The sequence below is a fragment of the Pirellulaceae bacterium genome, assembly GCA_029243025.1.
Lineage (GTDB): Bacteria > Planctomycetota > Planctomycetia > Pirellulales > Pirellulaceae.
In genome coordinates, this window is record JAQWSU010000022.1 from 1 (window position 1) to 230,686 (window position 230,686).

The 230,686-nt window shown below is 52.7% G+C and carries 156 protein-coding genes, 1 rRNA gene and 2 pseudogenes (1 of these 159 cut by a window edge); 93 read left to right on the forward strand and 66 right to left on the reverse strand.

Features of this window, described 5'->3' with window-relative positions:
* Positions 1–697: ribosomal RNA gene (locus tag P8N76_10000) — 16S ribosomal RNA — on the reverse strand; the annotation flags it as partial.
* Positions 698–2,911: 2,214 nt separating this feature from the next.
* Between P8N76_10000 and P8N76_10005 the strand changes: the two genes are divergently transcribed.
* On the forward strand, positions 2,912–3,349 hold the full coding sequence (locus P8N76_10005; protein MDG2381995.1) for a gamma-glutamylcyclotransferase: 438 nt from the start codon (positions 2,912–2,914) through the stop codon (positions 3,347–3,349).
* A gap of 27 nt (positions 3,350–3,376) precedes the next feature.
* Here the strand turns inward: P8N76_10005 and P8N76_10010 are convergent, their stop codons facing one another.
* From P8N76_10010 to P8N76_10020, 3 genes are all read right to left on the reverse strand, one after another.
* The gene (locus P8N76_10010; protein ID MDG2381996.1) at positions 3,377–4,423 is read right to left on the reverse strand and encodes a WYL domain-containing protein; all 1,047 of its coding nucleotides are present in this window, start codon (positions 4,421–4,423) and stop codon (positions 3,377–3,379) included.
* Positions 4,424–4,486: 63 nt separating this feature from the next.
* Positions 4,487–5,128, reverse strand: a complete 642-nt coding sequence (gene cmk / locus P8N76_10015; GenBank protein MDG2381997.1) for a (d)CMP kinase — start codon at positions 5,126–5,128, stop codon at positions 4,487–4,489.
* Positions 5,129–5,160: 32 nt separating this feature from the next.
* Entirely contained in the window at positions 5,161–7,944 is a 2,784-nt protein-coding gene (locus tag P8N76_10020) for a hypothetical protein (GenBank protein MDG2381998.1), read from the reverse strand.
* Positions 7,945–8,354: 410 nt separating this feature from the next.
* On the opposite strand from P8N76_10020, the gene pilM reads away from it, so the two are divergent.
* From pilM to rimI, 7 genes are all read left to right on the forward strand, one after another.
* A complete protein-coding gene (gene pilM, locus P8N76_10025; protein ID MDG2381999.1) occupies positions 8,355–10,574 on the forward strand; it encodes a type IV pilus assembly protein PilM in 2,220 nt (739 codons plus the stop codon).
* A 2-nt stretch (positions 10,575–10,576) separates the two neighbouring features.
* Positions 10,577–11,983 carry a hypothetical protein gene (locus tag P8N76_10030; protein MDG2382000.1) on the forward strand — a complete coding sequence of 469 codons (1,407 nt, stop codon included), beginning with the start codon at positions 10,577–10,579 and terminating at the stop codon, positions 11,981–11,983.
* Between the two features lie 39 nt (positions 11,984–12,022).
* On the forward strand, positions 12,023–14,029 hold the full coding sequence (locus P8N76_10035; GenBank protein MDG2382001.1) for a hypothetical protein: 2,007 nt from the start codon (positions 12,023–12,025) through the stop codon (positions 14,027–14,029).
* Positions 14,030–14,350: 321 nt separating this feature from the next.
* Positions 14,351–17,959 carry a general secretion pathway protein GspD gene (locus tag P8N76_10040; protein MDG2382002.1) on the forward strand — a complete coding sequence of 1,203 codons (3,609 nt, stop codon included), beginning with the start codon at positions 14,351–14,353 and terminating at the stop codon, positions 17,957–17,959.
* A 307-nt stretch (positions 17,960–18,266) separates the two neighbouring features.
* Positions 18,267–21,449 (forward strand): amidohydrolase family protein, encoded by a 3,183-nt coding sequence (locus tag P8N76_10045; protein MDG2382003.1) that lies wholly within the window; start codon positions 18,267–18,269, stop codon positions 21,447–21,449.
* A gap of 44 nt (positions 21,450–21,493) precedes the next feature.
* Entirely contained in the window at positions 21,494–22,777 is a 1,284-nt protein-coding gene (locus P8N76_10050) for an amidohydrolase family protein (GenBank protein MDG2382004.1), read from the forward strand.
* Between the two features lie 611 nt (positions 22,778–23,388).
* A complete protein-coding gene (rimI, locus tag P8N76_10055) occupies positions 23,389–23,910 on the forward strand; it encodes a ribosomal protein S18-alanine N-acetyltransferase (GenBank protein ID MDG2382005.1) in 522 nt (173 codons plus the stop codon).
* Positions 23,911–23,928: 18 nt separating this feature from the next.
* On the opposite strand, the gene P8N76_10060 is transcribed toward rimI, so the two are convergent.
* The 6 genes from P8N76_10060 to P8N76_10085 form a co-directional block, all read right to left on the reverse strand.
* Positions 23,929–24,861 carry a PDZ domain-containing protein gene (locus tag P8N76_10060; GenBank protein ID MDG2382006.1) on the reverse strand — a complete coding sequence of 311 codons (933 nt, stop codon included), beginning with the start codon at positions 24,859–24,861 and terminating at the stop codon, positions 23,929–23,931.
* 92 nt (positions 24,862–24,953) lie between these two features.
* Positions 24,954–25,634 (reverse strand): hypothetical protein, encoded by a 681-nt coding sequence (locus tag P8N76_10065; protein ID MDG2382007.1) that lies wholly within the window; start codon positions 25,632–25,634, stop codon positions 24,954–24,956.
* A 1-nt stretch (position 25,635) separates the two neighbouring features.
* Positions 25,636–26,205 (reverse strand): sigma-70 family RNA polymerase sigma factor, encoded by a 570-nt coding sequence (locus tag P8N76_10070; protein MDG2382008.1) that lies wholly within the window; start codon positions 26,203–26,205, stop codon positions 25,636–25,638.
* Between the two features lie 183 nt (positions 26,206–26,388).
* Complete coding sequence (locus P8N76_10075) at positions 26,389–28,443, reverse strand: hypothetical protein (protein ID MDG2382009.1); 2,055 nt, start codon at positions 28,441–28,443, stop codon at positions 26,389–26,391.
* Between the two features lie 54 nt (positions 28,444–28,497).
* Entirely contained in the window at positions 28,498–30,342 is a 1,845-nt protein-coding gene (locus P8N76_10080; GenBank protein ID MDG2382010.1) for an AAA family ATPase, read from the reverse strand.
* A gap of 340 nt (positions 30,343–30,682) precedes the next feature.
* Positions 30,683–31,483 carry a hypothetical protein gene (locus P8N76_10085; protein MDG2382011.1) on the reverse strand — a complete coding sequence of 267 codons (801 nt, stop codon included), beginning with the start codon at positions 31,481–31,483 and terminating at the stop codon, positions 30,683–30,685.
* A gap of 493 nt (positions 31,484–31,976) precedes the next feature.
* On the opposite strand from P8N76_10085, the gene P8N76_10090 reads away from it, so the two are divergent.
* From P8N76_10090 to P8N76_10150, 13 genes are all read left to right on the forward strand, one after another.
* Positions 31,977–32,297, forward strand: coding sequence for an STAS domain-containing protein (locus P8N76_10090; GenBank protein MDG2382012.1), 321 nt, complete (start codon positions 31,977–31,979; stop codon positions 32,295–32,297).
* Between the two features lie 241 nt (positions 32,298–32,538).
* On the forward strand, positions 32,539–34,068 hold the full coding sequence (locus P8N76_10095; protein ID MDG2382013.1) for a PEP-CTERM sorting domain-containing protein: 1,530 nt from the start codon (positions 32,539–32,541) through the stop codon (positions 34,066–34,068).
* A gap of 152 nt (positions 34,069–34,220) precedes the next feature.
* The gene (locus P8N76_10100) at positions 34,221–35,609 is read left to right on the forward strand and encodes an aspartate aminotransferase family protein (GenBank protein ID MDG2382014.1); all 1,389 of its coding nucleotides are present in this window, start codon (positions 34,221–34,223) and stop codon (positions 35,607–35,609) included.
* Positions 35,610–36,046: 437 nt separating this feature from the next.
* Positions 36,047–36,229 (forward strand): Flp family type IVb pilin, encoded by a 183-nt coding sequence (locus tag P8N76_10105; GenBank protein ID MDG2382015.1) that lies wholly within the window; start codon positions 36,047–36,049, stop codon positions 36,227–36,229.
* A 284-nt stretch (positions 36,230–36,513) separates the two neighbouring features.
* Positions 36,514–37,089, forward strand: a complete 576-nt coding sequence (locus P8N76_10110) for an A24 family peptidase (protein MDG2382016.1) — start codon at positions 36,514–36,516, stop codon at positions 37,087–37,089.
* 278 nt (positions 37,090–37,367) lie between these two features.
* Positions 37,368–38,435: a Flp pilus assembly protein CpaB gene (gene cpaB / locus P8N76_10115; GenBank protein ID MDG2382017.1), complete on the forward strand. Its 1,068-nt coding sequence runs from the start codon at positions 37,368–37,370 to the stop codon at positions 38,433–38,435.
* A 77-nt stretch (positions 38,436–38,512) separates the two neighbouring features.
* Positions 38,513–40,183 (forward strand): pilus assembly protein N-terminal domain-containing protein, encoded by a 1,671-nt coding sequence (locus P8N76_10120; GenBank protein ID MDG2382018.1) that lies wholly within the window; start codon positions 38,513–38,515, stop codon positions 40,181–40,183.
* 71 nt (positions 40,184–40,254) lie between these two features.
* Complete coding sequence (locus P8N76_10125) at positions 40,255–41,475, forward strand: cellulose synthase operon protein YhjQ/BcsQ (protein MDG2382019.1); 1,221 nt, start codon at positions 40,255–40,257, stop codon at positions 41,473–41,475.
* Between the two features lie 284 nt (positions 41,476–41,759).
* Complete coding sequence (locus P8N76_10130) at positions 41,760–43,082, forward strand: CpaF family protein (protein MDG2382020.1); 1,323 nt, start codon at positions 41,760–41,762, stop codon at positions 43,080–43,082.
* Between the two features lie 46 nt (positions 43,083–43,128).
* On the forward strand, positions 43,129–44,091 hold the full coding sequence (locus P8N76_10135) for a type II secretion system F family protein (GenBank protein ID MDG2382021.1): 963 nt from the start codon (positions 43,129–43,131) through the stop codon (positions 44,089–44,091).
* 54 nt (positions 44,092–44,145) lie between these two features.
* Positions 44,146–45,108 carry a type II secretion system F family protein gene (locus P8N76_10140; GenBank protein ID MDG2382022.1) on the forward strand — a complete coding sequence of 321 codons (963 nt, stop codon included), beginning with the start codon at positions 44,146–44,148 and terminating at the stop codon, positions 45,106–45,108.
* A 275-nt stretch (positions 45,109–45,383) separates the two neighbouring features.
* Complete coding sequence (locus P8N76_10145) at positions 45,384–45,935, forward strand: hypothetical protein (GenBank protein ID MDG2382023.1); 552 nt, start codon at positions 45,384–45,386, stop codon at positions 45,933–45,935.
* Positions 45,936–46,204: 269 nt separating this feature from the next.
* Positions 46,205–47,542: a tetratricopeptide repeat protein gene (locus P8N76_10150; GenBank protein MDG2382024.1), complete on the forward strand. Its 1,338-nt coding sequence runs from the start codon at positions 46,205–46,207 to the stop codon at positions 47,540–47,542.
* Positions 47,543–47,557: 15 nt separating this feature from the next.
* Here P8N76_10150 and P8N76_10155 read toward each other — a convergent pair whose 3' ends face one another.
* Positions 47,558–49,048: a hypothetical protein gene (locus tag P8N76_10155; protein MDG2382025.1), complete on the reverse strand. Its 1,491-nt coding sequence runs from the start codon at positions 49,046–49,048 to the stop codon at positions 47,558–47,560.
* Between the two features lie 236 nt (positions 49,049–49,284).
* Between P8N76_10155 and P8N76_10160 the strand changes: the two genes are divergently transcribed.
* From P8N76_10160 to P8N76_10170, 3 genes and pseudogenes are all read left to right on the forward strand, one after another.
* Complete coding sequence (locus tag P8N76_10160) at positions 49,285–50,646, forward strand: MFS transporter (GenBank protein ID MDG2382026.1); 1,362 nt, start codon at positions 49,285–49,287, stop codon at positions 50,644–50,646.
* 614 nt (positions 50,647–51,260) lie between these two features.
* Positions 51,261–52,757, forward strand: a complete 1,497-nt coding sequence (locus P8N76_10165; GenBank protein ID MDG2382027.1) for a trypsin-like peptidase domain-containing protein — start codon at positions 51,261–51,263, stop codon at positions 52,755–52,757.
* A gap of 119 nt (positions 52,758–52,876) precedes the next feature.
* Positions 52,877–53,242 (forward strand): annotated as a pseudogene (locus P8N76_10170) (magnesium chelatase domain-containing protein).
* A 13-nt stretch (positions 53,243–53,255) separates the two neighbouring features.
* Here the strand turns inward: P8N76_10170 and P8N76_10175 are convergent.
* From P8N76_10175 to P8N76_10185, 3 genes are read right to left on the reverse strand one after another with little or no spacing between them, the layout of a single operon-like run.
* The gene (locus P8N76_10175) at positions 53,256–54,779 is read right to left on the reverse strand and encodes a sugar ABC transporter ATP-binding protein (GenBank protein ID MDG2382028.1); all 1,524 of its coding nucleotides are present in this window, start codon (positions 54,777–54,779) and stop codon (positions 53,256–53,258) included.
* Positions 54,780–54,783: 4 nt separating this feature from the next.
* Positions 54,784–56,040, reverse strand: a complete 1,257-nt coding sequence (locus P8N76_10180; GenBank protein MDG2382029.1) for an ABC transporter permease — start codon at positions 56,038–56,040, stop codon at positions 54,784–54,786.
* Between the two features lie 7 nt (positions 56,041–56,047).
* Positions 56,048–57,163: a substrate-binding domain-containing protein gene (locus P8N76_10185; protein ID MDG2382030.1), complete on the reverse strand. Its 1,116-nt coding sequence runs from the start codon at positions 57,161–57,163 to the stop codon at positions 56,048–56,050.
* 241 nt (positions 57,164–57,404) lie between these two features.
* Here P8N76_10185 and P8N76_10190 point away from each other — a divergent pair, with 241 nt between their 5' ends.
* Positions 57,405–58,397, forward strand: coding sequence for a serine/threonine-protein kinase (locus P8N76_10190; protein MDG2382031.1), 993 nt, complete (start codon positions 57,405–57,407; stop codon positions 58,395–58,397).
* A 13-nt stretch (positions 58,398–58,410) separates the two neighbouring features.
* On the opposite strand, the gene P8N76_10195 is transcribed toward P8N76_10190, so the two are convergent.
* The 6 genes and pseudogenes from P8N76_10195 to P8N76_10220 form a co-directional block, all read right to left on the reverse strand.
* Entirely contained in the window at positions 58,411–59,415 is a 1,005-nt protein-coding gene (locus P8N76_10195) for a (Fe-S)-binding protein (GenBank protein ID MDG2382032.1), read from the reverse strand.
* A gap of 39 nt (positions 59,416–59,454) precedes the next feature.
* Positions 59,455–59,718 (reverse strand): annotated as a pseudogene (locus tag P8N76_10200) (4Fe-4S dicluster domain-containing protein).
* On the reverse strand, positions 59,715–60,956 hold the full coding sequence (locus tag P8N76_10205; GenBank protein MDG2382033.1) for an FAD-binding oxidoreductase: 1,242 nt from the start codon (positions 60,954–60,956) through the stop codon (positions 59,715–59,717). Before P8N76_10205 ends, P8N76_10200 begins: the two are co-directional and overlap by 4 nt.
* Positions 60,957–60,967: 11 nt before the next feature.
* Positions 60,968–62,407 (reverse strand): FAD-linked oxidase C-terminal domain-containing protein, encoded by a 1,440-nt coding sequence (locus P8N76_10210; GenBank protein ID MDG2382034.1) that lies wholly within the window; start codon positions 62,405–62,407, stop codon positions 60,968–60,970.
* Between the two features lie 57 nt (positions 62,408–62,464).
* The gene (lhgO, locus tag P8N76_10215; GenBank protein ID MDG2382035.1) at positions 62,465–63,688 is read right to left on the reverse strand and encodes an L-2-hydroxyglutarate oxidase; all 1,224 of its coding nucleotides are present in this window, start codon (positions 63,686–63,688) and stop codon (positions 62,465–62,467) included.
* A gap of 70 nt (positions 63,689–63,758) precedes the next feature.
* Positions 63,759–64,109, reverse strand: a complete 351-nt coding sequence (locus P8N76_10220; protein ID MDG2382036.1) for an MTH1187 family thiamine-binding protein — start codon at positions 64,107–64,109, stop codon at positions 63,759–63,761.
* Between the two features lie 179 nt (positions 64,110–64,288).
* On the opposite strand from P8N76_10220, the gene P8N76_10225 reads away from it, so the two are divergent.
* Both P8N76_10225 and tsaD read left to right on the forward strand, forming a co-directional pair.
* Positions 64,289–65,806: a S41 family peptidase gene (locus P8N76_10225; protein MDG2382037.1), complete on the forward strand. Its 1,518-nt coding sequence runs from the start codon at positions 64,289–64,291 to the stop codon at positions 65,804–65,806.
* 144 nt (positions 65,807–65,950) lie between these two features.
* The gene (gene tsaD, locus P8N76_10230) at positions 65,951–66,970 is read left to right on the forward strand and encodes a tRNA (adenosine(37)-N6)-threonylcarbamoyltransferase complex transferase subunit TsaD (GenBank protein ID MDG2382038.1); all 1,020 of its coding nucleotides are present in this window, start codon (positions 65,951–65,953) and stop codon (positions 66,968–66,970) included.
* Positions 66,971–66,980: 10 nt separating this feature from the next.
* Here the strand turns inward: tsaD and P8N76_10235 are convergent, their stop codons facing one another.
* Complete coding sequence (locus tag P8N76_10235; GenBank protein ID MDG2382039.1) at positions 66,981–70,940, reverse strand: hypothetical protein; 3,960 nt, start codon at positions 70,938–70,940, stop codon at positions 66,981–66,983.
* 511 nt (positions 70,941–71,451) lie between these two features.
* Here P8N76_10235 and P8N76_10240 point away from each other — a divergent pair.
* Positions 71,452–72,366 carry a sugar phosphate isomerase/epimerase gene (locus P8N76_10240; protein MDG2382040.1) on the forward strand — a complete coding sequence of 305 codons (915 nt, stop codon included), beginning with the start codon at positions 71,452–71,454 and terminating at the stop codon, positions 72,364–72,366.
* 104 nt (positions 72,367–72,470) lie between these two features.
* Here the strand turns inward: P8N76_10240 and P8N76_10245 are convergent, their stop codons facing one another.
* Both P8N76_10245 and P8N76_10250 read right to left on the reverse strand, forming a co-directional pair.
* Positions 72,471–73,541, reverse strand: coding sequence for a TIGR03032 family protein (locus P8N76_10245; protein MDG2382041.1), 1,071 nt, complete (start codon positions 73,539–73,541; stop codon positions 72,471–72,473).
* Between the two features lie 178 nt (positions 73,542–73,719).
* Positions 73,720–76,359, reverse strand: coding sequence for an FG-GAP-like repeat-containing protein (locus tag P8N76_10250; GenBank protein MDG2382042.1), 2,640 nt, complete (start codon positions 76,357–76,359; stop codon positions 73,720–73,722).
* Positions 76,360–77,206: 847 nt separating this feature from the next.
* Here P8N76_10250 and P8N76_10255 point away from each other — a divergent pair.
* The 11 genes from P8N76_10255 to P8N76_10305 all read left to right on the forward strand — a co-directional run bounded on the left by P8N76_10255 (position 77,207) and on the right by P8N76_10305 (position 89,778).
* The gene (locus P8N76_10255) at positions 77,207–78,544 is read left to right on the forward strand and encodes an ATP-binding protein (protein ID MDG2382043.1); all 1,338 of its coding nucleotides are present in this window, start codon (positions 77,207–77,209) and stop codon (positions 78,542–78,544) included.
* Between the two features lie 164 nt (positions 78,545–78,708).
* Positions 78,709–79,326 carry a response regulator gene (locus P8N76_10260; GenBank protein ID MDG2382044.1) on the forward strand — a complete coding sequence of 206 codons (618 nt, stop codon included), beginning with the start codon at positions 78,709–78,711 and terminating at the stop codon, positions 79,324–79,326.
* A gap of 9 nt (positions 79,327–79,335) precedes the next feature.
* On the forward strand, positions 79,336–80,259 hold the full coding sequence (locus tag P8N76_10265; GenBank protein MDG2382045.1) for a sigma-70 family RNA polymerase sigma factor: 924 nt from the start codon (positions 79,336–79,338) through the stop codon (positions 80,257–80,259).
* 181 nt (positions 80,260–80,440) lie between these two features.
* Positions 80,441–83,365: a c-type cytochrome gene (locus P8N76_10270; GenBank protein ID MDG2382046.1), complete on the forward strand. Its 2,925-nt coding sequence runs from the start codon at positions 80,441–80,443 to the stop codon at positions 83,363–83,365.
* Between the two features lie 131 nt (positions 83,366–83,496).
* The gene (locus P8N76_10275; protein MDG2382047.1) at positions 83,497–84,060 is read left to right on the forward strand and encodes a GNAT family N-acetyltransferase; all 564 of its coding nucleotides are present in this window, start codon (positions 83,497–83,499) and stop codon (positions 84,058–84,060) included.
* A 25-nt stretch (positions 84,061–84,085) separates the two neighbouring features.
* The gene (recO, locus tag P8N76_10280) at positions 84,086–84,838 is read left to right on the forward strand and encodes a DNA repair protein RecO (GenBank protein MDG2382048.1); all 753 of its coding nucleotides are present in this window, start codon (positions 84,086–84,088) and stop codon (positions 84,836–84,838) included.
* A gap of 49 nt (positions 84,839–84,887) precedes the next feature.
* A complete protein-coding gene (gene bamD, locus P8N76_10285) occupies positions 84,888–86,078 on the forward strand; it encodes an outer membrane protein assembly factor BamD (protein ID MDG2382049.1) in 1,191 nt (396 codons plus the stop codon).
* A 48-nt stretch (positions 86,079–86,126) separates the two neighbouring features.
* Positions 86,127–86,660 carry an LptE family protein gene (locus tag P8N76_10290; GenBank protein ID MDG2382050.1) on the forward strand — a complete coding sequence of 178 codons (534 nt, stop codon included), beginning with the start codon at positions 86,127–86,129 and terminating at the stop codon, positions 86,658–86,660.
* A gap of 9 nt (positions 86,661–86,669) precedes the next feature.
* Complete coding sequence (gene folP, locus P8N76_10295; protein ID MDG2382051.1) at positions 86,670–87,608, forward strand: dihydropteroate synthase; 939 nt, start codon at positions 86,670–86,672, stop codon at positions 87,606–87,608.
* Positions 87,609–87,732: 124 nt separating this feature from the next.
* The gene (locus P8N76_10300) at positions 87,733–88,401 is read left to right on the forward strand and encodes a hypothetical protein (GenBank protein ID MDG2382052.1); all 669 of its coding nucleotides are present in this window, start codon (positions 87,733–87,735) and stop codon (positions 88,399–88,401) included.
* 51 nt (positions 88,402–88,452) lie between these two features.
* Complete coding sequence (locus P8N76_10305) at positions 88,453–89,778, forward strand: HD domain-containing protein (GenBank protein ID MDG2382053.1); 1,326 nt, start codon at positions 88,453–88,455, stop codon at positions 89,776–89,778.
* Positions 89,779–89,789: 11 nt separating this feature from the next.
* On the opposite strand, the gene P8N76_10310 is transcribed toward P8N76_10305, so the two are convergent.
* The 3 genes from P8N76_10310 to miaA all read right to left on the reverse strand — a co-directional run bounded on the left by P8N76_10310 (position 89,790) and on the right by miaA (position 93,786).
* A complete protein-coding gene (locus P8N76_10310; protein ID MDG2382054.1) occupies positions 89,790–90,533 on the reverse strand; it encodes a redoxin family protein in 744 nt (247 codons plus the stop codon).
* Between the two features lie 102 nt (positions 90,534–90,635).
* On the reverse strand, positions 90,636–92,414 hold the full coding sequence (gene aspS, locus P8N76_10315) for an aspartate--tRNA ligase (GenBank protein ID MDG2382055.1): 1,779 nt from the start codon (positions 92,412–92,414) through the stop codon (positions 90,636–90,638).
* Positions 92,415–92,826: 412 nt separating this feature from the next.
* On the reverse strand, positions 92,827–93,786 hold the full coding sequence (gene miaA / locus P8N76_10320; GenBank protein MDG2382056.1) for a tRNA (adenosine(37)-N6)-dimethylallyltransferase MiaA: 960 nt from the start codon (positions 93,784–93,786) through the stop codon (positions 92,827–92,829).
* A gap of 211 nt (positions 93,787–93,997) precedes the next feature.
* Here miaA and P8N76_10325 point away from each other — a divergent pair, with 211 nt between their 5' ends.
* Both P8N76_10325 and hisG read left to right on the forward strand, forming a co-directional pair.
* Positions 93,998–94,345 carry a phosphoribosyl-ATP diphosphatase gene (locus P8N76_10325; GenBank protein ID MDG2382057.1) on the forward strand — a complete coding sequence of 116 codons (348 nt, stop codon included), beginning with the start codon at positions 93,998–94,000 and terminating at the stop codon, positions 94,343–94,345.
* Positions 94,346–94,347: 2 nt separating this feature from the next.
* Entirely contained in the window at positions 94,348–95,199 is an 852-nt protein-coding gene (hisG, locus tag P8N76_10330) for an ATP phosphoribosyltransferase (GenBank protein ID MDG2382058.1), read from the forward strand.
* A 39-nt stretch (positions 95,200–95,238) separates the two neighbouring features.
* Here the strand turns inward: hisG and P8N76_10335 are convergent, their stop codons facing one another.
* Together P8N76_10335 and P8N76_10340 are read right to left on the reverse strand one after the other, a co-directional pair.
* On the reverse strand, positions 95,239–95,847 hold the full coding sequence (locus tag P8N76_10335) for a hypothetical protein (protein MDG2382059.1): 609 nt from the start codon (positions 95,845–95,847) through the stop codon (positions 95,239–95,241).
* Between the two features lie 463 nt (positions 95,848–96,310).
* Complete coding sequence (locus P8N76_10340; GenBank protein ID MDG2382060.1) at positions 96,311–97,669, reverse strand: SH3 domain-containing protein; 1,359 nt, start codon at positions 97,667–97,669, stop codon at positions 96,311–96,313.
* Positions 97,670–98,318: 649 nt separating this feature from the next.
* Here P8N76_10340 and P8N76_10345 point away from each other — a divergent pair.
* A complete protein-coding gene (locus tag P8N76_10345; protein MDG2382061.1) occupies positions 98,319–98,594 on the forward strand; it encodes a hypothetical protein in 276 nt (91 codons plus the stop codon).
* A 58-nt stretch (positions 98,595–98,652) separates the two neighbouring features.
* Positions 98,653–99,597: a tyrosine recombinase XerC gene (xerC, locus tag P8N76_10350; GenBank protein ID MDG2382062.1), complete on the forward strand. Its 945-nt coding sequence runs from the start codon at positions 98,653–98,655 to the stop codon at positions 99,595–99,597.
* A 23-nt stretch (positions 99,598–99,620) separates the two neighbouring features.
* Here xerC and P8N76_10355 read toward each other — a convergent pair whose 3' ends face one another.
* A complete protein-coding gene (locus P8N76_10355; GenBank protein MDG2382063.1) occupies positions 99,621–100,259 on the reverse strand; it encodes a response regulator transcription factor in 639 nt (212 codons plus the stop codon).
* 334 nt (positions 100,260–100,593) lie between these two features.
* Between P8N76_10355 and P8N76_10360 the strand changes: the two genes are divergently transcribed.
* The 4 genes from P8N76_10360 (at position 100,594) to P8N76_10375 (ending at position 104,579) form a co-directional block, all read left to right on the forward strand.
* Positions 100,594–101,985: a sigma-54 dependent transcriptional regulator gene (locus P8N76_10360; protein MDG2382064.1), complete on the forward strand. Its 1,392-nt coding sequence runs from the start codon at positions 100,594–100,596 to the stop codon at positions 101,983–101,985.
* Positions 101,986–102,193: 208 nt separating this feature from the next.
* Positions 102,194–103,378, forward strand: a complete 1,185-nt coding sequence (sucC, locus tag P8N76_10365) for an ADP-forming succinate--CoA ligase subunit beta (GenBank protein ID MDG2382065.1) — start codon at positions 102,194–102,196, stop codon at positions 103,376–103,378.
* Between the two features lie 46 nt (positions 103,379–103,424).
* Positions 103,425–104,303 (forward strand): succinate--CoA ligase subunit alpha, encoded by an 879-nt coding sequence (gene sucD, locus P8N76_10370; GenBank protein ID MDG2382066.1) that lies wholly within the window; start codon positions 103,425–103,427, stop codon positions 104,301–104,303.
* A 48-nt stretch (positions 104,304–104,351) separates the two neighbouring features.
* Positions 104,352–104,579: a hypothetical protein gene (locus P8N76_10375; protein ID MDG2382067.1), complete on the forward strand. Its 228-nt coding sequence runs from the start codon at positions 104,352–104,354 to the stop codon at positions 104,577–104,579.
* A 176-nt stretch (positions 104,580–104,755) separates the two neighbouring features.
* Here P8N76_10375 and P8N76_10380 read toward each other — a convergent pair whose 3' ends face one another.
* The 7 genes from P8N76_10380 to P8N76_10410 form a co-directional block, all read right to left on the reverse strand.
* Positions 104,756–104,971 (reverse strand): hypothetical protein, encoded by a 216-nt coding sequence (locus P8N76_10380; protein MDG2382068.1) that lies wholly within the window; start codon positions 104,969–104,971, stop codon positions 104,756–104,758.
* 142 nt (positions 104,972–105,113) lie between these two features.
* A complete protein-coding gene (locus P8N76_10385; GenBank protein MDG2382069.1) occupies positions 105,114–106,553 on the reverse strand; it encodes a tRNA modification GTPase in 1,440 nt (479 codons plus the stop codon).
* 76 nt (positions 106,554–106,629) lie between these two features.
* A complete protein-coding gene (locus tag P8N76_10390) occupies positions 106,630–109,107 on the reverse strand; it encodes a YidC/Oxa1 family insertase periplasmic-domain containing protein (GenBank protein MDG2382070.1) in 2,478 nt (825 codons plus the stop codon).
* Between the two features lie 246 nt (positions 109,108–109,353).
* Positions 109,354–110,103 carry a metallophosphoesterase family protein gene (locus P8N76_10395; protein ID MDG2382071.1) on the reverse strand — a complete coding sequence of 250 codons (750 nt, stop codon included), beginning with the start codon at positions 110,101–110,103 and terminating at the stop codon, positions 109,354–109,356.
* Between the two features lie 261 nt (positions 110,104–110,364).
* The gene (locus tag P8N76_10400; protein MDG2382072.1) at positions 110,365–111,111 is read right to left on the reverse strand and encodes a metallophosphoesterase family protein; all 747 of its coding nucleotides are present in this window, start codon (positions 111,109–111,111) and stop codon (positions 110,365–110,367) included.
* A 340-nt stretch (positions 111,112–111,451) separates the two neighbouring features.
* Complete coding sequence (locus P8N76_10405) at positions 111,452–112,486, reverse strand: bile acid:sodium symporter family protein (protein MDG2382073.1); 1,035 nt, start codon at positions 112,484–112,486, stop codon at positions 111,452–111,454.
* 62 nt (positions 112,487–112,548) lie between these two features.
* Entirely contained in the window at positions 112,549–114,570 is a 2,022-nt protein-coding gene (locus P8N76_10410; GenBank protein MDG2382074.1) for a lamin tail domain-containing protein, read from the reverse strand.
* 658 nt (positions 114,571–115,228) lie between these two features.
* Between P8N76_10410 and P8N76_10415 the strand changes: the two genes are divergently transcribed.
* On the forward strand, positions 115,229–118,546 hold the full coding sequence (locus P8N76_10415) for a beta-ketoacyl-ACP synthase 3 (GenBank protein ID MDG2382075.1): 3,318 nt from the start codon (positions 115,229–115,231) through the stop codon (positions 118,544–118,546).
* A 90-nt stretch (positions 118,547–118,636) separates the two neighbouring features.
* On the opposite strand, the gene P8N76_10420 is transcribed toward P8N76_10415, so the two are convergent.
* Both P8N76_10420 and P8N76_10425 read right to left on the reverse strand, forming a co-directional pair.
* Positions 118,637–119,059 carry a VOC family protein gene (locus P8N76_10420; protein ID MDG2382076.1) on the reverse strand — a complete coding sequence of 141 codons (423 nt, stop codon included), beginning with the start codon at positions 119,057–119,059 and terminating at the stop codon, positions 118,637–118,639.
* A gap of 97 nt (positions 119,060–119,156) precedes the next feature.
* On the reverse strand, positions 119,157–121,610 hold the full coding sequence (locus P8N76_10425) for a hypothetical protein (GenBank protein MDG2382077.1): 2,454 nt from the start codon (positions 121,608–121,610) through the stop codon (positions 119,157–119,159).
* Between the two features lie 292 nt (positions 121,611–121,902).
* Between P8N76_10425 and P8N76_10430 the strand changes: the two genes are divergently transcribed.
* Genes P8N76_10430 through P8N76_10440 form a run of 3 tightly spaced genes read left to right on the forward strand, consistent with a single transcriptional unit; the run spans position 121,903 to position 125,178 of the window.
* Positions 121,903–123,129: a lactate racemase domain-containing protein gene (locus P8N76_10430; GenBank protein MDG2382078.1), complete on the forward strand. Its 1,227-nt coding sequence runs from the start codon at positions 121,903–121,905 to the stop codon at positions 123,127–123,129.
* Positions 123,130–123,159: 30 nt separating this feature from the next.
* Entirely contained in the window at positions 123,160–124,110 is a 951-nt protein-coding gene (locus tag P8N76_10435) for a glycine cleavage T C-terminal barrel domain-containing protein (protein MDG2382079.1), read from the forward strand.
* Positions 124,111–124,137: 27 nt separating this feature from the next.
* Positions 124,138–125,178, forward strand: a complete 1,041-nt coding sequence (locus P8N76_10440) for a zinc-dependent alcohol dehydrogenase family protein (GenBank protein ID MDG2382080.1) — start codon at positions 124,138–124,140, stop codon at positions 125,176–125,178.
* A 59-nt stretch (positions 125,179–125,237) separates the two neighbouring features.
* On the opposite strand, the gene P8N76_10445 is transcribed toward P8N76_10440, so the two are convergent.
* The 8 genes from P8N76_10445 to P8N76_10480 form a co-directional block, all read right to left on the reverse strand.
* A complete protein-coding gene (locus P8N76_10445; GenBank protein MDG2382081.1) occupies positions 125,238–126,044 on the reverse strand; it encodes an SDR family oxidoreductase in 807 nt (268 codons plus the stop codon).
* Positions 126,045–126,158: 114 nt separating this feature from the next.
* Complete coding sequence (locus P8N76_10450; GenBank protein MDG2382082.1) at positions 126,159–126,611, reverse strand: beta-hydroxyacyl-ACP dehydratase; 453 nt, start codon at positions 126,609–126,611, stop codon at positions 126,159–126,161.
* Entirely contained in the window at positions 126,584–128,044 is a 1,461-nt protein-coding gene (locus tag P8N76_10455) for an NAD(P)/FAD-dependent oxidoreductase (protein ID MDG2382083.1), read from the reverse strand. Before P8N76_10455 ends, P8N76_10450 begins: the two co-directional genes overlap by 28 nt.
* Before the next feature lie 33 nt (positions 128,045–128,077).
* Complete coding sequence (locus P8N76_10460; protein ID MDG2382084.1) at positions 128,078–129,472, reverse strand: NAD(P)/FAD-dependent oxidoreductase; 1,395 nt, start codon at positions 129,470–129,472, stop codon at positions 128,078–128,080.
* A gap of 109 nt (positions 129,473–129,581) precedes the next feature.
* Positions 129,582–129,839, reverse strand: coding sequence for an acyl carrier protein (locus P8N76_10465; GenBank protein ID MDG2382085.1), 258 nt, complete (start codon positions 129,837–129,839; stop codon positions 129,582–129,584).
* 29 nt (positions 129,840–129,868) lie between these two features.
* Positions 129,869–131,128 carry a beta-ketoacyl-[acyl-carrier-protein] synthase family protein gene (locus tag P8N76_10470; GenBank protein ID MDG2382086.1) on the reverse strand — a complete coding sequence of 420 codons (1,260 nt, stop codon included), beginning with the start codon at positions 131,126–131,128 and terminating at the stop codon, positions 129,869–129,871.
* A 33-nt stretch (positions 131,129–131,161) separates the two neighbouring features.
* The gene (locus tag P8N76_10475) at positions 131,162–132,151 is read right to left on the reverse strand and encodes an NAD-dependent epimerase/dehydratase family protein (protein ID MDG2382087.1); all 990 of its coding nucleotides are present in this window, start codon (positions 132,149–132,151) and stop codon (positions 131,162–131,164) included.
* An 83-nt stretch (positions 132,152–132,234) separates the two neighbouring features.
* Positions 132,235–132,765 carry a GNAT family N-acetyltransferase gene (locus tag P8N76_10480; protein MDG2382088.1) on the reverse strand — a complete coding sequence of 177 codons (531 nt, stop codon included), beginning with the start codon at positions 132,763–132,765 and terminating at the stop codon, positions 132,235–132,237.
* A gap of 228 nt (positions 132,766–132,993) precedes the next feature.
* Here P8N76_10480 and P8N76_10485 point away from each other — a divergent pair, with 228 nt between their 5' ends.
* From P8N76_10485 to P8N76_10560, 16 genes are all read left to right on the forward strand, one after another.
* Positions 132,994–133,767: a DeoR/GlpR family DNA-binding transcription regulator gene (locus P8N76_10485; protein MDG2382089.1), complete on the forward strand. Its 774-nt coding sequence runs from the start codon at positions 132,994–132,996 to the stop codon at positions 133,765–133,767.
* A gap of 12 nt (positions 133,768–133,779) precedes the next feature.
* On the forward strand, positions 133,780–134,490 hold the full coding sequence (locus P8N76_10490; protein MDG2382090.1) for a phosphate propanoyltransferase: 711 nt from the start codon (positions 133,780–133,782) through the stop codon (positions 134,488–134,490).
* Positions 134,491–134,564: 74 nt separating this feature from the next.
* Positions 134,565–134,861 (forward strand): BMC domain-containing protein, encoded by a 297-nt coding sequence (locus P8N76_10495; protein MDG2382091.1) that lies wholly within the window; start codon positions 134,565–134,567, stop codon positions 134,859–134,861.
* 38 nt (positions 134,862–134,899) lie between these two features.
* Positions 134,900–135,169 (forward strand): BMC domain-containing protein, encoded by a 270-nt coding sequence (locus P8N76_10500; GenBank protein MDG2382092.1) that lies wholly within the window; start codon positions 134,900–134,902, stop codon positions 135,167–135,169.
* Positions 135,170–135,235: 66 nt separating this feature from the next.
* Positions 135,236–136,423, forward strand: a complete 1,188-nt coding sequence (locus tag P8N76_10505; protein ID MDG2382093.1) for an acetate/propionate family kinase — start codon at positions 135,236–135,238, stop codon at positions 136,421–136,423.
* A 4-nt stretch (positions 136,424–136,427) separates the two neighbouring features.
* The gene (locus tag P8N76_10510) at positions 136,428–136,742 is read left to right on the forward strand and encodes a EutN/CcmL family microcompartment protein (GenBank protein ID MDG2382094.1); all 315 of its coding nucleotides are present in this window, start codon (positions 136,428–136,430) and stop codon (positions 136,740–136,742) included.
* 80 nt (positions 136,743–136,822) lie between these two features.
* Positions 136,823–138,262: an aldehyde dehydrogenase EutE gene (locus tag P8N76_10515; protein ID MDG2382095.1), complete on the forward strand. Its 1,440-nt coding sequence runs from the start codon at positions 136,823–136,825 to the stop codon at positions 138,260–138,262.
* A 5-nt stretch (positions 138,263–138,267) separates the two neighbouring features.
* On the forward strand, positions 138,268–138,537 hold the full coding sequence (locus P8N76_10520) for a EutN/CcmL family microcompartment protein (GenBank protein MDG2382096.1): 270 nt from the start codon (positions 138,268–138,270) through the stop codon (positions 138,535–138,537).
* A gap of 11 nt (positions 138,538–138,548) precedes the next feature.
* Positions 138,549–139,172 carry a hypothetical protein gene (locus tag P8N76_10525; GenBank protein ID MDG2382097.1) on the forward strand — a complete coding sequence of 208 codons (624 nt, stop codon included), beginning with the start codon at positions 138,549–138,551 and terminating at the stop codon, positions 139,170–139,172.
* 14 nt (positions 139,173–139,186) lie between these two features.
* Positions 139,187–139,471, forward strand: a complete 285-nt coding sequence (locus P8N76_10530; GenBank protein ID MDG2382098.1) for a EutN/CcmL family microcompartment protein — start codon at positions 139,187–139,189, stop codon at positions 139,469–139,471.
* Positions 139,472–139,522: 51 nt separating this feature from the next.
* Positions 139,523–140,386: a class II aldolase/adducin family protein gene (locus P8N76_10535; protein MDG2382099.1), complete on the forward strand. Its 864-nt coding sequence runs from the start codon at positions 139,523–139,525 to the stop codon at positions 140,384–140,386.
* A gap of 11 nt (positions 140,387–140,397) precedes the next feature.
* A complete protein-coding gene (locus P8N76_10540) occupies positions 140,398–141,333 on the forward strand; it encodes a lactate/malate dehydrogenase family protein (GenBank protein MDG2382100.1) in 936 nt (311 codons plus the stop codon).
* 542 nt (positions 141,334–141,875) lie between these two features.
* Complete coding sequence (locus P8N76_10545) at positions 141,876–148,160, forward strand: lamin tail domain-containing protein (GenBank protein ID MDG2382101.1); 6,285 nt, start codon at positions 141,876–141,878, stop codon at positions 148,158–148,160.
* A 383-nt stretch (positions 148,161–148,543) separates the two neighbouring features.
* On the forward strand, positions 148,544–152,008 hold the full coding sequence (locus P8N76_10550; protein ID MDG2382102.1) for a hypothetical protein: 3,465 nt from the start codon (positions 148,544–148,546) through the stop codon (positions 152,006–152,008).
* Positions 152,009–152,210: 202 nt separating this feature from the next.
* The gene (locus tag P8N76_10555; protein ID MDG2382103.1) at positions 152,211–152,426 is read left to right on the forward strand and encodes a hypothetical protein; all 216 of its coding nucleotides are present in this window, start codon (positions 152,211–152,213) and stop codon (positions 152,424–152,426) included.
* Complete coding sequence (locus tag P8N76_10560; GenBank protein ID MDG2382104.1) at positions 152,413–152,727, forward strand: alpha/beta hydrolase fold domain-containing protein; 315 nt, start codon at positions 152,413–152,415, stop codon at positions 152,725–152,727. The genes P8N76_10555 and P8N76_10560 overlap by 14 nt, the downstream gene beginning before the upstream one ends.
* Positions 152,728–152,873: 146 nt before the next feature.
* On the opposite strand, the gene P8N76_10565 is transcribed toward P8N76_10560, so the two are convergent.
* Positions 152,874–157,592: a lamin tail domain-containing protein gene (locus tag P8N76_10565; protein MDG2382105.1), complete on the reverse strand. Its 4,719-nt coding sequence runs from the start codon at positions 157,590–157,592 to the stop codon at positions 152,874–152,876.
* 281 nt (positions 157,593–157,873) lie between these two features.
* Here P8N76_10565 and P8N76_10570 point away from each other — a divergent pair, with 281 nt between their 5' ends.
* From P8N76_10570 to P8N76_10610, 9 genes are all read left to right on the forward strand, one after another.
* A complete protein-coding gene (locus P8N76_10570; protein ID MDG2382106.1) occupies positions 157,874–159,253 on the forward strand; it encodes a PEP-CTERM sorting domain-containing protein in 1,380 nt (459 codons plus the stop codon).
* 250 nt (positions 159,254–159,503) lie between these two features.
* The gene (locus P8N76_10575) at positions 159,504–161,048 is read left to right on the forward strand and encodes a LamG domain-containing protein (protein MDG2382107.1); all 1,545 of its coding nucleotides are present in this window, start codon (positions 159,504–159,506) and stop codon (positions 161,046–161,048) included.
* 504 nt (positions 161,049–161,552) lie between these two features.
* Entirely contained in the window at positions 161,553–163,508 is a 1,956-nt protein-coding gene (locus P8N76_10580; GenBank protein ID MDG2382108.1) for a VCBS repeat-containing protein, read from the forward strand.
* A 21-nt stretch (positions 163,509–163,529) separates the two neighbouring features.
* Entirely contained in the window at positions 163,530–165,455 is a 1,926-nt protein-coding gene (locus P8N76_10585) for a tetratricopeptide repeat protein (GenBank protein ID MDG2382109.1), read from the forward strand.
* Between the two features lie 16 nt (positions 165,456–165,471).
* Positions 165,472–167,922, forward strand: coding sequence for a tetratricopeptide repeat protein (locus P8N76_10590; GenBank protein MDG2382110.1), 2,451 nt, complete (start codon positions 165,472–165,474; stop codon positions 167,920–167,922).
* A gap of 405 nt (positions 167,923–168,327) precedes the next feature.
* A complete protein-coding gene (locus P8N76_10595; GenBank protein MDG2382111.1) occupies positions 168,328–169,179 on the forward strand; it encodes a hypothetical protein in 852 nt (283 codons plus the stop codon).
* Between the two features lie 97 nt (positions 169,180–169,276).
* Positions 169,277–169,516, forward strand: a complete 240-nt coding sequence (locus P8N76_10600) for a DUF485 domain-containing protein (GenBank protein ID MDG2382112.1) — start codon at positions 169,277–169,279, stop codon at positions 169,514–169,516.
* Between the two features lies 1 nt (position 169,517).
* The gene (locus tag P8N76_10605) at positions 169,518–171,461 is read left to right on the forward strand and encodes a cation acetate symporter (GenBank protein MDG2382113.1); all 1,944 of its coding nucleotides are present in this window, start codon (positions 169,518–169,520) and stop codon (positions 171,459–171,461) included.
* 231 nt (positions 171,462–171,692) lie between these two features.
* The gene (locus P8N76_10610) at positions 171,693–173,135 is read left to right on the forward strand and encodes a BBP7 family outer membrane beta-barrel protein (GenBank protein ID MDG2382114.1); all 1,443 of its coding nucleotides are present in this window, start codon (positions 171,693–171,695) and stop codon (positions 173,133–173,135) included.
* Between the two features lie 40 nt (positions 173,136–173,175).
* Here P8N76_10610 and P8N76_10615 read toward each other — a convergent pair whose 3' ends face one another.
* The 5 genes from P8N76_10615 to P8N76_10635 form a co-directional block, all read right to left on the reverse strand.
* Complete coding sequence (locus P8N76_10615) at positions 173,176–179,559, reverse strand: Ig-like domain-containing protein (GenBank protein ID MDG2382115.1); 6,384 nt, start codon at positions 179,557–179,559, stop codon at positions 173,176–173,178.
* A 139-nt stretch (positions 179,560–179,698) separates the two neighbouring features.
* Positions 179,699–180,865: a TIGR03032 family protein gene (locus P8N76_10620; GenBank protein MDG2382116.1), complete on the reverse strand. Its 1,167-nt coding sequence runs from the start codon at positions 180,863–180,865 to the stop codon at positions 179,699–179,701.
* A gap of 575 nt (positions 180,866–181,440) precedes the next feature.
* Positions 181,441–182,799 carry a PEP-CTERM sorting domain-containing protein gene (locus P8N76_10625; protein MDG2382117.1) on the reverse strand — a complete coding sequence of 453 codons (1,359 nt, stop codon included), beginning with the start codon at positions 182,797–182,799 and terminating at the stop codon, positions 181,441–181,443.
* A 162-nt stretch (positions 182,800–182,961) separates the two neighbouring features.
* Positions 182,962–184,860, reverse strand: a complete 1,899-nt coding sequence (locus P8N76_10630; protein ID MDG2382118.1) for an ASPIC/UnbV domain-containing protein — start codon at positions 184,858–184,860, stop codon at positions 182,962–182,964.
* A gap of 21 nt (positions 184,861–184,881) precedes the next feature.
* The gene (locus P8N76_10635) at positions 184,882–186,795 is read right to left on the reverse strand and encodes a VCBS repeat-containing protein (protein ID MDG2382119.1); all 1,914 of its coding nucleotides are present in this window, start codon (positions 186,793–186,795) and stop codon (positions 184,882–184,884) included.
* A 180-nt stretch (positions 186,796–186,975) separates the two neighbouring features.
* On the opposite strand from P8N76_10635, the gene P8N76_10640 reads away from it, so the two are divergent.
* From P8N76_10640 to P8N76_10660, 5 genes are all read left to right on the forward strand, one after another.
* Positions 186,976–188,922, forward strand: a complete 1,947-nt coding sequence (locus tag P8N76_10640; GenBank protein ID MDG2382120.1) for a VCBS repeat-containing protein — start codon at positions 186,976–186,978, stop codon at positions 188,920–188,922.
* A 21-nt stretch (positions 188,923–188,943) separates the two neighbouring features.
* Positions 188,944–191,319: a tetratricopeptide repeat protein gene (locus P8N76_10645; protein ID MDG2382121.1), complete on the forward strand. Its 2,376-nt coding sequence runs from the start codon at positions 188,944–188,946 to the stop codon at positions 191,317–191,319.
* A 602-nt stretch (positions 191,320–191,921) separates the two neighbouring features.
* Positions 191,922–193,433 (forward strand): carboxypeptidase M32, encoded by a 1,512-nt coding sequence (locus P8N76_10650; GenBank protein ID MDG2382122.1) that lies wholly within the window; start codon positions 191,922–191,924, stop codon positions 193,431–193,433.
* 243 nt (positions 193,434–193,676) lie between these two features.
* A complete protein-coding gene (locus tag P8N76_10655; protein MDG2382123.1) occupies positions 193,677–195,041 on the forward strand; it encodes a DcaP family trimeric outer membrane transporter in 1,365 nt (454 codons plus the stop codon).
* 367 nt (positions 195,042–195,408) lie between these two features.
* On the forward strand, positions 195,409–196,167 hold the full coding sequence (locus tag P8N76_10660) for a DUF1080 domain-containing protein (protein MDG2382124.1): 759 nt from the start codon (positions 195,409–195,411) through the stop codon (positions 196,165–196,167).
* Between the two features lie 302 nt (positions 196,168–196,469).
* Here P8N76_10660 and P8N76_10665 read toward each other — a convergent pair whose 3' ends face one another.
* Positions 196,470–197,381: a hypothetical protein gene (locus P8N76_10665; GenBank protein ID MDG2382125.1), complete on the reverse strand. Its 912-nt coding sequence runs from the start codon at positions 197,379–197,381 to the stop codon at positions 196,470–196,472.
* Between the two features lie 303 nt (positions 197,382–197,684).
* Here P8N76_10665 and P8N76_10670 point away from each other — a divergent pair, with 303 nt between their 5' ends.
* Complete coding sequence (locus P8N76_10670; protein MDG2382126.1) at positions 197,685–198,656, forward strand: PQQ-binding-like beta-propeller repeat protein; 972 nt, start codon at positions 197,685–197,687, stop codon at positions 198,654–198,656.
* 46 nt (positions 198,657–198,702) lie between these two features.
* Here P8N76_10670 and P8N76_10675 read toward each other — a convergent pair whose 3' ends face one another.
* The 5 genes from P8N76_10675 to P8N76_10695 form a co-directional block, all read right to left on the reverse strand.
* The gene (locus P8N76_10675; GenBank protein ID MDG2382127.1) at positions 198,703–200,139 is read right to left on the reverse strand and encodes a RecQ family ATP-dependent DNA helicase; all 1,437 of its coding nucleotides are present in this window, start codon (positions 200,137–200,139) and stop codon (positions 198,703–198,705) included.
* Positions 200,140–200,159: 20 nt separating this feature from the next.
* Complete coding sequence (locus P8N76_10680) at positions 200,160–202,709, reverse strand: prolyl oligopeptidase family serine peptidase (protein MDG2382128.1); 2,550 nt, start codon at positions 202,707–202,709, stop codon at positions 200,160–200,162.
* Between the two features lie 212 nt (positions 202,710–202,921).
* A complete protein-coding gene (locus P8N76_10685; GenBank protein ID MDG2382129.1) occupies positions 202,922–204,256 on the reverse strand; it encodes a hypothetical protein in 1,335 nt (444 codons plus the stop codon).
* Between the two features lie 672 nt (positions 204,257–204,928).
* Entirely contained in the window at positions 204,929–205,558 is a 630-nt protein-coding gene (locus tag P8N76_10690; GenBank protein MDG2382130.1) for a sigma-70 family RNA polymerase sigma factor, read from the reverse strand.
* Between the two features lie 470 nt (positions 205,559–206,028).
* Entirely contained in the window at positions 206,029–207,645 is a 1,617-nt protein-coding gene (locus tag P8N76_10695; protein MDG2382131.1) for a cation:proton antiporter, read from the reverse strand.
* A gap of 380 nt (positions 207,646–208,025) precedes the next feature.
* Between P8N76_10695 and P8N76_10700 the strand changes: the two genes are divergently transcribed.
* From P8N76_10700 to P8N76_10715, 4 genes are read left to right on the forward strand one after another with little or no spacing between them, the layout of a single operon-like run.
* Positions 208,026–209,741 carry an ABC transporter ATP-binding protein gene (locus tag P8N76_10700; GenBank protein MDG2382132.1) on the forward strand — a complete coding sequence of 572 codons (1,716 nt, stop codon included), beginning with the start codon at positions 208,026–208,028 and terminating at the stop codon, positions 209,739–209,741.
* 34 nt (positions 209,742–209,775) lie between these two features.
* Positions 209,776–210,915, forward strand: a complete 1,140-nt coding sequence (locus P8N76_10705) for a heparan-alpha-glucosaminide N-acetyltransferase domain-containing protein (protein MDG2382133.1) — start codon at positions 209,776–209,778, stop codon at positions 210,913–210,915.
* 14 nt (positions 210,916–210,929) lie between these two features.
* Positions 210,930–211,568: a J domain-containing protein gene (locus P8N76_10710; protein MDG2382134.1), complete on the forward strand. Its 639-nt coding sequence runs from the start codon at positions 210,930–210,932 to the stop codon at positions 211,566–211,568.
* Positions 211,569–211,628: 60 nt separating this feature from the next.
* Positions 211,629–212,915: a PQQ-binding-like beta-propeller repeat protein gene (locus P8N76_10715; protein MDG2382135.1), complete on the forward strand. Its 1,287-nt coding sequence runs from the start codon at positions 211,629–211,631 to the stop codon at positions 212,913–212,915.
* Between the two features lie 124 nt (positions 212,916–213,039).
* On the opposite strand, the gene P8N76_10720 is transcribed toward P8N76_10715, so the two are convergent.
* The 3 genes from P8N76_10720 to P8N76_10730 form a co-directional block, all read right to left on the reverse strand.
* Positions 213,040–213,717: a hypothetical protein gene (locus tag P8N76_10720; protein ID MDG2382136.1), complete on the reverse strand. Its 678-nt coding sequence runs from the start codon at positions 213,715–213,717 to the stop codon at positions 213,040–213,042.
* A 93-nt stretch (positions 213,718–213,810) separates the two neighbouring features.
* Complete coding sequence (locus tag P8N76_10725; GenBank protein ID MDG2382137.1) at positions 213,811–214,755, reverse strand: alpha/beta hydrolase; 945 nt, start codon at positions 214,753–214,755, stop codon at positions 213,811–213,813.
* 139 nt (positions 214,756–214,894) lie between these two features.
* Positions 214,895–216,199, reverse strand: a complete 1,305-nt coding sequence (locus P8N76_10730) for an arylsulfatase (GenBank protein ID MDG2382138.1) — start codon at positions 216,197–216,199, stop codon at positions 214,895–214,897.
* A 368-nt stretch (positions 216,200–216,567) separates the two neighbouring features.
* On the opposite strand from P8N76_10730, the gene P8N76_10735 reads away from it, so the two are divergent.
* Complete coding sequence (locus P8N76_10735) at positions 216,568–217,515, forward strand: DUF6268 family outer membrane beta-barrel protein (protein MDG2382139.1); 948 nt, start codon at positions 216,568–216,570, stop codon at positions 217,513–217,515.
* 24 nt (positions 217,516–217,539) lie between these two features.
* Here P8N76_10735 and P8N76_10740 read toward each other — a convergent pair whose 3' ends face one another.
* The 4 genes from P8N76_10740 to P8N76_10755 all read right to left on the reverse strand — a co-directional run bounded on the left by P8N76_10740 (position 217,540) and on the right by P8N76_10755 (position 224,681).
* Positions 217,540–217,800: a GlsB/YeaQ/YmgE family stress response membrane protein gene (locus P8N76_10740; protein ID MDG2382140.1), complete on the reverse strand. Its 261-nt coding sequence runs from the start codon at positions 217,798–217,800 to the stop codon at positions 217,540–217,542.
* A gap of 64 nt (positions 217,801–217,864) precedes the next feature.
* A complete protein-coding gene (locus P8N76_10745; GenBank protein MDG2382141.1) occupies positions 217,865–218,857 on the reverse strand; it encodes an SMP-30/gluconolactonase/LRE family protein in 993 nt (330 codons plus the stop codon).
* A gap of 166 nt (positions 218,858–219,023) precedes the next feature.
* On the reverse strand, positions 219,024–222,815 hold the full coding sequence (locus P8N76_10750; protein MDG2382142.1) for a GDSL-type esterase/lipase family protein: 3,792 nt from the start codon (positions 222,813–222,815) through the stop codon (positions 219,024–219,026).
* Positions 222,816–222,830: 15 nt separating this feature from the next.
* On the reverse strand, positions 222,831–224,681 hold the full coding sequence (locus P8N76_10755; protein ID MDG2382143.1) for a sulfatase-like hydrolase/transferase: 1,851 nt from the start codon (positions 224,679–224,681) through the stop codon (positions 222,831–222,833).
* A gap of 218 nt (positions 224,682–224,899) precedes the next feature.
* On the opposite strand from P8N76_10755, the gene P8N76_10760 reads away from it, so the two are divergent.
* The 6 genes from P8N76_10760 (at position 224,900) to P8N76_10785 (ending at position 230,134) form a co-directional block, all read left to right on the forward strand.
* A complete protein-coding gene (locus tag P8N76_10760; protein MDG2382144.1) occupies positions 224,900–225,739 on the forward strand; it encodes a ThuA domain-containing protein in 840 nt (279 codons plus the stop codon).
* A gap of 439 nt (positions 225,740–226,178) precedes the next feature.
* Positions 226,179–226,892, forward strand: a complete 714-nt coding sequence (locus P8N76_10765; GenBank protein MDG2382145.1) for a protocatechuate 3,4-dioxygenase — start codon at positions 226,179–226,181, stop codon at positions 226,890–226,892.
* Positions 226,893–226,955: 63 nt separating this feature from the next.
* Positions 226,956–227,864: an alpha/beta hydrolase gene (locus tag P8N76_10770; GenBank protein MDG2382146.1), complete on the forward strand. Its 909-nt coding sequence runs from the start codon at positions 226,956–226,958 to the stop codon at positions 227,862–227,864.
* 184 nt (positions 227,865–228,048) lie between these two features.
* Positions 228,049–228,237, forward strand: coding sequence for a hypothetical protein (locus P8N76_10775; protein MDG2382147.1), 189 nt, complete (start codon positions 228,049–228,051; stop codon positions 228,235–228,237).
* A 15-nt stretch (positions 228,238–228,252) separates the two neighbouring features.
* Entirely contained in the window at positions 228,253–229,026 is a 774-nt protein-coding gene (locus P8N76_10780) for a thioredoxin family protein (protein MDG2382148.1), read from the forward strand.
* 133 nt (positions 229,027–229,159) lie between these two features.
* Complete coding sequence (locus P8N76_10785) at positions 229,160–230,134, forward strand: DUF3500 domain-containing protein (protein ID MDG2382149.1); 975 nt, start codon at positions 229,160–229,162, stop codon at positions 230,132–230,134.
* A gap of 119 nt (positions 230,135–230,253) precedes the next feature.
* Here P8N76_10785 and corA read toward each other — a convergent pair whose 3' ends face one another.
* Positions 230,254–230,686: the end of a magnesium/cobalt transporter CorA gene (gene corA, locus P8N76_10790; protein MDG2382150.1), read on the reverse strand. The gene runs 740 nt beyond the window's last position; 433 of the gene's 1,173 nt are visible here — the last part of the coding sequence; its start codon lies off the right edge, out of view — the gene reads right to left on this strand; the stop codon is at positions 230,254–230,256.

Genomic DNA, 230,686 nt, shown 5'->3' on the forward strand with positions numbered 1-230,686 from the left:
ATGATATCAACGCATTTCACCGCTCCACCATCAGTTCCGCTCACCCCTGTCTCCCTCAAGCCTAACGGTTTGGAGCGCAATTCCACGGTTGAGCCGTGGGCTTTCACACCCCACCTGTTAGACCGCCTACGCACTCTTTAAGCCCAGTGATTCCGAATAACGTTTGTCCGGTACGTATTACCGCGGCTGCTGGCACGTACTTAGCCCGGACTTCCTCTGCGGTTAGGTCAACTAAGGGGGATGACCCCCAAAGATTTCCACCCCACTGACAGCGGTTTACAACCCGAAGGCCTTCATCCCGCACGCGGCGTCGCTCCGTCAGACTTTCGTCCATTGCGGAAGATTCTCGACTGCAGCCACCCGTAGGTGTCTGGGCAGTGTCTCAGTCCCAGTGAGACGGGCCACGCTCTCACGCCCGCTACCCATCTTTGCCTTGGTGAGCCGTTACCTCACCAACAAACTAATAGGACGCAGGGCCATCCCCAGGCGGAATCTCACCTTTGGTCCAGGGACATCATCTAGTATTACCGGCAGTTTCCCGCCGCTATCCCAGACCTGGAGGTAGGTACCCTACGCGTTACTCTCCCTTTCGCCGCTTTCCAGATCCAATGCAAGCACCGGATCTTTCTCGCTCGACTTGCATGCCTAATCCACGCCGCCAACGTTCATTCTGAGCCAGGATCAAACCCTTCAATTAAATTGCTTACTGCGGCTAGACCGTTTCCGGACTATCGCAGATGACGAGCCAATTGAGAGTCTGTTTTGGTGACATCACCATTAGGTAAACGGTGAGTCACCGGTTCGCATAGCCTTATGCAAATTCTCAAATAAGAACATTCACAAGAGGTCACTACCAAATTGTCAAAGAGCTGGTTTCCCCTGAGGACAATTTGTCGCTCACAGGAACACGTAATATTAGCGGCCTGTGGATCCTGGTCAACACCCATCGGCAAAAAAAAAGAATTCGACCCGTTAACGTTGCGCCGGGTGTCTGTATAACCGCCAAAAGTTTCCTGGATTGCCATCTGCGTGGTGAAAATGCACGCTTTGATGCACCGGCAAAGCCAAGCTGTGACTGCGGTTGGCTTACCGGTCGTCACGTTTTTCTTCCCGTAGGCTTTCAAAAGCGGTCTCGGATCTACTTCCTTACACGGCAAATTGCGACAACGCAAAACAGCAGGTGGCTCACGCTAGGAGCGAGTTCGAGTCGGTGATTGGACCGTCTCGCTTTCGTTTCATCGGCTGAATAGATCAACGGCCAGAACGATTGCTGGAGCCGCGTCCTGTCCGCGACCTTGATCAAGCCTGGCAACGTTGCTGTTCGGTTGCTTGACGCCGTTTGCCCTCTTCGCTGAGCAGAACTTTGCTCACGCAGTTCCCACTAAAATCGGCTCGGTGAAGCCCCGGTCGGGCTCGGATCGCCTTTGGGTGATTCATTTCGCCGAGCTGCTGGCTGTCGTTTGTTTTGCAGGGGGTAGCCTCCGTTGCTGCTGATTTGCCCGAGAAACAGCCGGCCAAACAGCCTCGCAGGCGACAGATGCTGCAAATGGCAATTCGTGGCAGACGGAAGCTGCTCGGTTCTGAAAACGCGAAAGTCATAGGGGCTATTGCGATCCTGAGCCTGTCCCCTTGCTCACGGGCCCCTTGCTCACGGATGATCAATTTGGAGACGCCTGCATCGGAAATTGAGCTGTCAAAACGATCTTTGGCGGTTGTCCCCGTAAAAGCGCCGTGAAAGCGCCGTGAAAACGTCATCCGCTGTCGTTGCCCACTGAATCGGCCGTCTGGGGCAAATGCTTCCAATTTCATCATCTCTGCAGCCCGGCGGTAAACAACCAGTCCGCGGCAAGGCCGAGTGATGAGAACTCAAAGGTTATGGCGTTCATGCCGTTAGAAATAGAAAGAATGGGTCTCCCTCGGTTGCTGTTCTATTAATACGGCCGTCATCTGCATCGACCAAATCAGTTAAATCCGGAACGCCTGATTCATGTTCCGGACGAAGCATCTTTATCCCCGTGAGAACGCAAGTATCGAATCGGCTGTGCCGTCTTTGAAATCTTTCATCCACGGTTGAATTCTTGCGCGGTCGTTTGGCATGTGGTTCGTGCTTAAGTGGGCGCCTGGTCCGAACCCAATGAAAGCCCTGCCCAGGCTGCTTGGAAGAGCCCAGGAGACCGAAATTGCGATCATCCCATCCTGCACATGCATGGATTTTCCCCGACGATGTGGCTGCTTGTGTTGATGAATCCAAGTCGCAAATGGGCCATCATCAGCGTTGTTTGGCGGCCAGTGTTCCGCGCCCCAATCACTAGGAGGCAGTCGTGGTCAGAAGGCTTGGTAGGGCGCGCTAAAGATCTATCTGCAGAGACTTGTTTGAGAAAATTGACTTTTCGGCTGCCGAGCGAGTCATGGCCTTGTTCCACAGTCTGAGGCGATTCGCATGGATGGAAAAGAGAATGAAACAGACGCTCAGAAGATCTGAATTTTGCATCCATCAATATTGACGTCTCTGAAGTTGCTTCAATCATTTCATGTGTTGTTTCGCCTGATTCTCTAGGCTTAGCGAGCCGGAAGGAATGAAGGATTCGCCATTTGGGTGTTTGCTGAGAACCGGGGAATGGGGCTGCCTGCTTCGTCTCGAACACGCTGTGCCCCTTTGTTATTGGCCGAATTTCAGATCTCGAGCTGAAGTTGCGTTCTGGATTTCATTCTGGATTTCATTCTGGATTTCATTGATCGGCCGTTGCTCGTAAGGAGGTCCGATCTTGGAATGGGCAAATGGAGAGAAAATGGGCAAATGGAGAGAAGAAGCTCTGATTTCTGCTAACTTGTCGTCCTCGGGTTCGGGGCAGCTTTCCCAGGGACTCGCGTCCCGCTCCCCCCGCATTTCCAGATCGTGGAGAATCCAGCATTGAATCGACCGAATTCCATTTTCGTCTATGGAACCTTGAAGCGGGGGGAGTGCCGCGAAAACGCTTGGCCGTTGCCGTCTCGGAAGGTCGCTGCGGCCCGAGTTCGGGCTGAAATGTACGATCTGGGCCCCTATCCGGCGATCATCAGCGGAGATGACTGGGTGTTGGGTGAGCGCTGGGAGTTTGCGCCTCAGGACCTTCTTGCCACGCTGAAGGTGCTCGATGAAATCGAAGGTTATCGGAATCGTGCAGACGATCTCTATCAACGCCAGATCGTTTCTTGTTGGGGCGGTTCTGGGGTGAGTGCCGAAATCATCGGTGTTGGCAAGCCGACGGTCGTTGCTGCTTACGCCTACTTTTTTTCGGAAGCGGAGCATTTAAAACGCGTGGCCCACCGAATTATTCCACACGGCAACGTGTGTCAATGGGGCCGTTGAGTCGCCGGTGGAGTTGAGATTGTCAGGTTAACTCGACGATCTCTTTCGGCCGGCATCACTCACGATATAGGTGCGATTCATGCGGCGAATCGTTTCTTTCAGCGAATTTCGACTGGAAGCGGGCGACAAGAGTTCGGCTTCCGATCCGAGAGCGAGTACGCGCGGAATGATTTCCAGATCGTGTCCGGCCTTGACGGTCAAGATGATGCTCCCGTCGGCGTGTCGTTTGATTTTCTGATCGGGATGCCAGGGATCCTCCTCAATCCAAGGTGCAGCATAGGCGCTGACTTGAATCCGGAAGGTGCGGAGTTTTCCACCACTGAAGATTCCGATACTTTCGCGCAGATGTTGTTCTAGGTGAAAGTCGGATCTTGGCTTGAACCAGTTGTCGAGCGCGGTTGCTTTCCGGAAACGGTCCAGTTTGAGGTGGCGGATGGGTTGATCTGCGTCATCCGCCTCGCAGGCGTCGGCGATGACGTAGAGGCTGCCATGGTAAAATGCGATCCCATACGGGTGGATCTGGCGTTTTGAGGCTCGGTCTTGGCCGAGCGGCTTGTAGCTGATTTCGACCACACGATGTTCGAGGATGGATCGATTGATGGTCTTTAGCATGCCCTGATGTCGTTCGTAGCTTTTTGCCGGCATGCCCAGCACGTGGAGGACTTGTCGATATTTTTCGTAATGGCTCCAGACGCTGGAGGGAAGGCTATCGCGGATTTTGTTCCAAAATGATTCGATGCCGATCCAAAACGGGGTGCCGGCCAACGGCGTCAGCAGGTCCCGTCCAAGTGAGAAAGCCAGTAATTCGGTGGCAGAGGCGGTGATTTTATGGGATCCGCGGAAGAGGGGGCCGAGTTTCCAGATTCGACCTCGTTGAGTTTCGTGAACGCCAACATCAATACCTGCCGCTTGTAAGGCCTCCAAGTCTCGTCGCACGCTGCGAGTGTGGAGTGACGAGAGTCCAAGCTCGTCGACCAGTTCATCTCGCAATTCCGGTAGTGTACGACCGAATCGAAACCGTTCGAGGATTTGCAGTAACTTATGCTGACGAATGAGTTGTTCGTTGCGAGCCATAGAATGAGCATCTGGGAAGAAATGTCAGCGAACGTGATGAATTGCGGCGGAGGAACAGTCGTGTTATTTCGGGATAAGGGCCACAATGCGATTAATCACCTCTTCAATTTCCAGCCCGTCGCTGATGATTTCGATCGCGTCATCGGCTTTGACCAATCGGCCGATCGGTCGGCTGGCATCCTGCTTGTCCCGTTGGTTTTGCTGCTCGAGGATGTCATTTAGCGAAACCTGGTTCCCACGTTGCTCGAGTTCCTCTTTCCGCCGCCGGGCCCTTTCGTGGGGGGTCGCGTTAAGAAAAATTTTCAGATCGGCATCTGGAAAGACGAAGGAGCCTTGGTCGCGACCTTCGGTGACGATGTTGCCTGCGGCGGCAACTAGTCGCTGCTGTTCGGAAAGATAGGTGCGAACGGCTCGATTGTCTGCGACGGGTCGGATCGCTGAGGTGACTTCGGGTGACCGGATTTGGTTCGTGACATCCTCGCCGTTAACACGAATCCAGCCTTCGCCCGACTCAATCGTGAGATCATCAACGAGATTGGTAACGGCTTGTTGGTCGTCCAGTTTTACCTTTCGCTCGATCGCCGCTCGAGCAACCGCTCGATACATGGCACCCGTGTCAAGGAAGCGAAAACCCAGTCGCTGGGCAAGTTGACGTGCCACGGTGGACTTTCCAGCCCCTGCAGGGCCGTCAATCGTAATGATCATTGGGGATTTGCTTGAAAGGTTAAAAGGTTGGGTCAAGCTTGGAAACGCGCCTCGATTTCCGTTAACTCGTGTGGCGAAATCTGAAATCGCAGTTTATCGTCTTTGACTTCGCATTGCGTCAGCGTTTGTTGTTGGAAATCGGTCTTTCGTGCTGAATCAAACGAACGGAATGCGGAGATTTGAACCTGGCCAGGGCGTCCCTCCGATTCGCAGAGTCGAAGGCGAATACCGACAACCCGATCTTGTTCGAGCCACGGTTCCCAGCTAATGATTTGCACATGTTTTGCATCGATGTGCATTAACCAGCTTGAGATGCTCGCATGATCGCCATTGAGATCAGGGACGATGATGTCGGGGGCAAGCAAGGCTTGACTTTCGCGGAAGGGATGCTTGAGGTCGATTCCGATGCCAAACTTGAATTTGCGCTGCGATTCGCCTTTCACGATCAGCAAGCTGTCAAGCATCCGCATGCCCATCTTGCGATGGTACGGTAAGCCTCCGGTCAGGATTGCTGTTTGCTGCTGTCCATCATCGATTTGAATGAATAGCGGCGCTTCGAGCCGTTTTCCTGTCGATGGACAGCGAATTCCATTCAAAGCTCGGTCAAGCTCTGCGGCTTCATTCGACCAGGCAAAACGGCTCGCAAAATAGGAATTCCATCGGTCGTCGGCTGCGGAGCGTGTTGGCTGTAGTTCCGTTTCCACCTCGAGGACTCGGCTGCCTCGGATCACCCGAAACGTTTGGCTGAATTCGGCAATCACTTCTTTGGCGTCGTCAATTAGCTTGCCTCGTGATTCAATCGCCGCTTGCACGCGATTAACGCAGACGGTTTGCACTGAGTCGGCGACCATGTGGGTGTAGCCGCCATGGCGATCGAAACGAAAGGCTAACTGCTGGGAGAGTCGATTTCCGCGGGTGGAATAGTCGCGAATGGTTCGTAGACCGCCCGTTTGCGTGTCAATGCACGCCTCGAAAAACTCGTTTCGCAACGTGGTTTCCTCGAGTAGTTCCGGCGATTTCCCCGGGCTGCTGGCTGTTTTCGCGCTGTCAATAAAGGCGATGCCCATGCTGGGTGTGTCGACGACCATGGGCCGCTCAGCGTCTTTTTCGTCGCTGGCATAAACGGGCGGCTTGATAGGAGGGCAGTGGGATAGGCCCGCATTGAGCACAGCGGTGCGACGGGGAAAACCGAGGGGGTTCACGATGGCGAGCCGATCGGCTGTTGTCGCGACTTGGACGGGGTTGAGCTGCGTGGCCAGTTGATGGGCAACCTTTTCCAACGCCAGTTGCAGTTCAGGCTCCTGATCCTGCCACTCGGGATTGTCGAAGCCGGTGAGTGCAAATCGCTCCGCCAGTTTCTGGTATTCCTTGTACTGGTCGCGCTGTTCGGGTTGATCGTCGATGATCAGTTGCAGGCCCGAGCAGCTGACGAGGCTCTGGAGTAATAGCTCCTGTCGCCAGTAATTGATACTCGACGAAATCGGATCGGTCGGGCATTGGGTGAGGCGAGGTGAACGATATTGGTCGGCCGTAAATCGCTCGTGCATGCCCGGATCGTAGGTTTCGTCAAAGTATTCCTCCAGGGTGACGAAGCGTCCGAGCGCATGGGTGTATTGAGTAATCCTCTGAAGTTCTCGATACCAGGGGCTGGTTTGGCCAGCCCAGTGGGTAAAACAGCGAGTTGCCACGTGATCCATATCCATCGAGTCGCTAATGCTACTGGCCAAACTCAAGAAAGTCGCAGCGTTGGTCGCATCTAGCGGGGCACGCAAAATTGCATCGATGCTGACTTGTCCGTTACCCTCCCAACGCGATTTCGACTGCGTAGCCTCCGGGAATTGGCCACCGTCGAAGGTGGCGTGGAGAGCTGCACGATATCCCAGCTTATTGAGGAGTTGAGGTAAGCTGGGCGTGAGTCCGAACTGTCGTCGGGCATAAACCGTGGGACGGACGCCAGCGGTCGCTTCTAGGGCCTGGACGCTCCGGCTGATCTGGGCTCGTAACGTTTCGATCGACAGCAGCGATAGCGGCAATTCGCGGTAATCACCTCCAATGATCGATGCGTTTTGATCCGCGACCGCTGCCTGCAACGCGGATAGGGAGTCACCGGTGGTGGCGGCTAATTGATCGGCCACTTCGCCCGACATGATCAAATTGGATTTGGCAATGGTTTGAAGTTGAGAGAGGAGTGGATCGCCAAGTAAGGACGCGTCAAGCAGCGTGATGTCGATTAAGAAAACATCGACTGCATAATAATGGTCTCGCTCTTGGGCAAGGAAATCAAAACAGCTCTGGAGTTTTTCTCGTGTCGCAATTTCCTCTCCGTTCATTGCGAGTCGAGCCGCCGCGACCAGATTTTGTTCGAAAGACGTTTCCTCGACTGTCGTCGAATAACGCATCTGCCGGGTGAGCAGTTCTACCTGAAGGTAGGCGTAGCCTAGAGCCATGAAGTCATCGGCTAAGGCAGGCGGCGATGGGCCCGCATTCAATTTGGCAAGCGCCGGCTTGAGGATCGAATCCCTCTCCTGGGGGGATTCGATAAGGAGGCTATCTTGGGCGGTCAGATCGTTGACCAGACTCGGCTCGAGATCATTGGCGTAAGGTGTGGGAACAACCCAGAGGCAACCGCAGCGTTCCGAGGGCGGATCGTCGACTCGATGCCAAGTGGGCATCTTACCGATGGCTGCGATTAGTTGGGGATGCCACAAGGCGGTCCAGGAGGCCAGTAAGCTTTCAGCGGCCTCACCTTCATGATGAACCGGAAAGTCATCAAAACCATGACAACCGAGGAGAATGGCAGCTTCTTGCAAGGACATGTGTTCAATTATCGAGTTGTGGGAAGGGGCGTGAGGCGAACGCAACGAGCAGAATCTTGGTTGATTTTTCGTTGCGCTGCCGTCGATCGGGTGCAAAGTCGTCGGCACGGCACCTTTTCTGAACATCATCGAATTTCAGGATATCGGACGCAACCGTTGCCGTCGACTAGGGCTTGCCACCGTCAAAGACGCTATGTTGTTGAATCAATTCAGGTTACGACGGTTTTCCTGAGGCCGAATTGTTTGACAACGTAACCTTGTGTTCGATAGACTAGAGAGTCGGAACAGATACCGGAACAGAATCATTTCAACTTCTTGATTCCCAGTTGGACGTTCGCTCTATTTCTTGGAGCAGCGTTGACACTTAATTGCATCGCAGGGCAATCGTTCGGATTGTCTGGGAGTTTGCTATGGCAACATCGAATGCTGTATGGGGCATTGATATTGGGCAGTGTGCACTGAAGGCACTTCGTTGCAGCCTGAGTGATGATGGCGAGACGATTGTCGCGGATGCTTTTGATTACATCGAGTATCCCAAGATCCTGACACAGCCCGACGCGAACCCGGAAGAACTCGTCAAGGACGCGCTTCAGCAGTTCTTATCCAACAACTCGGTCCGCGATTCGAGGGTTGCGATTTCGGTCGCTGGTCAAAGCGGCCTGACTCGATTCATTAAATTGCCTCCAGTCGAAGCGAAAAAGATTCCTGACATCGTTAAGTACGAAGCGAAGCAGCAAATCCCCTTCTCGCTCGACGATGTGATTTGGGATTACCAGCCACTGCTCGGCGGGCTTCAAGACGAAGGCGTGGCGTTGGAAACTGAAGTCGGTCTGTTTGCGATGAAGCGTGAGCAGGTTTTTCGATCGTTGCGGCCGTTCCGTGATGCGGGTATCGAGTTGGACATCGTGCAACTTACGCCCATCTCGATCTACAATGCGGTGACCTACGGGGTGATGAAGGGCTTGCCCAATACCTCGGAATTCGACCCGGACAACCCACCGCCCTCGGTAGTGGTTATCTCCATGGGAACCGACACCACCGATCTGGTGGTCACGAACGGATTTCGTATTTGGCAACGTAGTGTGCCGATCGGCGGTAGTCACTTCACCAAGCAATTGACCAAGGAGATGAAGCTGACCTTTGCCAAGGCCGAGCATCTCAAGCGAAACGCGCGTCAGTCGGAAGATCCTAAAGCCGTTTTTCAAGCGATGCGGCCTATCTTTAATGACTTCGTCCAAGAATTGCAGCGTAGTATTGGTTACTTTCGTAGCATTGATCGAACCGCCAAAATCGAGCAAGGGGTCGTCTTGGGCAATGCCATGCGGCTCCCCGGTCTGCAGCCCTACGTGGAAAAGAATCTGGGGATTCCGATTAGAAAAGTATCGGAATATCGCCATTTAGACGGCGCCAGTGTGATTTCTACACCCAAATTCAAAGACAATTTATTGTCGTTTGCCAACGCGTACGGCCTGTGTGTCCAAGGTGTCGGCAAGGGGCGACTGTCCACCAACTTGATCCCGCGAGAATTGGTGACGGCTCGGCTCATTCGCCGCAAAAAGCCCTGGGCTTTAATCGCAATCGCCGTGTTCATGCTCGCCGTGACCTTCAATTTCCTGTTTCATTGGAATCGCTGGCGAGAGGCTCATGCTGATAACTTCAGTGCTGTGGCTCAAAAAGTACAGATGGTGGCGAGCAATAGTGGCGAATACAAGAGCCAGGATGAAACATTGCAGCAGGAATTCGATTCGCTCAAAAAAGTCGGCGACGAAGTGGTCGGCGGTGCGGACGCTCGTTTTCTAGTCGTTGAACTGATGAAAGCGTTCAACTCTTCACTGCCTCGCGACGAAACGGCCGATCCGATGGCTGTGCGAAAGGGTGGTTTTGACAAACGGCCTGAACTGTTCATTAAGTATGTCGATTCGCAGTATTTCACCGACCTGACGAACTACTTCACGCCGGATGCCAAGGACCGCTATCTTGGCTTCCTACGCGACCTGGAGTACAGCAAACAACGTGCTGCCGCACCGTCACCGGAACAGCCGATGGAAGACGGTGAAGTGTCCGACGAAGAGCAGGAAACAGATGAAGATTTCGAAGCGGAGGATACTGGCGATGAAGAATCGGGGATGATGGTTGAAGAACCCGATCTGCCAAGTTTCGCCACACCCGGATGGGTGTTTCAAGTTCATGGATTTCACTTTCACAATGATGATTTCTACAACCGAGGTGCACAGTATCTCGTCAATACGATCTTGAACGAGTTGGAAAATGGTTCGGTTGATCTTCCCTCCGGACCGGGTGGCGAAGTGACCACCTTCACGATGAAGGAACTCGGCATCCATTGTCCCTTGATCGCTCTTGAAGGACATGATGACACGGTGAATGTGCCGAATCCCGCCTATGAACCGCCGGTTGGTCAAGCAGCCAACCGAGGAGGAGGTGAGGGGCGTCGGTTTAACTTTGGGAACCAGCCGACTGATCCGAAAAAAGCTGAGTTCATCCCCGTGACTGCGCACGAGTTCACCATCCAATTTATGTGGATTGAGACGCGAGCAAGCCAGAGACTGGAAGCCAGGCAAAAGGCCGAGACGGCTGACGATCCCACCGATGACGTGGCAGGAGATTTTTGATCATGGACCAACTGAAAGAATTTTTCGGTGTCTTTAAGAGACAGCATTTCTGGTTCATCGCACCCGTATTGCTTGGGCTGGGAATTGCCGGTTGGATGATGTCATCATCAAAACTGACCACCGAGCTTGAGCAAAGCAAGCAGAAGGTCAAAAGCTACGTCGATCAAATGGCTGGAGTCAGTCGGACGGATAAGCATCCGAATCCCGAATTCCACGACGGCATGGGACAATTAATCAAAGATCGTCGTGCGAATGTCCTGCAGGCATGGGAAACCAAGTGGGAGCGACAAAAGCAAGAATTGAAGTGGCCCGAGCAATTACCGCCTGATTTTCGCCGAAAAGTCGAAGCGATGCGGCCGATCGAGAAGGTGGACCCGAAAAACAATCGTGAACAACGAATCACCTTGTCGCTTCGCCGCAGTTATGGAAATTACATTAAGAACGAGCTTCCTCGTCTGGCAGCGGAAATCGGTGCCAAGTGGCAGCCAGCGAGCAATCGTCAAGGTTCGGGAGGCGCTTCTGCATTCTCTTCCTCACGTGAGGCTGTGCGGGAACCACGCGGAAGATCGACAGCCGGTGAGGTGATTGACGAGTCGCAAATTGTGATTTGGAATCCGCAAAATCAAACGGAGATCCAAGCCCAATTCGATTGGGGGAATACACCGCCGACTACTTTTGAAATCCTCTACGCCCAAGAAGATCTCTGGGTGTTGGCCACCCTGATCGACATCATCAAGCGAACCAATGGCGACGTGCAAACTCGCTCGCAAGCTGCTGTGAAAGAGATTGGTTTTATTCAAATTGGTAGCGCCGTTGAACGTCCCGCGTTTCAAGTTCACGTGCCTCAATCCGTGGGTGGTGCCGAAGAAGGAATCGCAGACACGATTCCCGACGTTAACAACATGCCTGAAGTCAGCGGTTTGGATTCGGAACGAGGCGGATTTGACACAGAAAGCGGCGCTCCTCCTCAGCCTGATGCGCTCGCAACGTTGGTTGCTGATCGATATGTAGATATCGACTATAAGCCGATTGCGGACCTGGCTGGGCTCGAAGCTTCAGCTGCCGTGGCAAAGAGAATTCCAGTGCGGATTCGTCTCAAGATCGATCAGCGGGACGTTTACAAGTTGTTGGTTGAATGTGCCAATTCGCCACTCACACTTGAGGTTAGACAATTACGTTTTAACCCCCAAGGGGGCGCCTTGAGCGCCAACGGCGGCGGGTTCAACGGCGGCGGTCGCGAAGAGACGGCAAATTCCTTCACGAATCGAAATTCAGCAGCCAAGCAACTGGCCGGTATTGATTCGTTCGACCGAATGATCGAGATTTTTGGCATCGTCTATATCTTCAATCCCGTGGATGCATCCAAACTGGGAAATGAAGTGGACGAAGATATGACGGCATCTTTGTAAGCGGCTCAGATTCCTTTCGGAAATATGGGAAATCAGGCGATGAAGTTTAGCTTCAAGAAAAACGACGGCGGCGGCGAAAAAAAAACAAAGCCCAAAGGCAAACGCAAGTCAAGCGGCGACGGGATGGCTTCCTTGAAGACTGGCGCCGCCAATCACGGTGAAAAACTACTGCTTGGCTTCGTCGTGCTCGTCTCGCTCTACGTGATCTACGTAGGCTGGAATCGAGAGGGATTGGACTCCAGCCCTGCCCAGGTTGAGTCTGCGATCAACAATGCACGTTCCAAGATCGATTCACCCACTTGGGCTGAGGTCAAGCAAGTACGCTATCCAGAAGTCGATAAGTTTCACCGACTTGCCTCCGATGATACGCGCCCGCTCAAAGCAGAAGACTTTGCGATGAAGATGCCAATGCATCCCGTGCTGCAAGAACAGAGACAACGACGCGCTGACCCTGAACTGCTTGCCCCATTGGAACTGGAAGTTCGCCCGAGCTATGGAGCAATCGCCATTCGAGGAGATGGTGACGGGGGGCGATCAGCGATCGGCAATCTGATCGGCCAGTCGGAAGATATCCGATCGTTGCCCGATAGGGTTAGTGAGCGACTGCGCGGGCAGTCGACAGGCGGAATGGATACCGAAGCACGCTATTTCATTTCCATTACGGGACTCGTTCCCGTGAAAGCTCAGCAGGAACTTTATCGTGCCGCTTTTGGACAGGCGATTGAATACCGAATTGAACGCGATTCGCCCCAATATATCGCTCTCGATGTTGAGCGTCGTGAGCTGGATGCGAGCGGGAAACCAGGGGAATGGAATAGCTTGGATGCGCCTCGGGTTGCTCGGCTTGAGCCGCGTAAATGGGAATCGAAATCCGAAGAAGTTGCCCTGCAGGAGCACGTGATTAGCGCGTTGATGATGCCGCTGCCACCCGTTATCTTTCGCGATATTGGCGAATGGGCTGTCCATAGTAAAATTCCCCATGCCCAACTCGATCAGAGTGGATTTATTCGGGAAACGGAATCAAGAGACGATCTTCGCGATCAAGGAGCAGAAGAAGAATTTAGTCTTTTTGACTCCGAGTCCGTCTCTCGCCGGAGTGAAGGTGAAGAACGGAACGACGAAAGTAACGAAGAATTTTCTGAACGGGGTGGCGACGAGAGTGTTGTCAACCAATTGAAGGTCGAGATGGGCATGCTGCGGTTCTTTGACTTTGATGTTCAGCCAGGCAAAGTTTACGAGTATCGGGCCCGGTTGTTGCTTGAAGATCCCAACAATCCGCATGGCTTCGAGATGCCATCCGCCAGTGCATGTGAAACGGCAGTGATTATCCGCCGGCAGGCCGATCCTGACAATAATCTGCGGCAGTCTCCGTGGAGCGCATTAACGAAACCGGTTCGTGTACCCAGCGGACGCCAGGTTTTCGCAGGAAAAGTGGTGTCACCAAGTACCAGTCCCGTGTCGGCTGCTCGTGGCTTGATTGCACTCCCCAAGAAGTCAACCGATGAACCTGCGGCGCGAATGATGGGCGTCGCCTGGGACGCTGTGAACAAATACGACGTCCCGAATGTTTTGACCGTTCGACGTGGTTCGGTCGTCAATCAAGCATCCGCCGAAGTGGAAGTCATTGATCCATCCATTGCTAAGGTGCGGAAATTGCGAGATTACGACTTCAAAACGAACATCGTTGTACTTGATATTGCGGGGGGAGAGCCGCTCAAGACGAAAGGGACTTTCAGTCGCTCTGAGCTGCGAGCACCTGGAATGGTGTTGGTCATGGATGAAAACAATAACTTGTCTTTCCACAGTGAAATCGCAGATCGAGGCGATTTTGAATTCTTTGAGATCCCGCCCGACGAAGAAATGTTGCGGGAACAACAAAGGCGTTCCGAGGAGGACGAAGAGGGCGAACGTCGTGGCGGTCGGCGGGGAGATCGCGGTGGCCGAAATGATCGCGGCGGCCGAAATGATCGCGGTGGCGAGAATGATTTTTCCGAACCAGGATTTGGCGAAGACGAGGGCGATCGGCGTGATCGTCGACGTCGTTAATCTTGTTGTTTTCCCGCGTTCTATGCTCTTTCTTGCGGCTAGCGAGCTGTGCTAGCCGCCTTTCTAAGGCAGCGCCCGAGAAAGATATCTTTCTCAATTCTTTTGCTTTGCCCTTGACGCTGTTCTCTACAGCAAGTACTTAACCGCCACTCGTCGACAGACCTCATTTCCGAAACGTCGAATTTACGTTTGCTGAACAACAATTTTTGTTGTTCGCCAGTAGCTCAGGAGTGGGCTGCAGTGGCATGCTGGCACCAGTGAGAGTTCGCACGAAAACCTCGGAACGGATTTCATTTCGATTTAAGGAGCGTCGCGTTGAAGATGGACGCGAAACGAATTAGCTGCGGTGTGCTGGGAGCTTGGATGTTGATGACGACATTCAGCCAAGCACAGTCCAACAACTTGAGCCACGCATTTCAGATCTCCAAGATCTCTGTGGGGCAGTCACCAACGACCGGCAGTCGTCGGGAAGCCGATGAGCTTCTCCGGCGATCTCGTGGAGCCATGAAAGATGGAAATCTGGCTCAGGCGAGGTGGTACTTGGAGCGAGCGGAAAAGATGGACGTCAAATATGATGGCCTCTTAAAGCGATTCATCGACACGCCTGAAAAGGTGCGTCGCGATCTCGCTAAGCTTGATCCAGCGAACACGTCGTCTGCTCGGAAGACGGATTCGTCGGATGTCGACGGTGCAGTCAAACCAGAGACGGTGAAGCCAGAGACGGTGAAGCCAGAGACGGTCGACAATCAGTTGGCCTCCAAACCGTTGCCGTTGAATGCCGACGCCCAGCCGTCGCCGAATCGGTCAACGGAGTTTATTAAAAACCCGTACACGAATCCGAAGGTAGGGGCACAGCCTCCACAACCGGCTGTACCTGCTCCGTTAAAAGCTTCCCCTTGGACTGCTAAAAAACAGCAAGCCTCGCAATTGCTTTCAAGTGCACGTGCTTCGCTGAGTCGCGGTGACATTGCCTTCGCTGAGACTCAGGCCCAACGCGCTCATGCCATGCGAATTCCGGATGCGGAGTTTGGGCCGGGAGAAGCCCGACCTTGGATGGTTCTGCTTGAAGTTGATAAGGCCAAGCGACAGATGCAGAGTTCGGCTGTTGTGCCGGCTGGTGGAGTCATCGATAACGGGGGTGTTCGCCAAGCGGTAGTAGGAATCCCCGATGGTTCCCGCGTTCGTCCAGCAGCATCAGAGCCGTCTCAATTATCCAACACACGGCCGCTACCAGGCGAGCCCAATCCGTTTAACTTCCCCCTCAATGCGGACCGGGCTCCGGCAGCACGAGTGGCTCAATTTGAATCGACGGTGCAAGCGACGCCGGACAGGTCGCCTGCAGCCACACCGGCAATGAAGCTCATTCGTGAAGGTGAAGCCGCAGTGAAGAACCGGGACTTCACAACCGCACGGGACCGATTCCGAGCAGCTTGGAAGTATGAAGCGGAATTAGATCCGCAGATTCGACAACGATTACAGGATAATCTGCAGCTTTCACGAGCGGCGGGTGCCGAAAGTGTTCCGCCACCAAGTCCATTGTCGACTGGCGAGCAGGCCATGGTTCGCCGCTTTAGTTCTGAAATTGCTCGAGAACAAGTTGTCATTAACCGCCAGCTTCGCAACAGTCCTCGGGCTGCTTGGGAACAGCTGAAGACATTGCGTGCTAAGGTGAGCGATGCGGAGATTCCGGAAGATGCTCGCCGACAACTTCTGGGTCGAGTCGATCGCAGCATCGACGAAGCCGAGAAATATATTGAGCAAAACCGGGCACGTATCGAATTGGATGAAGACAACAAAGCCGTGTTGGCTGAAGTAGATCGTCGCCGCCTGCATCAGATCCAGGTCGACGATGAATTGACACGGATGGTGGACGAATTCAACAAGCTGATGGATCAAGAGCGTTTCTCAGAAGCGGTCGTGATTGCCAAACAAGCGAGAGAGTTACATCCTGAAGATCCAACAGTTGAATCGATGGCTTGGAAGAGCCGATTCGCGGAAAGATTGATGGTCGACATGTCACTCCGAAGTCGCAGCGAAGAGGGCGTCATTGGGGCCTTGATGAGCGTGTCGCAGGCAGGTATCCCCTTCGATGATCGGAATCCGATCGAATTCCCCCAGGATGGCAACGCCAAGTATTGGGAAGATTTAACGGATCGCCGACGCCGAGCGATGTCAGAAGGCTCGAGACGATTGTCGGATACGGAACTTGAAATTCAACGAGCGTTGCGCAAGAAGGTGCAGGTCGATTTCAGTGAGCAGCCGCTCGGTGAGGTTTTGACTCATCTGGGTGACCTGGTTGGCATCAGCATTTACATCGATCCCCAAGGTTTGACGGCCGAGGGAGCGTCCAGCGATATGCCGGTGACGATACGCCTGAATCAAGAAGTGCAACTGAAGAGTGCTCTGAATATCATTTTAGAGCAGTTCAGTCTGAGCTACGTGATTCAGGATGAAGTACTCAAAATTACCAGCGAGACCATCAGGGCCTCGAAGGTGTACGTCGATACCTACGATGTTGCGGATTTGGTGATTCCAATCCCGAACTTCTTACCGAGTTACAATGTGGGCTTGCCGAGTGCGATTCGCGAAGCCTACAACGCTCAAGGGTTTGGGAATTCAACGGGAGGCTACAACCAAGTTCCGTTGACGATCATGGCCAATAATCAGAATAGTGCATCAGCGTCAAATTCGGTCCTCGCGCAGATGTCCGCATCAGGAGCACTGTCGAACACCGGTGGTTCACCGCAGCCAATCGGGTTTGGCCCGGGTGGACTGGGAGGCGGTGCCCAAGCTGACTTTGACACTCTGATCGAATTGATCACGGCGACCATTGCTCCCACAACGTGGGACGAGGTGGGCGGTGAAGGCTCGATTCAAGGTTTTCCGACTAACTTGAGTCTGGTGGTCAGTCAGACTCAGGAAGTGCACCAGCAGATCGCTGATCTGCTGGAACAATTGCGACGCTTGCAAGATCTGCAGGTGACGATCGAAGTTCGATTCATCACGCTCAACGATAACTTCTTTGAGAGAATCGGCGTCGACTTTGACTTTGACATCGATGACAACACGACGGTGGTTCCAAATGATGACTCGGGACCAAGTATCGTAATTGGTTTGGATCCGCAGGGTAATCCGACTGCCGACCTCGACTTACAGTTCAGTCAAGGGAGCTTCGGAGAAGCTGTGCCTGCCTTTGGCGGTTTCAGTGCGGGAAGTGCGGCCACATTCGGTTTTGCCATCATTAGCGATATCGAAGCGTTTTTCTTGATCGAAGCAGCTCAGGGAGACCAGCGGACGAACGTCTTACAGGCTCCCAAGGTGACCTTGTTTAACGGTCAACAGGCGAGTGTGAATGACTCGAACCAACGACCGTTCGTGACGAGTGTGACGCCTGTTGTTGGTGACTTTGCCGCAGCTCAGGCTCCTATTATTGTCGTGCTTAGTGAAGGGACATCGCTGAATGTTCAAGCGGTTGTCTCCAATGATCGACGATTTGTGCGGCTCACGCTGGTGCCGTTCTTCAGCAAAATCGGTGACGTCGAGGAGTTCACCTTCGAAGGTCGACGTGTCTCGAACACGGGTACTGCGGTTGCGGATCCGACCGATCCCGATCAAACGCTCGACGACAACGCCGAAGAGATTATCGAAGGTACGACGGTGCAGTTGCCTCAATTTGCCTTTACGAGTGTGTCAACAACGGTCAGTGTGCCCGACGGAGGAACGATCTTGTTGGGCGGCATTAAACGTCTGCAAGAGGGACGAAATGAGCAGGGGGTTCCCGTGCTGAGTAAGTTCCCTTACATCAATCGACTGTTTAAAAACGTTGGCATTGGCCGTACGACTCAAAGCCTGATGATGATGGTTACCCCCAGAATTATCATTCAGGAAGAAGAGGAATCGAAATTAGGAATCGCCTTGCCGGGTAATTAATAAGGCGAGTCAAATCAAAAGAAAGGCCTGTGGCATTAATTTGCCACAGGCTTTTTTTGTTGCGCTCACGTCAGGTCGCTCGGGTAGTCGCGATCGCCTGATGAAAACCCTTGATTACCTCTTCTGCTTCGCTGCGATTTCTCTGGCTGATTGATGAAAAACGTCTCGCGGCATGTTAAGGTAGTCGCTGAAGTCCTTGGGGCTCGCTCCCGGATGGTTTGAGCGATCTTGGCGATGAAGTCGTCTGCTCAATCTTTTCTTCCTGATGTTGATGCACCGTGATTTGTCTTGCTAAAGGAGCCAACGAATGCTGCTCGCGATTCGATCGGGATTGGTGCTGTTTGTATTGGCCATTACGCCTGTTTTCGGTTTGCTTGCCGAAGATGATTCGACGAGGCCTGTTGCCGGATTGCATGAGAATCCACCCCGTCTGCATGCTCTGACCAATGCGCGTATCGTGCTTGCTCCGGGGCAAGTCCTGGAAAAGGCGACGTTGGTCATTCGTGGCATGGTGATCGAAGCGGTGGGCGTCGGCGTAGTTATTCCGATGGAGGCAGAAGTAAAAGATCTGACAGGACATACCATTTACCCCGGATTCATCGATGCGTTTTCTGAGTTGGAGGTTCCCGCGCAACCGGTCGATCGAGGTGCGGCTCATTGGAATCTGTATGTTCAAGCTCAACGAGATGCCGCGGTTGCCTATGCAAAAGATATCGGAATCAACAAGCAGCTGCGGTCACAGGGGATTACGACTCGATTGGTTGCTCCCAAGAGCGGTATTATTAAAGGCACCAGTGCGTTGGTCACCACCTCGGATGATGGGGGAGATCGATCGCTGTTAGCTGATCATGTTGCCATGCACGCAATGTTGACGGTGCCGCGATCAGGATCTCGGAAATCTTATCCGAATTCCCCGATGGGGGCTGTTGCACTTCTGAGACAGACTCTCTACGACGCGCATTGGTATCGCGAAGCCTGGCAAGTCTTTCATTCTCAGGCTGGGGTGGAAAAGCCAGAGACCAATGTTGCTTTGGAGGCTCTGCAACCCGCGATTAATGGCAACCAACTTGTGCTGCTAGCGGCTCCTGACGAACAGTATCTGCTGCGTGCAGATGCAATCGGCAAGGAATTTGGTTTGAATGTTGCCATTTTGGGATCAGGCGAAGAATATCGACGCATCAGCGATGTGCGGCAAACTCGTCGCGTGATTATTCTTCCGTTGAATTTTCCGGCGCCTCCCAATGTGGCTACCGTAGAGGCCGCTCGAGAAGTAACTCTGGAGGACTTGATGCATTGGGATCATGCACCTGAGAATGCCGCGCGGTTGCAGCAAGCTGGTATTTCTTTCGCCTTCACGAGCCACGGGCTTAAGAATAAGTCGGAGTTCCTGAGCGCAGTGCGAAAGGCTGTTCAGCGTGGGTTACCCGCCGCAGAAGCGTTGAGAGCAATGACCATCATGCCAGCACGATTGTTTGGCGTGCAAAATAAAGTTGGTTCGATTGCGGAAGGGAAACTCGCCAATTTGTGCGTGGCCGATGGCCGGCTGTTGGAAGAAAAAGCAAAGGTTATCTCAACCTGGGTCGGTGGGAAACGCTACGAAGTAACCCCCGAAGAGCCTCGTGATTTGCGAGGTACTTGGAAGGTGAAAGTTGAAGGGAGGGAACGGTCAGCCGCCTTGGATATTTCCGGGAAGCCGGCAGCATTGAAGATCAATTGGGATTCAACGCAGGAAGGGAAAAAGCCCCAGCCGCTCAAGAAAATCAAAATGCAGGATCTGCACCTGACGGCTACCCTGAATGCGGACTCCTTTGGCGAATCGGGTCTCGGGTTGTTTTCGGCGGTGGTCATGCCTGGTGCCAATCAGAGTTGGCGACTTGACGGACGCATTGTTTTGCCGAGCGGCAAGGAGATCGCTTTTGTTGCTCAGCCAGACAAGACAGAGGACAAGACAGAGGAGGTTGCTGACGAAAGCTCTGATGGGGATACCGAGGAAAAGGCGGTTGTATCAGACGACACGGTGAGTGAAGTGGATAGAGAAGCGGCGGCTGAGGCGAGTGCTGAGCAAGCCGAGCCGGAAGCTGCTGGCGAGGCGTCAATGGCGAGCTATCCCGTCAATCGGCCATTGGGCGCTTTCGGGCGACTTGAAAAACCCGAGCAACCTGCGCTGCTGGCATTGACGAACGCGACGGTTTGGAGCTGCGGTCCGCAAGGAATTGTTGAGAATGCCACATTACTTGTTCGAGCTGGTTTGATCGAGCGTATTCAGTCCCGCACAGATGCCTTACCCGATTCGGCAGTGGTGATCGACTGCACCGGCAAGCACATCTCACCAGGGATTATCGACTGCCACTCCCATATGGCGACTGATGGTGGGGTAAATGAAAGTGGTCAAGCGATCACGGCCGAAGTGCGGATCGGAGACTTTATCGATGCTCGCGACATTTCCATTTACCGGCAACTGGCGGGAGGTGTCACGACCTCGAACATCCTACATGGTTCAGCCAACCCAATTGGTGGGCAAAATCAAGTGATCAAACTTCGATGGGGTGCCACACCGGAAGAGATGAAGTTCGCGACCGCCCCGACTGGCATAAAATTCGCGTTGGGTGAAAACGTTAAGCAAAGCAATTGGGGCAGCGGTTATAACACGCGCTATCCCAAGTCCCGCATGGGCGTTGAGCAGATTGTTCGCGATGCGTTTCTCGCAGCGAGGCAGTATCGCGATCGCGGAATTGAGTGGCAAAACACTCATCGTGGTTTACCGCCTCGTCGAGATTTGGAGCTTGACGCTCTGGTTGAAATCTTGGAGGGGGAACGCTGGATTCACTGTCATAGCTATCGACAGGATGAGATTTTAGCGTTGTTGCGAACCCTTGAAATGTTTCAGATTCGGATTGGAACCTTGCAGCATATTCTTGAAGGATACAAAGTTGCAGAGGTGATGAAACGCCATGGTGCCATGGCTTCGGCATTTTCAGATTGGTGGGCATACAAGATCGAGGTTTATGATGCGATTCCATACAACGGTGCATTAATGCACGACATGGGAATTGTTGTCTCGTTCAACTCCGATGATCAAGAGTTGGCTCGCCACCTAAATCATGAGGCAGCCAAGGCAGTGAAGTATGGGGGCGTTGCGCCGGAGGATGCCTTGCAGTTTGTAACACTCAATCCGGCTAAGCAACTCAGAATCGAAGACTACGTTGGTTCCCTGGAGGCGGGGAAGCATGCCGACTTTGTCGTTTGGAGTGACTCTCCCTTGTCGACATTGAGTCGTTGCGAACAAACTTGGCTGGATGGTCGCAAGTATTTTGACATCACCGAGGATCGTTCCCAGCGAAAGAAGTGGTCGGAGATGCGGTCTTCATTGATTCAAAAAATCTTGGTTGCCGGTGAGAAGATGCAAAAGGCGAGTGACAAACAAGCTCGTGAACGTGATCTCTGGCCTCGTGTCAACATTTACTGTCGAGGTCATTTTCGTTCGAATTGACGTCGTCAGCTTTCTTATGAATTGATCGAACTATGATTACGCAAATGAGAATAGTCGGAATCATCCACGGCATCTTGTTCGGGATGGCGAGTGTGGCCTGTGCATCGCCCGAGATTCCAGGCGGAGATCAGGCTGCGCCGATTGCGATCGTCAATGCGACGATTCATCCTGTTTCTTCCGAACCCATTTCTTCTGCAACCATTCTGTTTGCAGAAGGAAAGATTGTTGCGTTGGGAGTCGACGTGCAAATTCCCGAAGATGCACAGCTCATCGATGGTGTTGGAAAGCAGGTGTATCCTGGTTTGTTCAACGCAGGTGGACAAATCGGACTCATCGAAATTAACTCGATTCGAGCGACCGATGATAGCCAAGAAGTTGGCTCGCTCAACCCTAACGCGAAGGCGCAGGTGGCTGTGAATCCAGACAGCGAAGTGATTCCTGTTACTCGTGCCAATGGTGTGCTTTTGTCTCTAGCGGTTCCTAAGGGAGGACTTTTGTCGGGCACTTCGGCCGTGTTGCAACTTGACGGTTGGACTTGGGAAGACATGACCCTGCAGGCTCCGACGGGAATGCATGTGCAATGGCCACGAATGAGCGCCCCTCATGCGAACGATAAATCGGGCGCGAATTCGCCCGATCATCTGAAAGCACTGCGAGACGTTTTCAAGGCGGCAGAAGCTTATCGGCGCGTTGCCGCAGTCAATGGCCCTGTCGATGTCCGATTGGAAGCGATGCTGCCGGTCATCAATCAAGAACTCCCACTCATTGTTCATGCAGATACGGCTCTGCAAATACAATCGGCCGTAGCATTTGCTGCGGAGCGAAACTTGAAATTGGTGATTTACGGTGGGTATGACTCGCATCATTGTGCACGGTTGTTGAAAGAAAACGATGTGCCCGTGATTCTCAGCGCCGTCTATCGTTTGCCTCGACGACGGTCCGATCCGTTTGACGCCTCCTATACTTTGCCGGAACGTTTGCGAGCTGCTGGCGTCCAATTCTGTATTGCGGGTGTCGGGCGGTTTAGCGCCGCGAGTTTGCGGAACTTGCCCTACCATGCCGCCACTGCGGTCGCCTACGGTTTGCCGAAGGATGAAGCTTTGAAAGCAATCACCCTCTACCCTGCTCAAATTCTCGGTGTTCATGAACACGTTGGGTCGTTGGAGCCTGGTAAGGATGCAACGATGATTCTCACGACCGGCAATCCTTTGGATACCGAAAGTCAAGTTGAGCGGGCGTTCATTCAAGGACGATCAGTCGACTTGAACAGCCGGCATACTCGGCTCTGGAAAAAGTATCGTATCAAATACCAGCGATTGCAGGACTGAACTGGCGATTGACGTGGGCTCCTTGGAGGGGGCGGCGTTCGAGGATCGATCCGAGCGAGTCAAGGTCAACGTCTGAAGAAAAAATCGCTTCCGTTGTTGGTGGCCGGCGTTTTTTTACTTGGTTCGGCTCGCTGCAAGCTGTTGCTGTCGTCTCTTGAGCGGCTGTCTGCTTTCACTTGTAGCATGCGAAAACATCGGAGGAATCTGTATTGACTCATCTTTGACACTCCCTTCAATCGGCTTTGCGATCATCCAGCACTTCATTGTGTCCTCGGATGACGGGAATCCTGCTGAGGAAGAGATGGAGTTCGTCTTGGCAGCTGAACCGGCTTTTGTTAATGTCCGGACTTCAGGGAGCGTCAAAGTTTTTCTAGGAGAGAGTGCTTTAAAAGGAATTCGGGCGACGAGTTGAACAACTGGCAGGGTTCTGGGTGATGCGTTTCTGGTTAAACTCTGAACTAAGTTGTTTGCTGACATGCATCGATGCATGGCGATTAATTCCTGGTCACTTGAACTCCATTACCCCATACTTGAAATCGGACAACGGTCCGAACGATTGAGCAACTGTTGTTAGTTCCAGCAAACGGTTGCTATTACACGGAGGTTGGCGTATGAGTCTCGATGGCGTGCAGGACTTGCGAGTTCACATCCGCTGGATGATCCGGCGAGATATGCCAGAGATACTGGAAATCGAGAATCGAAGTTTTGAGTTCCCGTGGTCTGAGGAAGACTTTATTCGCTGCCTACGTCAACGTAATTGTATCGGCATGGTTGCCGAACGTGACGAGCGGATTGTCGGGTTCATGATTTATGAATTGCACAAGACGCGATTGCACGTTTTGAATTTCGCGGTTCACGGTGATTTTCGTCGCAAGGGAGTGGGTGGGCAAATGACCCATAAGCTTGTTGGGAAGTTGTCCCATCAACGCCGCACTCGCATCTTGCTGGAGATTCGCGAAACGAATTTGGATGCCCAACTGTTTTTTCGCAGTTGTGGTTTTCGAGCTGTATCCGTCTTGCGGGATTTCTACGAGGACACAACGGAAGATGCCTACCTGATGGAGAGTCGTTACAAACCGACACTGCATGAAGCTTTGCAGCCAGTTAATCGGATTTCCCGGTTGGCAGGGTAGGCGAGCGATCACCAACGCTCAATTGTTGGAATCCGTTTGCTGAGACTGCAGCGTTCGAATGATTTGCTGCAGTCGCTCCATCCGTTGATTCATGGCTCGGATGTCTCCGGCCAGTTTCTTATTCTCGGCTTCTAGATCGGTACTCGTTGTGTCACCTTTCCGATCACGTTGGGGCGGCGGTAGTAGAAAGTTCAGTCCGGTGGGCATGGAGTGGATGAAAGCGTGCTGGCCGGATGCCAAGTGTTGAAGCTGAGTCGCCCATCTCTGTGTTTCTGGCGGTAGCGTGTCAATTGACTCGGGTGTGACGATCCACTCATTGCCACCTTTTCGCACTGCGATTTGAGTTCGAGTTCCAACGCGGCTGATTCGGAATTCAATGCCTAAGGGGAATTCAGGTTTTGGCGTTGGTAGTACGATGCCTGGATTCATGAATCTCAGATTGATCCCGGGGCCAAAACCGCTACTCGCTTGCTTCTCGATCCAACTCGCCATTTCCTCGGAGTTCATACCGGACGGGATTGTGTAGTTAATTGAGGTGCGGTTCGTCGGCTTTAGCTGAACATTGATGAGTGTCTCTTTTCGACGGATTTGCACAGAAAGTCGCTTGCCGTTGCTGCGCTCGACCAGCCGTCCCAATTGCTCGACCGAGGCCAACGGTGTCGCATCGACGGATACGATTTCATCTCCCGAAACAATGCCAGCGGTCGCAGCGGGCGCTTTGGGTATCACATCAGCCACAATTACTTTGAGATTGTTGGGAGTACCCGTGTTGGTGCAGCGCACACCGATCCAGTACGAGATTGGTGCCGGCATGGTGAGTTGTTCTTTTGAGAGAGGCTGTGGTAACGGAGCCTCGGTATCCTCAGCTGTCACTACTGAGACGGTAGCTAGGAGCATGATGGCAATTAGCAGCGGGGGCGTCTGAAATTGCTTAATGGATGACCAAGGCATGTTTCGCGTGCCTTCAAACAAGATGGAGCGGTTGTGTACGGTCCGGTTACGGTTGATTGGTCTGATGCTAAACGTAAAAAAATTATCTGTACCTATTGGTAACCCGTGAATTGGACATTCAGATTATCCGTTGGGACAAATGCTCCTCGTCCATCCTGGAGTTGTACGGGATGCCAGGTTCGTTCTCGTGTGACATCGTGGCCTTTACTTTCAAGAGCCTGTAGAACTTCCGATGACATTTGGTTTTGTTTGGCCAGCTGTTGGCTATCCAGATTGCCGACATTTTGTACTGGAACACTCATCGGATTCAAACCATCCCCCGTCTGATTAGGCACCCAGACAACGACTTGTTCAGCCGGATTTGTTTTGTTGTTGGGGGAAATAGCGATGTTTGAGGACGAAGGCTTGCTTGCTGGAAATTCAAATGTGCCTATGCCGTAGCCCACCGTAAGCGAGAGAAGCAGCATGGCTGCAACATTCAAAACTCTCCAAGGCGTGATTCCTGCTCGAGTTGAGAAGCGTGCCGGAGCATTCGCAAGTTGGAGGACGGATTCTTCCTTTTGTTCTTCTACGATATCTTCTTCGACTGCGGCCGCTGACCATATCGAAAACTCGTCGCGCCATGTTTGTGATTCGACATAAGCGAGTGCCATTTCTCGCCAGTGTTCTGGTTGTTGGTCGCAGGCCATCAGCAGTTCACGCTGTTCGTTTTCATTCAGCTCACCGTCGACCATGCGATCAATGATGGCATCCGTAATTTCACGATTTGACATCTTACACCTCAGTAACCTTCGCACTGGTCAATACCTGACGCATGCGTTTTCGGGCTCGGTGCAGTCGCGATTCCACTGCACTCGTTGTCATGGTCAAATGCTCGGAGATTTCCTTATAGCTCCAATTCTCTGTGTACTTCAACAAAAGTAGTTCGGCGTCGCGTGGGTGTAATTGGTCTAACGCGTCGCGCACCATTTGTCTTCTTTCATCGGCCAACAGCCAGTGGAGCGGGTTGTTGGGTTGGCGGTGCTCAGTTAGCGATATCCCACGCTCGGCATAATTTCGTTCCAGCTTCCGACGACGTCCCTGTTTTCGCCGGTACATCAACGATTGCCGAACGGCCAACTGATAGAGCCAGGCCCCTGCTTTGGAGGGGTCTGATAAGGGTGATTTTTGCTCGATGGCGGCGGAGGCGACCTCTTGGTAGATCTCGTCGATCGCTTGGGCCTCGCCACACCGGGCCATAATCACCGTGCGCAACCATCGTTGGTGCTCGGTAAGTTCCTGTTGCCAATCAATTTTTACGTCGGCAGCGACGTTCGAATTGCGGTTTTTCTGGGAACCAGTCATCGTCTGCCTAAACGTTGCCGCGAGAATGTGGATCTTGCACCAGAACTTCGGTTCTGCTGGGAAATATCACGTTATCCCTCGTGAGCGGATGGAGGGGAAGGAACGCCACCGGATGGGGCATTCTACACTTCACCCCCGTCTTCGGGGAATCGGCAGGCCCATTTTAGGTGTCTGGGCTGATTTTTAAGCGTCTGTTACGACGCAGCCCAGCAGGTTCAGTTGCCGGTCACGTAGCATCTGGATCGCCTCAGCGAGGACGCCAAGGTCGAGATCTTGCATGGAGACAACCAGCAACACCGCGTCAAAGGCCTCAGCCAGTGGGATCGCGAGAGTTGACCGAGTCGAATCTGCGTCGCAAATGACAATTTGCCCACGGCGCGTCAATGTTTGCAATAGATTTCGAATGGTTCGGCCTTCGACACTATTTTGGGTTCGTGAGATACCCGTCACATCGTCGCCGCAGGGCAGGAGGTGAATTGATCGGTTCGAGGTTGCAAGAACGAGATCTTCTGTCTGGCTTGTTTCAGTCAATACGTCGCAAACGCCTGCCTTCCCCAATGCCTCATAGCGTCGCGTCAATCCTTGCTCCGCCAAGTTTGCGTCCAGCATGACGACCTCATGTCCCTCGCGCGCCATGACCATACTTAGATGAGTCACCGTGTCGGCAATCCGTTCGCTTGGTTGGGGTGTGAGCAGCAGCAAGCTCGTGGGAAACCCATCTTCACTGCGAGCATGGATCTGGCTGAGCAGTTGTTTGAATCTCTGCTCGGTGTCTGCGTTTGTCAAACTCGCGCTAAGTTCGAGCTCGTAATCGCATGCTGTTGTTTCAACTTCGATTGCGGAGGGAGTGGGAATCGTGCTTCCCTGCCAGGCTTCCAGCTCCGTCGTTGCCGGCAGAGGTTCCACAGGATCCGAAACAAAAGCTTCAGCGAAAGCAGTATCCACTTCGGGCGAGGGAGTGGAGCAATCGGGGCGTTCAATCGCTTCCACTGGATTGTATTTCGGTTTTTGCTCAAGCTCGGGTTCGCGTGACTGGGAGTCAAGCTGGGAGTCAAGCTGGGAGTCATCGCTGTCGGTTGAGATTGTTTCAGAGGGACTCGCTTCGTCCTCTTGAAGATCGTAGAAGGGTTTGATGACAGGATGATAGGCATCGTCGTCCTCTGTCGCACCGATTGGTTCGGATGGGCTTCGCGGATTTTTCTCGTCGTCGGTTTGCAAGTTCAGATCGGCAGAGGTTGGTGTTGGTTCTGCTGCTTCCTTGAGTGGGGCGATCTCCCAGGCAACGGGTACGTCTTCACCGGTGGTATACTCTTCTTCGGAGGGCGATTGCTCGGCGGCTTGGAGGATCTGCTCCAGGGATTCAATGCTCTCGGTGATCAAGGGTTCAATGTCTCGTCCAGCAAAATCATCTGCTTCATCTGCCGACTGAGTGTCTTCCGCATTAGGGCCCGGATTCAGATTCGAGACGTGATCTCGTCCAGCATCGCGATGGGCGCCGTGTTGAAGTTCAGGTTTTGGTGGTTCGAAAGGATTGGGGTCGTTCGAATCTGAAATCGGTGCCTTTGGGTTTGGGTCAGAGTCAAGCGGTAAGGCGGGCGTCGTTTCGACGCTTTCATCGCATTCCACTTCGGAGCAAGGCGGCTGGGCAGGTGTTTGCGAATTCGTTGATGGCTCTTGATTGAATGCAGCAAGGTCGTACGGTTCTGGTGTCTCCCCTGACTCAGGAGACTGCTCGGTTTTGCCGCAATCGGTGTCGGTTGTGGATTGAGCAGCGGTGGTCTGTGGAATGGTGGTGTCTTTGATGTCGGGCTGGTGATGTGGAGGGGTTGCTGCTTCCGCAGGCTCTTCGTTTTCGACTTCTGCATTTGCTGAAGTCCCCGGCAATAAGGGCGACTCAACTACCCCGGGTTGGGCGGTTTGATCGCTGTCGGTCGCCGGGATGTTGAAGTCTTCTTCGTCAAAAGGAAGCAGGCTGGGTAGGCCGTCACCCGTCTCTTGATCGTTTTCCGGTGAAATGGGTGGTTCTATTTCGAGACTTGGTTTTGCTGCGATTGGTTCGCCGGAGGTGATCTGGTGAATCGGTTTTGTCTCGGCATTTGCTTCTTCTGCAGACGCTTTGGTTTTCGTTACGGCAGGCTTGTCTGTTACTTTCGGCGTTGCATCGGCTTGATGCGGGACGCTTGCGGGGAATGCTCCGCTTTGTTCCAGTTTACGCAGTGCGTCTACGGTCAAACTCATTGCCTTACCTCGATACAAACGCTTTCCGAGCAAAGAATGCGCCAGCGAAATGGTTTACCGCTGGGCGAGTCGCAATCGAGTGAACAGATTTCGATAGCCATCGCGATCTGTTTTCGTTGACTCCTGACCGATGTCAGAGTTTTGTTCTGTTGGGGATGGTGCCGCAAGCGATGTGGTTTCTGGAGATGGACTGTCGTCGTCTTCTGAGTTTTCCAATTTCGGCCAGTTTGTCGCTTCGGTGGGTTTGCGATTGGCCTCGAAGTTGTGTGCTGATACGGGATGATCGAATTCGCTCATGAAGTTTGCTGGGGCACTACCGGTCGGTTCCGGTTCGATCAGCACCTCGACATCGCCTGCGAACGCGTCTGTCTCTGGTTCGGCTTCGAAGTCACGTACCGACGGCAAAGCAAAGGAGATAATTTCGGGATCGCTGTTTTCCAGATCATCATCTTGTCGATCGTTTTCGGGATCGTTGGGTTTAGAATCAATCGTCGCGGTTGGAATCGCTTGACGCAGTTTTTGGCTCAAATGTTCGGCAATCTCAAGACTCTCATCGCAGCTAACGGGGCGATGTTGTTCAGCGAGAATGCTGGGCATCAGGTAGTCATCGACGACCAGTTCCTCTTCCTCGAAGGGCTCATTGAATGGATCGATAGTTGTGGGGGCGTCATGGAAGATCAATTCAATCTCGGGACGGCCGATCGGCTTGAGGTCCATTTGCGTATCGTCGGTTTGCGGATCCCAATTTGTATCGGATGAAATTGAAGGGACAACTTCTTCGACTTCCGGCAACGTTTCGGCTTCTTCTTCCGGCAACGTTTCGGCTTCTTCCGGCAACGTCATTTCCGTTTGCACTTCAAATGCTTTTGCTGAGGTGCTGCAACTATCTTCCTCGGAGAATGTGTTGAGGGAATCATCCAGTTGGCCGAACTCGACGATGTTTGGTAGCGGTTCAGAATCTGAGGATTGGAATCCTGAATGGCTGGGTGCTGGTAGTTGCTGTAGGTCCGCCCAGGCATCCGATATGTGATGACAATCAAGGCGGCTCAAATCGTTGATCGCACCCAAAAACAAGGCATGGCCGCACAGTTGATTAATAAGCCTGGGGATGCCCTCTGTCGCTTGGCTGATGGATTGGATCGCATCATCCGAGAAAATACTGGCGGGCTCACCACCGCTCTCGAGAATCTGTTGGTGAACGTATTGCTTCACTTCTTCTGGAGTCAACGCTTCCAGGTAAAAGCGACCGGCGAGCCGTTGGTTGAACGATTCGAGTCGCGGATGAGCGAACTTTTCCTCCAATCGTCGATTGCCGAACAAGGTCAGGTGAATTAGCGTTCGACCGTCTGACGTTAGATTGGTCATCGTCCGCAATTCATCGAGCAAGGCCATGCTGAGATTTTCTGCCTCATCGACTACTAATACGATGCCGTGAGGGCAGGCATCTCGATTCGTAACATGATCGATTACAGCCAGTCTCGCTTCGCACTCATCCAGGTCGCGATAAGGCAAGCCTAGTTCGTAGAGCATCATCTGTAGCAGCGCGAGGCGGGAAGCTAAGCGAGCGTTCGGCAGTCGCACAACCCGACACCGATGTCGAAAAGATTCGGAGATCAGTTGACTCAACAGTGTCTTTCCGATTCCGACGGGGCCAACGACGATTGCTGGCCCATTCTCCCGCTCGATTAATCGCACTAACGACTCGCGAGCGTTCTCGATGGTCGCGGCTGGAAAGTAATGTTCTGGATTGGGAGCGCTCGCAAACGGTTGTCGTTGCAGATTGAAATGCGCTTCAAACATCGGTTCATCTGTTTTCTGCCTGGAACCCGATCGGTCCTTCAAATCGGCGTTTGTCGTTGGTGGAGTTTGGATCTGCTGGGCAACTGAAAATGCATTCACGAGTTGGCTCCATAACCAAGCGGAGGAGTTGGATCGACCGAATCGTTCCTGGAATCGGGTCGGAGGTCTGCTATCACTCCAATTTTTCCGAGTTGGGGTGAACGGTCCTGACGCGATGAATATGCTCGACGCGGAACCTCCGGATCATTCGTAACAATCGGCAAACTTTCCCGGTCTCTTCAGCGGAATGAGAAAGCAAAGTCGGTTCCGAAAGAATCTGTTTGAATTGCCGAGGTTTCTTGCTGTCGAAGACGCCCCGGTCATTGCTAGCGACTTGTCGTCTGATGACGGCCGCGGACGAATCGGTGAGGAATGCGCGCTCAGGTCGAATGACTTTTGCTCAATGGCGGGGCCAGAAGTTCCGCATCGTCTCGGCATATGTCTGAAGCGGACTGCCAAGTAGTTCGGCTGTCGAGGTAGAGTTTGTCGTCGATGCAAATACCATCAGCAGAAAGGCGACAGCGACAACTGCCTCTGCAAGCATCACGGTGACTCGCAGCGGCGTATTCGATGCTTTTTGATTGCGAGTTGGGTTATTTGACGGGAAGACGGACCCCAAGGTTGGTAAGCCAGTCGAACTCTCGATCTGGTCGACGGTCACGCTTTCTTTTTCGATTGCCCGGTTTCTTGGGTAGATCAGTGTGATTGCGCCGAGGCAAAGTGCAATGGCTCCGATCTTTAACAATCCGTTTCGATTAATCGGTGATTCGATACTGGATTCGATTGACACCACTGCGGCGGTTTGATCACCGATCGACGCGGCGTGGGAAAGTTCACGAGCCAGAACTCCGGCAATATTGGCGCTCAACTGACGGTTTTCGTCTCGGATCTGAATGGTCGTGAGGCGTTCTTTGCCATCGGGGGTTTCGGTCGTGGAGAAATCCGTCAGCGATCGTAAGCTTTCGACCTCAGGAACGACGAATCCAGTGGGATGGGTGGCTGCGACCTGATCGATTGCCAGTTGCAAGTTGTCGCTCACAACAGACTTGACACGACCCGTTTCCAGGGGAACGTGTTGAACGATGGCGGAGGCTTTCCAGACTTTATGTTGTGACTGAATCCAGGGAACCGCAATCAGGATTGTCGCGAGTCCGGTCACCAACAGGGTGTAAGCTCGCCCAGGCAGTCGTTTGGGTCGCATTGGCTGCTTGCTCGTGTCTTGGTTGCTCATGGGCCGCCCTAACTGATTCTAGAAAACGATAGCAATGCGGGCAGTCTACTATGTAGAACTGTCAGAATCGTCATCGTCGATTCTTCTTCGCGACTTTAACGCTCATGGGTCTGTTTTGGCTTGCTGCTGCTGCCAGCGTTGGTCTCTCGCAGATTTGTCAGGACCGATTCGAAGGTGGCAAAATTGCTGCGGGGGAGGAGGTTTCGAGCGGATTGCCCTTGGGTTCGGCAATGCAATTCGTGGAAATTACCTGGCCCGATCGGCCAGGTAAGGAAAAAGCTTGCGGGATGCTTGCATGCCTAGTACGATTTCGCCAGTGTGAAGCGACAATGAGTTGAAGGGCAACAGCGGATTGGATCGCGAATTTTTGGACGAGGGACTTGTCTCGGAATCAGGGTTTCGCGAAATCCTTGATTGCACTGCGGTGTTTGCGTTGCTTGGCCTGTGGTGAACGGTGGTATGAATGAACTCGAGATCTGATGACGCTGACTCAACTGCGTCTGCGACGCTGAAGTTGCAAGAGAAACGTCTGATTGGTTACATGCAGGGATTGGATCTCCGCCAAGAGCTGCTGGGATTGCTGGAGAAAGGCTATCCTGAAATCGTTGTTGACATGGCGAGTGTCGAACTGATTTCGAGTTCGATTATCGGAACACTGGTGGGTTTGGAGCGTGACTTTCGATTGCGCGACGTATCTTTAGTGCTAACCCAGATTCAACCGCCTGTGCATAAGATCCTGACCACGACAGGTGTCATTGGCCTGTTCAAAATTCGCGACAAATAGCGTCGAAGGGGTGATTAATTGTTCGCTACGGGCAGCTCATTGTGAGCCAAGACCTTTTGTCGGCTTCTATCGATACACTTTTGCTGACCGGAAATAGAGCTTCTGGTAGACTGAGAAACGGGGCGCGTGTGGACGGGGTTGTCACACCGCGGACTCTGAAGGCGACAATTCTCAACTCAAATCTCGACCGAGGCTCGTTGTACGAACGTACGAACTGCCGCGCGTGGCTGTAGGATCTTTGATGGTACGCATATCTTTCATGTTCGTTTTTGTGGGAATGGCAACACCCGCATGTATGGCCATTCCTTTCGATGATTTGTTGGATTCCTATGGGGTACTAGAAACAGTCGCGGGCACTGGTTTGATACGAGAAAAAACGGTCAACGGTTGGCGATCTGAGATGGAAGGTGGGTCGGCAACGGAAGCAGAGCTTTCACGGCCGCACATGACCATGGCAGATGCATCAGGCAACCTTTACATTGCCGACAAAGACGCCCATGCGATCCGTTTAGTGACTCCTGATGGTGCCATTCATACGATTGCTGGGACAAATCTGGCGGGCTACAACGGTGACGGATTTGGCGTCGACACTCAGCTCAATGCGCCCAACGGTTTGTTTACTTTTCCAGATGGAACGACCTATATTCTCGACGTTGGCAATAGCCTGGTTCGCAAGTTGGGAACAGACGGTGCTCTCACGACAGTTTTTGAGGATCCTTTTGGAATACAGATAGGTCGTGGTTTATGGGTGAGCCCGGATGAGTCCAAAATCTTCTATTCCTCCGCAAGTGAAGTTCGGATGTGGCAGGCCGATGAGGGCGTTTCGATCTATGCGGACGGATTCATTGTGTTGGGCAACCTTGCAGTCGATCCCGCAGATAAAGAGCTTGTTGTCACTGATCGTGATGGGCATGGGGTTTACAAAGTTTACTCGGATGGGAGTCGCGATTTAATTGCCGGAAATGAAACAACGTCAGGCGGCGGTGATGGGCAACTGGCGACCAAGACGGGACTCAAGGAGGTGCGTGGCATCGCGTTTCATCCGGAGGGTGGCTATCTATTAGCGACGCATGACGATGGGCAAATCTGGTTTGTTGATGATGATGATCGGATTCATTTACTAATTGACGGTGACGACGACGGTACGCATGCGGGAGATGGTTTGCCACTGGATACAGTCGGGCGAAAGATCAGTGAACCACGTGCCGTCACGTTATCACCGACTGGGGATTTGATTATTACGGAGCACGATGCGGGCTATATCCGTTTTGTTCGTGCCAATCGCCCAATTGGAGTCGAGGGCGATTTCAACCGGAATGGATTTCTGGATGTCGAGGATATTGATCTGCTATCCGTTGAGGTTCGTGCTGGCCGTCAGACCACTCGTTTTGATTTGAATTCGGATCAGATTGTTGACGGTCAAGATCGAAGTGTATGGGTTGATGATTTGAAGCGTACCTATTTTGGTGATTCCGATCTGGACGGCCAATTCAACAGCCGAGACCTGGTGCAGATTTTTCAAGCGGGGCAGTTTGAAGACGGTTTTCAACTCAATTCCAACTGGCAGTCAGGCGATTGGAACGGTGACGGTGACTTCACGAGTAGTGATTTTGTCATCGCTTTTCAAGCTGGCGGTTACGAAAAGGGCCCACGCCCAGCACGCTTGGCTGTTCCTGAGCCGAACTCTATTTTGCTGCTGCTAGTCGCTGGTTTAGCGAGTGTTTTTCGACGTGCCTTCTGCGGCACGTTTCAAACTCGCCCCGAGGGCTAAATACCAAAATGTCTGAACCGCAGTCGATTTTTTCTGGGAACGCGGCGGAAGATGTGGAGATTTAGTTTGCCTTTGGACGGGGACTGTTCTTACATTGATAACCCACGTATCGTGTTGGAAGTTGTTACAGTACGTAGCCAGGTGACTGCACCATGAATGATCGAATTGCTTCCGTTTCAGACCCAGCCCGCATTGATGAACACCAGGAACGGATCGAGGGAGATACAAATCGTTCTCCTCTGCGATCAGAGTACCAGCAGCAAAATTTAGATGCAGCGACGCATCAGATTTTAGACGAGGACGCGGAGTATTTTTTGCACCAGTCCCTGTCAACGCCCTGTATTGATGCACTCGTGGAAGCAGAGGGCATCTATCTGCATGACGTGGCTGGGCGAAAGATCATGGATTTTCATGGAAATGGCGTCCATCAGCTTGGATTTCGGCATCCGCGGGTCATGCAAGCTGTCAAAGATCAGTTGGAAGTTTTACCCTTTTGCACGCGTCGCTACACAAATCCCGTTGCGGTTGCTTTGGCAAAAAAACTGCGGGAGATTGCGCCGGGTAATTTGGATAAAGTGCTCTTCGCACCGGGTGGAACCAGTGCCATGGGGATGGCCATGAAGCTCGCCCGTATTGCCACAGGGCGCTACAAGACGATTTCCATGTGGGGTTCCTTTCACGGCGCTTCCTTGGACGTTATTTCGGTTGGCGGACAGGCCTTGTTCAGCGACGGATTGGGCCCTTTGCTTCCGGGAGCTGTCCACATTCGTCCACCTGTTTCCGAGGACTGTCCCTTCGGATGTGAAAAGACATGTAATGCGGCATGTGCTGAATATGTGAGGCACATTATGCAAAACGAAGGACAGATTGCTGCCGTCATTGCTGAACCGATTCGTTGGTCGACGGTCACGATTCCTCCTGCGGAGTACTGGCAACGTATCCGGAAATTCTGTGACGATCACGGGGCTTTGCTCATTTTCGATGAGATTGGAAGCGGCCTGGGACGTACGGGGCGAATGTTCGCTTTCGAATATTTTGGCGTTCAGCCCGACATCGTCGTGTTAGGAAAAGGTTTCGGTGGTGGCATTATGCCACTGGCTGGGATTATCGCGCGACGCGATCTGGATGTGGCCGGTGACCGCGCGATCGGCCATTATACCCATGAGAAAAATCCGGTGAGTTGTGCGGCTGGGCTCGCGACGATTGAAACGATCGTCGATGACAATCTGGTCGAGCGGGCCGTGGAGTTGGGGCAGTTGGCATTGGACGAATTGTCCCAATTGAAGGGAAAGCATGCGTGCATCCGCGATGTTCGCGGGGCTGGACTTCTGATCGGTGTTGAATTGCAGGACCATCCGGATTTTGGTTCGTCTGTCCAGCTCGCTGAAAAAATAATGTACGCTTCGATGGCCCGAGGCCTTAGCTTCAAGGTGTCTGCGGGGAACGTGCTAACGCTTGTTCCACCTCTCGTGATCAGCGTCGAAGAACTCAAAGCTGCGATTCAGATCATCGATGAATGTCTGACGGACTTGAAGAAATAGCCAGTTTGGCTTTTTCTTTGTTCGCTTTTTTTGCTCTTCGATCAAAAAAAAGAAAGCCTACTTTCGTCTTGTTTCCGTGTAGATCGCATGATTCGAAGCTGATTTCTATTCCTCTATTCGAATCGGCCATTTTTGCTAATGCTGATCGTTTGACAAGACTCTGCTGTGACATAGGTTTCCAGTGGAGAGAAAGTCGAATTCGTAGATCATGCAGTGGTGCGATGTTCGACCCGTTGTTTAACCGCTCTTCCAAATGTGCGTATCACTCGCATGGTTGTGTTCGATTTCACTGTATGGCTGCAACAGTCGTACTGTCAATGTGAGTCGATCCCGGCAGTTTGGATCGGTGCACTGTATGGAAATCGAACCATGGTTTATTTGACTTCGTGTCAACACGCTTTGGCGTGTTCGACCAAAATGAAATCGAGAGGAACTTCATGAAAAGTCTTGCCAGAAAAGTACGACGCTTTTTAGTTTCAGAAGACGGTCCAACTGCGGTCGAATACGCCGTGATGCTGGCCCTTATCGTCATCGTTTGCTTGACCGCAATTCAAGCAATCGGTACGAATGCAAAGACGACCTTCCAGGAGGTTGCTGATCAAATAAGCACCGGTACCTAAGGTCGCTGGTCACCGATTCTGAGCTGAGATAATCCCCCACGGCGCGTCTGCGCCCTGGGGGTTTTTCTTGCACGATAGGCTGTTCTTGTCGGAAGAAAAGCTCAGGCGATTCGGGATGCTGCCAGTCGAGGAACGTTCAATGTACTCCGCGATTCCTGCAGACGCGTTGCAATCAGTGTTTGAAATACTGTGCTACATTTTCAGCGCGGGAGCGGTGTTGATTAGCTTCTTAGTAACCTTGCGCTGAGTCGAAAACAAATTTAGTATCCACGGGGGAATCCAATATGTCAGCGTTCTTGGAAGGTGTTGCTCAAAATTGGCACGTATGGGTCGTTTCCATCATTCTCGTGGTGGCGGCCGTCATCGATGGTATCAAGTTGAAGGTGCCCAACTGGATCACCTTTCCGATGATTATCACCGGTTGGGTGTATAGCGTTTGGGCGGCGCCTTCACTCGGTATGACTTGGTACGAGGGGCTGGGGTGGAGTCTGATGGGTACCATCGTTGGGCTCGGTTTATTACTCCCTGCTTACGCAATCGGTGGTATGGGGGCAGGCGATGTCAAGTTGTTAGCAGGGATCGGTGCTTGGATGCACGCGACGCACACCGCTTACGCCTTTGTGATTTCCGCGTTTGTGGGAGCATTGCTAGCGATTTTGATGGTCTGGTATCGCAAGGCCTGGGCGAAACATCGAAATCAGTTCTGGCTGATTTACAATGAAATTATGACCGTCCGCGATCCCAACAAGCTGAGTCAACTTGCTGCAGAACGCAAAAGTTCGATGTTGCTTTTGCCGTATGGGATCCCGATTGCGATAGGGACAATCGTTTATTTTGCCTGGATGAATATGCTCGTTTGAACCTTTTCAGGCGATTGATCTCAGACCAAAATTTGGTGTTATATTTGAAATGGGGAGTCGGGGTAAAGTAAGGCAACTTTACTGTTAGGCTTTTGGAAACTGGACAAGCTATGCCAATCCTCCCGACAAGTACGACGAGGCGCCACCGACTCCGACACTGCGTGGGTGGTTCTGATACTTCGTACTTGACGTACTGACCATTCAGGTAGTCATGAGGGTTTCCTGCACCATCGCAAGCCAACCACCTCGAGTACGAAACCTAGAAAGGTGAACCTGTTATGCGTCCCAAATCCATGATTCTGATCGTTGTTGCTCTTGGCTGCGGGCTGATCGCTTCGATCGGTATCAGCCAAGTCATGGAGAATCGAGAAGTCAGCAGTCCGATTCCAATTCTGAAAGAGACCATTTACGTGGCCGTTCGTGATGTTCCTTTGGGGCAAGTCATGAACGCGCAAATGGTGAAGATGGAAGATTGGCCCCAAGACTCGATTCCTGAGGGCGCCATTAAAAGGCTTGAAGACATCGAGGGTAAACGCCCGTTGACCCGTTTGTATCCGGGAGAGCCCATTTTGAGTGCAAAGTTGGTGGATGCCAACAAATTTTTGGGGGCGTCCGACAAGATTCCAATGGGGATGCGGGTGGTGTCGGTGAAGGTTACCGTCGACAGTTCCGCGTCCGGTTTGTTGAACCCAGGTGATCGAGTTGACGTTTTGGTTTACCTGAGACGAGGCAAGGGAATTCTTTTCACGACAACGCGGACCATCATGAAGAACGTCACCGTTTTTGCCGTCAATGCTGTAACGCAGAGAGAGGTTGATGATACGGGTGCGGTGATACAAGCCAAGACTGTTTCTCTGCTCGTGACGCCGAGCCAGGTGGAAAAAATCATGTTGGCGAGTGAATTGGGTCGGATCAAACTTTCGTTGCGACGTTCGGATGATGATCTTGAGGACGAGGCGAGCGGTGCCACGATTGCGGATCTAGACCAAGGAGTGGGGGGAACATCGCAAACCACCGTTGTTGCGAAAGAAGAGCCGACCGGAATTACGAATTATCTACAGGAAATAACGACGCCGAAGGAGTCTGTGCCGGCGCCCGTCAGTCAGGTGTGGCAAATGCACATCCACACGCCACAAGATATCATGGTGTACAACTGGGACGATCGAGATGCGTTACCGCGTGAACTTGTCGAGCCGAGTTCGAAAGCAGATACCAGTTCACCTCCCAGCATTGAGGTTTGGAGCGATTCAGCCAGCAAGGCGGATGTCTCGGACGATTCGACGACAGCTGAAGTCGAATCAACGGACGATTCGTTCGACACGAATTTTGAAGACGTTCCCGAATAGCGTCATTGACCGAATTGGGCCTTTTTGAGTTCAGTTCGACTAACATTGAAGATCGTTGCTAACGCAAGGACGCAGGCATGGTCAAATCGTTACGATATTTCGCCGACATTCTGTTAATACTCCCCGTGATGCTGGTGGCCGTTTCGGTTCTCCAGGCCCAAACAGACGGGACGCAAGTCGAATTCAGGATCTCCAAGCCAGATCAGAATTTGGAGATGGTGGTCAACACCAGTCGCATTCTTAGCTTGGATAAGGAAGTTCCACGTGCGATGGTGAACAACCCCAGCATTGTTCGGGTTGTACCATTATCACCAAACAAAGTGCAACTTTCTGCAACGAAGCCTGGTGTCACTCAGGTTAACCTCTGGGACGAAGACGGCAACCTTTACACCGTCAATCTAATCATTATCGGTGATGCCCAGGAACTGGAAATGCTGTTGCGATCGGAGTTCCCGCAGGCATCGCTGCGGGTGCGACCTCTCGCCACCGCCGTCGTGTTGTCGGGACGAGTCGACCGTGCGGAGGATGTAAGTCGAATCGTTCATATGGCGGAGGACTACTACCCAAAAGTGATCAACAATGTGACCCTCGGTGGTGTTCAGCAAGTGTTGTTGAATGTCAAGGTGATGGAAGTCTCCAGGACCAAGCTCCGGGCGTTAGGGTTTGACTGGGTTAATATTGGTAGTAGCGATGTCATTGTGCAAAGCGTAGCAGGGGTGCTTGGTGACGTGTCATCGAATACGTCTCTGGTTCCAGATACGGGTGGCTCGACAATCCGTTTTGGTCTCATTGGGAACAATAATGCGTTTTTCGGTTTCCTAGAGGCTTTGAGCGAAAATAACTTGTCGAAGATTCTCGCCGAACCCATGCTGACGACGGTGAGTGGTCGTCCGGCCAGCTTCAATTCCGGTGGAGAATTTCCGATCTTGGTGCCCCAAAGTCTGGGGACAATTGGTATCGAATACAAGCAGTTCGGTACGCGAGTTGATTTCGTTCCAATCGTGTTAGGAAACGGGGCGATTCGTTTGGAAGTGCGTCCCCAGGTTAGCGAGCTGGACAACGCCAATGGGGTCACCTTGCCTGGTACGGGCAATCGAGTGCCCGCCTTGCGGACTCGTTGGGCAGACACGGCTGTCGAGATGAGAGCCGGACAAACGTTGGCCCTAGCGGGACTAATTCAAACACGTATCGAAGCTCAAAGACGAGGGATTCCATGGTTAGCCGATTTGCCTTGGGCGGGTGCCGCATTTCGTCGTGTTGAGGAAGTAAAGAACGAGATCGAACTGGTGGTCACGGTGCGTCCGGAGCTTGTTGACGCGCTTGATCCTCACGAAGCGCCGAGTTGTTTGCCCGGAACGCAGACGACGAGCCCGCGAGACACGGAGTTGTACGGTCGTGGTTACATCGAGGTGCCCCGTTGTTGTCCTGATGGGAGCTGCCCGAGCTGTCAAGCGAGCGGAATTCCAGCCCCGGCGGAGACGATTCTCGAGGGTCCAATCGATCCATCGCCCGAAAACTCTGCCACGCCTCTACCCGATTTGAATCAGGGCAGCTCATTCTCGCCGCGCCAATACTCGCCAGCAAGGGCAAAGCAACAGCAGCTGTCTTCGAAGGTGATCGCCGCTTCGGCATCTGTTCCGGTTCGAGGCCCCAACAAGCAGTCTGTCTTGCCAGGGCAAAGGCCGACCCAGCAAGATCCCGGTTTGTTCGGACGAGTCGGGTATGACGTTGTCGAGTTCCAAAAGTAAATAATGGACGGTAGTGTTCCTGTTAACGTCATTGGTTTGAAGTCGTGGTCTGAACGCTAGGTCAATAAATTATGGGTAAAGTGCTGCGTTTAGCGATCGTCGATCCGGACGACACCAGTCGTGAGTCGCTCAAAAAGCTCTTGCTGAGTATGGACTCGGTTTGGCTGGAGGCGGAATGTTCTCGCTACGAATATTTCACCGATGTTGTCGATCAAAGCAATCCCGACGTGGGTGTTGTGACCATTGATGAGGATCCCGACAAAGCGATTCGGTTGATCGAAAGCCTGCGAACATCCACAAGCTGCAGTGTGGTGGTTATCAGCAGTTCGAACGATGGGGCACTCATTCTTCAGGCGATGCGTGCCGGAGCGAAAGAGTTTTTAACGCAACCGTTGTCGGTGGGAGAGCTCATCGCAGCCTTTGACCGTATCAGTGACCAACATGCGGGTACGGGCGACGCAAAAACAAACGGTTGTCTGTGTTTGAGTGTCGCCGGTGGTAGCGGAGGAGTGGGCTCAACGAGCCTCACCGTGAACCTTGGTTGTGCGCTTGCGGCCGACGAAGCAAATTCCGTTGCATTGGTTGATCTCGACATGTCACTTGGAGACGCAGATGTATTCCTGGATACCATCCCGGACTATACGATTGCCGATGTGGCTCAAAACGTTTCACGAATGGATTTTGCTCTGCTTAAAAAATCGATGACGAAACATTCGTCAGGGTTATATCTGCTGCCGAGGCCGGTGCAGCTACAGGATGCGTCCATTGTGAATCCGGAAGATTTCCGACGAGTACTAGGGTTGTTGAAAGCCAGTTTCACACACGTGCTGTTAGACCTTTCCAAAGCGTACAGCGCGTTGGATATGGCGGCACTCGAAGAATCCAGCGTTGTGCTGTTGGTTACTCAATTAGATCTGCCCTGTTTGCGCAACGTGGTGCGTTTGATGGTGTCGTTTGACGAAGTAGAAGGGCTGAAAGAAAAGACCCGAATTGTTGTGAATCGCGTGGGATTGGATGCTGGCCAAATCGGATTGAAGAAAGCTCAGGAAACGATTGGCCGCGATATTTTTTGGCAGATTCCCAACGATTATCGCACCATGGTCGAGATGCGCAACAATGGTGTACCCTTACTGCAGCAGTTTCCCAAGGCTGCCATCACGCAGGCAATTTCTTCGCTGTCGCGCGTGCTCGCTGATGATGGAATCGAGAATCTACCAGTTGGGAAGTCGACCCCTCAGGGGGGGTGGCTCGGTTTCTGGAAAAGTAAGAGCGGTGCAAAGAGCGACGGTTAGGTCCTTATAAATCGAATATTCGGTTTTCGTTTCCGCTTTCAGAGCTTTTCTGAAATTTGTCTCGCCTTGACGCGGTAGGCGTTCGTGTCAGTGGGTTTTTCTGCAAATCCAACCAGTCTTCTTTCTGGAAAATTTGGCTCAGATGCCAGTTCTGTCTTTCGTCGTGAGCTATGTTTGCGAGGGCGAGGTGTGCCTTGTGGCAGTACCGTTTGCCCACTCTTTGCTGATAGATGCCGGCGATTTTGTCCCTATGCGGTCAATGGTTGAATAGATGGGAGTGGTTGATGAAAACAATTGGTGCCAGTTCGAGACTACAGGACTCATCTAAGAACGAAGTATTTGAAGGGCTGAAGCGAAGCATCCACAGTAAGCTGGTTGACAAGCTGGATCTCAATAAGGTGGGGGAGCTGGAGGGAGATACACTTCGACGTGAGATTCGCTTGGTTGTCGAACACCTTTGCGACACGCAAGACACGTTACTCAATCGAAATGAACGCGAGCGACTAATCGACGAGGTCCTCGATGAAACATTTGGTTTGGGACCGTTGGAACTGTTATTGAAAGACCCGAAGGTCTGCGACATTCTGATCAATGGTCCCCGTGACGTGTTTGTTGAACGTTTTGGGAAAATAGAGCGGACGAACGTCGAGTTTCGTGACAATGCTCACTTGATGCAAATCATTGATCGTATTGTGTCCAAGGTGGGACGCCGAGTCGATGAAACGTGCCCAATGGTTGATGCCCGTTTGACTGACGGCTCGCGTGTCAATGCGATCATTCCGCCTCTGGCTTTGGATGGCGCTGCGGTCTCGATTCGCCGCTTTGGTACGAATCCGCTTAAGTTGGAGGACCTTTTGAATTTTAAGGCCTTCACCCCGGAAATGGTGATGTTACTGGAGGGTGCGATCAAGGCGCGGCTTAATGTCGTGATCTCCGGCGGGACGGGATCTGGAAAAACCACGATGCTCAACACGCTGTCGAGCTTTATATCGAATAGTGACCGTATTATCACGATCGAAGACGCAGCCGAAATTCAGCTGCAACAGGAACATGTGGTTCGTCTTGAAACTCGTCCGCCAAATATCGAAGGCAAGGGATCGGTGACCGCTACCGATTTGGTTAAGAACGCGCTTCGAATGCGGCCCGAGCGAATCATTATTGGTGAGTGTCGCGGTCCTGAGACGCTCGACATGTTACAAGCGATGAACACCGGTCATGAAGGGTCCATGACCACCCTGCATGCCAATACGCCACGAGATGGCGTGGCACGTATGGAAACGATGATCATGATGGCGGGCTTCGAATTGCCAATCAAAGCGATGCGGCAACAAATCGCGAGTGCCGTCGACATCATTATTCAAGCTAGCCGGCTACAAGGTGGGAAACGCCGGGTGACCCACATTACCGAGGTGGTCGGCATGGAGCAAGATACTGTTGTGATGCAGGATATTTATCGATACATCCAGGATGGCATTGACGAAGCGGGAGCGGCAAAAGGTCGCTTTGTGTCCACCGGTATTCGACCCAATTTTATGCCGCGGCTTGAGTCCGTCGGAATCAAGTTGCCAGGTAGTGCGTTCCGCGAACGAGTGATGTTAAACGACTGACGATCCTACGAAGAGAAGCCAAGTATCAACTCACTGAGCGAATAAAATGTCAATCACGATTTTGGTTATCATCTCAGCATTTGTCGGAGTTGCCGCTCTGGTTGGCGGTCTCGCATCTTTAGTGAATGGTGCAACGGAAAGCATCGCCGAAGATCGACTCGGTGTTTTGACCGGCAAGGTGAAGAAGGGCAATGTCGAGCAGGACGCGACTGTGGTCTCCAGACCGCTCGACGATATGCCGAATGCGGTCGAGGAGATGGTCGCGAAGTTTCTGAACCTGACGCTGTTTTTGGAGCAAGCCAATATTAATTTCACGCCCAGCAAATTTCTGCTGATTGTGGGGGCGCTCGCAGGCGCTGGCGCGTTTGTTGTGCTCGTCGCTGGCTTGTCCCCGTTGTTCGCTCCGCTCGCAGCTCTCGCTCTGGCCAGTCTGCCGTTTGTGTACGCAGTTTTCGCACGGAAGATGCGTAAAAAAGCATTTGCGAAACAGTTACCCGAAGCGCTTGAACTGATTGCTCGCGCTTTGCGTTCCGGCCACAGTCTCGGAGCTGGATTCCAGTTGGTTGCATCAGAAATGCAAGATCCAATCTCAACCGAGTTCCGGCGTTGTTACGAGGAACAGAATCTTGGTATTCCCATGAATGATGCTTTGGATTCGCTGGCCAATCGTGTGCCAAATCTGGACTTGCGATTCTTTGCGACGGCTGTCATTTTGCAGCGACAGACAGGTGGTGACCTCGCTGAGATCCTCGATAAGATCGGCTATTTAATCCGTGAGCGTTTCAAGATTTGGGGGCAAGTGCAGGCGTTGACCGGAGAAGGGCGGCTGTCGGGAATCGTCTTGTTGGCCCTACCTCCCGCTCTCTTCGCGGTCATGTTGAGGCTCAATTACGGCTACATCATGTTGTTGTTTGAAGATCCGATGGGAAAACAAATGCTTGCCTTTGCCATCGTAATGCAGCTTGTCGGGGCAATCGTTATCAAGAAGATCGTCAATATTAAAGTTTAGGCCCAACTCGAAATACAGGTCCGTGTACCTTCACGACTTTAAGGGACCATCGCTATGTTGTTTGCAATCGTTGACTCCACCTTCACGATCTCCGCTGCGATTTTTGTCGCGTTTTCTACTGGGGCGTGGTGGCTGATGGACCTAATCGCATCGCGAAACACACGAGCCACTGAACGTCTGAGTGAACTTCATGACCCACGGAGGCGAACGAGTGAAAAAAATCCCGAGAATCGATCTGAAAAAGTTGTGAACGTCCTGAAAAAAGCGTCTCCGGCATTGGCGAAACCGTTGCAGCCCAAAACCGAAGGTGAGCAAGATAAGCTGAAATTGAGACTCGCACATGCTGGGTTTCGTAATGAGACTGCCCCCGGCTTTTTCCTCTCCATGAAATTCGTCGGACTGATCGGCGGATTCGTTTTAGCTGGCGGGTCAGTGTTGTTCACCGGTGTTAGTCAAGCCGTGCTGATGCGGGTCGTCGCCTGTGGGGGAGTCCTGTTTTACCTGCCTGATGGGATCGTTTGGCTTCTGAGTCGGCGACGAAAGCAAGCCATTTTTCTTAGCCTGCCCGATGCGCTTGATTTGATGGTCGTTTGTGTCGAAGCTGGTTTGGGCTTGGATCAGGCCATGCGTAAGGTTGCTGAAGAAATGACCAAATCACATCGAGTCATTGCCGAAGAATTCGCCATCTGCAATTTCCAACTCCAAATGGGGAAGACCCGCCGTGAGGTGTTGCAAGATCTTGGGAACCGGACTGGAGTTGATGATCTGCGTGCGTTAGCTGCTGTGTTGATTCAAGCTGAAAAATTCGGTGCAAGCGTAGGGCAGGCGTTGCGTGTGCAAAGTGACTCGATGCGTACGAGGCGACGTCAACTGGCGGAAGAAAAAGCAGCAAAAACGGCTGTGCAGCTAATCTTTCCGTTGGTGCTCTTTATTTTTCCGGGGATCTTTGTCGTGTTGGTGGGACCCGCAGCCATCACGATGGTGCGAGAAATGTTCCCCGCGATGAATGGCGGGTAGTCGATCGAACGCAGCCGATTGGCAATGGAGGTTGACTCATGAAAGAGTCTGACTGCGTAAAATTGAGCGGTTATGAGAGTGAATGGTGTTAGCACCATTTGGTTCACGGTAGGACTTCTTCGGCGGCGATACTTAAGGTTAGAGATCGATAGCCCACGCTAGCAGCTCGTTGATGAAACAGGGATTCGTCAGCCTCCTGGGAATGACTCTTGCAGCGAGAGTCGTGGGAGACCTTAAGGGAAAACGTTTTCCCAATGCAGATGGAGATGCATAATATGCCGCGAGTCAGGATCGCTTTATTGACGGGCCTCGCCCTTCTGATCACATTCTCATCAGTCGAAGCTGGCTGGCACGAATTCTGGCATCGGGTTCACACCGATTTCCATCGAAATAACTGCTGGCCAGAGCCGTTTACGACAATTGATCGTCGCGCAGTGCGAGCGCCTTTTCACGCGATGGTGCGGAATGGCTGGCGCCTGCAAAACACGCTTGGAGCAGCCTATTTTCATCATGAGACCAACGTGTTGAACGATGCGGGTAAACGAAAGCTTTACTGGATCCTGGCCAACTCACCAGAACAGTTTAAGACGGTCTACGTCTACCAGTCTTATGATTCTGAGATTTCCGAAAAACGACTCGACTCCGTTCAACAGACGCTGGCGCAATTGCTGCCGGATCAAGCGATGCCGTCAGTGCTACCATCGTTGGCCGAGCCCGTGGGGGCGTCAGCTGATTATGTCGATCAGGTCGACCGCAAAATGCGTTCGACGATCCCAAATCCCCGTCTACCGTCCTTCCAAGCTGCAGGCGGTTTGAGTGGCGGGTAAGCGCAAAAACGGCTATTGATGAGAGCATCAGCCCGCCTGGCGATCACGCCGGGCGGGCTTTTTTCTTTGGTTTCCTCCCGCTCAGATTGGGCGCCTGCGAGCAACGCTCTTGACCGCTATCGTCGTTAAAGTCGCCGCATCTCTCAGAATTCAACTCAAGCGATCCCTTTGGCAAGTCGATGCTGAGTATACGATGTGCGGTGTTTCAATCACGGGCGCGTCTGTTGTAGGTACTCCGGCGCGATGCCGCATGAACAGGGAGGTTGGTCGTGGCTCTCAAACAATGGAAACGAACTGCAGTCGTCTTGTTGGGGGTTAGCCTCGTTGGTTGTAAATCTGGGACGGACAAAACGCCTGTTCGCATGGATTCGTTCTTGAACCGGCAGAGTTCGTCGGCTGGGGCTGCTGCCGGATCGGGCGATCTTCAAGCCATGTCGCCGCAAAGCGTTGCCGCTCTTAAGACGGCGGGAAACGGCGGGCAAACGTCATTTGGGAAAGTCACCGCGGTAATGAAAGATGCGTTGACCATTGATCCCAGGGTGAGCCAATCGGCCGATCCAACTGACTTGGCCCACGATCCGGGGGAATTGCAACCCAAATTGTACCTATCCGCAGCGGCTCTTTATGAGCAGGCGGGGGATTTGGAATCCGCGGCTGAAAAATACGAACAACTACTTGTGATTGATTCGACCCACCGTGAAGGGCTTGTTGGTTACGGGAGATTGAAGCATCGGCAAGGTGATTTAGACGGAGCGATTGAAGTTTATCGCTTGGCGGCAACACAGTATGGTGATGATCCGATTGTTTTGAATGATCTTGGCTTGTGCTTAGCGCGGTCAGGTCGTTCCCAGGAAGCTGTTGAGAGTCTACAAGCCGCTATTCAATTAAAACCCGAGAGCTTGTTGTATCGGAACAATTTGGCTGCCGTGCTCGTCGAAGCAGACCGTTCGAACGAGGCCGTGACCGCGCTAGAGCAGTCGTATGGGCCAGCGGTTGCCCACTACAATGTGGCTTATCTTTTGAAGCAACAGGGCAAAGGGCAAGATGCCATCGTCCATTTTAACGAAGCGTTGAGGCTCAATCCGTCAATGCAACCTGCTCGCATCATGCTCGACCAGATGGCGCCGCAAATCGGAACGCTGCCGCAACATCTCCAACGTCCGTCCGCAGGAGATAAACTACGAACCAGCAGTCGATCGCCAGCCCGCCGACCAGGATCGGTACCCATTTCAGAGCCCCGAGTTGATCCTGGGACGGATGCTGCGATGACTCCATCCAATGATTTGACTCGACTTGGATCACGGATTTCGTCTCCGTCGGAGGTCATGCCCAGCGTTGCGATCGAGCACCTGAAGCCGGTCCAAGCGGTAATCGTACCGGCCGAAGCGGAAAAAGTTCCGTCGTTCGTAACGCAGGCAACTTTTGCACAGCCGTTATCGCCAAAGATTCGTCAGCCTGAGACGGTGGCGACGAAAGCTGTTGAACATCGGATTCGGATTCCGCTTTCGCGGAAAACGAAATCAAAAGAATCCAGTTTGGTTCCGCCTTCACCGTCCGAGCTGAAATCGCAGCGGTTGCCCGAATTCTTGCCCGTACAGGATGATTGAACGGCCGCTGCAGAATCAATTCTTCAGGTCATCTATGCGTTGCTGTAACGCTTTCATGATGATCGGGCCGACTTCGGGGCCACAACTGTTGATCTCGCCGTATTGGGATTTCTGACGACCGTATGCATAGGGTGCCAGTTGGTCCCATTGCCGCTTCGGAATGATGTATCCAATTTCGTCGTTTGCGAGCCCGATTAGCATCCATGGAGATGAGCCCATCATCGCTTTCAGAGGCCGTTCGAGGGCCGCATCGGGATAGTCGACGTTGGGTTCCACTGGGATCTGATATTTGCCGTAAACGAGCTCTGGATAAATCTCGCCCGGAACGCAGGCTACTTTGAGTTCGCCAAGGCCCAGGCATGCGACTTCGGTGGCGATGGCGAGCGAATTCTTGAGGGGAAGTCGACCGAGCGGTTGGTTGGCGTCGTTGAAGTCACCTGTCCATGAGACTCCGGGGCGTTGTAGAACGCCCACCAGTCGTGCAGTTCGGTAGAGCTGATTTTGTAAAGGGATTGCCACGCTTTGTTGCGAAATTCTCAAGGGTGTCAATTGAATCGGTTCGGCTGCCTTGGTTGCCCGCATGGCTAACTTGGCGACTGCTTTGCCATATTGTTTCGCGTAGTGAAAGTTTCCCCGTTGAAGCGGTTGCCCCTGTTCATTTCTGATTCCATCAGCCGGTGGTGCCATCAGCCCACCAACTTCTCCGGAGAAGTAGGCAACCGGGCAGTTGTATGCCTTCTCGAGGACTGCGATCGTTATCGCTGGAAAGTCGGCTGTGATCAGCGTGTTTTTCGAGCCGAGTGCCTCCGGGTGGCAGCTCCATACGACTAACAGGCCGACATTCTGTGAGGGATCCGTCACTCGTGTAAACTTTAAAACTCGGAGGGTGGCTGCTTTGACTTCTGGCTTGCGGCTGTCGCCAACGAGAGTTGGATCAGTGGCCGCTCCAAACGTGGCATACACGGGTACGGCTTTTGACGCCGCCGCTTGAGTTACTGCCACGATTTTGTCCACGAGCGATTCAAGATAGGCTTCGTCGACACCGCGGTGAAAGGGTGATTTGCCCCAAAGTCCAATCGTATCAGGTCCCTCATGGTTGTGTGTGCTGCTCACCATGACGTAGTCAAAGTCAGGTAGCTGCTGCCGGATTCGTTTCACCGTTGGTAGCTGCAATCCGACGACATCGACCGTTACCCATGCGATCTTCTTTGAGCCCTCTTGGAAGACAACACTTGTCGCTCGCAGTGGGTCATGGATCCCCGTTGCTTGGCGCCCCCACCCGTAGCCTGCCAGCCAAACCGGATGGTTGGTTCGAATGCTGGGGGTGATGTCGATTGACTCGATGCCAACTTGGAGCGGGCCTGCGGGTGGCTGCATTGGCTCCGCAGCAAGAGTGCGGTTTGCAGAAAGCAGGACCAAGTTCATGCTGATCGCCAGGACAAAAATCGTCGTTTGGCCTATTTGTGCCAGACGGATTCGCTTCAGGTGATGAAAATTAAGCTTCATGACGTCTTTGCCGTGTGTGTAGCGAACTGGCCTGCCAATGGCTGTGTTTCGGAAAAGAAGCCCTCACCGTGACACCCTATCCACCGTGACACCCTATCGGCTTCGTCTGGGAAAATCACCAGCAATGTAGATGATCGTGGCCTGCAGCAGCTTGTCGCCGCTCCTCAATCTGCATTAGAATCTGAGATCTTTAAGTTGCAACCCTCACGTTCTTCAGCCGAGTGGGATCTCACAAGATGAATAGTTTAGTACGCGTACAGCTTTCGATCATGATGTTTCTCCAGTTTTTTGTCTGGGGAGCTTGGTACGTGACTGCTCCGAACTATCTCAGCACCATTGGTTTTGATGCGGGGAACGTGGGCGACACCTTTACCGTTGGACCTATCGCGGGCCTAATTACGCCGCTCCTGGTTGGGCTGATTGCCGATCGATTCTTGTCGGCTCAAAAGGTTTTGGGGATTCTGCATTTGCTCGGGGGGGTCATTATGTTTGGCGCAATCACCGTCATGCAGCAAGAATCGCCGTCGCCCGGACTTCTGAATTGGGGGTTCTTTCTCGGCTACATGCTCACTTACTATCCCACACTCGCCCTCACAAACACGATTGCGATGAAGAACATGAGCGATCCGGAAAAAGATTTTCCGGGAATTCGTGTGCTGGGAACGATCGGCTGGATCGCAGCTGGCCTCGTGCTCACCTTCGCAAACCTCGAAACCAATGTTGGCATGTTTTACTTGGCTGCCGGTACCGCGATCGTACTCGGATTGTTCAGCTTCACACTTCCGGATACGCCACCCGTGAAAGGTGAACCGGTAAGCATCAGCCAGTTATTTGGTTTGGACGCTTTTGCACTTTTCAAGGATCGATCGTACTTTGTATTTATCATTTGTTCGATGTTGATCTGCATTCCGCTTGCCTTTTATTACCAGATTGCAAGTCGAGTTGTGGAATTGACGCAGCTACCAATCGGCTTGACGATGTCCTACGGACAAATGTCAGAAATCTTTTTCATGCTTGTTATGCCGCTATTTTTCGCTCGCCTAGGGGTGAAGTGGATGTTGGCAGTCGGCATGTTGGCATGGGTCGTTCGCTATGCCTTGTTTGCGATTGGAGCTCCTGATGAAATCCGTTGGATGATCATCCTCGGTGTGGTGCTGCACGGCATCTGCTACGACTTCTTTTTCGTCACCGGACAAATCTATACGGACAAAAAGGCTCCAAAACCGATTCGTGCTCAAGCTCAAGGTTTGTTGGTGATGCTGACGCTGGGGCTTGGCATGATGATTGGTGCACAGATTGCCGCTTCGGTTGAGGCAACGAACACGCCTGCTAAGGCGATTAGCCTTAACGAGCAAGTTGTTGAGAAAACGAAAGAGTATGCTTCGTTAGAAGAGGCGATCGGAACGGGGACTGCGGAGCCTGGACAACTCGATGCACTCAACAAGGAAAAGAATGACTTGCGTCACCAGGCTTTGGCCGCCATGCAGTGGAAATCGTTATGGGCATTTCCAGCGATTTTTGCCGCTGTCATCCTCGTTGTTTTCGTGATCGCCTTTCACGACAATTCGGACAAGGATTCCACGGCCGAGAGCGCCTAATCAAGAGTGCCGATATTTTCTGCTCAGTGGACGGCTTTCTGACGCTCCGCGGTTCGAGTAACTGTCCAGGCATTTCGCTGAGCGAATTCGTGAGAAAAAGCTGTATTTCTCGTGCTAGATCCTGCCGGTTGCGGCAACATTTTCTTCACTGCTAGCCGAGCGGAAGAAGTTCTGCCGCCTTTTGGCTGCAAAACGGGAGCGAGGCCTGTCGATTTCGATAGATGGCCGTTATTTCAGTCGACCTCGATGATGTGAAGCGGGTGTCGCTCGTTGTAAATTGCTTGTATGTATCGACTTCCGTTCTTTCGTTTGGCAGGATTGGGCAGTGGGTACGGTTTTGGCCTCCTACTGCCTACGATAGCATTTGAAGCGTTTTGCATCGTTGTGGGGTGGCTCATCCGCTTGTCAAACCGACGAAAAGGGTAAGCATTGGACGCACGTTGCACGACCGCTTTAATTTACGAGGCCCCAAACTGGCCAATCATTCAATCGAACGTAACGATCGATTGAACTTGTGAACGAAAGTTGCCAGGATTTCGTATCAACTGCAACTCGTTTCACGAGAACCAGTTTGGGAGCCTCCTACTCGTCGGGTATGGAGAGAGAGGAAAAAGATGAGAAGAAAAAACATTGTGATTGCTTTGGTTCCATTGTCTCTGATTGCCGCTGTTCTAATCCAATCTGCGGTTAGTAATCCTCGAACATCCACTTCTGAGGTTCGGGCGGTCGATCATGCTGAAAGCATGTCAACTGCCTTCCGAAATGCGGCGGATGCGGTGCTACCGACGGTTGTGAAGATCAAGTCAGTGGCGACCTCGCAAAACGTCGTGCGACGTGGCTCCGGCCGCCCTGATCGAATCCCTGAAGGCTTTCGCGGCTTTGAAGACTTTTTCGGACCCGAGGGTTTTTCGAATCCTGAACAATTTGAACGTGCTCCTCGTCGGCAAGGTACGGGGTCCGGCATCGTGATTCAGGAGTCGGGTTTAGTGCTCACCAACAATCACGTTGTGGAAGGGGCCGATGTTGTTACAGTCGAGTTGCCTGATGGAAGAGAGTACACCGCCGAGAACATCCGCACGGATCCGCAAACGGATCTCGCGATTCTGAGAATCAAAGGAGCAGGGAAGCTGAAGGCGGCTAAACTCGGCAATTCGGATAGGACACGTATCGGTGACTGGGTGTTGGCAGTTGGTAATCCGTTCGAATTAGAGGCATCCGTCAGCGCTGGAATCATCAGTGCCAAGGGGCGGTCCCTAGGTTCTGCTCAACGCGCCAGTTTCTTGCAGACCGATGCAGCAATCAACCCCGGGAACTCGGGTGGTCCACTGGTCAACTTGCGCGGCGAAGTCGTTGGTATCAACACGGCTATTGCTTCTTCGTCAGGTGGCTATCAGGGGATCGGGTTTGCCATTCCGATCAATCTTGCGAAATGGGTGGCCAAACAATTGGTCAGTAGCGGCACGGTCAGTCGAGCGTGGTTAGGTGTCAGCATCAGTCCCGTGACTCAAGAGTCAGCTGAGACACTGAACATTGATCCGCGAACACCGGGTGTTGTTGTTCAGCAAGTTGGCGAAGACACGCCTGCAGAGCGAGCAGGTGTCCGACCAGGTGATGTGATCACGCATTTCGGTGACAAGTCGGTTGCCGGACCGGCCGAATTACAGCGAGCGGTCGAACGAGCACCGCTTGGTACCAGCGAGACCTTACGAGTTTTACGTCGAGGAAAACGGGTCAATCTAAAGGTGGAAGCCGAGGCATTGCCAGATCAAATCGCATCCACCGGCCGACAAGATCGATCGCCGCAGGAAGACAATATTGTCGAAGATGCATCGCTTGGTATTCGTGTCTCGGACGTGACTGCTGACCTTGCCAACAAGATGAAGCTGAACACGGAGGACGGTGTGGTCGTCGTTGACGTTGCATCTGGAAGTGTCGCAGCTGAAAGTGGCGTCGCTCGCGGAATGTTGATTTTGGAGATTGATGGAGCTGAGGTCGATTCATCACGTCAATTCCAAGAGTCGGTAGGGAAGGGCGATCTGGACAAAGGAATTACCTTGACAGTCAAAGTACCAGGCGTTGGTACGCGTTTTCTGATCCTCAAAAACCGATAAGTTGTTTTTCTTCTCTCGTCGCTGCTGCCTGCTATGCAGGCGGCGGCGTTTTTTGCGCGCTGACCTGAAAAGTAGTATATTCGCCGCAACGGGCTGAACTGAATCTGCAAAAGCAAGCGATGGCGTGCGGGGCGCATATTCACGTGCCTGCCGGAGCAACGCCCAAGGATGGACTCTCGGCCGGTGTGGCGATGGCAACCGCTTTGGCGTCTCTCTATTCCCACCAGCTCGTTCGCGATGACATGGCGATGACCGGCGAGATTACCTTGAGTGGTTGAGTTTTTCCCGTGGGTGGCATCAAGGAAAAGGTGCTGGCGGCACATCGGGCTGGCATGAAACGGGTGATCTTGCCTGAGGCGAATCGAGCGGACTTGGAGGAGCTGCCCAACCAAGTTCGAGACGAGTTGCAATTTGTTTGTAGTAGCGGAGTATGTCGAGCAGGTTGTGACGGCAGTGATTCCACATTTGGCCAATCACTTTACTAACGTCTGATCGAACCTATCCTGTTGCCGACTTGGTTGCTGCTGCCATGATTTTTTGTTCGGAGGCCTCCGCACGATCGAACTCGCCTGTCAAACGTCCCTCAGCAAGCACGAGGATGCGATCGCAGACGGTGAGCAGTTCCGGTAATTCACTCGAGGTTAAGATGATTGCGATGCCTTCATTGCACAGTTGGTTCATCAGTCGGTAGAGTTCGGATTTAGCTCCCACATCAACGCCTCGCGTGGGATCGTCAAGGAGCAAGATCTTTGGGCGAGTCAGCAACCATCGGCCGATAATTGTTTTTTGCTGGTTTCCGCCACTCAAGCTTGTGATGGGGGACTCCGGACCTGCGGTCTTGACCGACAATCGGCTAATCATCTCGCTGACCAACTGCGATTCACGACCACGTCGAACGATACCGCCGCTTACGGTTTCTTCGAGCGTGCAAATGCTGATGTTTTCACGAACGCACATCTGAGCGAAAAGGCCCAGTCGTTTTCGATCTTCGGTAACCATCGCCACGCCCGCTCGTTTGGCTTCGTTGGGGTTGCGGAATCGGACTTGTCGGTCATCGACAAAAACTTGACCACTGGGGGCCTCGTTCGTGGCCCCAAATAAGCATTCCAGCAACTCGGTTCGACCGGCACCCATTAGCCCGGCGATGCCCACGATTTCACCTTGCCGCAATTCAAAGGAAATGTCTTTGAGGCGCCATGCACGCGCATGTCCCGGCCAAGGCAATGAAAGTCCTCGAACCTCTAAGATGATATCGCCCGGGTTGCGCACATCGCCAAGATCTATGTCATCGATGTCACGGCCCACCATCAGATTGGTCACTTCTCGCGGGGAAGTTGCGCCGCGGTCAAGTGTTTTGACGAGTTCGCCGTCTCTCAAAATCGTGATTCGATCCGATAGCCGAAAGACCTCGTCCATTTTGTGCGATATATAGAGGATTGTTACTCCGTCACGCCGTAACTTATCGATGACGCGATACAGTCGCTCGACTTCCGATTCCGTCAATGCGCTTGTTGGTTCGTCCATGATGAGAATGTCTGAACTCAGAGATAATGCCTTGGCAATTTCCAGCAACTGCTGGTCTCCCACCCTCAGTGATCCGGCCAGCGCCTGAGGGTGGACATTACATTCCAAGCGTTTCAGGAGGCTTTGCGTCTCGTCGTTCATTAACTTGTGGTTGAGCAAGCCCAGTGAAGACGTGTGTTCGCGGCCGAGAAACACGTTGGCCGCTGCGGAGAGTTCCTCCACGAGGTTGAGCTCTTGGTGGATGATGCTGACGCCCTTCGATTCGGCATCTCGCGTGCCGCGGAATTGTACGGGCTGATTGTGGATAGAAATTTTCCCTTCATAGTCCGTGATGACCCCAGAGAGAATCTTCATCAGAGTACTCTTGCCAGCTCCATTTTCGCCGCAAATCGAATGCAATTCGCCCGAGCGGATGTCGATCGATACATTCGAGAGCGCGACCACCCCCGGGTAGCGTTTGGTCACATTCTGAATCGAGATGATCGAGGTTGAAGTCACCTGACTAGGCCCTCTTGGTTCGTGCCATTTCCACGATCTTTTGGGCGGATAGAATCGCCGCGACCGAGAGACCAGTGACGACACCGACTGTGATTCCCTGATTCTTTTGGGTCATCACAAAGATAACTGTTCCCACCAACAAGGCCAGGATCGGAATAGTGATGATTCCAAGAACTCCCGGGAAGAAATCTTTTTTTACCCCCGAGCTTTGGCGGCGAAGCTCATTAAATGCAACTGCCAGGACAACCAGAAAGCCAACGATCATACCTTGGTAATCGTCTGATCCCGCTCTGACAATCTTGGCGACAGCGTCAATGACTAATCGCAGGAAGAGCACGCCAAGCATGACGCCGGGGATCAGGCCGACACCTCCTTGTAGACTGCAGCCGCCCACGACTGCCGCCGCGATCGCATTTAGTTCGTAGCCGACCGCAAGTGTCGATGGATTGGCGGAACCGACCTTCGCTGTATAGAGTACACCTGCGATTGCCGCGGTCACGGAACCAATGCAGTAAGCGAGCCACTTCAATAGGTCAGTACGAATACCGCTAAGACGTGCAGCCTCCTCGTTGCCTCCCATGGCGTAAAGGTGACGTCCGACAACTGTAGCATTCATTAAGAACCAACAGGCGATACCAAGGACGATGAAGATCAGCAGAGCCACCCACCATTCGCTCAAATAGGCGAACGTTGCGTCGTCGGCTCGAACGGTTGTGACTTGATTGCCTAATTGAGCGGTGACGGCTTGGTTTAGGATTTTGGCAAGGCTACGGAGGCCAACAAGCGAGGCTAGCGTGGCCACGAAGGGAGGTAATCGGATGATGGTAATCAGCCAAGTATGTACCGTGCCAACCATCAGACCAGCGGACATCGTGAGAAGAATGGCGACGCTCACAATCGTCAGTCCGACGTCTGTTGCGTCAGGTAGCATGTCATCGCCTTTGGGCGCGAGCACCAACATCACAAGACCGCAAATGGATCCAGCGAACACGATCATTGATCCGCTGGAAAGATCGATACCGCCAGAGATGATGACGATGGCCGCTCCCAGCGCGAAAATGCCGAGTAACGCCGTTTGATGCAGAATGTCTTTTAGGTTTCGCGTCGGTTCGTTGAGATAATCAGCGGTTCCGTGGAACAATAAATTTGCACCGATCGTACCAATGACGACCAGAACGAGGGCGATCACAAGACCCAGTTCGTTACGGTATCGCTTTGCGAAACTTGTCGAAACTTGTTGCGTTTCTGTATCGCTGCTCATGAGCCGACTACGAACCTGTTAGGTCCCGTTCTTTCATCCATTCACGAAACTCGGTATACGTGAAATACTTGGTCTCGGGATTAAACATTTCGGGGGTCAGCGGCGAGCCATTATCAGGTACGACGACGCGAAGTTCCGTCGTGTAGATGTCATCGCCTTCGCTCTTGAATTTCTGTGTTTCAGAGTCGTAGCCCGGAAACATCGAAGCGATCTTTTCGTGGTCGTCTTCGACAAGAGCCTTCATCAATTCTGTCCCGAGGTAACCCATCTGATAAGGGTTTTGCACGACCATCGCATCGATCTCACCAGCTTCGAGATCTTTTAACGCTAGCGGTGCGGCATCGAACACAACGATCGTGGTCTTGTCACGAATGTTGCGTTCATCGACGACCCGCACGATCGCGTGGGCATTGTAGGCCCAGATGCCAACCAGTGTATCCAGGTCAGGGTTGTTGTTCAGGGCCGCTTTGACATTTTCCTGTGCTTGATTCTCGTCACCACCGTCTGCCAAGCTGTCGCGACTCACGAATTTATCACCAGCACCTTCGCCAAATCCATTAATTCTTTCGATCGCATTGGCTACCGTTTTGAGTCCGACGAAGGTTGCGTATTTGCCACCGTCGGGGCGAATGCCTTTTGCTGCTTTTCCGAGCTCTTGTCCGCCAATCACATTGTTGGTTCCGAGATAGGCAAATCGGCTTGACTTGTCGTCCATGTCGGAATCAATCGTGATGACTTTTACCCCTTTGTCTCGCAAGTTCTTCATCTCGTCGACAATCCGCGGATTCTTGGCGTCAACTGATGAGATGGCGATTGCAGCAATTCCTGATTGAGTCACATACTGTTTGAGCTTGTTGATCTGTGCCTCTTCCGAGAAGTCGCCTTTGTCCAAGACCGCTTCGAGATTAGATTCAGAAAGCTTGAGGTCGTCCGCTGCCTTGTTCATCCCTTTTCGCATTGCGTCCCAAAATGGGTCATCGCCATTGGTGAGAAGAATCAGTCGTTGAGTATCCGGCGAGTTGCCGATTTGTGCCGACTTATTGCAACCCGTGGACGCGGCCAAGCTGATGAGTGCCAGCGCAAGCGTCAACGCCAAATGGTTTCGAACTGTCGTAGCCACCATGCGAACCATCCTTTGGAATTTTTGCCAGCGTACTGGACCCCCGTCGCAGTCTGCGAAGGCAGATTGATTTGAAAAGAGCCCTAATTTTAAGTGCGGCGAGCAACGCATACAAGTAGTTGCCAGCATGCCACTTTTCGGCAGCTATCGCCGATCAAGCAAACTTGTTTCAACTCTTTCCCCCGAAGAACCGATCCAATTAGTAAGTTCCCACCTCACGCCTGCTCGAACAATGCGTCCTTCCATGAGCAACTTTTCTAAAACTTCGTCTGAATCCGCGTCCGGACCATTTCGGGCAGCCGATCTGGCACCCAACAAACTGTTGGGGAACTGGCAGTTAGAGAATATCGTCTCGGCCGGCCCTTTTACGAATGTTTATTTTGCCCGTCCTCTCGGCTGTCCGCCGTCTTGGCCCGCCGATTATGTCGTCAAGGTTCTCAACCCGAAGCATACGACCGACCCGGTGGCGGTGAATGCCTTGCGACGTGAGGCAGAAGTTGGTCGTCACAGCTCGCATCCGAATTTGGTGCCCATTCTTGAGGCTCAGTTCAATGAGGGGCGTCCCCACCTCGTAATGCCCCGACTCGGTGGAGCAGCCTTGAACGCCGCGATAAGCGGAATTGGACAGTTGGCTGTCTCCCAGGCGCTTTGGATTTCCCGGCAAGTCGCTCAGGCCTTGAGGCACTTACATGCGAAAGGTTGGGTGCATGCGGATGTTAAGCCTGCCAACATGGTGGTGTCTGAGGACGGCCACGCGACCTTGATTGATCTTGGATCGACTTTACGGCCGGACGAGTCGATCTTTGCTTGGCAACGTCCGGTGGTTGGGACTTTGAAATACGTCGCGCCGGAACTCTTAATCTCCGCGACGCAAACGAATCCTTCGAGCGACATTTACAGTCTGGGCATTTCTCTTTTTGAAATGCTCGCTGGACACCCTCCGTTTGCGACGAATGAACCGGAAGAGCTTGTCGAGGCTCACTTAAGTCACGCGGCTCCAGATGTGGTTGACTTGCGAACGGATGTTCCAGATCGAGTTGGCCGTCTGTTGCGGGGGATGCTCGCGAAAGATCCGCTTCGTCGTCCGCAGTCGGCCGATGAGGTGGTTAATCAACTTGCTTCACTCGAGATTGAAACACTTGACTCTCGATTTGATCAGGGGAGACCTACGGCGGTTCATGCTCCAAATCGAGTCCGTTGTCGATCGAACGATGTTCCGTCGATTGAGCCATCTTGACCGAATCAGTGATCTATTCGATCGGTAGGCCCCGATAACTTCGGTCCAAGATATCCATCGGGTGGAGCAATCGAAGTGGTTGTCCTTCGATGCGAGCCTCTTTCGCAATCTGTAACAAACAGCCTGCGTTTGCGGTAATCACCAAACTCGCCTTGGTGGAGAGTATATTCGCCAGCTTTCGTTGGGCGAGTTGCCCGGCCATTTCCGGCTCTGTTAGGTTGTAGGTTCCCGCTGCTCCGCAGCACAGTTCACTTTCTGGCAGAGGGACCAGTTCCAAGCCGGGGACGTGATTGAGTAATCGTCGAGGCGCTTCACGAATCTGTTGGGCATGTGCTAAATGACAGGCGTCGTGGTAGGTCGCCCGTTGGCGTATTTCACCCTTGGGTGGGATCAGGCCTAGTTCGTCGAGGAATTCGTGGACGTCTTTGGTTTTTGCCGCGAATGCGGCTCTTTCCGGTTGGTTCGAATCTCGCCAGTGCAGCCCGTAATCTTTCAGCATGGATCCACAACCAGCCACATTGACGATGATCGCGTCATAATCGTCCGGTGGGATCGCTCGGAGGTTCGTGTCGGCCAATTCCCTGGCCGGGAGTTCATTTCCGGCGTGAAAATGAATCGCGCCGCAGCATTCTTGTCCTGGAGGTACGATTACGTCGCAACCATTTTCCTGCAACACACGAGCGGTTGCCCATTGAGTCTGATCGAACATGACGTCACCGATGCAACCTCGGAACAAGGCGACGCGCGCTCGTCGTGGTCCCTTTGCTGGTAATTCGGTCGGCAATTCGTCGAGCGGTTTAGAGAGTGGCGGCAACATGGCTACGAGCTGTTGAAGCTGCGTGGGTAGCAGCTTGGGCAGGCCCAAAAAGTCGGCCAAGCGATCGACCCCAAGCCGTTGGGACCACCGGGCCAGTGTCATCGCTTGACGCAGTCGCTCGCGATTCGGGAACAGGCCGAACAGGATCCAGCGATGGAACCAATCATCCGTTTTACTCTGCCCCTCGTTTGATCGCGCCATTGAAACTCGGAAGGGTTCGATGAGCTGGCCATATTGAACTCCGGACGGACAGGCCGACTCGCAAGCCCGGCAGTCAAGACAAAGTTCCAAATATCGACGAACCGGCTGAGTGAGTTCGAGCTCTCCATCGGTTACAGCACGCATCAAGTAGATGCGTCCGCGCGGACTATTATTCTCATTGCCAGTCTCGACATAGGTCGGACATGCGGACGTGCAGAGTCCACAGTGGACGCAGTCCAGAAAGCGTTCGTAATTTATTTCAGAGCCCGGCTGGGATGTTGACTCGGATGACGAGGTGTTCATGAGTAAATGTAGCGTCCCGGGTTGAGGAGGTTGAGCGGGTCGAATTGTTCCTTGATGCGATCCATCATCCAAAAGGGTTCGTCAATCCCGCCCCAAGTAGACTGGCGGGTCATTTCTTGGCCGCTTGGATTTGACATGACCACCACATTGCCGTGATGAGCGATCGCTAGAGGACGGAGGTTGCTGGTCACGACGCGAGAGATGCCCTGTGCTGGAAACTCCGGAAATCGTAAGTAGACAATCCCGTTACCGGCATGGGCATGAATCGAACAGTCCGTTTCCAGCGCTCGTGCGGCCTTGATCATCGCTGTCGTTCCACTCGGCACTACATTGGCCTTGAGGACGAGCGGCGCGTCAGCAGCGGCCGGGAAATCGACCAGCTGTTGGAACAAAGATGCTTGCTGGTCTCTGGTGACGAGTTGTTGATTTTTGATTTGTTGGCTTTGCCATTCGCTCTGCAATTGGCTGACCATCCAATTTACCTCTGAGTCAGTGCCCTCTAAAACGGCAATCAGCCAATCACGATCCGAGTCTCCATTGAGTTCTGGTGCACTTTGCCAGCTAGTGCCACCAACGAGCTCCAAGGCGGTGGGGTAGGTCTTCGACTGAACCATCGTTGCCAGGACGCTCTCCGCATGATCGAGGTTGTCAGGTTGGCCGACGAGGATTTCTCGGCGAGTGGCCAAAGGCTTGACCTTCAAGGTGATCTCGGTAATGACTCCCAAGGTGCCAAGCGAACCGACCAACAACTTGCAAAAGTCGTATCCGGCCACATTCTTGACGACACGTCCGCCGCCGGAAAAACGACGACCACAACCATCGACTGCGCCGATTCCGATCACGTAGTCACGGGCAGTGCCAAAGCCCCAGCGTCGGGGCCCATTGTGATTCGTTGCCAGAACGCCTCCGATTGTTGCCGTTTCGCTGTGCGGTACGTCGAGCGGAAGTTGTTGTCCCTCGGCTCGCAGCTTTTCTTGCAACGCCGACATCGTCATGCCAGCTTCAACGGTGATGGTCATGTCGCCGACAGGATAATCAATGATTCTCGAGATGGCTCGCATCTGTACGGCCAGCCCGGGTTGCTGGGCCGGAAGACCATAGTTGAGGCTTGTACCACCGCCAACCGGATAGATTGCCTCTCTTCGATCGTAAGCTTCGCGGATCACATTGGCCAGTTCAGTGACAGAAGCCGGTTCGATCGTTTCAGATATCGGCAAGTCGGATGTGGAAGTTGTCATGGGGATTCTCGTTAGAGTGCAGCACGTCGACCGGGGTGGGTTTGTTCGACGCCACATGCCCCTGCCGTGGGTAGCATCTTGTAAGGGCTTAGATGATTGTCAGGGTTGAAAGCGGTTCGTAGTCGTTCCATCGCTGCTAGATCGCCCGCGTCGAACATCTTGTTCATGAAACTTACTTTTTCCACGCCGATGCCATGTTCACCCGTCACGCTACCACCGCAATCGAGGCATTCATCCAAGATTTCTCCACTCGCTTGGAGGACACGATCGACCTGTGACGAGTCTCGCTCATCGAACAGTAGGATTGGGTGGAGATTGCCGTCACCCGCGTGAAAAACATTGACGATCTCGATTTGGTGTTTCTCTCCAATTTCCCGAATTCGTCGCAGGATGTGAGGAAGTTTGGTTCGTGGTACGACACCGTCTTGAGTACAGTAGCTAGGGCTGAGTCGACCAATTGCTCCGAACGCTTGTTTGCGGCACTTCCATAATTTTTGGCGTTCATTCTCGTCTTTTGCGAGTCGTACTTCGCGCGCCCCGCGTTGTGTGCACAGCTCGGTAATTCGATCGCGTTGCTCGTTCAAGCCGGCTTCCAGTCCGTCGACTTCGATCAGGAGGACGGCCTCTGCGTCGAGAGGAAAACCAAAGTGGAACGCTTCCTCCAACGCCCCGATGATCCCTTTGTCCATCATTTCGAGTGCTGCTGGGACAATTCCTGCCGAGATAATTTCCGTGATCGCATTCGTCGTGTCTTCGACCGAATCAAATACGGCTAACATTGTCCGATAGCCTTGGGGATTCTTGGTGATACGAACGCACGCTTCGGTGACGATCGCGAGCGTTCCTTCGCTGCCAACCAATGTTCCGACGAGATCAAGCCCTGGACCATCTTCTGCCGGACCACCAAACCGCACGATACGACCATCGGCCATGACCGCTTCGATTCCCAAAACGTGATTGACCGTGACGCCATACTTGAGTGTATGGGGACCCCCTGAATTTGTGGCAACATTGCCTCCAATCGTGCAGGCCCCCTGACTGGATGGGTCGGGCGCGTAATGATATCCCGAGCCTTTCAGCGCTTCTGTCAAACGTACATTGACAACGCCTGGTTGAACCACCGCGTACCCGTCGCGCAAATTGATCTCCAAGATCGAATTCATGCGAGTGAGCACGATCATCACGCCTCCACCGACGGGTAAGCATCCACCTGCCAAGCTTGTACCTGCACCTCGCGGTACGAATAGAACATCCGCCTGCTGGCATTGTTTGACAATTTCGGCGACTTCCGCCGTATCTTGCGGAAAGACGGCAATGTCCGGACTGTTTTTCTCGATGACGAAGCCGTCACACTCGTACACCAGCAAGTCAGATCGACCGGAAAGCACTCGGTCGGATCCCAAAAGCTTGCGGAATTGATCGATTAATTGGTACAGCTTTGAATTTTGCATGGAGGGAATTATAAAAAAATTGGGGCTTGGATGGCTACGCCTCCCAAGGCAAAACTGTCATGCACTGTCAATTCTCGGCTGATCGCCGAGTCGGTTTGCTAACCGATCCACAATCGTATCACCAATTTGCAGCGACGAGGTGGCGGCAGGCGAGGGTGCGTTGCAAACGTTGATCACTCGATCGGAATCCAGAATCAAAAAGTCATCAATCATCGCACCATCCTCTGCGACTGCCTGTGCTCTCACACCTGCCGGCGCCGATTCTAAGAGGCTGCCGTCGATTTCTGGTACCAAACGCCGGAGGGCACGCACGAAAGCGGCTTTACTGGCGGATCTCCAGATCTCGCCGACGCCCACGCGCCAATATTGTGCGGCCAGCTTTAGGAAGCCAGGGTAGGTGAGAGATTCGAATAAGTCGTTGAGATTGACATCCGTCTTGCGATAGCCCTCACGGGCAAAGGCCAGGACCGCATTGGGGCCGCATTCCACCGTTTTGTCGATCATGCGGGTGAAGTGGACACCCAGGAAGGGGAAATTAGGATCGGGGACCGGGTAGATTAGATTGCGGCATAAATGAAAGGCGGATGGCTTCAGCTGATAGTATTCGCCGCGAAATGGAATGATCTTTGCCTTGGGATCTGCGCCGGTTAGTTTGGCGATCCGGTCGGACTGAAGCCCGCTGCAGTTGACCAGCAATTGACTCGAGAACTCTCCTGCCGTGGAACTGACGACGATCTGATCAGCTCGCTGGTCAACGGCAATAACGCGGGCGGAGGTGATGATTTGATGGCCGTTGGCTGCCAATACTTCTGCAAGACGTTGGCAGACTTTCACGTAATCAACGATACCCGTTTCTGGGACATGAATGGCTTGGATACCAGCCACATGTGGTTCCAGTTCTAGGAGGCGTTCCCGATCGATCCTCTCACATTGCACATGATTCTCTTTTCCCCGTTCAAGAATTTTGTCCAATGCGGGAAGTTCGCTTTCATCGATTGCCACGATTACCTTGCCGCAGACCTCAAAGGGGATTTCATGCTCTTCGCAGAATCGCTGCATGGCCAGTTTTCCCTGGCGGCAGTTGGTTGCCTTTAATGATCCCGGGCGGTAATAAATTCCGGAATGCAACACGCCCGAGTTGTGCCCGGTTTGATGATGGGCCAAGCTCGATTCTTTTTCCAAAACCGTGATGGATCGATCTGGGTAACGCCGTTGCAGTTGATAGGCTGTCGCCAAACCGACGATGCCTCCGCCAATCACTATTACATCGCTTGATTGCATTCCTGATTCTCTTCTGGGGAATGGGCAGCGTGGGTTCGTCTAACCGCCAGGTTGTTAAGGTCGATTGCTGTCAGAACGCCGGACCTGACGTCCGAAGTTGACGGCCTAGTTTGTCTTCGACGCTTTTGACTTTGCTACTCAGGCGATCGCCGGCGCCCTTGCGAAAGTCGAGCTTTGCGGAGCAGCTGATTCGGTTGCAGTCTTGGCTCATCGCGGTCAGGCATTGTTTAAATACGTTTAGGATTTGATCAATGTCGCCTTCCACCAGCGTACCCATTGCGTGCAGTTGGTAGTCGACACCGCTCTTATCGATGATATCAAGAGTTTGGGCAACATACCGACTGACACTTTCTCCTTGACCGAGTGGCGTCATACTGAATTCCATCAAGAGCGTGTCCCTTGGACCGTTTTTTTCGTGCATTTATCAGCTCCAGAGTCGTGGCTTTATTGAAAACTGGGGTTGTCTGGCCCATGTCAAACTTGTTGAAGTTTTGGGCCAAGCCTATACTTGACAGTGTCGGCGAGCGCTTCCGTCGGCCGGCAAGGATTCGCTGCCACTCCAACTAAACCTCATTGGATTCCACCGAAGGAGGCATCTCAATGATCTCGCGTGTCTTAAGACTGACGGCTCCGTGGCTGTTTGTGTTCACCGTCTTTTACGTTAGCCTACCTGCGACTTACGCCGCCGACGAGCCGGCCGTGACGGGAAAAACAGAATCTGAGACTCCCGCTGAAACTCCCGCTGAAACTCCCGCTGAGACTCCCGCTGAGACTCCCGCCGAGACTCCCGCTGAAACTCCTGGGAAAGATGGATCCCCAGCCAGCCAAGACGTTCAGTCAGACGCTGGGGAAGAGCGTTCGGCAGAGGCTGCCTTGGAGGTCGCTGACGAAGAGTTTTACGAGCTGATCAAGCTGTTTTCGGACACCCTGGATCAGGTCGAGCGGAACTATGTGGAAGAGATTAGCCGCCGGGAATTAATGGAAGCCGCCATTCGAGGCGTGCTTGGTAAGCTCGATAAATACTCGAATTACATCCCGCCAGACGACCTCGATAACTTCAAGACAGGTGTGGAGAATCAGTTTGGAGGAATCGGCATTCGTGTTCGCATGCAGGACGATAAATTGACAATTATTACGCCACTTATCGGGACTCCAGCCTACGAGGCTGGGGTACTGGCCGGCGACCACATCGTCAAGATCGGCAACGAAGATACAGCCGGGATGAGCCTCGAAGAGGCGATCAAGAAGATGAAGGGTGTGATCAATTCAGCAATCGAAATCTCGGTTCGCCATGCTCACAACAGCGAGGTTGAGAGCTTTACACTCCGTCGGGAGATGGTTCAGCTCGAGACGGTGTTAGGAGATCATCGCAACGAAGATGACAGTTGGGATTTCATGTGTGACGACGACGCGAAAATTGCCTATGTTCGGCTGACGTCGTTTAGTCGACGTACCCACCGAGACCTTCGTCGTGTCATTCAGCAGCTGTCTAATCGAGGTTTGAAAGGCCTGATCTTAGATTTGCGGTTTAATCCGGGCGGGTTACTGACTTCGGCTGTCGAGGTTTCCGACTTGTTTCTGGACGATGGGACCATCGTCAGCACGGAAGGGCGAAACACGCCAAGTCGCAAGTGGACCGCGAAAAAAAGTGGAACGTTCAGCGAGTTTGACATGGCGGTCCTGGTAAATCGGTACAGTGCAAGTGCTAGTGAGATCGTGGCTGCGTGCCTGCAAGATCACGACCGAGCCACCATTATTGGGGAAAGGACGTGGGGTAAAGGCAGCGTGCAAAATATCATCGAGCTCGAAGGTGGTCGAAGTGCCCTCAAGCTCACGACAGCCGGCTATCTGCGGCCCAGCGGTAAGAATATCCACCGCTTCGATGGTGCCAACGACGAGGATGATTGGGGAGTGCTTCCCGAGGACAGTAATCGAGTTCGCTTTAGCACCAAAGAGATGAACGAGTTGTTGGCTTATCAGCAAGAGACAGACATCGTCGCACGCCAGCAAGCAGCCGAAGAGGCGGCGAAAGAAGCGGACGAGTCCGAGCAGGACTTTACCGATCGTCAATTGGAGAAGGCACTCGAACTCTTGCAAAGCGAGATGGTCTCGCGATAATCGGACAGATCTGACGCGATTCGAGGGCGTGTGCTCTTCGTCGAACGGTTTAAATCAGTGAGGTTTCACTCGCCGGTGTTCGAGCTATCGCGGTCCGTTCGTGAAATGCGGTGATGAAAGCAAGAGTGAGTTTGGGTCGTTCTTATGAATCTGCTGATACTCGAAAGTTCGTGTGATGAGTCGGCAGCTGCCGTCGTGACTGACAGTCTGACTGTTCTAGGGGCCGCCGTCGCCTCTCAGGATGAGCTACATCAGCGTTTTCATGGGGTAGTTCCAGAGATTGCGGCACGAGCTCATGTGGAACGCGTATTGCCCGTTATCGACTTGGCTCTTGAAAGAGCGGGGCTGACGCTATCTCAAATTGACGCGATCGGAGTGACGACCACGCCCGGACTGGCCGGTTCGTTGTTGGTTGGTGTGGTAGCCGCCAAGACATTGTGCGTGGCTCTTCAGATTCCGTTGATTGCCGTCAACCACATTCACGCTCACATCTATGCCTGTCGATTGGCCGCAAAAAAGGATCTGTTTCCCTGTGTGGGGCTCGTCGTTAGCGGCGGCCATACCACCTTATTTGATTGTCAGAGCCCGTCCGATTTTCAAGTTTTGGGCGGCACGATTGATGACGCAGCAGGTGAGGCGTTCGACAAGGTCGCGAGCATGCTGGGGCTTCCTTATCCCGGTGGGCCGGCGATTGGGCGAGTTGCGGCGCAAGGAGATCCTGAGTCGCACCGTTTTCCCCGTTCTTTTCTCGCAGATGCCGATCGGCTCGAGTTCAGTTTCAGTGGTTTGAAGACGGCGGTGCGTTACAGCATTGTCGGTCCAGGCCGCCCCGATTTCACTCAGGTGAATCTGAGCGAACAGCAGGTCGCCGATTTGGCGGCCAGCTTTCAAGAGGCGGTCGTTGACTGCTTAGTCGGAAAATCTTTACAGGCTTTGGCAAAGACTGGCTCCAATGTGCTGTGCGTTGGAGGAGGTGTTGCTGCCAATCGGCGTTTGCGAGAGCGGCTTGAACAAGAGATCAAGAGCGCGGGTGTGGAGCTGCACATCGCTCCGATTGAATTGTGTACCGACAACGCAGTCATGGGCGCGATCGCTGTCGAACGCCTACGTGCCGGCCAGTTGGAGAGCTTGGACTTGGATATCTTGCCCGGTTTGGTTCGTTGAACGCGGGTGACTAGAATCCAGCGCCGAAGCCACCAATACCACCGACTCCGCCTGCGCCAGTACCGCCACCACCTTGATCGGTTGTTTGACCAGTGACGTAGTTGAACGTTTGAACATCACCCACGGTCGAAAACATCAACATACCGGGCGAGAAGCGTACATAGCGGCGATCAGCCGAGATCACAGCAGTGGCCCCCATCATATTGGCACCTTCCGGCAAAACGGTCAGCTGTGGTTGGAAGCCCACCGCCGGGTTGCGGATGAGTCCAGCCAGATTACCGTCACGGCGAGCACGAGCGATTGCAAGATTGGCAACCGCTTCGGAGCCAGAAACAGAACTTAGCTGTTGGGCCAAAATTCCTCGATTGACGACTGCTTGATTCTTTACGACGCTTGCAATTTGTTGTTCTGTGAGCGATTCTTTGCGTCTTCCGTCATTGACTTCGAAGACGACGATTGCATCTTTGTCGGACAGCGGAATCTGCTGGTGGATGTGTTTCTCATTCGAAGTGTGTCGATTCACGTAGATGTCGACCGTGATTTTTCCCGCAGTCACGTCGCCCCAGATGCGTCTTACCAACATGCGGTATTGGCCGGAAAAGCCTTCGGGGCAAACATAGGTTTCTGACATCACGTCTTTCTTCTCTGTATTGGCAAATCCATCACCCAACAGGACGCCACCCGCAGGGGTGCGTTGATTGTAGAGTGAGCAGACTGAGCCAGACGGTTCTTCGACGAGAATATCGATATCGGCGTCACCGGTCCAAGTCACTCGAACCATGCAGTCGCGAACGATGGCACCACTAATCGCCGCTCGGAACTCTTTCGCCTTGTCAGGATCTGACTTCATTAGATCCTTGAGAGTTGCTTGAGCGAGGGTGACCGCTTTTTCTTGGATGTGGCGATGTTCCTTGGGCCAAGCGTGTCGCAGGATGTGGGTTACTGCCCAGCGGATTCCATCTGCGTCATTTAGTTTTTGTGCCAGTTGCAACCCTTGTACGTAGGGCTCCGGTCGAAGTGGCGCCAATTCAGCCACTTCCTGGTAAAGCTTTAGTGCTCGAGCATGAACTCCCAGTTGAGCCATGTAGGCAGCCGATATAAGTGCATCATTGGGATCAGTCGTCAGGTCGATGCTCGAGGTCAACGCTCGCTCAACGTCCGCTTCGGGGGCGCCTTGAGCTTTCATGGCCAGCCCCAATGCTTCGTACATCCAGGGACGGACATAACCGGCCCGGAGCGCCGCTTCAATGATCGTTGTAACTTCTTCGAATTGTCGTGATGTCATTCGGTCTCGTAAGGTCCTCCGGATCGCTGCATCGTTAATCTGTTGCTCGTCCTGCTGGAAGAATTCGTCCCAAGCATCGGACTGACTCTGGCCGTCGCGAACTTCCAGTTCAATCGCTTGGACTCGGACCGTGTTGGGCTTGTTGAGGCGAGGGATGAACTTGCTGTCAGTGGTCTTGGTCGTGCCGAGCGTCAGCGTGTCCTCGACGTCGAAGAAGCCGCCACCCATGCCGCCCATGCCGCCACCCATGCCGCCACCCATGCCACCCATCATGCCGCCACCCATGCCGCCACCCATCATGCCGCCACCCATGCCGCCACCCATGCCGCCCATCATGCCGCCACCCATGCCGCCCATCATGCCCATGCCGCCGCCCATCATCGATTGGATAGGCAGGACAAGATCAGCCACGGGATAGACTTTGGTGACCAAGCGAAGTTCGGCTTCGTCGGGGGTGGTGATTTGCAACACTTCGTCCTCAATGACATAAGTCAGGCCGAGGTCTTTCAAAATTAAGTTAAGAGCCGATTTGAGTTTGATTCCGCTCAGCTGTTTGGATATCGGAATGTCAGTGGTGAGAGCGGCCTCTTCCAAAGCTCGATTGTCGATCTCAATTTGAATACCGTGATACTGCTCCAGATAGGTCATCGCATCGGAGAGTGGTTCATCCAGGAAGTCGATCTTCGTGTCGGATTCCAGTGCATCCAGAATCCTTTGTTCGGCACTGCCCGTCTTGGCAAAATCGATTTGTGCATACTTTTGACGCCGATTGGTCAAATCCTGCCAAAACTCGGGGTCCGGGTAAACGATCGGTTCGTTATCGGGAAACGGGACTTGTGAGCTGTCGATGTCATACATCGCGTCGAGGAATTTCTGGCGTTTCAACGCCACCAGCTGCATTTGCTGATCATAGGCGGTGGCCAAATGAGCCTTGACGACTGTCGCATTCGTGGCGACAAGATTTGGATTCGTGTCGTAAGCATTGAGCGACGCTTCGACAGCCAGATCATACCGCCGTTCATCAAGTCGTGCGTTGAAGTGATCGATGTAGGTTACGACGAGAGCATCGTCTCGCTTTGCCAAGTCAAGCAGACGTTGTCGCTCCATTGCCTGAGCTCGGTTCGCTCGGATAGTTTTGTCTCGTTCATCTTTTTCGATTTTCTGTTGGTTTGCTTGACGCAACGAAGTTTCGATGCGATCGAGCAATTGGGCTCGAATGTCCGCATCGAGATCAGGGGCCTGATAAATTGACTCACGAAGCGTTTTGAGACTGATGATGGCCGCATTCGGATCGCTGCGAACAATGCGACGGGCATCGGCTAATCCTTGGGTGACATCGCTTTTAACGATCTGAGTTTTCAGCCGACGATCTTCAATTGCCTCATCTAGCAAACCACTCGGTTTTTCCACAGGTTGGAATTCACGCAGAAGCTCTTCATCGACTACGGCTTCAACCACATCTTCCGGAACCAGACGAAGTTCTTCTTCTTGAACCATCAGCGTTTGACCTTGTTTGTCCGCCGCCCGCTTCAAAGTCGCGGCGATCGGATTGGATGGGTCTCGCTTCAGTGCTTCTTGGGCCAGAAAGTTTGCACCGGCAACGTTTCCGGCTGCCAACGCCTGGGTACCAAGTTCGGAAAGCTGTCCGGAGTCCGCCACGGACATGCGGCGAATTTCACGCAAAGCGTCGCTGCCGACTGTCGGTAGGCTTGCCCCACCATCGGCTCGGGCCGAATCAACCAAGCCTGTCAAAAAGGCAAAGTCGTCCGACGAACGTTTCGTGGTTACGTCCCAGCTCATCTGTACCGGTTGCCCGTTGACTTGGCCTGTTATGGCCACTTCTGTCGGATTCGCTTCTCCCTTGAGCGTTCCGATGACGATCGAGTCACGATCGAGTCGCAATGGTGGGAATTGGCTGGGGAAGTTTTCGTTGACAGCAGCACCAAGCTCTCCTTGGCTGGGCCAAATGACTGGTGAAGCGATCGCTTTTGCCAGTTTTTGCCCTGCCTGTTGGCCCGTCAAGTTTGGACCGTCGACCAAGACTTGACCACCACTTTGATTTGCCAAGGCGGCGAGGAGGTGGATGTCCCGTTGCGGTCCAATTGCATAGCTGCTGACACTGATTTGATGGTTCGCAACTTGCTTTGCAAGTTGTGAAAACTGCTTGCGATTGGGTAAGTCTGCATGGCTCACTCCGTCGCCGATGTAAACCAAATGGCGAGGAACGGAAGCGTCTCGTTGAAACAATTTAGGGGAACTGCCGATTCCTTTGACCATGTCGGTGGAACCAAGCGGGGTCCGCTTGCGCAATTTCTGCACAGCCGATTGGGTCTCATCACTGTCAGTTGAGTGAAAGCCTTTTGATAAGGGCACTGTTTTCAGATCTAAAGCGGCAATCTGTACTCGGTCGTTGGGGGCGAGCGAACGTAGGACACTCTCGACGGCTTCGATCGAGTCTTCCCGATATAAGCCAACCTGGCTGGCTGATGTGTCGACCAGAATCAGCACGTCACGCGATTCGGCCGATGGCACAGGATCGGTGGGCTGTACGCTTAGCGCGAAATAACGACTACCGTCGACGTCGTTGAAAGTCATCATTGTGGCGGGCGAACCGGCCATCACGGCAGTAACAGCGGACGCGACGAAAATCGTGACCCCAAACGCAACCCGCAACTGCTTGGACATGACGCGAACTCCCTCGATTAGATGTGAAGAATGGTGGGCTTTCTCTGTTCCCGAAATTTCATTGCGAGGAGCCCACGTCAGTTTTGCCTAACGAAACCGACGCTAACTGAGTTGATACAACCCTAACTCTATCTTATTTCCTAAAAGCTGCTGATGCCACTACGAAAACCGATGTAATGATCGATCTGCCGCTCGTTTGAACCCGCTCCGGGACTCCATAGCCTAATCAAATCTAGGGAAGTGTCAAAGCGTAGGAGTTCTGTAGCGATTAGGTTGGATGTGAAGAATGGGGGCCTGTGTTCACTTGTTTGAACAGGAGTTGGCCAATTCGTGCTGAGGTCGCCGATCGGGCGGGCTACATTTGGATAAAACTGGCTCCAATCGCTTTCTGATGAACCGTTTGCGGCTGGCGGCTGCCGAGCATCGTTGTTTTAATGACCGTCTCAAGTCCCGAATTGAAAAGCCAAACGGTAACGGCTGATAAGAACTTAAAACGAAGAGGAGTTCATTGATGGAATCGCAGTTTTGTTCACGCCGAACGTTCACCAAATTTCTCGCTGCCGGAGCGGGCGCTGCTATCTTGCCGGCTGCGGTTCGCGCTGACGAGAGTAAGCGATTGTTCGAGATTTCGGTCGCCGAATGGTCGATCCACAAATCATTGTTTGCTGGGAAATTGAGCAACCTAGATTTTCCGGCCTTCTGCAAAGAGAACTTTGGCATCACCGCTGTCGAATATGTCAATCAATTCTTTAAGGACAAAGCTCAGGATGAGACTTATCTGGCAGAGCTCAAGAAGCGAGCTGACGATATTGGTGTGAAAAGTTTGTTGATCATGTGTGATGGCGAAGGCAATCTGGGTGATGCCAACTTGGCGAAACGGCTCAAAGCGGTAGAGAATCACTACAAATGGGTTGAGGCGGCCAAGTTTCTTGGCTGTCACTCGATCCGCGTGAATGCGGCCAGTAGTGGGAGTTACCAGGATCAAGTTTATCGAGCGGCGGATGGACTGCGGGCATTGACGGAATTTTCTGCTCCTCACGACATCAACGTGATTGTCGAAAACCATGGCGGTCTCTCGTCCGACGGAAATTGGTTGGCGGAGGTCATGGAAACCGTTGACCTGCCTCGTTGTGGAACCTTGCCGGACTTTGGCAACTTCAACATCGGTGGCGGAAAAACGTACAACCGTTACCTGGGTGTGCTGCAACTTATGCCGTTCGCAAAAGCGGTAAGTGCGAAAAGTCACGACTTCAATGCGGATGGTAACGAGACGAAAACTGACTATTTGCGGATGATGAAAATCGTACTGGATGCGGGTTATCACGGTTATGTGGGTATCGAGTACGAAGGCGGCAAGCTCAGTGAAAAAGATGGAATTCGTGCGACGCAAAAATTGTTAGAGCGAGTTCGAACGGAGCTGTCCTAGGGATTGCGAGTTGCTCGAAGCGCTACGGCACGGGGCGGATTGCGTTTCGAGCTGCGTGTGAGATTTTTGCGCTTCGAGCTGCGGGTCGCTTGGTTTTGAGCGGGCTACGCTTCGCCTGCGGTCCAACGCACGACACGACCATCGTCTTTAAACCAAACATTGCGTTGGATCTCATCGGTCTTGAGGCCAAGTGCTTTGGGACGTTGAACGCCGGGGAGAACGAGAACATCGTAAAGTTCTTCCACGATGCCCTCGAATTTCAGCCATTCCACCGTGCGGCCCGTGTGGAGGTCAACCACTTGCAATCCACAGAGAGGTTGGGTCTGACGTTTGCTCAACTCATCGTCGAGGGGTAACCCGGCAAACGTTTTTTGCCGGGGGCGGGAAAGGCCGACGAGAGCGTAATTCTCATGAAAGGCCAGTCCCCTCGCATAGCCGGGGCAAAATTCGATCCGTTCGAAACTTCCGTCGCGAGGATCAACCCGGCCCAGATAACCGTGGCCGGAATCCAGCAGCCAGAGTTCATCACCGCGAATTCGTGGGGAGTGAGGCATCGACAGCCCTTGCGTGATTGTTTCATTGCGTTTGACGTCGATAACGACCCCCCCATGGTCTCGCGTTTTACGCCAGCCATTTCTTGTGTTTGTTTGACTGCAGGCGGTGACAAATCGCGGCTCTGTTTCATCACACGCGAGGCCGTTGAGGTGACAGCGATCTTCTGCAGCAAGTTGGCTCACAAAGGGCGGTTGCCAAATTGGCTCAAAACTCAACTCCTCACTAGCGCGAGCGAGGCAACTGAATAGCGTGCTCACAAAGACCGGCTGGCGATTCTTATCCACGGCCATGTCATGGGCGTCGATGTCTCCAGTCGTTTGAGCCAGAGTCGGCACGAAAAGTCGATCATAGCCGTCTTCAGATACGGCTCCTGATGCGAGCACATTGTCGAGACGCCAGAGCTGATAGGCGGCGGCTAACCAGATGGTTTGTGAGTCCGACCAAAGCCCCATACAGCGATTGAACGTTCGCTCGAATACGGACAGCCGTCCATCCGTTTTGGTCCCTAGCAAAAATAGCTTGCCGATCTGGTAGGTGCTCAAGGCCAAGCTGATATTGGATGAACGTAGCCACGCGGCAAAACCTGGTGAGGCAAAGATTTCGAATTTGGGTTGGTTCATGCCAAGGGCTCACTGGTCCTTCACGTCTGGAGGGCGTAAACCCCTATCATGCTCTTGTCTGCATTACACCGCAACAACGGTTGCGTGTCAGACTTTTGCAAAATGGGGTACTGGCGAGGATTGGCGTGGAGATACTCCGGATGAGAAATCTTACCGTGAATCAGAACACCATCGATGATCACGATGAAGCAGGTCGCTTCTGCTTCGCTTGAGCATCACTGTCTTGTAACAGGATGGCTGCGGCCAAGTCGGAAGAGATGGTAGCAGATGGTGTGGCGGCCAATTCGAATTGGCCACCTTGAAAAGCAGCTACGAGGTCGCCCGAATCGAATTCCCCATCACAATTCCAGTCACCCTGTGACCAGCGTGAGTTGCCGGGGATATTGTCTTCGTATTGGCCCGCTTGGAATACGAGAACCAGATCGGCTGTCGTAAATAATCCGTCGAGATTGGCATCGCCGGCGGAGGTCTGCAGAATATCGCGAATCATCGATTCCAAATCGGCCGGAGTGATCAGCCCATCGGCATTAAGATCAAAGAGGGGGTCGGGATCTTGGGCTTGGATTGCCGCACAAAGTAGCGCGATGTCGGCGGCGTCGACGCTGCCATCACCGTCGAAGTCGCCTGATGTGCTCAGGTTCCGGTAGAGGGACAGCTTGCTGTCGTAGGCGGACGCGGACAGAATGTCCATATCCGCATCACCATCCATATCAGCCACCGTGACTTCGAATACTCCCGCCACATTCCCTTGGGTGACAAGATGATCTGAGAAGCCTTCACCCTTGCGCTCAAACCAAACAACCTGCGAACTATCGGCGATCACGATATCGTCGATACCGTTTCCATCGACGTCGGCGATGGCTAACGCTTCGGGTTCGTTGAATCCAACGGCAATATCTTGAGGCTCGCTGAAGACTTTGTTTTCGGTCTGCTCAATCCAAGACAGAATTCCACCAGTTGCATTGGTTCCGAATTGGGTGGTCACTAAATCAAGGTCACCATCGTTGTCGAGATCGGTTGCTTCGACGGTCACGGAGCCTTCGCGGATTGCAATCGTTTGTGTTGAGCTGAAGGAGCCGTTCCCATCCTCGTTTTCATACCAAGCAATTTTCCCGTCTCCGTATGCCGCGCTGAGGACGTCGATGTCACCGTCGCCATCCAAATCCGCAGAACTGACCCATTCCGCCGAAATCGCCCTTCGCGTCAATATTTGGAGGCTGCCAAAGTTGCCTTGGCCATCTTCATTGCGATACCAGGCGATAATCCCGTCGATCGCAGAAGCGGACAGAACATCAATATCACCATCACCATCCAGATCTGCAGTATGAAGATCAATCGCCCCATTGCTGCGGCGTGAGATGATCTGTTGGGGACCGAAGTTGCCCAAGCCGTCGAGGTTTTCGTACCACGCTATCTTGTCGTCGCCAAAAGATGCCGAAATAGCATCCAGATCACCGTCACCGTCCAGGTCTGCAGCTCGAACTGTTTCCACTCGACTAGCCTGAGTCGTGATGATCCGAGCCGCTGTGAAATGTCCCGTTCCGTCGAGATTCTCGTACCAAGCAACTTTGTTGTCTGAGTTGCTTCCGGCTAATACGTCGAGATCTCCATCCCCGTCAAAGTCAGCGGTTGCGATCGAGCCAAGTCCGACCGGATGCGTCAAGACGGGCTGCGGAATTCCAAAGGCTCCGTCTCCATTGTTGGAAAACGAGGAGACCCGGTTATCGTCACTGGATGCCACAATCACGTCCGGAGTACCATTTCCATCGAGGTCGGCGATCGCAATCGATTCAGGACCGATTAGCTTGTCAGAAATGATCTTTCCGGTCGCGAACAGACCTTGCCCGTCCGTATTCTCATACCAGCTCGTGTTGTTGCTTGGGTAATAACTTGACGCCGCGACGACATCGTTATCCCCGTCGCCATCCAGATCTGCGACGGTAATGAATCTTGCTCCTTCGGCCGATGTGGAAAGCTCCCTTCGTGAGCCGAACGTGCCGCGTTCATCAAGGTTTTCGAACCAAGCGACCATGCCTTCAAACGTGAAGGCCGTAAATACATCGAGGTCGCCATCCCCATCAGCATCTGCCAAGGAAATAGCTTCCGGACCATTCGTGTTCGTCGAGATCGTTTGCGGTTCGCTAAAGCGGCCATTTCCTTCGTTGGAGAACCAAGCGACCGTGTCATCAAATCGGAAGGCGACCGCTACATCCGGTCGCCCGTCTAAGTCAATGTCACCAACGCGTAGGTGTCTGGGACCGGCGATTGATGCTGATATGATCTGTTGCGAGTCAAAGTTTCCCTGCCCGTCGTTCGCGTACCAGGCAACCTTGTTGTCGAGCCAAGATCCGGAGACAAGGTCCAGATCGCCGTCAGCGTCAAAATCCGCCGCCGCCAGTGTTCGCACCCCATCGGTTTCTGTGGTGACAGTCACCAGATTGTCGAAGTTGCCATTCCCCAGATTTCGGTACCAAACGATGCGATCGCTACCGTAAGCCGCAACCGCTACGTCGTCGTCACCATCACCATCAAAGTCGGCTGCAATTAACTCACGAATCAAAGAGTCGTCAGAGCCAGGAATTGAATCGATCGAATGTTGCACAAAGCGATCCGCACCACGGTTTTCGTGCCAGGCCACTTTGCCGTCTCGAAAGGAGCCGACGATCAAGTCGATATCACCGTCTAGGTCAACATCAGATGGGACGACCGACACGGGACCATCGGCCGCCAAACCGTCAATTAGCTCCTGATTGCCGAAGGAGACTGCGGCCAGCAAATGGCGTGTTTCTAGCAGCTCCAATGAGATACGACGAAACATGGACTGCTTGCGCGCCGATCGCCAATGTGGTCTCGATTCCCGCACGCGTAATTCCTCTAACGATCGGATGTACCGACCCTTATCGTCGGTAGCGAACATTGGAAAAGCCCGCCGTCGATCATACTCAGCGGGTACAGTTTCGGCAAACTTTCTTAGCCGGATCTTTGACGACCACGAAATTCGCCAGAATTTTCCGCTCGAGAAGGCTTGCTCACTTTCCGCCGCAAGCTTAACGGATCACCGGATGAAGACGCTCTCCCAAGTAGAAAAGTTTGAGAAAAGGGGCGTGCCGTTTAGCCGGCTTATCCGCTTCGGAAATCTGCGACACGAAATCGGCACGCCAAAATCTGACGGTTTCGGTAGCGTGCCATCTGAGCTGCTCTGATTGGTCAAGAGTTGCATTGGAATTTGAGTTGGCGTCCGAGAAAAGCGGGTGGCCCTCCTGATTTCCGCCCCCCTGATTTCATCTCGCCAGGCAGGATTGCGAACTCGTGCGGGTTGACTTTCTGAACGACACGGACGCACGGCGTGAGCCGATTCGTCACTCGCGTTTTCCGATGTAGTCGATTCGTCCAGCTCGCGGTTTCATCATTGATGTTGCAAATGTGACGATTGACTCACCGTTGCGCCGTAATTTAATGAATGAAACCGACCAACGTCATGAGGCCGTCATGTTTCATTGGGCCCGTCATCTCCGCTCGCGATTGCTGAAGGTGAATGTTGTAAGGACGTCAGACGCGCAAACCGCGATTCAGACTCGTAAAACGGGATCGTAGGTTGTCGGCGAACCTCAACTAACCAATACTGCCTGTGTCAAATCTTTTTCTGGTAAACGCGAGTGGCGGCGATGAATCGGCTGAATCAAGAACACACGGGTTCGACTCCAGGTGGTGACACTGTGCGGTGGGTGGCGAAAGCCGCCTGGCTAGTCCGGCTACGTTGGGTAGCCGTAGCGGGCCAATTGGCAACGATCGTCGTGGCCGTGTTTGGTTTGCGAGTCTCGATGCCGATGATTCCCCTGTTGAGCATCGTCGGGTTCACCGCACTGACCAACGTATTCTTGACTCTCGCGTTGCGACGAATGGTGGCCTCTCGGCAATCGCGTACCGTCTTACTGAGCGGAGACACTCTGTTGGCGGCGATGATGGCCATTGATTTGCTGTCGCTCACAGGTCTGTTGTATTTCGCAGGTGGGGCCACCAATCCATTTTCAGTTTTTTATCTCGTGAATCTCACGCTCTGCGCCGTGATTCTGCCGGAAAGGTGGGGGTGGTCTCTGATGGCGGTGGCGGTGGGGAGTCTGGCCGCCTTATTGGCTTTTCACGTGGATGTACCCGAGTTGCGGAGCGGCGCAGCGAGCGCCCAGCGCGCGAGTCTTAGTGAGTGGGGCCAACTTGTTGCTATGACCACCTGCGCATGGGTAATCATCCTGTTTGTAAAACGTGTAATCCACCAGCTCGAGAAGACGCAGGCCACGTTGCAACGGGTTGAATTAGAACGTTCTCGGAGCGAAAAACTGCAGGCCCTGGGTACCCTGGCTGGTGGGGCAGCGCACGAACTTGCGACGCCGCTCTCGACGATCGCTGTCATCTCGAATGAGATGGCCCGCCATCTGCACGACGGCGACACGACGTTGGCGGAGGATGTGACGTTAATTCGCAGCGAGGTCGACCATTGTCAGACAATTCTGGCGAGGATGACCGGTCGCGCCCGGCAAATTACTGGTGAAGAAGTCACTTGGCTAACGGTGGATGAGTTGATTGCCATGACACTCAACGAGCTGACCTCAGCCGACAAGGTAAGCGTTTTGCTGAGTGATGAAGTGTCAAAGCTGAAACTGAGTGTTCCCTGTGAAAGCTTGGCTCAAGCGTTGAGAGGTTTGATTCAAAATGGTTTGGATGCCACGGCTCCTGAAAGTTCTGTTGAGTTTTCGATTGTTGCCGCAGGCGATGGTGTTCGCATGGTCGTCCATGATAACGGACCAGGCATGATGGCCGAAACGTTGAATCGGGCTGGAGAGCCTTTCTTCACTACGAAGGAGCCGGGGCGAGGTATGGGGTTGGGGCTCTTTTTGGCTCGGAGTGTGATCGAAAGACTCGGCGGAACACTCCACCTTGACTCGTCGCCCGGGCAGGGCGTCACGGCGATTTTGGAGCTTCCCTGTGGTTTACCTGCTGCCGGTTAAGCTTGACCTTTCTCGTTTCTGGTAGTTGTTTTCGGGACAGAAGCTCCAATAGTCTGTTAGCCCAAAAATGGGGGGGGGCAGATGGAGCTAGGCAGGCTAAAATGCGACAATTTGCCGCATGTTTCCGACTCTTTAAGAGTGATAAACTTAGGATATGACTACCGATGATAAATCAGGCGAAAGATGACGCTTTCTCCGGCATAGATCAACCGGTGGGGCGCGACGAGGCCGGAAAACAGGGTGTTTCTGGAAAACGGCGACTGCTATTGGCCGATGACAGTCAACTATTTCGAGAGCGACTTGCCCGAGCTTTTCGGGAACGCGGCTTCGACGTGCAAGCAGCTGAGGATTACGATCAGGCCATGGAGTTGGCGCGTTTAAGTCCACCGGACTTAGCTGTCGTCGACCTAAGAATGCCAGGCCGTTCCGGCTTGGAATTGGTTCGCGATCTTCTCAAGCTGAATTCCTCCACACGCGTGCTGATCTTGTCAGGGTTCGGCAGTATTTCGACAGCCGTCGAGGCAGTAAAGTTGGGAGCGGTAAATTTTTTGCCGAAGCCCGCGGACGCTGACGACATTTTGGCTGCTTTCGAACGGTCGACCCCAGAGGCGGAGGACGCGCCGACGGAAAACCAAGACGTGCCGTCGCTCGCTCGAGCAGAATGGGAACACATCCATCGTATCCTTGCCGACTCCGGCGGTAACATTTCGGAAGCCGCTCGCCGGTTAGGTATTCATCGAAGGTCGCTTCAAAGGAAATTGCGTAAACGAGCACCGGATTAAGCCTTCGCCATGACGATCAACTTGTCGATTGTTGCACCAAACGTTCAAACAACTCCCGTGGGTGCTCGGGTGGACACCAAGTTGTCTTGGCATCCGCCAATCATTGACGGAGCATTGCTCGAGCAACAGCAGCGAGCTCGGCGAATTGCCGACATGATTGTTGAGTACCGAAACGTCGACTTGACAGCTCCCGAACTACGTCTTCCTTTCGTCGCCGATCACGACCCGAAACTTCGTTTGGATGCATCCGCGGAACGCTGGCTATTTCTGACCCTGAACGCCGAGAAGCAACGGCTTGATGAAGGTCGTCGTACTCTTTGCACCGAACATCCCGACCTGGCTCTGCTTGAGCAACTTGAGGGACACCATCAGCTTGCCACTGCTGTGCGAAGACATCTGGCTGAGGTCTTCTTCAAACTGGCAGTGTCGATCGCACGAACCTTTAACAACTCGGGTCTTGAGATGGACGACTTGGTTGGCCAGGCTTGCGTGACGTTAATTCGTTCGATTGAGTTGTTTGATCCGAATCGAGGATTTCGCTTCAGTTCGTACGCAACCCGGGCAATTCGCACGGAATTGAGTCGTTTTGTGGTCAGGCATCGAAAACGGTCTCATGTTTCCATGGAGCCAAGTGACCTGAACGGCGTTCGCGACGGGCGAACAAGCGTTGCCGAACAGCTCCTGCGAGGAAGAGCCGTTTCAGCACTCGACTTGATGCTGCAGAATCTAGAGCAGCGAGAGGCTCACGTCGTCCGCTCACGTTTCGGTCTGAATGACGAACCTGGAGGCTGTTCGTTGCAAACACTGGCTGACGAGTATGGAGTCACTCGAGAGAGGGTGCGACAGCTCGAGCGACGAGCGTTGAAGAAACTACGCGAAATGGCGATGGCTTCCGAGCGTCGGAGCGCCTTGGAAGCGATGGTCGACGGCTAGGGCTGAACGAGCCTCAATTCGTTCAATCAGCGGCCGCCAGCCAGTTTTTTTGGGGGTGAGCATCAACTTTCGGGGACGCTGCTGGCTTTAAACGCTAAACTGGGGACAGAAGCGTTTACTCTCCTGCACTTTTTTCTATTGCACCACCATGTCTTACCTGCAGAATCTGATGGTTCTTTTTATGCTTCCGACCCTGGTTCTGCCAGTCGTTGCGCAAGCCGTCTCCGATCTGGAGCATCATCCGGATATTGAAATTCAACTGTTCGCGTCGGAGCCAGACGTGGTTGATCCGGTGGCTTTAGATTTTGCCGCGGATGGGAGTTGTTTCGTCGTCGAAATGCGAGATTATCCATACGGCTTTGGTGACCAACGTCGACCGGGTGGGACGATTCGTCTTTTGAGAGATACCGATGATGATGGACGGGCTGACCAGTCAGTCCTGTTTGCGGAAGATTTGAGTTTTCCCACTTCGGTGATGGCGTGGAAGCAGGGGGTGTTGGTTGTTGCACCACCCCAGGTTATTTATCTCGAAGACACCGATGGAGATGATCGATCGGATCTGCGTCGTGTGATGATTGATGGACTGGTTCGCGGCGTCACGGACAGCAATGCGAACAGCTTGCGCTTTGGGTTTGATAATCGAGTGCACCTTGCCAACGGCGGTAACGCAGGCCAGGTTTCGTTGCCCGGTCGACCCACAAAGTCGGTGACGCTTGGACGGGCTGATTTGTCAGCCGACTTTGACGCAGAAATCCTTTCTCGAACTCGTGGTACAGGCGGAGGGTTTGGTCTGTTATTCGATGCTTGGGACAATCGATTTACGACCTACAACATTGACTATCTGCAGCAGCAGGTGCTGCCCCTTGAACTACTCGAATCACGGCCTGATTTGCCACGTTGGGAGGTGACCCACAATGTTTCTGATCACGGGCCATCGGCTCGTATCTTTCCCATTGTGAAAGCTCAGACGCGCGTCAATCATCCGGAGCAAGCAGGGCACTTTTCTTCGGCTGGCGGGATGGGCTTGATTCCAGCGGGGACGATTTTCAAGACGCTTGGCAATAGCATCTTTGTTTGTGACGTTGTTTGCAACTTGGTCCATCGAGATGTGTTATACGAGAAGGGTCCGATTTTCGGGGCCCGGCGAGCACCGGAAGAGACCGATCGAGAGTTTATCGCGAGTCGTGATCCGGATTTTCGCCCCGTTGGCCTCGAGCACGGTCCCGACGGTGCTCTGTATTTGATGGACATGCAACGGTCGGTGATTGAGCATCCTGACTACATTCCTGAAAAAGTGTTGGCGAAAATGGATTATCGCGAGGGTGAAAATCGAGGTCGAATTTACCGAATCATCCCACGTGAGAGGTCCAAGTTGCCGCCCCAACAATTGGCGAACATGGCAGAGGAAGGCTTAGTGAAGAGTCTGGCTTCTATTCATCCATGGGTAAGGCGAACAGCACAGCGGTTGATTTGGGAGCAACGTACGGATACGACTGCGGCGACCGTCCGAAAGCACGGTTTGAATTCGGAGTCACCAGAAGCACTTGTCCGCAGTCTTTGGCTGTTGGAGGGGATGGGGCAGCTTCGAGAAGCCGAGCTATTAGTCTCGCTCGTCGATTCATCGCACGGCGTTCGTCAAAATGCGGTTCGGCTTGTTGCGCGTCATCCTGAACAGTGGCCGGAGGCCGTCAAAGCATCGCTCGACCGTCTTCAAGACGATCATCCGCACGTGCGGTATTGGGCCGCCATCGCAAGTCGCCATGCCGTGATCCGCGAAAAGCTGCAGCCGCTGGCTGAGATGTTGATGAAGGATCAGCGGTATGAATGGTCTCGTCGAGCCGTTTATGTGGGGGCGAAGGGCGGATCGTTACCCTTGCTGGCGCTGATTGTTGATGATGCTGAATCGGCTCAGCCGAACGAGGAACGGAGGCTCGTGATTCGTGAACTGGCCGCTGTCGTCGCTGCGGGGCTGACCGAGCAAGATCGCCGCGAATTTGTTTCTTGGATCAAAAAGAATTCAAAAATGGCGCCCTGGGAAACCCAGCAGGAAGTGCTGCATGGCTTGCTGGTCGGTTGGCAGCGACGTCCGGAATCTCGCTTGCCGTCCTCCGTTTGGAAGCCGCTCCTGGATGATTGGCGGCCTGATTCCAGGGATCTTGATTTGCCTCTGTTTGATCTCTATCGGCAAGCAGACCTGAAAGCGCCTGCTGTGCTCGTGGCCCGATTGGAGCAGGCGACGTTACTCGCTGATAAAGTTTCGGCTGAACTTCCCCAACGATTGGCGGCAATCGAGGTGCTCGCTCGCTTACCCGGCACGACCGTAACCGATCGTTTGGCTCGATTACTGGAATCGAATCAGCAATCGCAGATTCAACTCGCTGCCCTGGCATCGCTTGAATCGCGACGTGAGCCGAGTACGGCTCGGACGATTGTCAAAAACTGGACACAATTGCGACCGGCGAATCGAACTAAAGCGATCAACATCTTGTTGTCTCGGCGAGATTTCCAATCGGCATTGTTGTCCGCCGTCGAGCAGGCTGAAATCGATGTGAGTGAATTGAATCTCGATTTGGAGCAACGTCGGACCTTGTTGCGATGGTCGACTCCGAAAATTGCTAAGCGGGCTGCTGAGTTTTGGGGGGATGAGGAGTATAGCAATCGGAAACAAATTGTGAGCCAATGGCTCGATTTACTCCCGCCCGACGGAGATTCTCGTCACGGAAAGGAAATGTTTGTCAAGCACTGCGCAAACTGCCATCGAGTCCACGAACTTGGATCCCGTGTGGGCCCTGAGTTGACCGCCCAATCGCATCGCAGCGTCGAGGATTTGCTTTCTCACATTTTGGACCCGAACATGGCCATCAATCCGAATTATGTCACGTGTGTGGTGGAGACGGTTGATGGTCAGGTTATGCAGGGATTGTTGGCGGATGAGGACATCAATGGTATCACCCTGGTTCAAGCCGAAAACCGTCGGACGACCATTCCCCGTCAGCAAATCGAGCAGCTGCAAATGCTCAAGACGTCGCTCATGCCGGAGGGCTTGGAAAAACAATTGTCTCCCGCTGATTTGCGATCGCTGATTTCGTTCTTGCAACAAAAGTAATTTCACTGGCAGATGAGTCTGCCGATCGCTTCGGGCCTTTTCTCGCGACGCCAGATCTGTCATCTTGGAAACTTGCACGGATGCGCCCGCCACACGGGCCAGTGCCAAGTGGAATCATTTAAGGCCAGGATATGATTCGAGTAGCCACGCCCGATGACGCTGTTGAAATCCGCCGAATCTATGCGCCTGCGGTCAACCAGGGGGTGACATCCTTCGAGACCGTTGTGCCGGAGGTGGCCGAGCTGCGTGAGCGTGTGGGTGCTACTTTGCAGCATTATCCGTGGCTTGTGGATCAGGGAGATGAGGGGCTTCGCGGATTTGCTTATGCGACTTCCCACCGGGCCCGTGCGGCCTACCGTTGGTCGGTCGAGGTTTCGGTTTACGTGGATGCCGGCCGCTTACGGCAAGGTTGTGGTCGTCAGTTGTACGAACAGCTGTTCACGGTTTTGATCTCGCAGGGATTCTGCTCCGCCTATGCAAGCATCGCGGTGCCCAATACGGTGAGCCAAGCGTTTCATGATTCGCTCGGTTTTAAGCGAATTGGCGTTTTTCCTCGCGTTGGCTTCAAGCACGGTGTGTGGCGCGACGTCGGTTGGTGGTACATGCAGCTCCTGGAAGATGATCTCGCGACCGATCCGCCAGCTCCCATTCCGTTCGCTAGCTGGCGGTCAGCAGAGAGCAGCGACCCTAGCTAGCGATCGCGGGAGAGACGGAGAAGGGATGTCCTCAGAGAAGACGATGGCGATAGTCATTCGGCTCGTCGAGTTTAGCGAGTCAAGTTATGTGGCGACTGTCTTTACCGAAGGTTTCGGGAAAATCACGGCGTTAGCCAAGGGGGCTCGTCGCACGAAAAGCTCCTTCGAGAACGCTCTTGACCTCCTGGCTGTTTCTCGCGTAGTGTTCATCCGCAAGTCTTCCACTGCGATGGACCTGCTCACGGAAGCTCGTTTGGAACGTCCGTTTCGAGCGGCGTCCCGCGATTTGACTCGTCTTTACGCGGGCTATTACGTGGCGGAAATTCTGCAAGCGATGACGGATGATCGCGATCCTCATCCGGAGTTGTTTCGTCGAGCTAATCAGACATTACTGGCGTTGAGTGGAAACGATGATGTTGGAGTACTCGTATTAGGTTTCGAGTTGGCAACCCTGAGAGAATTGGGGCATTTGCCGGCTTTTTCAAGTTGCGTTGAATGCGGGACGGAAGTAGAGCTTAAACGAAACCGTGTATCGTTTGGCCAGCTTGCTGGTGGTGTCCTTTGCGGCCGCTGCAAGGTGGGCAAGCGCCAAGTTGTGAGCGTTAGTAGCCAAGCGATGCAGGCCTTGGTTCAATTGGCTGATCCAGATCGAACCAGTGAATCAATAAATTTGGAAACTAAGGTGCGTGGAGAGCTGCGTGGACTGTTGAACAGTTATTTCAGTCACTTGCTTGGGCGTCGTCCACGCATGCACGGTTTTCTAACTCGACTGCGTTGAACGAATAAGAGATTCGTCTTTCGGTAAAGGGTTGACAAGGATGTCGCGAATGAATTGGAAATACAGCGGAGAGTTGTTCGACCGCAAGCATGTGCGTTGCTGCTGTTGCCTAGCTTTACTAACGTCTTTTGTTTCATTGCTCACCACCTCGGCCGGTGGGCAGGACGATATCGGATTCTTACGTTATGTAGATCCGACGCGTGCCATCGACTCGGCCAAGGCTGCCAGCGGTTTTGGTCCCGATCGCGATCTTGCTAAGTCAACGTTTGACGAAGCTGAGGCGATTTTTCTCGAGGCGACCAAGCTGGAGGGCAAGCAACGCAAGAAACGCTTTATGGCGGCCGCCGGCAAGTACGAGAAGGCTGCGAAGCGTTGGCCGACTTCAGTGATTGAAGAAGACTCGATGTTCATGGCGTCCGAGAGTTATTTCTTTGCGGACTATTATCCAAAAGCGTCCGAGTCTTACGCCATGCTCGTCAAGAAATACCAAAACAGTCGTCATCTGGATACGGTTGACAAACGACGGTTTGCGCTCGCCCAATATTGGGTAGAGCATCACGAAATCAACCCCGATTTTCCAATGACTCCTAATCTGCTCGCCAAGGATCGGCCGCTTTTCGATAAATTTGGCCATGGGGTTCGCGTGCTCGATAAGATACGCTTTGATGATCCAACCGGGCGTCTGGCGGATGATGCGACGATGGCTGCAGCGGTTGCCTTCTACAAGCAAAAGAAATTTATGCGTGCCGACGAACTATTTACCGATCTCCGTCGTGCCTTTCCCAACAGTGAGCATCAATTTCAAGCTCACCTTTTGGGAGTGAAGTGCAAAATTGAAATCTACCAAGGAGCTCAATATGCCTTGACTCCCATGGATGAAGCTGAGGAGCTTGTGAAGCAAATTCATCGACAGTTCCCTCAAGAGTCCGTCGAGCACAAAGAATTTCTTGCCGAGGCCTGGAAGAAAATCCGTCTCAATAAGGCGATGGATGACTGGGAAATGGCGAAGTACTACGACAAACGAAAGGCTTATGGGGCAGCTCGTCAATACTACGAACGCGTTCGTCGGGATTATGGTGACACGAGCCTTGCCAAGGAAGCCACCGATCGCATCGCTGTGATTGCCGAAAAGGATCCTACGCCAAGTCAACCCTTGCCTTGGTTGGCAAAGATGTTTCCGACACCTGAACGAAAGAAACCGCTTGTGGCCAGTGGGCCTCTGGAAAAGTTGCGGCGATAGCTGCATTCGTTTGAGGTATGCGACGCTTCCTCCTTCAACAGGTCAAGGATGTCTCACCGACGCGTTTATTCATTGCTACTGATCCTGGCTTGGCTTGGCGGGGCCGGTTGCGCGGGCTATCGCGTCGGATACAAGACCCTCTATCGGCCAGATGTGGCGACCGTTCATGTCCCAATCTTTGAGTCCGACACTTTTCGACGTGATATGGGAGAACGGCTAACTGAAGCCGTTGTGAAACAAATCAACGTGAAGACTCCCTATCGAGTCGTGACTGCTGATCGTGCCGACAGCGTTCTCAAAGGTCGTATTCTTTCGGAATCGAAGAACACCATTGCGGAAAACGAATATGATATTCCACGTATCTATGAAGTCGATCTGATTGTCGACGTCAAATGGTACGGGCCGCAAGGTGAGTTGTTGAGTGATGCTATGACCATCCCGGTCGAAGATTTCTTTCTGCGAATCGTTCAGGAGCAGACGATGATTCCCGAGTCGGGGCAATCGGTGGCAACGACGTTTCAAGCAGCAATCGATCAGATGGCGGAGCAGATTGTGGAACAGATGGAAGCAACTCCGTGGTAAACTGCCGGCATGACCGACCTCCCGCCGAATTCCCCACTGCCATTTGCTGATGCTTCGCTTGAGCTCCGTTTTCCGCAGCGAGCTCGAACGTGGCAGTTGCGAGACCAGACTTTGGCGTTTGAACGAAGTCCTCGCCTGATGGGCATCGTCAATGTGACGCCTGACAGTTTTTCTGATGGTGGTCTCTATCAGGCCCTGTCCGCTGCCGTGGATCAAGCACTCAAGTTGGCGGATGAGGGAGCCGACATTCTGGACATCGGCGGTGAAAGTACCCGACCCTACGCTGAGGTCGTCGATACGGCCGAGGAGATTCGTCGCGTGATCCCCGTCATTGAGCGAATTTGCAAACAAGCTCGTGTTCCGGTCTCAATTGACACTTCCAAAGCAGAAGTAGCAGCCCGAGCGCTCGATGCTGGAGCTCAGATTATTAACGACGTCACCGGTCTTGAGGGTGACTCGGAGATGCTCCCGCTTGCGGTCAATTCACAAGTTGGCGTCTGTGCGATGCACATGCAGGGTCGGCCCCAAACGATGCAGGACTCTCCTCAGTATGGGAATGTGGTGGAGGACATCGAAGCGTATCTCAAGCAGCGACGTGACCACTTGCAAGCTGCGGGGCTGGAGCCGCGACGCATCTGTCTCGATCCGGGAATTGGGTTTGGCAAATCTCATCAACACAATTTGACGTTGATGGCTCAATGCGGAACTTTTCATCGGTTGGGCTGCCCGGTACTCGTCGGCCACTCTCGGAAGGGATTTTTGGGGAAACTGCTGGAAGATAAGGAGGCTGATCGTACCTTCGCGACTGTCGGGGCTGCTCTCGCCCTCGCTCGCCAGGGAATTCAAGTGATTCGGGTCCATGATGTTCGGCCGGCGAAAGAGGCATTGCTGCTGTTTGAGGCAACGGGGGGAGTCGATGGTTGTGAACGGCAGTTGGATCAGTGCTAGTCGCTACGGTCGCCGCCAATTCATTTCTGCGTTATGCTTTTAACTCGTGTGCCGCTGAGAGTTGCTGAGTTCAGCAAGCTCAGGTTGTCAGTCAGATGTCGGATTTTCCCGCAAGAGCGTCTTCATGTCGATTCAAGTCACCTGCCCCAGCTGTCATGCTCGCTTTAACGTTAGCGACAAATTTGCTGGTCAAACCGGACCCTGTCCGAAGTGCAAAAAGCCGATTCGTGTTCCCGAAAAGGAAGAAGAAGTCGTCGTTCACGCGCCGGACGAGTTTGGACCCAAAGATGGATCGGGGCGTGCGGTTTTAAAGCCCGTCGAACGGAGTGAATCACAGATTACTCCCGTCATGATCGCCCTGATTGCCGCTTTTTGCCTGGTCGTGTTGATTGTTGCTTTTCTGCTGGGGCGAAGTGACGGAGGGGTCTCGATCTTTGTGCTTGGGATCGGTGCCGTTCTGTTGGGACCACCTGTTGCATTTGCCGGCTACGGCCTGTTGCGAGATCACGAACTGGAACCACATCGTGGCGTCTCATTGATGATTCGCTGTTTGGTTTGCGGGCTGATCTATGCTGCCCTTTGGGGAGTGTTCTTTTATTTTAAAGGTTCGCTCTTGGAAGGAGAGGTTGAGCTTTTCCATCTGATGTTCATTGCTCCACCGATGATTGCCGCTGGCGCGGTTGCCGGTTTAGCCTGTTTGGAGCTGGATTTCATTTCAGGAGCGCTGCACTACGGACTTTATTTATTGGTGACCATCCTGTTGCGGCTCTTGATGGGTTTGCCTCCGCTATAACCCTGTTAGAAGCGGACGTCCGATTTGGCGTTGCCGCGTGGGAAGGATTCGATGGCTAACGCGATTTGCCAGATTCCGGAAATCCAGGCACTGGATGCGCCTCGACAACGAATCCGAATTCCACCCGAAATTGATGTGCCCCTCACGCCACGCGTGCGTGCCATCGTTGATACGCCGGCCTTTCATCGCCTAGCTCATGTGACTCAGCTAGGTTTGGTATCACAGGTGTACCCAGCTGCCCATCATCGCCGATTTGAACATTCACTAGGTGTCTATCGTCTGGCTCTCTTGTTCTTGCGTCAGCTGTCAGGAGATCATCGATTCCGAGCCTTGATCGAACCGAAGGATGCCGAAGCGCTAATCGCAGCTGCCTTGTTGCATGATGTGGGCCACTGGCCCTTTTGTCATTTGATTGAAGATTTGGGTTTGGAGGGGATACCAAGGCACGAAGTCTTTGCGAGACAATTGCTTCACAGCGGTCAAATCAATCAAGTACTGGAAGAACAGTGGGGGTTTGGCGGGGATCTCGTGGCGGATATCCTCGACGGTGCTTGTGTTGGTCCGAAGGATCAAGTGCTTCGAAGTATTCTTTCTGGGCCCATCGATGTTGACAAAATGGACTATCTGATGAGAGATAGTCTCCATGCTGGCGTACCGTACGGGCGGAATTTTGACCAAGCTCGCTTGATCGGTAGTCTGTGCCTTAACGAAGCCGGAAACGGATTGGCGGTTTCCGGAAAAGGGCGGACGGCTGCCGAGATGATGGTCTTTGCGAGATATGTGATGTTTAGCGAAGTCTACTGGCATCATACCGTAAGGGCGGCGACTGCCATGCTCCAGCGAGCTTTTTTTGTGCTGAGGTCGAAGCTGGATTTGACGCGTTTGTTCCTGATGAACGAGCTGCCCTTTATCGAGGAAATGAAAAGAGTTGCTGCCGCAGGGCCGGCAAGTGAATTGCTGGCAGGATTGTTTGGGGCCTCGCGGCAGCTTTACAAACGTATGCTCGAATGCAGCTTCAATGAGCAGCCTGAGTTGTACTCCCGCTTAGCTCGGCAAGACTACGCGCACCTCGTTGCATTCGGCACCGAAGTCGCCGCGCGACTTGCTGCTGAACTCAACATAGAGGTTTTGCCGGAGCATGTCCTGATCGACGCGCCTCCGGCGAAGCTGGAGGTGCAATTTGCTGTCGACATTCACGACGCAAAACGCGATGAGTTTCGACCTTTGGGTGACGTCTCACCCGTCGTGCGGACGCTCGCCGAAAAACAATTTGACGACTATGTTAAACGAGTGCGAGTCTTTGTGCATCCACGCGTGATGGAAAAAATTCAGCGGTCCTCACCGCCCCTTTCGTGGGAACAGATCATGCGTATTTGAGTGATTACCACTTACATGAGATCTGGCGTGGCGGCGACTTGCATCCTTAGATTGTAGAGCACCGCATTTCTTAGCTCGCGACGCGTGCTGCGAGAGTATTCGAGATCGAGCCAGCAGACCGTTCCAGTTGCGTCGATCAAGTAGGTGCGAGGTAAGATGTGTTCCGCAACCTGCTGGAAGCCGATGGCTTCTTCGTCCAGGAATTGAGCCGCGTCGCAGTGGGTGTTTTGCATGAAACTCTTGACGTCATTAGCGGTGTCACCGACGTTGATCGCAATAACGTTGACCCCTGCATTCTGAAACGGTGTCAACAGCTCACTGTTGATGCGAGACACCTGCTCGATGCTCATCGGATGTTGCAGGTTCCAAAAGATGGCCACTGTGAGCCGATTTCCAAATTCCTTCTCTAACGATCCGAGCTGTCCCTCGATTGTCGTAAGATCAAGTGACGGAAATAAGTCGCCGACTCTGATCTTGCAGCTCGTAGCATGCTCTGTGCTCAATGAAACAATGGGCTCGGAAACGATGGCGTTCGCATCCTCTTCGGAGAGTCCTTCAAGCGGTGTTGGATTGGAAATCGTGACCGGTACTTCTGTTTCCGAACGCGTATCGTCAGCAGGGGAGGGGGGCTCGCTCGGACCGAATGAGGAAGCACTGGGTGTGCCCGTGGACGATGGTTGTTGACCGCAGCCTGGCGACAAAATAACGACGGCCAACCAACAGATCATTCCACCGCTCAACTGCAGCTTCGACATGAATGGAACTCCTTAATCCTTTGTTTTCCGAGCAAGCATCTGCCGGTGATTGTGAATACCGAAAGTCTGATCCGTTAGGATCGAATCCGCGAGTCCTGTTTGCTATTTTTCCTGACCTTGGCCGGCGCGAATACCCAACTCGCGTAATTGCTTGAGATCGACGGAACTCGGCGCGCCGGTCATTAAATCGGTGGCTCGCTGAGTTTTGGGGAAGGCGATGCAGTCACGAATGCTCTCGAGGCCGGCAAAAAGCATCACAAACCGATCGATGCCGAGGGCAATGCCGCCATGCGGGGGGGCTCCCATCTGTAGTGCGTCAAGCAAAAAGCCGAATCTCTCTTGGGCCGTTTCTGCATCCATACCTAGCAGATCAAACACTTTCGATTGAACATCGTTGTCGTGAATCCGGATCGTTCCTCCTCCAGCTTCCGCTCCATTAATCACGAGATCATATGCGACGGCACGTGCTTTGGCTGGATCGCTGTCAAGCAGTGAGATGTCTTGCGGGCGAGGAGCGGTAAATGGATGGTGCATCGCGACCCAACGTTCTTCTTCGCTGTCAAAATCGAACATGGGAAATTCGACGACCCAGGAAAAGTTCATCGCATTCGGGTCATAGAGCTTGAGATCAGCCGCTAAGCGGCGGCGGAGCCCATTTAGCACGCGGCAGGTAACATTCCATTGGTCGGCGCTGATCAAGAGGAAATCGCCTGGTTCCGCTTCCAGTCGTATTTTGAATTGGGCAAGCAGTTCGTCACTGAAATTCTTCGCAATCGGCGATGTGAGTTTGCCGTCCGCATCGACCTTAAACCAGGCGAGTCCTTTAGCGCCAAAATCTTGCACGACGTAATCCGTCAGCTGGTCAATATCTTTTCGAGAGTAATTGGCAGCCGCGCCTTTGGCGTTGATGCCTCGAACTCGACCACCACTCTCAGCAACACCGCGGAAAACACGGAATTCGGCTTGAGCTGCCAAGTCGGTGCAGTCGATCAATTCCATGCCATATCGCAAATCAGGCGCGTCGTGGCCGAAACGTTCCATCGCTTCGTCATAAGTCATGCGTGGCAGCGGCAGCGTGACGTCGAGATCAAGCAACTGTTTAGCGAGCCGCGCAACCAGTCCGTCGATCATCTGGATCACATCTTCCATCTCGACGAAGGACATTTCCATATCTAATTGGGTGAATTCCGGTTGGCGATCAGCACGTAGATCTTCATCGCGGAAGCAACGAGCTACCTGGACATAACGGTCGTACCCGGACATCATCAGGATTTGTTTGTAGAGCTGGGGTGACTGCGGCAGCGCGAAAAACGAGCCCGTGTGCACTCGGCTCGGCACGAGGTAGTCTCGTGCACCCTCGGGCGTGCTCCGACCAAGTATTGGTGTTTCGACGTCGACGAAGTTGTGTTCTTCGAAGTAGTCACGCATCGTCTTAATGATTCGGCTACGTGTTACTAGCGTCTGTTGCATTGCTGGACGTCGCAGGTCCAAGTAGCGGTGTTTCAGCCGCAAGTCCTCACCGGGCAGATCCTGTTGAGTTGGTACGAAGGGAGCATTCAGGCACTTGTTCAGAACCTCAAGCGCCGTGCTCCGCAGCTCGATGTCGCCCGTTTCAAGTTTGGGATTCTTGGTGCCTTCCGGTCTTGCCGTAATGACTCCGGTGACCTGAATGACATCCTCGGACCTCAATGATCGGCTTTGTTCGAGGAGCGCGTCGCCGCTTTCTGGACCGAACACGATCTGCGTTTTTCCATAGCGGTCTCGCAGATCAATGAAGATGGTTCCACCGTGGTCACGGTAGCTATCTACCCAACCGCAAAGCGTGGCCTGATTAGATTCATCAGCGAGGCGTAAGTCGCCGCAGGTGTGAGTGCGTAACAACGGTGGGTCCTTTACACGGTTAGGTCGTGGCCAAGCGACTTGGCGTCATTGGGCCGCCGATTCATCAGTTTGTTAGGAGGAAAGGCGGAACACGGCTGACGGAGCAGCCGCACTGTCGGTCTGGGGCGATTGTCGGTCGGTCTGGGCGATTGTCGGGGTTCTGGTTGAAACCCGGTATTCTAATGGCTTTTCGCTCGATCGACACGGGCTGTCCGCAAAATCGGCCGAACTTTGCCCCTTCGTTGGGTTGTTGATCTGGCCCGCAGAGCGGGCGGTCGACCCACGGGAGTCCAACCCGTCGGGTGCGAAAACTCCGCGCCACCCCGTAGATCTTGATTCGGCTTGCCAGGAAGGTCCGCGACAAGATGGGCTCAGATTTCCAGAGAGTCAAGTCTTGACGAATACGTCAACTTTACGAATCAGTACCGTCCGCAACAATTGTCTCAGCCATCTCGAGCGGGCTCTGTGTTTTCGATTGAGCAAGCCAGCGACATTCGTCCAGGCTGCGAAACCAAGTGATTTGACGTTTGGCAAACTGTCTTGTGCGGCTTTTGGTGCGATGGATCGTGAAGTCGAGTTCTATTTCTCCTGCAAGGAACGAAATCACTTCGGCGTAGCCGACGGCTTGTTGGGCAGTACGTCCTAATTGCTGGTTTTGGGACTCCAATTGTTGGACTTCCTCAACCAGACCGGCGGCAAACATGCGATCTACTCGGTCGTTAATTCGATGATGGAGTTCGGGGCGAGGCCAGTTGAGCACGAAGACGCGGCACTCCTCCGCCGAGCGGGCCTGGTCAAACTGTAATTGCAGGTGGCTGATCGGTTGGCCGGTGGCTTTGTGGACTTCCAGAGCTCTGACAATTCGTCGGACATCATTGGGGTGGAATTTGGCCGCCGAGAGCGGGTCCACTTGTTGCAGCCTGGTGTGCAAGGCAGCGATCCCAACTTGTTTGATCTCTTCCGCGACAGCCTGTCGGAATTCCTCATCAGCGGGAGGGCCCACAAACGTGCCACGGAGTAAGCTCTTCAGGTAGAGGGGAGTCCCACCGACAAACAAGACTTGTTTGCCTCGTGCTCGAATTTTCTGGATGCACAGCTGTGCCGCATCGACATAATCAGAAACGCTGTAAAGTTCATCCGGATCGACGATGTTGACTAGGTGGTGAGAAATCGCGTTGCGTTCGTCGACGGTCGGTTTTGCGGTGCCAATGTCCATCCCCCGATAGATGGCCATGGAGTCCATTGAGATGATTTCCGCATCGAGAATTTTTGCTAGTTCGATGCCAATACGGGTCTTTCCACTTGCGGTAGGTCCTGTCAGGAACCAGCAGCGGTTGATTTCAAGATTCGGATCCAGAGCAAGGTCATTCATTTGGCAATTGTCAGCTGATAGATATCGGTCTAGTATAGATGCCCTGGTTCGCTATTTTGTGCGGCGCGCGACCCTTGCCAACGCTTCGGCTCGGATGGCGGCGTGGCCCGGGAGTCGGGGGGAGCATTCGTGATGTTTTCGCCGTGGGTGCCGTAGTCTGTTGTTTTATTTGTGTAGCGTCCCGAACGCATCAGAGAAGAGTTATCAGGATATGGCTTCCTCGGCAGATATTCTAGAGCGGCTCATGATGATTATCGAGGATCGTCGTGACAATCCGCCTGAACGATCTTATACAACGGCTCTCTTTCAGGGGGGGACTGATAAGATTGGGCGGAAGATTAGCGAAGAAGCGGCGGAAGTGGTGGAGGCTGCGGGGAAGGTCGAAGAGGGGGATCACCAACACCTCGTCTACGAGTCAGCCGATTTAATTTACCATTTGTTCGTGATGCTCGGTTATCACAACGTATCGCTTTCAGAGGTCGCCCATGAATTGGCTCGTCGCTTCGGCACGTCCGGTCTTGACGAAAAAGAATCGCGGTCGCCAAATACAGAGAGTTAACGATGAGCAATCTACGTATTGGAATCCCAAGTAAAGGGCGATTGAGTGATCTGGCATCCGAACTGTTGCGGCAGGGCGGGTTGAGCTTCCGTCGCCAGGACCGCAGCCTGTTTGCCCGCGTCCGTGAGGTGCCGGTTGACATCACGTTCTTGCGCACCGATGACATTCCCGTGCTCTGTGCCGAAGGCGCCATCGATATGGGGATCACCGGGAGCGATATCGTGACGGAGCACGGAGCGGATGTGACGACCTGTTTGAAACTTGGCGTTGGCAAATGTCGCCTGGCCGTATGCGTCCCGGAGGATAGCTCAATCCAACAGGCGTCTGACCTGGATGGTTGTCGCATTGCCTCGACTTTTCCGCGGGCGACGGAACGTTTTTTGGCGGATCATCAGGCCAAGGCTCGCCTCGTGCGGTTGTCGGGGTCGGTGGAGATCATGATTGCCCTCGGAGTTGCCGACGCGATCGTTGATCTGGTGGAAACCGGCAGCACTTTGGCGGCGAATCGTTTGCGGGTGATGGACGAAATTGGGCAATACGAAACCGTCCTCATTCAGAGTCCTCACTGCGAACAACGGGAATTGGCCGACCGTGTGGTGCGTCGACTTGAAGGGGTGGTGATTGCTCGCAGTTACTCTTTACTCGAATATAACCTGCCACGAGATCGCTTGGAAAAGGCCGAATTGATTACTCCTGGGTTCAATTCACCCACAATCAATCCGTTGGAAGATGCGTCCTGGTGCGCCGTACGAGTGATGGTTCCGCAGAAGGACGTGATCGGAGTGATGGAACAGTTGGAAACGCTAGGTGCGTCGGCGATCCTCGAAACGAAAATCGGTAATTGCCGTCTCTAGTTCACGACCGCCTTGTCCCTGCGATTGCTCGCCAGTGGTTTAACGTCTTCCCGGGCGATTCGTCTGACTCGTCGCGGATCGCTCCGTGGCACTGACCAATTTCCGCTCTTGGGCCGCATCGAATACCTCGGAAGCGATTTCAGCGAATCGTGTTTTGACGTCGTCATCGACCTGATCGAGGCGCGTTGCCAGTCGCTGCATACCAGGTCCGTTGCTTTCTGACGTTCGTGAGATACGCTCGAGAAATTTTGTCGACTCCACAAAGTTGATGTCCGCCGATTTGCCGAGGAACGGATGCAGTGTTCTCGCAAAAACATCCACGCCGATATGATCGACTTGTAAGAATACGTCGAGCCGATTCGTGACCTGCCACTCCGCTTCCGCTGTTCGCGAGTACTTGCTTTTTAATAGCAGCACACAACGACCTGTCAGCGGACGTCGAAATAGCGGACCATCGTAGTGGCCCTCGCAGTAGATTACGTGCGTGTCCTTGTCGCCATAGATCAAATCAACCTTGGTGACCGTGCCAACTCCGTCAGCTGCGTCCATGGTGAATGGGCTCACCCGTTTGCAACTGACTTTCGTGATCCCCATTAACTGCCAGATGTTGACGATCACTTCTGGGTGCCGAACAAGGAACTGATACATATCCGGTTCGCACCGGACCACATTAGTTGGCATGCGGCGAAACATGCTTGGTTTTGATACGACACGCGTGATCCGCTCACGTGCCTTTGGAGTGAGGCGTTCATACGGAAAACTTTTGATCGCATTATCTCGAGCCGAACGACTCGTGGTTGCTTTGCTAATCGTGGCCGCGCTAAACGCAGGCGTGCATGGGCACGATGTCACTAGCAATGCGATGACGACGATGCGAGACGCGCCTGTCGGCTGCCTACGCTGCACCGTTCGTGCAGAGGGTTCCCACTGCCCCATAACGCCCCCCCAAAGAGCTGCCTAACCAGTAGCGGATGATGGCAAGGTTTGCCGGTCCTACTGGTAATTCGGCTGGAGGGAGGGGCGGGGGACAGTTAATTTTTCACGACGTCAGGTAGTGGCATCGCTTGCGAGCGGCAAAACGACTCCTCCCATCGAATCTCAAGCGATCGTTTTAGCGGCGGTGGCGGTCCAAAACAATAATTCGTTGAGCTGTAAGTCGAGCTTGTTCCTGCGGGGAATTGGTTTCAATTGCTCCCACGATTCCGACTCGCTTGCGAAGATAGCGGCGCAGGTTGAGGCCGCTTCTCGGGGTCACAAAATACAGGATCGCACCGTCATCGTCCGTCAGCGCGAAGCTTGGGAGGTCTTGGCGATTTGTGAAAACCGGAATGAGCCAGCCTTCGCCTTGGTAAATCGTCGGTTGTGAGTCGACTGGCTTGGGACGGGTCGATCGGATGGACCAGGGAATGATATCCTTGAGCGCTGCTGATTTTTCCAAGAGTTTGTTGGACGGCTTATCCATCGGTTCTTGAAAGCTGACCTTGGATGTCTCTTTGACCGTTTGTTCCTGGCCGCGAGTTCTGGGTACGGCTTGGGAGGGGAGGGGGCGGTCTGCTAAAGCCCGATGCCTGCGCTGCAAGCGATCGAACTCCGCGACTCGGTTCAGCAGTTGTTGAGCACTTCTTCGCAGCCGATTGTCTGCCGAATTCGAGCTGATTTCTCTGATTTTGCGCCGGATGGGCTCCAGATCCCAACTTCCGACGGGCATTGCAACCGTTTGCGATAAATAGGCGTTGAGAATTTGCAGCTGACGTTGTGGTTGTGGGGTGATCGGGCGGGTGGGGCTGGATGACGTCGGCGTCGAGGTTACTGCTGGTTTTTTTTCTGGGGAGGGGCCAGGGATCGGAACTGTTTCCATCGATCCTTGTGAAAGCTTTTCCAAGTGGACCCCTTCGTTCCGATCGTCGATGTCGCTCTTATCAAAGGTGGCTCGTACGACTCCACTACCGGTCGCCTTGTCCGGGGTGTTCTCACCGCCAGCAAGCCGATCCAAATAGCGGCGATGGATCCAACGAAATTCACCCGAGGGCGGTTCGATGCGGTAGGCAAGCAACGATTTTCCCGGTAATCGTTCGGCAGATCCCAGGGATTGGATGATTTCGTTTTTGCGGAGCGAAACATATTCGACGTTGCTAAGTTGGGTGAGATTTGATCCGACACGTGTCTTGCTACCACTCCGATTGACCTGGAGTAGGTTTTTTTCGCCAGACGCTTTCACATCTTGGGCGAGGACCCAACTGAAACTGCCCGCGGGCGGGCGAATCGCGAACCAATTGTTTTTGACTTGGCGGTAGACTTCCACCACCTCATCCTTCTCAAGGAGATCGGTCGCGTAGTAATTGTTACCCGGACCACTCCGTACCGTGGCTTCCTGGGTTTTGATGGTGGCGCTGTAGGGAAACGATTCGGCCGAAACCGATACCGATCCCAGAAGTATGGCGAGCAGCCCGCAGGCATGCGTGCGAATCATGGTAAGATTCCTAACGGTCCCAAGAGTAGCATTTGCCGAGACCTCGTCTGGCGAGCGGTATGTAATCGAAAGCCCCCCACAACTCAACAGCAATTGAATCGATCAGAGGATTGGGGGCCTGTGACGGGTACGATCTTGATTGCCGATTTGCGCTGTAGTGACGTAAGAACAAGGTGTCGACTACTGTCGCAGCAATGAAAGCAAGTCGTGATTTCCCGCGATTTGACTCACCTCTCTCATGCGGCAGTGACGAATCATTAGCTTTTGGTTTGTACGCGGTCCGCTGCGAATAATAAGAGGGAGGCATGCAGTTGCAAGTTGAGCGATCGATTGGGATTTGATTCCTGCGATCAATCCTCGGTTGCTATCGCTCATCAGCTTCGTGCTAGCGCTTGCATCACAGTTAGTTGCGAAGGTGCTGAAGTCGTTTCTAGCAGTTCTGCCGCAGCATGAAGTTTCAACCTTTTCGATTACATCGATCTGAACGGTCGAAAGAAACAACGTTTGACGGAATCACGTTTACATCCTAACGCAGGTGGCGTAGTCCCAAGGATTTGTCCGATAGGACGGTTAACGCCCAGCCCTGATGATGGAGCAACGTGCGTGGCCAAGATGGCCAAACCGGCAGTGTGTCAGGAGGAGATCCGAAGTGTCAGAAGATATCAATGTCCTTGCCCTCGTGAAGGGTGAAGAGCGATACATTTTTTTGTACAGCGATTCGAATCGCTCTCAAACCCTCCGACTTTTGGGCAGGTATGCTTCGAATCCTGACCTGAGTTTTAGTTGGTATGACGCGGCGATTCTCAGCCAGAAGATTCGTCGCCAAGCCCAAGAATCCGATCCGATGCAAAGTCGTATGAGCTATACGCAAATGACGGACTCGTCCGACAAGTTGGATCCCTGGAACGACGATAGCAATCTGTAGAGCGATCAGTTTGCGGCGGATTGCATGCGCACGTGTGACAGCACTGTGAAATTCCATCATGAAGCAATCCGCCCAACGTTTTTTGCGTTATCTCGTGGTCGAACGCAACGCTTCGGACTTGACTGTAAAAAGCTATCGAGAGGATTTGGCCGCCCTCACTGATTTTCTTGAGGCTGAGGATGGGACGGTACCCGCACCGCACGCGGTCACCACTTTCGATTTGCGAGATTATGTGTCGGCTCTTCACGAGGCTGGCTATGCAAAGTCGTCTATTTCCCGACGTCTTGCTTCGCTACGCAGTTTTTTTCGGTTTGCTCAGCGTAATGGGATGGTCGAACACAACCCGGCGAAGCCGTTGAGGAATCCGCGTCCCTCGCGCAGCTTGCCACATTTTCTCAGTACGGCCGATCTGAAGAAACTGCTTTCCGCGCCACCTGCGGGGGAAAATAGGGGGCTGCGAGATCGAGCGATGCTCGAGACGGTTTACTCGGCCGGTTTGCGGGTCAGCGAGCTTGTGGGGCTGAACGAGGGCGATTTGGATTTTGAGGAGGCATTGGTTCGAGTCCGAGGAAAAGGACGTCGTGAACGATTGTCGCCGCTCGGTTCCTTCGCCATTCGTGCCTTGCGTCGTTGGTTGGGCGTGAGAGAACTGGCAGTCGATGTGCCGAAAGGATTGGCTGCACCCGTGTTCGTCAATAAGTTCGGCCGACGAATCACGACGCGGAGTGTGGCCCGCATGCTCGAGAAATATCTGAAACTCACCGGGCTCGATCTGAGAACTTCGCCCCACACCCTACGGCACAGTTTTGCGACGCACTTGCTCAATCATGGCGCCGATATCCGTAGCGTTCAAGAACTACTGGGGCACAAGAGTCTCGGCACGACCCAGATTTATACGCACGTTAGTACGGCCGGATTACGCGCTGCCTACGACAAGGCTCACCCGCGCGCCATCGCCGCTAATTCGCCTGGAAAAAAACAACTTTCGGCAACTGCTCGCTAGTCTCGATTGGGCTGTGAGTTGTTCTAGGACTCGACAAGACCCTTCTTCACGGCCCACACGGCTGCTTGTGTTCGATCGCTCGCATTGATTTTGCGAAGAATGTTTTGAACGTGTTCCTTGACGGTTTCGACGCTGATGCTCAATGAACGTGCGATTTCTCGATTGCTCAGGCCGAGTGCTATGTGCCGTAAGACTTGGGTCTCGCGATTCGTTAAGGGCACGTCGTCGCCGACGCCTTCACGGCGACGCAACATCGATCGTCGGATTTTTTCCAGAATGGATTCATCTGCAGGGGGGGCACCTCCGGCAGCTCTTCGAATGCTGGAAACCAATTCGTCACGTGTCGAACTTTTTAAGACGTAGTCATTGGCTCCCAAGGCAACCGATCGAGCGACATAAGTCGGATTATCGTAAGTCGAAAGAATAATCACTCGCGTCTGGGGCGACTGCTCGCGGATTTGTTCCAACGCTTCCAAACCGTCTGTTCCACCCATTCGAATATCCATCAGAACGACGTCAGGTGAATGCTTGAGTGTTTGAGCGACCGCCTGGTTGCCGTCTTTAGCCTCACCAACCACTTGAATTTCAGTGTTTTTTAACAAGTTCAACAGGCCGGTTCTGACAACTGCATGGTCGTCGGCGATCACGATTGAAACGGACATTACGTCACCCTTATTCGATGAAACGGCATTTTCGCGCTGAACTAGACGGAATCGACCGGGAAAAACAACAGAAGATGGCTGATTGGGGCATGTGACAGCTCTGCCTGATTTTTAGCCGGCTCCCCAATGGTAGGGTGTTTGCTTCGCGAAGCAAGCCTGCACTCGAATTGGAAACAGGACGTTGCCATCAAATTGTTGCTCGAGCCATTTTTACGGCGTTTTTGACTGTCTCCCAGAAGTAACGTAGATAACTATCGACGACCGGACATTTTGCGCGCGTCATCTCCGGTTGGTTTTTTATCTTGTTGCCCCGGGATTCTTTGAGATTGCATTCATGAAAGACGCTTCGATTCTGCTGGTCGACGACGACCGCCACGTGCTCGACTCGATGTCAAGCTGGCTTCAAAGCCAAGGTTATCGGCTGGAAACGGCAGACAGCTTACGGTCCGCGGTTGAAAAATTACAGAGTAATCCGTTTGATTTGGTGTTGTCTGACATCCGTCTTAGTGATGGGGATGGATTCGGATTACTCCAGCATTGTTGCGAGCGCTATCCTGAGTTAACCGTCATTCTGATGACCGGATACGCGACGATGGAGACAGGCGTTGAGGCCTTACGGGCAGGCGCCTTCGATCTGTTGACAAAGCCGCTGATCGATCAGGAGCTAGAAATGTCGATCGATCGAGCTTTCTCGCAACGCGAAGTCCTGGCGGAAAATCAGCAACTAAAGGCTCAGCTTGACACTCGGTTCGGATTGGACAATATCGTCGGGCACGACCCTCGGATGCAGCGTGTTTTCGAGATGATCGAAAGCGTGGCTGAGACCCGTGCTACGGTTCTGATCACGGGAGAAAGCGGTACGGGCAAGTCGATGATTGCTCGAGCGATTCATCGCCGAAGTGATCGTCGCGAAAAATCCTTCGTCGAGGTTGCCTGTGGTGCCCTGCCTGAGACGCTTCTTGAAAGCGAATTGTTTGGCCACGTCGCGGGCTCGTTCACTGGCGCGACCGGGAATAAGATTGGAAAGTTCAAACAGGCGGATGCTGGAACAATTTTCTTAGATGAGATCGGGACAGCTTCGGCTAGTATGCAGGTCAAGTTGCTTCGTATCTTACAAGATCTGCAATTTGAGCCGGTGGGTGGTACCGAAACGGTCACGGTGGATACACGCGTGATTCTTGCCACGAACGAAGATTTGGCCGAAGCCGTTTCCGATGCTCGCTTTCGCCAGGATCTCTACTACCGAATTAATGTGATCAATATTGAGCTGCCTTCACTGAGGCAGCGACCATCCGACATTCCATATTTGGCCCAGTATTTTCTCCGTCAAGTTTGTGAAGATGTTGGCAAGGAAGTGGATGGCTTCTCTGGAGAGGCAATGGAGTTGCTCCAGTCTTACGCCTGGCCGGGAAATGTGCGTGAATTGCAAAATGTGATCGAGCGAGGTGTGTTACTGGGGCGGGGTGGAGTCATCGGAGTTGAGGATTTGGCTTCACACATTCGCACGGCACCTATTTCCTCCATTCCGGCGGCGGTGGCAGGGCGGACCCTCAAGGAGGCTTTAGCCGGCCCGGAACGCCAGATTATCTTCGAAGTGCTTGAAGCCAACGGGTGGAACCGCAATGCGACGGCTGAATCACTCGGCATTAACCGCACAACTCTCTATAAAAAAATGAAGCGTTTAGGCCTAGAGGACGCTACCCCTCAGCGTCCGGCCATGATTTGACGGGGTCCTAATCGGACCCGATTCCCGTTTTCTGTGTGAGTGAACAATCGCGCCGGTGATTCCTGTCGCGTGATTTTCTGCAGCTTGGACAACACGCCCTGACTTCTGTCTCTTGGGACCGTTTGGCGTCCTTGACCCTTCGCGGCGGCGGGTCCTATAATCCGACCTTTCTCATCCACCGCGTCTTTGATTACTTGAGTCACGCGCTATGAAAGTACATGAATTTCAGGCCAAGCAAATCCTGCGCGACGCGGGCGTCGCGGTCCCTCGCGGGATTGTTGCTCGTACAGCCGAGGAGGCCTCAGCGGCTTTTCAGGAATTGGCCGGCCCAATCGCTGTTGTTAAGGCTCAAATCCATGCGGGCGGCCGCGGCAAAGGCAGGCTAAAAGAGCATCCCGAGCAACCCGGGGTTCAGTTGGTCAAATCAGCTGACGTAGCCCAAGAAGTGGCCGGCCGACTGCTCGGGAGTTGCCTTGAGACGATCCAAACGGGGCCAGAAGGCCAAGTCGTCCGACAGGTGTTGATTGAGGAAGGCTGCCAAATTGCTCGGGAGCTTTACCTGGGAATTGTGGTGGATCGAGCAAAATCATGCCCTGTGCTGATGGCGTCCAGCGAAGGCGGCGTCGAGATTGAAAAGGTTGCGGCGGAAACACCGGAACTGATTTTCAAGGAACATTTTGACCCAGCCCAGGGTTTGCAAGACTTTCAAGTGCGTAAACTGTGTCAGCAGTTGGGGATCCAATCTGGAAGCCTCAAGTCGGCGCTCAGCCTGATGAAAGGCCTATGTCGCGTCTTTGCCGAATCCGATTGCAGTCTGGCTGAAATTAATCCACTGGTGGTCACCGAGCAGGGTGAACTGATCGCCCTGGATGCGAAAATGACGTTCGACGATAACGCCATGTTTCGACATCGAGACATTTTGGAGTTCCGCGATGAAGCCGAGGAAGAACCGTCTGAATTACGAGCCGGTAATGCGGGGCTGAGCTATGTTGCTCTCGAGGGCAACATTGGCTGCCTGGTGAATGGAGCCGGATTGGCGATGAGTACCATGGATCTTATTAAGCTTCATGGTGGCGAGCCCGCAAATTTTCTGGATGTCGGAGGCGGGGCCAATGTGGACCAGGTGACCGAAGCCTTCCGCATCCTGTTGGATGATAAGAATGTCAAAGCGGTGTTGGTCAATATATTTGGCGGAATCATGCGTTGCACAACGATCGCTAATGCCTTGGTCGAAGCCTACAAAACCGTCGGCTTCAACGTGCCGCTTGTCGTTCGTCTTGAAGGTACCGAAGTCAAAGAAGGTCGTCAGATCATTGCCGATAGCGACGTTGACATCATTACCGCAGATGATTTGACCGATGCTGCGAAAAAGGTTGTGGCAGCGAGTCGCTAAACAACACTGCATCTCAACAGGGATATGATCTCAACAGGGATATGTCATGAGTATTCTGATTAACCGAGACACACGCGTCATCTGCCAGGGAATCACTGGTCGAGTTGGTGGATTTCATACCCGCGGCTGTCTCGAATACGGTACGCAAATGGTTGGTGGCGTCACGCCCGGTAAAGGCGGAGCGGAAGCCGAAGGCTTGCCCGTGTTTGACACGGTGGCCGAAGCCGTTGAGCAGACGGGGGCCAACGCGACCATGATCTTTGTGCCACCCCCATTTACCGCTGATGCCATCCTTGAGGCGGTGGATGCTGGGATTAAGGTGGTGATTGCCATCACCGAAGGGGTGCCCGTCTTGGATATGGTCCACGTCTATGAAGTCGTTCGCCGCACAGGAACCCATCTGATTGGGCCCAATTGCCCCGGCGTGATCACGCCGGAAGAATGCAAGATCGGGATCATGCCAGGATACATTCACAAAAAGGGCTCCGTTGGTGTGATGAGCCGCAGTGGTACGCTGACTTACGAGGCCGTCTGGCAGTTGAGCAATGTTGGTTTGGGCCAAACGACTTGTGTCGGATTAGGGGGAGACCCGATTGTTGGCACGTCCTTCATCGATCTCTTGAAAATGTACGAGGCCGATGATGAAACCGAGGCGATTCTCATGATCGGTGAGATTGGCGGGACCGCTGAGGAAGAAGCGGCTGCGCACGTCAAAGAGCATGTCACGAAACCGGTGGCTGCCTTTATTGCCGGACGAACGGCTCCACCCGGAAAACGTATGGGCCATGCCGGGGCCATTATTTCTGGTGGCAAAGGAACAGCCGTCGAAAAGGTCGCTGCCCTTCAGGATGCTGGCATCGAGGTTGCTGAGAGTCCGGCCGATATGGGGGAAGCGGTGAAGCGTTCCATTGCCGCTGCTCGTTAGCTGCAACGAGATTTCCTTCCCAATTTCATCTGCTTGAAATGCCGGGAAATGATGCCAGCCGTGCTGCTTGTTATCCTTGCCGGATTTTTGCGAGTGGCTTTATTTTTCGGCATCCTCATCTTCACGCTTGTGAAAAAGCGACCGTATCCCAAGTCCAGCTTGCTGGTAATCGGTGGTGCCGTGGTGCTGCTTGCGGAACAGCTCGGCTCCACGATCGTCAGGATGGTTTTCTTGCGAAGCTTTTCGCCAAGTTCCATTCCAACCGCATGGCGATGACCGACTTGGTCTCGACCTGCTTGTGGACTCGTGCTCTGGGTTTGTTCGTTGTCGCTGCTTTTCGAGACGAGCATCCGATCGGACCAAGATCCATCCACCGATGTCGACGTGAATTGTCCCCAGCCGCCATTCAACAGCGGTAATCCGTATCATTCGCCGCAGTAGGTGCTGGCGATCTAGTTGATACCCAGGTTGCGTTCAATCGCTTTGGCCCGCGGGTCGAGCCCCGTGCCACGTGGAGCTGGCTCATCCTTGGGACGCCATTGCTCTGTCCAGGATTCAGTGATGGACGATTCACTGCTAGCTGGCCAGAGATTGCAGCCACTGGTCCAGGTCGCACAAACTGCCACGATGAGCAGAAAGGAAACAGGAGTGATGTTGAACTGAGTCATGGGGATTCCGCACGGGCGAACGAACTTTCGCGTACAAAGGTCAATGGCGCGAAGTCTGTCAAAGAGCATGTTTCCTGTCCAGATCAGTTTTTTCTCACCTCAAGAACAGGACGGCATGAGGCTGTTTCGTTCGTCACAATTGTTATTTGCCGATGCAGAAGCGGCTGAAAATTCGATCTAAAACGTCTTCGGTATAGACCGCGCCGACGACTTTCCCCAGTTCGTTGAGGGCGTTGCGAATCTCCGCAGCCACCAATTCGTCACCTGCCTGGCCGGATGCCAGCTGGCGAGCTCGGCCGACATCCTCCAAGGCTCGCCGTAGGCTCTCGCGGCAGCGAGTGGAAGTGGCAGTCACAACACTCGATTCGTCGTTCAGCTTGCCTCCTAGGGCTCGGTTCATTCTTTCCAGCAACTCGTTGACGCCACGGGTCTGATGGCAGCTGATATGAATTAATTCGATCACTCGTCCCGATTCAAAATGGGTTAGTGTGGTTTGCTGGGCGCCCGGCGTGACTTCAAATCCAAATTGCTCATGTTCCGACTGCCAAAAATTTGCGATCGAATCCGATTTCGTCAGCACGGCCAGATCGACAGATTGCTCACACGCCAGCTGACTGGCGTCCCATTGTTGAAAGGTTGTCGAACTGTCAATGCAGAGGACGTTTACGTGTGCCTGCTCGTGTCGTTGAGCAGTCATTTCGCGAGCTGCTGCGTCGATTTGATCGAGTGGCTGATCATCAACCCCTGCTGTATCGATCAACGTGCATGCGATTCCCCCCAGTTTGACTGCCGACTCCAAATAATCACGCGTGGTTCCTGGGATGTTGGAAGTGATGGCTGTCTGCTGTGCTGTTAAAGTATTCCATAAGGTGCTCTTACCCGCGTTCGGCCGGCCTCTAAGCACGATGCGTGGTGTGAAATAAGATTCACCTCGGCGCTGCATCTGGTCAACCACACTCGCGATAGCCTGTTCGATGGTGGTAAGTTGTCGAGTGGATTCCGTTGCCGAAACGAATTCGATGTCTTCATCAACAAAGTCGAGTCCAGCTTCGAGATCGGCACACAGGTTAAGCAAGCCATCTCGCAATTGGTTCAGCTTACTCGAGAGTCCACCTGCTAATTGGGTCAAGGAAACGTCTAATTGCTGTTGATTCGTAGCATCGATGACACCCAGCACTGCCTCTGCCTGTGGTAGATCGAGCCGACCTGCAAGAAACGCACGAAGTGTGAACTCGCCTGGCTCGGCAAGTCTTGCGCCGTGCTTGCAAAGCGTTTGTAGCAGCAATTCCAGGATGGGTGGTGAGCCGATCGTATGGACTTCAGCGGCCGGTTGCCGAGTGTAGCTGCGCTGGGTTGGCCAGACGTAAACTTGGCAATCAAGATCACCGATCGGTTCGCCCGCGTTCAAGTGTCCCGTGACTCGGGTCGCTTGTTGGCTGGGCAACGGTTGATCGTTGGTTGGATGGAAACAAGCTCTGAGACAGGCAATTGTTTCGGGGCCGCTCAGTCGCAAGATACCTCGGGCTGATCCGCCAGATGCGGAAGCAATTGCTGCAATTGTGTCATCGACATCGTAGGCCATTGCGAAGTGCTTTCCGACCGGTTGTCATTGACAGCGGGGCGTCCGGCGTGTTGCCCCGCTTCTTGCTCTCCGTTACCTAGCGTCTTTTTTGCCGTTGCCGACGACGTTCTGCAACACTCTCTGCTCCGTTACCGTTTTCTTGTACTCCCTTGGTCAATTTGGAAAGCAGCGACGGTTTGTTGGGGGATAATGCTTCGCCAGGTTGCTTGGGTTTGGGTTTTGGTAGCAGTTTACGTTCAGCCAACGCCCAGGCACTCGAAGTGATGAAATAAATGCAGAGACCTGCGGGGACTCGGAAGAACATGAAGGCAAATAAGAACATCATGTATTTCATCATCTTTTGCTGCATGGCTTGCTGTTCGTCCGTGGGCGGCGGCGTAAACATTTTTTGATGCATGATCATGAAAAAGACAGAAATCAACGGCAGGATGTTGAGATAGGGGCCGAGCCAGCCGTCGGGTGCGGCCAGCATGGCCGGTAGATAGGGTTCCCAAAACCAGAGCTGATCGGGACCGGCCAAGTTAGAACACCACGAAATGCCTGGAATTAGCGGCGCTTGGCGCAATTCGATGTCAACGCTCAGGGCGCGATAAAGGCCGATGAAAATCGGTAGCTGAAAGAAAACCGGCAGACAACCGGCCAAAGGGTTGTAGTTGTTTTTGCGGAACAGCTCGCGTTGAGCGGCTGCCTTTTTCTCCATGTCATCCTTGTATTTCTCTGTAATCGCCTTCATTTCTGGGGCGAGCATCTGCATTTTTTGAGCATTCATGACCTGCTGACGCCCAATGGGGAACATGCAGCCGCGGACGAGAACGGTCAGCAGAATGATCGCGATGCCATAATTGCCAGTAATCGAATAGAAGAAATGCAACACGGCCATCAATGGTTTGGCAACCAACGGGAACCAACCGTAGGTAATGAAATCTTGGAGATTGTAAAGCGCTAGAATGTCACGCTGCTTCGGGCCAGCAAAGATCAAGAAATCCTGTTTGAAGCTTTGCCCCGGCGCGATCTCTTTTTCTCCGCTGATGAGGCGAAAAGAAACGTCGGTGCGATTGGCTCTTAGCTCATCAACTTCGTCTGCAACTGGTAACGCCAGAATGTAATCGAATAAGTACTGTTCGCGTTCTGCCTGTGCCTCGGCCGACTGCTCTTCGGCGTCTGGCGCTTCTGCAATCAGGGCTGAGGCAAAGTACTGAGCATCAACTCCTGCGTATTGGACATCCATGGGGATACGCTTGTCGTCTTTATCAACGTCTGAAATCCGCAGGTAAGACTCTTCCTTAATGGATAGTTCACCGGCTTTTTGCCCGTCCTGATATTCCTCATAGGGTTCCAGAATCTTTGGGTTCGTGAACAATTGGTGCCCATCACCAAATGTCTTCACGGCCACGTCACGCACCCCGGCACCGCCGAAGCTTTTTGGATGAGTCTTGTAGGTGTACCACCAGCCTTCCAAAGGAAGACCTGTTGGGCCATCCAATTGGTAGCCAACCTCAGCGGGGGTGTCACCCAGGTTCTTGATCTCAAAGTCAAAATCTAGGTGATAAAGACGGCCCGTTTCTTGCATCGCTTCGTCTTGTGGGTTGCGCTTGGCCAAGCGAAAGCGTTTAATGACGAGTAGATCACTCTTGAGTTTGAGTTCTGGGAAACGATCGGCCGCAACGCGATACCGAAATTCCACGCCGGGCAGCTTCCCGTCGGAAATAGGAGTCATCTCCCAATTCTCAACGAGCATCGCTTCAATCCCTTCGTGTCCTTTTTGGCCGCGAAGCTGCGTCATCTTTTCTGTCTTGGGAGAGAGTGTCAGCCGATACGACAAGGGATGAGCGGGATTTAATTCCGAGGGATAGAGCGGTTCCGGTCGAATCAGCTCCAAGGGACGGTGGACCAACTCGGCCGAATAAGTATGTTCTGCATTTCCTCGCTCAACCGTGATCTGGATCGTCTCGCCTGGCTTGGTCGAGCTGAGTACCAGAGCAATCTGCTTCGACTCGCCGATCTCCTTGTCGTCGATTTTCGTGATGATGTCGCCCACCTGGAGGCCGACCGGATCACCGGCGGTGGCTGGAATCGCCGTGGCTGCGGGGGTGCCAGCACCAACCACATTAATGCGGCTCGTCTTGTCTTCTGATGAGAAGGCAAAGTAGCCCAGGTAGCCCGATTTATCCTCGAGATCGCGGTACCTGGGCTCGTTCAACGCAATGGATTCAATCGCGGCACCCTGATTCGTGAACCAAACCAGCATTTTGTAAGGGCTCTCAGGGTCAAGAGAGCCGAGAGCTATTCGTTGCGGGGGCACCTTGGCGGCTTCAGCGACGCCTGCTTTACCGTCCAGGCCGGCCTCATTGAAACCTTCTTCGCCTGAGATTTCAGCTTCGTTGGCCTCTGCCGCGTCCGCTTTTTCGCCAGCATTGGCGACGGCCTCTGCCGCCTCCTTACCCCCGTCAGCATCCACCTCATCGGCTGCTTGCTGGACAGCCTCATTTGGATCGGGAGGATTGAGCCACGCATTGAGCGCCTGAAAGCCGATCAGCACCGAGGCTGAAAGCATCAAAAAACTTATGAATTTCTTATTGTCCACTTCGATTTGCTCTCATCAATCTGGAAGCTAGGGAGTGCCTGTGACGCGGCCTTATCCTCTGTGGGAAGCCGCGAGATAGGACTGTCAGGTACCGCCAGCAGTTGGTGGGGCGACCCGGTCATCGATTGCCGAACGTTGATTGCCGAACGTTGATTCGGCGACCATTGGTGATTTAATTGCTCGAGGGAATCAGCATCGTCACCTTCGCGATCTGATTCAGCGGCCCTCCTTCAGCCGATCACCCAAAAAGTTATCCAGTTCCGGTATCGCATAGATTTTTTCAATCGTTTTTTCAAGCATGTAAGGTACTCGACGGAAGGTAAGCTGACCTCCCTCCAATATGACATAGGAGGCTTGTGGGTTACCATCCCGCGGTTGGCCGACGCTGCCCACATTGATCATCGCTTTTTGTTCGCCCAGGGTGAGCTGATCGCCGAAATCCGACGGTCGGTAGAATTTGTCGCCTTGAACAAACACGCCAGCAACGTGCGTGTGTCCTTGAAAGCAATATTGTTTGATCAGGCTGAAAATTCGTTGTAGTTTTCCCGGGTTGTGAACATCTTCCGGGAAGACATATTCCATCAGCGGGTTCCTGGCGGAACCATGGACAAACGTATGCTCGGCTTCGTGATGTTGACGAGGCAATTCGCAGAGAAAGGTCCAGCGGGCCAAATTTTCAGGGGTTTCGCCGCCGGCCTCCAAGGCCGACCGTGTCCAGAAAATGGCTCGCTCTGCACCGCTGCTAAACCCCTCGGGATCGAAAAGGGCAGCCTGATCGTGATTTCCCAGGATGCACATCTCCATCTGCATCACTTGGTCGATGCATTCACACGGGTTGGGACCGTAGCCAACGACGTCACCGAGGCAGTAGATCGAGCTGATGCCGGCGTCTTGGATGTCTTCCAGCACGGCGGTCAGGGCTTCGAGATTGCCGTGTATGTCGCTGATGATCGCCCGTTTTTGCACGCTTATCCTCGTACTATCGACGCTTCTCTACGGCTAATTTCGCTAGATCCGGGTTGGGAAACACTGGTTGTTCGATCTTGGCCCAGAGAATCAAGGCGGCTGACCGACTTCATGCCGTAGTTTGGTATCTGCGACGGAACCTCTATTTATACGCGAAAGCCGTTCGATGGCTATTCGCCTTCCGCTGGCCCACCTTGCTTTTGAGCCCCCGAGTACGCCATTTTTGGCTGCGAATCTGTGATCGACCTTTTTCGCCTCTACTCAGCGACCCTCGCGAAGTCGGTCCCCGAGCATGTTGTCGAGGTCGGACTCTCGATAGATTTTTGCAATCGTTTCTTCTACGGGATACTCGATTCGGCGAAATGTGATTGATTCATCCGTCAGGATCGCGTAACAGGCACGCGGATCACCATCTCGTGGTTGTCCGACACTCCCAACGTTCACCATCATTTTATCGCCCGTCAGACGATACTCGAAGTCGAACTCTTCAGGACTCAAAAAATCGCCGCTGATGTTGAACACGCCTGGAATATGGGTGTGTCCTTGGAAGCAATACAGCTGAATGCGTTCGAACAGGATTTGCATTTTTCGCTGATTATAGACGTCTTCAGGGAACACGTATTCGTTCGTGGGTTCGCGGGGTGACCCGTGCACGAACAATCGGAGTCCCTCGTCGCGTGTACGGGGTAATTCGCCCAGGAAATCCCAGCGGCCGTTGACGCGGCTAGGCGAGTCACCGGCTTCCAACTGCTCTCGGGTCCAATAGACCGCCCGCAAGGCGACGGGATTGAAGCCATCCGGATCGAACATGGCCGCCTGATCATGGTTTCCGAGGATGCAAACCTGGAATTTCATGGCGTGGTCGAGGCATTCTCTTGGGTTTGGCCCATAGCCGATCATATCGCCCAGGCAGTAGATCTCGGTGATGCCTTGCATCGATATGTCGTCAAGGACAGCGCGCAACGCCTCAAGGTTGCTGTGCACATCACTGACGAGCGCAAGCTTCACTTTCACGGACCTCATAGAACCCAGGGAAACAAAATTGGCATCCAGAGGCTTGAACGCCAGCGGATGCCTATTCCATCTCCGCAGTCTAGGTTTCTGTGAACCTAAGGTCAAGAGTCGTAAGCTCTTGCTGGCTGCGAATCAAGCCGCTGGCCAAGCTCACACGGCCCCAATTTGCCTCCAGATCGCAGCGATCTTCCGCGGCGGCGAATCGCCTGCCTGCCGAAATTCGCGGGTGGCTTCTGCCGCAACTCACGCATCCGTCTGCACTTCCATCATGATGTTGTGCAGGTTTCCGCAGTGGCGACGGGAGGCAGCCCAGGAATTCCCGTTTTCAGCCCAATTATTCCGGCGGGGATTCCGGCGGGGCGGCGAGCTCGGTGGGGCGACTGGACCAATAGCGAGCGAGAATCGTGCCGGTGAACATGCAACCGAAGGTGTAGATCGCGACCGGAATCAGAACGGGTGATTCTTTGCCGAAGATCTCCATCGCCAACGTCACGCCGAGTCCGGCGTTTTGCATGCCAATTTCGAGTGTCAGCGCCCGTCCCATCGAGCTGGGCAGGCGAAAAAGCCGAGCTCCTACTTGTCCGACGCCGTACCCACCCAGATTGAGAGTCAAGATCGCCATTAACAGCGAAGCGTCGATCGATGTGACCCGCTCGCGGTTTGCTGACACCACGACGGCAATGATCCATAAAATCGTAAGATTTGCCACGATCTTGCCGATCGGCTGTGCCCAATCGCGGACGCGGCGATTGAAAAAATCAAATAGCAAGCCGACCAAGAAGCCCCCGATCACTGGGCCAACCACCATCCAGCAAAGTTTGACAACGATCCCTTCCACCGGTACTTCGAACGACTCACTCATCCCCAGCTTGAGTGCGATCGGAACACAGATGGGGGATAGGAGCGTGGCGGTTGTCGTCAGGCAAAGCGAATAGCTCACATTGCCTCGGGCAATCATGGTGAGCACGTTGGATGCCATGGCTCCGGGCACACAGCCCGCCATCATGATGCCAAGTTTCCAAGCGTCGCTCAGTGGAAAGCTGTTGGCAATCAAATAGGCGATCAGCGGCATCGAAAGGTATTGAAGCGTTGTTCCGCAGAGCACGAGGGGCCAGCGACGAAAGACTTCCTGTACTTCATTGACGTGAAGAAGCCAGCCGATTGCGAACATCGTGACGGCAAAGCCGTATGGCACCCAATCGGCCGTGTCCACAAACGGATCGAATTCAAGCCGCGTGGGCCACCCAAAGGCGATTCCCGAGGCAATACAGAGCCAGATAAGCAGAAAGCGTTCTACGACAGCAGCCGTTTTTTGAAGTCCGGTGAGCAACATGCCGGACAATTTAGCATACCAACGATCACTCGGCATACGCCGAATCGAAGGGGCGATCTGGCCCGATGGGGTCTTGGTGTCTGTTTAATTCCGGTAGCCTAGTTTTCAACTCGTCGTCGCTTCTCATCCTCGTCGTCAACATCCAAGTCACCGTGAGTCAGACTGTTGGCCTGAGCAGGACCTGCAGTTTGATAGCCTCCTTCACGAAAGGCAGCCACGAGGTCACCCGAGTCGAACTCGCCGTCGCAATTCCAGTCGCCCGATGCCCAGCCCGAATTACGCACGACACGGTCTTCGTATTCGCCCGCACGGAACACCGTAACTAGATCACCAGAATCAAAGACCCCGTCGAGATTCGCATCGCCGAGTACCGTATTGAGAATGTCGTGGATCAAAAAGTCGACATCCTGCCCGTTGACGGTACCGTCTCGGTTCAGATCATAGCTGGGATTCTGCCCGAAGTGGGCGACGGCGCAGAGCAAATCGATGTCAGCCGCATTGATCACGCCGTTGCCGTCGATGTCACCTGACAGGCCGCTTGTGCCGGGACTCGGCCGAGCTGCTGTCCAGCTCTTTGCGTCATCCCCGTATCCCAACAGGTTGTGGCGAGTCAGCGATTGCCCGCCACCGTCCGCCTCCGTGGGCCATGCTCCCGCGTTCTGATAGGTCACTCGGTCGACCAGGACAAATCCTAGTCCTAGTTGCTCGATGTCTTCGGGCCGGGCAAGATTAATCACTTCGCTTTGATCATCCAGTTGATCGGCGTTTGGATCATCCCGGTCCGAGTAGGCACCGATCAGGCGAATGCCATTCAAGATGTCGTAATGATTGAGAAAGGCCTGAGCACGAGCCGGATCGTTTGCTGGGTCGAAGCCCACAATCACGATCGTATCGTTGGCACCGATCACTGTTCCAGCGGGAAGCGTGTAATCGACGGCGGCGCTTAACTGCCAGTAGCTTAGATCCACTGGGAAGTTGCCTTGATTGAGAATTTCGATGAATTCCAGATCGTCTTCCGAAAGAATTGATCCGACCGGGGGCGCCGCAGGATGGTAATTCACTTCACTGACGATGATGGGTAAATAGCTAATCTCAGGAATGGAAATGTCGGAAATCAACGGGCCCGAATTGGGGTCTTCAAAAGTGAGCTCATCCATGGGGAACAGTTCACCTTCCCCGTTTCCCCAACGTCCAAGCGACACGCCATTTTGTGTTGCGTAAAAACTTACAGCGTCCACAAAGCGCATGGGTTTGCCGTTGGACGCGGCCTCGAGCAGAAATGCGTTGTCTGTTTCTTGTCCGCGGAAACTGAAGCTGAGTTGATTTTCATCAAAGACTCGATAGTCGTTACCTCCGATGACACTTTGAGAGCCTTCGATCTTGAACCGGTAAAGATTGGCTGCTGAATCGCTAATGAACCAATTCGTCATGTCGATCGGTGTGTCAGTGCGATTGTAGAGTTCGATCGTATCGATCTGCGGCAAGTCGGTGTGCGTCAAGATTTCGTTGATCACCACTTCCCGAGTCATCCCCCTACCGTCGGCACCCGGGCTGCCGCCAAACTCAGAGCTGGCATGCCAGCTCTTTGGATCTTTCGCATCCGCTAGCACGTCGATCATTTCCAGCGAGCTTCCCATGCCGTCGGCCCGCGTTGGCCACTCGCCCGTATCGTAATAGGTGAAACTTTGGAGGATCGAACCTGATGGACCCCGCAATTGCAGCGATTCCCCGCTGTTTCGCAGGCTGCCCTTGAACTCACCCTGCTTGCCGCCGTCGCCGTCGTTCCCGATCGCTACTCGAGGTTGGAAGCCGTACCGCGATCGAAAATCCTTCAGATCTTTTGTGGCGACAATTCGTTCCCCAGCGCCTAAGAACTGCTGAGAGAATTGAAAGAGAACGCCTCCCTCAACTCGGTAGTTTCGTAGGTTGAGTTGAGCGTCACCCACATTCATCAGTTCGATGAACTCAAAGTCATCCGCAGCACTGTCTCGCTCACCATAAGCCGGCATCGCATCGTGGGGGTTGTAGTTGAATTCTACAATTTGCAAATCTCCGGCCAACAGTTCCCGGCGTTCGAGAGATTCGACTTGCAGCTTTCGTTTTGATTGCCTTGGTTTCATGAAAGATATCTGCACTCAAATTACCCCGAGAGTGCCAACAGAAACGGACCGCTAGTCGTCCTCTTCCTGTTCGCGAAAAAGAATCTTGACGTCGCCAAACGCCAACCTTGAATGTACACGGAATTCCTAGCGAGTGGCAGCAAAACGTTGCTAGCTGCCTCTCAAAAGTGCGAAATGGTTGGATTCCGGAGAGCTACCGCGTCATCCGGCGTTAATCACCGCCACTTATTTTTAACGTCTGCTCGAAACCGTGCCTTCTGTTGGGGGCCATTTTTCGCTTGGCCGTTTTAACTTGATTTCTTTCGAGGTCCGTTGCGTCGCCAAAAAAGCGTCCCGATGTTGGGCGAAAGCAGTGATTGCAAACCGTTGTAATTGCCCTTGTAGGGCCATCATTGCTACCAATGCTTTCGCCTCCAATCTTGCCGAGACTCGCTAGGCTCACCGTGATTTGGTGGGACTGTTGCGAATACAACGAATTTAGCGGTCATTCCAGCCGATAATTGACAGTGCGATGTTGTTGAATGGGTATCCAAATTTTTTCCGTTTAGAACACTCAACATGACTTGTTGCCTCGCGAGGGATTGGCGTTTTCCTAGGGCGTCGATTCCTGTACAACTCGACCCTTCTCTGTACACACAGCCGGATAGATATGCTCAGCATGGACACGCAGCACTTGCTACGACTTTACCGCACCATGACCCTGGCGCGGAGAATCGACCAGGTCGAACAAGAAATCACTAGTCGTGGAGAGGCTTTCTTCCAAATCTCTGGAAGCGGGCACGAGGGCACGGCAGTTTTTGCGGATTTCTTGACACGCGACGACTGGTTGCATTGCCATTATCGTTCACGAGCCTTGTTGCTTGCTCGTGGAATTCCCGCGAAGCGATTCTTTGACAACTTGTTGTGTAAGAAAGACTCGACTTCTCAGGGCCGACGAATGAATGCATTCTTCAGCTCGTCTGAATTGCGCATTCTCAGCATGGTGACACCTGTGGGGAATCATGCGTTGCAATCGGTGGGCGTCGCAGAAGCTGTTCGCGATGAAGCATCACGGCCGATTGTTTTCTGCGGTTTGGGGGATGGAACTGCGCAACAAGGCGAGGTTTTGGAGGCACTTGGCGAGGCCAAGCGTCGCGAATTGCCATTGCTGTTCGTGATTGAAAACAACCATTGGGCCATTTCCACGCCGACGTCGGGTGGCACCTTCTTTGATTACGCCCGTGCAGCGGGCGATCAATTCATGGGGATTCCGATCCATTATGTGGATGGGCGGGATGTGGTGGCCAGCTACGATACTTGTGGCCCCATCGTGCAGTCGGTCCGCGAAGAACGGAAGCCGGCGATTATCGTCGCGGATGTCGAGCGGTTGACCAGTCACACGAGTGCCGACGATCACTCGCTTTATCGTTCGGCGGATGACTTGGAACAAGCAGTGTCGGATGGTGATCCGATCAAGCGGGCGGAAGCCCATTTAATGACGCGTGGTGTGACTGTGACAGAGCTGGAGTCGATTCGGGCGGATGTGAATCGTGAAGTCGAGCAGGTAGAAAAAGAGGCTTTCTTAGGTGAGGAACCCACTACTGCCCCCGATGCGAAGCGGCATTTGTCGGTCGAGCTCACTCACTCATCCCGCGAATTTCGCGGCAGCGGCGAGCCCACCGTTACGATGCGCGAGGCGATTCGTGACGTCTTGAGTCATCGCTTACGGAGGGATTCCCGTGTCGTACTTTTTGGCGAGGATATCGAGGATCCTAAAGGCGACGTGTTTGGGGTAACTCGCGGCCTGAGCACTTTGTATCCGGAGCGTGTTCTCAACTCGCCCCTCAGTGAATCAACGGTACTCGGCGTTTCGATTGGACGAGCCTTAGCAGGGGAACGGCCCGTTGCCTTTGTGCAGTTCGCCGACTTTTTGCCGCTCGCCCACAATCAGATCGCGGATGAGATGGCAACCATGTATTGGCGCACTGCCGGCGACTGGGAATCACCGGTGATCGTGATGGCCGCTTGCGGAGCCTATCGACCCGGTTTGGGTCCCTATCATGCTCAAACGGCCGAAGCAATCATGGCGCATATCCCGGGGTTGGATGTGTTCATGCCGTCGACGGCGGCAGATGCAGCCGGCCTGTTGAACGCCGCGTTTGAGTCGGGGCGTCCAACCATTTTTCTTTATCCCAAAGCGGGTCTAAATGATGCCAACGTCGCCACATCGGAAGATGTGGCCGACCAGTTCGTGCCGATTGGTCCAGCCCGTAAGGTGCGTGGTGGTCGTGACATCACTTTTGTTGCTTGGGGCAATACGGTGGGTGTCTGCGAACAGGTGGCGGAGGCCTTAGATCGAGTCGGTGCGGAGTCCGATATTGTTGACTTGCGCAGTCTCTCGCCGTGGGACCAACGGAGTGTGTTGGCATCGGCGGAGCGCACGGCTCGCTTGGTCGTCGTTCACGAGGATAATCATACCTGTGGTATTGGGGCGGAGGTGCTGGCGACGGTTGCTGAGAAGGCCCGCGTGCCTGTGGCTTGCCGCCGTGTGGCCCGACCCGACACGCATATCCCTTGCCACTTTGGCAATCAGATTGAGCTTTTACCGTCTTTCGAAAATGTGCTGCAGGTTGCCGCTGATCTATTGGATCTCGATCTGCAATGGATTGAAACGCGACAACAGCTCGATGACGTGATGCTGATCGAAGCGATCGGGTCAGGTCCCTCCGATGACCGAGTGGAAGTCGTGCAATGGCATGTCAAAGAGGGTGACACGGTCCGTCGAGGAGACGCATTGGTTGCTCTCGAGGCATCCAAGTCGGTGTTCGATATGACTTCGACAATCGACGGAACGATTGATCGCCTGCTCGCCGATCAGGGCGATGAGGTGCCTGTGGGCGAACCCCTGCTGAAGTTGTGTTGCGATCCGGCCTCGACTCGGCCGCAGCCCAAGCACACGGAAGCCGATCGCACCCCGGTACTCAAGCCAAAGCCGAAATCGGGTCGACTGATTCTGCCCAGATCGGAAGAAGAGCCGCGACAATTTGATGTCGGTATTTCGAATATTGCCACGGTCGAGGGCAGTCGCTTGGTTAGCAATCGCGAATTGCTTGCCGATCAGCGCCAACGAACCAGCGACGACGTCTTGCGCCGTACGGGCATCGAAAATCGCCGTTGGGTAAACGGTGGCGAGGATGCGATCAGCATGGCAGTCAGTGCTTGTCATCAGGCCTTAGAGCAGGAAAACTTGATTCTTGATGACCTCGACATGTTGGTCTGTAGCACGACCAGTCCAACTTCCGTCACACCTTCGATGGCGTGTCGTGTGCTGAATCGACTGGCTGCTGGTAAGGGTGAGACGATGATGCAGGCATTCGATATCAACGCCGCCTGCTCTGGCTATTTGTATGCTCTGCAGGCAGGCTTCGATTATTTGCAAAGCCGCCCGCATGGACGCGTCATGGTGGTGACGACCGAGGTACTATCGCCCTTGCTTGATCCTGCCGATTTCAATACGGCAATCCTGTTCGGTGACGCGTCGTCGGCGACCGTCCTTTACGGTGAGGCGCATTTCGAAAATGCCCGAGCACGTCTGCATCGTCCCGAATTGTCTGCGAAAGGAGATGTCGGAGGCGCCTTGTCGGTACCTCTGCTGCACGATGGTTTCATTCAGATGGAAGGTCGTAAGGTCTTTAGCGAAGCAGTCCGAACGATGATTGCCAGCCTGAATCGAGCTTGTCAGCAAAACGGGTTGAATATTGATCAATTAGATCTGATCGTGCCGCATCAGGCCAATCAACGAATCTTGGATGCGATTCAGAATCGTATTCAACCTCGGGTCTACAGCAACATCCGACACCACGGGAATACTTCCTCTTCCAGTATTCCGCTTTGCCTGTCAGATATCCTGCCTCAGTCAAAGAGCTCAAGTCGATTTGGACTCTGTGCCTTTGGTGGCGGTTTTACTTTTGGGGCAAGTATTCTCGAAACCAACTAAGCTCCTTGAGCTGATTCAGCGACCGCTGATGGCTGAGAAAAATTAGCTGGTGAGTTGAGTTGTCACCGGGATGCAAACCGTTCCACGGTCTCAGCAAGGACCGTTCGAATAGATTTCGACGAGATAGCCGTCCGGATCGTAGATATAGAGCTGCCGAGCTCCATCCGGACGCGAACGGGGGCCAGTAACCACGTCGATGCCAATTTGTTTTAATTGTTGGTCGGCTGCGTCGCAATCGTCCACTTCGAAGGCGAAGTGGAAACCGCGGGAGGGTTTACTACCGGCAAACTCCGGCATGCCTGATGGACCTGCTTCTTCACTATCGACGTTCATATGGATCTGGGTGGGGCCGACTTGGAACCACAATCCGGCAAAGCCAAAATCGGGGCGTTTCGTGACTTCCATTCCCAGGATGTCCGCATAAAAGGTCGAACTGGCTTCCAGATCCTTCACGACCAGTGTGATGTGGTCAATCGCTTGGACATTGAGACAAGTCGAACTGATACCGGACATTTTTTCTCTCCAGCGTGGCAATGGGCGAAACGCGTTGCGGAGACGAAAGTATACCACTGGCCGCCAAGCGGGTGATGCTCGATCCATCAGATTTGTTCTATCGTTCGACTGCATAGGCACCCACGCCCTTGGGCGTCGAGATGATCAGCGTTCCCCCACCCGTTTCGCTGGGGTAAGCGGAGAGGCCGTTCACCGAGTCGCCAGTCCTGAAAAAATCAAAGAATTCGCCATCATCACTGATCATGTGGATGGACCCATCGGGCCCGACCAACAGCCATTGGTTCTCCTGACCCGCCAATAATTTCGATGACTGAACCGTTTCGACCTGACTACGATAAAATCCCGCAGGTAATCCGTAGCTCCACGCTTCCTGCAGTGCATCGCTGAGCCCGACGGCGATAAGCCGTCCGTCGACCGTTAACGAGATGCCTAAAAATTGGGTGGGTCGGGATGATGGTGATCGGTTTGCTGTCAGGTGATGAATCGGCCGGTTGGGGATCGTTATCGCCGGCCCTTCTTGCCCCGATCGACTTAGAGATCGCAAGGTGCCCCGATCGCTCGTAATTAACAGGTAAGGTGGTTTTGCCAGGTATCGTGGTGCAATCGATGTCACACTGGGGGTTGCCCGATTGCTCCAGACACGATTGCCTGATAGGTCGACGCAGTGAATGCCGGCCGGATCGGCAAAACCGATAAATAACTCCAGTTGGCCATCCTTGTCGACGTCGAGTAATTCCACGTCCAAGATTTTCAGCTTTGATTCACGCGTTTTCGGGTAGCTGAACACGACTTGAAACTGCTCGTTCAGGAGGTGCATTTGCTCGCCAAGTTGGCTGAATCCTGCGTAATACCGCTTGCCGTCCGCGTTGACACTGGTTCGTAGACGGGTGATTCCGGCAGATTCACTCAGCGGCAGCTGCATTCGCATTTTCACTTGCCCTGCTCCATCGAGTTGGACGATCTCGTGGGTGCCGTTCAACAGGCTGATCAGTTTGACGTCTTGTTGGCTGCTGACTACGACGGAATTGCCGGGCGAATCGAGTTTTGACGATTGCCAAAGCTCACGAAGTTTCAGCTTTTGAGGCTCGGAAGCGGCTGGCAATTCGGTCTCGGCTACAACACTTGGTTCGGACGAAATTCGCGCCAGAACCAACTGTCTTTCATACGCTTTTTGTTCTTGCGAAATTCGCTGTTTTACTTCCAAGCCAATGTTTTGTCCGGTCGCAATTCGCTCAATTGCTCGAACCAAGTTTTCGCGAATGTTGGGGTTCGCACCCACTTCAAAAAATTGCAGACGCCGTTCCTCATCTAAAATTACAACCGTGGGCGCATCTTTGATCTTCAGTAGGTCACGACCGGCGGCGGAAGGGTCCCGCAACACGGGGAATTCTAATTTCAATTGATCGGCGAGCGCTTGTAATTGTTGGTTCGACACGGCTGCAGCGTTGTCAGCGCAGATCGCAGCAAATGCAAGTTTGTCGCTGATGCGAGCCAAATCATCTTTCGCACGTTTGATCCGCGGTAGGGTCGCTCGAGAAGTCGGGTGGTCCTGAAACCAACAAAGAATGAGTGTTTTGCCCGACCACGGGTCATTGTCAAAAGGCCGATTCTCGAGCGTTTCGAGTGGGAAATGGGCGATCGTATTGCCGAGTAAGTCGCTTGGAAGTTTGACGGGGGGCAACACGAAAAAACGAACGAATTCGCTGTCAGCCGGTGGTTGGCGATTGAACGTCGTTTCCACCGAATCTCCAAAACGAACGTCATGCATCTCGAGTCTGAAAGAGCATTCCCGAGGTCGTTCTGATTCGGGAAGTTGTCCAAAAAGTAATTCCGGCGGGTATTCGATCCGTCTCAAAGCCTCATCCTGAGGCGACCACCAAAAGATATACGATCCCGAGGGGAGGCTAATCTGATAGCGTTGGCAGGTGACCTTATTGAGAGTTTCATCATCCAAACGGACGACCGTGCCGTTTGCTGCGAGCTGCGGGAAAAACTCGCCATTCATCAAGAGTCCCAGTTGGGATATCTCCAAATTCAAAGGCATGCCAAATAACGCACTCATGGCCTCGTTGGGTAAGGCTGGATTGACCAGTTCCGTGGCCGCGTAGATTTGTGTTGCCGTCAACGTCGCTGGTGCTGGCATCCGAATGACCTGTCCGTCCAGGTTGTTTGTCGTTGGATCGATGATTTGTGTCCACAACGACGTGCTATCACTATGGAGTTCGAGTGAGTTGACTCCACGCATAATCTTCATGTCGATTTTGTTGGGACGCACGAACCGTGTTTCGATCCGAGCGTTGTCAACCGTGCGATGGTTGCCCTGTTGATAACGAAGCGCAATCGTAGCTCGATCTGAGTAGGCTTTGCACTCTTGGTACCGAGCAAAGATTCTTTGTAATTCTTGTTTGGCGTTTGGCGAGCCAGTGGAGCGGACTGGAGTGGGGGTTTCACCGCAGCCTGCGAAAATTGGAGCGACAATGAAAATCCATCGAATCAAGGCTCGAGGCTGGTTTTTCTGGGCGGGCAGGATTCGAGTTAAGTGGGCATGCATGGTGGCTTCTATTTCAAACGAAAATGAGTCGGAGACGAAAAATTGATCAAGAATTCTTTGCGAGATCGAGCCTCCAGCAGCGATTACGGAAGCCAAGTACCGACGAATTATCGGCAAATTGATGCTGACTCACCATACCGGTTCCGCAAGCGAGGGGGTGCATCCTCCTAAGGCTCTTTGTCTACCAGCGCTCAGACACTCATTGACCGAGTTTGCACCTGCTCTTAGGCTGTGCGTTTGCGCGATTGGAATCCTACCGGTTCGCTGTTTTATCGATGGGTGAGTGGAAGCCATGTCTACCTATGAATTTGGAATCGATTCGGAGTTCTCATTGCCGGATGAGATCGGCGTGAGCCAATATGGAGCGCCGGCGGGAGAGGCGGTGGATGATGCGAAGGCGGCGGTACTCGAATCGCTTCAAAATCCTCACGGATTTCCGCCCCTCAACCAAACGATAGTGCCGGGTGATCAGGTGACACTGGCCATTGGCGAGGGATTGCCCCAAGTGGCGGCTGTGGTGGCGGGGGTGGTCAATGAGTTGTTGTCTGCAGGTATTGAGGCGGATGCGATTCGCATTGTTCGTAGTGCTGTAGATGCTCGCTTGTCACGTGCAAATCCTACTCGCGATTTACCCGCTCCGATTCGGGATCGGATCGAAGTGGTCGTTCACGATTCATCAGATCGAGAATGCTTGAGCTTGCTGGGGCATTCCGTACACGAGGATCAACCTGTCTATGTGAATCGTCAAATCGTAGACGCCGACGTCGTCTTGCCACTGGGGGTGATCAAAGCCTCGGGTTCGCTTGGATATCTGGGCGTGCATGGGATGTTGTTTCCGACTTTTGCTGACGATGAAACACAACGCCGCTTCAATGCGCCGGAATCATCATTGGCGGATGTGGAACTTTCGCGTCGTCAGGAGGAAGCGAAGGAAGCGAGTTGGATGCTAGGGGTCCGGATGACGATTCAAGTCGTACCGGGAGTCGGTGACCAGCTTGTGGAGGTATTATCTGGGGATGCGACGGTCATTGATCAAATTGGTCGAGAACGATGTGGGAAAGTTTGGGGAGTCCATGTTCCCGAGCGAGCTAGTCTGGTGGTGGCGACTCTGCCGGGGGGGCGTGAGCAACAGTCTTGGTCTAATTTTGCTCGAGTTCTCGATGCGGCACTACGAGTAGTTCGCGATGACGGAGCAATTGCCGTTTGTTGCGATCTTAGTGCCAAGCCCGGCCCCGCGCTCAAACGCCTCGCGGGAGCTGAATCGTTAGACTCGGCAAATCACGCCGTCCAGAATGATCGGAGTTACGATGCATTGACCGCAACCCAGCTCGTTCGAACGCTCCAACGAGCGCGTGTCTACATGTTAAGCCAATTGGAGGAAGACGTTGTCGAGTCGTTGGGAGTCGCCTACGTTTCTTGTCCCGAGGAGCTGATTCGACTCGCTTCCCACTATGATTCTTGTATCTTGTTGCAGAACGCACACCAAGCCGTTCCGATTGTCGAGTCGGAAGAAGAATAAGTGAATAATCCCAGATCCAAGGAAGCTTTGATGAACGGATATGATGCACTGACAAAAGAATCCGGTCTGGTGGATTTCTGCGATCGGACTCAAATTGAGTTCAGCGGGGAAGATCGAAGCGCATTTCTGCACAATCTATGCACCAATGACATCAATAAATTGAATTCCGGAGATGGTTGTGAAGTGTTCATCACAACGGTACGTGGAAAAGTACTCGCTCATGGAATCGTCTTCTGTACACCGACTTCACTGATCTTGGAAACAGCAGCAGGGCAGGGCGATCTGCTGATGGCGCACTTCGATCGTTATCTGATCAACGAGGATGTTCAGCTTTATGATCGGTCGTCCGAGTGGTGCGAATATTTGTTGAGCGGGCCGCAAGCCGAACAAGTCTTGGCGGAGTTATACGTCGCTGAAATACCTGCGACTCAGGGCGCTCATCAGGCAGTCCAAGTTGATCGTGTTGACGGTTGGATACGTCGGGTACCATGGTTGTCAGCAAGCACTTTCCTGATTGGGACTGCTCGCCTGGATGCCGAAACGTTGTGGGGGTGTCTCTTAAAGGCAGGCGCCCACGAATGCGATCTCGACAGTTTTCATGTCGTGCGTTTGGAAACAGGTTACCCCTGGTTTCCCGTCGACATCGGTGAGGCGAATTTGCCGCAAGAAGTAGCTCGAGATGAAGAAGCAATCAGCTTTCAGAAAGGTTGTTATCTCGGACAGGAAACGGTTGCTAGGTTAGATGCCTTGGGTCACGTTAATCAGATCCTGACGTTGATTCAACTGGCCGGTTCGGTGGTGCCGTCCGAAGGTACGGAAATCGTAAGCGATGGACAGGCTGTCGGTCGTGTCACTTCCGCGACGTTTTCTCCTCGACTTCAAGCACCGATCGCATTGACCGTGCTCCGATGCTCCGCCTTGCGGCAAGCTCTCAACGTGGGCGAAATAACCGCTTCCGTCGTGGCACTGCCAGTCAATTGACAATCGATGGTCCGAAGGAGTTGATTGGTGCGCGCGATCGTCTTCGAACAATTTCAACAACCATTGCAAGTTTGTGACGTGCTGGATCCAACACCGCCCGCCGACGGTGTTGTGATTTCTGTTGCTGCCAGCGGTCTTTGCCGGAGTGATTGGCATGGTTGGATGGGACACGATCCGGATATTCAGCTGCCGCATGTGCCGGGACATGAATTTGCCGGCCGGGTTGCAGAGGTTGGGCCTGAGGTGACACGATGGCGGGTCGGTGATCGTGTCACGGTGCCGTTTTGCGTCGGATGTGGTGCCTGTGAGACCTGTCTACAAGGTGACCTGCAGATTTGTGATCACTATTTTCAACCGGGTTTCACAGCCTGGGGGGCGTTCGCAGAATATGTTGCGATTCCTCACGCTGATCTAAATCTTGTTCAACTCCCAGAGGAATTGGCCTTTGACGCGGCGGCCAGTTTGGGCTGCCGAATGGTGACGGCCTTCCGTGCCGTCGTTGATCAAGGACGGCTTCAACCTGACCAATGGATTGCTATATTCGGCTGTGGTGGGGTTGGACTCTCGGCGGTGATGATCGCGAAGAGCTTGGGAGCGAAGGTCATTGGGATCGATGTCCAACCGTCTGCTTTGCAAATGGCTGCCCAATTCGGGGCGGATTACATGATTGACCCCGCCAACGAGGATCCTGTCGATGCGATTCGCGACCTGGTGCCGGCTGGTGTTTCCGTGACAATCGATGCCTTGGGCCGTGCGGATATTTGCTGCCAAGCGATTGCCGCTCTGCGCAAACGTGGCCGGCATGTCCAGGTGGGTTTGTTGGCTGGAGCGGAAGTGTCATTGTCTTTGGATCAAGTGATCGCGAAAGAGCTTGAGCTGTTAGGAAGTCACGGAATGTCTGCCCAAGCATACGGACCATTGCTCGAGATGATTGCGTGCGGGAAACTTCACCCCGAGCGATTGATTGCGGAAAAAGCCCGCCTCGATGATCTTCCCCGACTGCTGCCCCGCATGGGACGAAATCAGCACCACGGGATCACCGTCATTGAATTGACGCAGTCGGATTGACGTTGTTTTGTGTCGGACCGCAGCTTCGTTTTACGACCGGAACAAGGTTGTTCGAAAACCTACTTATTGGCATCCATCACCCGCTGAACAATCGACGCGTCAAAGTAGTTGATCGACATGCCGGCGTCCACCACGATTTGTTGGGCATTGATGCCACTCGATCGGGGGCTGAGTAGGAATGCGGCCGTGTTTGCCGCCTCGCCGGTTTGCACGGCCTTGCCACGTGGGATTACTTGTTCGGCAAACAGGTAGGCGTCTACGTATCCCGGGATCCCTGCTGAGGCACTGGTCTTGAGCAGTCCGGGGGCGACTGCGTTAAAACGCACTTGCGAAAACTGACTAAATGACTTCGCCAAGAATGCGAGCGATGAATCCAGAGCTGCTTTGACGGGTGCCATGAAACCGTAGTTTTCGCTCGCCATCCGAGTTGTTGAAATCGAGACGGTGACGACCGAAGCATCCTGGCTGAATAGGTCCTTAAATGCATTGGCAATTGCAATCAGTGAGTAGCAGGAAACGTCAATCGTACGAAGGAACTGTGCTTTTCCCGTTTCGTGGAATGGTTTCATGCCGCCGGAGTAGTCGGCGAATGCGATGGAATGCAGGAGACCGTCAACCTGTGGATGCTGCTGTTCAATCTGAGTTTTTACCGCGGCAATTTGCTGCTCGGACTCGACATCGCAGACATAGATATCGGATTCCGGGAAGAGCTTTGAAACCGCTTCGCGCCGTTGCTCGGAACGAACCACGTAAACGACATTCGCGCCAGCCGCTGCGACGCACTTGCCGACATGATAAGCGACGCTTTTTCGATTCGCGACACCAAAGATAACGATCGTTTTGTCTTCAAGCTGTAGGAAATCCATGAGGTGCCCTTGAGGTTGTGCCCTTGAGTTCAGACCCTTGAGTTCAGACCTTTGAGTTCAGACCCTTGAGTTCAGACCTTTGCCCGCAAAACCCTCGGGCTGAGCGGTTGGGGTTCAAGAGACATCTTGTGGAGCTGCCAGAGCGCAGGCAAATTCGAATCTCAGTACCGTTTCCTTGCCTCGCATCATCTTGGCTTTCATGAAGAAGGCATTTGAGACCTTTTCGATAAGCTCTACCTCGATTTGAACTTGGTCGCCTGGTCGAACCATTTTTCGAAAGCGAACATCGTTCATGCGAGTGGCGACGGGGACGCCTTCCCCTGGGGCTTGCGCGAGGAGGATTGCCCCGGCTTGCATGCTTGCTTCACAAAGAATGATCCCCGGCACGAGAGGATAGTTGGGGTAATGTCCTTGGAAAAAAAACTCTTCGGCTCGGAACGTCTTTTGGCAAACGATTCGGTTGTCGGATTGTTGTACGACTTCATCGATTAACAGCATCGGCGGCCGGTGAGGGATCATCGCCTCGATCTGTTGCTGATTCATGGCGCGGGGGCTGTCTGGAGACATGAGCCTGATTTCGTTGAGGTTTTCATGAGCAGAGCGTCAACATCGTTGGCGACGATGACTCCATAATTTATCGCGCCTAACCAGCCCGACATGATGATTCCTACGCTGCCAGCGTGAAAAAGGCCGCCCACTTGTTCGGGGAGTGATCTGCTGACAGCCAAGCCTTCGAATTTCGTGCCGAAGCTGGAGCCCTGCAGGTGTTTCGTGTAGTGCTGAAACGTTTTGGGCGTTGCGACTTCAACGTGGTCCACCCGCTCACGAATGTTCGGTACGTAGCGATCAAGATCATCAAGGGTTGATTCGGCCAGATCGGTCTTGCTTGCCTGGTAGTCTTCCTTATTCAACGCGTTCCAATCTTCAAAGTTGGCGTTCGTGCTGGAAACGATCAAGCAACGCGGTCGACCCTCGGGACGAGTACGAGGATAGTAAAACGAATAAGTGCGACTGGTGATGTCGCGGCTCAGTAACAGATCCGTGCGGAACAGGGGTGCTTTGGAACTGAACAACAGATCGCCAGTTGACTCCTCCACTCGTTCGTCTTCCTTCAACGCCATGTAGACTTGCGTACTGCTGTTGTTGAGTCTGACTTCTTGAGCGTCTTCGACGAATTTCTTGTCCAGATGGTCTTTTCCGACTAGTTGAAAGATCGTTGATTTTAGGTTTGCATTGGAGACGACAGCGGACGTTTTGATTGTTTTTCCATTCACCTGAACGCCGGTTACTTTGCCCCGGTCGACGACGATTTTTCCCACATCACTACGGATGCGAATGTCGACGCCGTTGTTCAACATCTCGGCCTGCATGTGTTTGACTAGCTTGTCCGTCCCACCCTCGAAGGTGAAAACACCTTTGGACATGAAGTTTGAGAAAACAATTCCATAAGTGATGGCAGGATCTTCCAGAGTCGAACCGTTGGCGTAAGTAATCGGTTCCATCAACAGCCGAATTACATCTTCTCGACCGGGGAAAAAACGATCGAACAGTTGCCGGGTTGTTGTGCCCTGGTCGTCGTAGAAGTTCATGCCGCGAGCCGTATCGAAGAAACCATTTACGTTCGCCGCTTCGATCTTGAAATGCTCAGTCAGTAGCCGAGTGAAATCCTCTCGGTTGAAAGAAGTCGTCAGCGAGAACATCGGATTGTCGAATCGAATGTTCTTCAGTTGGACAATTGAATCTGCGATTTCCCTGGTCCAATAACGACGGCAGCTCTTGATCATGCCGTAGGGAAATCCATGCAACGAAATGTCAAAGATGTGTCCACTCGGTCGCTTGAACCAAGTGGCCATTCCGCCCAATTTGTAATGTTGCTCGAGTAGCAGAACAGATCGTCCGGCGCGCGCCAAAACATTGGCCGCAGTCAGTCCGGCTAAACCGCTGCCGATGACCACGACATCGTACGAATCTTTCGTGCCTTTCAGAAAATCCCTTGCCATACTCGTTTTGGTCCCGAAGCTTGGAAATGAAAATTAACTTCGCAAGCAGTGCTGATTCGCGATTGAGATTCCACTGATGATCGACCCTATGATACCGACAAAGCCCTGATCTGTCCCGCACACATACAAGTTTTCGATGTCAGTTGTGCCGTCTAGCTGCTTGGTAGGAGCGCCGTAAACGGCGCCGTTGTCGTGCCAAGTGAAACGGCGGATCGTGGCGGGCGTAAAAGTGTCGGTGTCAATGACGTGCCCGCGAAAATCCGGCACGAAGCGAACAGCGGATGCGATCGCCCGGTCGTACCACCTGAGCTTTTCTAGCCGGTATTGTTCCTCTGACAAGGCTGCCCATCGATCGAAATTCGCGATCGTCGTGATGCGGATGACTCCGTCCGGCAAACGTTTTTCTTCATCGTCGGAGTCGTAAAGGAAATTGTTGGGGGAGCAGATGACCCCCGTGCGGACGTCGCACAGTTCGTCAATCGGTTTCTGCCAATGGAACTTTTCTGAGTCGTTGTAAAACACGATGGTGCGGTTATATCCCACTTCGACGGGCTTCCTGTCCAGGACCGAAATGGATTCGACAAAAGAAAGTTGGCCGGCGTCCGCTGTGCTTACGCGGTCGACATCGTCGCACATGCGCATCGTCTCGACCCAGCCGGCTGATGAGAGGATTCGTTTTCCCTCGATTTCGGTGCCATCATCGAGCACCACGCCGGTGGTTCGACCGTCCTCGATGTGAATGTGGTCCACGCCGGCGCGTAACCGGAGTTCGCCCCCCAGTTCGCGGTAGCGTTTGACCAAGTTTTTGAGAATCAGACGGACGCCTGCCAGTGGCCTCGCAAAACCTTCCATGAAAATGCTACGGAACATAATGCAAAATTGCCCGAAGTCCATGTCGTTTTCACGCGCATTGCCGTACCACATCAGCGGGCAGAGCAGCATTTCGATGAGTAGAGGTTCGCTGATCTCTTCCGCCAAGATCTCTCTTGCCGATAACTCGTATTCGTTGGCTGAGAGATCGTCGTAGTCGACAATTCTGCCCACAACTCGCTCAAAACCATCGATTTGATCAGGGAATCGCGACGAAATCTCCGATTTAAGTAACTCGAGGTCGTTGCCGAAGTCGAGTTTCGCGTCCGGAAATGCGATCGTTGAACCAATCTGTGGAGACAACGCAAAATCTTCCCAGCGAAATCGCAACTGCCTTAATAGTCGCGCAAAAGGACCCTTCTTGGTTCCTTTCGGCGTGAAGTTGGTAATCGCGTGCAAGCCGACGTCGTAGTCACGGCCGCGCAATCGATAGAAGGAATTCAGTCCGCCAATCGTGTAATGGCGTTCCAGAATCAAAACCTTCTGGTCGAAGTAGGCAAGGCGAATGCCGGCCGCGAGACCGGACATTCCTGCACCGATGATGATCGTATCGTACATCTCAAGAGGATCTGGCGAGCGCTAACGGTTGAGGGGGCACCGAGTGTAGTCGTGGCAAAACTTTGAGCAGGCGCGCTCGCGAGATTGCAGCTGAAGGCAAGGTGGATAGCTAGACGGCGACATCCTTCATTAATGGTTCCAAGTAAGTGCAAGTGCTCTGCATGCTGGCCAGTTCCGGATAGTCCTCTTCCGGAATCTGAATCCGATAACGCTTGCGCAATTCCATCACGATATCGAGGAAGTCCATGCTGTCTAATTCCAGCTGATCGCGAAAGGCAACATCGTCTTTCAAATCACTTAAGTCTTCATCCGGTGCGATATTCTCGAGGATGTCGAGGATCACGCCGCGGATTTCGTTGGGTGTCATTCGTTCACTTACTCCCGTTGATGAACTGATTAAAACCTTTTGATGATGACAACCGAATTGATGCCCAGCATGCCAAACGAATTGTTGAGGATATATTCGACCTTTTTCAATTCGCGCGGTTGATTTGCAACCAAACCGGGCAGCTCGCATTCTGGATCAAGTTCTTCGACATTGATCGTTGCGTGACAGACTCCGTCGTCAAACGACACTAAATTACCCGCCAGTTCTAAGGCGCCCGCGGCGCCCATGCAGTGGCCGATGAAACTTTTTGTATTATTGAATTGAACTGAATCGCAGCCTCCGAAGGCACGTCGCAAGGCTGCGCACTCTTGGGAATCGCCGCTGGAAGTACCTGTTGCGTGCGTGCTGACGATGTCGATCTGATTTGCCGACAAGCCCGCTCGCTTCAAGGCCAACTCCACACACTCCGCTTGGCGGTCACTGTTCGGCAGCACGAAATCGGTCGCGTCTGTGTTGATTGCGTAGCCCGCCAATTCACCATAGATTTTTGCTCGCCTTCGCTTCGCATCACTCAAACGCTCCAAGACATACATGCAGCCGCCTTCCGCGACCACGATGCCCGTGCGATTGGTGTCAAAGGGGCGGGAAGCTTTCGTGGGATCGTCGTGCTCTGCCAACGCGCCTTGACTCTTGAAGCTGGCAAAGATCCCGAAGGTGTGAATGCTTTCGGAAACGCCTCCGGCCAAAGCGACATCGCATTCGCCAAGCCGTAACATTTGCGCACCTTGAATTAGTCCTGCGTTGCCCGCCGCACATGCCGCTCCGATCGTGTAGTGCGGGCCGTTTACACCTGTGTTTAACGCCACTTCCCCGGCCGGATTGTTGGCAACCGTCCGTGGATTATGGTGATGCGACCAAAAGGCCGTATCGTAATCGTATCCCTTGAGTTCGAAAATCTCGTTTTCCGTTTCCACGCTACCGTGCTCGGTCACACCGACGTAGATGCCTACGCCTGCCTTATCGACGTTTTCCCAGTCGAGACCGCTGTCAGCAATCGCTTCACGCGTGCTGTAAATACCCACGGAGCCGGCACGCGTCCCTCGACGGGAGTCCTTGCGGCTCTGGTATCGTCGAGTGTCGAAATCGCAGACGCCCGCCAGCGTCTTGCCGACATAACGAATCTCATAAGGGCTCACGCCACTACGCCCCTCCAGCAGGTTCTCCCGAAAAGTTTTCAGGTCGTTCCCGTTGGGGGAGGTCAAGCCGATGCCTGTGATCACGATGCGTTGATCCTCAGGCAGGTCAACCGTCGACGTCGAAGCAATCATCTGCGATCCTTGCGTTTCTGTAAACTCTTGAGGCTACCCATTCACCCACGAGTTGGCAAGACGCCGCATTCCCTCCGCGGTTGAAATACGGGGCGAATATCCAAAGTCGTCGCGCGCGCGCTGAATGTTAAAGTGGTGGGAACACGCTAACTGGGATGCCAGGAAGCGGGTCATGCGGGGTTCCTGCTCGAGCCGCAGCCCTCGGTGGATTGCTTCCAATATCGTCCCCAGTTGCCAAGCGGTGGTGAATGAAATCTTTCGCTTGATGTGCGATTGTCCCGCGAGCTTGAGGAGATCGTTGATCCAGTCCCAGCAATTGACAGGCTCTCCCTGGCTGATGAAGTAGGCGCGTCCGTTCACCGGCGAGCCTTTGCCCAGCGCATCGCAAGCCTGGAGGTGGGCCTCGGCCGCATTTTCGACGTAGACCATGTCAATTAAATTTTGGCCATCGCCGACCTGTCGAAGTTTTCCCGATTTCGCCCGCTCGATCAGTCGCGGCACTAAGTGGCTGTCACGTGGCCCCCAAATGAGGTGTGGACGCAAAGCACAGCTGTAGAGTTGATCGCTACAGGCAGCCAAGACGGCTTTTTCTGCCAACGCTTTGGCGTGTGGATAATGGCAGAGCCAGCTATCGGGATAGGCGGCCGTCTCATCCTGGTTGATTTGGTCGCTGCCGTCAAAAGTGACGCTCGGACTACTGGTGTAGATTAACTTTGGAACGTTTTGGGAATGACAAGCGGCGATCACATGTTGGGTGCCCAGCGTGTTAATTTCATAATAGTCGTTCCACTTGCCCCAGATTCCTGCGATGGCCGCCGTATGAAAAACGGCGTCGATGCCCTCGCACGCTTGCTCGACCGCATCCGGATCTCGAATGTCCGCCGAGATGCAATCCATGCCGGCGGCGGCCAGTTCGGGGTAGTTCCCTCGAGCGAGCACACGGACTTGGTCGCCCCGCTGCTGTAATTGCTCCGCGATGTAGCGGCCCAAGAATCCCCCGGCACCGGTGACTAACGCCCGCATCGTTTTGTGGTTCCCGTCGTTCCCGCTCTCTGTAACCTTCAGTCGCTCGAGAAAACCTTCAGTCGCTCGAGAAACGCAAGTCCTCAATCGCCGTCTGACGTCGGGGCAAAGCCCATGGCAGCGTAGAAGCCCATCGCCGCTCGCCAAGCACGTAACGTTTCAATCTCCATTTGGCCAACCGCCCGTTGTCCGCATTCTCGCTCGCAGGCCAGCACAAGCAACCGCCCGATGCCGCGTCGTTGGTGCGTCGGGGCGACCGCCAGCCAGTGAAGTCGGCCAGCATGGGTGTCAATCCGCGGCAACTCCAGCGTGATCGCCCCGACAAGCGTCGGGCCGTCAGTGGCAAAAAACGAGCAGGAATTGGCGAACCAGGGGCGCGTTTGTAGCTCGCGACGAAAATCAGCCAGCTGCCAACCCCGGCTTGCTGCCCGCTCAAATGCCCGATTTTGGAGTTGGAGCCAGGCCGGCAAGTCCGGTTCGATCGGCCTTCGCACGAGTTGCAGCGGTTCCAGCGGCTTGGCCAACTTTTCGCTTGATGCGGCGGTCGTGTGGACTTTTTTCAACAGCCGGACGACCGGCGAGCGGTTGTCTGGTTCGGATTTGGGCCATTTCATGGCCTTTGATCCTACCCGGCAATCGGTGCGAACGTCAGTCGGCCGCCCCGGTCTGATCAATTGATGGCTGGATGAATGAAAACTTTCATTTCCGGGCTTGTTTTATGACATAATTAAGCACTAGAATGCCGGATCTGGTCTTTTGTGATTGAAAGTAGTCTCGTTATCGGCCATAATCGCCGTTTATCGCTAAGTTGTTTGAATGAAACCAGTCAATGGATCGATTTTATGCTGACGGAAGAGCGTCGAAGCCGGCTTCTTGATTTGGTGCGGCAGCGTGGATTTGCCTCACTGCCCGAGTTGACCAGTGAAATGCAGGTCTCGTCCTCCACGATTCGACGAGATTTGGACTATTTGGAGGAAACCGGTTCGGCCAAGCGGACGCACGGCGGCGTGTTTTATACGGGGCCGACCCCCAAGTTGCCGCACTTTGATCAGCGGCAGCAGATGGAATGGGATCGCAAGAAGCAGATCGCTCAGCGGGCGGCCGAGTTGGTCGAAGACGGGGACACCATACTCCTTGATGGTGGCAGTACGACCTACGAGTTTGCCCAACGATTGATTGGCCGCAATTTGCAAATTGTGACCAATTCGTTGCCGGTTGCCACTTTGTTCAGTTCGGGGGGCGCCAACGATTTGATTTTGATCGGTGGCTACGTGCATCAGCGGACGGGTGTTTGTTTGGGCCCCTATGCGAATCGGATGGTGAAGGAATTAAGTGTTCGTCGAGCGTTTCTCAGTGTGGCGGGAATCAACGAGCGAGGTTGCTTCAATAGCAACTTGTTATTGGTCGAGACTGAGCAGGCGATGATGAGTGTTGCAGATGAAGTGATTGTGTTGGCGGACAGTACAAAATTTGGACATCAGAGCTTGGCGTTGATGTGTCAGCTTTCAGATATCGACACGCTGATTGCAGATGCGGATCTCGTTCAAGATTGGCGTAGCAGAATTTGCGCCGCTGGTGTGAATCTGTCGGTCGCGGGTACGACGGACAACGGCTAGGAGTATACAGGTATGTCAGCAGCGAATGGAACAATGGATCGAGATGCGATTGAACGCATTGTACGGCAGATCGTATTCGCCGGTGACACGGCCACATCGGCCCCTGTTGCTGGCCCTGTTGCCGACGAATTGGTAGTCAGTATTTCTGCGCGGCACTGCCACCTCACCGATGCACATGTCGAAGCTCTTTTTGGTCCGGGTGCGACATTGACGCCGAGTAAGTCTTTATATCAAGACGGGTTTTTTGCAGCCGAAGAGACGGTCATGTTGGTCGGTCCTCGACGTCGCATGCTGCCAAATGTGCGCGTGCTTGGACCAACCCGTCCCGACAGTCAAGTGGAGCTGGCGTTTACCGATGCCATTTCACTTGGGATTGCTGCACCCGTTCGTATCAGTGGTGACGTGCAGGGGACGCCCGGTTGTGTGCTGGTCGGTCCGCAGGGCGTGGTGGAATTGGAGCAAGGCGTAATTCGAGCTGCTCGGCACGTTCATATGAATTTTCAGCATCTCGCTCAATACAACGTTGAAAACGGCGAGGCGATGAAACTGCGAGTTGAGTCCAATGGATGCTCGCTAGTGATGGAAGATGTGATTGTTCGTGCCGGAGAGAATATCAAGCTGGAGGTGCACCTTGATACGGATGAGGGGAATGCTTGCTTCCTCGATTCGGCCAGCAAAGTTGAGTTACTCAAGCAGGAACCGTGTGATTGTCATAAACCTTGAGTCGATCTTTATGTTCGACTTTTATCTTTCGGCGGGCTTCGCTCGCTCAAAAACTGTTGGGAGAAAATGAAACGATGGCCAAAACACTTGAAGCCTTAGGCATGATCGAAACGAAGGGCTTCGTCACCTTGATCGAAGCCACTGACGCGATGATGAAAGCGGCGAATGTCAACTTTGTTGGCTGGGATAAGGTTGGCAGCGGGCTGGTAACCGCTTTTGTGACCGGCGATGTGGCAGCAGTGAAGGCAGCGACGGACGCGGGCGCCAATGCGGCTGGCCGCATTGGTGAAGTTGTCAGCGTCCAGGTCATTCCAAGGCCCCACGAAGATCTGAACATTGTTTTGCCGCCGCCGGTCAAGACGGGCAAGTAAATAAGTTTTCATTGAGACGCAAACGAGGAATTGTAGTTATGCAAAATGCAATTGGATTAATTGAGACAAAAGGTTTGGTCGGTCTGGTTGAGGCTACTGATGCGATGGCCAAGGCAGCCAACGTGCAGATTGTCAAACGCGTATCGATTGGCGGTGGTCTGGTAACGACGGTCGTCAGTGGTGATGTGGGCAGTGTTCGTGCTGCAGTGGAAGCCGGTGCTCAGGCGGCCTCGCAAGTGGGTGAGCTGGCGGGCAGCCACGTACTTCCTCGTCCTGCGGAAGGCCTGATGGAAGCGTACCTGGGTTAGTCAACCGGTTGCAGAGACTCGTCTGGTGAGGGCTCTGCAGAACGCGTTGTTGGTGATGGAGCGATCATGAAGATCTTGGTAGCGAATCTCGGATCCACGAGCTTTAAATACCGTTTGTTCGACATGTCGGATGAGCGGCAACTGGCACGTGGCGGGGTTGAGCGAATTGGCTCAGCCGAGAGCCACTGCTTTGTGCAGATTGGTGAGCATACGGAGGAGCTGACGGCTTCGATTCCTGATCATGCGTTGGCGGTTAGGCAATGCTTATCGCAGTTGACCGACGCGGAGCACGGTTGCTTGGGGGATGCGTCCGAAGTCGCCGCCATCGGATTCAAGGCGGTTCACGGCGGGCGAGTTAGCGGCGTGCAGCGGGTTAACGACGATGTCTTAGCAGCGATGGCGGAAATGAATCAAGTGGCGCCGGCTCACAACCCGCCCTACATCGCAGCAATGCGACTATTGGGAGAGCGGTTGCCTGAGATTCCCCTGGTTGCTGCCTTCGAAACAGGTTTCCATCAAACCGTTTCACCAAGCCATCGTTACTATGCGATTCCCAAGCAATGGTCAGAGAATCTTCAGATTAAGCGCTTTGGTTTTCACGGGGCCAGTCATTGTTACATCGCGACGCGTGCCGCGGAAATCACAGGACAAACCGATCAACGTGTGATCTCTTGCCATTTGGGAGGCTCTAGCAGTTTGTGTGCCATTCGCAATGGGAAGAGTGTCGCCACGACGATGGGCTTGAGTCCTCAGACGGGATTGCCACAAAACAATCGCGTGGGTGACTTTGATCCCTTTGCGTTGCCTTTAATTATGCAACATACGGGCAAGTCTCTGGATGAAACCTTGCATGCGTTGGCTTGCGAGAGTGGCTTACTTGGCCTCAGTGATGGCGTCAGCGGCGACATTCGCGACCTGGAGCAAGCCGCGGCCGACGGTGATGAAAACTCGCAGTTGGCACTGGATGTCTATATCGCCGAAATACGACGACATCTGGGCGGTTTACTGGTTGAACTGGGGGGAGTGGACCTGTTGGTGTTTACCGGAGGCATCGGTGAAAACGGAACACAGGTTCGTCGCCAGGTGTGTCGCGATTTGGCGAGTTTAGGACTTGAGTTGGATGAGTCGAAAAACAAGCTGGTCGACGGTGAAACGTCGCTGCAGACCCCGGCGAGTTCCGCTCAGATTTGGGTGCTTCCTACGAACGAAGAATTGATTGTTGCCCGTCAGACGCAGCAACTGATACGAGGTTAGTTTCATGTTTGTTGCCAAAGTGACCGGATCGTTAGTTGCGACTCAAAAAGTCGATTCCATGGTGGGTTTCAAGTTGTTGATTGTCGAACCCTATCGTTTGGAATCCAAGCAAAGGAAGGCGTTGACGACAACTGGTAGAACCTTTGTTGCGGTCGACACGCTGGGAGCAGGCGAGGGGGAGTTTGTGTTAATTACGCAGGGCTCAAGTGCGCGCTTGACTCCGGAAACAAAAAATATGCCGATCGATACGGTCGTCGTTGGAATTGTCGATCAAGTGCATGTTGATCAACTCAGTGTTTATTCTCGCGAGGACGACTAGTCGAAGTCATTAACCAACACCAACACCAACACCAACCCAATCCCGATTCGGTGTTCAATTCGGATATATGAGAAACCGTTATGCAAGTGAACGAGCAATTGATTCGCAACGTTGTCAGTCAAGTCTTAGCCGAAGTCGGTGGTGGAGGACTGCCTCCAACGCAGACAAGTTTCAGCGGGCGGCATGGAGTGTTTACCTGCGTGGATGAGGCCGTCACCGCAGCTCGTGCGGCCTTCGAGCAACTGTCAGAGCGTACGCGTGAGGATCGAAAGACGATCATTGACCACATCCGTCGCATCTCAATCGATCAGTCTGTCGAGTTGGGCACGATGGAAATGAATGAAACAAAGATTGGTCGACTCGATCATAAGATCGCTAAGTTGCAGACGTTGGGGACACGCACGCCAGGCGTCGAGTTTATGCGTAGCGAAGTGTTTAGTGGTGATCATGGACTGGCAGTCATCGAACACGCTCCCTTCGGAGTCATCGGTGCGATTACTCCGGTGACTCACTCACTGCCGACGATTACAGGAAACGCGATCAGTATGATCGCGGGTGGGAACACGCTTGTCGTTAACCCTCATCCAAGCGGGCGAAAGGTTGCGGCGGAAGGCGTGCGACGATTCAACGAAGCAATTTATAAAGACTTGGGAATCGATAACCTAATTTGTGTGATTGCCGAACCCACGCTCGAATCTGCTGACCAGATCTTTCACCACCGCGATATTGCCATGATTTGTGTTACGGGCGGCCCGGCCGTTGCCCGGGCCGCTTTGAATTCTGGTAAGCGGGCTGTGGTTGCCGGGCCCGGTAATCCTCCGGTCGTGGTCGATGAGACGGCTGATCTGGATCGAGCGGCCCGCTCCATCATTGCAGGTGCCGCCTATGACAATAACCTGCTCTGCATTGCGGAGAAAGAAGTTTTTGTGGTCGCTTCTGTGTTCGATCAATTGATGGTCGCGATGGAGCGAGCGGGAGCCGTTCGACTGACGGGTCAGGAAATTGATCGTCTGACTTCGGTTGCCATCACTCAAGTTGGTGAGGGCGAGAAACGGCATGATGTGGCAGCCAAGGAATTTCTCGGACAGGATCCGCGTGTCCTGGCCGAAGGGGCGGGGCGTAAGGTTCCGACTGAGACGGAGTTGCTATTTGGCGAAACGGATGAAACGAACCCCTTTGTCCCTGTCGAGCAGATGATGCCTTTTGTTCCCTTTGTTCGTTGTCGTGATGCCCATGAGGCGATTGACAAGGCGAAGCAGTATGAACATGGCTTCGGTCACACGGCAATTATTCATTCGACCAACGTACGCAATATGACGCGGATGGGTCGAGTCATGGATACCACCTTGTATGTCAAGAACGGTCCGTCTTTTTCCGCGCTGGGAATTGGCGGCGAAGGCTACATCTCTTTTTCGATTGCAACTCCGACCGGAGAAGGTGTGACGACGCCCCTGACCTTTACTCGTGAACGACGCTGCTCAATGATTGACGAGCTGTGTGTTCTAGGCCAACCGGAATAGATTTGATGTTGTACGGACGAGTGATTGGAACTGCCGTGTCAACGGTCAAGCACGCATCGATGAATGGTCAGAAGCTGTTGGTCGTACAACCCTGTATGGCCGATGGGAAATCGCCGGATGGCGATCCCCAAGTTGCAATTGATGGAGTGGGTGCTGGGATCGGTGAATTGGTCATGATTACCAGTGATGGTGCGAATGCTCGCGAATCGTTGCAAGCTGATCGCACGCCCGTCCGCTGGACCGTAGTGGGAATTGACGACGGTTTAGCAAGGTAGATAGGGAAACTATGGAATTGAATTCGGCCAAACTCGATCAGATCGTAAGCGAGGTTGTGCGTCGGTTGCAAAATGCCGATTCGCCGGTCGCTCAGGCTGAAGATCAGTCCGTGCTGGTTGTTGACGATCGTGTGGTCACTTCCGCGCTGTTGCAAGGGCGTTTGCAAGGAGTAGCTCGTCTGCGTGTGCGGGCCGATGCGATTGTAACACCGCTGGTACGTGATTTATTGAAAGATGAATCGGTCCAGTTGCTGAGAAACCCGTTGCCGAGTAAGCAGTCGCCGCAAGTCGGTTATCTGCTCGTTGACGGAGCTCATGAAAAAACGGTGGCTCTGGGTGCACAGCTCCGCAGAGAACAACGCCCATGGCAGGTTGCATCCGATTGGGAATCCCTGCTGCGTTCGTTGAAACAGTCACCGCAAGCAATCGCTTTTGTGAGTTCGCCACGTTGGGCCGAGCGTTTGTGCTGTGCCAGTCAACAAGGTGTAAAGGCGGTCATTGCCGCCGATTTGATCTCTATTGATGAAGCTTGCGGGCAAACACCGATTCGCCTGATGATCGTCAATTCAAGAAGACATGCAGAAGCAGAGATTGTGGAGTTTGCCCGTCGTTTTGCGCTCCTGGCAAATTCCTAAAGCGAGATTGAATCATGCGAATTGCTCAAGTCATCGGAACGGTCACATTGAATCAGACCTTGCCAACGTTGCGGGGGTATCGATTTAAGCTGGCAGTTCCCTTGTCGCAGGCGGACTTGAGCTCGAGTGACCCACCGAATGCAGAACCGCTTGTTGTCTTCGATGATTTGGGAGCCGGGATTGGAGACCGGATTATGTTGAGCGAAGGTGGCGAAGCCGCCCAGCCATTCCACCCAGAAATGATGCCCATCGACGCTTATAACGCTGGCATCCTCGACGAAATAAACCTTGAATTATAACGATCGCCTTCGCGCGATCCGCCATCGAAATCCAGATAGGAATCAAGCAACATGGTTAACGCCCACAAAATAAAACAAGACATCTGTGAGATCGGTCGCCGAATCTATGACAAAGGCTTCGCCGCTGCGAACGACGGCAATATCACCGTCCGCATTGGCGAGAACGAAGTGCTTTGTACACCGACGATGCACTCCAAAGGATTTCTTAAGCCAGATGACATTGCGACGGTAGACATGCAAGGCAAGCAAATCGCTGGTCGAAAAAAACGTTCCAGCGAAGCTCTCCTGCATCTCGAGATTTATCGTCAGCGGGAAGACGTCAAAAGTGTTGTCCATTGTCACCCACCCCATGCAACTGCTTTTGCCGTTGCTCGAGAGCCCATTCCTCAATGCGTATTACCTGAGGTCGAGGTGTTTTTGGGCGATGTTCCCATTACCAAGTATGAGACGCCCGGCGGGCAGGCGTTTGCCGACACGATCCTGCCCTTCGTTGACAAGACCAATGTGATCATTCTTGCTAACCATGGCACGGTGAGCTTCGGTGAAAATGTAGAGCGTGCTTACTGGTGGACAGAGATTCTGGATGCTTACTGCCGCATTTTGATGCTCTCCAAAAACTTGGGCCGCGTGAGTTATTTTTCTCAGGATCAAGAAAAAGAATTGTTGGACCTTAAACAAAAATGGGGCTTCAGTGATCCACGGAATACGTCGAAATACGAAGACTGCGATATTTGTGCAAATGATATTTTTCGTGAAAGCTGGTCAGAAGCTGGCGTAAGACGATCCGCTTTCGAGGCCCCACCTGCGATGCCCGCCAACGCGACGCCCGCCAACGCGACGCCCGCGACGGCGGATCAAGAGGCGCTCGTGCAAGCGATTACTGAACGTGTGATGGCCGAACTGTCCCGAAGGTAGGAATTGACGCAATGAAAGTTAGTATTATCGGAGCTGGCGGTCTGGTTGGATCTTGTGCCGCGTACGCTCTTCAATGTGGCGGTGTCGTGCGTGAAATCGCCTTGTTAGACGTGAACACTGAATTAGCAGCCGGTCAAGCTCTCGATCTGTTGCATGGTGCACCCAGTACGGCCGATCAAATTATCGCATCGGGGGGCTATGAGCATATCCCCGACTCCGATGTGATTTGCATTACCGCTGGATTGCGACGGAAGCCGGATGAAAGTCGACTCGACTTGATCAATCGAAACGTCGACCTTTTTGTGAAGATTTTGGATGAGATCAAACGCGTCGGCACGAAACAGGGCGTGATTGTGCACGTGGTATCGAACCCAGTTGATATCTTGACTTATCTTGCGGCTCATCGCTTAGGCTTGCCGGCTGAGCAAGTCATCGGACTTGGTACCCAGCTCGATACTATTCGTTTTCGTAGCCTGATTTCGCAGCAACTCCAATTGCCACCGACTCAGATGTCCGCCCTTATTCTCGGCGAGCATGGTGACAGTATGGTACCGATTTGGTCAAGTGCGACCGTGGCCGGTTTGCCTTTGGATAAGATGCCGGGTTGGACCCCAAATTTGGCGAATGAATTATTTAAACGCACCAAGGGATCCGGTGCCGAAGTGATTAAACGCAAAGGAGGTGCCGGTTTTGCGGTTGGCATCGCCATCCGTGACGTGATCGAATCAATCGCTCTCGACAGTCAGCAAATGCTACCGGTGTCCACGGTTCAAGCCGGTTGCTACGGAATACGTGATGTGGCGTTATCTGTTCCCACTGTGGTTGGACGTTCCGGTGCCATCGCGCGTCACGAAATTGAACTGTGGCCAAAGGAGATGCAAGGACTTCGCAACAGCGGTAACGTACTTCGGCAGACGCTTGGTACCGTGCTGCAACGAGTTGGCTGATCGCCCTTTTCTGGTCCTGTCGTGACCGGCTGAATGAGCCCCGTCGGCAAGCATCCATAACAACAAAGGTTGAGGAGCTTGTCGACTGTTGACCGATCGAGAGTGGATAGACTCTCGCTTCTTGCCTTGAATCCTTCGGAATGAATCTGACTCGGGATGACGCTCCGTGGTTTAAGATGGAACCCGTGGTTTAAGATGGAACAAGGTGCGTCGAGGACGATATCGCCACATTTCTTAACTGCGCTCTGAAAAACGATCATTTGTGGCGCTAAAAATGGAAAACATTTTGGCAGCTTTTCCATTTTGGGTTACTGTAAAGAAATTATGATCCGCTTTATTTTGTTGGGTCTTATTTGGCGAGGCGAACCGCTTTGCGGTCGCTTGCGCGGGAACGTCCTTTGATATTTGTCTTTACTTGCTTTTAGTCGCGGGTTGTTCGGTGTGTCAGTTCGGTGTGTCAGTTCGGATGCGGGATTCACGCTGATGCGGTGGATTTCGATTGTCAGCTGACAGCGCGAAACGTGGATATTCGAGGAGTTGTTATGCGGTATGCTAGGCGTCGACAGCGGTGGGCAAATCGGAAACGATCATTTCACCAGGTGTCTTTGGAGGCACTCGAGAGCCGAGTTTTGCTGCATGCCGATCCGATCAAGATCAATTTTCAAACCGATACCAACATCGATCCAGGGAGCTATCCTGAGCTGACTGGCTATTGGGCTGATGCGGGCAGTTCCTACGGCAACCGAGGTGGCGGACAAGTTTATGGTTGGTTAAACAGTTCTTTGAGACCGGATCGCCAATCACAGACGCGTAATCGTGGTAATCGCGATGCGACGGACGAGCGATACGACACGTTGAATCACTTTATCAAAGGTGACAACCACAGTTGGCAAATCGCGCTTGAAGATGGTTTTTACGACATTCTGATCATGGCAGGTGATCCAAGTCACACGGATCAGGTAAACGATCTTTATGTGGTCAGTGGCGACAATCAAGTGCGCTTAGATGATCCGGATGGACCGGATAATTGGGACGAATATCAAGTCGAAGCCTTTCAAGTCACGAACGGACTCTTGCGCTTAACGCCGGATACCTCACGCGGAGGGTCGAACCACAAAATTGCGTTTCTTGAAATCACCCACCGTGATGATTTGACTGCCACGTTGCCAGCAGTAACCAACACGGCCGCCAGTTCGGTGACAGCCCATGAGGCGTCGATGGGCGGATTGGTGACCGATACTGGAAATGACGAACCGCAAATCAACCTTTATTATGGGCGGTCGGACGGTGGTGTATCGGCAGCCTCTTGGGAAAATGTTGTCGATCTTGGCGAGCAGGGCGCGGGCTATTCGTTTGTCGCGTCTGGCTTGAGCTCTGATACAACTTATCACTATCGCAGTGCGGCGACCAATGGTGCTGGAACCGTCTGGACGACCGCCAGTGAGTCGTTTCGGACATTGACGGTCAACGCGCCTGCCGTCAAAAATTTGCCGGCTCAAGATGTGCTCGCTTCCGCTGCGACGTTGCGAGGGCAACTGATTGATTCCGGCAATGAGACTCCTACGGTGACAGTGTATTGGGGGCCGACTGACGGTGGTCAAGATGCTGGGCAGTGGGCCAATCGTGTCTCGCTCGGGGCTCAGGCGGGCGAGTTCGATCTTTCGATTACGGATCTTGCATCCGGAACGAACTACTTTTATCGAGCACAGGCCACGAATTCGGGTGGAAGTGGTTGGGCGACGGACTCTGCTTCCTTGCGAACACTTGATGTACTGGCTCCAAGTTTGGGGCCGATCGTGGCATTGGATGTCGATTCATTCGAAACGGTAATCTCAGGTCAGGTGCTCGAAACAGGGAATGAAATTCCTCAGATTACGCTTTTCTGGGGCAAATCGGATCAGGGTACACAGGCGGATGGTTGGGAGCAGGCAGCGGATCAGGGGTTTGTGAACGGTGGTTTTTCTTCCACACTGACGGGGCTTGATGACGACACCACCTATTTTTATCGCGCTCGGGCAACAAATTCTGGCGGCACAGTTTGGACAAATGCGGGGCGATCGTTCAGGACGCTCAAAGTTACCCTGCCGATTGTTGAGCATGGGCCTGTCAACGCGGTCTCTTCCGCTTCCGTGGAACTTGTCGGGCAAGTTGCGGATCGCGGGAACGACGCGCCATTCGTCGAGTTTTTCTATGGAACTACCGACGGTGGTGCGAATGAAGAAGCGTGGGATCAAGTCGCAGAGGTAGGAATTGAGTTCTCGGCCTTTTCCACCAAGCTTCGCAATCTACAAGCCGAAACACAATATTTCTTCCGAGCTCGTGCGACGAATGCCGCCGGCATAAGTTGGGCCGCGGAGAGCCAGGTTGTCACGACGACCGCAGCCCCAAAGTTGCTGATCAGCGAGTTTCTTGCGATGAATGATCGTTCGCTCAATACGCGCGTGCGTTCAGCCGCGGGAGGGGCGTTTGGTGAAAGAATCTATCCCGACTGGATTGAATTGAGTAATCCTCAGGATACGCCGGTACCGTTGGACGGTTTGTATTTAACCGACGATACTCAACAGTTGCAGAAATGGCAATTCCCCGATGGCGTGTCGATTCCCGCCGGGGGATATCTAGTCGTTTTTGCCTCGGGCGAAAATGTTCGTGACACGTCTCGTGATGAGCGCGGTTATCTGCACACAAATTTTCGTTTGTCGAGCGGCGGTGAATTTCTGGCGGTGACGTCGTCGGACGGCGTTGTGCATTCTTATTCACCAACCTATCCGCAGCAGGCAACGGATGTTTCTTACGGCATCGATCAGGATGGGCAGCCTCATTATTTTGCAGCGTCATCACCGGGCAGCGCGAATACAGCGGATTCGATCAACTTCGTCGATGACACCCGCTTTAGCCACGACCGTGGGTTTTATGATGAACCCTTCGAAGTTGAGATTCGCTCAGACACCCCGGGTGTCACATTGGTGTACACCTTGGACGGTACTTCGCCAACGAAAACACATGGTACGCGTGTGGCTGCTGCCAACGCTGAGACACTTGCCGTCGCAAGAGTTTCGATTTCAACCACCACCACATTACGGGCGTTCGCTTACAAGACAGGATTTGAATCAACGAATGTTGATACTCACACCTACATCTTCCCTGAAGATGTGCTGGAACAGGCGACCGACCCGAATAACGGTCAACAAACCACGCCGGAAGGTTTTCCGTTGAGATGGGGTTCCGTGAAGGGTGACTATCAAGTCGACCCCGACATTGTGAATCATGCCAAGGAATCGGATCGACTACATGCCGAGGACTTGAAGTCGGTTGCGACGTTGTCGGTGGTAATGGATACGAAAGACTTGTTCGGCTCCAATCAAATCTATCTATCTGGCTCAGGCAGTCCCCGTGCGGCTTCGTTCGAACTAATTACCGCTGATGGTAGTGAGGAATTCCAGATTGATGGATCGGTGCAGATGCAGGGCGGTTCGAGTACGAATCGGTGGAAGGACTATAAATTGTCGATGCGGGTCAAGTTTCAACAGCCGTTTGGTCCAACCAAACTCAACCATTCGCTGTACCAGGATTCGCCGATCGATCGGTACGACAACATTACCTTAGATGGAGTCTTGAATCACTCCTGGTTGCACAGTGGTCAACACAATAAGCCTCAATACATTCAAGATCAGTACGTTGCTGACCTTCATAATGAGATGGGTGGGTACTCACCGTATGGACGCTACATGCACGTTTATCTGAATGGTTTGTATTGGGGCATGTATTACGTGCATGACCGCCCCGATCACGCTTGGTCCTCGCAATTGTTTGGTGGTGAAAAAGAGGAATACCACGCGGTTAAGCACAGCGGAAACAATGTTATCAGCAATGGAAATGGACAAAGTGCGCGCAGTTCGTACAACGCCATGGAGTCTGCTGCCAGAAGTGTGCAGAACGATTCTGATGATCTCGGTAAATGGGAGACCTTGCAGGAACGGCTCGATGTCGACAACTTTATTACCTATTTGCTTGCCAACTGGTTCACGGGCAATCATGACTGGCCGCACAAGAATTGGTACGCGACGGCCCACGCCGACGGTCCCTGGATGTTTCACAGTTGGGATGCCGAGCACGTAACGGATTCTCATAATGACGTGGGTGAAAGTCCCGACGGCTTGCACGGCATGCTGGACGGCAATTACGAGTATCGAATGCGCATGGCCGATGCGATTCACCAGCACTTCTTCAATGACGGAGTTCTTACCAGAGACAGCAGTTCGCAGCTTTGGCGGGATCGAATGGATGAGATTGATCGCGCGATTGTGGGCGAGTCGGCTCGTTGGGGTGACAACCGAAGTCTTCGGGCCCATACGCGAACCGATTGGTTGAGATACAACGGCGACGGCGGTGGCTTGTTGCAGACTTATTTTCCGACGCGATCTACAACGGTGCTGAACCAGTTGCGTTCAGCGAATATCTACCCGTCCTTGGACGCTCCGGAATTCAATCAGCATGGCGGTGCCATTCAGGCTGGGTTCGAGGCAACGCTGCGGAATCCCGATCGTAAAGGCACGGTCTACTTTACAGTCGATGGAACCGATCCTCGCGAGGTTGGCGGTGGGCTTGCAGCGACTGCCCAGGTTTATTCGGGCGCGATCGAATTGCAACAGACAACTCAGCTGATGGCTCGGATCCTGGACGGAGACAGTTGGAGTGCGTTGACGTCGGCAACTTTCCGAGTGGGAGCACCGACTGCCGGAGATCTCGTGATCTCTGAAATTAATTACAATCCATATTCTGCCATGTTGGATCAGGGCGAAGCGAATGTTGACCCCGACCAGTTTGAGTTCGTTGAAATCACCAATGTTTCCACTCGTACTCTTGATCTTGGTGGAACAAGTTTTGTCGATACTGTGATCGGTGGCGGACGTGAAGGGATTCGCTATGAGTTCGATTCACAATTGGTCGCTCCCGGCGAACGTGTGGTGGTCGTTAACAATGTCGATGCGTTTCGTTCTCGATTCGGAGCCGGGCCACGGATTGCCACGGGACGATCGGGCGTCGATAGCCGTTCCGGCGAATACGGAGGGCAACTAAACGACGGGGGTGAATTGTTGACGCTGCTCGATTACAACGGCATTCCACTGCAACACCTGGAATACAACGATTCAGGGCCTTGGCCCGGCCGCGCCGACGGCGGTGGCAGTAGTCTGGAATTGATCTCTGCCTTTGCAGATCTGCAGGATCCTGACAATTGGCGCGCAAGTAGTGAGTGGGGAGGATCTCCTGCGACAGGTTCGGCAGGGCCGGCCGATGAGCTTGTCATTAATGAACTGTTGACTCACACCGATTTGCCGCAAGTCGACCAGATCGAATTGCATAACGCATCGAACGCACCCATTGACGTTAGCCATTGGTATGTCAGTGACACGGGGCAAAACTATTTTCGTCATTCCATCGACAGCGGTGTTTTAATTCCGCCGCAAGGTTATCTCGTGCTCAATGAAGAGACTTTGGGCTTTGGCTTCAAAGGGGAGCAGAATGATGACGCCTGGCTGATTGCGGCAGATGCGAATGGAAGACCATTACGATTTATGGATCACGTCAAATTTGGTGCGACGCAAAACGGCGTATCGATCGGCCGTTGGCCGAATGGAAGCGGGGCGCTGTTTCCGATGGACAGTCTGACCATGGGCCAAGAAAACAGCAGTCCCCGACTGCCAGAGATCATGATTTCGGAATTGAATTATCATCCGCCAGCCGGAGAGCAGGGCGGGCTGGATGCAACGGATCGTGAATTTGTCGAGCTTTGGAATCCCTCGATGACGCCAATGGATGTTAGCCATTGGCGAGTGAATGGTGCGGTTGAATTTGAACTTCCGCAAGGCACCGTGTTGCCGGCAGGATCCGGACTCGTGGTGGTACCCTTCGATCCGGCTGCGGACGTAGCGAAGGCAACCGCCTTCCAGCAAGTGTTCAGTGTGCCCAATGGGACGCGATTGGTCGGGCCGTACGATGGCGTACAAGACAACGGTGGCGAACGATTGCGATTGGAACGGCCCGAAGATCCAGCCCAGTTAGGGCTTGGATATGTGCTTGTGGATCAAGTTAAGTACGACGATCAATCGCCATGGCCGATCTCAGCCGATGGGCTGGGCGCTTCGTTGCAACGAATCAATCCGGCCGCTTACGGAGATTTTCGTGCCAGTTGGATCGCGGCGGCACCGGACCCAGGTCGTATCATGCTGACGGACTTAACCGGTGATCTAAATGGGGATGGACGTTTGTCGGCGGACGACATCGATGCACTTTGTCCGTTATTGCAGGCCAACGACACGACCGCCGATTTAAATGGGGATGGTGCCACGAATAATGCAGATCTGACTTTCTTAGTCCGAGATTTGCTGGGCAGTGATTTCGGTGACGCTAACTTGGATGGACGCTTTAACTCAAGTGATCTGGTGGCGATTTTTAGTGCGGGTGAATACGAAGATGCCGTTGTTGGAAATTCTGGCTGGGCCGAGGGTGACTGGAATTGTGATGGTGATTTCACCAGCACCGATCTGATTGTTGCTTTCCAGGCTGGCAGTTATAGCGCAGCCGCCACACCTGCAGCAGTTGACGGTGCGGTCAGGCTACCAACTCCCGAGTCTTTGCTGTCCGAACCCTCCCTGCAGCAAGCTGATGAACTCGCCGGTGACGGAACGATTCGGATGGCCGATCCATGGGCTCCGACCGCCTTGGAAGAGCTCGCGGTTGTGGATCAGTTATTCGATCAGAGCGAAGATGATCCGGCACCCTGGCTGACCGAATCCGTCGATGAGCTCGAACTGGATTGGAACGTGTAGTTCTAGCTATTCCGGATTTTTGTCGGCTGTTTTGCGCAATCTAGTGGCAAAAAAGTTTGTGAAATGCGTGGCTCTTGATAAATCCCCCCCAATCCGCGTGACAAAATTCTGTCGATCGGAATAATCAAGGCTGTGCAATCGCACGAACAGGGGATGAATCTAGTTGCTTGTCAAGTGTCGCTCCAGTATCAAAGGGGTTTGCATGCGCTGACTACGTCTATGCACCTTGGCGAGTTGACTTTTGGGAGCTTTCTGGAAGATAGGAGCGGTCGGGGAAGATGTCGCGTAATTCAAGAAAACGTTTCTCTTGTTGTCGAAAAAATAGACCGTATCCTCCTCGAAGGAATCCTCGTTTAAGGAACGAGGTTTTGGAAGAGCGGCGGATGTTGGCTGCGACCGATCCGACGCTTGATCCCATCAGCGATTTTGCCGTTGACCAAGACGTGCGCGAGTGGCACGAGCCGGCGTTGGGAGAAGCAATTGTTTTATACGATCCGCAAACAGGGGAAATCTCGGTAAATACTTCCCAGCCGCTCACAACATTTGAGATGAGGTCTGGAAATCGAATCTTTACCGGCAGTCCAGCACTCAATCGTGACTCTCCCTTTGATGTGGATCGCGACGATAAAATCTTCAAACTCTCCACGGAGGGCTTTGGAGACCTAAGCTTCGGAGAAGTGGCTCAGGTCAACTACGGACAAACGGCTCTTGAGCAAGACTTGGATTTTGATGGTACTTTCGTCGATGGGGCACATCCGAACTTTGTCTTGATCAGCGCTGGTAACAACGATGAAGCAGTTATCGTTAATCTGTCTGGGATCACGGCGGGTGATGATGGACCACAGCCTTTGAGCATTACAGCAATAAGTGATAATACGAGCCTGATTTCTGATCCGTTCATAACCTATCTTTCCAATGATCAGACGGGTCGTCTTGCGTTTTCGCCTCTGGCTGGGCAACACGGCGTGGCTACGATTACGGTGATGGTGGAAGACGGTGGTCCTGATCTGGAATTGAATACCTCAGCTGATAATGCCAGGTTCAGTCGTAGCTTTGATGTGACTATCAATCCACCTTTAGTGGTCAATGCTCCGCCAACCCTGGATGCTATCGACACCTTGAATATCGACGAAGGGACGGTCGATCAGATTGTGGATCTTTCTGGTATCACTGCTGGCGGAGATGATGCACAGCCGCTACGAGTTACTGCGACGAGTAATGATCTCAATTTGGTTAATCATCCAACGATTAGTTATCGATCAGGGGACTCGACCGGCAGTTTGTCCATAACAACTGTTCCAGACAAAAACGGTACGGCGACGATTCAAGTGGTTGTCGAGGACGGTGGACTGGATGGAGATCTAAGTACGACCGATGACAATGCAGCGGTGAGTCGTAGTTTCAATGTCACCGTCATTCCAGGGAATGATCCGCCAACCCTGACGGTGGCCGGTTTGACCATGGAGACTCCGGTTTCCGAGGACTCATGTTCGATTTCGCTGGATCCAACCGCCTTCGATGTGGATGCTGTTGGTTTGTTAGAAGATCCTGGATTTGCCATCGCAGCTCCTCGGATGGATGAGAGTCCCATTGCCGACGGTTTGATTGCCGATGGCGAATATGCCAATCAGTGTTTCTTTACCTACGCAGAGAATGAAAATCCTGGTCATTCGTGGCCTGGACTCGATAACCTAAATGATGGAGATGCTGATCTGACGAGTAGGGTTCATTTTGCGCACACGAATGAATCTCTTTTTATTGCCTTTGACGTGACGGACGACTTTTTAGATTTGGACCCGGGTTCCTCCGTCAAAAACGATGGTGTCGAGTTGTTTATTAACGCTGATCTTGATTCTGGCGATGCTTGGGGGCCAGGCAAGATGCAGTTGTATGTTGATGCTTTTGAAGGTGGGACGGATTTGGGGCTCAACAATCGTGGTTCATCAGCGGGGATTTCAGCCGTTTCAACGATCGGTCCAGAAGCGGGTGAGTTTTACAGTGCCGGTTTGGTGCGTGAAGATGGATCCGGCTATGTGATTGAGTTTGAGATTCCGCTGGCTTCGTTGGACACTGCGGGCGGAGACGGTGATCGGGTTCCCGTCACAACCGGTGACTTCGTGCTGATCAACGCAGCTGTTGATGACAACGATGCCGGTGATAATCTGAATGCACAATCGGGCCACCATCTTCTTTGGCACACTGCCGGGGCGAGTTCGCCGTGGGGTGGTGGCGAAAAAGTTTGGAATGTCCCATTAGCGTTTACTGAATCTGGCAAGTTGGTTATCGACGAAGATACCCCTGAACGAACTGTTGAATTGGTCGGTATTACCGCAGGAGGCGATGAATCACAACCACTGCGAGTTACCGCAACGAGTAGCGACATTTCGTTGATTGATCATCCGAATGTCAACTACACTTCCGACGACTCGACCGGCAGTCTCATTTTGAATCCGGTTGGTAACCAGGGCGGCATGGCGACGATTACCGTTACGGTTGAGGACGGCGGGCTGGATGGGGATTTGGATACGATCAACGATAACGACAGCTCCAGTATCGAATTAGAAGTGACTGTTAAGGTGAGAAACAAGCAGCCGACACTTGATGCAATTGATAACTTGGCGATTGCAGAGGATGCGATTGAACAGATGATCAACTTCTCTGGCGTCACCGCGGGTGCTGGCGAATCGCAGTCGATCAAAGTGACGGCTGCGAGTGACAATGAAGGATTGATTTCCGATCCGTTCGTGAGTTACACATCAGGTAATTCCACGGGTCGTTTGATTTTCTCACCGGTTGCTGATCAGAGCGGTACCGCAATTATTACCGTGTCGGTGGAAGATAGTGGACTTGATGGAGATCTGGATACTTCGGCTGACAACGCCGTCTTCAGTCGTAGTTTTGAGGTTTTCGTTAATCCAATCAATGATGCTCCGACGCTCGATGTACTGGCGGACTTGGGGTTGAATGTGGGGAGCGGACCACAGGTTATGGACTTGGCAGGTATCACTGCAGGACCCGGCGAGTCTCAACCGCTTAGAGTTACTGCGCTTAGTAACGCTGTAAACCTAGTTGCCCATCCAACCGTTGGTTATACGTCCGACAACACGACAGGCACTTTTTTAATAACGCCGATTGGCGCAGAAAGTGGCACGGCCACGATTACGGTCACGGTGGAAGATGGTGGACTTGATGGCGATCTCAGCACGTCGGCTGATAATGCTCGATTTAGTCGAACGATGCAGGTGGCAATCTATCCCACGGGTGATCTTACCCGAGATGGAAAGCTGGATGCGGATGACATCGATGCGATCTGTCCGCTGATCAACGCTAACGCGAACGTTGCCGATCTGAATAACGATGATTCCATCGACAATAAAGACTTTGTCTACTTGGTTCGCGATCTGATCGGGAGCGACTTTGGTGACGCCAATTTGGATGGACAGTTTGATTCGAGTGATCTGGTTCAGATCTTTGTCGCCGGTGAATACGACGATGGTGTGAGTGGGAATTCAGGTTGGGCCGAAGGTGACTGGACCTGCGATGGCGAGTTCGATAGCTCAGATTTAGTTGCCGCCTTCTTGAGTGGCAGCTATGTTTCGCCAGCTACTCCTGCAGCAGTTGACGGTGCGCTCAGCCTGCCGACGCCCGAGTCTTTGCTGTCCGAACCCTCCCTGCAGCAAGCTGATGAACTCGCCGATGACGGAACGATTCGGTTGGCCGATCCATGGGCTCCGACCGCCTTGGAAGAGCTCGCGGTTGTGGATCAGTTATTCGATCAGAGCGAGGATGATCCGGCGCCCTGGCTGGCCGACTCTGCCGATGAGCTCGAGCTGGATTGGACCGTGTAGACTCAAGTCACGCGAGACTGTTGGGTAGCAGATGCCCAAGTCGGACGGTCATGGAGGCTGTTACGGACGTGAATCCCGTCATGACGCTTGAAGTCTGTAGCATTCATGTCGGGGCTGATTTCTCTGTCGATGTCGCATGGAAGGCGATTGATATCGGCACCAAACGTTGATCCTTTTCTACGCCGGGCTTTTTGATGCACCTGTGGAAGTACAGACTGGTGTTTGCCTTGATGATCGTAGAAACGGTGGAGATCTGAATCTTACAGCGGCCGAGCTAAGAGCATTGTTTCAGGAACGAGTGAAGCTGGCCTCTCCTGATCTGAACGAAGTTGCTGACTCGTTTTCGGACTTGTATCGCGACCACCAAGATGATGTTGTCCAAGAAGTAACTGTCGAGTCGGTCAATGAGACTCCTTGACACCTGGGTTGATCCACCGACGGGACGCAGTGGCGGAGTGCTACTGTTTTTTCATGGCGGCGGCTACACCATGGGCTCGACGGAAGATCATCTTCACCTTGTCGCAAGCCTCGTCCGACAGTCGGGGATTTCTCTCTTGGGCGTCGACTATCGTCTTTGTCCGGAAGACCGATTTCCAGCTGCTCTTGATGATGGGGAAGCGGCCTATCGCTGGTTGCTGACGAACCACCCATCGCCAGCAGGTATCGGTGTTTCCGGGATCTCTGCTGGCGCGCTGCTCGCAACCCAGTTGATCTACTGATGTCAGGAAACAAAGCTGCTATCGATCAAACCGTAATGTTTCGTCAGGATGGTTTTGCAGCTCTGCGTTCCCAGTAATCGGCCGGGTTCGCTGTTGTGCACGAAAGGAATGCCGCGACTGTTACTCGAGCACGTGACAGGCACGACTCAATCAACTTCGAATAAGCGACGTTTCTTATTGAACTTATCAACCGGATCGTCTTGACTGGTTTTTGCCGACATGGCACTGGCGATGTCGAGCAATAATTGATGGTCGAAGACTAGCGGGGTGGCGTCGCGAGAATAGCTGCCTGCCTGGAAGGCGAATACCAAATCAGTGGTATTGAAATCTCCGTCATTGTTCCAGTCGCCGTCTTCCCAACTCGAATTGTTGGGGGTTTCGTCTTCGTACTCACCTGCTTGAAAAACGATCACGAGATCTTGGGAATCGAATCGGCCGTCGCGATTTGAATCGCCCGGGACGAGTTGGGCTGTCGATTGGCCCGGCGATCCACCCGTTGAACTGGCTTGCCATCTACTGGCATCATTCCATGCGTCGAACTCTTCGCTGTAGGGGTTGATGACTTCTAGCGATGATCCGTTCCCGTCTGTTTCAGGGTACCAGTCATCGTGATAGCTGAACTGTTGCAGGGTTTGATTGTTGACCGATAGAGTGATCTGTTCTGAACGGTTACTCAGTCCGCCTGTCCACTGCCCTGCGACCGGCAGTTGATTGCCATAACGCGATTGGAAGGCGCTGCTGTTTTCGACGACCAACACGTGAGCATTCGGCTCGAGTGTTTTCACCAATCCTGATCCGAACGCGAACTCAATACCTTGGCGTTGGCCTCCGACGTTGGATTGCCTTAGATCAGCGCCGGTTAAGTCGATTGTGTCTGCTGAGATGTTGACGAGTTCGATGAATTCGAACTCATCTGCATCGGTGAATCCAGCAGCGATCTCCTCGGCCGTGGGATCGGCTGGGTGATACATGACTTCCGAGATTCTTAGTGGGGATGGATTAGGGGTTGAGGTGGCCGTTCGCAGCGTGCTCCATTGATCAGTCCAGAGAGTTCGGGCGCTGATAACTGCGTTTTTAGGAACTTGAATGGGACCCGTGTATTTTTGGGCACTTGGGGAGAGGCCCCGTGCCGAGATCGTACCTGCCTCAAGCTTGGGGATCATCAGTAAGTCGACATTGGTGGCATTGAAATTCAAGGCTTGGATTGCGAGGACGTTGCTTCCTGTTTGAAGCAGCTCGATTTCACGATTGAGGTTGAATGTTTCGAATTCGATCGCTTCGATGTTTTCTCGCACATGAGTCGAACGTGAATTCCAGATCGGGTTGGTTGGCGCGTTCCTTCGAGCAATTTCTGTTCCGTTCAAATAGGCAACGAAGCCATCGTCATATTTGAGTGATAAGGTGAGTGTTTCGAACGCTGCGGGGTTTTCGATCTGAAACGGGATTCGCAGGTACGCGGTGGCGTTGATCCCTTTCATGGGTTCTGCGATATCAAGGTCGATGAGCGGTGTTAATTCTCCGGTCGTGTCAAATCCGACTCCCGTTTTTCCAGGGATCCAATCCGAATCGTTAAAATCATTGGTGATCCAATTAAGATTCAAAGCATCGTTGGCTGGTATGTGGGCTCGTACCTCAGTCGCTACGGGGAACAAAGCAACTCGTTCGACGGTTGCTGCTTTCTTCTGCGGGTCACTCCCATCGAGTGTGAAATAGATGTCGCCATTTTCAGCAGCCATCTTGAGTTGGCTGTCGGCCGCGATAAAATCCTGAGCCATCAGCTGACCATCCACGCGGAAGGCCGGACGATCTGAGAGCGGAAACAAATCAGCATGTCGCAGCTGCTCAATGACAGTGTCAGCTCGGCTGGGGCCGTCTGCTGGTACGTAGGTGTCTCTCATCCAAGCGACGGCGGCTTCCCAAGTATCCGGTGTATATCGGCCCGATCCCCAACGGGCTGTTTCAGCAACGATCGCAGGACGCATGGTTGCCGCTAGTTCATCGATACTGGCTCGGACATTTTTATCTGTCAGGATTCCATCTCCCAACAAATGCAGCTGAGCTCTTTCGGCCAACAATTCGAGGAATTCGGGATACTGAAGTACGCCTCCAGCTCGTGTGGCGAGTAAACCGGGGCCGCCAAAGTTCACGATGTCGATTTCGGCGCCGATGCGCATGAAAAGGTCGCTGTCCCAACCGAAGAACTGAAAGCCGGCTCCGGATTCACGCTTGCGGCTGGCCATCCAATTGGCTTGCTCCCGCCAGTCAATATTGTTACCTCCGTAGAACTCAAGCAAGATATAGTCGGCATAGTTTTCGACGTCGAGGTATTTCTTGACTTCTTCGTAGCCTTTATCCAGCGAATTCAGCAGCGTGTTCCAGGCTGCCTCATCTCCATCGATTGCCCTGCCTGCATTGATCGCGTCGTAATCTTCGGGTTGACCCCCAAAGTGAGCAGCCATGAACGCCGCATTCGGACGTTCCAGCAGTTGGTATTGCCCCCAATAGACTCCGTTTAAATACAAGTGTACGAATTGGCCTCGGGGCGCCGGTTGTCCCATTTCTATTTGCCGATCGTTGACCCAACGATTGCGTAGATAATTGCCGGTACCCGTTGTCCCATCCCAGAAAGGCGTGTCGTGCGAACCGGGACGCAACAACAGTTGGTTAAATTCGCTGACTCCCTGATCAGCGAAAACATCGAAATTGAGTTTGGTCGGTCCATAGATGTTTTTGAAGCTGAGACGCATCGATCGTTTGGGAAAGCTGACGGCTGTTCCACCGAACACTTCGACACCCGCATCAATCTGAAATCCTGTTGATCCATCAGGGTGGATTAACTCGGCAGATGTGAAAATTTCGCCTTTGACGGAGATGGGCTTTGCCGTCATCAGTGACATTGTTGGAAGCGATGTCAGCGAGTCGACCACTTGCGATCCCCAAACGGGATCGTCAATCACTCTCGCGTGCATTTCTGCTTGAGCTTTGACATCTTCGGGGAATATAAATGAATGGGACTTCGTGTTCGAATTAATCCAGTCGTCGTGATAACTCGCTGTACGCAATACGGTGGTTGTCGCAACCTCGAACGCTTGTTCGTATCTTTTGGCGGTCGGGTTATCGGGGGTGGGTGCGGTTCCGTCTGTTGTGTAATAAATCGTCGCGTCCGGAAAACCTTCCGAGCTCAACGTGAGTTCGACCGTTTGGTCGTAAATGCCACGTGAATGGCTGAGGGCGGGGTCCGTGACGAAGCCTTGATAGAATTCTGATTGATTGGCTTGGCCAGGAGTGACTTCGGACGTGTATTCAAAGTCTGCGCTTAAATTGACATCCAGTCCCAACAGTTTGGCATCGATCAAAAAGTCAGAGCCCACTTGCCGATCGTCGAAAGCATGGATTGCCAGGACGTTGTCTCCGTCAGTAAGGTGACTGACGGCCTGGGAGACATTGATCGATTCAAATCTGTTGGCCTCGGCTAACGGTCTGTTGGATGATGCGATGGAATCGAAATTCGCTGGGTCAGAAATATTGCTGCGAGCAATTTCAACCCCATTCAAGTAAGCGACAAAGCCGTCCTCGTAACGAACTTGAAGCACGAGCGACTTGAGGGTGTCTTTGTTTTCAACAGCAAATGGATATCGGACATAGAGCGATGATGCGGAGGCCATCGCTGTGTCCAGTTCTGTGAGAATTGGCCCTTCCAGTCGTGTGATCGCTGTGACTTGAGTCGAAAACTCACGCCCAAAAGATCGCCCACCCGTGAATTCTTCTCCCAGGGTTATTTTTCCTGACAGGGGCCCGTTGAATCGTCGAACCGATTCCGTGTCGCTATTGGCCCAGACGATAGAGCCTGCAACATCGGTTCCGTTGTCACCGTCTTTGATCCCGAAAAAATACTCTGCCGATTCCACCAAATCACTTCCATCGATTCGTTCGAATGGAAATGTTTGTACACCGGACCCGTCACTGTTCCGCGTTGTTCCAATGCCAGTGATTTCAAATCCCTCGTCGGTCGACCGGAAGACCAACGGGGTGACGGAATTTGTTTTTTCAGAATAAAACGACCATTCTGCAACTCGACCGGATTCCTGGAAGGGGCGGCTTTCAAAGATCACCATGGAACCACGGGAAAAATCAAGACGTGACCGATCAATCAGTTCAGCTCCGATCGTTTGACCTGTCTCGGGTTCACCATCGCCGCGGTCGAATCCGAGTGCGCCCATTTCACCTTTCGAAAAACTTGCATGCTCGAAGCCAACCTGTTTCCAGGCTGGATCGAGTGCATCATCGACCGGAATGGAATACTCAAGCGATCCCGCATGCAGCAGCGTACGCTCGGTCATCGGAAGACCGTACGAAATATCGGTGCGCTGTAATGGGAACTCATCCCATGTGTGCAAGGGTTGACCAGTTTGGTCGGTTAAAGCGAGATATTCGCCCGCTTCGGAGAGTCGGAAATTGGTGTGCAGAAATCCATTTTCATCCATGGTTGGGTCAGTGATGTTGTTTCCGGAGGCAAACACGACCAAATAATTGCCTGGTTCAACCCAGGTTGCAGCAGGAAATTGCCATTTGGTGCCCTCCGTAAGCTCATCTGTTAAATGCATTCCCCCCAGATCGAGTCGTTGAGCGGAGCTATTGAAAAGCTCGATCCAATCGGGGGATGTTGCTTCTCCAGCGAATTCGGATCCGTCAGATGAACGAGTTCGCGTTGCGAGCGTCGAAGTGCTATCGGCCACGAATTCGCTGATGATCACCGGCTGGGTTCCCTGATCTAGATCGCCAGCGAGTAGCAGCCGTGACTCGAGAGACTCGAATTTAGCTCGACGGATGCTATTTCGCTGAAGTCGGCGTCCGAATGGGTTCATCAGAATTCCTTGTCGAATTGAGTAACCAATGTCACCGACTCGGTAAAGCGAAATGACTCAACCTCCCCGTTCGAGTCCCGTAGTATGTCATCTGAATTCCAGGAATGCACATTCAAATTATTTTTCCGGACAATATTGATGGGTGATAGGCACAGTTAACAAATGATCATTTGTTCGAACGTGATAATTCTTGACTTGCGCGAGTTCCTTCAATAGATTGCGAGGATAGGTCTTTTCATCTTTTCGTATCAAATGTGCGCGGTCTGTGCTCGGAGGAGACAATGGTGATTCAGTCTTTTAAGCGATTTTTCTTTTTGTTATTTGCCCTGTGTTGTTGTGTGCAAGCAGCCGAAGCCGTCGTGACACAGCAATCGACGAATAATGTGCTTGATGATGGTACCGCTTGGCTATGGGTTGAAGGCGAGGCCGTTGCAGACTTAACGAGAATTAATCTCGACGGCGACGTTCTCGAGATAGGGAATCCAAATGCGCGTTTCATCGTCGTGGACCAGGAAACGCCGATGAAAACTATTGAATTGGATGTGAACGGATTTGATGTGATCGGTGGCGGCTTGGATGTGCTGCCGGCTGCTTCGAATGCATCGGGTGGCGGCGCACTTTTTGATAACTGGACGCCCGAGGGACCCAATGATGGGGCAAATACTGCCACTTGGCAGATGCAATTTGAGATTCCCGCCACCTACTTCATGTACATGCATTACACGATGTTCAACCGTGATGCAGTGCCAAACTATTTGAATGAAGATTCCATCTATGTTCCGCCGGCATTCAACATGAATAGTCGGATGGATTGGGTGGGTTTCGAAGGTGAGAGATTCGACACCGAAGAAGAAGAACTTGGAAATAGCAGTCGAGATGGATGGATGCCCCTGTCAAAAAATGTTGTCAGCAAAGGCGAAGTTGAGACCAATGACGACCCGTTCAGTGAATTTTGGAACGGAAACTTTCACTGGAGCATCAACAATCAGGCCGTCAATATGGATGAAAATGATTTTTGGGTGAATGATGTTGGTTTGGCAGTCAAGTATGAAGTCACTGAGGAAATGGTTGGTCAGGTACTCGATTTCCAAATCTCGGCCCGAGAGCCCTACGGTGCGATTGATGGCTTTTTGTTTGCCTCGAGTGACCTTTTGCTTGAAGACTACACACAGGGCGAAATAGACGACTTCTTCTTGAATTCCAACGTTGATCCGGGAGTTGTTGGCGACTTTGATGGCAGCGGTGCTTTGGACCTGCCGGATGTCAACTTGTTGAACGCAGAAATCAACGCTCAAACCAACAATGCCGAATTTGACCTCACCGAGGATGGAAAGGTCGATAACGCTGATCTAGGCAATTGGGTCTCTGTCCAACGTAAAACTTGGTTTGGTGATGCGAATTTGGATGGTGAATTCAATTCATCGGACTTAGTGCGCGTTTTTCAGGCCGGAACTTATGAGCTGGAACAACCCGCCACCTGGGATCAAGGCGATTGGAATGGTGACCTGAGGTTCAACTCGGGCGACCTTGTGGCTGCATTTCAAGACGGCGGTTATGAGGTAGGCCCGAAGGCTGCTGTCGTGGTTCCAGAGCCCGCAACGGTGTCCATGATTTTGATTGGTTTGGTCTCGCTGATGATCAAACGAAAAAAAATCGGGTGATTTTGTAAAAATAGATTATCAAGCACCGGAAATTGTTTGCAATTTATTTCGTTATTGATAGTTTCCATATTCCGTGCCGAGGATTGCATTCGGTACCGCAGTCAAAAAAAATTAATTAGTTGCGAGTAACGCTAATTATCGATTTAAAAAAAGGTGCGAGTTAACTGCCAAAAGCAGTCGGCTTGTGCCTTTTTTCTTTTGAGTCATTCATTGCTCCCTAGGTTTTTCCGTTATTTGTGAGGTAATCGTGATGCGCACTTTGATTGTTCCTTTATCCCTTTTGTTGACTTTGGGTCTGACTTTGCAGACATCGGCTGATTTAGTTGGGCATTGGCCCTTGAACGATGGTTCAGGAGCCGTTGCAAATAACTTGGTCGATGGTGGTGCAGATGGCCAAATCTATAACGCGGAAACAGGCGGTCCTGCGGACGGTTCTGTTTGGGTTTCTGACGCGACTCGTGGAATGGTGATTGGCTTTGGTGGACAGGCTGCCGCCGATACCGGATTTGTTCGAGCTGGCGACATTCCTCAGATGACCCTTGAAAATGACTTCACATGGTCTTTCTGGTCGAATACGGATCCGGAAATTGCAGCGAACCCCGGGAAATTTTCCGGTATCGTTGGTAATCGATATCAGCCCGGTGGAGGTGATTACAATCCTCGTCAATTCATCAAGTTCACGCCGACGGCTTTCGAATGGCACATGAACGCCAATGGCAATGACAACGTTGGCTTTGGTGACGACGCTCTCGTCCCGGGCGAATGGGTGCATCAGGCAGTTGTCAAAGATGGTGAGTCATTGACTTACTATCGTGATGGTGCTGAAACCTTGACCGGAGCCGTAACTCAAGCTTTAGACGCCCCAATGCCTCTATGGTTTGGTGGTGACGATGCGGGTGACGCGACCGAGCAATGGCAGGGCTTGCTGTCTGACGTGCGAACCTATGATCACGCTCTTTCGGGTGCCGAAGTCGCTGCCCTTTTGGGTGGAAGCTACTGTGCAACTTCGACAGCAGATGTTTGCTACGACTTTGATAGCGACGAAGGCGTTGCTGTATACGGTGACGGCGAAGTTCGTGCCGAAGGTGGTTATGCAGGTGGTTACTTGAAAGTGACCGATGCAGCTAATGGCCAACGTGGTAAAGTCATCGTTCCTGATTCCGGACTCGGTGGACAATTTGTCTTCGGTGGTCGTACGGGTGGAGCCAACGCTGCTCATCACATCGACAACCTTGAAGCAAGTGTTGCTGACGGTCGAGTTGACATCAGCGCTCTCTTGCGAGTTGGTGGTGGTACGGATCGTCCCGCTGACGGTTTCTCCTTTAACTTCGTCAAGCCTGGCGATCCCACTCTCGCCGAAGACACCAACGGTTGGGCTGGCATCGGTGGCGAACCTAACAACCTTCCTGAAGAAGGTACCACGACTGGTATCTCGATCGGTTTTGACGAGTGGCAGAGCGGTCCTAACGCTCAAGACACTGGCAAGTTCACCGAAGATGATGTTGTCGGTCTTAGCCTTCGCGTTGACGGTCAGCTGATTGGACAAGCTCCGCTCACTACCTTGAACGGTGCTTTGGAAGACGTTTCTTCGCTCCAAACTGGTCCGAACGACGATGGCATCAACAACCTCGGTTGGGCTGCCTTGACGATCAGTGCTCCTCTTGATGGTGCAAATCTCGAGAACACGATCGTGACTTGGAAGGGCGAACGAGTTGAGTTCGTTCCAGAACCAGCATCGGGTCTTCTCGCTCTGATGGCGATCGGTAGTCTCTTGATGTTCCGTCGCAAGAAGTAAAACGTTGCACGGAAATTAGAACGAAATTTCAAAAGGCTTAAGGGAAACCTTAAGCCTTTTTTTTATTCCGGCCACAGATGTGCAATGCTTACTCGATTCGCTTGATCGGCGGCCCGATGATGCGGTTGATGGTCGCGTGCCGATCTGGGGGAGCTGTTGAGACCGGCAAAAAACGACTCGCGACGTCTGGCAACGATAAAACAGACGATAGATTTCTTGATCTTTCGGTGTAGGTCGCAAGCCCGGCCGAGTCACTCGCGATTTTTGCGAAATTCTGCCCCGCAGGAAGATCTGCCATATAATTGAGAGCTGTGCCCAAGTCGGAGAGAAGGCCCTGTTGGGAAAAGGCCCTAGCTGGGAAGAAGCCTAAGGGGTCTTTTTTGGCAATGTGTGGATTCCGCAGGTCATTCCGGCCGTTTCTTCTCCCAACTCGGCTTTCAAGCGAAAATCGCAACTATATTGAGCAGTAAGGCTCGATTCATTATTTTCGGTGAAACAGATAGCATGCGTTCGAAGCTCTCACCCCGATCGTATCAATTATTATTGGTATGCGGATTGATCCTTGTTGGAGTGATTGTCGTTCCCCTCGCTGTTGGGCGATGGAAGCGTGACGAACCGCTTGGAAATCCGGGGATTGGCAAGACCGATTCTGGGGTGGGGGATTCGATCTCCAAAGCGGAGCCGCCAACTCAATCCCTTGCAGCGAAGGCCGACCAACTACCTCTTCAAACGGAAGTGTCCTGGACAGAAATCGACGATCCTTCGAAGGATGGTTGGTCGAGTGAGGTTTTGGCCGACGAAGCGAAAAAGGCTCTCTACGCTCTCGTGACACGGATTTTTTCTGGAGAGATTTCAGCCGATGCCGCCGAGGGGATTTGTCACAAGTCGTTTCTTGGAACTTCTCTCATTCCAGAAAACTCAGAGACAACTTTTGAGGATCAGGTTGTCGAAGTGTTGCATTGGAATTCCGAAAGCGATCCGGCTAGCCAGTCAAGTAACTACACTGGTACAGCCGGTTTCGAGTCGATGATTCGAGATGCCGGTCGCGTCTGGGGGCCGATGACGGACAAGCGATTTGAGATCAAGATTGTGCGCTCGCTGAAGCGAGATAATGAGTTGACAACACGACAGCTTGTCGGATTCAGCGGAAGAACCGACGAGAAGCCGATCGAGCAACATGCGATTTGGGAAACGCGTTGGCAATTACAGCCCAACTCAGATGCATTGAAACTACTCGAGATTCGTGTTCTGGATGTTGAAACATCGAAAGGTCGATCATCGTCGCCAATGTTTGTTGATTGTGCTGCTTCGATCTTAAAGGGTGATGAATCTCTTGAGTCGCAATTGCGTTTCGGCCTCAACCATTGGTTAGAACGAATTCAGGATATGCGTTACTTTGCTCCATTAGGGACCCCTGGTGTGGCCGTGGGTGATGTAAACAACGATGGACGAGACGATCTGTACCTGTGTCAGGAAGCAAATCTTCCCAATCGACTGTTCTTGCAACAGCCGGATGGATCAGCAATCGAGGTCGCTGCAGCGTGGGATGTTGATTTCTTGCAGGGATCTCGTGGGGTCTTGTTGGTTGATCTCGACAATGATCGTGATCAGGATTTAGTCGTTGGCGTCATGGGAGGAGTGGTGATTGCGGCCAACGAAGGCAACAAGTTTGTCGTTCGCAATGTTCTCCCAACGGATGATGATACGACGTCGTTGTCCGCAGCTGACTACGATCTGGATGGCGATCTCGATCTGTACGTCTGTGTTGACTATCCGAATGATGATGCATTGTTTGCCGGCGGGGAGCAAAATGGAATCACCGTGCAAGGCGGCGCTGCGAATCGAGTTTATCACGATGCGAACAACGCCGGCCGCAACAGCCTGTTCCGAAATGACATTGCCAACGATGACTGGCGCTTCGAGAACGTTACCGAAATCTCGGGAATTGGAGAGGCCAATGAGCGGTTCAGTTGGGCCGCTTGCTGGGAAGACTATGACAACGATGGCGATCAAGATCTTTATGTTTCCAATGATTTTGGTCGTAACAATCTGTATGTCAATCAAGATGGGAAATTCGTGAATGTGGCCGACGAGTTCGAGATCGAAGACCGCGCTGCAAGCATGTCGGTGTCCTGGGGCGATGTTAACCAGGATGGGCAGATGGATTTGTATGTGGCGAATATGTTCTCTTCGGCTGGCAGTCGAGTGACGGAACAGCCGATTTTCATGAGCGAATTGGCAAACTCGGACAAGGATCGGTGGCGGCGATTTGCAATGGGGAATTCGCTCTTTGCAAATCAAGGGTTGGATGGTTTTGAGAATGTGAGTCAGCGATCTGGAGCGACGATGGGACGTTGGTCCTGGAGCTCCATTTTCATCGACGTCAATAACGACAGCTGGCAGGATATCTTTGTCGCAAATGGTTACATCACCTCGGAAACCGACAAGAGCGACTTGTGAAGTTTCTTTTGGCGGCAGGTCGTGTCGCGCTCAGCAAATGATACAGAATCCCATGCTGATCCCGACTGGGGGCAGGCTCGTAATGAATTGTTTCACATGATTATGGAAGGTCGTTCCTTTAGCGGAAGAGAACGAAATTGCTGTTATCTCAATGTGGGTGACGAGACATTCGGAGCCATCTCGGCTGTGTCGGGGTTGGATTTTCCTGACGACGCCCGTTGTGTCGCTGTGACTGATTGGGATCAGGATGGTGACCAGGATATGTGGGTCTCTAACCGAAATGCTCCTCGGCTCCGATTCATGCGCAACAACCTGGAGTCAGAGAATAATTACCTGGCCATCCAGCTGGTTGGCGATGGTGCTACCACAAATGCTGACGCAATCGGCGCCCGTGTGATCGTTGAACTGGATGATGAGAACGCAGCCGAACAGAAGTCCAAACGGCGATACAAAACACTCAGAGCTGGCGAAGGGTTTATGTCCCAGTCGAGTAAGTGGCTGCATTTCGGTCTCGGAAAAACTGAATCGATTAAACGCGTCTCGGTACGCTGGCCCGCTGGGAAAGTGCAGGAATTTCACGGTCTCGACGTGAATCGTCGTTATCGACTCATTCAAGGGCAGGGTGAGGCTGAATTGGTTGACCGAATTGCCGATGGAAGTGGGATCCAACCAGAGCCCTCGAAACCCCTGCCTGCTTCAGGTATCGCGCGGGTCGTTATGGAAACCCGTGTGCCCATGCCATCGGTTTCCTATACGGCACCAGGCGGGGAGATTAAGCGAGAGCAGTTCGATGCGGCTGTTCCTACTCTCGTGAATCTTTGGGCGACGTGGTGCGGACCGTGCCAAAAAGAGCTTGATGAATTTAGTCAGCGGTCCGCCGATCTGGCGAAAGCGAATGTGCGAGTGCTTTCACTGTCGGTTGACTTGATTGGCGAAGATCCAACCACGCGAACGGCTGTGGCGGAACACCTTCAACGCTTCCATTATCCACACGAATGGGGAGTTATCGACGAAGCTCAAATGGAGCGTTTTCAACAGATGCAGAATCTGTTTTTCTTCCTGCGGAAACCGCTGCCGTTGCCGTCGAGTTTTCTGATTGATGGGGATGGCAGGTTGGCAGCGATCTACAAGGGGCCTGTCACGGTAGAGCAGATCTTAGAAGATGTCGGCCGACCAGCGAAGGATTATCATCAAGCGAGCCAGCAGGCTGCTCAGTTGCCTGGCACGGTCTTAGATCATCCTCGAATTCAAGAGGTTGCCAAACGCTCGGATCTCTTGACTCGGTATCGAGTCGCAGATTGGCTGAGAGAATCAGGAGATGTTCCCAACGCGATCGAACATTATGCTGATATCGCCCGAACGGATCCGCAGTGGTATTTGCCCTATCAGGCATTGGCCCAGATGTTGTTCGACCAAAATCAAATCGCAAACGCTGAAAAGTATGCGCAGTATGTGCTAAAGCTGAAACCAGAAAGTGCCGTCGCTTACAATCTCTTGGGCTTGATTCACTCCCGGCAAGCAGATCAAAAAACGGCTGAAAGTCATTTTCGCAAGTCGATCAGTCTGAATGAGGAATTGGCAGGTCCGCACAATAATCTGGGTATTGTTTTGGCGATGCAAGGGGAAATTGCGGAGGCAGGAGACTGTTTCGCGCAAGCGGTCGAAATCGATCCGGAATTTGCCCAAGCACACATTAATCTGGGGAATGTGTGTGCCGGTCGACAAGATGCAGTAGGGGCGATAAAACACTATCAGCGAGCGATTGAGCTCGAACCAGACAATGTTGAGCCTTACAATAATTTGGGAACCATGTTTGGGCGGCTGGGGGAAATTCGAAAAGCGATCGATTGTTATCGTCAAGCATTGAAAATCGATCCAAATAACCAGAACACTCGCAATTATTTGGAACGAGCTTTGAAGCTCTTAAATGCTGGTCCACGTGGCTAGGTCGGATAATCTTGAAATGAAACGTGGCCAACGTAAATCAAAACGAAAAACGGTTGGGCCCAAACCGATTCGACCACAGGTCAGTCAGCTTTCCACGGCGAAGAAGATCCTGTTCTCTCTTTTGATGCTAGTCTTCGTCCTCGGTTTCGTCGAAGTTGGCTTGTGGGCCATTGGTCTTGAACCAGTCGCAACAAAACAAGATCCGTTCGTTGGTTTTTCATCGCAATCGCCACTGATGGTGGAAAAACAGCTTGATGGCGTCACGGTAATGGAAACGGCGCCAAACAAGTTGCGATGGTTCAATCAACAGCGTTTTTCGAAAACGAAATCCGGAAAAACGTTTCGTGTTTTTTGCTTGGGCGGATCGACCACCTTTGGTCGACCCTACGATGATGCAACTTCGTTTCCCGGTTGGTTACGAGAATTTGCGATGGCTGCGAATTCGCAATACGAATTTGAAGTGATCAACGCAGGGGGCATTAGTTATGCAAGCTATCGGATCGTGCGAGTGATGGAAGAACTTGCTGCCTATCAGCCTGACTTGTTCGTTGTTTATACGGGGCACAATGAATTTCTGGAAGAACGAACTTATCGGAGCGTGAAGCGCGTTCCTGGAGTTGTTCGTGATCTGGGAGTCTTTCTGAGTCATTTCCGCACCTACGCCTTGGCCGATCGTATGCTACGCGGCAATGATCAAAAAACCTCGTCCAATCAACAGCCAGAAGTCGTTGAGTTGGAAGAAGAAGTTGCCACGAGATTGGACAACGGCGTTGGTCTGGATGCCTACCAGCGAGATGATCAGTTAGCGGGCGATGTGCTGGAGCATTTTCGTTATAACCTCCAGCGGATGAATGAAATTGCGGAGCAGGTTGGGGCTGAAGTTGTGTTGGTGACTCCCGCTGCCAACCTCGCCAATTGTTCGCCCTTTAAAAGTCAGCACACGGCAGAGGTTGCGGCACAGGAACCTGAGTGGCAAAAACAATTCGACAAGGCGCAGGACGAGTATGGGCAGGGACGTCTGCAAGACTCGCTGCTTGCCGCTGAAAAAGCGGTTGCAATTTCACCCCGGCATGCCCGCACGCGTTTTTTGTATGGGCAGATCTTGTTGGAAATGGGGCAGTATGCCGAAGCGAAACGACAATTTGAAATCGCGAGAAATGAAGATGTGTGCCCGTTGAGAGCGCAAACAGAAACGGTACAAGTTGTGCGCGAAGTTGCTGCTGGAAATCAGTTGGAGCTGATTGACTTTGAGCAATTCGTGCAGGACAACAGCGAGTATCAAATAGCGGGAGAGTCTCTCTTCCTTGATCATGTGCATCCCACCATCGAAGGAAATCGCTTGTTGGCTTTGCAGCTAGTCGATTGTTTGCAAGCCAAACAGGTTTTGCAAGAACCGGCTGACTGGTCGAACGTCGTCGGGCAAGTGACCGCGCAGGTCGAGTCGCAGGTTGACAGCCAAATGCAGGGACGAGCTTTGAGAAATCTAGCCAAGGTTTTGGGCTGGGCCGGGAAAAAAGAAGAAGCCGACCAACTTGCCTTGAAAGCATCACAGCTTATCGGGGGCGATGCGGAAACCGCCTATTTGGCCGGTAACGCTTGGTTGACGAAGGGCGAGGTCAACAAAGCGATTCGAAAATTCCGTGAGGCGATCCGCATCGATTCGAAACACGTCCATGCTCACAATAGCTTGGCCACCGCCTTGCTGCAAATGGGGAAGATCGATGACGCCGAAACAGCTTATCTTCGTGTGATTTCCTTGCAACCGGATTTCGCGCCCGCTCATAATAATCTGGCCTCGCTCTATCAAAGAAAACGAGAATCTGATCGCGCTCTGCATCATTTCAACGAAGCCATTCGATTGAATCCGCGATACTCCAAAGCCCACAACAATTTGGGTGTGTTGTATCGTAGCAACGAGGATTTTGAAAAAGCCGAATTGCACTTTCTCGCTGCACTCGATATCAATCCGGACTTTGCCGAAGCCCATTACAATCTGGGAACGGTTCTCGACCGGCGAGATGAAAGAGCTTTGGCACGCGATGAGTTCCAGGATGCAATTCGCATCAATCCAAGCTTTGCAGCGGCCCATTACAGGCTTGGTGCTTATTTCGAAGACCAGCGGCAATGGGAGGCGGCTGTCAAAGCTTATCAAACAGCCGTTCGTCTTCCGAAGATGCCGCTGCAAGCATTGCGTCGGACCGCATGGCTATTGGCCACCTGTCCAGACAAAAAAATTCGGAACGGTAAAGAATCATTGGAAATGGCAAAAGTTTGTGCGAAGAGCACTCAATTCAAAGACGCTGAGAGTCTCTGTACACTTGCTGCTGCGTATGCCGAAGTAGGGCAAGTCAAGAATGCCTGTAAGTGGCAAGAGCAGGCCGTGCAAACTGCGACTACAAAAGCAGAACAAAAGAAGTATGTTCGTCTGCTGGAAATCTTTCGCCAGGGGAAACCTTTCAGGCAGTAAGTCGCTAGACCAATGTGAGGAGGTGTGCGATTGCTTGTGCCGGATCGGATATGACCGAGAACACGAAGCGAGGTTGTTGACCGCTCTTCTCGCCGATTGACTCGAATAACTCGTGGTATACCGCCCAACGACCGCGACCCTGAAAACGGGCCAGTGGTCGAAAACTTTTGGCTTCCGAGCGGCGATCGGTGGCTTGGAAGTAAGCGACAAAGCAAAAAGTCGCTTGAGTTGGCCTCTCATCGATTCAAGCAGATGAAAAGCAGACGCAGTTGGGGTACACTCTGGCATCGTTAGATCAGCAATCTGACGCCTTCATTGTTCGGGGTCGGCACTCGGTATGGGGCTGCCGAATGCTCTGTCCACAAAACTGATTTGCGCTGCCTGCACGCGATACTGGAGTTAGCTATGACTCGTTTGGGGTTATTGGGAATGGTTTTGTTGTTGTGTGTTGGTGAAATCCGAGCTGACGATGAGTTGGCAGGGGCGCTTACCTTTCACGCAGCTTTTGATTCCTCATCTGACGCTACTTTTAGCAAGGGTGATCGGAAGATTTATACGATTGATCAGTTTGGTGGCGACGATGTCGTAGCCGGGATCGCGGTTGATGAAGTCAAGCTTGAACCGACGGGTGGACGTTGGGGCGGCGCGCTGAACTTTCAAGACGTGACGAAGCAGATCGTGATGTTCCAAGGGAAAGACAACGTGGCGTACGATCCGGAGGGATTCGACATCACTATTTCGTTTTGGATGTCGTTGACTCCGGATCAAGATCTGAAGCCTGGTTACGTCGATCCATTCCAAATCACCGACAAGAAGTGGAACGATGCTTCTGTGTTCATTGATTTCACGAAAGATAACCCTCGTGAAGTTCGTTTGGGGTGTTTTTCGGACTTCAAACATTGGAATCCAGAGGAGACGAAGTGGGACGAAGTTGCTGAAATGGATCGACCGCTAGTGACTGTGAAACAACCACCTTTTGATCGTAAGCGATGGACTCATGTCGTGATTGTCTTAGAACGAATGAATTCAGACGAATTGCCGAGTGTTGCCCGTCTCTACTTTGATGGGCGTCTGCAGGGTCAGCACTTGGGGCCCCATCAGCTTAGTTGGAATCCCGAACGTTTAAGAATGATGCTCGGTATCCAGTATGTCGGGCGCCTGGATGATTTTTCCATTTTTGATCGAGCATTGACGCTTGACCAAATCCGCTCACTCGCCAAACTCGAAAATGGCGTTAGCGATCTTTACCGACGCTAACAGGTGGGCCGAGTCAGAAAATTAAAGATCTCTGTTTCTCGACTGACTCTCCGCCTGCTACATTGTTCAGCTTCCAGAAGCTGATAGGGAGCTCACTATGCAGTCCAAAAATGCCGTAATCGGATTTGTGCTTTTCATCGTCTATTTGGTGTTGTACGGCGGTTTTGTGCTGTTGAATGCCTTCACACCGCAAGTGATGGAGATCGAACCTTTTGCCGGTATCAACTTGGCCATTGTTTATGGATTTGGGCTGATTTTTGCTGCCTTCGCGCTTGCAATCCTGTATGGGATTCTATGTGGCAGTGGCCAGGTAAAGTCCCAGGGAAAGGACAACTGAGATGATTTATGAAGCTTCGGTTGTGGCGGTTGTCATTTTCTTTGTGTTTGTTGGGATTACGCTCGCAATTAGTTTCTACCTTGGAGGTCGCGCGAAATCGGCTCAGGGCTATTTCGCCGCCCACGGTCAAATTCCTTGGTTTGTCAATGGCGTCTCTTTTGCTGGAGACTACCTTTCTGCCGCATCATTCTTGGGAATCTGCGGAATGATTGCCTTTCATGGCTATGACGGATTCTTATACTCAATCGGCTATTTGGCGGGTTGGATCGTTGCCTTGTTCGTGGTTGCCGAACCTATTAAACGACTTGGCAAATACACGTTCGCCGATGCATTGGATGCAAAATTTGGGTCGCGAGGGATTAAGCTCGTCGCAGGGATCAGCACACTTGCCGTCAGTATCTTCTACTTGATTCCACAGATGGTGGGTGCGGGGGTCTTGATTCAACCCTTACTGGGATTTCCCCACTGGGTGGGTGTGGTTCTGGTTGGCACAACCGTGATTATCATCGTGGTGACGGCAGGAATGGTGTCGACGACCTACGTGCAATTCCTGAAGGGCTCATTGCTTGTCGTCTTTTCAGCCGTGCTGACTCTCATGATTTTGGCGCGCGGTTTCGAGACGCGACAGGGGGGCGATGATGGTCACATCTTTCAAACACTTGGACCCTTTGCGGCTGATATGAATTGGGCACAGGTACCCGAGTTCAAAGATGTTTCCGTGATGCCTGCCGAACAAGAGTGGAGCGATTTACCTTACGTACGCACCATCAACAAAACCGACGAAGTCATCTCTGTTTGGCGAATCACTCCGGCCGATTCAGGTAAAGTCATGTTGACTGAAACCCAAACCGTGACGCGTTTCACAGACGGTGCTGTACTGGTAAACGGACGGCCGAAAGGTACGAAACCCGGCGAGGCACAATTGCATCCTGTCGGCTACATTAGCAAGCTTCCCGGTGAAGAACAGAAGACGGGGCCGTTGGGGCCACTGTCGTTTTTTCGTACGTTGCAAAAAAGTGAAGTCGTGCTGTGGGGATCGCAAGTTGTCAAGCAGCCAGTAGATGGTTCCACCACGACCGTCTATTTTCAAAAGCCGACGGCGGGCAGTCGCGTTTTAAGACCCGGTGAGCATCCTCGTTTCGAGGGAATACGTAGTGATAACTTATTGGCTAAGCTGAATTTCTTGTCACTGATGCTCGCGTTGTTCTGCGGTACTGCGTCTTTGCCTCATATCCTGATTCGATATTACACCGTCAAGGATGAAGTCAGTGCTCGGCGGAGCACGATTGTAGGCATCGGTAGCATTGGCTTCTTCTATATTCTGACGCTGTATCTCGGCCTCGGAGCGATGACAAGCGGGGCACTTGATGTGACAAACAGCAATATGGCGGCTCCGTTACTTGCCAAAAGTATCAACGAATGGCTGTTTGCGATTATTTCCGCAATTGCATTTACGACCGTGTTGGGGACCGTCAGTGGTTTGATTCTGGCCTCCAGTGGTGCGGTTGCACATGACTTGATGTCCAATTGGTTGCAGATCAAGATGACCGACCAAGAGATGGTACGCGTTGCCAAAATCGCGTCGGTCGTTGTCGGAGTCATCGCGATTGGGTTGGGAATTCTATTCCAGGAACTGAATGTGAGTTACCTCGTCGGTTGGGCGTTTAGTGTCGCTGCTTCGGCTAATCTGCCGGCACTGGTCATGCTTCTCTTCTGGAAGGGGACCACTCGCCAAGGCATTATTTCCGCCATTGTGGTCGGCATGGTGAGTTCTCTCGCCTGGATCCTCTTGAGCGCGGATACTTTCACCAAGGTTTACGGACTTTCCGCTGATTTGGCGGTGGTTCCATTCAGTCAGCCCGGAATCGTTACCATTCCGCTGGGATTCTTAACCTTGATCGTGGTGTCGCTGATGACACGAAAGTTCGAGCCCTCGCTTAACTGATAGCGGTGCTATTGGTGGCGGTTCTGTCGGTCGCGATTCGACGATTTTGATCACTAAGTGGAACCTGTTTGTCAGTTTCTGCTGGGTTCTGGACTCTTTTCTTGCAGTGATCTCACTGAAATGGTCGACGGAATACGGCAACTAGATAAAGTTTGCGGATTACAGTGGGGTTAACGGTCGCGTCGGCTTTTCCGATCTCTCGCGACTGTCATCGCTAAGGATATTGTTGCCATGAATCGAAACCATCGTTGCCAACTGTTCGTGGTGCTGCTGATCGGCGTTTGTGTAGGAGCTGTATCCGCTCAGGATCACGGCGGCGCCTTGGGCAGCCCCGGAGGTCACTTCAAGGGTCGATATATTGGTTATGCTCCGAAACATGAAAAGGTCGCTTGTGAGGCGGGCTGCGCCGTCTGTGCAGAGGCGGCCATTCCTCGGTTGGAATCCGAGCATAGTCCCGTGTTTGGGGTGAACCAAGCGAATTATCAACAGCCAATCTCTTCGTCGCAGGACATACACGACGACGGTGGAGATATTTATGAAGGTGAGTTGATCAATGAGAGTGGAGAATTCATCGAAGCATATCCTGACTCTTATGGTCCGCGTCATCCGAAGATGGAAACTTCTATCACTCCTTTGGTTTACGGGCGAATCGACTATTTGCATTGGTGGACGAGTGGCATGGACATTCCGGCGTTGGCGACGACCAGTCCACCGGCGGACAATGGAATTTTGGGTGCTCCAGGAACGACCGTACTTTTTGGCAATGAAGGTTTGAATCAGGACGGTCGTTCTGGCGGTCGACTCACGCTTGGCAGGATGCTCAATCCCGACTGTGGTCAAGGGTTGGAGGTTACGTTTCTACGACTCGTCGAAGAGTCCGAGCAATTTTCCGCTTCGGGTGCGGATTACTCGGTGCTTGCCAGACCGTTTTTTAATACGGTGAGTGGGCAGCAGGACTCGCAACGAATTGTCTTTCCAGGGTTAGTGGAGGGTAGCCTCAACGTGATCAGCTCGACTGAATTCGAAACGTTTGAAGCGGTCTTCCGACAGGTTTATGTGGATATTCCTGGTGTGCGTGCAGATTATTTCGTTGGCTATCGCTACGCGGATCTCAAGGATTTCATCCGTGTGAATGAATCGAAGGTGTCGTTGTCCGGTCCAACGATCGGGTCGACCTTTTCCTTGTATGACGAATTCGAGAGCGAAAACAAATTCCACGGCGGTGAATTTGGGATTCGCATCATCAAACAGAAGAATTTTTGTTGGTCTTTTGAGTGCTCAGCCCAAATCGCATTAGGCAATACCCAATCGCTTGTTCAGATTGATGGGCAGACGATCAGCACCGCTCGTGATGGTAGTTCCACGACGACAGATATTGGCTTGCTAACTCAGGAATCGAACATTGGAGAATATCAGGTCGACAAATTCAGCGGCATCGCGGAATTTGGAATTAACGCCCGGCGGCACTTTGTCTGCGGGCTTGACGCAAGAATCGGTTACACGGCATTTTTCTGGAGTGACGTGATTCGCGCCGGAGATCAAATCGACCTGGACATCAACACAACACAGATTCCTCCAGGCCAATTGCAAGGCGCCCCGGCACCGATCTTTACGGCTGAGACAAGCAGTTTTTGGGCACACGGCTTGAATGTCGGCTTGGAATACAGTTATTAAGATCTGATGGGAGCGTTCAATTCGTCCCGACTCGCGTGAGTTAGATCAGCCAACTGTCTTCATCCTCGAAAGCTAAATCGACCAAATTATCATTGGTCAGTGGTGGCAATAAACTGTCCGTGGCTGGCTCGCCTTCTCCCGTTTCATTGACGTTGATGATCACGGTAGCCTCGTTGGATGAAAGTTCTCCGTCGTTAGCAAGATAGCTGAACGAGTCGGAGCCGAGGAAGCCGACGTTCGGGGTGTAGAAAAACGCTCCGTTATCTTGGAGCGTCAAGACTCCATTGGTGACATCGGAGCTGAGCGAAGCTGCCAGAGTGTCTTCATCTACGTCTAAGTCATTGGCCAACACACCGCCATCAATATCAATCGCAAGCAGCTGATCTTGGTTTGTGTTGTACGTATCCGCAAATGCTAATGGGGATTCATTCAAATCGTTCACGTTCACTGTTACGTCGACAACTTGAACGGTTTCCGCATCATCCGTAATTCGGATTTTTAGATCCCGTTGGGGGCGTGACTCGAAGTTAGGTGGATTACTTCCAGTCAAACTCAATTCACCTGTGAGGCGACCGAGCAAAAAAGTGTCATCAAAGTCATCCAGTTCTTCCTGGATCAGCACTTCAAATTCGTTTGCGTCACGGGGGGTATCTTCCAGGAACTCACTATTTAAATAGAAGGTGGGCGTTCCCGTCGCACCCAATGCGATGGCTGCATCGAGATCTCGATTGACGCGTTCGGCGAGCGCGGGGTCGCTAAAGTCTGCGTTGAATTGTGTAAGATCAAGTCCCAACGCGACGGCATAGCCTTCAAAGAGCGAGATTGGATCGACGAGGTTTGACCATTCGCCTTGGTTTTCGTAGAGCAGGTCGCTCATTTCGTCAAACGATCCTTGTCGCGCGGCAGCTTCGGCGGCCAACGCTGCTTGGAATGCATTTTGATGGGTTCCGCTGAGCGGAAGGTGTCGGGTGACCACTAACAACTCACTGCCAAATTCATCTTTCAAACCGTTGACAATGGTATGGTAGGTGCGACAGGCGGTGCATTGGAAATCAGCGTATTCGATTAAAACCATGGGGGCATTTTCGCCACCAGCCAGATGGTCATCGGCGGCCAGGTTTAATTCTTGGGGGCGAGCCACATCTTCAAATTCGAAGATCGCCGCGTCATTGAGTTCGCCTTCGGCTTGGACGGTGCCGACAATTGAACCGGCGCGGCTATTCTCATCGATATTGAATTCGTTCAATTGTTCTTGGACATCGATCAAGACGACTACCGGTGTCGAGTCGGCCGTTCCGTCGGTGACGCTGTAAAGGAACGAATCGTTGTCATTGAAATCAAGGTTAGGTGTGTAGGTGAACGATCCGTCTTGATTGAGGTTCAATGCGCCATTTTCGGGCTCTCTGACAAGGTTGGCGGTGAGTGAGTCGCCGTCAGGATCGACGTCGTTGCTTAGTAACCCATCTGCGGGGCTGACAGAAAGCGTTTCATTGACCGCCGTCTCGTATTGATCGGCAAGGCCAATTGGCGCTCGGTTACTGCCTGCGGGCAGCTCGGAAGATGCATCGCGAATGGCATCGGCAAGCGTCTGGTTGCCTGCTTGTTCTTCGGCGTCAGCAACGACTTCACGGAATAGGCTGGCTTCGTCTGCAGAAGCGAAGAACCAGTGAATCGAGAGATGTTCTGATTTGATTGACGTTTCGCCAAAATTGGGACCGTCAATGTCTTGAGCACCTGAGATGACGATGTTGGTAATTTGATCATCTGCAACGAGAGCACCTTCAAAATCGAAACGGTCTTGACCGTCGCTTAATGCGGCCGGCTGGCTTTCCGTGATCTGGTAGGTGCCCGCTGGAAGTTCGCTGAATTGATAATTGCCTGTCGCGTCGGTGATGGCTGAATGGTCTACCTGATCACCGGATAAGGTTTCACCGACAAGTGTAATCAGGACACCTGGGACTCCAGCTTCTAAGGTGTCTCGGATGCCATCATCATTGATGTCGATGTAGACGGATCCTGTTAGCTGAGTTCCGCCCGAATCACCCACTTCGACCGTCACCGTAGCGACAGATGTCAAGCCGTCACTGTCTTCGATCGTGTAGCTGAAAGTGTCGATGCCGACAAATCCAATTGGTGCCAAATACTCGATTGCATTATTCACAATGGTTGCCTGCCCACCCTGCGTTCCAGGTGACACCGATGCGATGGTCAACGTTTGAACGCCGTCTGGCTCGTACGAATCATTTGCCAGTACATCGATTGTGACTGCATTGCCGTCGTTCGCAGCGCTGAAGTTGTCATCGTTAGCCGTTGGTGAATCTGCGACAGACGTGACTTGGATCGTGACGGTTTCGCTGATACCGCTGGTGCCGTCAGAGGCTCGATAGGAAAACGAGTCTAAACCGAAGAAGTTTGCATCCGGTGTGTAGGTGAAAGCTCCGTCTGGCTCCATTGTGACGGTTCCGTGAGACGCTTGTATTTCGATGGTCGCTGACAGTTGGTCGTTGTCGGCATCCGCATCATTCGAGAGAACGCCGTTGGCTGCGTCGATTTGAATTGAATTGTCTTCGGCCACTAAGTAAGAGTCGGGCGCCGTGATTGGCGAGTCGTCGATTGGACTCGTTGTCAACGTGACGACCGTGGGTGGGCTTTCGCTGATCCCATCACTGGTCGTGTAAGTAAATGTGTCGATGCCAAAATAGTCCTGATCCGGTCGGTAGGTGAATGACCCATCGGAATTCAGTGACAGGGTCCCATGGCTCACGTCGCTTGACAATGTGACGTTTATGCTGTCACCGTCAGGATCCATGTCATTTGCCAATACGCCCTCACTCGCTGTCCGCGTCAGCGTCTCATCTTCATTGAGTTGGTAATTATCAGATTCACCGTTGGGCGGATCGTTCTGGCCGGTGACCTCGATTTGAACGCGAGCGATATTGGCTTGTGATTCGCCATTGGTTGCGGAGTAGGTGAATCGATCCGTCCCGAATACGTCAGGATTTGGGACGTATTCGAAGCTTCCGTCCGCGTTCAAGGTGACGACACCATGGGTCGCCTGATCGACCAACTGAGCATTCCATTCAGATGTTCCCGAGCCATCGCCGTCGTTGGCAAAGAGGCCGTTTTCAGCGGTGACCATTAACGGGGTATCTTCTTCCGTTAGATAGGAATCTGGCAAGGCGGGTAGGCCGCCCAAGACCGTCAGCTCAACCCGTTGGGATGTGCGATTTCCAGCTGCATCGGACAATTGAATTTCAAAATCGTGAGGACGGGCCTGATCACTCGTTGGGGTCCAGTTAATCATGCCTTCGTTGGTAATCGTCATGCCGGTCGGGCTGTCGACTAACGAATATGTCATACCAGCTTGATTCTCGTCAGGACTGTTGACGTCGAACATGAACGCTTCGTCCACGTTGGCAAATTCGGGAGGATCCGAATCAATGTCTTGTGGAGGCAGGCTATCAATAGTGATCGCCACCGGGCTGCTCATGTCGCTTTCGAGGCCGTTGAAGACCTGTGTTGCAGTGAAACTCTGCGTGCCATTGGGAAAGGTCGTCATGCCATCGGTCGTTACCACGGCCTGATCGCCAACCGCCACGCCGCTACCCACCAGGATTCCAGATGCGTAGATGCGAACCTCGGCTTCGTTGGCAACGCCAACGACCTGGAACTGAAGGCTGTTTTCAGGGGAGCCGTTGTCCAGTTGTGTGATATTGTCATTGTCAGATGATCCTGTGTCGCTCGCTGGGCTGAGGGAAATCATACTGGGTGCTGGTAGATCGGCCTCGCCGAAATTCAGTTGCGTCAGTTGCTGCCCTATTTCCAAGTCAATCGAATGCCCATCCAAGAGACTGGGGGACGTCTGAATTCGATTGCTCGTTACCATGGATCGTACCGCGTAAGTTCCAGTAGCGGCTTGCAGGCGGTAGTCGCCGTTGCTATCCGTTGTGGTGAAATCTTCGCCGTCGTTCCAAACGCCATCGTTGTTAGCATCCAGGAAAATGGTGAAGTCTTCGAGTCCCGGCTCATTTGGGTCCTTGACACCATTGGTGTTGAGGTCTTCATACTTGGTTCCCGACACCAGGCCAATTCCATCGACGCCCTCGATGATGACCAGTTGGTCGGAAGCTGTGAGTGGAAGTTCGCCAAAGGGCGGACTGTTGTCGAAATTGATCGGGAGGTTGGCGATCGTATCAGCAACGGTCATATCGAGCAGTTGACCGAAGGCGGTGAAGCTGTTGTTTTCTGGTAGATCGAGGGATGAGTTGTCATTCAGGTTGATGAAGAATTGACTTGTTGCACTGTTGGGATCACCGCCCAGCTTTGCCATGGCAATCGTTGCTCGTAGATTCGAAATACCTGGCTCATTTTGAATCTGCCCCTTGCTCGGAATACTTTCAAACTGATCGGTGCTCGTGAATTGCGAAGACTGACTCGTGAATCCACCACCTTGAATCACAAAGTTGGGGACCGAGCGGTGAATGAACGAATTGTCGTAGCTGCCGTCATTGGCGTAGGATAAGAAATTGGCGACGGTTCCCATGACTGGAGCGGAAGATTGTTTGTCAAAGAGTTCAAGGTAGAGATCGCCAAGGTTTGTTTGCAGAGCCACCACCGTGTTCTGACCAAAGGTCAACAGAATTTCATCACCATGTTGGATGTCATAGTCCTCATAGCCATTTGAAATCTCACCATTTACAAACATCCGAATCGAGTGGTCTGCATCGGTCATATTTCCAAGCAGATTGTCAGATTCGAAGGTCGCGTCGGGGTTGTTTCCGACTTCGCCTGCCATCGTTCGCCAAGTGTCAAAGAAGGCGTTGAGCCTGTTGCTAACGAGGGGTTCGTCCGCAATGGGAGAGATGATCAGGTTGCCGTTCGCATCGGTTCGGGTTTGTGAAAGGAGACTGCCGTCAGCCGCCACACCAAGGTTAGCTGGGATTTCTACCTGCTGCCCGTCTACAAAGATCGTGAGACTCGCTGACTGAGAGGTTTGCTCGGACAACGTCCAGAGTTGAAAACCTGTGCCTCCATCATCTGCATTGAACAGCACGATATCCTGATAGCCGAAGAATGAGTTAGGGGAGGAATCTTGGTCGCCGACAAAGAGATCCGCGACCTGAGTTGTGCCATTCAAAGTGCCGTCGGTCGTATATAGTTCTCGCCCCTGTTCCGTGCTGGCCGCCGAGAAGTAAACCTTGCCATCGATGTCGGTCAGATAACGTGGATCGGATCCTACCGATCCGCTGTTCAGGTCGCGAATCTGTACGGTGCCTGCTTCCGACCCGTCACTTTTCCAGATTTCTACTCCGTCGTCGCCGTTGTCAGCAGTGAAAATCAGCGTTCCGTTTGAGCTAATCAGTTCAGGTTGAAACAGACCACTTTCAGCTCCAGGAACAATATCTCGGACGAGTTCAACCGTCTCGAGAGTACGGTTGTAACGAAACAGCTCTTCTCCCGTATTCGGATTGACTCCTGTGAAAAACAGGGTGCCGTTGACGTCGGTCAGATTTCTCGGGTAGGAGGAATAGGGGTAGGTACCGTATTCATCCGTGAAGGAGCCCGTGAATAGGTCTTCTACCATCACGGTACCCGCGTCCGTACCATCACTCATCCACAGTTCTTCACCGTTCTCATCGACGGCGGTGAAGAAAAGAGTGCCATCGACATTCGTCAGCTGGGTTGGAAGTGATCGTAAGGCTCCATCACCGTAGGGATATTGGTAGCCCTCCCCCGTGTGAATATCGCGGACTAAGACGGTACCATCCGCGCTGCCATCGCTTTTCCAAAGCTCGACTCCGTTGCTTGCATTATCTGCGGCAAAGAATAGTGTTCCGTCGACTTCGACGAAACCATTCGGGGAGGAGGCATAAGGATAGGAACCGTAGTAATAGTTTTCGTATTGACCTGGGGCAATATCCTTCAGCATCATCGTGCCCCCGGACGTGCCATCACTCATCCACAATTCGCTGCCATTTATGCCGTCGTCGGCAGAGAAGTAGAGCTTGCCATCAAAACTGATCAAATGGGTGGGTGATGACGAATACGGCTGATTGTCGTAGTCAAAGCCTGTCTGGATGTCCTTCAGCATCAGGGTGCCGGATTCGGTTCCATCACTGGCCCATAGCTCACGACCATTTGCCCCATTGTCTGCCGTGAAGTACAGCTTTCCGTCCAACTCCGTTAAATCGGCCGGATTCGAGTTTTCAAAGCCCGGGGAAATGTCTCGCACGATGTTGCTTCCCACTGCCGTGCCATCGGTGACCCAAAGTTCACGCCCGCGTTCTTCGTCTTGGGCCGTGAAAAACACAACCTCACCGACTTGGACAAAGTCCGTCGGAAATGAGTCACCTTCGGTATCCAAAAGGATCATCTCCGGGATACCGGCTAGCAGACAGCGTGCTTCTAACTTGTCAATCGACATGCGTGAGCTCTGGCGCTGAGCATTCGTGCGGGAACGTCGTCGTCGTTTTCTCTGAAAAAAACTCATTCGATTGGCCTCTGAGATAATTCTGCAAACTTTGTTTGGGTTGCCTGGATCGAGTGGGATTCCTTGCCGGGTTTTAGATTTTGAGTGCTGGAGTCGTTTCCCCGGTCTGTCCGCTTGGTACCGTCCAGATGGCACTCTTGCCGTCTTCTTGTGAAAAAGGGCCACGCATGGTTGTGAGTGGTTTGTCGGGAATGAGTGAAACATCAAAGACTTCTTCGACACCCGTTTTGAATTCAAATTGGCCCAGCAATTCGCTTCGCTCCAGGTCGACTACGGCGACACCACACTTCAATCGATCGCGATCTTCCGCAATCGGCATTCCGCCGAATGTCGACGTTTCACGGATGCGCGATAGCCCAATAAAACCGTATCGACCGTGAATCGCGAGGCCTCGTGTATAGCCGGGAAAGCGAGCCACAATTTCTGCCTTGCCGTTGTTCGGGTCGATTCGAACTAATCCGCCGCGTCCCGAATCAAGTAACCAAATCTGTTGATTGTGTACGCGCGGAGAATGTGGCATCGCGAAGCCTCTCGCCACGACCTCAGATGAGCCAATATCAATCAGACTTCCTGTTTTGACTTTGTCTTCTCGCCAAGCGCCGGCTCGATCAGTTTCCCCCATGACGGTCACATACTTGGGACGGCCCGCTTCCATGGCCAATCCATTCAAGTGGCAACGGTCTTCCGGAGCCAACGCCGAAATAAAGCTCGGTTGCCATCGAGGCACGAAACTGTAGTTGGGGTCCAGCGTGCAGAGACAGGAAAAAAGCGTGTTTACGATCCAGAGTTCGTCATCGACCCAGCCCATCTCGTGAGCTTGTATTTCACCGGTGACATGCGCGGTTCGGGTTAGAAAGCAGGCGTCGACCGGTGGGGCCATTCGATTCGCGATGTCCGCTGCATTCCGCAAAAACCAAATTTTGTTCTTAGCGGCAACCGCGAGCGTTGATCGCCCGTGATTCAAGGCGATTCCCATCGGTCGATCAAAGTTGTGAAAGGAGAGTGCCAATTGCTGCTGTTGAGCACCTAGCAGAACAATCTTGCCGGCTTGATAGGTGGTGATCAAGACCGTCAGCCCGAGTTCTGTTAGTAGCTCGGGAAAGTTGGTCGAATGCTCGAAACGCACTTCGCGTTGATTTGCATTTTCCGCCAATTCACGTCCGTTTGATCGTATCGGTTCGTCCATTTTGAATTGGATCGGCAGAGTATCGATTGGCACATGAGTATCGTGCTTCAACACGGTCAATCGTTCTCCGATGTAGCAAACGTTGGATGGAAAAAACCGGTGGCACCTGTCGTATCGAATTGAAGGTTGATTGCCGTTCTTTGTGAGCAAGGAGGCAGATCAGGGAGAGCCCAAGACTTGCAGAGAAAGGCTGATTCACAACCAGTCAGGTCGTGCCGAATGGCGTAAGTTGTGTTGGCATGGATGTTTGAAACTTTTAACGTCGACCTACCCCAGTTGTTCTGTTACCTGATTTTAACCTTGTCGCCTAATCCCGTCACGAATTCTATTCCCTTCTTGACCGTTTCTATGAAAATGTTGCCCTCACCATTGTTACGCGACGTCGAGAAAGAAAGTCCACCTATATTTTTTTGATGAAAAGAGCAACTTCTCCAGCGACTTCTTGAGTCGTTGGGCAAGATACCCTTTGCGAATCCTGTGGGGCGGCGAGCCGATCGATGTAAAATTTTCCACAGTCGTTGGTTGAGGATACTGCTGCCGGTTGAGATGAGTTAAAGTTCGGGCACAAAAAAAAGATCGACGGACGAATCCGTCGATCTTTTCGATTACTTTCGATGTTGTTGAGAACCTTAACGCTTGCGGCGAGTCGATAGAGCCAAAAGTCCAAGCATCAAGAGGGCCAAGCTTGAAGGTTCTGGAACGACTGCCACGCCACGGGCACCTTGCTCGTAACCGGCGTCACTGAAGGCTACGACGAGGTCGCCGCTATTGAAGAGGCTGTCACCACTGAAATCGCCTTCACCCCAGCCTGCTGCGTCTCCGCTCTCGTATTTGGCAGCGGAAAACACTTGGACGAGGTCCGAGCTATTGAATTCGCCATCAAGATTGGCGTCGCCTATCCATGTACCTAACACATCGTGTACATAGTTGGCACGCTCGGTGGAATCGGTCAGCGAACCGTCGTCGAGGCGATCAGCTGGATCTCCCCCTTCTAATAGGCGAATAACTGCGACTTCATCAAAATTCTGAGCGTGATCTGGATGTTCGATTCCACTCGGGTGGGTTTGGCCACCGAAGGCAAAGTCGTCTGCTCCGTCAACCAACAGCGGGTCGAGGCGAAACTCGTAACCGGGTTTTACGTCTTCAAGCAGGTGACCTTCAAGTCCAGGTAAGAGATCCTCGATTCGATCTTGAACTTCTTCACGCTCGTCGTTACCCGAGTAACGAATTTGATCCCAACGCATGAAAAATTCTGTGAACCGTCGACCACGTCCGCCATTTGAGTCATCTTTCACGATGCCGTGAGCAGATTGAGGGTCTGTCAATGCCGGTAAGTCCGGAATCATTGTGAACGCTTTTTCGTTCTCAACGCTTCGTGGTCCGATCAGCATGGAGGTGTTACCCTCACTACCACCTTCATTGATCGCCCGCGTGATATGGAAATGCTGGGTCTCACCGTCAATTACCATGTCTTCTTCTGTCGCGAGTCCAACCCAGAATTGGGTATATGGACCCACTTCGAGAATGGAATCGAGCGTCGGATCGTCGTCACCAATTCCGGGCCAATGAATTCCTTTGTCGTAGAAGCCAACGCTGTCGCTATTCCACGGCGCGACGTTGTTCACGTGATCTGGATTTGCGAAATCATCGTCAATGCATTCACCGCACCAGTCGACATCGTTGTAGGTACCGGTGGGATCATCGTCAGAGATTTCTTCGACGAGTGCGTAAAAATTGTCAGTGTCCCAGGCGTACTGGATATTGATCACTAAGGGTTCACCTATCGGGTCGGCTCGCCCGTTGTGAGTGAATGACATTTCTTGCACAATTCCGTCAGGTCCGCGCAAAGCAAGCCAATCGGCGATGTCCCCATCCATTTTCATCGTCGCATGCGGTGCGTCAGTGATCTCATAAGGCTCTACTGCGCACAAGCTGGCCTGCATTGTCACAACAGCCACAAAAGCTGTCATTAAAAAACGTAATTGCATGGTCTACTCCTTCATCTTACGGAACTTCTTGTGATGAAACTCCTGTGTGATTAATTCCAGTCTTTCGCGTGCCGATTTTCGTCGGTAAATCGGTTTGACGCAAGTAAAAAATGATTTCCCTTTGCCTGGGCGACGAAAAGTGTAAAGCGTTGCCGGTCGATGTTATCGGCTGTTAATTGGGTTAATCAGCTTTTTCATGCTGTTTTTGAGTTGCGAGACGCGCTCAGTTTGCCCGTCCGCCTCTGCATCTTGTATCGCAAGTCTTAACGCAGCTATGAGTTGCATCCGGTACCGGTCATTCAAATCGGAATTCGCGGAGTGAAGTATTGCCGTTTGGTACAGCTTTTCGGTCTGAATCACGTTACCCACAAGCGCGAAAATGATGGCCGCTTCAAATTGTTGAGCCGGATTAAGCGATTGCCACCCATCGATTTTCGAAAGTTCACTGGCTGCTTGGGCCACATCGCCTGTGCGGGCTAAGGTTGTGCCAAGATAAAATCTTGCCAATTGATCTTGCGGCCTCAGGTGCACGACACGTCGAAAGCTTTTAATCGCCTTGGCGTAGGAATTTTTTTGTGCGTACAAGACGCCCAGGTTGAAGTGTGCTGGGGCAAGTTCGGGTTGGCGATCAATGGTCGCAAGATACAGTTTTTCAGCCCGATCGTGATCTGATTGGGCCGAGAATTGTTGTGCCAGATTGAACAACAGAATATGGAATTCGGAGTCTGTTTGGAGTGCTGTTTGATGTTTTTGCACATAAGCGATGAGGGTGTTCATATCGGCGATCTCGAGCAAGCTCAGAGCTGTCGTTAGCAGGCGACGCGGTTTTGGATCGGCCGACCAACGACCAGCGAAGGGGACGCTTGCATCGCGGCGTGATTTTCCATTTTGCGCGAGCTGAGTCGAATGTTTGATTAGTTCCGACGCACCCACGGGGCCGCGATAGAATCCAACCAGATTGCTTTGGGCATCGACCAAAAAGCTGCATGGCAGAGGTAGTGTGGTGTGCAGGTCAAATACGTTGTCGTGGAACAGCTGCAATTGGTTCAGCAACTGATTGGTTGACCAGCCAAATCGTAGGTTTGGATTTTCTGATGGGATTGGCAATGAGGAATGATCGGCATCTTTTTCGTCGACGCAGATCGCAACGATGTTGATTCCCGCGTTTTGAATTTTATTAGCTTGCGTCGAAAAATCTTTTAGTTCGGTGAGGCACGGGCCGCACCATGGCGCCCAAAGATTGATCAATGTAAGTTGCGCGGGTGATTCGCTCTGTACGATATTCGTTGTTTCACCAGTGTCCCAATCCAAATATGCGAGATTGGTGGGCAAGGGTAAGGGAGCTGAAAGTAGAGTCGCGTTGTTTTGCAGATCTTCGATGACGCTTGATGGTTGGTGGGGATCATCGTGGCTGAAAACTTCAGTGGTTGAAGCCTCGGGAGGGGATTGCTGGATTTCGGCCTTCGGATTGTCTTGTTGAATCAAGTAACAGCAATTCGCCTGCAAATCTTTAAATGATTGAACGGTTCCGTCTGGCCAAGTGACTTTGAGTTCTTTGATGCCATCTGCATTGTTCAAGCCAAAGTGTAATTGTTTGCTCGATTGGGAAAGATATCCGCTCCCAGCCTTCACGGATCGAGTGATTTGCTGGGGTTCGCAACGAAGGAAAAGCGTGGCGCGAGCTCCCACGGCGTCACGATTACAGCGGGTTCCTTGCAGCTTGATCGAAAGGAAAGTTCGAAGTTCTGCCGGTAGGGTATTGGTCAGATATCGAAGTTGAGGTCCGCTGCGATTTGCAACCCACAGATCCAAGTCACCGTCATGATCCCAATCGCTGACGGCGATAGCGCGAGCGTCATCGGGCAGGTCCAAGCCGCTGGCCGCAGAAAGATTTGCAAAGCGACGCTGTTCTTGATTTGCTTGGCCTGTGTTTAAGAAGAAACAGTTTTTTTCGCGGCCGCTGAAAGAATGTCCGCTACGGATCAATTGCTGTAATTGACGGCCTTGTTGACCTCCAACACCTACTGCTTGATCGTCAATCGCCGAAGCGCCACGCGACACAACTTGTCGCCAGAAAAAACTTCAGAGATCCTGGTTGTCATCGGTGGTGATGTAGCCGTTGGCCACAACAATGTCATCACGACCGTCATTGGTCAGATCGCACAGGACCGAACTCCACGCCCAGCGACCGAGTTCCGCTCCGCCGGCCATCTCGACGTCGGAAAAGAGCCCGTTTCCGAGGTTTTTAAAAAGTGTGTTTCCTTTGGCAAATCGAGAAAGGATTTTTCGAGTTTCGGGAGTTGCTTTGGGTTGGAACTCCGGCTGGCGACTAATTCGATTTCCAGCGGCGGAAAACATATTTCCCACATAGAGATCGACGTTGCCGTCGTTGTCGTAATCGGACCAACTGACGGACATGCCAGAACCGAAGTCAATTACACCGGCTTGTTCTGCGATTTCTACGAAGCTGCCGTTGTCGTTTCGATAGAGGCAATTCTGGCCATAGTCGTTTGCGACGTATAAATCTTGATCACCATCATTGTCGTAATCTTCCCACGACGCGGCCAAACTATGCCGATGATTGTTTACATCGAGTCCGACGCGTGTCGTCACATCTTCAAAAGACCAATCGTCACCACGTATCATGTTGCGGAAGAGCAGATTGCGACCTCCGTCATTGGCATCATGATAGATAAATGGCTGGGGGCGATCGCGATCGGGAGCGTTGGCAAATCCAAGAGTAATGTAAAGATCGAGCTTTCCATCATTGTCAAAGTCGACAGCCGAGAGGTTTTGGACATGACGATCTCTTAACTCAAGTTGTGCAGCTGTCTCGAAAAGACCGGTTCCATCGTTCTGCATCACGATGATTTGGCGGGACTCCAAGGCAACCGCCAAATCTTGATCGCCGTCATTATCGAGGTCGACAAATAACGAACTTGAACATTGCTCAAGCCAACCCGTGTTTGATACATGAGTAATGTCTTTCATCCGACCGTTGGTTTGGCGAACGAGCAAGCGGTTGGGAAGTCCCCCGGGTTGGCAGACGTAGAGGTCATCATGTCCGTCGCCATTGACATCTCCTAGTGAGAGTCCATATTCGGCAAATACGTACATGCCATGGTGAGTTTCGATGCGCTGAAGCCAATGATTGAGTCCAAACTTAAGTTGTTTGTTAAAGACCGACGTGTGTCCCAAAACGTTTTCAGTATCGTCCGACATTAGGGTTGCGTTTGCCAACTTGCAGTGCGATTCGACGTAGTCGCTGGATGCAAGTGAATGCAGGCGGGGGGGCGTGTCTGCAGTCCATTCACAATTCCACTTTGCGTGTTGTTCAAGACGACCTGTGGCTGTTGTGCCACTTGCTTCCAGGATGTGCGTCGTTTGACGGAGTGGTCCGTCCGTGTCGACGTGGATTGTCTTTACCGCTACTCGACGGTCCGTGGCCTGCGAGAATGGATCTTCAAATTGACGGATTGCCCGATCGATCGGAGTTTGTTGATAGAGCGGCGAATGCGTCTCTTTCGCTTGCCTGACGACGAAAATTTTATCTTCGAAAGTGATTTTGAGTGGCTGCGGCCGCAGCGAGTTACTTTGAAAAGAAGTTGCACCAATGGCAGCACGTGTTTGCAGTGGTTTTGTGAAGTCGACCAATTCTTCGATACGATCCTGAGCTAAGGCAGCAAATGATTCAGTAGTCCAGCCATCATGGTCAGGGTTCAAGAGCTCTTGCTGCACTTCGGCAAGCGTCGACTGTCGCGGAATCGGAGCCGTGTCGAGGAGAGGCGTCGGCAAGCTGGCTTCGGTGTTTAAATCGCTGCTTATTGCCGTTTCGGGAGGGGCGATCGATTCGTCGTGCCAGCCACGCCGCCAAATGGTTGCCACGAGAAACACGAGAATTCCCACGGTCATCACAGTCAGCAGCCCAAGCGATCGTCGCCCGAACGATCGGCGGGTGGTTGGAGATTGAGATGGTGGAAGGTTCGTTCGGGTCATGAAATCTTTGCCAAAATGAGACCAATGCCATTTTAAAACACCCTAATCCATCTAGGGGTGACTTACTAGTTTTTCCCGAGGCAACTCTTTTTTACGGTTCCTACATTATGTTTTTGAGGTGTCGAATTGCTTGGGCTGGTAGCATAAAATAGATCTAGGGATTTTGCCCCGGAATAGGCGATGATGAAATACCTAATTACTCAGCATAACAAGTTGCCGAATTCTACTGGAATTCGCTGTTTGCACTTCAGTCTGTGGTTAGGGCTGCTATCGCCCCTGTTGATCGGTTGTCAACCCGCCTCCACGAAACCGGCAGCCTCCCCCCAAGTGTCGTCTCCCCAAGTGTCGTCTCCCCAAGTGTCGCTGCCGTCGAACCGCGGTCTCATTCAAGAGGCTACGGCAGATCGATCGGTGGTACCGCTACGAACGATGTCGAAAACCTCGACGGAAATCGATCTTGCAGTCGACAGGGAGACGCCATCCCAGGACAGTTGGGACACCGAAATTGTGTCCGAGCAGATCAGCTCACAACTCTCTCGTCTGACGGCGCTGCTGGCCTCACCAAAACAGCAAGACGAGGCGATGGATCTGCTTGCTGATGACCTAGCGGCAACGCAGCTTTACCCGGAGCAGATGTCGGAGACGTACCGAGATAAGAAGATCGTGCTGCGAGCTGCTGAAAATCTTTCCCCGGCGTTGGTCATTTCAAACCGGGACGAGTTCCTAAAAGCGTTTGAAGGGTTGGCTCGCGAACTGAATGCCGAGGGCCTTCCTGCCATCAAGTTTAAATTGATTAAAATTGATGCTCAGGGTGAGGAGATCGTCACAGAACTGCTTTACGAAGCTTCCTCTCGGGGAACAGATCACAGTCGGCAGCAGCGAGCCCGTTGGCAATGTCGGTGGCGTGCTGCCCCAGATTCCCGGCTGCCGTTGCTGAGTGCTGTTCGCTTGTCATCCTTTGAAGAGGCGGAATATAAGTCCCCATCGGGAACGCTGTTCCAGGATGTGACAGCATCGGTGATGTCAGCAAATGATGCTTATGCTCGTCAGGTGTTGCCGGGGATTAATGATTGGGCGAAACGGTTGGGACGCGAATTTATGGGCCAATTTGGTCACCATGGTTTGGCGATCGCCGACGTTAACAACGACGGATTGGATGATCTTTATGTATGTGATGCGGGAGGATTGCCGAACCGATTGTATCTGCAGAATTCCGATGGAACGATTCGTGACGTGAGCGCTGAATCGGGTGTTGATTTTTTAGATGAATCGTTTGGAGCGTTGCTTGTCGACTTGGATAATGATGGCGATCAAGACCTTGTTGTTGCTTGTGACTTGCAGATACAGATCGCCGAAAATGGTGGCAATGGGCAGTTTCAATTGAAGCAAGCCTTGATCGCAGAGACCGATTCCTATTCGATTTCGGCTGCGGATTTTAATCAGGACTCGAAGCTTGATATCTATCTTTGTGGGTACAACGCCCGACGCCAAACGGCCGCGAATCGAGGATTACCTTTTCCCTTGCCGTACTATGATGCGAACAATGGTGGTCGAAATTATCTGTTAAAAAATTGTGGTGAATTTGAGTTTGTCGATGTGACCGCTGACGTTGGACTAGACGAAAATAATCAACGGTTCAGTTTGGCAGCGGCTTGGGAGGACTACGACAACGACGGCGATCTCGATTTGTATGTCGCGAATGACTTTGGACGAAATAATCTCTTTCGTAACGAAGGTGGTCGGTTTAGCGACGTCGCAGCTGCTGCGAATGTTGAAGATCATGCTTCGGGAATGTCCGTTTCTTGGGGCGACTACGACCGTGATGGCGCAATGGACGTCTACGTGAGCAATATGTTTTCGGCTGCGGGAAACCGGATTAGCTTCCAGCAGCAGTTCTCTGACGGGATCCAGGAGGAAGCTGTCGGTTTTGTACAGCGGATGGCAAGAGGTAACACACTGTTTCGGAATCAACTAGACGGCTCGTTTCAAGATGTGAGTGAAATGAATCGGGTCACCATGGGCCGTTGGGCTTGGGCCTCGCGATTTGCCGATCTTAACAATGATGGGTGGTTGGATCTGATCGTGGCAAATGGATATGTGACCAACGACGATCCGGACGATTTGTGAAGTTTCTTTTGGCGACAGGTCGTGTCGCAAGCACCTCGAGTAGACCGCGAAGATCGCCAGTCGCTCGATGGTTATTTGGCCAGTTGGCATGCCACGATGAAGTTGTTGCGAGCTGGCCGATCGTTTAGTGGGCGTGAACGCAACTGTGCTTTCTTGAATCGGCGAGGTGAATCATTTTCGGATGTCTCTTCGATTCTGGGCATTGATTTTCCTGATGATGGTCGAGCGATTGCAATGACCGATTGGGATCACGATGGTGATCTGGATATCTGGTTTCACAATCGAACCGGACCACGTTTGCGATTGATGCAGAATAATGCGGCTGCGGCAAATGATACGAGCAGCCTTACTTTGAAACTTCGAGGTGTGCGTTGCAATCGGGACGCGATTGGCGCTCGTGTGCGACTGGAACTCGTCGGACAATCAAAGCCCATTCTGCGGACCGTTCACGCAGGCGATGCCTATCTTTCTCAGTCCAGCAAGTGGCTGCATTTCGGCTTGGGAGAAAATGCGAAGATCCAATCTGCTCAGGTTCGCTGGCCGAATGGAGAAGCCGAGTCGATCGTGGGTCTGGAGCCGGGTGGACGATTTGTCATGCAGGAGGGGACGGGCCGAGCTGAGGCCGTTGATGCCAACTCCCCCCTGCGAGAGGTTCAATTGCAACCGTCCGATCAATCCCAATCGGCTTTGCCAAAATGGGAACGGGTGGCATTTGTGAGCCCGTTGACGTTGCCCGCGTTTGAGGTGACGGACGACCAGGGGAAGCGGATGCCTCTTATTAATCAGCAACGGCAGCTGGTTGTTTTCTGGGCCAGTTGGTGTCCGAGCTGCCTCGCTGAACTTGCGGAGCTGGAGAAATCTTACGAACAACTGGCAGCCGCCGGGATCAAAGTGACTTTGGTTAATGTTGATGCGGCTTCCCAAATCGAATCTGCAGTGCGGACGGAACCTTTGACTGCTGAGCAACGATATGGTTCAACTCATGCCGACCGTGTTTTGATCGATAAGCTACAGCTTGTACAACGGATCGTGCTAAATCATGAGCTGCCTTTTGCTGTTCCGCTGACTTTGTTGGTCGATGAACAGGGTGGGCTGGCCGCGCTCTATCGGGGAAGCACGCCTCTCGCAGCGATTCTGCAGGATGCGAAATGGTTAGGCCGTCCCATGTTCGAACGTCGTCAAGCGGCAATACCGTTTAGCGGTACTTGGACGACCTCGTCTCGTACTTTGCTGATGCGGCCGGTGGCAACTTTGTTTCGCGAGCAAGGCTATGATCAAGACGCGGTCAACTATCTCAAACAGGATTTTGAGTTACTCGAAGCCAGGAGAAAATCTGTTGCCACAGATGACGAGTTGCGGCAGGTTGACCTGCAATTCGCCCAAGCCAGCTTTAATATTGGGCGATCGCTGCAATTGCAGGGACAGCGGGAAGAGGCGATCCAATACTATCAACAAGGGTTAAGCGTATTGCCCGATAGTGCGCAAGCAAATTTCTTTTTGGGGAGTGCCCTGGCAGAGATGGGGCAGCCTGCTAAGGCGATTGCCGCTCTGCAATCTGCGGTTCGTTTAGACGGGGATTTTTCGAAGGCTCGATTGCAATTGGCGAAAATGTTTCGGGCCCAGGGAAGGCTCGACGAAGCAAACAACGAACTCGAACAAATCTTGAAACAACGTCGTGATGACGTTGATGCGAATTTCTCAATGGGGTTATTGCGAGCTTCCAAGGGTGAGCCAGCGGCCGCATTGGACTCATTTCTCAAGGTTATTTCCGCTGCGCCGACCCGTGTCGATGCATGGACGAATGCGGGTTCACTGTTTGCCAAGCTGGGACGCCTTGGCGAAGCCAAAGCTGCGCTGGAAAGAGCGATTGATTTGGATGAATCCAATTTACAAGCTCGAATCAGTTTAGGCGGACTCTACGGAGCGTCCGCTGATTTTAACGCCGCTCGACGACAATTTAAGCGGGCATTGGAGCTTGATCCAGAAAGTAATCCAGCTCGACAGGGCTTTATTCAAAGCTTACTCCGAACGGGAGATTTTGTGGAAGCTGGAAAGCAATTGGAGGATGCGATTCGCAGCAATCCTCGCGATATCAACTCGTTCGTTCGCTTGGCCTGGCTTCGTGCCACAGCTCCCGACGAAGACGCTCGCAACGGTGAACAGTCCGAGCGATTGGCTTCCCAATTGGCAAAAGCGACGCGACACGGAAATCCAAAAGTGCTCGATGTGTTGGCGGCTGCGTACGCCGAAACAAGTCAATTTGAATTGGCTGTGGAGACGCAGCAAAAAGCTATCGATCTGATCCGCGGAAAAGACGACCCAACGCAGTTTGAAAAACGGTTGGAACTCTATCAGGCTCAACAACCGTATCGAGAACCCGTTCAGCCATCGAAATAAAAAGAAAGCAGCTAAATCGTCCAGCTGACCTTCGCGTCGATTCCAGCGGCAGAGAGGTTGGTCTGGCGTTTTGAGGGGCAAGCTGCCTAGCAATGAAAATCTCCAGACCATCCACCACTTAGGATTGGAGAAGATCTGCCATTCTCGACCGGGGCCCGCCCGCAGAAGACATGGTGAAGACCGATAACAATCTGGTTGGTGGGAAGGCTCTCGTCGTCGAAGATGAATGCTTGTTTCTTGGTTCCTCGTGTTTTTTATGTCAGCCAGGATGAGTATCCAGTCAAACTAGCTGGGGTTGGCAGCAGAGGAGGTGATCGAGGATTGGTCGCTGAACAGTGAACGAACCATCAGGCTCAGTCTTCCCTGCAGCGAGGTTTTGTCTGTTGTGGTCGTCTGCTCCTGATTGCGGCTTTGACCGATTGTGATGAATGAAAGGCTGGATTGCTCCTGTTTCGAAGGAATCCAACCGGGAATGGCATGTTCAGATTCCTATCGTCTCGCTGAGGGAAAAGTGCGATCATCCTCCGCAAGGCCGTCAGGCTGACGAAGTCGTATACTGCTTGTATCGAACCGCATATCAGAGCGTCAAGGAAAGGAGCAACATGTCTCAATCTACCTGGGACCAGCTGACTCAACATACACGTGAAACGGGCTTGCTTTCGTCCACGTTGGCCACATTAGAATGGGATGAACGAACGGGACTTCCCCCCGAGGCAACCGCTTATCGTGCAGAACAACAAACCTACCTGGCCGGCTTGATTCATCAGCGCTCAACGGCGGACGAATTAGACGCTTGGCTGACGGAGCTCGCTGTTTCCGATTTGGGACAAGATCCACACAGTGATACGGGGGCAACCATTCGGCTGTTGCGTCGCAATTATGATCGTTGCGCCAAGCTCCCGCAAACGCTTGTCGAGGAAATCACGCGAGCATCGGTCTTAGGTCAGCAGGCTTGGGTATCCGCACGGTCCAATAATAGTTTTCACGAATTCCAACCTTACTTGGAAACGCTTGTCGGGCTCAAGCAACAAGAAGCGGATGCAGTGGGTTATGATGAATGTCGCTATGATGCTTTGTTGGACGAGTTCGAACCTGGGGCAAAAGCCGTTGAGGTGGCAAAGGTTCTCGACGAACTCAAGGAAGCGCTCGTGCCACTGGTTCAAGCGGTGGGGGAGTCAACGAATCGATCACCTGCAGAGATTTTGCATCGAGATTATCCCACGGATCGTCAACGTAAACTCGGTCGCCGAGTCGCGTCGAAAATTGGATTTGATTTTCGCCGAGGTCGGATTGATGAAACAGACCACCCCTTCTGTACAAATTTGGGACCCAATGACTGCCGAATTACGACACGTTACGATGAGTGGTTCTTCTCATCAGCCGTTTTCGGTACTTTGCATGAAGCGGGACACGGGCTTTACGAGCAAGGATTGCGACCTGAATTCTACGCATTGCCGCCGGGGCAGTTTACTTCCCTGGGGATTCATGAATCTCAGTCACGATTGTGGGAAAACTTTGTCGGGCGAAGTGCTGCTTTTTGGCAATACTTCTATCCAATGACGCGAGATCTGTTTCCGGCTGCGTTGTCCGACGTCACAGCCGATGAGTTTCACTTTGCTGTGAATGATGTGAGACCTTCCTTGATTCGTGTAGAAGCCGATGAAGCTACGTACAATTTGCATATTGTCATCCGATTTGAATTAGAGCAACTGCTGCTCAATGGTGATTTGAGCGTGACGGACCTGCCAGATGCTTGGAACGAAAAGTATCAGAATTTGCTGGGGATTAAACCTTCCAACGATGCGGAGGGCGTGCTGCAAGATATTCACTGGAGTGGCGGTGCGATTGGTTATTTTCCCACCTATGCGCTGGGTAACCTTTATGCGGCACAATTCTTCGCTCAAGCCGGCCAGGATTTAGGTGACTTAGACGCGATGTTTGCAGAAGGAGAATTCCGTTCGCTCAGTGATTGGTTGCGAACAAATATTCATCAGGCTGGAAGTTGCTATTCTGCTTCAGAACTCGTCCAGCGGGTTACCGGCCAACCCCTGTCGCACCAGCCGCTGATTGATCATTTGTATCGTAAGCTGGGGCCACTCTACGGTGTCAGCTAGCAGGCGCCCTGACGCCCCGTTCCTAGCAAAGCTCCGGGTGGTTAATTGATGTAATCGTTAAACTTTGCCAGCCGATCAGACGATCTAATTTGGAAGCGTCAATAAGTTGCTTCTTGAAAAGACTGGCTTGGTAGTGCGATGACAAGGCGTGGGCTGATTTTCCAGCTGTTACTTTGTTCCACATTCTGTCTACCGTCAGTCATGGGGCAAGAGCTCTCTCTCATTCCCCGAAACGGGCAGAGTATGCCAGCTGGCAGACCGTTGATCTATCGGTTGCCCCCGCTCGAATTCGCCGACCGTGAGTCGATTGATCTCGTTGCTCTTACTCGGATTCAGGATGTTCAGCAGCCTGAACCTGCGATCACATTCCAGGATGAAGCCGAATATTTGGATAACTTGAATGATGGTTTTGAACTGAATGATGGTGTCGAAAATTTCAATCGAGATGGCGCCATCGAGTCTTCTGGTGTTCCGCGAAATCTGATCGACGACACGTTCGAAGGCGATCGCTATAACCTTGAACTTGGCAATAACTTTTACGCGCCACCCGAAGATTTTTCGCAAGGTCTTGTGCTCTATGGCAAGTCAATTGCGATGAAAGTCAGCGGCTATGTCAAAGTTGATTTGATCCATGACTTTGATCCGATTGGATCGAAAAACTTGTTTGATACGACGACGATTCCAGTGGATGCGTTGCCTCGTCAGAACAGCCGCTATCAGGCGCGTCAATCCAGATTGAATTTTGACATCCGTTGGCCGTCGACTTGGGGCCCAGTGCGCATGTTCGTTGAGGGTGACTTTTTTAATGATCAAAACTACTTTCGATTGCGACACGCTTATGGTGAAGTCGGTAATTTGATTCTTGGCAAGACTTGGACGACTTTCACGAGTATGGAAGCGATGCCTGCCACGCTTGATTTTGAAGGTGCTGTGTCGTCGGTGACGCGGCGGGCCGCACAGGTTCGCTGGACACAGCCTTTGATTGGGGATTGGCTGACCGCCGCTGTGTCCGTTGAGAATCCCGAGATCCGATTGGAGCTTCCCGATACCGTCACCCCCGTCACACAAACACCCGACTTCATTGCTCGTATTCGGTGGTCACCCGAATGGGGGCAGTTTCAGGTTGCCGGAGTGGCACGCCAGTTAGGTGTTCAGCCAGAAAACCAGGAGGTTCGAGAGGCGCTGGGTTGGGGGTTCAATTTCACCGGTGCACTGCTCTTGAATGACGCGAATAAGTTCTATTACCAAATACTCTTTGGGGATGGTATCGGCAGCTATCGAGGATTGCCCGATGTGGCTTTAACGGGGAATCAACAGAAGCAGGCCAGTCCTTTGGGGACCTTTGGCTGGATGGTTGGTTGGAAACATGAGTGGACCCCCCAACTGACTTCGAACTTTACTTACAGCGTTAGCAGCATCAATAATCTACCGGGCCAAGTAGAGTCGGATTTGAAGGAGAATACCTATCTGGCGGCCAATGTGATCTGGAATCCGATCGAACGAATGTTCATGGGCGTTGAGTATCTGTTTGGAACTCGAGAAAACAAGAATTGGGAGCGTGGTGAGGCGAATCGGGTGCAGGCTAGTTTTGGCTTCTATCTTCCCTAGTGGTTTGTTCCTTGGAATAGCCGGATGCGACTCCGAGGGCATCTGTCGGAAATGGGTTCTGGTCGGTTTGCTACGAACTCTTCTATTGTTCTCAGTGTCGAAAATCAGTGTTTGAAATACAACGACTGCGGCGAGGGTGGGATCGTTCACAGCCCTTTGGCCTGGTCTTCGGGTTTCCCAATGTCTTCCCCTTGGGGGGTTTTTGGACAGAAGGCGTGATCCAGTTCGGATTGGCGGCCGATCCGCCCAGGCGTGTTCTGTGAGTAAATCGACAGACTACCATCAAGATCATCAGGAATCACGTTACAATGAGCTTCCGACTATTATTTGTCGAAATTGTTCTGGCTGCGATCGAGAGGTGAATTTGATGAATTGGAATAGATCTTGGTTATTGCTTGTCGCGGTTTTTTACTTTGGACTTCCTACCGTCACTCGGGCGGCGGATGCCACGAAGCAGGAATGGATTCAGCTATTCAATGGAAAAAACCTGGACGGCTGGAGAGTGAAGATTCGTGGTCATGAAGTTGATGATAACTTTGGCGATACGTTCCGCGTTGAAGATGGCTTGCTTACTGTTTCGTATGATCAGTATCAGAAACCATTCAATCAACGATTTGGCCACATCTTTTTTAACAAGCCATTTTCGAACTATGTGATTCGCGTTGAGTATCGATTTGTTGGCGACCAAATAGACGGGGGACCCGGTTGGGCGTTTCGAAATAGCGGAATCATGTTGCACGGACAATCGCCTGAGTCGATGAAGAAAGGACAGGATTTTCCGGATTCGATCGAAGTGCAGTTGCTAGGTGGGAACGGAAAAAATGCACGAACGACCGCCAATGTTTGTACTCCAGGAACGCACATCCACTTTGGTGATAAATTAATCAAGCGTCATTGCAACCCGTCCAAGTCGAAGACGTACCATGGCGATCAATGGGTTACTTTGGAAGTCGAAGTTCGAGAGGATGAGTTGATCAAACACATCATGGACGACAAAGTGGTGCTCGAATACACCAAGCCACAAAAAGATAATGGAGAATTGATCACAGGTGGTTACATCTCGTTGCAATCCGAGAGTCACCCGGTTCAGTTTCGAAAAGTGGAAATCCGAGAGCTGAAAGACTGATTCTTTCCGCCTTACGCGAGGCGAGAGCATGGGGCAGCGCAATGGCTGGCACGAGTGCGTTCAACAGCAGTTGCATCCGATCCGAAGGAAAGCACGGATTGTTTTCTTGCTCCACGCGGATCGGCTGTGATGGCACAGTACGCGCTGGACTCCGAATCGATTTGAATGACTGCCAACGGATGCTACGGTGGTTTGGGTGCTGAGCTGCTCAGGCCGCCTGCGTCTTGTTCCGTTGTCACACCCCTACCAGGTTAACTCGTCGATTCGCCTCGCTAGTTTTGAGAGTCAACAGCTCGCCTGTCCTAGTTTTGTCGGTCAAACCCACCGAAGATGCCCGTCGCGTACCAGATGCCATTTGAACCAAGAGAAATGTCATAGCCGAATGCCGGTTGGCGGGAGCTGACCGAGCGCCAATGACCCGATGACTGTCGCCAACAGTAAACACAACTGAAACAGGATCGAAGTAGACCTTCTCCAGGCCAACTCTCGGCGCATACTTCTGTCGGCGCCTCTCCTCCGACCATCGCATGTATCTCGTGGAAGCGTGAATTCCAGTTGTGGTGTCCTTGCTGACGGATCTGGGCTTGGTAATTCGAGTGTCGTCGGCTTGCCTCAAACAGTTGTGGATGGGGCTGACCATTTGCACTTGCAGGTCTTTCTGGATGGCAGCGAACCGCAAAAGTTAGCATTCGTTGGGTAAGTGTTCCTGGTGGTAACGCAAGTAGTGTACTTACCGACTTGGTTCCCCAGTAAGTTGGTGCGAAATAGGCCGACGACTCGAATGGCAAACAACTTACTGGCTTGCCGTAGTAATCACGTTCTTGGTGTTTGAGGTCGACAATCACCAAGCCTTGCCGACCATTCATGTGAACGAAAGCGCCGTGACGAAGTAGGGGGCGTTGAATACCGTCCATTTCAACTTTGGTTGTCGTGGGAATCTTCACTAACACAAAGTTGTCGAGTGACCGCTTGATACTCGCTTCTTGTAGTGTCGTCTGTTCAAATTGTTCGCGAGTTGGGTTGTTTGTCGGTTCGTAGAAGTAGATGAGCAGAAACTTTTCTGCCTCCTTGGCGGCGCGATGTGCTTCAAAGTAATCACCAAACCAGTGTTCAGTCGATGCCTGAGCGACTTCACTTGCTCCGCACCACTGTGGCCCACTCGTGATGACGAAGAAAACGAAACATGCCCTCCAGAAAATCCCAAGCTGGTTCATCAAAGTTTCCTCTTTGTTGTTGATGCCGTCGGGAAATCCTCGACGGGAAATCCTCGTGGTGCAATTTGGTTCGACGATAACACACAAATCTCAAATGATCTAGCGGCCCAAATCCTGGTAATAATCGCCAGGAAGAGGATGCTATTTTGGCGCATCGCTGTTGGTGCCCGTCGTAACTTGCAATGAGTTCAATGCTTGTCGCAATATGCTCGGGCTGAATGTTGATTGAGCATGCATGTTGGTAGAATGTGGCGCTGAAGGTTTTTCGTTTCATTCATTTCAAGAACGGTGAAGGTGCTCAAGATGCCAAGAAAATTGTTGCCAAATCGATGGCTGCTCATGATCGTAATCCTTGGTACCACATCATGGATCCTGACCGCGCGGGGCTTGACAGCGGCGCATCCGGTACTCATTCAAGGAAACGGGCAACTGGCGATTTTGGCCGCGGATGGTCAGTATGAATGGCGGATGAAGTGGGGAGGAATTCATGATGTACATCGATTACCGACCGGCAACATCATGGTGCAGCAGGGTGCGCACAAAGTGGTCGAAATCAATCCAGCGACTCAAAAAGTCGTCTGGTCTTACGATGCTTCAGTGCGGAATGGAAACCAAGGAGTTCCTGTCGAAGTTCATTCGTTCCAACCCTTGGCGGATGGTTCTGTCATGATCGCTGAATCAGGTCCGGCGCGGATCATTGAGGTGGATCGTGAAGGTAAGTTGCTACGACAGATCAAATTGAAAGTTGACAAACCACATTCGCATCATGACACGCGTTTAGTGCGAAAACTGAAATCGGGAAACTACTTGGTTTGTCATGAGAATGACGGGGTCGTTCGCGAGTATAACGGTGCTGAGAAAGTCGTGTGGGAATATGAAGTGCCGCTGTTTGGTCAGCCTCGGAAAGCAGGGCATGGTCCCGAGGCCTACGGAAATCAATTGTTCTCCGCGCTGCGCCTTGATTCGGGAAATACGTTGATCGCCACTGGAAACGGCCATCGTGTGTTGGAGGTAGATCCTCAGGGAGAAATCGTCTGGCAGGTTGATCAGAAGGAATTGCCTGGGATCACGCTTGCTTGGGTGACAACCTTGGAGGTGTTACCGAATGGCAACTATGTGATCGGCAATTGTCATGCGGGGCCCGGCAATCCATTGCTGATTGAAATCGAACCTAAGTCAAAGCGAGTCGTTTGGACATTTGACCATTTTGACAAGTTCGGTAACTCAGCCCCAAATTCGCAGATCCTCGGATTGCCAACGGCTGCCGTTCGCTAACAGGCTCGCTTCGCGAGGATTCATCTTGTCGCCCTGATGTGGGTAGTTATTCGATCCCAAAGTATTCGTGAATGAATGCTTTGCGATCGCCTTCGTGCTTAACGTATTGAACCAGTGCGTACAACTTGCGTTGATCTCGCTTGAGTTTTTCGTCAAGCCGATCTTGGTCGAGCAGAGTCACTGGAAGCGGCCGAACAACGGAGATTTGATCGGTCTGCATGCTGTTAATAACGCCGTAGCGATCAAGCATTGAAATGACGGTTTCCAGTCGATGGTCATGTTTGTCTTTGAAGTGCAGTTTTTCTCTCAGCCACTCCAGTCCAAACGCGTTGACTTGTTCTCGTTCGTGCGAGAGAAAGTCGTGAACACGCTGATAGAATTCGGCTCCGGGATTACTCCAGCCGAGGAATTCCATTTGAGTCATTAAATCGGCGTCATCGTAGAGCAGAGTGCACTCTGAGGGCAGGCCGTCTCGTCCGGCGCGTCCGATTTCTTGATAGTACGATTCCATGGATCCGGGAATGTCGGCATGGATCACCATGCGGATGTCTTCTTTGTCGATGCCCATGCCGAAGGCATTGGTTGCCAGCACCAGATGTGCGGGCTCGTTCATGAATTTCTCTTGCAGCTGCTTTCTGCGTCTGCGGTCTAAATCTCCATGGTAAATCAAGTGGGGGACCTCGAGTTCACGCAGACGCTCGCTGAAATAGTCCAGCGTTTTGATCAGGGTGAAATAGACAATTGAACTGCCCGTCCATCGTTCTCGAGCTGTTTGGATGAATTGCAGTTTTTCGTCGAAGCCCCAGACTTGCGTGACATTTAAGTCGAGATTCGGGCGATCGATTCCCTCATGATAAAGTTGCATTTCGTCCGGTTGCAGACCCAGTTGGCGGACGATGTCTTTTTGAACGTCGGGAGTGGCTGTTGCCGTCAAAGCGATGGTGGTCGGATTGCCCACCAGTTCACGGAACTCTTGCAAACGTGTGTAGTCGGGGCGAAAGTCATGTCCCCATTCACTGATGCAATGGGCTTCGTCGACAGCTAGGAGCTGCACGTTACGTTTTTTAATGACGTCGACGAATTCAGATTTTCGAAAACGTTCCGGGGTCACGTAAAGAAGATCGTATTCGCCTTTGCCGACGCGAGCATATCGGTCGAGTCGATCCTGGCGGGTCAAGGAGGAATTAATGAACGTGGCATCCACGCCACGAGTTCGGAGCGAATCCACTTGGTCCTTCATCAACGCGATGAGTGGTGAAATGACCAACGTAAGGGATGATGCTTCTTTTTTTGATCGGTGACCGTTGATCAGCGCGGGGATCTGAAAGCAGAGAGATTTTCCCATACCGGTCGGCATGATGACCATCACGTGTTTTTGATTGAGTACTCGTTCGATAATTTGGAGCTGTTGGCCACGAAAGGTGCGATGTCCAAATGTTTCTCGCAGGATTTCTTCCGGGGAGGGAGCGGAATCGGTAGCCATGGGGTGGTTCGGTCGATCCTTCAGGGGTTCGATGGTCTCAAATGCTTGACAAAAAAGTCCGCTCGACGGCGACGACCGTAAGGGCCTTCCGCGATGCCATGACCTCCCCCGGGAACGAGGAGAAAGTCGAAGTCTTTGTCTGCTTTGATCAGGGCATTAACCACTTGTAACGTTGATGCGGGGTCGACATTGCGATCCAGCTCGCCAACGATTAGGAGCAGTTTCCCGTTCAGCCGGTGGGCGTTGGTTACGTTAGATTGTTCCTCATAATGAGGGCCAATCGGCCAACTCATCCATAATTCATTCCACCAGATTTTGTCCATGCGGTTGTCATGGCAACCACAGTCTGCCACGGCGACTTGGTAGAAATCGCCGTGTGATAATAACGCTGCGAGCGCATTTTGGCCACCCGCCGACCCGCCGTAAATTCCGACCCGTGAGCTGTCGAGACAGTCGTATTTTTCAGCTAACGCACGAATCCAAAGGATTCGATCCGGTAGGCCTGCATCAGCGAGGTTTTTCCAGCAGACATCATGGAATTGCTTGGAGCGATGCGAGGTGCCTAAGCCGTCTATCTGTACAACCACAAATCCTCGATCTGCGATTTCTTGTTGATGATGGTAAGATGTGCGGAACTTTTTGGGGACGTGGGCGCTGTGTGGTCCGGCATAAATATTTTCGATGATGGGATAAGTCTGATTCGCGTCGAAATTGCGTGGCCAATGAACGATCCCGTAGATATCGGTTTCACCGTCTCGCGCTTTGGCGACAAAACGTATTGGTAACCTCTGCCCGACTGCCTCGAATTCACTTGTGTCGGATCTCTCAAGCTCACAAATCAAGCTGCCGTCGAGAACTCGACGCAATTCATGAACAGGAGCACAGTCGACACGCGACCATTTGTCGATCAAGTATTTGCCTTGAGGCGAATAGTCAATCTGGTGAGTTCCATCGCTCTCGGTTAAGAGCACCAGGTCAGAACCGTCAAAATTGATGCGAGCAAAATGGACATGGTAAGGGTCTTGATCAGGATGGAAACCACCCAAACGAAACCAGATTTTCCGTTGGTCGGTGTCGACCCGATCAACGCCTCGGACGACCCAATCGCCACTTGTGATTTGTGATTTGATCGCTCCGTTGTACGAGTCAATCAGATAAAGATGATTCCAGCCATCTCGTTCTGACATCCAAATCAGTTCACCCGTGTCGTCCAGGAACTGCAAGTGCAACTTGCCCGCGTAGTCAAAAAATGTATCGCATTCTTCATTTACAATTGGAGTGACGTCACCCGTGACTGCGTCGACTCGGATTACTCGAAACAGTTGGTGTCCCCGTTGATTGTATTGGAAAGTGAAACTCTTGCTGTCTGGTGCCCAGCGAACATCGCGAATGGCGAAAGGGCGATCGAATAAATCATTTCGTAGTTCAATCTGTTTTGCCCGCTCAACATCGAAAAGCCCCAGCCGCGGTGTTGGTATCTCGTCGCCTGGCTTCAAGTAGGGATAAGAGTGGAGTTTTGGCTGAAGCTGATCACGGGGTGAAGATTCAATGAGATGCACCCGTCGTTCCGTTGCCGACTTGGTCTGAAGTGCTACAAATCGTTTTGAATCGGGTGACCAACGAAGATCGGCTGACTTGGGTTCGGAGTCTTGCAGTGAGTATCGCATTTGTACGCCACGAGCTCGCGCTGTGTCGCGTTGCCAACTGTTCTCTGCAGAGCCATTCGTCGTTAGTTGAACGGCTTGATCATCTTTATCAACGAGCCATAAATTGTGATCGCGTGATTCGACGCTGTGCTTTCGCTGGGGAGAGACTCCTGTTCGCCGTTGAGATCGTTGATCGGGACGTGATTTTGTCGGACGAGGCTCCGCTGAAAGATCCGGTGGGCGGTTGTCAATCCGTGCATCGCTTGGCTTCTTCACTGCTTCGAAAACAGCGACTGTCGAACCATCAAGGTCGGATACTAGCCAGACATGTCCGGCATAAGTGTGTTGGCTGTAGGATTGTTCGGGTTCTACTTTGCCGTAGCTGTGTTGTTCGCCTGATGAATCAATCCAGAAAAGTTCAACGGTTTGTTTACGTTCATTGTGGAATCGGATTTCCGTTTCCGGGCCCGTCCGTCGGCTAGGCCGACGGCGGCGGTTAAACGGCAGCGAGCGGATTTGCTGGGGTGTTGCATCGGCTGTTGTCGTCAAAACATGGTTCGATTGGTCGAGGATCCATTCGCCTTTTCGCCCGATCAGACGAATTTTGTCGTTCGGCAGAAATTCGATCTGCTGGATCGGAAGACGTTTTGAATCAATTTTCTCACCGAGAGCTTTCGCCATGGCCGTGCCGACTCGCTGATGATCAAAAGCCGGTTTCCGAATGCCTTGAAGTGCATCCACGACGATGAATTCATGTCCGCCGCTGAGCCGCTTATTTTCGTACCAGAACCTTGAGTCATCGTCGAACCAGTGAGGCTCGAGCGAAGCTCGATCGATACGAGGCTGTTCGGCTGCTTCACTCGATGGAAGTAGACCGCAACAGGAAAGCAATACGAACGTTGCAGTAAGAAACAGCTTCGGCATGCCTGATTCTCGTCGAGGTGCAGTTGATTTATAGATAACTGCAGTTTAATCCGTGCCGAACTTGATTTGTAGTCGCCCTGGGAAGGAGATAAAACGAAGAACCTTTTTGATGCCAAGTAAAAAAGGCGGAGCGTGCCAATTTGTTGACGCACGCTCCGCACTTTGGATTGCTCTTATTTTTCGCCAGCGGTTCACTCGCACTTTGATGAATTCTAGCGACGAGCTGGCTTCGGTCCGCCTCGTCCCGGAGCTTTACGTCCCGGTCCTTTGCGGTCTTCAGCGCCACCGTCTTCAGCGCCACCGTCAGCTCCGGGATGCTTGTGGCCACCAGGGCCTCGATGACCGCCAGCTTTTGGCTTCGGTCGAGTGGGACGCTCTGGACGAAGCTGCTTGAGTGCCTCGCCAGCACCTTCCAGATCACCGTTGGCGAGTGATTCCTGTGCGGCAGCAATCACTGCTTGGACTTCCTCGGCTGTTGCATCACCGGGAAGTTTTCCTGCTTCGAGCGATGCTTGCAGTTTGGAGACTGCTTTCTCCAAATGCATTGACCGTTTCAATTCCATGACCGGTGCAAGGTCTTCGGTTTCGAGAGCTGTGGTGTAAGCGGCCAGCAATGCTGCTGCTGACTCGGGAGTCAAATCCGAAGGCAATTCTCCGGCGTCGGTTGCAGCTTGAAGGCGATCGATGCGAGCTTGAACTCCCTCGGCAGGGAACGCTCGTTCTCCTTTGTCCCCTGCGTGTCTTCCGGGCGCGCCTTCTTTGGGCGTCTTACGTCCCTGCTTCAACAGCTCTTTTGCCGCGTCCAGATCATCATTGGCTAATGCTTGATTCAATCCGTCGACTAGCGATTGAGCTTCTTCGGGTGTGACTCCGTCCGGAAGTTCACCCGATGCGATATTCTCGGTCAGTTCGTCGATTCTGCCTTGAATGCGATCTTGTTCTCTCTCGCCCCGAACTTGGCTCAATAGCGCTTTGATCGCGTCCCGATCTTCAGCGACGACGGCTGCTTCTAAGTCCGTGACGATTTGCTGAGCTTGTTCAGCGGTGAGGTCTCCAGGAAGGTTGCCGGACTCAATGCCCGCATTGAGCTGCTCGATTGTTTTTGCAGCAGGATCTTTCCGATCCGCACCTTTGTCACATCGTGCACGCCCCTGATGACGACCACGACGCGGTTTGGTTTTTGCCTGGTCATCCTCGTCGATCGGAGTGTCATCTCCTTCGCCTTCTGCGGCCAGTGGTTGTTCCAATCCGTAACGACCGGCCTGGAAAGCAACGACGATGTCGGTCGAGTCAAAAACCCCGTCACCATTCCAATCACCCTGGTCGAAGGATGCGCTTTCGCCAGTTTCAAATTTTCCTGCTTGGAAAACTCGCACGATGTCACTTGAGTCAAAAACTCCATTGAGGTCGGCGTCTCCAACCGCAGCGCTAACATCGCCGGCGAGGAGCCGTTTGGATTCCAGACCCTCGATTTGAATTTTTCGACGCTGAGTTGTGCGACTTCTTTGTGGTCGTTTGCGAAACCAGGAAAGAGTTTGGTGTCTCATGGTTGTGCTATGCTCCTAAATTCTTGCTTTGGTCCGATTTCCTTGCCCCAGCATCCTAGGTCGAGTTTTTCAGCGATCGTAACGGATCCGAAGAAAAGCTCAGCGGGACAATTATTAACACGGCAGAATCGATTCGGTTTCGCAAACGGCCGCGATTTGGTGCAAAATAAAGATTCAATGAAGGCTTGCGGCGAAGAGTGTTAAAATGGGTTATGTCTCAAGGCCGAATTCAGCTTCTCAGAGATTATCTAGGAAATCGGTCTTTTCAGCAAACGGATTCATGACTGGCTGACCCCATCGGCTGTTTTTCTGCGAAAAGCAACAAAACAAAGTCTTCGCGTGAGCTTCTTGGGGCTGTTGTAGAATCTGTTTTGCTCGAGCAGGTCGCCCAAGGAAGCCTCCCGATTCCACCATCGCGATTTCCTGTTTCTTGTCCAGTCCACTCCGTCCAACGCGGCAAATCGATGGGGAGTTTGCCCAGTCATTGGGTTGGAGGAAGCCCGTTGTGTTTCTTGCTATTCAGTGGATGGCCGCGAACTTCGATTGATTTTCGCTCGGGGATCTTAACTGACGGGATCTAGGCATTGGGCGGTCGCCTTTGATCCTGCACAGAGATTCGCGTTGTATGGCCGCAAGCTGCCGCTGGAAGGGGCATTGTTGAGCGATCTTACGCTATCGCTCGAAACGCTGTTGGAGCTGCTTAAAGGCACGAGCCCAGAGCATTTTCGCAGCAGGCACCGAGCGGCTCATTTGCTCAGCAACTTCATTGAAACTGCAGCCCTGCAGACTTCGGAGTTGCAAGACTTTACGATATTGTATTGGTAATTCGTTAATCGCGTCATTCAGAAACTGTGCGTTTTCGCGACGCTCGGCTTGAACACTGGGAATTTCTTCTGAGCAGGTGATGGCGGTGCAACGCTGGATGCTCGCCGGATCAACACTTTTGTTATGTTGATCCAGTGACACCTCACGCCGAATGTCTCGCTTGGCTGCGGTTACATGCATTTCGATTGTGCGTGCTAAATTGTTGGTAAGAATTCGTTTGAGCCAGCAGATGAATTCACTTTCTGTCTGACCGCGAAACTGATGGAAGTCGCGATGGGCTTCGAGCATCGTTTCTTGAACGATATCCGAAGGGCTGATTCGAGCTCGCAATTTGGCATCTAACCGAAGGTCTGCCAGGAGAAAAAGGTACCGTCGATAGAGCTCCAACAGGGGCCCTAGTCGATCAGGTGCGGCGGCTTTGGCACACAAAAACTTCTCTTGCCGATCGGATGTTGGCTGATGTTGGTTTCGGGTCATGATCGAACTTCCACAGGAATCAAGATCGAATGGTGAATTTGGTTGGCGAATCACGCCATCCATACCTCGTCCCGCAAAGTCAGTCAGGAAAATCCGACTCGGCACGAAGGTGCTAACGGAGTTCTTAGGCGGTGATTGTCCTCGTCGATAGACTCCCGAACGACTGGCGATTGCCCGGTTGGAATTCTGGAGTTTTTGAGTTTTGTTGCTGCAGGGGATTGAACACGGATCGTTCCGATTTGTTTCGGTAGGAAAAAAATCTTTGGTCATCAGCTGATGTGCTGGAAAGTAGCAATTGGCAAAAGCCGGAAACAGAGCAAGCAGGCAATGGGTTGGGTATGGCTGCTATGCATCGGACCCTGAACGCGATCAGGGCCGTTAACATCTGCTTCGTTTCGATCCATGGCGACCTCTCTTACGATGGTCGTTTTTGAACGCGGGATCGCAGAAGATCACAAGAAAAGCTGGAGCTAAGCTCGGCTGAAAGCCGTGAGCAACAGTTGACTCATCGCATCGAGAGCTTGCGTTTCTTCGCTGACAACGTATCGAACACCCAGGTTTTTGAGCGGTTGTACGTTGGATTGGAATCGGCAGCGGACGAAAACTTCACAACTGCGGTTGACCTGGCGCAGTTCGCGTACAACCGCGACGGCCTCTGAATCGACCGCGATGCTAATGACCACAATTCCTACCTGATCGGCATTCGCCCGTTCCAGCGTGCCTGGATCGGTGGCGTCACCGACGATAGTGCGGAATCCTTGTTGTGCGAACTGTTGTAGATTCAGTGGGCTGCGGTCGATCAGGCAGGCGTCATAACCTGATGTTTCTAGCTGCGAGGCGAGTTGACGGCCGATTGGCCCCATGCCAATTACGATCGCGTTGCGACTTTTAATTTCTCGGATCGGCTGTTCCTTTTCTATTTGTTTTTGTGCTGTGTCCCTTCCTCGCAACGCGAGTGTCAACAGAATGGGCGAGAGCATCAAGGAGACAAGTGAGATGGCGACAAATTGTTGCGCCTTTTCTTCCGGGACTAATCCCTCTTTGAGTGCGATGGTGACGATTGCAAAAGCAAACTCGCCCACATGAGCGAGGCCGAATCCCATGCGAATCGAAAGGCTCCAGGGCAACGCAGTCAGGCGGAGTGCGATGGTTGCGGCCACCGCCTTGATGATAATTAATGATGTCAGCCCCACCAGGAAGAAAACGGGTTGCTGGATTACGGTTTTGGGTTCCAGCAGCATGCCGAGTGAGACAAAGAAGATTGCGGTGAAAGTTTCTCGGAATGGAAGCACCAAAGCATCGATTTGTTCGGTCCACCGATTACCATTCAACATGAGTCCCGCGGCGAAAGCGCCGACTGCAGGAGGCAGTCCCATTCGATAGGACGCAAGCGTCACACCCCCGAGAATGACGATGCTGGCCAATACCACGACATCCGGACTTCGAAAACTTGTCAACGCTGGGATCAGCCATCGGGATAGACCCCATCGCATCAAAGTCACTGAGCTGACAAACAAGAGAGATTTGGTCGCTAAGGCGAGGTATTCGGTCGTTCCAGGTTGATCATTTTGGCCAGCGATCAAGGGGATGACCAACAGCAGTGGAATCAGCGCGACGTCTTGAAACAGTAGAATCCCGATTGCCCGTCTTCCCGATGACGAGCTGGAGCGTCCCCATTCCGAAAGTGTCTTGAAGACGAGTACGGTCGAACTGAAGGCGACGGCGGCACCCAGCAGGGCTGATGTTTGCCAAGAAAAACCGTTCCAGTTCAACAGCCAAGCAACCGGGACACTCACGAGCAGCATCTGAACACTGCCACCGACCAGGAGGTGGCGGCCAAGCTTGACCAATTCACCAAGAGAAAATTCCAATCCAATCGCGAATAGCAGAAGGAAGACGCCAATTTCCGAGAGGAGTTCAATGTCGTGACTCCGTTCCCGAATCAGTTGGGTTCCGCCCCCTCCTACCAAGACTCCGACAAGCATGTAGCCAATCAAAGTCGGGATGCGAAAATGCTTGCAGGCTAAACCGGCGAGCAAACCGGCGGACAGAATGACGAGCAGGTCGTAAATAAGTGATTGGTCCATTGGATTATTTCCCGCCCGTATCGTACCGTGTTGTTTCCGAATGGCGTACCATAAACGAAGATGGCCCAGTGAAGTTAGTAGGAAAGGTGGTATGGTAGTACTTTGGGATTGTGTTTTTGAGAGAAGTGTTGGACAACGCCTAGTCAACTATGATTAATCGTGAAAAACCGTCTGGTGACCCCGCGAGAAGTCGTAATCGGTATGACCAATACCAGACGGCTCGAAAGGCCCAAGGATCGGTTGCATCAAAATTGGAAGCTCGATCGGTTCGTCCCGGCGATCCCAAGCGTGGCCATCGCGATCGGACTTTTAGGCATTTGCTGTCGGAGTTTTTCAAGCTCCTAGGGCCTTTGCGTCGGTCTGTAGTATTCGCTCTTTCGATGCTCACGGTTGGAACGATTTTGCGGTTGTTTCCACCTGCAGCGTCAAAGCTTGTGATCGACTATGTCTTGACGGACCGTCCGCTGCCCGATTGGTTATTAAATATCTGGCCAGGGGCGGTTGCTCGCATTCACCTGTTAGTTGTGATTGGTATTGTTGTAGCAGTGTTTGCCTTAACCGCGTCGCTCTTCACGCTCTGGGGGCGTTGGATTGCGACAAAGGCCACCAACATGATGCAAACAAAGGTCCGGCGCAGAGTGTTCGATCATGCCGTCAGACTGCCGCTGCACCAGGTTTATCAACTCAAGTCTGGTGGGACCGCCAGTATTCTGCGTGAAGACGCAGGCGGTGTCGGAGATTTGATTTTCAGCATGCTCTACAATCCATGGAGGGCGATCGTTCAGTTGGTCGGTAGTATTTTGGTCCTGGCTTGGGTGGATTGGCGATTGATGTTGGGGGGGCTGATGATTCTTCCGCTCGTCTATTTTAGCCATCGAGCGTGGATCACAAGAATTCGACCGGTTTTTCGTGACATTCGCAGGCAACGGCAAGATGTTGATAGTAATGCGACCGAGGCTTTTGGCGGAATGCGCGTGGTCAGGACTTTCAATCGCGAGCGAAGCGAGAACAGTCGCTACGTCGGTGGTAACAATCTGTTGGTTCGAATGCAGTTGTTTGTATGGTGGTGGGCTCGGGGTGTCGACATGTTGTGGGATACCCTGGTGCCATTAGCATCGACGATGGTATTGATGTATGGCGGCTACCAAGTTTACTACCAGCAATTGACATTAGGCGATTTGTCGATGTTTCTCGTTTACCTAGCCATGCTGCTGGGCCCAATCGCCACTTTGGCTACGAGTGCGACCAATTTTCAAAATAACCTGGCGGGGTTTGATCGGATTCTCAACTTGCTTAATGAACCACTTGAAGCGGGTAGGCAAGACGTAGGAAAAAAGATCGATGTTGATGAGACCCCAGGTGCGATCACTTTTCGGAACGTCGATTTCTCGTACCCTGAATCGAATCAATTGGTCCTCCAAGATATCAACCTGCAAGTGAAAAGTGGCGAGATTGTCGCTTTGGTGGGACGTAGTGGCTCGGGCAAAACAACGCTCTGCAATATGGTGGCTCGGTTCTACGATCCCTGCAAAGGGGCGGTGGAACTGGATGGTGTCGATTTACAGGAAATCGATCTCTCGTGTTACCGTAACTTACTGGGGATTGTGGAGCAGGATGTGTTCTTGTTCGACGGTACGATCGGCGAGAACATTGGTTACGCTCGCGCGAATGCGACGATGGAGCAGATTCGCGAAGCCTCGCAGATTGCCCATGCTGATGAGTTTATTGAAAGGTTGCCGCAAAAATTTGACACGATTGTTGGGGAAAGGGGTGTGCGGCTCAGTGGCGGTCAACGGCAGCGGCTGGCCATTGCTCGAGCAATTTTGGCCGATCCTCGCATTTTGATCTTGGATGAAGCCACGAGTAATTTAGATAGCGAAAGCGAACGACTGATCCAGGATGGTTTGCAGCGTTTAATGTCAGGACGGACCTGTTTCGTAATCGCCCATCGGTTGAGTACAATCTCCCACGTGGATCGGATTGTCGTGGTAGAAAATGGCCGCATTATAGAATCCGGTAATCATGTAGATTTGCTCGCCCAGGGAGGCCGCTATCAGGAAATGGTCGCCCTGCAGATGCAGGCGAATGCTTATTAAGCGATAACTAATTTGATGTGCCTTGGAGATGATCATGACAGATGCCGTTGCGGATTCTAAGGCTTCATCTTCTCCTTCTCCCCCCCCACGCTTTGAGTCGATTGACGCGTTGCGTGGGTTCGATATGTTCTGGATCATTGGTGCGGGCAGCATCGTGATGGGCTTGCGAAAAGTGAGCGATGCCGAATGGGTCAAGCTGTTGGCCGATCAACTTGAGCATGTCCCTTGGAGCGGTTTTCACTTTTACGATTTGATCTTTCCACTGTTTGTTTTTTTGGTGGGAGTTTCATCCGTCTTCTCATTGCAGCGGATTGTCGATCGGCATGGGAAGGCAGCCGCCTATTGGCGGCTGATTCGCCGCGCTGTGGTTCTCTATTTGTTGGGATTGTTTTATTACGGCGGTCTAAGTCGCGATGGTGGTCCCGAGATGTTTCGCTACGTGGGTGTGCTACAACGAATTGCCATCTGCTATCTGTTTGGTGGAATCATTCTGCTGAATTGTAAGTTGCGCGGCATGATTATTGCGCTCGCTGTGATTTTGCTCTCGTACTGGGCGATGATGACATTTATTCCTGTGCCCGGTGTTGGTCCCGGTGACTTTTCCGAAGGGAAGAATCTGGCAAACTACTTTGATACGCAATACCTGCCGGGTTACAAATGGGATGGCGACTGGGACCCCGAAGGTCTGCTCAGCAACTTGCCCGCGATTGGAAGTGGTATCTTGGGCATGTTTGCCGGTATGATTTTGATGAATCCTGCTTTCACGAGTCTCCAGCGGATGACTTGGTTGATTGGTTTAGGAGTTGGTTGCCTGCTGGTAGGCTGGCTGTGGGGATTTCAATTTCCGATCAATAAAAAGCTTTGGACGTCATCCTTCGTGTTGTTTGCAGCCGGTTGGAGCTATCTGCTTGTTGCTCTATTTCACGCGGTGATTGACATTGCCAAATTCGACATCTGGGCACGGCCTTTTGTCTGGATTGGAATGAATTCGATAACGATTTACATGCTCACGAATCTGATAAGCTTCCGATCGGTCGTCTTGCGTGTCGTCCATCCACCTTTGCTGTCGGCAATGGGGAATTGGGCAGAGCTGGTTGTCTCGTTATTGTCGTTGAGTCTTTGCGTGGGAATCTGCTATTTGCTCTATCGTAAGCAACTATTTTTGCGCGTGTGATTGCGGGAGTGGCAATGCAGGATCGAATACCTAGCGATTCTTCGGTTGGCGCGACGAATCTCTTGCAGTTGAGCGCGACCCCCGGCTGCACAGAAGAAGAAATCAAGGCCGCCTATCGAGGCCTCGCCCAGCAACTACATCCGGATCACGGTGGGGATGCTGAACGATTTCGACGGTTACAACAGGACTACGAAGTCGCTCTGGAACGGCTTAAACAACCGTTGAAGAAGCCTGTGGTCGTAACGCCCTATGTGCCCCAGGCACCTGTCAAACGGCGCGTGCGGAGACGGCCGTTTCGTCGAGCGATGATCGTCCTGATCATTCTAAGCCTGGTATCCTTGGTGTTGCCCGCTGACGGTCGTAAGCTATTGTTTGCCCTGCTGCCGGCAGTCCTCGGAATGGTCTTTGTCCCCGTCCTGCTTACCGCGTGGAAACCCCACCTGAGTGGACTGCTTTGTTTGGTTACTACGCCCGTCTGGATCGTGATTGCCGTTGCCTTGGCATTGAACGACCGATTTGGAAACGCGATCCTGTCGCCAGAAACGGCCGAATTCGGTGACTATCTTCTGCTCTCGATTTTTGCTGTCGCAATCTCGCTGGGGCTTTCGATATTGCTGGGGACGTTGTTTTCGTTCTCGAACAACCGTGAGTAGAAACGCGACGACAACACGTGTACCATGGGGTCGTACGAATCCATCCGACGGAGTATTCCGATGATGCGACCATTTCGATTCTTTGTTGCCGTGTCCCTGGTGACACTCATGGTTGGCGGTTCATTTGCAAGTGAACCCAAACGCGAGTCCTCTGACCTTGTGACCCCAGATCAGGACTGGCCTTGGTGGCGCGGCCCTGAGCGAAACGGAATCGCAAATGCCCAACAGACCCCACCTCGTAGTTGGAATCAATCGAAGAATGTGAGCTGGATGGCAGAGTTGCCAGGGCGTGGGCATGGATCTCCCATCGTGGTTGGCGATTGCGTCATTGTTACGACCGCTGAAACCGATTTGAAGTTGCAATCGGTCATCTGTTTGGATCGAGATTCGGGCAAACGACGCTGGAAGACAGTCGTCCATCGAAATGGACTTCCACCCAAAAGCAACAAAAAGAGTTCCGATGCATCGACGACTGCTGCGTTCGACGGTGTCCGACTCTATGTGAATTTCATGAGTCATGGAGCGGTGTATACAACAGCGCTCTCGATGGACGGCGAGCAGCTTTGGCAACGCAAAATATCTGACTACATCGTCCATCAAGGTTACGGTTCCTCCCCTGCCATCTATCGAGATCTTTTAATCGTTTCTGCCGATAACAAAGGGGGTGGCGCCGTCGCAGCGTTGAACCGAAGGACAGGAGAATTTGTTTGGCGGCGCGAGCGACCCAGTCTGCCCAACTATCCTTCGCCCATCGTGCTCAACTTGTATGGAAAAGACCAATTGCTACTGACCGGTTGCGAAAGAGTCTCGAGTTTTGATCCGCTAAGTGGAAAAACTCTCTGGGAATTTGAGGGGGCGACAACCGAATGCGTTACCTCGACCGTAACCGACGGCGAGCGAATTTTCACAAGTGGCGGTTATCCTCGGAATCACGTCGCTGCGGTACGAGCGGATGGATCAGGGAAGATCGAGTGGGAAAACACGACTCGCGTCTACGTGCCTTCGATGTTGGTGAAAGATAACCACTTATATGCCGTGGCCGATGCTGGGGTTGCGATCTGTTGGGATAGCCAAACGGGTGAGCAACGTTGGAAGCATCGACTGGGGGGAACCTTTACTGCCTCACCGGTGATGGTCGGAAACCTGATCTATGCCACCAATGAAGCGGGACGCACGTTCGTTTATCATGCAACGCCAGCCAAATTCGAACTGCTCGCCCAAAATCAACTCGGCGACGAGGTGTTTGCAACACCAACCATCTGTGATGGGCGGATTTTCATGCGCGTCGCTGAGACTCAGGATGATCGCAGACGTGAGCGTCTCTATTGCTTGGGGAAGCAGGACTGAACTCTGTGGTGAGGATTCCTTCACCGAGAAGTTTGCCGACGCCGACAGGGACGCGCGACAGGGAACTGTCGCAGTCGACGTGGCCTGCAACGGCGACGGGTAATTGGTCGGCCTCGGAAACGGGCTAAGCGCCATTTCCATCCAGCATCGATTCAATCGCCGCCTTTTCTTCGGCGACTGTGGCTTCAGCATCTTGGACTTCGTCGTCATCGGTCAAAGGCTTTAGCATCAGGTCAAATGCAAGGTCACTGCTGTCGGGGCTGGCTTGATGCAGGCGAACTGCAACCACATTTTTACCCGCTTTCAATAATTTTGGGTCAACGACAAACGACATCTGATAACGCTCCAAATCGCCACCCATGGCAAAGCCCGCTTGGGTCTGTTTCGTGAGTTCGCCTTTTCTAAGGTTGAAACGGTGAACTTCCGTTCCATTAAGGTAGACCACACATCCGTCGTCACAAAGGAATTTTCCATGTACTTTCTTGATGGTGTTGGGATTGGCCACGTTCAGAGAATGGCGGAGGAAAGCGACGGTGCGCTTTTTTTTTGGGTCTGTTCCAAAGGTCAGTTTGCCCGATTGCTTTGCATCGGTGTCTGCGTCGCCGTAGCCTAATGGGGCCGTACCGGTTGCCCATGTTGAGTCATCGAAGTCGGGACCCGTCCACCGATCGGCGACTCCAGAAACGTTGTCTTGATATCTCCACTTGGTCGATTTTGAGTCGAGAATATTATCGGCGGTTACGAATGAAGGAAAAGTGATCAGGCTGCAAAAAAATAGAATCGAGGTTGATCGAACGAGCATGGTCGGGCTTCCTGGGTTAAGCGACTTTCGAGGAATGCGAGGCCGTCTCAAATTGAGGCGGTGATGGAAACTGGGCTGCAAGTGATGGAATCGTCAGGCAGATCGTGCCGGATCGCTTTCTGTGAAATGGACTCGTACCACCGATGAGAGATCAGCGATGCCCCGCAGACCGTCTTCGTAAGCGTTATTGAAATGAATGAATCCATGCAGCATGCCATCGTACCGTTGTAATGTCGATCGAACCCCGGCGTTTGCTAGTTTGTCTGCATAAGACTCGCCCTCATCTCGGAGGACATCGTATTCGGCGGTGATGATATGGGCGTCGGGGAGATCTCGCAGCGAAGTCGCTCGTGCCGGCGCCAGATAGGCATTTTCAGCAGGAATCTGATGCGGAACATACTGGCGGAAAAACCATTTCATCGTATTACGTGTGAGTCCGAATCCGTCCGCGAAATCACGGTAGGATGACGTTTCAAACGAATGGTCGACGATCGGGTAAATCAGCAGTTGCAGGCTGATTTTCGGCCCTTGCTCGTCACGCGCCTTGAGGCACACAGCCGCAGCTAAATTTCCACCCGCGCTGTCACCCGCGACAGCCAGACTTCCGGGACGCAGGCGAAAGATCTCGGAATGATTTTCCACATATTCGGTGGCTTCGTATGAATCGTCGATGGCAGCCGGAAATGGATATTCTGGAGCTAGGCGGTAATCGACGGCGACCACGTGACAGTGCGAAGCTGAAGCGATCCGACGACATAGGGCATCGTGGGTGTCAAGATTGCCGAGCACCCAGCCGCCACCGTGAAAATACATGATGACCGGACGCAATTCTGATGTGCTGCACTGATAGACGCGAACCGGAATCCGATCTCCAATTTCGTAATCGAAGACATGTGGTAGCTGTGGACCGACGCCAAACAGATTTGTCAGTCCGGCGAAAATTCTGCGACTTTCGTCGGGTGATATCTGACCCCAGCTGGGGAGATCTTGGGCAGCGCTCCAATTGATGAAGGCTTGAGATTGTGGATGAAGTGCCATCGGAAAATCCTGCGAATCCAAGCGGCGGGGAAGAAGTTTTGCTGGCCGTGGGTGAAGGCAATTTCAGCGGTTGAGTTCGACCGCACGATCTTAGTTCATCTTCCCACTTGCAGCCATGCTGACTTTTACAGGATTGACTCTATTTGAGCGGCCATTCTTGCGATTCAGTCCGAGCTGCTGCAAGATTCGTTTCGAATTGTCGGATGAGCTCGCGATGTTCCTTGGCGATATCCTTGGTTTCGCCCAGGTCATGCTTCAGGTTGTAAAGTTCCAACGCTTGATTACGGCCCGGACGGACGACTTTCCAATCTTGCCATCGAGCAGCCTGCTGAAATCCTCGTTCGTGGAATTCCCAATAGTGAAAACGATCTTTTAGGTTCTGGTGATTTCCCAGCAGCGTACCCAAGATGCTTTCACCATCCACTTGGTGGTCGATCGTTACGCCGGCCAATTCGGCGGCGGTGGGTAGGAAATCTTGAAAGCTCCAGACGGTGTCGTTTACTGCGCCCGCCTGAATCCGATTTGGCCAGCGGACGATCATCGGTGTGCGTAAACCGCCTTCGTACATGTCTCGTTTGCGTCCCCGCAGAGGGCCACTGCTGTCAAAAATACCCTCGTATCGATTGGCCGCACCGTTATCGCTGCAGAAAAAAACGATGGTCCGTTCTTCGATACCCAGTTCGGCAAGCAGGTCAAGCATGTTGCCCAGGTGCGAATCCATCCGAGTAATCATCGCTGCGTACGTTTTTTCGGTCTCTGTCCAGTCTCGATCTGCGTAGGGACCAAGGTCCGGGATTTCAAAACGATCGTGGGGGATTGTGTAAGGCAAATATAGGAAAAAACGTTGATCGGCCATGTCGCGAATTGCGTGTAATGCATGGGCTGTGACTAAATCGTGTGAGTACTGTTGCTGTCGTCCGTCACGGTTGCCCGGCAATTCAAAACGATGTTGGTTGAGCCAGAGGTAGGTGGGGAAATACGAGTGGGCTCGTCGCTGATTCAGATAGCCAAAAAACGAGTCGAATCCTTGCTTATTCGGAACTCCTGACGTCAATGGTTCGCCAAGTCCCCACTTGCCAACCATTGCCGTTTTGTAACCTGCTGATTTCAGGAGTTCGGCAACGGTGATGTCCTCGGCCCGCAGGGGAACCCGGCCGACTTTGCCTCCCAGGCCAACCACGCCCCCACGCCCCGTATTACCTCGCACACGGGTATGCCCCGTGTGCAGTCCTGTCATCAGGACGCTTCGTGAGGGCGCACAAACGGTTGAACCTGCATAGCACTGTCGAAATCGCATCCCTTCAGCTGCCAGTCGATCGATGTGCGGTGTTTGTATTTGCTGCTGACCGTAGCAGCCCGCATCACCATAGCCCATATCATCGGCCATGATGAAAATGATGTTGGGGCGATTTTGGTCGTTAGCCAAGGTCGCTGGTGCCAGCATGCCGATCGATGTCAATGCAAAGAGGAAAATGCTTGCCAATCTCAGCGGCGGATGTGGGGCTGCACCACAAATTGGTTGGCTGTCTGACGTTCGAAAAAGAAATCGAGTTTTGGAGCGCTGGTTGGTGGATTGCATCGTGATGGCCGAGGAGGGTCAAGCTGGGGGAGGGTCAAGCTATCAGTGTTGTGACAGCATACATCGATTTTGTTAACAAGGCGAGGATTTTTCAATCGATAGCTGGCAGTTCATCTGCCAGCTGTGATGCATTTTTCTAAATCGATTTGTTTCTGATTTCCGTCGCTAGTCATGAGGGTGAGATCTTTCTATAGTCCGCCGAAGCTGCTTCGGGACTCATGATGAGGAAAACGATGAACTCCTGTGTATTGATTCGCTGGATTGGGCTGTTGTGCCTCGGGGGTGCGATGACACGCCCAGTTTTTGCAGAGGAATTTGCGGATGAGCCTTTGATGTCTGAAGAGGTTTGGGGCGATGCGGATTGGTTGACGATGACCGATGACAGTGAGTTGCCGGTAGAAAGATTTAAGAAAGGTTTTTTCCAGAAGTTTCAGTTGAGCGGTGGCTATCTGGGTTCGGGAAGTCGCGACAATTTAGGGATTGGTAATGTTGAAGCTCTGGTTGCATTGGGCGTACCGTTGGGGAGTTTTAAAAATATTCTGGCCGTTGCTCCCAAGTTTCGTGTCGATTTTTTAGATGGCCCCAGCCCATTTGATCTACCGGATCAGGTTTACGATACGGGTGTCAATTTTGTCTGGCGAAAGCAACTCAGCGATCGCTGGGGGGTGATGGCGGTGGCGACACCGGCGGTTCGCAGCGACTTTGTGGCGACTGAAAAGACGGTGCGTGTGTTTGCACTGGGCTTGGCGACGTGGCAATGGATACCCGACAAACTCGAGATTTCATTTGGGGCCGTCTACCTGGATCGCAATGACATCTCCCTGTTACCAGCTGTGGGTTTGAGGGCACGACCGAATCCACGCTGGTTGATTGACCTGATGTTTCCTCGTCCCAGAATTTCTTATCGGATCTCGAAAGACGGGCCTCGTGGTGAAGTGTGGGGATATCTTGGAGGTGCGTTGGGCGGAAATACTTGGGCAGTGCTTCGGGATGGAATCAACGACGAAATGACGATTCGTGGTTATCAATTGCTACTGGGTATCGAGACTGTTTACCAGGGCGGCAACGGAGCCTTCCTTGAAATCGGATCCGCTTTTAATCGCGAAGTGGAATTCGAAGTTGCCGACGAAAAATACGAATTTGGTGCTGGGTTTCTCGTCCAAGCCGGTCTCGCCTACTAAGCGGTGGCTCGGAGCGTCTAGCCGCTAATTGTTGACTCTTGCCGCAATGAACAGAATCAAGATTGCGCCGACGATTGACATGATCCAGCCGCTGGGTTGGACGAGCGTTTCGGAGCTGCTTGCAAGAAATGAACCGAGAGTACCACCGAGGAATGAACCGAGGATCCCCAAACCAATCGTTTTGATCCAGCCAAGTGGTTGTTGTCCGGGGATGAGAAAACGGGCAATTCCCCCAACGATCAGTCCGAAGATCATCCAACTAATGACACTGCCAAGACTGAACATAAGAGTTTCCTTGTTTCTGGGGTTTGGAGAGAGAGCGTCGTTGTCTTCACCGGTGGATCGGCATTTACTTGTGGGTTGGCGTTCGGATTGGTGACCATCCAGCGGTTAATGTCGGGATCCTCCACAGTTGCCCACCGGCAGTGATGAACAACGACTTTAGATCCCTGCCACCGAATGTGCAGTTGGTGACTTCATCTCGGGGGATCGCGACGAAGCCGATTTGTTGCCCTTCCTGGGTCATCACATAAACGCCAGCTTTGAATTGGTTCGCCGATTCGTATTGATTGGTCTTGTTGCGTCCGCCGGCAACATAGAGTCGGCCTTGGCGATCGAGGGCCATGCCGTCTGGGCCGCGGCCGTCTTGCCAGTTGAAAATCAGCTTTCGTGAGCCAGGTACGATGTCTCCATTCGAAGTCAGGTTGAACCGGAAGAGTTGACGAGCGCCGCCGACTTGGTTGTTGTTATTGTCGGCAACGAAAAGGTACTTGTCGTCAGGAGTGATGAGTAAGCCGTTAGGGCGATCGACTTCGTGAGTAATAATGCGTGTGACTTGTCCTGGGCGGTCGATCCGGTAGACGCCTTCGATCGGATTATTATTGTCATCAAGAATTTCCATGTCCTTACGGTCGCCGTATCGTGGATCACTAAAATAGACGCGCCCCTTCGAATCGATCGTGAGGTCATTGGGCGTGTTGAACCGCTTTCCCTGATATTGATCAGCAAGTACGGTCGTTCTGCCTTGATCATCAGTTCGAGTGACGCGTCGTCGGCGTGCCTCGCAGATGACGAGATGCCCATCAAGATCGAAGAGCAATCCATTTGAACCGCCGGATGGATAGCGGAACGGTTGCAGCGTTCCACTCGGACTCATGCGCGTGATGCCGCGAGGCCCGCTGAAGAACAAGCCTCGCTGCGGATGCCAGGCCGGCCCTTCGCCCGCGTCATTGGACAGCAGCCTCGTCGGTTTCGCCTTTGCCCCAAAGGGGGGCTCTTGAGCCGAGATGCTGCTGCAAAAAAAAACGATCAAGACGAAGCCGCGAGCGAAGATGCAGTCCATTGAAATTCCGTTGGGGTGCAGGCCAAAGAGCAGGCAAACTTTTCCATTGCTGCAACATAACTCGATGGTTTGGAAACGCAACCCGGCATCAGTTGACGATCATTGATTCGCGGCCGAAAGGAGCCGGATTTGGCGGGGTCAGGAGCCCACGGCCAGTTTGGCTTCCTCAATGATTGTGCTTCAGGTGATGCGGTAGTTGGTAGCCGCCCGCTTCCAGGTAAGTCAGCAGATCGAGTATCTCGTTGCGGGTCAATCCATTCAGCAGATCTGCTGGCATCGAGGAAATCTTGGATGCGGATCGGTCAGCAATCTTTCGTTTGGGGATCAGGGTGACTGCTGTTGGATTCAGCAGGTTGGTTACGAGGTTTATCTGCTCTTCATCTTCTTTTTGAATCATGCCGGTCAGCAGTCGGCCGTCCTCTTGTTCAATTACATAGGTGCGGTACTTTTCATGAATCTCCTGTGACGGTTCCAGAATCTGGCGAAGGAGTTTCTGACCTTTGAATCTTTCCGACACCTTCGTTAATTCGGGTCCGAGTTCAATCCCATGTCCAGCGACGAGGTGACATTGATTGCAGCGCGCTTTGATGAAGGCTGCCATACCCCGCATGACTGTGGCTTGAGTGGTTGGTATTTCGACGGTGGGGAAGTCATCGAGAGTCCAGTCCTTCACAAACGTTGCTTGTTGCCGGGAAGCGAGAATAGAGTTCACATTCTTGATGTCGTCTGTGACGATGATTTCGCCCTTCATTACGACCCAGTGGCCGGGGAAAGTGCAGACGTAAGGGTAGACACCCGGTTGATTGGGGGCGGTGAATCGGAGGACATGGACACGCGATTGTCGGCCCGGGCCAATCATGGGCGACGCTTTGAGAATCAAACCTTGTTTCGACGAGGGGATGAAGTTGGAGTTTGCGTTTTGTGGATCTCTTGCCATTTCATTCGCGGCCATGCCTACTTCTTCCAGGGCGCCCGGCTTGACGATGACCAGATTGTGGTCATTGGCGTCAGGATTTAGAAAGACTAACTTCACCGGCTGATTTGTTTCCACCACGAATCGTTCTACGGTGTATTTCATTCGTTCGGGCAAGCAGGAGACTTCAACGCGTTTTAGATTCGGTTGGCGATCGAATTCGGCTTCGGATGCTGAAGGCGTTGGTTCCTTCAGATTGCTGCCTTGTTTGGCGTGCTTCAAGAAGGATGCGATGCTTGAATTCGGTGCGTCTTGCCAGTGCTGACGGAGTGCGTGGGAGCCAAACGCCGTTCTGATCGCATAGGTGAGGTGTTGGTCGTGGGGATGTTTCAGGACATCCATGACTGCTCCCAGCGCTTCCGCTGAGCCGATGTAGCTGGCCGCGATTGCCGCCTCCATGCGGACGATTCCTCGCGGGTCATTGGCAGCAGCTCCCAACAATGAAATCGAATCCGGTAATGCTTGGTGCCAATATCGTAACTGTCGAGTTGCCGCCGCTCGCGCGTGGTGTTCGTTGCAGCTGAGAAGTTCTCGCAATAAGGCGGGATTGACGAGATTGATGCCGCGAAAAAGCCAGAGCGATTCGAGCTGGTGGTGGCGAAATCGTTTGTCTTGTGAATCGAGTTGCGCAGTCCAGGACTTTAATGCGGTGGCGACCTGCAACGGGTCTCGATCTCGCAGCTCTCGCTTTGCCCAGTAGCGATAACGGTATTCGGGTCGTTTGAGGATTTCGAGAAGCGATCGGATTTCCTCTCCCGCAATCCGGGGCGGATCGACCAACGGTTTGTCTTTCGTCTTGACTCGCCAGATTCGACCTGAGTGACGATCTCGACGCTTGTCTCGAAGCGAATATTGGGCATGTCCTTTCACGGGGTTGTACCAGTCACAAATGTACAACGCGCCGCGTGGACCAAAGCGGATGTCGACCGGGATAAAACTCAGGTTGGAAGAAAAAATAATGTCTCCCACATATTCTTCCTCGAAGCCGAATTCCTTTTCGTGCCAATGATGCAATTCGACGCGATTCGTGGGCTTGTACCGAACCTTGATGAAATCTCCTTGGAGTTCTTCAGGGAATGTTTGGAAGTCGATAAATTCCTGTCCGCAGGTGCCGGAATAGGCTTGCAGGCCGGTCGGGCGGGGATGTTGTTGAGGATAGGTGGGATCCGTGGCGTGAAACGCCGATGCATAAATGGGATGACTGGCGACGTGTTGCCCCCAGTCATCAAACGTCACGCCCCAAGGATTCGTACTCGAATAGGTACCAAAGCTTTGCAGGCGATGGTTGCGCGGTTGAAAGCGAAACCAGCCGCTGTTTTGTTGACGAACCGGTCCATAAGGAGTTTCGATTTGAGAATGGTGAAAAACGGCTTCTCGGAAGATGAGGTCACCGTCGGGAGTCCAGGCCACATCATGCAAGGCATGATGTGAGTCTTCCGTTCCGAATCCCGTTAAAACCCGTCGACGAAAATCGGCTTTGCCATCACCGTCGGTGTCCTTGATAAATGTCAGGTGGGGCATTTCCGATACGTAGACGCCGCCGTCACCGAATTCGAAGGAGAGCGGGATGTGAAGGTCATCGGCAAACACCGTTGATTTGTCGGCTTGCCCATCACCGTCAGTGTCTTCCAAAATTACCAATTTGTCATTTTCATTGTTACCGGGATAGACGTGCGGGTAGGTTGTGGAACAGCTGACCCAGAGACGGCCTTGATTGTCCCATCGCATTTGTATTGGAGCGGCGATGTCAGGAAACTCTTCTTCGCTTGCGAATAAGTTGACTTCGAAACGCGGGTCGACGGTGAATTCCTGTTGCTCTGCTGCTGCGCTAATCCAGCGGTTTGCGCCGCGACTTTCCTTGGTGGCAGGCAGCGGTGGTAGTTTCGAGTCGTCAGGCAGGTTGGCGGGATTCTTGTCCTCAGCCAACTTCCAGATGAGCTGATCGCGGTTGGAAACCATGAGGTCGAAGTTTTTCATGGCGGGTAAAAAGTCCAGGTAGCCGTAGCTCTTGTTTCGGCCCCCCGTGTAGTAGAAAGTGTTGATGGGTCGATAGCGGCGAAAGAACTGTTTGTTCTTGTCGACAATTGCTGCTCGAAGTGCGGCGGTTGTTTTTGGCGCCGGATGACCGGTGATGGCGCTGTGAAGAATCGTTGCGAATAGTTGGTAGCCTTCGTGAGATAGGTGGATTCCGTTGATCGTCAAGTCGCGACGCGGATCGGCCATTACTGAAAGTGTAGGCTCGAAAAGATTCACAAAGCCAATTCCCTGGTCTCGGGCCACCTGCTCCATTGCGGCGGTATATTGCCGAATGTTCTCGTTGTTCAGATCGGCAGCTGGTACGTGCTTGATGTTTTCGTTGGCGATCGGCGAAACTAGAATTACCTTGGCGGCGCTGATTCCGTTGAAGGCTTTCGATCGCAAGCCGGTAAGGAAACTAGCGAGGGTGTGACGAAATGCTTCCAGTCCATCTGGTCCCGCAAACGATTCGTTGAAGCCGTAGGCGACCAGGATGATATCCGCTTTTTCATGAGTCAAGTGTTGGTCCAGATCTGCAAAGTTCGCCGGTCGTGGTTGAAGATTGGATTCGTCGGCAGACCACGCCAGATTGCGTACGACCAACTGGTGTTGAGGGAATTGTTGCTGGAAGGCAGCTTCTAAATGTCCAAAATGTTGGGCACGATCGAATAGGGTGTTTCCGATCAACATGATCCGATCGCCCGTTTGAAATACGATGGGCAGGACAGTGTTCGTTGGGGGAGCCGATTTGGCTCGGGGAGATGTCTGCTCGTAAATGCCATACTGCGCGAACTGGGGGTCACGAACAGGATTCGGTTGTGTTGTTTCGGAATGTTTCGTGTCACGCTGACTCCGCGCCTGCTTCTTGGCTGGACGAGCTTCTTCTTGGGCGATTTGCGACCAACCTTGGTGTGGCAGATGTGCCAGGGTGAGCAGTGTCAGCAGTAGGCTCAATTGGCGTGAGGTCATCTTTGTCATCGGTTCCTAAGGGCTCGTGTTGTGCAGGGTGCTGGCCAAACGATTGGCGATTCGGCGAGTGAATTCGTAACGATGATCCTGCGCAGCTTCGATTTGTGGCAAAAAGGGTCGAGCGTGTTGTCCCACCAGCTCCAAGCCGCGGATGGCGTACAAGCCTACCGCGTAATTGTCGTTATCGAGTTCGTCGGCTAGACGCCCGCAAAATTCAGTTCGCCCCAGACGACAAAGAGCCAACGTTGCTGCCACGCGGACCGCGGCGGACTTATCTTCAGCTAAGGGTAGGATGCGAGCCGCGTCTTGAGGAACGCCGTAGAGGCCCAGTTGAGTGGCTGCCCAGTAACGCACGGCAGCGTGTGAAGAAACGAGCCCTCGGATTACCCGATTCGTGTTTTGTTGCTCACCCGCTTCGATGACTTGGCGAAGTTCGTTAAGTAAGTTTGAATTTTGAGAGGCTTGCAGAACGTAATACTTGTTTCGATAAGTCCGCCCCAGTTCTTCCAGTATCGGCTCAGGGATCAGACCCAGGTCACCGCTGCTTGCCATCCAGTCAAACAAGAATTCTCGCAATTTATATATCGTTTCCGCCTGTGCCCGTTCGCCTGCCAGATTGTTTGTTTCATGAGGATCGTTTTTGAGGTCATACAATTCCTCGGTTGGTCGCGGAATGCGAAACGGGCGCGCCTGTAATTGATTCAATTGACCTTTTGCGTGCAGTTGTCGCATCGTTTTGATAATGGACTTCTTGTCCTTGTATACATTGGGTTGCGCGTGTGGCAAATGGGGCATGAAGTTTCGGATGTACTTATAACGAGGCGTTCGGACACATCGCATTAACTCGACTGTCTCATCGCACCGATCTCGAGCGCTGACGATCATTGGGCGAGCCTCGTAATCAGCACTCAACAGATCGCGACCTTGTATGTGGTCCGGTACCTTGATCTTTGCCAACGCGAGTGATGTAGCGGCCACATCGATTTGAAGAACCAAGTCGTCGCGGCGCTCGCCTGCCTGGGCTCCGTGTGGCATGCGCGCGATCAGCGGTACGCGGATACCTTCTTCATAAAGAAACTGTTTGCCTCGTAAATGACTGACTCCATGGTCTGTCCAAAAGAAAACAGCCGTTGCTGCCGCAATTCCTTCCCTTTCGAGCCTGTTCAGGATGGCAGCTACTTCTTGATCGACTTGGACCCAAGCGTTCAAGTAGTCTGCCCAGTCCTCTTTCAAGACGGGATGATCGGGATAGTAGGGCGGTAACCTTACGTTGTCTGCCGAGATCCCATCGGACTGGGCTTTCCGTTTTTTCCCGCCTCGTAATTGGACCTGAGCAAAAAAAGGTTGGTTCTTCGCTCGTCCTTTCCAATCAGCAGCGTCGTAATCCTGCTTATTCCAGACAAAGTTATAGTCTGTCTTGCCAAATTTCGCCTTGGGCAATCCCGTCGCACTGTTGCACGTGTAGTAGCCAGCTTGTTGAAAGAGCCGTGGAATCGACGGGATAGGTAATTCGTAGCTCGCCAGGTAGGCGTCGCCTCCGCGCCCCTTGCCACTGGCGGTTTGGCTTCGATGTTGATGCGCGCCGAGGGTTGTTTGGTACATGCCGGTTACCATCGCAGAGCGACTTGGCGAGCAGACAGGGCAAGTCACAAAGGCGTTGTCGAATTGAATGCCGGACTGCGCGAGTGCATCAAGATGAGGTGTCTTGACCGTTGTTTCGCCATAACTACCCAAGTGTGCAGAAGCATCTTCGACGATGATCCATAAAATATTCGGTCGATCGTCGCTAGACTCGGAAGATTCGCTGGCTTCTGCTGTCGGTGCGGTCAGCACCAAGCAGCAGAAAACGATTGAAAAGCGGAGCATTTGTCGAGTTCCCGTCCCTAGAAAGTCTTGGTGGTAGTCGTTGGTTGTCTGTAAAGACGTCCTCTTTTTTACGTGACAGCCGATCCTTTTTCCAGCTTTCCTTCATCGGTTCATGTGGGATTGCCTCGGATTCGTTAGAATCCATTTGATTCGTTTTGCGGACTTTAATGCGACTTGGTTAAATCCCTTGGTTCGATGGGGTGTGGGGGGCTATTGATATGTGTCGTCTTTTGTTAGTGCTGTTAACCTTATTGCCTAGCTCGATATTGCCTAGCTCGATTCTCTGGGCACACGAACCGAAAGCCAAGGCAACGAAAGCCAATCGTGATCTTGAGAAGCCGATTCGTACGTTAGTCTATTCGAATACGGCTTATTATCGACATCCGGATATTCCTGCCATCAATCGGTGGTTGGTTCTAGAAGGAGACAAATACGGTATCGAATGTGACGTGACCGAACATTGGAAGGATCTGCAGCGTAGGAAGTTGGATGATTATGATCTCCTCATTCTTAACAATGCGAATCAGTTGGACCGCGTCATTCCTGTTGAACAGCGCCAGGCGGTGGAAGCTTGGTTCGAATCGGGTAAGGGGATTGTCGGTCTACATGCCGCATTAGTCATGCAAACCAAGTGGCCCTGGCTCGTTGAGCTGGGCGGCTGTGACTTTGATAGCGATTCTGTATTCCAGCGGGCTCGCGTGCTGGTTGATCCGGCGGCGAAGAACCATCCCACCGTGCGAGGGTTCGGAGATGCATTTTGGTATCAGGCTGATTGGACGAATCACACACGCTCGGTCACTGGGCTGCCAGGATTTCAAGTTTTATTACGGGTTGATGAGTCGACTTACGAGCCCGTGCAGAAATATTTCCAGGAGCGAGGAGGAAAGCCGATGGGAAAGGATCACCCGATTGCTTGGACTCATGAAGTTGGGGACAGCCGTTTTTTTTACACAGAACTTGGCCATGATCTGCGTTCCTTGAATACCAAATTCGGGCGCCAACACGTGATCGAAGGGATCCGTTGGGCCGCAAATCGATCTTCCAAGTTGGACGAATAATAGGTGATTCATGAAGGATGACTTGGCTGAATGTTCACGGTTTCGTTTGTTTTCGCATTGCCTGACTTTTGACGCTCGTGGCTAATGGATGCAGTCGATTCGAATCTGCTGGGAAAAGTAGCTGAAATCGCCACAGGTTCGGGGCAAGAATTGCTTCCAGATCGTCCGATGCGAGTTAGGTGACGGGGACGTCGATCGAACGGTGAGAATCTGATGCCCCGCATGGAGTTGGTGGTTTTGCAGGAATCGCGGAATTTGACACGCCGGCCGAGGGAAACTTGCGACTTTTGACTTTCCTCGATTCTGATCAGGGTTTAATATTCCAACAGAGCCGCTCGACAGCGGGAGGTCTGCTTTCAGCAAAGATTTGTCTCGGTGGTTCATTGGCTTCTGGTTTTGATTGCCGCTACCGAAATCTAATAAGAACGGAGCGAATTGTATGAGATCACGAATAAATGGTCGGCGGTTGTTTTTGCAGCAGTCTGTTTGCGCCACTGCCGCATTTGCCACTCCCGGATTGTTTGCCGAAGAGTTGGTCAAGACATCGTCGGTTGGCGAAGGGCCTTTCTATCCCGATAAGATGCCTCTCGATACCGATAATGATCTGTTGATTATTAACGATTCGATCACGCCGGCGGTCGGCACGATTACTCATTTGACCGGACGTGTGATGGGACCGACAGGCAAGCCATTGCGAAATGCGTTCGTCGAAATCTGGCAGGTCGACAATGCGGGTTGCTACATCCATTCCGGCAGTTCCAACAAGGAAACGTCGGATCGGAATTTTCAGGGTTATGGTCGGTTTTTGACCGATGCGAAAGGCAATTACTACTTTCGCACGATCAAGCCTGTTGAATACCCAGGCCGAACTCCCCACATTCACGTGGCTGTGAGTAAGAATGGTCGTCGAATCTTTACTACGCAGATGCTGGTTAAAGGGAACACTCGTAATGAGACTGACGGGCTGTTTCGGCAGATCAGAAGTAAAGCCGCTCGCGACACGATTCTAGTTGACTTCAAGCCGCTACCCGGCTCAAAGCTGGCAGAGCATACGGCCAATTTTGATATTGTGCTCGGTAAGACTGTGGAAGAACTCGAAGATGGAACACTTCAAGGTGGGATTGGTGCGCCCGTTTTTCGCCGACGTGGATAATCTCGCTACCGAGAGCAGGCATTCGCCATTGCTTGCTGGGCTTTAGGGGAAAGACATTTAGCTATGGCTTACCGCAATCTCTATCGTTTGATTTTTACAATTGGGACAATTTCCTTAGGTATGAATGCTGTGGCCGAAGAGCAATTGGGCACGGAAGGTTATGCTAAATCGGGAGATTTGCAGATCCATTATGTGACCGCAGGCGAAGGTCCACTGATGGTGATGGTGCATGGATTTCCCGACTATTGGTATACCTGGCGAAATCAGATGCCGGAGTTGTCCAAGCATTATCAAGTCGTTGCGATCGATCAACGCGGTTACAACAAGAGTGGGCAGCCCGAAGGAGTTGAGAATTATTCCGTCGACAAATTGGCGTCCGATGTGGCGGCGGTAATCAAGCACTTTGGTCGCGATCGGGCGATTATTGTTGGGCATGATTGGGGCGGGATCGTATCCTGGACGTTCGCCATGATGTATCCGGAAATGACGGAAAAGCTGATCATCTTGAACACGCCTCACCCCCACGGAATTGGTCGTGAACTGGCCACGAACCCTGAGCAAGAGGCGAACAGTGAATACGCTCGGAATTTTCAAAAGCCGGACGCTGCGAGTAAGCTCTCTGCATTCGGTTTGGCTTTTTGGGTGAAGGATCCGGTGGCTCGAAAGAAGTACATCGAAGCGTTCAAGCGGTCCTCCATGGAGGGCATGCTGAATTATTACAAAGCTAATTATCCACGCCCGCCTTATCAGGCACCGGAAAAGGTAGCTGCCAAGGTCAAATGTCCGGTGCTGATGATTCATGGTTTGAAAGACAAATACTTGTTGGCTGCGGGATTAAACAGCAGCTGGGACTTTGTCGACGATGAACTCACCATCGTCACCCTGCCTGATGCTGATCACTTTGTTCAGCATGATCGGCCAGACAAAGTTACGAAGACAATTCTCAATTGGCTTGAGCCAGCAGCGGATTAATCGATTCGCATCATCGGTTGAGTCGACTTCTGAGAGAATTCGGTCGCAATTCTTGCTGGGTAGGATTTCACGAAACCTTGCGCGCTTGGCTGGGTTAAATGAGCTGGCTGTTATTATTTCCGTTCGGCACCTTTTTGCATTTCGAGTTGGGCGAATCAGTGAAGTGATCCATGGAGCCTCATGAATGAGAATTATTCCCACAGCACTCGCGATAGTTTTTGTGTGTACGATTGCCTTGGCAACGGAAGCGACTCCTCGAATCGCGTGGTACGGCACCTGGGCCGCCGCACGGGCCGAGGCAGCCCGTAGCAATCGCCCGATTTTGCTCGTTTCGGCAGCGCCCCACTGTCTGGGAGTTCCCGGTACTTGGTGACCTGGCAAGGTTGGGATGGACAGGAGTTTCTTGTCGGATGAACAGGTCGTTGCGGCTTCACGTCAATTTGTTTGTGTCCGGCTTTCGACCTACGAGAGCCAAGCGGAGGCTGATTTTCTCAAGACGATATTTGTCGGCCGATCGGGAGAAGTCGAGAACACGACTTTCGCCGTGCTTTCACCGGATGCGAAGCGGCAGCTGGTGGCTGCCGGACGGGGCCCTCATCGATTTCGTAATGGGAGTCAGTTGGCAGCGCGATTAGAACAGATCGCTGACGGCTATCCGGCTGGCAAAACGGCCCAGTTTACCGATCCGTTACCACCTCAGTTGGATCGGGTGGATTTAGCATTGAATGTAGCGGCCTGCGATGCGTTGCCGCTGATCGTGACCTGTCTCGAAGACACCAGTCAGCGTCAGGCTGTTGAGCGAGAATTGGCAAGACTGGCCTGGACGGAAGCATTGGCGGGCCAGTTTGTCTATGTCTCTACCTCGGACGCCCAAGAGCTTCAGCCGCTCAGCGGGCGAAATGGCCAAAGCCAAATCATGGTTGTTCATCCGGGACCATATGGGCTGACTGGGCGCGTGATGCATCAGTTTGAGGCCGTCGACGCGACTCTGTTGAATGTTCTGAAACAGACCCTGGTCGACTTTCCTCGTACACCCAAGGATTATCGCGAACATCGTAGTTTGGGTTTGCAGCTTGGACTGAATTGGAAAACGAAGATTCCGGAGACCGATCCGCGGGCGGCGAGGGCAAAATCGCGAGCTGGAAGTCGAAAGGGGCAGTAGGCCCAATCGAGTGAGCCGAAAGTCAAAAAGTGAATGGGAACGCTGATTATGCTCGACATCATTGAGCCCGCGGGGTTAAACTACCTGGACTGGAACATTTGACGTTTTCCATTCCTCGAGAAAGGATTTTTTCATGAGCCGCCCATCGAATCGCGACCACCAAGACGTGAGTCGTCGCCGTTTTATTAAGACGGTAGGCACAGCAGCTATTGCAACCGCCTCGGCGCCTCTGGTTTTTGATCCTCGCTTCGTGCATGCGGCTCCAGCGGCTGACTCAGCGGCCGAAACGGTGGTGGGGCAGTTTTACCAAACGTTGAATAAAGATCAGGTAGCCAAAATCTGTTTGCCGTTTGACCATCAACTCAGACGCCGTATTAGTGCGAATTGGCACATTACTGAGCCCTTGATCGGTAGTGACTTCTACTCGAAAGAGCAGCAAGCGTTGATCAAACAGATTGTCAAAAATGTGACGTCTGAATCGGGCTACGAGCGTTTGATGCGTCAAATGGATGATGATGATGGTGGCATCGAGAGTTACAGTGTGGCGATGTTTGGAACGCCTGGCCAAGGCAAGTTTCAGTGGGAGTTGACGGGTCGGCATCTTACACTCAGGGCCGACGGTGATAGCGTTGATCGAGCGGCATTCGGTGGCCCTGTTGTCTATGGTCACGGAGAATCCGATCCAAAAGAAAATCTGTTCTATTACCAAACGACGCAAGCGAACAAAGTTTTTAACTCACTTGATCCGGCGCAGTCCAAGCAGGCATTGGTGATGAAAGCGCCGCAGGAATCGGCTCTGAAATTGCAGGGTAAACAAGGTCAATTTCCGGGCATTCCCGTCAGCCAGCTAACAGAAGACCAAAAACAATTGGTCGAATCGACGATCAAAATGTTACTCGATCCATACCGATCCGAAGATGTCGAAGAAGTCATGGCGATCCTGAAAGCGAATGGCGGGGCCGATGGTCTTCGCATGGCTTTTTATCAGCAAGAAGATCTCAATGATGACAAAGAATGGGACATTTGGCGTGTGGAAGGTCCCGGGTTCGTTTGGCACTTTCGCGGTGCACCGCATGTCCATGCTTACATCAACATTGGCGTGGTGTAATTTGTCTGCTTGATTGGGATGATCAGTTGGAGCAAGACTCGCAAACTTGCGTCACGGGTCTTGAGAGCCTCTCATCGGCTCCAGCAGCGAACCGATGAGCCCGATTGCCAAACGTTGGCCTACGCGGCGCGCTGCGGTGAAAATGGCACGTGATCGTGATCCAGGACTCGCGTCTGAATCTCTGAATTCCGATTGCCGCTGGGCTTTATTTGGCTACTTTTCTTCGCCTCATTGAGATTCGCGACCTGAATCCAACCTCGCTTGTGAAAGAACCAGATCATCACAAACGCAGTCGCGATCATCAGCCCCCAAACAAACGGATAGCTATAAGCGTAACTTAGCTCCGGCATGTGTTCAAAATTCATTCCGTAGATACCTGCGACGAACGTGAGTGGAACAAAGATGCTGGACATGATCGTCAGTACCTTCATCACTTCGTTCGAGCGATGGGCGACGGACGACATGTAGGTGTTGAGCAGACCCGAGGCCATTTCACGATACATCTCCACTACTTCCGCCGTCTGCACGCAATGATCGTAAGTATCGCGAAGG

Coding starts and splice junctions, on each gene's coding strand:
- P8N76_10450 (MDG2382082.1), bottom strand. CDS start 126,611: ATGTCTCCAGACAGCCCCCGCGCCATGAATCAGCAACAGATCGAGGCG.
- P8N76_10540 (MDG2382100.1), top strand. CDS start 140,398: ATGAAAGTTAGTATTATCGGAGCTGGCGGTCTGGTTGGATCTTGTGCC.
- P8N76_10105 (MDG2382015.1), top strand. CDS start 36,047: ATGAAAAGTCTTGCCAGAAAAGTACGACGCTTTTTAGTTTCAGAAGAC.
- P8N76_10635 (MDG2382119.1), bottom strand. CDS start 186,795: ATGACCCGAACGAACCTTCCACCATCTCAATCTCCAACCACCCGCCGA.
- P8N76_10730 (MDG2382138.1), bottom strand. CDS start 216,199: ATGCTGGCACCAGCGACCTTGGCTAACGACCAAAATCGCCCCAACATC.
- P8N76_10520 (MDG2382096.1), top strand. CDS start 138,268: ATGTTGTACGGACGAGTGATTGGAACTGCCGTGTCAACGGTCAAGCAC.
- miaA (MDG2382056.1), bottom strand. CDS start 93,786: ATGAATGACCTTGCTCTGGATCCGAATCTTGAAATCAACCGCTGCTGG.
- P8N76_10465 (MDG2382085.1), bottom strand. CDS start 129,839: ATGACACCCAACGAAATCCGCGGCGTGATCCTCGACATCCTCGAGAAT.
- P8N76_10305 (MDG2382053.1), top strand. CDS start 88,453: ATGGCTAACGCGATTTGCCAGATTCCGGAAATCCAGGCACTGGATGCG.
- P8N76_10100 (MDG2382014.1), top strand. CDS start 34,221: ATGAATGATCGAATTGCTTCCGTTTCAGACCCAGCCCGCATTGATGAA.
- P8N76_10205 (MDG2382033.1), bottom strand. CDS start 60,956: ATGACAACTTCCACATCCGACTTGCCGATATCTGAAACGATCGAACCG.
- P8N76_10640 (MDG2382120.1), top strand. CDS start 186,976: ATGATGAAATACCTAATTACTCAGCATAACAAGTTGCCGAATTCTACT.
- P8N76_10250 (MDG2382042.1), bottom strand. CDS start 76,359: ATGTTTCGTCGTATCTCATTGGAGCTGCTAGAAACACGCCATTTGCTG.
- P8N76_10130 (MDG2382020.1), top strand. CDS start 41,760: ATGAAAACAATTGGTGCCAGTTCGAGACTACAGGACTCATCTAAGAAC.
- P8N76_10355 (MDG2382063.1), bottom strand. CDS start 100,259: ATGTCCGTTTCAATCGTGATCGCCGACGACCATGCAGTTGTCAGAACC.
- P8N76_10535 (MDG2382099.1), top strand. CDS start 139,523: ATGGTTAACGCCCACAAAATAAAACAAGACATCTGTGAGATCGGTCGC.
- P8N76_10420 (MDG2382076.1), bottom strand. CDS start 119,059: ATGTCCGGTATCAGTTCGACTTGTCTCAATGTCCAAGCGATTGACCAC.
- P8N76_10515 (MDG2382095.1), top strand. CDS start 136,823: ATGCAAGTGAACGAGCAATTGATTCGCAACGTTGTCAGTCAAGTCTTA.
- P8N76_10040 (MDG2382002.1), top strand. CDS start 14,351: ATGGACGCGAAACGAATTAGCTGCGGTGTGCTGGGAGCTTGGATGTTG.
- P8N76_10610 (MDG2382114.1), top strand. CDS start 171,693: ATGAATCGAAACCATCGTTGCCAACTGTTCGTGGTGCTGCTGATCGGC.
- P8N76_10300 (MDG2382052.1), top strand. CDS start 87,733: ATGTCGATTCAAGTCACCTGCCCCAGCTGTCATGCTCGCTTTAACGTT.
- P8N76_10665 (MDG2382125.1), bottom strand. CDS start 197,381: ATGAACCAGCTTGGGATTTTCTGGAGGGCATGTTTCGTTTTCTTCGTC.
- P8N76_10690 (MDG2382130.1), bottom strand. CDS start 205,558: ATGACCCGAAACCAACATCAGCCAACATCCGATCGGCAAGAGAAGTTT.
- P8N76_10220 (MDG2382036.1), bottom strand. CDS start 64,109: ATGCACGAAAAAAACGGTCCAAGGGACACGCTCTTGATGGAATTCAGT.
- P8N76_10140 (MDG2382022.1), top strand. CDS start 44,146: ATGTTGTTTGCAATCGTTGACTCCACCTTCACGATCTCCGCTGCGATT.
- P8N76_10235 (MDG2382039.1), bottom strand. CDS start 70,940: ATGTCCAAGCAGTTGCGGGTTGCGTTTGGGGTCACGATTTTCGTCGCG.
- P8N76_10185 (MDG2382030.1), bottom strand. CDS start 57,163: ATGGTGGCTACGACAGTTCGAAACCATTTGGCGTTGACGCTTGCGCTG.
- P8N76_10035 (MDG2382001.1), top strand. CDS start 12,023: ATGAAGTTTAGCTTCAAGAAAAACGACGGCGGCGGCGAAAAAAAAACA.
- cmk (MDG2381997.1), bottom strand. CDS start 5,128: ATGATCATTACGATTGACGGCCCTGCAGGGGCTGGAAAGTCCACCGTG.
- P8N76_10565 (MDG2382105.1), bottom strand. CDS start 157,592: ATGAACCCATTCGGACGCCGACTTCAGCGAAATAGCATCCGTCGAGCT.
- P8N76_10070 (MDG2382008.1), bottom strand. CDS start 26,205: ATGACTGGTTCCCAGAAAAACCGCAATTCGAACGTCGCTGCCGACGTA.
- P8N76_10680 (MDG2382128.1), bottom strand. CDS start 202,709: ATGCCGAAGCTGTTTCTTACTGCAACGTTCGTATTGCTTTCCTGTTGC.
- P8N76_10095 (MDG2382013.1), top strand. CDS start 32,539: ATGGTACGCATATCTTTCATGTTCGTTTTTGTGGGAATGGCAACACCC.
- P8N76_10505 (MDG2382093.1), top strand. CDS start 135,236: ATGAAGATCTTGGTAGCGAATCTCGGATCCACGAGCTTTAAATACCGT.
- P8N76_10085 (MDG2382011.1), bottom strand. CDS start 31,483: ATGCGACCCAAACGACTGCCTGGGCGAGCTTACACCCTGTTGGTGACC.
- P8N76_10785 (MDG2382149.1), top strand. CDS start 229,160: ATGAGCCGCCCATCGAATCGCGACCACCAAGACGTGAGTCGTCGCCGT.
- P8N76_10650 (MDG2382122.1), top strand. CDS start 191,922: ATGTCTCAATCTACCTGGGACCAGCTGACTCAACATACACGTGAAACG.
- P8N76_10685 (MDG2382129.1), bottom strand. CDS start 204,256: ATGAGACACCAAACTCTTTCCTGGTTTCGCAAACGACCACAAAGAAGT.
- P8N76_10735 (MDG2382139.1), top strand. CDS start 216,568: ATGAACTCCTGTGTATTGATTCGCTGGATTGGGCTGTTGTGCCTCGGG.
- P8N76_10310 (MDG2382054.1), bottom strand. CDS start 90,533: ATGTCGAAGCTGCAGTTGAGCGGTGGAATGATCTGTTGGTTGGCCGTC.
- P8N76_10675 (MDG2382127.1), bottom strand. CDS start 200,139: ATGGCTACCGATTCCGCTCCCTCCCCGGAAGAAATCCTGCGAGAAACA.
- P8N76_10340 (MDG2382060.1), bottom strand. CDS start 97,669: ATGATTCGCACGCATGCCTGCGGGCTGCTCGCCATACTTCTGGGATCG.
- sucD (MDG2382066.1), top strand. CDS start 103,425: ATGAGTATTCTGATTAACCGAGACACACGCGTCATCTGCCAGGGAATC.
- P8N76_10615 (MDG2382115.1), bottom strand. CDS start 179,559: ATGTCGATTGACAAGTTAGAAGCACGCTGTCTGCTAGCCGGTATCCCG.
- P8N76_10165 (MDG2382027.1), top strand. CDS start 51,261: ATGAGAAGAAAAAACATTGTGATTGCTTTGGTTCCATTGTCTCTGATT.
- P8N76_10695 (MDG2382131.1), bottom strand. CDS start 207,645: ATGGACCAATCACTTATTTACGACCTGCTCGTCATTCTGTCCGCCGGT.
- P8N76_10190 (MDG2382031.1), top strand. CDS start 57,405: ATGAGCAACTTTTCTAAAACTTCGTCTGAATCCGCGTCCGGACCATTT.
- P8N76_10470 (MDG2382086.1), bottom strand. CDS start 131,128: ATGATTGCTTCGACGTCGACGGTTGACCTGCCTGAGGATCAACGCATC.
- P8N76_10455 (MDG2382083.1), bottom strand. CDS start 128,044: ATGGCAAGGGATTTTCTGAAAGGCACGAAAGATTCGTACGATGTCGTG.
- P8N76_10725 (MDG2382137.1), bottom strand. CDS start 214,755: ATGGCACTTCATCCACAATCTCAAGCCTTCATCAATTGGAGCGCTGCC.
- P8N76_10225 (MDG2382037.1), top strand. CDS start 64,289: ATGATCTCGCGTGTCTTAAGACTGACGGCTCCGTGGCTGTTTGTGTTC.
- cpaB (MDG2382017.1), top strand. CDS start 37,368: ATGCGTCCCAAATCCATGATTCTGATCGTTGTTGCTCTTGGCTGCGGG.
- P8N76_10155 (MDG2382025.1), bottom strand. CDS start 49,048: ATGAAGCTTAATTTTCATCACCTGAAGCGAATCCGTCTGGCACAAATA.
- P8N76_10325 (MDG2382057.1), top strand. CDS start 93,998: ATGGCTTCCTCGGCAGATATTCTAGAGCGGCTCATGATGATTATCGAG.
- P8N76_10260 (MDG2382044.1), top strand. CDS start 78,709: ATGATAAATCAGGCGAAAGATGACGCTTTCTCCGGCATAGATCAACCG.
- P8N76_10045 (MDG2382003.1), top strand. CDS start 18,267: ATGCTGCTCGCGATTCGATCGGGATTGGTGCTGTTTGTATTGGCCATT.
- P8N76_10720 (MDG2382136.1), bottom strand. CDS start 213,717: ATGCTCGTTCGATCAACCTCGATTCTATTTTTTTGCAGCCTGATCACT.
- pilM (MDG2381999.1), top strand. CDS start 8,355: ATGGCAACATCGAATGCTGTATGGGGCATTGATATTGGGCAGTGTGCA.
- P8N76_10270 (MDG2382046.1), top strand. CDS start 80,441: ATGCTTCCGACCCTGGTTCTGCCAGTCGTTGCGCAAGCCGTCTCCGAT.
- P8N76_10265 (MDG2382045.1), top strand. CDS start 79,336: ATGACGATCAACTTGTCGATTGTTGCACCAAACGTTCAAACAACTCCC.
- P8N76_10715 (MDG2382135.1), top strand. CDS start 211,629: ATGATGCGACCATTTCGATTCTTTGTTGCCGTGTCCCTGGTGACACTC.
- tsaD (MDG2382038.1), top strand. CDS start 65,951: ATGAATCTGCTGATACTCGAAAGTTCGTGTGATGAGTCGGCAGCTGCC.
- P8N76_10530 (MDG2382098.1), top strand. CDS start 139,187: ATGCGAATTGCTCAAGTCATCGGAACGGTCACATTGAATCAGACCTTG.
- P8N76_10020 (MDG2381998.1), bottom strand. CDS start 7,944: ATGTCCTTGCAAGAAGCTGCCATTCTCCTCGGTTGTCATGGTTTTGAT.
- P8N76_10065 (MDG2382007.1), bottom strand. CDS start 25,634: ATGTCAAATCGTGAAATTACGGATGCCATCATTGATCGCATGGTCGAC.
- P8N76_10605 (MDG2382113.1), top strand. CDS start 169,518: ATGATTTATGAAGCTTCGGTTGTGGCGGTTGTCATTTTCTTTGTGTTT.
- P8N76_10490 (MDG2382090.1), top strand. CDS start 133,780: ATGTCAGCAGCGAATGGAACAATGGATCGAGATGCGATTGAACGCATT.
- P8N76_10550 (MDG2382102.1), top strand. CDS start 148,544: ATGTTGGCTGCGACCGATCCGACGCTTGATCCCATCAGCGATTTTGCC.
- bamD (MDG2382049.1), top strand. CDS start 84,888: ATGAATTGGAAATACAGCGGAGAGTTGTTCGACCGCAAGCATGTGCGT.
- P8N76_10480 (MDG2382088.1), bottom strand. CDS start 132,765: ATGAAATGGCCCAAATCCGAACCAGACAACCGCTCGCCGGTCGTCCGG.
- P8N76_10590 (MDG2382110.1), top strand. CDS start 165,472: ATGAAACGTGGCCAACGTAAATCAAAACGAAAAACGGTTGGGCCCAAA.
- P8N76_10050 (MDG2382004.1), top strand. CDS start 21,494: ATGAGAATAGTCGGAATCATCCACGGCATCTTGTTCGGGATGGCGAGT.
- P8N76_10760 (MDG2382144.1), top strand. CDS start 224,900: ATGTGTCGTCTTTTGTTAGTGCTGTTAACCTTATTGCCTAGCTCGATA.
- P8N76_10375 (MDG2382067.1), top strand. CDS start 104,352: ATGATGCCAGCCGTGCTGCTTGTTATCCTTGCCGGATTTTTGCGAGTG.
- P8N76_10240 (MDG2382040.1), top strand. CDS start 71,452: ATGGAATCGCAGTTTTGTTCACGCCGAACGTTCACCAAATTTCTCGCT.
- hisG (MDG2382058.1), top strand. CDS start 94,348: ATGAGCAATCTACGTATTGGAATCCCAAGTAAAGGGCGATTGAGTGAT.
- P8N76_10390 (MDG2382070.1), bottom strand. CDS start 109,107: ATGCTTTCAGCCTCGGTGCTGATCGGCTTTCAGGCGCTCAATGCGTGG.
- P8N76_10435 (MDG2382079.1), top strand. CDS start 123,160: ATGAACGGATATGATGCACTGACAAAAGAATCCGGTCTGGTGGATTTC.
- P8N76_10075 (MDG2382009.1), bottom strand. CDS start 28,443: ATGAGTTTGACCGTAGACGCACTGCGTAAACTGGAACAAAGCGGAGCA.
- xerC (MDG2382062.1), top strand. CDS start 98,653: ATGAAGCAATCCGCCCAACGTTTTTTGCGTTATCTCGTGGTCGAACGC.
- P8N76_10750 (MDG2382142.1), bottom strand. CDS start 222,815: ATGACCTCACGCCAATTGAGCCTACTGCTGACACTGCTCACCCTGGCA.
- P8N76_10030 (MDG2382000.1), top strand. CDS start 10,577: ATGGACCAACTGAAAGAATTTTTCGGTGTCTTTAAGAGACAGCATTTC.
- P8N76_10195 (MDG2382032.1), bottom strand. CDS start 59,415: ATGGCGCGATCAAACGAGGGGCAGAGTAAAACGGATGATTGGTTCCAT.
- P8N76_10290 (MDG2382050.1), top strand. CDS start 86,127: ATGTCTCACCGACGCGTTTATTCATTGCTACTGATCCTGGCTTGGCTT.
- P8N76_10405 (MDG2382073.1), bottom strand. CDS start 112,486: ATGCCGAGTGATCGTTGGTATGCTAAATTGTCCGGCATGTTGCTCACC.
- P8N76_10385 (MDG2382069.1), bottom strand. CDS start 106,553: ATGGCCTACGATGTCGATGACACAATTGCAGCAATTGCTTCCGCATCT.
- folP (MDG2382051.1), top strand. CDS start 86,670: ATGACCGACCTCCCGCCGAATTCCCCACTGCCATTTGCTGATGCTTCG.
- P8N76_10525 (MDG2382097.1), top strand. CDS start 138,549: ATGGAATTGAATTCGGCCAAACTCGATCAGATCGTAAGCGAGGTTGTG.
- recO (MDG2382048.1), top strand. CDS start 84,086: ATGTCCTCAGAGAAGACGATGGCGATAGTCATTCGGCTCGTCGAGTTT.
- P8N76_10125 (MDG2382019.1), top strand. CDS start 40,255: ATGGGTAAAGTGCTGCGTTTAGCGATCGTCGATCCGGACGACACCAGT.
- P8N76_10180 (MDG2382029.1), bottom strand. CDS start 56,040: ATGAGCAGCGATACAGAAACGCAACAAGTTTCGACAAGTTTCGCAAAG.
- P8N76_10160 (MDG2382026.1), top strand. CDS start 49,285: ATGAATAGTTTAGTACGCGTACAGCTTTCGATCATGATGTTTCTCCAG.
- lhgO (MDG2382035.1), bottom strand. CDS start 63,688: ATGCAATCAAGCGATGTAATAGTGATTGGCGGAGGCATCGTCGGTTTG.
- P8N76_10625 (MDG2382117.1), bottom strand. CDS start 182,799: ATGCAATTACGTTTTTTAATGACAGCTTTTGTGGCTGTTGTGACAATG.
- P8N76_10415 (MDG2382075.1), top strand. CDS start 115,229: ATGGACACGCAGCACTTGCTACGACTTTACCGCACCATGACCCTGGCG.
- P8N76_10360 (MDG2382064.1), top strand. CDS start 100,594: ATGAAAGACGCTTCGATTCTGCTGGTCGACGACGACCGCCACGTGCTC.
- P8N76_10245 (MDG2382041.1), bottom strand. CDS start 73,541: ATGAACCAACCCAAATTCGAAATCTTTGCCTCACCAGGTTTTGCCGCG.
- P8N76_10210 (MDG2382034.1), bottom strand. CDS start 62,407: ATGCAAAATTCAAAGCTGTACCAATTAATCGATCAATTCCGCAAGCTT.
- P8N76_10010 (MDG2381996.1), bottom strand. CDS start 4,423: ATGGCTCGCAACGAACAACTCATTCGTCAGCATAAGTTACTGCAAATC.
- P8N76_10765 (MDG2382145.1), top strand. CDS start 226,179: ATGAGATCACGAATAAATGGTCGGCGGTTGTTTTTGCAGCAGTCTGTT.
- P8N76_10425 (MDG2382077.1), bottom strand. CDS start 121,610: ATGCATGCCCACTTAACTCGAATCCTGCCCGCCCAGAAAAACCAGCCT.
- P8N76_10595 (MDG2382111.1), top strand. CDS start 168,328: ATGACTCGTTTGGGGTTATTGGGAATGGTTTTGTTGTTGTGTGTTGGT.
- P8N76_10705 (MDG2382133.1), top strand. CDS start 209,776: ATGACAGATGCCGTTGCGGATTCTAAGGCTTCATCTTCTCCTTCTCCC.
- P8N76_10655 (MDG2382123.1), top strand. CDS start 193,677: ATGCCAGCTGGCAGACCGTTGATCTATCGGTTGCCCCCGCTCGAATTC.
- P8N76_10430 (MDG2382078.1), top strand. CDS start 121,903: ATGTCTACCTATGAATTTGGAATCGATTCGGAGTTCTCATTGCCGGAT.
- P8N76_10745 (MDG2382141.1), bottom strand. CDS start 218,857: ATGGACTGCATCTTCGCTCGCGGCTTCGTCTTGATCGTTTTTTTTTGC.
- P8N76_10410 (MDG2382074.1), bottom strand. CDS start 114,570: ATGAAACCAAGGCAATCAAAACGAAAGCTGCAAGTCGAATCTCTCGAA.
- P8N76_10740 (MDG2382140.1), bottom strand. CDS start 217,800: ATGTTCAGTCTTGGCAGTGTCATTAGTTGGATGATCTTCGGACTGATC.
- P8N76_10775 (MDG2382147.1), top strand. CDS start 228,049: ATGAGAATTATTCCCACAGCACTCGCGATAGTTTTTGTGTGTACGATT.
- P8N76_10575 (MDG2382107.1), top strand. CDS start 159,504: ATGCGCACTTTGATTGTTCCTTTATCCCTTTTGTTGACTTTGGGTCTG.
- P8N76_10110 (MDG2382016.1), top strand. CDS start 36,514: ATGTCAGCGTTCTTGGAAGGTGTTGCTCAAAATTGGCACGTATGGGTC.
- P8N76_10485 (MDG2382089.1), top strand. CDS start 132,994: ATGCTGACGGAAGAGCGTCGAAGCCGGCTTCTTGATTTGGTGCGGCAG.
- rimI (MDG2382005.1), top strand. CDS start 23,389: ATGAGTCTCGATGGCGTGCAGGACTTGCGAGTTCACATCCGCTGGATG.
- P8N76_10510 (MDG2382094.1), top strand. CDS start 136,428: ATGTTTGTTGCCAAAGTGACCGGATCGTTAGTTGCGACTCAAAAAGTC.
- P8N76_10780 (MDG2382148.1), top strand. CDS start 228,253: ATGGACAGGAGTTTCTTGTCGGATGAACAGGTCGTTGCGGCTTCACGT.
- sucC (MDG2382065.1), top strand. CDS start 102,194: ATGAAAGTACATGAATTTCAGGCCAAGCAAATCCTGCGCGACGCGGGC.
- P8N76_10755 (MDG2382143.1), bottom strand. CDS start 224,681: ATGCTCCGCTTTTCAATCGTTTTCTGCTGCTTGGTGCTGACCGCACCG.
- P8N76_10710 (MDG2382134.1), top strand. CDS start 210,930: ATGCAGGATCGAATACCTAGCGATTCTTCGGTTGGCGCGACGAATCTC.
- P8N76_10670 (MDG2382126.1), top strand. CDS start 197,685: ATGCCAAGAAAATTGTTGCCAAATCGATGGCTGCTCATGATCGTAATC.
- P8N76_10060 (MDG2382006.1), bottom strand. CDS start 24,861: ATGCCTTGGTCATCCATTAAGCAATTTCAGACGCCCCCGCTGCTAATT.
- P8N76_10380 (MDG2382068.1), bottom strand. CDS start 104,971: ATGACTCAGTTCAACATCACTCCTGTTTCCTTTCTGCTCATCGTGGCA.
- P8N76_10460 (MDG2382084.1), bottom strand. CDS start 129,472: ATGTACGATACGATCATCATCGGTGCAGGAATGTCCGGTCTCGCGGCC.
- P8N76_10580 (MDG2382108.1), top strand. CDS start 161,553: ATGCGTTCGAAGCTCTCACCCCGATCGTATCAATTATTATTGGTATGC.
- P8N76_10560 (MDG2382104.1), top strand. CDS start 152,413: ATGAGACTCCTTGACACCTGGGTTGATCCACCGACGGGACGCAGTGGC.
- P8N76_10770 (MDG2382146.1), top strand. CDS start 226,956: ATGGCTTACCGCAATCTCTATCGTTTGATTTTTACAATTGGGACAATT.
- P8N76_10570 (MDG2382106.1), top strand. CDS start 157,874: ATGGTGATTCAGTCTTTTAAGCGATTTTTCTTTTTGTTATTTGCCCTG.
- P8N76_10445 (MDG2382081.1), bottom strand. CDS start 126,044: ATGGATTTCCTACAGCTTGAAGACAAAACGATCGTTATCTTTGGTGTC.
- P8N76_10500 (MDG2382092.1), top strand. CDS start 134,900: ATGCAAAATGCAATTGGATTAATTGAGACAAAAGGTTTGGTCGGTCTG.
- P8N76_10135 (MDG2382021.1), top strand. CDS start 43,129: ATGTCAATCACGATTTTGGTTATCATCTCAGCATTTGTCGGAGTTGCC.
- P8N76_10145 (MDG2382023.1), top strand. CDS start 45,384: ATGCCGCGAGTCAGGATCGCTTTATTGACGGGCCTCGCCCTTCTGATC.
- P8N76_10120 (MDG2382018.1), top strand. CDS start 38,513: ATGGTCAAATCGTTACGATATTTCGCCGACATTCTGTTAATACTCCCC.
- P8N76_10275 (MDG2382047.1), top strand. CDS start 83,497: ATGATTCGAGTAGCCACGCCCGATGACGCTGTTGAAATCCGCCGAATC.
- P8N76_10495 (MDG2382091.1), top strand. CDS start 134,565: ATGGCCAAAACACTTGAAGCCTTAGGCATGATCGAAACGAAGGGCTTC.
- P8N76_10600 (MDG2382112.1), top strand. CDS start 169,277: ATGCAGTCCAAAAATGCCGTAATCGGATTTGTGCTTTTCATCGTCTAT.
- P8N76_10475 (MDG2382087.1), bottom strand. CDS start 132,151: ATGCGGGCGTTAGTCACCGGTGCCGGGGGATTCTTGGGCCGCTACATC.
- P8N76_10660 (MDG2382124.1), top strand. CDS start 195,409: ATGAATTGGAATAGATCTTGGTTATTGCTTGTCGCGGTTTTTTACTTT.
- P8N76_10545 (MDG2382101.1), top strand. CDS start 141,876: ATGCGGTATGCTAGGCGTCGACAGCGGTGGGCAAATCGGAAACGATCA.
- P8N76_10700 (MDG2382132.1), top strand. CDS start 208,026: ATGCTCACGGTTGGAACGATTTTGCGGTTGTTTCCACCTGCAGCGTCA.
- P8N76_10335 (MDG2382059.1), bottom strand. CDS start 95,847: ATGTATCAGTTCCTTGTTCGGCACCCAGAAGTGATCGTCAACATCTGG.
- P8N76_10090 (MDG2382012.1), top strand. CDS start 31,977: ATGAACTCGAGATCTGATGACGCTGACTCAACTGCGTCTGCGACGCTG.
- P8N76_10255 (MDG2382043.1), top strand. CDS start 77,207: ATGAATCGGCTGAATCAAGAACACACGGGTTCGACTCCAGGTGGTGAC.